We start from the raw sequence: 230,686 nt of genomic DNA, 5'->3' as shown, positions 1-230,686 counted from the left end.
TTTGCAGGGACTGTTTTTGCTCATACAAAATCCCTCTACTCGCTTTTTTTTCTTGTGTTAACACTCATTTTACATCCACGCTGGGTTATGGCTAGTTGGTTTATGGCTGCGATTGTCTGGAGCTTTGCGCATCAATGGTGGTTGGCGGATCAGGGGATGCCTTCAAAGGATATGCAGGTTATTCCAAAAGGGGTTTTGGAAGGCAAGATCATTTCCATTCCTACCAACAGTGCAGCGAAATCACAATTTCAATTTTTAATAAATCGTCTTGACGGCAAGAAAGCGAAAGCAATCGTTTTGCTCGCTTGTTACAACCGTTGTCCACGTTTCAAAATGGATGATGTTTGGCGATTTCAAGCTAAATTAAAAAAACCAAAAAATTTAGGAAATCCTGGCAGCTTTGATTACGTTAGCTGGCTGCATGCGCGGCATATTAACTGGACAGGTTATATCCAACCAAGAACCGCACGTCTATTAAGTCGAGCTTCATCCTCAAAAACCTTACTGGGCTTGCGCGAACATCTGGCTTCAGCTTTGGATAACATGATCCCATCTCAACCTGTGCGGGGTGTGTTTGAGGCTTTAACTTTAGGGTTAACTAGTCATCTTAATAAGACCGACTGGGATTTATTTCGCAGAACAGGAACGACTCATCTGATGGTTATCTCGGGTGCTCATATCGGTTTGGTAGCCGGATTATGTTTCTCGTTGATGCGATGGTTATGGTCGCGAAGTAGTATGCTATGTCTTCGTTATCCAGCGATACAAGCTGCCAGTGTAGCAGGACTTGTTATGGCTTTGATGTACGCTTTGCTGGCTGGGTTTGGTGCACCTGCTCAACGCTCGTTGGTTGCCTGTTTTTTTCTTCTGTTAAAAAACTTTTTGGGTTATCGTTTTACAGCTTGGCAAGCTTGGCGTTATTCCTTGTTCGCTGTCCTTCTTTTCGAACCCCACGATGTGCTATTGCCTGGTTTTTACCTCTCCTTCCTGGCCGTTGCCAGTCTTCTGCTGGTAAGCCAAAGGGTGTCGTGTACAGGGTATAGAAAAACCTTTTATTTGCAGTTGGGGTGTTTGTTTGGCTTGATGCCCCTGACGCTTTTCTGGTTTTCTTATGGTGCTGTCAATGGCTTGGTTGCTAATTTGCTTGCTATTCCTCTGGTTGGTTTTGTCATTGTTCCATTGTCGTTGGTCAGTTTGTGTCTAGTGCAGTTCTGGCCTTCTCACATTCTCCTTATCCCAGTGGATGGAGCTATCCAGCTGCTCTTGCATTATCTTCAGTTTATCGATTCATTTTCTTTGCTGAATTTGCAGTTTTCCTTCAGCAATATATTGCCAGCTTTGTCTTTAATGTTCGCCATGCTGCTGATTTTGTTTTTTCCTGTCAGAGCAATTTATCCCGCTTGTATTGCATTGGTCTTTGCCAGTTTATTTCCAGGATACCCAAAAATCAAAGTGGGGGAAGTCGAGATTAATGTGCTTGATGTAGGACAAGGCTTGGCGGTTGTTGTGCGTACGGCCAGACATGCCTTGGTTTATGATACCGGGGTTAAGTTTTATCAAGGTGGGGACATGGCTAAGCTTGCGATTCTGCCCTTTCTTGAGACGGTGGGAATAAAAAAGCTAGATAAGATAATCATTAGTCATCCTGATTTAGACCATCGTGGGGGACTGACTTCGCTGGAAGAGAAATATAAATCTTCTGAGTTGGTGGTTAATGATGTTGCCTTTTATCATCGGGGCAAAAATTGCCATCACTACCCAGCTTGGGAGTGGGAGGGTATCTCATTTCGTTTTCTGGCGATTAAGAAGAAATTTCGCAATAAAAACAATAGTTCCTGTATCTTGAAATTAGAGGGAAAAGGAGGGGCAGTATTATTGACGGGAGATATTGAAAAACAAGCTGAAAATTATTTATTACGGGTTTACGGAGAAACGTTGAATGCAAGTTTATTGGTGGTTCCTCATCATGGTAGCAAGACGTCGTCCTCAGTTGATTTTGTAAAAGGAGTGGCGCCAAAATTTGCGGTCATTTCGGCAGGATTCGATAATCGCTATCATTTTCCGCATCAACAAACGCTAGATACTTTAAGGCAGCAACACATTGAGATGTTTAACACGATGGATTGTGGCATGGTAACGATGAAATTAACAAATGGAAAGTTGAATAGTAAGCCAACTTGTTATGCTAGTAATACCAAGTGAGCAGGAATTGTTCTTTTATGGCGCTCGTTGACAATAAAATATACATAATTTATCATCGTGCCACTTTACATCCTGAGTATGATTTATGCGGATCAGCGTTATTCTGGCTTTTATTTTTGCTCTTGTTATTACGTTCAATGTTAACGCTACAGATACGGATTGCCAGCAACGCCAATGTGTCGCTGTCGTTGATGCTGGAAGTACCGGATCGCGCATTCATATTTATGCTTACGACCTCGATAAAACGCAAAGCCCGACGAATATAACCGAAGTCTGGTCAAAAAAAATCAAACCTGGGTTTGCAACCATAGAAGCTAATCAACCGACGATTGATGCCTACCTGACTACTTTGTTTTCCGGTGCTCCGCAAACGAATTTACCTGTGTATTTCTATGCCACCGCAGGCATGCGTTTACTGCCACAGCCAAAACAGCATCAATTTTACTCCATTCTACAGCAATGGTTCGCCAATCAATCAACCTGGAAATTACAGGCCGCAAAAACCATTACTGGCAATGAAGAGGGTCTCTTTGGTTGGCTGTCAGCGAATTACCAACTCGGGACGTTTTCATCAAACGACAAAGAGTTAGTCGGCGTGATGGACATGGGTGGTGCGTCTGTGCAAATTATCTTCCCAGTACAAAGCCCAGGAAACCTCAATCCACAAGATCTGCAACAAATCGATCTCTACGGCCGTCATGTGACTTTATTTGTTCATAGTTTCTTAGGCCTTGGCCAAACTGAAGTGACCCATCAATTCCTCGATGAACCCACCTGTTTTGCTGACAACTATGAATTACCCACAGGCGAACCCGCCAATGGCGATGCCTATAATTGTGAAAGTGATGTTTCGTCATTAATGAATGCAGTCCATAAGGTAAACCGCACAGTACAATCAGCAATGACCAATAACCCGGTGAATCATTGGGTTGTTTTAGGCGGTATGGCTGAACTCGCAAAAAGCCAGCCGTTTCAATTCGATGGCCAATTCACTAATCAAGATCTACTAGAACAAGCCAATTCACAAATTTGCCATCAACAATGGTCCACTCTAACCAGCCAATACCCCAATAACGAATACCTCTACGGCTACTGCCTCTACCCAGCTTATTACTACGCACTAATGGTAGACGGCTACGGCTTACAACCCCAACAACAAGTCAACCTAATGGCCACTAACCAAAACAACGATTGGACAATAGGCGTGGTCTTAACCCAGAAAAAGACCTAATCCCAAACTTGCACCAGCGTAAGCTCTGAGTATAATAAGCGCTACCGCCGTTGTAGCTCAGTCGGTAGAGCAATTGATTCGTAATCAATAGGTCCGCGGTTCGATTCCGCGCAACGGCAGTAGTAGAATCAATGAGTTACAGAAAATTTTTGAAATAATAGTATAGTTTAGTGGCACTGTAGTGGCAAGAAAAAGCAACAAAACTGATTCATAAAAACTCCTCAAAGTGAAAACGCTTGTAGCCAAGTCTAGGATGCCATGCTGATTTTAATCCTTCTCTTTTTTCATTAGGCAGGGCATACATAATATTAACAACTAAATTACCGGTACAATAAAGCCAAGTTGCAAAGGCAGCCTCATTAGTTGCTTTGTTAATTAATACATGAACATCACTATTCTCGGCGATTGTGTTAGTTTGTTTTCGATATTTAAAAGATAAGTAGATATTGGGATGAATTCGCTGGTTAAGAATTGCTTCAGAAAAGGTTTTTATGTCAATTGGTATTTTGTTTTTAAATTTAAATTCACTTTCTATTATTTGGCATCCGAATAATTTTATAAAAAACAAGTGTACATTTCGCATTTCGTAAGAAGTGTTGTAGGGAAAAATTTTATTGAATCTAATGTATTGGTTTTTTAATGAGGTATTGGGAATTAACGATTTTAATTTTTGGGAGAAATTTTCCCAAGCCTTATCATGTTTTTGAGTTTTAGAGGTATTACAATCGTGACATATTGAATGCTGATATTTTAGAATATCAGCGTCTAAACTTCCTATTCTCTTATTTTTACTTAGAACCTTTTTTCCATTTTTAAGTTCCTTCATTTCACTCAGATAGATTGGCTTATTTTGACTTACAGAGTGAATTTCTGATTTTAGGTCAGATCTTTTAGTTCTATGTTCACGAGAGTCTGCGTTATTAACATTACAAATCCAGCATATCATTTTATATCCAATTAGACATTTACTTAATCATAAAAATCAGAACCATTATTTTTAATGACACTAAATTGCCACTAGAAGGGAATTTTTGAAATTAATCTATTGAATTAAATAGATTTAATTTTATAGGTAATATGATTAACCATCAATAGTTGCAGTTTTTAGTGGTTTCTTGTAGTCTTCGAGCAAGCAGATTGGTGGCGGTAACCACCAATCCTAATCAACATTAACCGTTACGGGGCTAATGGTGACTGATGTAACTATAGCATATCAGTTGCCAATCTCCACTGTAGGAGTTTGGTATGGCATCAATAGAAAAAAGAATCACAAAAGAAGGAAAGGTTAAATATTTAGCTAGGGTTAGGCTGAAGGGAAAGAAACCTGAGTCCGCTATATTTGAAAGATTAACAGACGCGAGACGGTGGGCGAGTAGTATTGAATCGGCTATTCATGAAAATCGCCACTTTAAAACGGCTGAATCCAAAAAGAGAACATTAGCCGAGCTAATAGACCGCTACATCGAAGTCATATTGCCTCACAAATCAGTATCAATGCAATCTGCGCAGAAAAAACAGCTCCTATGGTGGAAGGAGAAGGCTGGCTATCATGTGTTAGCTGATTTCACATCCCAAACTATTTCATCCTTAAGAGAGGAATTAGCCAAAGGGTCAACCAACCGCGGTGAGAGAAGAACAACTGCTACTGTTAATCGTTACTTAGCAGCTTTATCCCATGCTTTAAACACTGCTGTTAATGAATGGGAATGGATCGAATCAAATCCTGTATTAAAAATCAAGAAGCAACCTGAAAGCCAAGGACGAGTTCGTTATTTAGATGATAATGAGCGAGCCAGACTGCTTGAAGCTTGTATGGTATCAGCCAATAAGCAGCTATATACGATTGTAGTATTAGCTCTCTCTACTGGTATGCGTAAAGGTGAAATCCTGAATTTAAAACGCCGTGATGTATTTCTCAATGAAGGCTTTGTTGTTCTTGAAAAAACTAAGAATAAAGAACGGCGGCGGGTTCCAATTATAGGTTACGCTCATGAAGTGCTTGCCCAGCATTTAAAAATTGCTCGACTTGATTCTAATTATGTTTTTCCAAGCAAAGATGGCAAACAACCAATCGATATCAAGCGACCTTGGGAAGTTGCCGTGTCTAAAGCAGAAATATCTGACTTCAGATTTCACGATTTACGCCATAGCTGCGCTAGTTATCTTGCAATGAACGGAGCAACTCAACGTGATTTGATGGAAGTACTTGGCCATAAAACCGTACAGATGACTAAACGTTACTCTCATCTTAGCGATAGTCATATCAGTTCTGTAGTTGGCAGTATGAACGAAAAAATATTTGGGGGTGTAAAATGAGCCAAGCATGGTTAGCATCATATAAGGCAAATGATAGTTATCAGTGGAGATTTCTTATTGGGTTGCTTAAACCTATTAACTATAGCCGGTGGGTAAAGCGTCCACAGCTTACAGCTCTTGAGTTTGGATTTATATCGTCTGGATATGAACCAATACCAGATGAATTTTTGTTTAAGGTGGTGGAAGAATTGCAAACTACTTTATATCACATTAAACCGGCGTCTTTTCGGAACATGTATTCGAGTGAAGGATTTATTAAATCTGTTAGAGAGCTATTCCCTGATATTAAAGGAGAAGCAGAAGTAATAGAGAAAATTCTTCAACAAGCGCAAGCTCTTCTTGATTGTCTTGAAATTATCAATAGAGGCATGATAGCCATGCCAAAAGAATATAAAGCATGTTTTGCTATTGACCAAGGTACACTCAAAGAAAAACTGTGGCGATTTGATTACTTAGTACATTGGGCTAAAGCTGATTTGCAGCATTCTTTACCGGCAGAGATTAGCATGCTTGATAATAATTTTAATATTAAAGAAGAGTTAGCCGCTCATTTTGGCAAGACTATAAAACATAAATTTAGCGAATCAGAGCTAATAATCGATGAGTGGTTTAATCTCAAGCTTTGTAGGGCACCGAAGTTAAAGGCACTTATTGAGTCATATGTCAAAGAAGAAGAACTATGCAAAAAAAATACAAACAGAACGTTTTCAACAGGCAATATACAAGCGCATCTAAAAGCTGATTTTGAAGTTATAGGGTCAGATGGTGATAATGATGATTTTTTAAAAAAACTATCTCATGTTGCCTCAATTAATACTAAAGGAGCATCTTTAAAAAAAAGGACTCCATGTAAAAAATAATTAAAATCAAAAAGATACATTGTTATTTTGATGGAGGTATATCATGGTTGGTATACCTATGTAACCTAGAATACCCCTATTTAGCTACTCATAATTCGTCCCAGGTGACTGCGAGAACTCGCAGTTATTATTAACAAACCTGATAGGTGAATTATGTCAAATGTAAACTCAATTCCTCTTTTATCCACGATAAAGCAGTTTTGTCAAAAACATCCCGCTTTCACAGAAGGCGGAATAAGAGACCGTATTTTCTATGCTGATTCCAATGGATTAAAAAAATTCGGAGCCATTTTACGTAATGGTCGCAGAGTCTTAATTGATGAAGAAAAATTCTTCCAGTGGTTGAAGGAGAATCAAGCATGAGCAATAAGACAGATGGTAAAACATCAATGGCCTTAAAAGCCATGCTGGAGGGGGCAAGGCTGAACCGTAAGGACTTTGGTAATGCTTCACTCCACTCTTGGGTATCTACTATCCGAAATCAGTGGTTTATTCCGGTAGAAAGCGTTTATACGCACGATCGCACTTGTGATTACTACATACTCAAGGAAGAAATTATGCGTTACAAGGATCCTGAGCTGCGCCCACAACAACGCCAAGAAATCAAGGCAGAGGTATTAAGGCGTAGACAGCAAAAGGGTTTAAAAAGATTGGAGCAGGTTAGCGTTATTAGCAAATCAAACACCACGATAACCTGCGAGGATAAAAACGTTAGCCTAGAGGCGGCAACCTCAAGCCTAACAAGAGGTAAATCCCATGAATGATTTTATAACAATAATAAAAAATACTGAAGTCGCATCCTCCGAACAGGGGGTGCGAGTTACTAATCGATATACCCATATAACTGGAGAAGAATTACTGGAAAGGCTTAGAACCATTCAATTAGGTGAAAAGGATGGTAGCCATTTTCTTCGTACTGGATTAAAAATTGCCGAAGATGGTCGATGTATGTCTCGGTCTGACAGTAACCTAGAAAGTTTGGCTAGGGTGCTGATTATTGATTGTGATAAGCGAATAAACCAAGATGGACAAGAAATTGAAGGTGCTGTTGATCCATTGTTTGTTCATCACGCTTTAAAGAAACTTAACATCGGGCATATTATTTATGGTTCATATTCGCATTACGCAGGAGGAAAAGGGAACCGTTACCGCATTATATTGGCAACCGAGAACCCCTATAATAAGGAACAATTGGCTGCTACAGCAGAAGCATTGGTCTCGCTTATCAACCATAATCTTGATGAAGAACTACTTGCCTATGCCCAAGAGAATAGCGTGTTTGCTCAGGCTTGGTATTACCCAAGAAGACCGAGCAAATCTAATGTCCAATCATTGCACTTTGAATATCTAACTGGTAATCCAATCTCGGTGTATGAGGCAGAAAAACTACCCCAAGATAATCATATGCGCCCTGAGCGATATTCATTAGGGGATACCTTATCAGCAATCAAAGCATTTAATGAACAATACTCTCTTTCTCAACTGTTGATCCAATATGGCTATAAACGAAAGTTTGTAAAAAATGGCGAAGAAAGATGGTTATCACCAGACTCTACATCTGGTATAGCAGGTATTGTAGTTAGAGGTAATCGATTTTTTAGCCATCATAACAACGGAGTAAATGATGGGTATTGGCATGATGCGTTTGATTTCATGAAAGTTCATGAAATGTTATCGGAGCATGATGCGGTCAAAAGAGCATCTCAACTTACTGTTGCTCCTGATGGTAATACAATTGATGAACACAATAAAAAATTGCGATCTTCTTTAAAAATAAACAGTAAACCTCAACCACTACCGGAGTCTCGACCACCTGTACTACCTTTTTTGCCTGATATGTTGCCTGAAGCAATTCGAGACTATGTTTTTGATGTAGCTGAGCGCCAGCAAAGTCTACCTGACTTTGTTGCTGTAACTGCGATTGTTGGATTGTCTGGTTTACTAGGCCGTAAGGCATCAATCTGCCCCAAACAATTTGATAGCTGGTGTGTTGTGCCTAATCAATGGGGGACAATAATCGGAAGACCATCTGCTATGAAAAGCCCTAGCATGAAAGAAGCACTAAGGCCTTTATGGGAATTTGAAAAGCAGGCAGCACAGGAATATAAAGAAGCCCAGCAAAACCACAAGGAAGAATGTGTTTTGCTTGAGTTGGAGGCCGCTGATGCCAAAAGTAAGGCGAAAGAAGCACTAAAAAAGAATAATCGAGATGCGGCAAGGGACGCGCTTAGAATAGTGGATAATATTATTCCACCTGTGCGGCATAGATTAATCGTGAACGACCCCTCTGTAGAAAAATTGGGTGAGTTATTAAATGAAAATCCTAACGGGTTAGTGTTTGTGCGTGATGAATTATCAGGATGGTTAGCTAATCTAAATCGTGAGGAATATCAGTCTGATCGTGCTTTTTATCTTGAATGCTTTGATGGGAATGGCCGTTATGTTTACGACCGCATTGGTCGAGGTACGATTGAAATTGAGAGCTGTACTCTTTCTATTATCGGTGGCATTCAGCCTAGCAAAATCTCCCTGTTAGTACGCGACGCGACAAGGGGTATAGTCGATGATGGGCTAATCCAACGTTTCCAGCTAGCCATATGGCCAGATGATATTGGTAGCTGGCAGTGGATTGATAGAGTACCTAATCAAGAAGCAAAAATGAAATATAATAGAGTCTTTGAGTCACTACATAATCTCGATTTTATGGGAGTAGACGCAGAACCTTGTCAATTTAGATTTACCAGCGAAGCACAGGAGTTATTTATTCAGTGGATGAAGAAAATTCAAGATATTGCTCGAAATCCTGAAATTCATCCTGTACTTGAAAGTCATATATTGAAAATGCCGCAAACAATTGCTGGGTTGGCATTGTTGTTTGAAATAATTGATGGAGGATGTGATGCTGTGGGCGTTACTGCAACGATTCGTGCCTTAAGTTGGTCGGATTATTTGGTTAGCCACGCTAAGAGACTTTACAGCATTGCAACTAACTACAGTCTTGATAGTGCAAAATTGATTTTGGATCGTAAGAAGAAACTTCCTAATCCTTTTTCTGTTCGGGATATACAGAGGAAAGGATGGTCAGGGCTTGATTCTGTTAAGCTGATTAATGAGGCTTTAGCTTGGCTAATAGACTATGGTTATCTTTGCAGAGAAACAATAAGTTCAGAAGATACCAATGGCCGCCCTAAAGTTGCTTATCATTGGAATGATTAACATGAAACAGGAATTAAAAATAGGGAATCCACCACATGCTAACCGACAAAACTGACAAAAACTCCATTCTGTATTCTGTCGGTTTTGTCAATAAGGGTTACGGGTGTTTTAGAAAATGCGTAGGCCTGAGAAATAGTCACCTATTTTGAATATGATGAAATGAGTGAAGAAAACATGAAAACTATTGATACAGCAAAAGAAAAGCAACTTAATATCACAGACACCAAAACACAAGCAAAAGAAAATTTTAATAGACGTGTCATTCATAAAAATGCTATTGCTACTAGCAACATTCGATCAGAAAATTTTGATCTTGATGAGGCTAAAGAGAAGAGTAGAGATGCGTTGATAGCTTTAAATGCTCATAGTGGCTTACAAGTCATGCTTGCGTCCGAAATGCTATCGATTCACGAATTGCAACAAACAACAATGGCTTTTGCTATTGGGTGTAGTGATCTTGAGCTAAAAAAATATTACATCAACTCTGCAATAAAATTGGCCAATTGTTTTGCTCAGCAAGCTAGTGTTCTGGCTAAGCTACAAGGGGTTGGAGGCCAAAAAATTATTGTTGAACGTGTTGATGTTCACCAAGGCGGCCAAGCGATTGTGGGGAATATTCAAGGGGGCATGGGTAATAAGGAAAAAACATGAAAACAACCTCAAGAACCGAGAAAAAACGCTATACGTTTGAATCTGCGCCTCGATGTGGCGCACGAACAAAAGGCAATAATGGTAAACCTTGTCGCTGCCCAGCTATCAGAGGTAAGGCTCGTTGTCGTGTCCATGGGGGAGCAAGAGGCTCTGGTGCTCCACGCTACAATCTCAACGCATTAAAGCATGGAGAAACAACTGGCGAGGCTAAAGCATTCAGGGAGGAGATTAGGTTGGCAATCAAACGTAGTAAGGGTTTCATCAAAGAGCTTGTTTAATCGAACATAAAATGGAATTCAATTTCAGATTTGCATAGGGGTTGGAGGGGGTAGCAGGGGTTTTGAGGTCGTAGTGGTCATCCGGTGGCGCACAACTCCCTGAGTTTCTCTGCCAGTCGATTTGAAGAATTATCCATGTTTATTAATCATCATGTTTACATTGTGATCATTATTTAATAGAATCGCAATCTTTTGTAATCACAAGCAAAAATAATTAAAATCGGCTTACTTAGATAAAATAATCTAAGAATAATAAATCAAGGTGGTCGAAGTTGATGTTGTAAATAGACCGAGATCATCTTATGAATAAAATATTTGCTTTATTGTTAGCCCTAGTTTCCTGCCCTGTTTTAGCGTCTGAAAGTAATACTCCCGTACCTACCCTATTTTCATTGTTGCAACAGTTTTCGTCTATCGAATTATGTTGGATGGCTCTAACAATATGCTTTCTTATTACCTTTTTAGTTAGGTTTGATCGGTTTGCAGTAACTTATGGCCCTGAAATATTAACGACAATGGGGATCGTGGGATGTTTTGCCTGTATAGCGTGGGCGTTATTACATTTTAACAGTAATAATATAACGGCAAGTATCCCCTCATTGTTAAATGGCATTAAAACGGCTTTTTGCTCATCTTTTATTGGGGTATTTGGGGCATTACTAATTAGAGGTAGGCATAAGTTGAGTAAAAATGTCTCTCATCAAACCAAAGAATCAGCTCCAGCATCAATGGATGATTTAGTAAAGGAAATTACTAATCTGCGAAAAACGTTATCTGGTGACGAAGAAGGATCTCTGCTCTCACAAGTCAAGATGTTAAGACAAGACTCTAATGATCAACAGAAAAAATTGCAGGAATCATTTGATAATTTTGCAAATAAGATGCTAGAGAATAACCAAAAAGCCTTTATTGAAGCACTCAAAGAAGCAATTCAGGATTTTAACCAAAATTTAACAGAACAGTTTGGTGAGAATTTCAAACATCTAAACCAAGCTGTTGAAAAATTGGTTATTTGGCAAGAGCAATATAAGCAAGAATTAGAAACGATAAAACAGTATCAGTCACAATTTTCAAATGACATGAAGCAATCCTCTGAGGCATTCGCTACTGTAGTAGAACATGCAAAGCAGTTTACTGATATTGCCCAAAACTTGAAGTTATTGCTTGAATCGATGGATAAACAAAAGGATGTGCTTTTTGTTCAAGAAAAAGCTCTAAGCGAACTTTTAGTCACAATGAAAGATTACATCCCTGAATTTTCAGTGAGCACACAGAAAATGATTACTGAAATATCTGATGGTGTGAAGTTCGTTCAATCTGAAACAGCAAAGCTCATTTCTGATTACAGTGCAGAAGTTAAGTCTGTAAATAACGAGATGCGAAGTTCACTAACTGATGTAATTAAACAAACGCAGGATTCATTAACCAGCGGTATTCAAAATAATCTGAAGGCTATTCAAGAAGCTATTATCACAGTTGAAGCTCAAACATCAGAGATTATCAGAAACCACTCGGCGCAACTGCAATCAACACAAGCAGAAATGAAAAATGTGCTTGTAGATGGTATTACCAAATCTCAACAAGAGCTAACATCGGGGCTACAAGAGAATGGCAGAATTATTAGGGAAGGAGTTTTAGCTTTAGATAAAGAGCTTGAAAAAAGTTTGACTGATTCCCTTACAAGTTTAGGTAAACAGCTTGCTTCATTATCGGAAAAATTTGTTTCTGATTATATGCCTCTTACTGAGCGCTTGCGTGAGATCGTACGCTTAGGTGAGGCAGCATAAATATGGAAGATCATAACCAATCTTACTGGATTCCGTTAAGCGATCTTATGACGGGTCTCATGATGGTATTTATGTTAATAGCCGTCTCTTTCATGTTGCAAGTTGAACAAACTACAACATTGGTTGTTAAAGAGTTTGAAGAAACCAAGAGCGATCTCACTCAAGCTTTACAAAAGGAATTTGCGAAAGATCTAAAGCAGTGGAATGCTGAATTACTTGGTGATATGACGATACGATTTGATAATCCTGATGTACTTTTTGATACAGGATCATCTATTGTAAAACCTGCATTCAAAGAAATTCTTAATGATTTTATACCACGATACATATCGTTGGTCTCATCAGATAAATACAGGAAATCGATCAAGGAGATTCGTATTGAAGGACATACTTCAAAAAAATGGGCATCCGATACTGATGAAAAAACAGCCTATATAAAGAACATGCGTTTATCCCAGGAAAGAGCTCAATCCATGCTGGAATATATTTTGGGCTTATCTTCTTTGTCTGAACATGAAATATGGATGCGTAAATACCTAACATCCAGCGGTTTTTCTTCTTCAAAACCTATATTAAATCAATTTCATGCTATAGATGATGGCCGTTCCCAACGAGTAGAGTTTGTGATTGTCACCAATGCTGATTCAAAACTAGATGAAATTTCTAGTGAAATGAAGAAGATAAAAAATGGTTAAACTTGTAAATTTTTTTGAATTCTCCTCTTTGAATCAGCTTAGGCAATTGATGGGTGCTGAGCTTGTTAAGGAGTTTAAGTTTGATACCGGAATATCGCTGTTAGGTGAGGATTTTATTAAACGGCTTGATGGTGATGGTGTTGAAATAGAAAGTCTTGATGAAATTGATTTATTCAGACATGACAAAACACTGGCATGTAAAGGGCAACGAGTTTTGATCTACATTAGAGACGTGAATATTTATGGGGAAGATAGAGAACTTCCTAAGTATCATATTTCATCTTGTAGAACCTTAGTCGACATGTGGCGAAAAAAACGATCGGAACGTTACGTTATACAAAATAGGGAAGATGGTGTTTTTCAAGTACGTATAACGAAAGACGGGCAAACTAAAGTACGGCATGAAAAATTAAATGTATGCCGTAATTGTTTAACCAATTTAAATTGGCAAGATTACAGTGAAAGAGAAAAATCTCATAAAAATAGAATTGTAGCCGATTTTTTAATCGCTGAATTTTTCAAAAAATTTCCCAAGTCTTTATTGTCTGTGACTCCGAGCTATGATGCTGATACAGCACCTCTAAATGAGTATCCTTCAAATTGGCCTGAGATCAGTAAAAATGCTAAAAAAAAGGCAGGCTACCAGTGCCAGAACAAAAGCTGCCAAATCTATCTGGCTGGTGCTCATGTTCAGTATCTCCATGTTCATCATATCGATGGACAGAAAAATAATAATAAGAAATACAATTTGAAGGTTTTATGCGTGAAATGCCATGCTAACGAACCTAGTCATGGGCATATGAAAAGTACTCGTGACTACAAACAGTTTTTGTCCTTGTATGCGCAAATAAAAAAGAATAAATTTTAATGACTTTGGGGTGGTGGCTTGTCTTGCTTTATTTTTTATGAAAAAGGAATAGATCATATTTGTAAGAATACGTGGGATAGTGCTTTTTATTTATCGCAAATATAAAGAGACAATTTCAAACATTGTGTCAGATATAGCAGATACTAGGCGAAATACTGACCCAAAAGAAATTGAATGGAGAAATGCTCCTGATGAATGGGGAAATAGGCCTAAAGATTTTGGGTTTTAAGAGCCGTTTTGACTTTGTTCAAAATTTTAGGTGTGATTCTTTCCTGATTTTCAATTTTACTAATATAAGCTTGAGTAACATTCATCAGCTTGGCTAGGTCTTCTTGTGTAATACCTGCCTGAATTCGGGCTAGAGCAACTGGATTATCAACATAATCAGCAGGATCAAAGACTTCATAATCTTCATTTTCCTGTGTTTGCCTTAATTGCTCAGTAATCTGATGGCGTAAGGCTCTATAAGCGGCTACGGGTAATAAAACATACTCCACTTTGCCATCGAGTGATTTGATCGTTTGCAGGTTCATTTATAAGCACCTCCACGTGGTTTGATTTTTTCAATGGAGACAATCTTCACCTGATCATCTCTGTCGAAAATGATTCGCCATGAGCCTACGCGCAAGCGAAAATAGGGTTCGCCTTTTAACTTCTTTATATCTAAGCTTGTGTCATCAGGATTCTTGCCCAATAACACAATCTTTTCAGTGATTCTGGTTTTATCTGGTTGTGGTACACTTTGCAGTGCTTTCTTAGCCTGTTTTTTGATAAGCAGAGTGTATGACACCATTAAAACCATTGTTATTATTTATATGGTTATTATAGGTTATATTTAGTTATATTGCTAGTCGGTAATTTAGTGGCACTCTAGTGGCACGAGATGGCAAGAAAAGGCAATTTGCTGCAAGAAATCACAACAGCAAAAATAATTTAACCAATTGATTATACTGTTGTTATTTATGGTGTATGCTTGCCATTTATAGTATGGATCGGGATTCGTAATCAATAGGTCCGCGGTTCGATTCCGCGCAACGGCAGTAGTAGAATCAAGGGGTTATGTCCTATTTTCAGCGAACTTTAAGAATATGATTTTTGAAACGTTCCTGTAAACGTTCCTATGCCTTCTTTGCTAGGCGGTTTTTTTTCAAAAACTTGCTGAAGCTGTAAAAAAAAACTACATTGGCAATAGCCCACCTTAATCAAAAAAGCCGTTTTTTAAATCTTTCTCAAATTCAAAATTCCATGGATTTTGCGCTGTGCTATTGCTCTCTCTATACTCATATGTTTGGGTTTTTCGATTTGAGTTTCGAGTAATTCTTATTTGTGTTTGTCCATTTATGAACTCCCAAGAATAGTCATCTATTTGGTCTCCTCTACGAAGAATCGCGGTCTTGAAATCCTCTTGTTCTGTGGGTGTCATAATCGTTCCTTTGAAATTTAATTTTATTATAACAAGTTTTTGGAGAAAGCTTTTAATCGGTCATCTTCCGAAATTAATTAGCGTGTTTGTGTCCTTATGGATTGAGGGTAAGAAATGAGTCTGCACTAGAGATTAACTGTGTTACCTAATAGTGACTCTTTACCTCACCTACACAATGTTTAGTGATTAAACCTTCACTTCTAATATGCGTAGAAGCCGCCGAATATCTTTTATGTTTAAGTAATAGAATAATAATTCCAGAATGAGAATCAGCATCCCATATAGCAAATTCTTGATCTTCTAATATGACTGTGTAACTAGTAAGTGCGGAGGGTTTTCCCCCAGACATAGTAGCTCCGCTCGAGGTATTAGAACAGGTTATTGATTTGCCATTTTTAGAACAAATATAGTCAGATAATGAACCTTGTTTTGAATGAAGCTCAAAGGCATTAGAACCTATTACCATACAATTCGTCTCTTGCAGCCATATCTCACCTGATGCCAGAATAAGAGTTGAATAACTATACAAGAGTAATGAATATATTACTTTCATTTATAGCTTTCCTTGCAACAGACAATAATGCACAATCACCATATTGTTTATTTTAGACTAAGGCCCCTTCCTTCTGTTGAATGCACATACAGCCAGCGTAGCCCGGATTAGCGGCGCGTAATCCGGGATTTTCAAAGATATTGAATGAAATCTCCGAGGGATTTATTATTCTCGCCATCCAACCTAAGGGATTTCGTTATGGTCAACTATCGTCGAGATTATTCTCCAGGGGCTATTTATTTTTTCACGTTGACTTTGAAAAGCAGAAAGTCTACCTATTTAACGATCTACATTGATTTATTAGGTCAAGCATTTCGTGCCGTGCGGTCTAAATTTAACTTTATGACGCATGCCATCATTGTACTGCCGGATCACTTACATGTGATATGGGAATTACCTAAAGACGATTGCAATTATTCTCAACGCTGGCGCTTAATTAAAACGCATTTCACACAAGGTTTAATACAAAAGGGCGTGACGGTTAGGAGAAATAATCGTGGTGAAGGAAATGTTTGGCAAATCGCTTTTGGGAGCATCGTATTAGAGATGACAATGATTTAGAGAAGCATGTTGATTATATCCACTATAATTCTGTAAACCATGGTTATACTTCAAAGCCAGAAAGCTGGCCTTATTCAAGTATCCATCGCTATATTCAACAAGGAATTATTATTAAAAGTGGTAGGAGTGGGGAGCGCTGGGGCTTTGGGGAATGATAGAGTATCCATCCCGGATTACGCTGCGCTAATCCGGGCTACGCTTGCTAAATTAAATTCACCACGGATATTATCTAGGGATTTTTACTCCTGATCAGAAAAGCCAATATCACGTTTGCTTCCTGCTTTGTCACCAAGTCTCATGAAGCCATAAATTCAAATAAAATCCTTATTGGACAAGGTTTGCAAGTCAAATGAATTAGTTACAATGATTAATGATGATTTCTCATGAAGCAAGTATATAGTTCGATTCCGCGCAACAGCATTAGGATAATACACAGCGTAGGTTTAATTCATTAATAAAAATAAAATGATATTAAAATCAATCATCTAAATTGACAAACCTTATATCTCAAGGTAATAATCCGTTGCCATAATAAATACAAAACGTTGCATACATACATATTTATGTAAGCAAATATATAACCTTAAGATGCAGAGAGATTATCCATGGGTAAAAATTCATCGATTGTTGTGGAACACAATGAAACTCTTGAGGAATTAAATGCAGAATCAGAAGGTCACTCTCAATCGACCCCTCCATTAGTTCAAGAAAAAATCAATAATCCCCAGTCTATGGAAGACTTACCCGCAGACACTGAAAATAAAACTAAAGAAATATCAGTGGTAGCTGAGACTAAAGAAACTGCTGATAAAATTAAAAATGATAACGCATCCTATAAATCACTTGTTAAATACACTAAATCATTTAGAAAAATAGAGTCTGTACCTACCTCTTTACTTTATAAGGAAGTAAAAGTAAAACCTGCATCTGTAAAAACACACATCCCCCCTCTAAACGATGAGGAAAAAGACGATTTAGCGTTTAAGGGTCGTTGGTTTGATCAGGTAGAATTAAAAATTGATACTACTTTTTCGAGAAATAAACCAAACTTAATTCACATGGTAATGCGCTGGAAGCAATGCTTACAAAAAAAGAAAATTAGCGAATTATTAATTATTTTAGATGCAATATTGGCAGATCCTAATCATAAAATATTTTTAGATAATCCTTTAAATAAAATGTCTATTTCTATTGCTGGGCAGGCTACTCAATCTATAAGTTTTTATCAGCTAATATATAAAATCCGTAGAGCACTACCCGGTGCGGCTATCAAAACAACCACACAAAAATGGTTTGAAACTCGTTTTATTACCGAAATAAGCCCTAATGCCTCTTTAATGTTTTCTTTAGCAACTGAAGACTTGCCCTATACTCCCGAGCAAATGACTAAAATGATCGATGATTTTTTTGTAATGTTAATAGTAGAAAATCATTTAGATCCTGAGCGACTAAAAAATCTTATCATGGGACAAGCACCTCAACAAATGCCGGCTACTGAAAACCCTCTAAGACAGGTTACATGCTTGGCTTTAAAAAAAGCAAAAGAATTATTTTTAGAGCAAGTAAAAAGCGATTTGAAAGCCATTGACCAAAGCTGCATCTCAAATTTTAATGTAAATGACCTGAGCAGTATTAAATACATCACAATTGGGGATTTTAAAAGAGACCCTGGTGTCCATTTAGAGCCTTATGTAACACCCGCCAATTATAGAGATTTTGCTATTTGTCTTGATATGCTAAAGGAAGTGAATTTACCTCATTTTGAAAGCCTCCTTATTCTTGATTTTATGGATTCCACAAGAAAAACAAATCTTAATAAATTAATTACTTTGATTGATAAGAATTATAAAAGTTTAAGAACGATTAAATTAGGACAAGGATTTCCACCTGATAGTGTTGAACTAATCCGTGAACGATTAAAAAAATATCCTTTTATCACGTTGCATGCATTTGGCCCCATACCCGAACCTAGCGAAACCAATAAGAAAAAGCCTTTTAAATTCTTTGAGAAAATAAGGTTTTCTGAGGATAAAAAGAAACAATCCAATGACAATACATTATCCCCACCTATGGGTTAAAAAGATTTGACGATTAAATAGCAAGTATAGGGTTAGCAAGCGTAATTTTACTGAATTAGATAAACAAAGACCACCCGAAGGTGGCTTTATTAGTAGGAACAAAAGGAAAAGTAGTCAATATTATTATTCTTAATTCATTTAGTGAATCGATTTTAAAAATTCATCTAGTTCTTTATAGGCTTTTTCTTTTGTATAGCCATATTTTCTTTGGAGAGCTCCTTCCAATTGTTCATAGGAACCATCAAGCGCTTCAAGATCATCATCGGTAAATCTACCCCAATGTTCTTTGACCTTACCTTTCAATTCTTTCCAATGACCTTTTAATATATCCTTATTCATACGCTCCTCCTTTTCATAAGTTTAAAGATCGATTAATATTTTATACTGGCGGTGGCGGTTTTCTTCCTCCAAGAAGACCAAATATCAAAAACAAAATAAAAATAACTAAAAATATAAAGAAAAGAATTTTCGCAATTCCAGCCGCAGCAGTTGCAATTCCACCAAACCCAAACAAAGCGGCAATAATTGCTATAATAAAAAAAGTAATAGCCCATCCTAGCATAATAGATTCTCCTTATTTACATTGCTCAAAATAACAAAAATAGTATTAATAAAACTAAAATTAAACCTAAAAAACTACTTGGGTAATAACCCCAACCTCGGCTATAAGGCCAGGCCGGTAAAGCTCCGATTAGCAATAAAATAAGTATAATAAGCAAGATAAGTTCCATTTTTAATTTCTCCCTTAAACTTAATTTCCATAATGGTATTTACCCATAATGGTACAGAGAGTGTGTCATTCGAGTTCTGTAAATAAAAACTTTGTTCATGCCTATGACTATTGATTTAATTACCATAGTCTTAAACGTTGAGATGGAGAGATGCTGCCTATTCCATTTTGGCATGTGAATCATCCTTGTGAAATGTTCTAGTTATAATTATAGCCTAATAAGTATTTCTAGCTTAAATTTAGATATTTTTTGCGAAAATTAGAAATAAGTATCAGATAAATCAAAAATTTATCTGATACTAACCAGTTCTGATCTTAGACTTTTAAGCGTCCCAACCACTAAATGGCAGAAGTCATTATGGGTTAGTGGACGTGCCTGAATTAGTAGGCATATTAGAGGCATTATCTTGCTCACTACCTTGGTACTGAAGTGTATCGCCTTGTTTTAAGCCTTTTAAATCAGTTTCATCAATGATTGCATTAATCAATTGCCCATCACTTGTTTTAAGTTGAATATCAACATGATTGTCCAGGCCTGTTGTTCCTGAAGTAACAGAGGGAGCAGGGGCATTAGAACTGGGACTACTAAGATCGGAAGAATTGGCGTCGTTTGTCGTAGAAAATACTGCAGTTGAGCCAACTATTGTTAATGCAGTCACAAAACTTACTATACTTGTTTTCATTATCGCACTCCTTGCTATGAAGACACTTATTAGTTTAGTATAAAAAATGAGCAATTAATGATTGGTCTTGCTGATTTAACGAAACAAACAGTTTTCTTGTGATTCACGACAGGTCCAGTTGCCTGGATAATTGTCTTGCTCCCAATTGCTACCTGTGCGGGTATATTGAGTCGACTTGATTTGTATTAGACCAATCCGATTCAGTTTATTAGCAAATAAACTGTAGTTACATCCTGCTATACCCATACGAGCAGAAGTAAACGCATAATTCCATCGCACATCATCAGCTTGTTCGTTACTAGTGCAAGGCTTACCATTAACACTTTCACCCATGAGTACCCAATATGAACCATTAGGAGTAATCATGACTTGCCATACTCCATTAAGACACAGTGCATTTATATTTAAGTTGGGGCATGTTGTATATGCATAAGTAAACGAACTCATTAAGGTGAGACTGCATAAAGCAAATAGATTTTTAAATTTACTGAAATGTACAGCAAATGTTCTTAAAAATACATCCATTTAATACCATCCTTATTCAGAATAAATTGAATGCAATCATATTATTAAATAAATTTTCCATGAAAAATAGTCTTTGCTGTACTGTCTAGAAAATTATTATAAGAATGATATTTGAGTGATTTAACCATTGCTAAAAAGAAAGATAATAATGTTTTGGATTGTTTTGCAGATAACCCCAGTTGTCGCAAACGCGCCAATCAGGCTACGGTTACTACCCTCTACTTAGAGATGCTGATTGGAGTCCTTCCAAATGCCAAATTACTTGCTATACTCAATGCTGCATTCAAATTAAAAAAGCAGGATCAATTATTCAGGGAGGAATATTATGAAAAAGCTAATAATTTCTGTAATAGGATTAAGCGCCATATCAGCGGCACTCGTTGGTTGTGGATATCGTACACAAAATTATGGAGTAGATAGAAATGTCGTTGTTGGAACCACTTACTATGATGGTAGGATAGTATCCAAGAATGACCTGGTTATTTATCGTCGAGATCCCCAACACATCTTTACATATAATGGCGTAAGATATCGAGTTCTGCCACAGCGAGATACATTCGTATATGTTCCTGTCGGAAATGTTAGAGCCCTTTACTATGATGGTAGGGTAGTATCCAATAATGACTTGGTTATTTATCGTCGAGATCCCCAACACATCTTTACATACGATGGCATAAAATATCGAGTTCTGCCGCAGCGAAATACGTTCGTATATGTTCGCATCTAAATGAATCAACTGTCTATTGGGTCGAAAGACCCAATAGACAAATCAAAATGCTGATAAAATGCTCTTTCATTTTCTAATGCAAGCCAACGCTATTCCAAAGCTAACCAAAAAAACACCGAGGATTTTTTCAATATATTTCTTGGCTCTTTCTAATAACGTTATAATTTTAGGGTGAGACAGGATAAAAGTTAGTCCAAGGAACCAGAGTGTAATAATAAAAAGCATCTCTATAACAAAAAGAATGACCCAATAACTTGGTGTATCAGGTTTTATAATTGTAGTAAACAACGCAAGAAAAAATAACGTTGCTTTAGGATTTAGTAAATTACATAAAAATCCTTGTCTAAATGAAGAAAAATCTGATTGTACAGATTTTTTAAATTGGTTACTTTTGTTTGGTATAAAATGCTCTGATTGTTCTGAGAGTAATGAGCTAATTCCTAGATATATTAAATAGGCGGCACCCATATATTTTATTACGCTGAAGAACAGCAATGAATTTGAAATAATAATGGCTAAACCCAATGCACAATATGCCATATGAATGAAGTTGGATGCTCCTACTCCAAAAGTAGTAAAAAAACCTGAGCGACGTGAATGTACTAAAGTATTTTTTGTTACCAAAGCAAAATCTGGGCCGGGCAACATAACAGCGAGTAACATTAGTAACCCAATTGTGAACACCTGTGTCAACATTTATTGGCGCCTCCTCATTCCTGAAGAACAGAATAATACTACAATAGAGTGGAGTCTGTAGCCATACAAGCGTAATGGATGACCCTCGCTATGCTTTGAAGGGCGACGATACCTACCATTTATAATCAAATTGCAACGTAGAATATTTTCTATTAGACTCCACGGGAATGTTATGGAGGGTGCTGTGACCCAACGTGCAATACTTTGACATTGATTCACGCGGGAATGCAGCCGGAGATGAAGATGTTTAATGGGAATCGTCAATTTTTATCTCAATTGAATAAACTGAAATTTCTTTCGTTTTTGTCTGCCCCAAGTTCACGTTTTTCTTTAGCCAAACGATCATGAAGAAATGGATAAAATGTATCGGATTTGCACTGGGATTTTTCTTTTTGATGTATTCTTTTGAGCAAGTACGATGGCATGATTTTATCAATTGCATAAAGCATATAGAAATAAAATGGGTTCTCCTAATGGCGGCAGCTCTTGCCATTTCCATGTTTTTGCGCAGCATTCGATGGCAAATAATAACTCGTCTACCCTGGTCGGAAGTAGGTAGGGTTTGGGAAGCTTCGTGCATAGGGTATCTCGGAACAGCTATCTATCCGGCTAAAGCTGGGGATGTTTTAAAAATAGTCCGGCTGCAAAAATTGACTGGCATTAGCAGCGGTGAAGCAGTTGTCAGTACCGTAGTGGATAGAATTCTTGATGGGCTGGCGCTTTGCGTTTTGCTATGCATATTGCTCTTGGCATGGGGAAAACAGCTGTTAATTGGTTCAGGGATTTGGTGGATTGCAATAGGTTTTATTCTCGCATTTCTGATTGTTGCTTTTTACTGTTTAAATGGCCATCGCCTGGAGCGCTTTTTTCTGTGGTTAGCTGAAAAAAATGTCCTTGGCAGAGGACTTAATCAAATCTATCAACAATCCATGCGGGGAATGAATTTATTGAGATCGCCTCAATTGATATTTCCCTGTTTGCTCTTACAGACATTAATTACTCTTTTTGATGTAATGGCTTGTTGGTTTTTATTTCATGCTTTTGGCTGGAAAGAAATGTCCTTGCTGCCAGCTCTCGTTATGTTAGTTTACTTGGCTGCAGCTTTTTCACTTCCCTCCACGCCCGGATATATCGGTGTTTATCAGGTGGCATCTATCTTTGCTCTTAGTCTTTTTGGTATTGGGGAATCAGAAGCTGTGGCCTATGGAACTATTTTTCAGACCGTTGCCTTTATTCTATTTGTGGGAGTGGGCTTGAAGGCGCAGTTTTGGAAAGCGGAAAGGGCTTTGCATTTAGATTGAAAGTAGCTCATTGAAAATAATAAAATGAGTGAAAAAATGTTTCGCCGAACTTAAGGACTCCTGTGAATGTTTGCACTGGTAGTTATTGAGTGGCGCGCGATAAATTACTGCAGCAGTAAATTTCTGAGGCTAGCTTGATTGACGAAATAAAACCAGATAATGTGGCAGCAGAAAATGATTTGGAGGTTAGGTTTTTCTCATATTTCAAGCAGAGAGACATGCTTCGATTTTCTTTATCAAAGCATATGACCAAAGGTAAAAAAAAAAAATTATGGAACCTCAAAGGGTAGATAAATATTTCAAAAGCTTTGCCTTTCTATGGAAAGGGGCCTTAGGCTACTTAGCCTATATTGCTGTATTTCCCGTGTGGCTGCCGGCCTGGCTTCATAAAAAACGGGGGGTGAACATGAAGAATTATCGCACAGTTTATATAGCACCGAATGTATTAATTGATACTACGTTTCCCCAGCATGTGTTTATCGAGGACAATGTTTATATTACCCGTGGAGCCAAAATCATATCACACACCTCATATACACCGGCCACTCAAGAAGAGACAGGCGTTGAGTTTAGTGTAAATGACGTAGTTATTGAATATGGGGCTTATATTGGCGTTAATGCTATTGTGCTGCCATCGGTAAGGATTGGCCGTTGTGCCATAGTGGGTGCAGGAGCTGTTGTCACCAAAGACGTACCTCCTTACGCCATCGTAGGTGGAAATCCTGCGCGTGTAATTGGGGATGTCAGGAATTTAAAAAATAAAAACAAAAATGCGCAAACGCAAAAACTTTAGGAAGTTTCCATGAAGGAAGGAAGTAGAATTTTGGTAATTGTTCCTGCTTACAATGAAGAAGCCAGTCTTCCTTCGCTTCTGCGGGAAATTCAGCAACTAGGACATGATATCGTCGTTGTAAATGATGCTTCACACGATGACACGGCAAAAGTAGCTGCCAAGGCAGGGGTTCCTGTGTTGTCTTTGCCGGCCAACCTTGGAATCGGCGGTGCTGTGCAAACCGGTTTTAAATATGCCTTACATCATGACTATGACATTGTGGTTCAGGTCGATGGTGATGGACAACATGATCCTGCCTGGATAGAAGCCTTAGTGAAACCCATTCAAAGCGGTCAGGCGGACTGCGTCATTGGCTCACGGTATTTGCCTGAAAATCCGGACAGAGATTATAAAACCCCTTTGGCTCGCCGCATTGGTATGTATTTCTCAAAAACGATCTTATATCTGGCAACAGGGATTCGAATTACTGACACAACCTCTGGCCTGCGTGCGTTAAATAAACGGGCTTTTGCATACTTTGCTCGATTTTATCCAGTTGATCATCCTGAAGCAGAGGCACTTCTTATGCTGCATCAGAAAGGATTTCGTATGGTTGAGATCCCAGTAAAAATGCGAGGGCGCGTTCATGGCCAATCTTTGTTTAATTTCGCCAAGGCAAGCCTTTATCCATTACGCGTTGTTATTGGTTTCATGGGTCTTTTGTTGAAAAAAAAGGATATCTAGAATGGGCTATATCATGCAACCCGCCTTTCTTGGCATCACTGTTATATTCCTGGTGTTTCTATACACTATTTATCTCGTTCGCTCTGAACGATTAAGTGCGCATATGGCAATAAGTTGGGTAATTGCCGAAGCCGCTTTTATCGTTGTCATGTTTTCGGATAATTTACGTGCTTCATTGCGTTCATTCCTAGGTGAGCAAAATGCCCCATATAGCTTATTCTTGCTGGGTGCAGTCTGGATTGTTTTTTTAATGCTTGAAAGTCTTACTCGAGTTTCGTCCTTGACTGTTAAGTTAAAACAAATTAATCAGGAACTTGGTTTAACTCGAGAGCGATTGGATCGTGCCGAAGAAAAGCTACGCACCTATGGGACAAACCAACCATCAGAATAAATGATAGAAAACAATATGAAGAAAATTCTGGTTATTTTATGGTTTGGGTTATGTGCATTTCTTTTTGTTTTTGTTGATCATCCCCAATTTATACAACGACTATTACCCTCAAAGGAAGAAAGTGTTCAGAATATCCATAATAAGATTCGCCCTTTATTTTACCGAGTTTCCCAATCTTAAAATTCAATATGATTAAATCAATGTTAATTCTTGTTGTTTATACACTGGCCAATATTGGATTCAGCTATTTTGCTCTAAGTATTTTCTCGCGTTCCATGGCACGTGCTTTACCCTTAAGTTTGCAATTCGCATTTGGAACAGCTTTGCTCTCCTCATTATGGATATTCTTGGGTCTTGGTGGATGGCTACAGGCCGAAATACTATGGCCAATCGTATTTATCCTGGCTATTCCTGCCGTATGGATCATAGTTCAGAAGACAAAAATCCTTGCAAAAGAGAGGTTTTTTTACTTTCAACATTCTAACCGTGTTTACTATGGGTTGTTGTTCATAGCTCTTATGGTCATGATCTGGATAGGTGTTCTGGCATACCTTCGTCCTCCTTATGGTGATGCCGCTGCATTTTATATGGTCTATCCAAAAATTATTGCGGCAACTGGCCAACTTAAGGCAATGCCTGGCACTTATCGTAATTTTTCAACCATTGGTATAAGTGGAGAGTTGCATTTTGCTGTTTTAATTATTCTTGCTTCCACTGGTGTAGCCAAATCTTTTGCCTGGATTGTGGGAGCAGGTATGCTCTTGTTATTGAGAGACATCACCCGTAAAGTGGGCGGGGGAGTGATTGCTCAAATAGCCGCAATCGCTATGCTTTTAACTGCCACAACGTTCAGTGACTTTTTATCAGATGGTAAGACTGATCTTTTTCCCGCTCTTATTGGATTGGCATCCGTTTACTGTATTCTTCTGCGGGCTGATAACCGCTTTTTAAAAGGTCTTATCGTTATTGCGGGCCTTAATTGTGGTTTTTCCATGGCCGCAAAATTCTCCTTTATTATCGCTTTATTTCCGGCTGTAGGTTTGCTCCTTATATTTCAAGAGATGACAATAGGTTCTGGAGCAAAAGACAGCAGAAATTACAAATCGGTCTTCTTAGGCTTGCTGCTATTTGGTTTCAGTGTTTTTGCTGGGTTGATTCCGCATCTTATTAAAAATGGGTTCTTATTTGCTAATCCTCTAGCCCCATTTGTCGGTATGCACAATTGGGCTGATCAGTCATCCTGGTTCTCGTTTAAAGATACACTCTGGATTGTTGCAACCTATCCTATGGCCTTGGTGTTTGGAGTATATCCCCTTCAGGGTGGCTCCATGTCCATTTTGTGGATCGCAGCCTTTGCATTAATTCCCTTTATGCACAGGTCTGAATTTTTACTTCGCCATCCTTTAATGCAGCTCACTCTTAGTGGTTGCTTCGGTTTGCTTTGTTGGATTGCTGTAAAAGCATCCATATTCGTGCCTAGATATTTTTTAACTACATTGATTATGCTTATTCCTCTGCCAGCCATCGCCGTGGAATACATGTGGCAAAATGAAATTCGACCACGACTTGTTTCCTATGCGTTTGCACTTCTTACGGCCGTAAGCTTGTTAATTACTCCATTTATTCCAGTAACAGGAGCTTTTACTGTTATGGCTTTGAGAGACTTCAAACATAAGGACCAGCGGCAAGCAGATTGTCGGTTTGAGCCCTCTATCTACTGTAAAGCTTTCAGATCCATCAATGAGAAAGCTTCGAAAGGGGAGCGTGTGTTTGTTATCGGTTATTATACGTACTGGTTACGAGAAGACCTCCTGCAATGCATTAATGAACCTTGGGAATATAAGGTATTTAGCAATCCAAATCCTGAGGAAATATGGGCTGCTTTCTATGAGCAGGGTTTTATGCATATCGCATTGCAGAACAATTTGCAGGATACATTTTCAGATAAACTTGATCCTACCAAAGCTCCAAAATGGTTAAGAGTGTCCAAGGAGTTTGTTAATACCGACATGCAAATATTTCATCTGAAAGCGATTGATCCGTCAAAGCAGCCGCATTTGGTTTGTGCTAAGGATGGCAAATATGCATGGCGGCCACAGGCAGTGGCTGACGCAAGGGATTGCCGACGGGTTCTTTGATGGTATTTGAAACTTATGCCCTAAAGTCCAAGAATAAGGCAGCTCTAGTGGTCAAGAAAAATACTTCGGGATGTTCAGACGGCATGTCGGATAAACAGTACCCATACGATGTTGTTTTAATTCTCCAAGATAGAGTGCTTTCGGGGTGTTGTGAAAAAAATGATCGACGTTGTGGTTAAAACGAATTGAACAAACATTAGTGTAAAATCATATTATAGACTTGCGGTATTTTCTCATACATGGAGATTTTAGGAAACTGCCCCATCAACCACCAGGTCGTGGTTTGTTAGGATGATCTAACTCTTCATTGTGCTCTGCTGTTTCCACCTTAGTATCTTTAGGTCCTAAATTATTGCGTTGAGCATCCAGTTCTTCTAACAGTATCAACTGGGCTACCTATTTGTGTATCAAGAAAAAGTCGTTTGATTTTTGCTGCATTATCTACAGGAGAATGGTGATTTTCAGTTTCTGATTGTTCTTTTATCTCATGCCATTTGGATTGGGGTGGGTTATTAGACATAGCATTCCTCAAAAAAATATCATATAGCTATTTTAGCAAATATAGCCATTTGATCACATTTTATTCAATAGAATAAGTAGTTTTGAACCAGCCAAATTTGATTTATTTGACGCATGAAGACCCTTTATGCTGGCTATAAAGGTAAAAACCACCACCTATCAAAAGCATTCCCCCCGCAAACAAAGAAAATTTCACTAATGGACTCAATGAATTGCTTTGTGTAGGTCGGGAATTAATAGCTCTATCTAGGAGCTCATTGAATTTTTCTTTCTGTTGTTCATCATGACATTCATCTAATGAAATGCCAAAAATACTTTCAGGTTTTTCCCTTCTCAACTGTATTACTATGTTCATGCTTAATTCATATTCATCCTCTACGGAATGAGTTGGTAAACCTGTCTCTTCTTCACTTAATTCTAATCCAATATGCTTTCGTTTAGTGGAAATACAAATTCCTGTCGGATTTTGGACTTGTTGAATTGTTTTAAAAAACTTTTTGGAATTTTCTTCTTGCAACACCAGAGAAACCACATTTTCAAAAAAATTAGTCCCCCCTTGAGAAACTGTAGAAGACAACATCGTGCCTCGTTGGGGATGAAGTAAGCTAGAAAAGGTAGTTGCATAAGACGCACTAAAGCAACTTCCCAATATTATACTATTGATCACAACTCCTTTTTTTACGAAAGAACTATGGAGTTCATCAACGTTTTCAGTTTTAAGAGCAGATAACATGCCATTCCATTTGTGTTTAGGCCATCCATGCCCTCCACCAATATAGAGTATGTGTAACCTTTGGTTTTGCCTTAATTCTTGTTCTACTTTTTCTTTTATGTACTGACACTCTTTTCGTCCACATGAATTCTCATCAGTTTTATTTGAATAAATAATCAATGAAGTATTTTGTTCTTTTGCTTTATTATTCAAGTACCCACGAATATTTTTGATTTTCTGATTGTCTAGAGCACTTTTGGGACTATCAAGATTTGCTCTGAGCCAGTCACCTATCTCATGAAGGGGATTTGGATGTGAGAAACATTTAGATTTCAGTCTAGGCCACAATTGATAATTGAGGGTATTTGCTGTTTGGCGATTTAAATGGATCTTTAGCTCATCTAACTTTACCCCACAAAGATAGCTTTCTTGTGCTTCGTTTTCTGTAATCGTTGAAATTTCTTTTTCAAAACGGCTTCCATCCGTTTTTTCAGCAACAAGGTACCATTTGTTTCCGTTATTTTCATCACACACAAGTCGTATTTCATTTTTTACCGCGGGAACATCCCCGACCACAGATTTCTCAAGACCTAGCTTCACAGTAAACTTTGCAATAGAAATGCTTTCTTCATTACGTTGATAATATATCTTCGCAAGTTCAAGAAATTGTTTGACTCCTACAGGTGCTTTTGCAATCTCTGAAGCAAAATTCATTTCCTTCGTAATTCCGGTTAATACCAAAATATTTAAAATATCCTTATCTTCTAGACCCGCTGTATTTAATAAAAATAAATTACTCATATCTCTATTGCCGCAAATTTTGATTAAATTTAAAAATGGCAATAGATTAACAGAAGCACATTAAGAGTTTATTAAGCTCAACATGATGTAAAAATTGACTATGATTGCTGAAAAATGTTTGCTACTGAAAGGTTTCGAATAAGTCATTTAAACGTATGAATGTTGCCTCAAAATAATGTTGTACGAAGGAAATCGGAGCCATATAGATGAGGGAGCTGAATATGGATGGTTATGTATTTAATATTCCCATAATAAATTAAACTTATAATTAGCTATATGTTACAAGAACTAAAGTGATTTTTACGACGGCTCCATTTAATCAAATAATTGGTATTAACGAAGATGCCAAATGGAAGGATATTGTCACGGCATATGATAAAAAGATGGACGAATTAGTTGCGAAAATGAGTACTTATGATACTAAAGGTGTAAGTCCAAATGAAGATCCTCAGATCCAAAAATGGACTTCTAACATGATCCAACTGACGAATGAAATAAAAAAAATACTAACTAATAGAATTGATAGAGCGGTTGGTATACTGAACGGAAAAATTGATTCTTTAGAGAAAGAAATTAAAAACACATCAGATGAACTTTTTGTGAACAGTAAATCTAATAAAAAAGAAAAACTTGGTGAATTTAAGAAAAAACTTGAGACCATCAAAACAAATCTTAATAGCGAAGATGAAGCCAAGCAAATTGATTATGCAAGAGCTTGTCAAGAAATTCAGGCTGCTGCTTTAAATGCTAGATCGGGAGTTGATGATCATACTGGTAGTTTTTATAAATTTATTAATTGGGCATTAAAAACAATTGGAATTTCCTCTATTAAAATTAGAACAAATACAGAAACTCAGATTGATAAAGCTGAAGAAACTATTTACGATACAATAACACCCTCATCAATAGGTATACTCAAATAGGGCTTTACTTGGGCTACTTGTCTGATATTAGTTCTTGACTAAAACAGGGGCAAGAACTGACCTCATAAGAATGAGTTAATAAGTCTTCATACTGAATGAATTAACTGAGTTTGACTCTATTGATTGCCGAATTTCTTCATCTTGTTTTTCTGTGTAAACATCATCATTGTAGGCGTTCTCTACCAAGGCTTCCAACCAATAATGAACTTCTTTGCTCGCAGAAGATTGTAAGAGGTGATCAAGGAAAAAGCGTAGATTATCCTTACGTTTTTCAATATTAGTATCGTCGATTTCATTGAATATTCCATCAACAATTTCCCAACAATTGTTTTGCTCATCATACATAAGATTATTTTCATGTAATTCCCAAAATGTAAATTTAGGATTTTTTATCTTATGCAAGAAATCAACAAAACTTTTTCTTAGCATAAATTGTTCTGAGCTTACAAAAATTCCTTTCTCAATATAGTCATGTAATGTTTTCCCGTGCACTTGAGTTTTAAATTGGGAATAGATGCTATTCGTCTTGAAAAAGCATATGTTTGATAGACTGTATTTACGTAAAACGCCGTTTGTTTTTTCTTCTTTAGCAGCCTCAAATAAACTATGCCATGCTAGGCGATAACGAAAGGGGTGATTAGGGTTTTCATAAACTATTCTAAGCGCTGTTTTGCTTATTTTTACACAATATTGTGAGGGTTCTCTATCTATTGGACCTACTCTAAAAAGATAGTCGTAGGCGTAAGGAAACCAATAAGAAAAAAAGCCTTTTTCATTTTCAGGACGAGGCACTACTTCATAAACCGTCCCAAATACACCCGAGCCTAAACATTTATTGTAATCAATTTTGTAGTCTAAGAAAGACATTGATGCTTTGTCTAAAGTTGATTTCTCAGTGCGCACAAATATCTACCCCATATAAAAGAGAATAGAATAAATACGATTATATGGCATGTAATAGTAACAAACCTTGATTACGTTTCGCTGCATCAAGGCTACGTAACTTGAAAAGCATATGTTTGATAGATTGTACAAGGAAGGATAAATAGTTATCAAGATAAGGCGTACTCTATGACAAAGTTTAACTACTCGAAAGAGTCAATGAGAATCAATTAAAAATTTTTTAAACTTCACATCTCATCCTCGAGAACAAATTGAAACTTTAAATTTGCCAGAAGAATTTAATAAAGCTGTTATTGAACTGGCAAGATGACAATAAACGAATTTCTCAATCGTTGTAAAGACACCATTAAACAGTCTGAATCTGAACTTGGTAAACACCTCGGTTGGAATATGATATTAGAAAAAATGGAAGAAGCTCTTGTTGAATTAACTCCCCAAGAGGAAATTATCTATTCAGGACACTTCATGAGCCTATAATATTTGGGGAAGTTGGAGTAAGACGCCAATTGTAAAAAAAGCAATTATTTGTTGTCCCATACCTAATATTGCAGCTGAAGCAGCCTCCTGCAAGAAAACTGTCGACAAGAAACTGGGAGTAGTACCGGGAATGTTGCTGCTGTAGCTGGCTAACCGGATTTTAAATAATTAGCTTTATGGATATGGGGATAAGCATGCGGTGGGTTCGGAGCTATCTTTAGCCATTTTTCCTTTTTTGATAGCAAAAAGGCATTGTTTTTCTAATGAAGGAATTTCAGATTTTAAGCCAATTTTTCTTATTAGATTTGCACTTTCACAGGTCTCGTCAAATTCCTTATCCTTATCATCTAAAAAGATCAGTTTGCATTCATCGGAAACAATTTCACAAAGAGCTAGCCTGCACTCTAATGACATACTGGCAACTTCGGTATAAGAGAGATAGATCTTTTCTAACTGAGATAGCGATCCTTTTAAGTTTTGTAGCGTAGTCAAAGAAAGCAGATTCAAGCAATTTGAACTTAAATTAAGAGCTCGGATATGTTTTAAGCTTTGAAAAATGACGTTTAATTCACTTGCGTCTTTCTTTCCCAAAAAATTACCCTCCAAATTTAAACTAACTAATGTATGAGAAAGGGCATTAAACGATTTAGCTATTTCTACACCTGCTTGAGCTTGGAAATTGTTAAAGGATAAATCCAATTCGCGAATATTGTCACCAAAACCGGCAAAGGCAGATGCTAATTCTTTGCCCGCTATTTTATACAAAGAATTTAAACGCAACTCAATCTTGTAAATCTGCTTGGGAATTGCTAGAAATAGTGCATTTAAGAAATCAGGACTGCAACTATCCAAACTGTTTGCTGTTAAATCCAAAATAAAAGCTTCTTTTGGGATTTGCGCAACCAGTTCTGAGGTTGTCATTTTTTTTTGCATTAAATTAGCTATTTTGAATTTCATTTGGCCTGGTTATTTTTTGAGTACATTTTGACCAATAAATGACATTATATTAGAAAATTGATTCAAGTAAAATAAAAATTTTATTTTAACTTTAATTGGTTTCGTTTAGATTAACCATTTCTCCGAACTCGAAAAATAGAGTTAGGTCTGAACGATCCCGTCATAATTTTATAAATCAAAATCTCCCCAGTCCAGAATACTATCTCCGATGCAAGATCAGGCTCTCCACTGTTACAGATTTAGACATAAAAGTGATAATATGTGCATACCGTTCATCTTAAAGAGAGTATCATGCCTTTTTTTCCCATGCAGAGCTCAGATCAGATTAAAGATTATTGTCAACGCCAATCTCTTGAGGAGCTAAAAAAACTCAACCAACAATATGGAGTATTTTTTGAGCAAGTTGGCAGTCAACAAGATGACAATAATAAGAATATTGATACAATTAACAATAAAATTAATTGTATTAAAAAAAGAATAGAAGAAAATAGGCAGGAAGTAAGATTAGCTGAAGAGCGTCGCAAAAATATACTTGAGAATTTACCTGGAAATCACGCAGAACGTTATTTAGCTTTACAAGCAACCATTTATTTTCCCAATGCAGAAGACATTTCAGAGGAGCTAAAGACGCTTGAAAAACAGAAAAATGAATTGGAACAGCGCAATGCATGGATAAAATTTGAAATACATAGCTGTGTACAAGAGTTAAAAATTGTTAACGCAGTGATTAAAGAAAAAGAATTTGCTACCGCACAGAAGTACAAGATTTTAGATAGTACTTTTCCGCCAAATTTAGGGAGATAATACTTTTTTACCAATTTTAGGATCAGACGACGGCTTCAAAGGAATCTTACATCCTACTTCAAAAATAAATTTTATAACTAAGGAGAGTTTTGATGCGCTGCTTTTGGACTTTGATTGTTAGTGGACTAATTTATTTTTTTGTTAATTCTCTACATGCGCAATTACCTGACAATTATCAACATTTATCTGCTCAACAAAAGCAAGACTTACTATGGGATGAAATTACTAAAAGTCATGATGCCGATCCTTTACCGCCACTTGCTGGAAACAGTTTTAAAGACGTTCTCGAAAAACTACAAGGCTTGTTTAATTTAAGCCCTACATTTGATCACACTTCTGATGAATTACCAAAGGGACGAGTGAAAATTATTCATACCAATGGTTCAGTGGGCAAAATTGCATTTATTCCGGCCCCCAATCATCCATTCACTGGTATTTATCGAACAGGTGGAATTGGTTTGGCGAGACTTTCTTTGGCTAACCCTCCTGCTGATGATAATTATATTCCAGGAATGGCTATTAAATTTTTAATATCTGAATATCCTTCCGTAAATTTACAGGTGATGAATTTGCTTGAGGGACAAAAAGGGAGTTGGAATTATTTTGCAAAAGATTTCTCAAATCAGATCCCGCACCCAACAAGTTGGACATTAAAGGCAATTGAAAAAATTTTTGAATGGACGCGTGATCCTGCTAATGATCTCCCTTTGTGGCATTTAGCGGCTTGGACAAGTGAGGGTAGATTCGAAGGTATTCCTATATTTCCCGAGCGAGTGTCTTTCAGACCAAGCAGCACAGTAAACGATCTAATTCCTGAAAATTCCCGAGAAGATTTTAGAACCTCGTTTTTAAAGGTACCTATGGGACCCATTTATGAAGTGTATGGAGAGCACCAAGGCACGGAATATCATATTGGAACATTGATGCTGGAAAGTACTCTATTGGCTTCAAATTACGGAGATAAAAAATTATTTTTTCAACATCAACGATAAAAACCATTTAATGGGGTTGTGATGACCAAAATAGCGCTTTATTTGGCCGGTGGCGGAGCTCGAGGAGCCTATCAGGCTGGAGTTCTCAAAGCTATTAGTACAATTCTAGACTCAAAACCAATTCCTTTTAACATGCTCACAGGAGCCAGTGTCGGTAGTATTAATACTGCTGTGTTAGCCGAAAATGCACAAGATTTTTCCGCTGCTGCTAACAAGTTAAGTGAATTATGGGGTGATATTACTTGTCCGCAAATTTTTAAGACCAGCAATTATGCACTCAGTAAAATGGCTATGCGTAATATGAGTAGTATGCTTTTTAAGCAACGCCTGTTAGGGCATATTCTTGATACATCTCCTTTGCGTGGGTTTCTTCGTAGTGTTATTGATTTTGAGGATGTGGGAGGTGCTATTAAGAATAAGCATCTAGAGATGCTTGAAATCATTAGCAGCTGTTATGAAACCCAAAAAACCATTTCCTTTTATCAGCATCATGCCGAGGATTTTGAGGATTGGAACCATCCACTGCATATTAGTCAACGGGTTAACTTGGAGATGGAATATTTTCTGGCGTCTACCGCATTGCCCTTATTCTTTCCACCTTCAAAAATAGATGGTTTTCATTATGGGGATGGTCATTTAGGGTTAGAGTCTCCTCTGCGTGGTGCAATCCATTGTCAAGCTGATAAAATTTTAGTTATTGGAAATCGGCAATTAAAGAAAGGTGACCCAGAAAAATTACGGGATGGTGACATTGATTTTTCACGTGTTTTAGGGGGTATGATAAATGGGTTGTTTTTAGATAACCTCGATCGTGATATTGAGATGATTAACCATATGAACAATATTGCCCACTTGTTACCTATGGAAAAGAAACAGCAATCCCCTTGGCGACCCGTTCAAATCTTACATTTACGACCAAGTGTGGATATAGCCACTATTGCTCAATCTCATTACAACAGTATTCCGATGTTATTACGTCTCCTACTTAATTTTCTTGGAGCTAAACGTCACTCCGGTGATTTACTGAGCTTTCTTTTATTTGAAAAAGAATTCACTCGCGAATTAATCAAACTAGGTTTTGATGACACAATGGCAGTACAGGACTCTATTTCGACTTTTTTTGATGTTTAGAAGTAGATAACATAGATACTTTATTTTTCTTCACGGATGAGAGCATGAAATCAATTCGCAATACTTTCGGCCCTTTATTTCTAATTTTAACTTGTCCCCCATTTGCCATGGTTATGTGGCACACGAATGTAAATTTGCAAGGCTCCTTCAGTGAACTTTATCATGTGATGATGAAGAATGGCTTTTTTCAAAGCCTTTACGCCATTTGGAAGCCAGTTTTTTTTGGATCGCCTACAGCCTGGATAATTCTTTCGATCTTTATTGTCTTCGAATTTCTACTGGCAAAAATATTAAAAGGAAAAACTTTTTATGGTCCGGTGACCCCTAAGGGAAATGTGCCAGTATATAAGGCGAATGGTGTAATGGCTTTCTTGGTGACCATATTCACTTTTTGTGTGACCAGTTTTTACTTGCAGCTCTTCCCTGCCACAATTATTTATGACCATTTTGGTGAAATTCTTGGTGCTCTAAATTGCCTGAGTTTAGTTGTTTGTGCTTTGTTCTATATTAAGGGGCGGTTTTGGCCTTCTTCAAGTGATGCAGGTTTAACTGGAAATTTTATTTTTGATTATTACTGGGGAACTGAGCTCTATCCTAGTCTATGGGGCATCAATCTTAAAATGTTTATCAACTGCCGATTAGGGATGATGAGTTGGGGGCTAATCCTGTTATCTTATGCTGCAAAGCAACAGACTTTATTTGGCCTAAGCAATGCGATGGTCATTGCTGTGGCTCTACAATTTATTTACATCAGCAAATTCTTTATTTGGGAAACAGGTTATCTTGCTTCTCTGGATATTATGCATGATCGAGCAGGCTTTTATATTTGTTGGGGCTGCTTGGTATGGGTTCCTTGCATTTATACCTCACCTACCATGTATTTGGTTCTTCATCCTCATCACTTAAATGGTTTATTAGCAGCTGCTATTTTTATCGCAGGTACTTTAAGTATTGTTATTAATTATCTGGCTGATAGACAAAGACAACGTGTTCGTGCCACAGCTGGAGACTGTAAAATTTGGGGCAAAAAGCCAAGAGTCACAGTCGCAACTTATTACACTGAAAGCGGGGAGCGAAAACAAAATCTTCTGTTAAGTTCAGGTTGGTGGGGAATTTCTCGTCACTTCCATTACTTACCAGAAATTGCAGCCGCTTTTTTTTGGTCTGTGCCGGCTTTGTTTAATCATTTTGCGCCGTATTTTTACGTATGCTTTTTGTCGATCTTACTCTTAGACCGTGCTTTTCGAGATGATAAGCGCTGTTATAAGAAATATGGGGAGGATTGGAAAACATACTGTGATTTGGTTCCTTATAAAATGATTCCTTATCTTCTTTGAAGCGAAGCCTGGCTGCTTGCGCCAGGACCTACTGATGTAGTTGATAATACACAAGCCTCTTGGATCATATGAAAAAGTTTATTTTCTATAAAATTACGCTACCTCTTATTATCTTAGCATGGTCAGAAATAGCCATTGGTGCCTCTACTGAAGCTCAACCTCCAAATATAGGCAACTTTGCTCTACCAACCTCTCAACAGCCAGGCCCTTTTTTATCATTTGGTCAAAATATTATTGATAAAAATCAGATACAAATTTATTTTGATCCGAACTATCAACACAACACGAACGAGAGTTTTTTACAAATTCCAGCTGCATTCCTTTATGGATTAACCGATGAGGCCTCCATTTTAGTAACTCTCCCTGTAGCTGCCGATTATAGAAGTGGACCTGACCATTCCTCAGGAATAGCTGATATAAGTGTTCAAGGAGAGTTTGCCTTTTATGAGAATTCCAATTCACAATATACAGAACAAATGACTTTTGTTACTGCATTGACAGTTCCTACAGGCTCTTTTTCCAAAAATCCACCGACTGGTTTTGGTTCAGTTAGCTCTTTTTTGGGAGGAACATACAACCATATGTCAGTCGATTGGTTATGGTTTACCTCTCCTGGTGTTTTGTGGATAACAAAACATTCAAATATTAAATTGGGATCACAGTATCTATACCAATTCGGCGTAGGTCGGAACATTAAAAGCGTACCTAATCAATATATTTTTTCTGCTTTAGTGGAGATAGATGGTACCTACATCGAAAAAGATAAAATCTCAGGAAAATCTGATCCAAACTCAGGAGGAAATTTAATATTCCTTACCCCTTCTTTATGGTATTCGACCAAGACATTTTACTTTCAATTGGGGTTTTCAATACCCATTGAGCAAGAGTGGAATGGAAATCAAAGCAAAATAAACTATTACACCAATGTCACTGCTGGTTGGACTTTTAATTGAAATACTCTTTTGGGTTTACCGTTGTTACACAATTGCTGGTGATATTTCTAATGAGTTCCTGTATTAGCTCTGCGCTAATATAGGAATTTATTACAATAAATCACGTGGAAAGGTGCGTTCTTTCTACTCCTCAGCAAGTAGCCCGTATTATGCTGCGCTAATACGGGCTACCTTACTCCGTGCAACTACTGGCCCGCCATTTTTTTATAGGTATCTGGACTTATGTGTTTAGAATATAATGAGCCCCAACAGTATTTATTGCTCCAATAACCAATAGAGGTCTCCGTTTTAGAATCAAGATAAACAATCTCGCTAAGTGTGGTGTTTATTTTTTCCCCCTTGAAATCAAAAGATTGTTGAGCTTCTGCATCAAAAACATCTATATTTTCTTTCACTGTAGGTGCAGCTCGTACTATTTTATAGTTATTTAATTTTTGACCTGATCCCTTTTCTGGAGAAACTTGAATATCGTGACAGATCTTGTCCGCTAAGCATTTATCTTTGTAATTTAGGTAGAGAGGCGTCATAATTTTTTTGCATTCTTCTTGAGTCATCACTTGGTTATTAGCTGTATTTACATAATTGAAAACAATTTGCTTGTAGAATTCTGCAAAACTATTGTTTGAATACATCAAAGGAATAAGGATACTAGCGCCTAAAAGAAAATTCTTTTTTACTTCCATTTACAATGCTCCTTGCTTAACTATGATTACGTGTATCCTGATGAGAATTTCTATCAAATATCATTTATCATTTCATCAAACTTGTAAACATTATTTTTGAATAATAGGCAACTCAGTCTCGCTGGGAATATAAGTATCAACAAAGCCTGTAGGTAAGCCGAACACAAATTCCGCTTTGCAATTAGGGTTGGGAAATGTAATTAAACTAATTAAATGGTTATCTTCAATAAATAACAATTTGTTTTCTTTCAACTCCATAAAGGCCTTCGAACGCTCAGGGTTATTAATTCGTTTCATAAAACTATTCAAAGATATGGGTTTTTCTGCAGATTTAATGAGTGTGGTTGCTTCTGAGGACAATTCGTAGTGATTTTGCAGAGCAATTGCCCGTGTATCTTTAATAAATAATCGTGATTTATCGTTATTGTATGTTCCTTCGAGAAATGGACGCTGACCTGAAGACCATGCATTACGCCAGTTGTTAAATTCATTTTTTAATAATTTTTTCGTTAAAGCTTGACAACCATTTTCAATCGGTTCCATATCAAAATAACAAGCGATGTTATTTAAAACCTGCTTTGGCCAAGGATAAACCTTTTGATATGCTTTAGTAGGACCAATTTTACGTGCTCCTAACTGTGGATTGGAAAATAGTGGACTGTAACGATCAAGATGAATATCGCCAACGCTCATTGGTGGTTGTAAATGATGAAGCGAGGCAATTTTAGAGATAATATCATGATACCATTCATCTTTTTCACCTGGAAAACCCATGATGAAATTCCAGGATACTGATAAGCCATAGTCAATTGCCCATTTTAAGATGGCCACATTTTGCGCTGCTTTAGTGCCTTTTTTCATTAAAAGAAGAGCCGGGGAGCTTAAGCTCTCAATACCTGGCAAAAGCCAACGCACACCCGCTTCATAAAGTTGCAGCATTTTTTCCTGTGAGATGTTTGCTTTTATTTCATAAAATAATCGGGGTTGATTATCTTTTTTAACTTTGGGCAAGAAAGTTGAATAGTATGTATAAGGAAAAATCAAATCTGCCATGAGAATAGGATAGTTACCGTAAGTATTTACAACTTCCTCGATTTCCGCGAGAGTTTTCTCAGCATCTTTTTCCCTCCAGGCAATGGTTTCTTTGCTGAGTCCACAAAACGTACATTGGCTTTTAACTCCCCACCAGCAACCTCTTGAGCTTTCCATTACCAGCGCAGGCTCAATTCGATATGGGAATTGATTAATCGCTTGAAAATAATCTCCAAAATCGGGAGCTGGTAAATCATTTAAGCAGGTATAAGGCGCTTTTATAACCCTATTAGAGGATTTATTATTTTTTTCATAAGGGGTTAAACAACCAGGAATAGGAGCAAGTTCATTTCCTTTAATTTGCATAGCAGCTACCTGGATTACCGCTTCTCCTTCACCTAAACAGACATAATCAAATGCGTCACATATTTCCCAAAGTTGCTTGCCCATCACTCCTTCACAATTTGGGCCACCCGCGATAGTTGGTACAGGTATAATTCTTTTGATTTTGCTTGCTAAGGCGATGGCAGAAACGGTTTGCTGTACCGCAATAGTAAAACCAAAAGCTAAGGGCCTAAGCGTTGCAAGTCGTTGGCTCTCAGCCTTAACAAATTCATTTGCTTTATTTCTTGTCACCTTAAGCCAGTTTTCTAAGTTCTTTGGGGGCGTTCCTCCTTCCTTCTGAATAAGAGCGCGGATTATATTAGCGTAACCCTCCACATCTTTATCCACTATAGAGCCAAAGGCTGCCTCTGCAAAGATCCAATCACCTATTAGCAATTCTGGGAATAATGTATCTGCAATGGTTAGAAAATCTTGGATACCCATAAATTGGGCAAAGCGAAAATTAGAGTATTCAATAATACAAGGTATGCCTGCTTTAATAAGAACAGATTTCAATAAGCTAACTGCTAAATTTGGCCTGGCCACGCTATAGAAAGGTGGTACGACTAAGACAAAAGGCCTGACACTCTTAAAACGTTTCACTGCAGCATTACTTTCGTTTTCCCTAAGAAAAGTATAGAAGTTATTTCATATAAGTTTTTCTGATTTGGATTTTTATAGATTACTTAATCAGTGAACTTTTTAAATAAAACGTGTAGGCCATTGAAATGAAAAATGTTGATAGATCAATAGGCAACGCCCACAGATGGAGTATTCAAGTTTTAAAAGATATTTCAAAAACCAAAGCCTGATTTTAATCTTTGCAAGAAGTATTTTGCTCTCTCAACGTCTTCATCCTCTAAAGCAAGTTCTAAATCTTCGATATTCATTTTGATCGCTTTAAGATTGATTCGCATTATGCTTCTTAAAAGAAAACCAATACAGGTGAAAACAAGCATAGTAAAATAAGGATGTGCGTATACGAGGTTCTCGAATGATTCCATTAATTGCTCCTAATTGGCCTAGTTTAACAGACCCTTTAATGTAGCCAATAGTTCTAAGGCATTATTAACCAATATGGTTGGACCTGCTGTAGAGATCTTTTCACGACACCGAGGACTTTGTGCATGAGAGCCACCTAAAAATCTATTGCGTTATTTGCTGGCACGGATTTTCCAAATTCTTGCAATATTACCTTCTCAAACTCTTCCTGCGTAATATCGGAAAAAAGTTCGATCGATTTTTCAACGGTAAGAGGGAACCCAAGTTGGGTCATTTCAGCTGCATTCACCCTATGCCAAACGATTTCACTATCAATCAGCACGCCATCATGATCGAAAATGATTAACTGTGGTTTTAATCCAAAAAGTTTATTCACTTAATAATATCCCAATCGAAGATATTGATAGAATGCAAAATGGGTCAAGTCTTGTCCTTTGCCTTTGTCTAGAGTTTATTTAGATTACGAAAAATTTGGTGTAAAGTAAAAGTAGACTGGATGTCCTTGTACTCATATAACATTCATGCGATTAAGCCAGATTTTAAACCTGCTTTATGTTTTTATTTTCCTCAGAACTTTGCTCAAGAGAGTCTAGAGCTTGAAGTTCAATTTTTAAAGCGCTTTGGAGCTCTGTTTTAATAAATTCATTGTGTTTTTTATATAGTTGTCTAATTTCTTTGACCAAAGGCAGCGCCTCAGCGCCTCCTTCTACCTCTTTTATAACGTCTGCTCCAGCTTTTATAATGTGAAACAAAATCGTTTTCTTATTATCTGGGTTTATATTTGGGTTGTTTAATACGTCCTTTGCAAAAGGAAGGACGTGGTAAATTTGATTTAATTTTCGATAAACGACGATCATCTTGGTGCAAAGGTTTTCTTCCCATTGAGGATCAGAAGGGTATGAGGTTAATCGGTGTATTAGTAAAGCATCTTGATAACATGCTAGTCCTAAATAATCTTTCCCTTGTTTAACAGCGAGTTCTGCTTCTTCTAGCATAGTGTTACAATTTCCAAGCATTGAGATAATGATTGAAAGATCGTCTTTTAATTCCTCTCTTAGGTGTTGTCGAATAAGATCTTGATTTCGATAATAAAAATTGGCTACGTCTCTGACTAGATCTTTCTTGGTTTTTTGACTCGAAGTTAACTGAAGCATAGTGGCTTTTATAACTTCCAGAATTATTTCTTTCTTGGTTTGGGTATCAGTGGCAGGATATGATGTTAAAACTTCATTGGCTCGTAAAATGGCTTCCTCACCTTGTTGTAATTGGCAAAAACAGCGAATGATATTGAAATGCAAATTCAATTCAGCAGTTTCTTCTTTGGGTTTTATCATTTGCTGAATTTGAAGCGCCTGCTCAAAGCACTGTAAAGCCTGTTTGAATTCACCCTGAGCCAACAGTCGGTTTGCGTTGTGAGAAGCTATACGTGCTTCAACTTCTTGTAATCTCTCTGTGAATATTATTTTTTCTTGTGATGACTTTGTGGCATTTATAGCATATTTATAACACTCTTTTGCTTTTTGCAACCAACTAGTTAAATATTCTTTTCTTTCTCTATAATGCTCAATTAATGCGTCACGATGCTTTTTTAAATCCGGTTGAATATCATTTTCATATTTCTGTTCATGAAAAAATTTGATTTCACCGTCAGAAATATCCATGTTTTTGACCATCTTATCGATCCGATCAAAAGAATCAATGATCCCATGCGCTAAATAATAATTGGGTTCAATTCTGACATCACCTTGAGCAATTACCATGGGTCGTCCTTTTTCTTGATAGGAAGAGGCGCTCAACTCTCTTGGATTGACTACAAAAGTGCTTAATCTGAGACGAGCTTTATCTTCATATTTTTTTGAGTCAGGCAGTAATTCAAATTCCATAAAATCATCACCCGTCCGGCTCTCCAGAACAGTTTTAAGCCATTGTGCTTTTTTCTCAGAGGGGAGATTGTCAGGTGCTTCAACATAAAAACATACCTTATCTTTTCCAAAGGGCATGTTATAACAGCGAGGAAGAGAGAATTCACGCCAACCGAATTCTCGCAGGCGTTCTAAGTTGCGTGCGAATTCCAGTTTTGATCCTGGAATTTCTTCAGGAAGTACCCGAACATTATCATTAACTTTTAACGTTCTTGGTTCCATTCGCACATAAGCTAGCAAATGAGATTTTATCGCAACATCTTTTGTAATGAATGAGGTTGTAAATGGTTTGGTAATTGAAGTACTCACGGCATTCATTGCTTCTGTAACAAGACGCTGACTACCAGTGCAATCGATTACATAATCGCAAGGTATATATTCTGTTTTTCCTTCGGCATTAGCCACGATGATTCCTTTTTCCTCAGAAGAGAAACCAATAAATTTTTTTGGTTCAATAGGAATTTGTTGTGAATGGGCCTCTTGATGTAAAAGTCGTTCAATGTCTTTGATATGAGCTGTTTTATTTTTAGGAAAATTGAGTTGTCGGCCAATACCATGTTCAGCGCGTTCAATGACGGAGTAATTAATATGACCTGGCCTTAAATAGATTCTTGCTCGAGGATCATAAATAGTTACATGTTCAACGCCCGCTTTTCTAAGTTGCATTGCGGCATAAAGACCACTGGGACCAGCACCCACTATTACAACCGTCATACAGACTACTTCTATTCCTTAGGCTAATGAATATAAATTATATAATATGGAATTAAAAAATACTATTTGTGCATTATATAATAAAATTCTATGAGGGTACTAGCCAAGTTCTTCGTCTAGTGTTGTGTTTTATGTTTAATATCTCCCAACAGCCAAGCCACATTGACCTCAAGTTCATCGGCAATTTTTTGCACGGAGTCGGAATCCATGGCAATAACACCATTTAGCAAGGCTTCGATTTTAAATTTTGGTACTTTAAACAGTTTGGAACATACTTGAACGCGTTCGGTCATTAAACCAGGAACACCAAGTGCATCCAATTCGTTGTTCAAACGTTCAGATAGTTTTTTGTTTGACATGGTAGTCTCCTTTTGGGTTTTTTATCAGTGTAAAGCAATTAACCTTAAGGATTGATTAATTAACAAAATTTTGACAAAAAGACGGAAATGACATTCAGTTAGATGATTGCAAACGGTTAATTAAGATGTTACAACAACAATCAACTTCTTCGCTCATTCTTGTTTAACTCGATGAATTAGCCCTCTTTTTTAAGGAATGTGATATGGATATGAAGCTCTTTGCACTAAATTCCTCAAAGGATTGGGGAGAAAAAATGGCTGAGCACCTTACAATCAATTTGGCAACTCATGAAGAAAGAGATTTCGAGGATGGCGAGCATAAAATCCGAACATTAGAGTGCGTTAGGGGAGAGCATATTTTCGTTGTTCAGTCCTTGTTTAGCGATCTGGAACAAACTGTGAATGACAAACTTTGCCGATTATTATTTTTTATAAGTTCTTTAAAGGATGCTTGTGCAGAACGAGTCACAGCGGTGATACCTTATTTTGCTTATGCGCGTAAAGACAGAAGAACTCAATCTCGAGATCCTGTCACCATGAGATACATGGCTCAACTCCTTGAAAGCGCAGGCACTGATCGAGTCATTACCATGGATATCCATAACTTGGCAGCCTTTCAAAATGCGTTTCGTATCCCCACCGATCACTTACAAGCGATGGTATTGTTTGCACGCTACTTTTCGCAAATCATGGTGAATGAAAAGGTCGTCATTGTTTCCCCTGATGCAGGAGGATTAAAACGCGCTGAGCAATTTCGTGAATTGTTTGAAAACTTTCTGCAACAGGATGTGGAGAAAGCTTTCTTATCTAAAAAAAGAAGCTTAGGTGTTGTCAGTGGCGGTCAGGAAGTCGTGGGCAATGTACAAGGGCGGATGGCAATTATCATTGATGATATCATAAGCTCAGGTACAACTATTAGCCTTGCGGTGCAAGCGTTGCACGAACAAAAAGCAAAAAAAATATGGGTCTGCGCAAGTCATGGGATTTTTGTTGGTAAAGCCAATGAGGTTCTTGCTGATTCTAGGATAGAAAAGATTATCGTCACTAATAGTATTTCTCCTTTTCGATTGAATAAAAATCTCCTAAAAGAAAAAGTCATCGTGTTGGATGCTTCTTTCTTATTTGCGAAGGCCATCAAACAAATTGTGGAAAACGGATCGATATCAGAAATGCTTGAAGAATTTCCGCCTCTTACGCAAGGGTAAGGACGGCTTGCTCAAGATAAATTTTTGCTTTACGGAGCCATTTATCGGGATCAGTCACTCTGGGATCATCAAGATGCCAAGCTGCAATTTTTGCTCGTAAAAAAGCTCGATAACTTTTATAAAACGACAACAATTTTTGCGGCGGATGATCATGGGTTATCGATTGATAGGTTTCAAAAAAGTAAGCACCTATTTCTGCATTCCCTAGAAGTTCGCATTCAAGCGCCAAATAAGACAATTCGTCAACAGGATCCATTGTTCGAAGTTCTTTGCTAAATTCCAGTCGATCGACAAAAATGGGTGGAGAAGTCAAGCAAACATGCTCAGGCCGCAAATCACCGTGGCATTCGATAATTCGACCCTCATAAACCCTTTGCTCTATACAGCTTGATAATTCAGACAGTGTATTGAGCAGTGTTTGATAAACGGATTTTATCAGTATTTCATCCAGGTTGTAGTGAGGTAAGGATAAAGTCTGAAAATCATTTATCACATACTGCTTATATTTCGAAATATATTCCTGAGCGTTTAATCTGGCAGGGAGGGCTTTTTGGTAAAATGCTACCAAGATTTTTGCAGCCTCTTCAATTTTGGAGAGAACGGTATTCTTTCTTTTTATCACTTGTTCAAGCGTAAGATCACGAGGAAACTTGTTCATCTTAAGTAACCAGTCTACTGGTTCCCCATTTAAATACCCATTGATAGGGGAGTACTGCTGGTGTATATCCTGACATAATGGGATAACACTTAGATAAGTGTTCGGTGCCAATTCTTGATTGATTTCAAGTTCACGTTGGCAATTAAGATAGCGTGCTTCTAATCGTCTTAGGTCTAAAAAGGCATAATGAATCGGTTTTTTTAGCTTATAAGCATGTTGCTCTGTTAAAAAAACCCAGGACATGTGCGTTTCGATGGCCTCGATCGAAGAACATTGTTCATGATATGAAGCACAGTCTTTAAGATACTCTACTTTATTCTTTAATTCTTCCCAGAGTCTTATTTGTTTATTTGCATTCATGTTCATCATTAAACAAAATTCTACGCAACTAAAAGCATAGAATGTTTGGATTAACTTTGAGTATATCCCTATCTTAATTAGTTTTGCGATATTTTAATGGAGCTGAGTCGTGCTTCCTCATTCGATGTGTTGTTATTTGAACATCTAGTTTCTTTTATGATATATCTATGGATTTTAAAATTACGGGGAGAAAACATTGCAAGCGCGATTAGAAGAAGATATAAGACCAGCTTGCCCTCTCGCATCCCCTGAATCAAATCCTTTTTATTTAAATATCAATTATCTGCTTGGCACACACTATCTGGAAGGCAAGGGTGATACCCCGTTTATTTATACCACCGAAATTACCTCTTGTGTGGGCATAGGGTTTTTTCATTGGGAACAGGGAAAAGTAAAAAAATTAGGCTTATATCACTCTTCATCTGAGCATATCCCTTGTAGCGACGAATTCATTATTGAGGCTATTAAAACCCCATTTGAGAGAAATATGGGGATGAACCAGAAAAACCTCATACGGGCTATTTATCGTTTTTTCTTCGATATTTTTGACTTGAATAATGTTATTGTGGTGATTCATAGCAATAATGGACCTAAAGGAAATAATGATCCTGACAATGATTCTTCCTATCAAGACGTTGTTAATTTTATTAACCATGTCATCAACGTAATGGGTAGAGGCGATATCAAAAGAGAAAATTTTCTCTACAGCCACCACTGTCCGAATTTTTGTGTAATGAATAATGGTGCTTATTTTGCTGCCCATGTTGATGGAAGTCAGGATGAGACAATAGCAAGGAACGTGATCAACTACATTTATGAAGATATTCTTGCCGCTAGTCGCAAACCTCGTTTCTTGCATGGCAAAAATACTTTTCTTGAGGGACAGACGAAGAAGGTAGCTCCTCTAGATAGGAAAATTCTAAATCAGATTGGTCAGGCCAAGTCAGGTGTTATTGACTGGGTAGAAGCCTGCTACCATATCAACCAAAACATTGCTGAGATTAATGAGAATGATAAAATCTATAAGCAATACAATAAGATAAGATTTATGCTGCAGTTTTTAGAGGATGTTAACATTTTTCTGCGGTATAGATTCCAATGTGGCAAACATCATACACCTCATGAGTTAACTACCTAGTGAGTATAGTCTTGATGCAACAAGCATAATCAAAGTAGTGAATTGAGATCAAAACTAGAATGCCGATTTAAATCTTTGCCATGTTTTATTAGAAAAGTCTCTGCTGTCACTCTACCTTCATCACGCAGCATGCAAAGGAATGGCCATTCTGCATTAAGTTTTGAAGAATAGCCCAGTTCCACCATTTTATTACTGGCAATACGGTGAATACGCATTTTGGCCCAACGTGTGCCTTCTCCTTTTATTGAGTCAACGACTTGTCTTAGTACGGCAATCATGCGTAATTCTTTCATTAAGGATGCGTTGAAAGCAACCTCATTGAGGCGATTGAGAATTTCACGTGCACTTCTTGGCGTACCCACTCGCTCTATGGGATTTATTTGTACCAATAAAGTATCACTGGATAGACATTCTTTGACAAGCGGCGTAATCGTAGGATTACCCGTGTAACCACCATCCCAATAAGCTTCTCCATTTATCTCGATAGCTTGAAATAACGTAGGTAGACATGCTGAAGCAAGCAATACCTCCGGGGTGATTTCACTATTTCTAAAGATCTTGCCTCGCCCCGTTCTCACGTTGGTAGCAGTAATAAAAAGTTTGATGGGTGTTTTTGCAAGTGCATCAAAATCAATACATTGAACAAGGATAGAACGCAAAGGATTAAGGGCGGCAGGGTTTAAATCATAAGGGGAAAAAACGCGTGAAACAAAGTCAAAGGCTATGAATAAAGGGGAGTAATCTAACGTCCAGTTGCCTGCTAAGATATCCAAAGGACCACGCCGAAAAAGACTGAAAGTGGCTGCCTGAGAAACACGCTGCCAGAATGCTGCCAGTGCTTCTCTTGCACCTTCGGGTCCATTGTTTAAGTAACCACTGGCTAAAACAGCTGCATTCATAGAACCTGCTGAAGTACCGGAAATACCTTCGATACGTAATTTGGGTTCCTCAAGTAACCTGTCCAAGACACCCCAAGTATAAGCTCCATGCGCTCCACCTCCTTGCAATGCCAGATCAATAAGTACTGGTTTTTTGTGTGCAAGAAGACTTTTCCTTAGTTTTTTAGGCATTGGGTCTGATGTCCTTAAAAGACTCTATTAAAAAAATCTTAGCACATCTGTATTGCAAGTTTGGTCTGATGGTCGTGTAGCACACGTCTAGGTTACCAATAGGCTTGCTCTATCATCGAAGTCTTATTTTTTTTGAACAGTATTTATATACAAAAGCAGTGCACTAAAGAGGGCAGTAATTGCCAATACAATTAATGATAATTTCACTATAATTGCTGCCAATAAGCCACCGATCACACCAGATAAAGATTCGGCCAATACTTGCAACGATTGATTATTGCCCATTACTTTACCTTGCTCTTCATTGGGTGCTGAAACAGATAGTAAAGTAGCGCATGCAGGGAGACAGACTGCTAACGCTAGGGAAGTTAGAAATAGGGTAATCCATAAGAAATTCATTTCATTTGGGATAACAATCAGGATCATAAACATACCGGTGAGAGCGGCAGAGACAATAGTCATGTTTCGCGGTAAGTAACGCTGCGCTAAAAAACCTGTTAACCAAATATTCCCTAATATAATAGGAACAGCAACCCAAGCAATAAATTGTGATAGTTGTCCCACTTGCATGTGAAACTCATCAACTAAATACATCGGGTAGCAACGGAAGAAACCAAAAATGGCAAGATAAAGTAAAAAATTAATCAAAAATAAAAATCGAATATCGTTAGCTCTAAAAATAGTGAAAAAATTCGTAAGTAGCTTAAGATAAGCAATTTTTTCTTGATTCATTTGCAGATTTAGTGTTTCTTTAAAATAATAGCTAACCCACATTAACAAGATGATTAGACAAATACATATCGCCGCAAAAGGAGTAGCATCGTTAAACCAGGGAATGAGTTTAGGATTTGCAAGAATACCACCAACTAAAGGACCGATGACATACGCTGAACTTGCACTGAGATAAATATAGCCGAATAGCCGTCCTCGCTCTTTTTCTTCCGCAACATCGGCAATTGCCCCCTGAGCAACAACAATGTTGCTTTCACTTAAGCCTGCAAGGAACAAACTACTCATCAACAAGATAAGATTCTGCAAGTATAAAGATAATGTAATTAAAAAATAAAAAAATATCGTTAAAGAAAGCGAAAAAATTAATATCTTACGTCGCCCATAATGATCAGACAAAGCTCCTAATACTGGGGAGCCTATGAATTGTCCTAAAGGATATAAAGCTAATAAAATGCCTAATAGGATTGTGCGCCAAGTCATGGAGGTTTTTGTGGAAAGCAGGTCGCCTTGCGCATGCAATAACATGGGCGTAAACACAGTGATCATTAAGCTATACCCAACGAATCCAAAAAATATAACTAGATATAGGGGCAAAATCGCGGCTAAGGGATTTTGCTTAGGCAATGAAGATGGATTTATGTTCATGAGTCCCTTAAGCTATTGAGTTAATTAAGTTATTAATATCAACTCCATAATTTTAATTTCATATTGTTTATCAGCGCAAATAAAACCAAAAAAGGATGCGCTAACTTAAAAGATTCGTTAGGGTCCTAAAAATTAATTGAAGAAAACTCGAGTAAGCGTAATCTATATAGTCGCTGTCGTGAAATGACTGAAATGCAGCTTCTTTGTAATTACGTCATCCTCCGCGAAAGGGATCCAATATTGGCAAGGCTCTTCTGGACCCTCCGCTTTCGCGGAGAGTGACGATAAGTGGTGTAAAATTTAATTTCGCGACAGCGACTATATAAGTGTCTTCTAATAACAGTAGTTAATTAGAATAATGGAGAGATAAAAATGGCTTATGTTGATGGATTTGTCTTACCTATTCCCAGTAATAAAATACAAGAGTACCGTAGCATGGCAGAAGCTGCGGGTAAAATATGGCTAGAGCATGGAGCGCTTGCTTTTAGAGAGTGTGTTGCTGATGATACCGAAGCCAAGGATATGATTTCATTTCCTAATCTTGCTAAAGCCAAGAACAATGAGACAGTGGTATTTTCTTACATTGTTTTTAAATCAAAAGAACATAGAGACGAAGTGAATAAAAAAGTCATGGATGATCCTAGAATTAAACAAAGTTGTGAGCAGTATGGAACCGTCTTTGATTATAAGCGTATGGCCTACGGCGGTTTTAAAGTATTGGTTGATTTGTAAGGGAGCCAAGAAACCTCTTTGCGGAGCGATTAAAACTGTCAGGCGGCCACTGTAGTACAGACATTTCAGAATTAAATTCTAAAACGGTTAGGGCTGAATGGTTGCGGATCAGTTATCAAATCTTCTCCTGTGATCATCTCTGCAAGCAAGCGTCCGGTTATAGGCCCTAGGGTAAGACCGTGATGGGCATGTCCAAATGCAAACCACAGTCCGCGATGTCGAGGGGCCTGACCAATAATTGGAAGCATGTCAGGAGTACAAGGTCTACTTCCCATCCAAGGTAATTCTTCGAGGCGGTGCGCTATAGGGAAGAGCTTGCGTGCAATGGGCTCCACGGAATTGAGTTGCACTGGTGTCTTTTTTGAATCGCGACTTGCAAATTCAGCTCCTGTGGTTAGGCGAATTCCACGACTCATTGGGGCCATGACATAACCGTTATCAATGTCCAGCACCGGATGACGAAGTTGTGTATTAGGCTTCGTGGCATAATGCATATGATATCCGCGTTTGACAGCAAGTGGAAAACGATACCCAAGCCTAGAAGCCAACCTATCTGTCCAGGGGCCTAAAGTAACCACCACCGCATCCCCCTTAATCTGGCTTTGATCAGTCTTAAGCGTCCATCGCTCAGATAGGGAGTCTGCATTTCCGAAAAAAAATCGACCACCGATGCGTTCAAAATGATTTGCATAGGCTGTAACCAGGGCGCCAGGATCGCTCACGGTCTCTGATTCCGTATAGCGAATAGCGCTTAGAAGTGATCGATCGAGATCGGGTTCAATTTTTTGCAATAAAGCAGAATCTAGATATTCAAATTTAATCCCATACTCTTCTCGACACTGTTCAGCAAACATTGTTTCGATATCTTGTTTTTTTCGAGTTCTAAACACTTTAAGCCATCCACCTGGCCGTAACAGATGTTTGCTTCCTGCCGCTTCCGCCATAAAATGATGTTCGGATATGCTGTGTTCTATTAACGTCGCATAAGAACGAGCGATTTTAGCGTGACGTAATGGATGCGAATTAATCCAGTATTTCCACAAAAAAGGGCTCAGCTTCAGAATTGAATTTAGGTGATACCTGACTTCGGGTGAGCGATTCAACGCGTATCTGATTAGGGTAGGGAGGTCTCTTGGGAATGCATAAGGATATACACCTTCACGTTGAATTAAACCCGCATTTCCATAGGACGTTTCACTCCCAGGACGTTTTAAATCGATCAGTGCTACAGAACGTCCTCGGGTTTGAAGATGTGTTGCCACTGATACACCAACAATTCCACCCCCAAGCACCAACAAATCAAATTTCATAAAGAGAGTTCCCACTTACGTTAACATAAAGCCACTGTTGAACTTACAACGTTTTAATAGAAGAATAAAGCTGGAAAGCAATGTTTAATCCGATTTATAACTATAATTTTTGCTTTAATTCATTAATTTTGTTTTCAATTAAACTGTCAGCTGCAATCTTATCCTGCGTTTGAAATTGATAATGCACTGGTGGTTCGTGAAAAAACTTGGGCTGTTTTTTATCTTGAACTGATAAATCGGGTGTAAATAAATCTCTAATATCATTAGCGGAGCTAAATTGAGAAATATGCACGTAGAGATCACAATCAGACGGTGTATCTCCTATGGTATTGCTGTAGTTAATATATCTTTGACCTAACGCATCTTCTAAAAATTCTTTTTCTCTTTGTCTTTCCTTGAGATCACTTGCTAAAGTGAATTGTACCAAATCGTTTAAGAGACTAATACGTATCATCTCGGCCGCCAAATTAGATCGCTGTGATTAAAGTATAGTCACTTGGTTGATTGGAGTCGGATCTGAGGTCGTCATCAGAGAAATATAGTGTATGGTTCCCGTATATACTGCGCTAATACGGTCTACGGTCTCAGATCCACGGCGGTATTTATCATGCAAGTTTGCATGATAAACAGGTATTGCATTAGCAATTTCAATGAGTATAATGAACTGCGTTGCCGTTATGCTTAGTCGATAGGTAATTGATTTTTAATCAATAGTTCGCGCCTCGATCAAGTGAACGGTGGCACTAGCAGAATCAAGGAAATCAATTCTGCAAGCAACAAAAAGCTCCATGAGGTCGTTCATGAAGCACTTGGAAACGTTAAGGAAATTAGGCATAAGTGAATTATGTCTACCAAGCAACCAACTTAGCATATTAGGGAGTTAAAAATGCAAAATGATAGAGTCTTAGGTTATAACTTGGCAAAGGAACTTACGCATGAGGATATGCGTGAGGTAGCCGGTGGCAATGGAAACTTAAAGAACAGAACAACGTGTACAACTAACGAATATACGCATCCTATTGGGATAGATGTAACAATTGATGCGGATCTTGCTCTAGATACCTGATCTTCACCATATAAATAAATTCACTGCCAAAAATTACTGATATTAAGAGTTTCGTGGTTCTCCCCCGATTATTCTTTTTCAAATAACGTAATTTTCTCTTTCTCCCTCTCTCTGCCCTGAGAGGGAGAATAAATTTTAATATGGATTGTTTAGTCCCGTTTGGACTTCATTTAACGAGTAATTGCAATGAAAATTTTAATTCTTACACAGGTTGAAGATACTCATGCTATAGCTGTACAACTAGCTCTTTCAGATATGAACCACCATATACGGTTGTTTTTTACCGCAGACCAACCAACGAGGTTAACCAATTCGGTATTTATAGATAACAGACATTATGAATGGAAAAGCTTTGACGAAGATAATTCAATCGCAGATAACGATTATGATGTGGTTTGGTGGCGTCGCGCCAGAAAACCCTACTTAGCTAAAGATAGGGTTCACGCAGGAGACTATAAATTTGCGGTGCGAGAAAACAATTTATTTTATGAATCAATAACTTGTAATATAGCTCCGGATGCTTGGTGGATTAATCCCAAATCCGCAGCGACAATGGCCAATTACAAGCTACTGCAGCTTAGAAAAGCTTGTGAGTGTGGAATGCCAATCCCCGAGACGCTTTGTTCGAATGATGCGCAAGATATACGTCATTTTTTATTAAAAAATGAGAATGAAGGGGTGATTTATAAACCTTTATGTTCGAATGTCTGGTTTGAAGACGATAAGATTAGGGTTGGTTACACGACAAAAGTCACTCTTTCTGACCTCCCAAAAAATGAGCTATTACAACTTGTTCCAGGAATATTTCAAAAAGAAATTAAGAAAAAATATGAACTACGTATTACTTGTTTTGGCAATTATATTGTAGCAGCAAGAATAGATTCTCAAGTTCATCCTGAAGGGATAACCGATTGGCGAGCTATTCCACCCGACAGACTCTCTGTAGAACCTTATGAATTGCCATCTATTCTCAGCGATAAAATCAGACGTTTTATGCGCAGCATGGGACTGGTATTCGGTGCATTAGATTTTATTGTAACGGAGGATAATAACTATATTTTTCTTGAAGTGAATGAGCAAGGCCAATTTCTATGGCTAGAAAACTGTAATCCTGAATTTAAAATGTTGGATATTTTTCTACGTTTTATTGTCAATAAATCTCCTGATTTTACATGGAAGAGGCAACAAGAAGAATATCATCTTGATGACTACAAAAGCAGAATGGAACAAGTTCTTATGGAACATAAACAACAGCATGTGAGTTTAAATAATGTTAATACTTATATGTGAGATATTTTATGCGTAAATTAGCTATTATATTGATAATCGTATTAAGCATGAAAGTCTTCGCAAGTTATCCGGTTGATGTGTATGGAACTTCGCAAGAAGAGTCTGATAAAATTTTAAAAGAGTATGCAAGACAGGTAAATGAGATTTCCGAGTCTATCATACTAAATACTCAAGAAGGGCATGGTAAAGATAAGGAGAAAAAAACTCATAAAGCATTGATTAAAAATGAAAAGTTAATAAAAGAAATCAAAGATAAATATCATTTTCTTTATGTTGATTTTTCTACGATTATTTATTTTGATAACAAACATAATTATTTCACTACCATCGAGGTTGTTAAGGCTAACAATCCCAGAAGAATGCGGTTTATTCGCAGGATAAATAAGGTTGAGGTCTCAAAAGGAAATAAAAATCATAGACAAGATATAATCGATACCATGGTCCAATATCACCGGATGGAAGCCGAATGGCTAAGGAATAAAAAATTGCAGCCTATAAAAGGGAAGTGTCCAGCGTATCATTGCACTCCAGGATTTGCTCATCAAAAATTAAAGCCTTATTTAAAGATATTTAATACTGCAGCAATTACAGAGAAACAATTCATCTTAAATACTCTGAAAAATGATACGGATGCGGAAAGACGTGCTGCCGCTGCTTTTTTAGTCGGACATTTTAGCAATCCCAAGGAGATAATCTCTGTGTTGTTGCCTGCTATTAAGGATAAAAGCAGTTATGTCAGAAATAATGTCATGCTTATGATTGCCACAACGATGGGATTAGCAGATATACATCAAGTTGATGTACAACCATTTATCAATTATTTAGATTCGCCTTATGCCACGGATAGAAATAAAGCTTTAGGTATATTATCTGAAGCAATAGAATCAAATACTGCTAAAAAAATGGTTATCAAGAATGGGGAAAAAAGACTAATTAAATTATTGCAATTAAAACAACCAAATAATCACGATCTTGCTTATCTGATATTAAAAAAAATAAGTGGTAAAGATTTCGGTGAATATAATATACTTGCTTGGAAACGTTGGTTTTCTGAAGTAAAAAAGCATAATAAAGTAATGGGTTAGAATGTTTCAATAAGTCAGTAGAAATGAGAGATGCAATTTACAAAAATGTTCTTTTAGTGGGATTGACTATAGTAGTGCTGCATGCGGCTTCAGCAGCTGCTATCCAATGCCCGCAAAAGATAAAAACAAATCAATCCTTGCAAGAAAAAATAAACGGATGGGACGCATTTGTTGATGATTGGAACGCTGTTCACCCACTCACGCATGTTACATTTTACTGTCATCACCCTAAAGAACATGCCAGTCTAGCGCCCGATAATGAAGGGACTAAGGGAAATAAATTTATTTGGACATTTGATAGAAATGAATTCTGGATAGCATGTGGTTACGCAGGTACAACGATACAATTGATTCAGAAACTACCTGGTCAAACTAAAACGTGTACTGTAACTTATGATGATTCAAACTTGGTAAATTCTATAAATTGTACATCATAGGGTCGTCTATTGATTAATAGGTCTTATTTTTCGATTGCAATCATCATGGTGTAGCGTAATAATCAATTCGCATTTAACTAAGCCGCAAGCCATGTGTTTGCATAATTAGGGCCATGTCCCTAGCATTGCTCTATTTAAGGAAGAAAATGAAACAAAATTTAATAATAGGATTTATAGCTGCAGCAATGTCTTTTGCAAACATGTCACACGCTGATTTTATTTTTCATTCCAGTGCCTCAAATGCTTGTGAAGACGTCTCTGGGTATTGGACGGGGAAGGGAAAAGCATCCAATTGGCTTATTGGGGATTGTGTATATCACGGTTCAGGGACGGTTAGCGCATTAGATAGCACAGGTCATTTTACGGTGGAAGTGACGGCAGATAAGGATTCAGGAAGTTTTGTTTGTCCCAAACATACGACTGAACAGCTTACCGGGGTTTGTGTTAATGGTGTTGCGACGATCATGACTCAATATGGTGACTTGACGGGTAATTTTACAAAAAACACTGGTGATGCAAAAGGAACTTTATCTGCTTCACCAGGTGTGGACGTCTATGTGACTATTAAATTTATACGTGCTGGATAACATTGCCCGTGTTACGCTGGGCTAACACGGGCTACATGAATGGGAGTTATTGACACTGGATGATTTATCTCCAGCAACGGAATTGACCTTTATAATTAATCCAGCAATCTGGGCGTCCAGGTACTGCGACTGCTCCTGGGCCTGGATTATTGGGTACACATCTACCATTAATCGTCATATGATACCCATACCCGCATCCTTGGGCTGCATTTAGATTGGATGAATAGAAAATCCCAGCAGATACCAGGACCCCGAATATCACTGGACCTAACAATTTTGAAAAAGACATAGAATATGTCTTCATGACATTCTCCTTATTCACTTGTATTTCCCGTACCAATAAGTATAGAGTTTTTTCTAATTTTGAGTAAAAATTAAGCAAAATTTAAGATAAATATTTATTCATTTTGTGAGAGTATTGGTTAAAAAAGTTGTCATGTTGTAGAATGGGCAAGGTGCGTGAAATAAAGACTATATATGCTGAAAATTAGTCATGTAAAACATAGTTTTTTTAATAAATCATCAAAAAAATTGGATGATTTTTCTTTCAAGGAAAATGATTTTAATTTAAGTCAATTTAACGCAGAATTTTCATCATTATATAAGTTAATTATCGCTAACAAAAAACATTTGAAGAAAGAGAGCGAAATTATTTTATATGCAAATTATATGTGTAATCTAATGATTCGCTATTATCAGAATGATTATGTCGAAGAAAATTTGCGTGTTCTAGAGGAAAATAAAAAAGAAATTGAAAAAATTTTCCAAGAAAATTCTTCATCAGAAAATCAATGTTCACCGCATAAGATCTCCTCTTTTTTATTGGATGATATCAGAAATAACATCGTGGATTTTGCTTATTCATTTACAAGTTCAGCGAAAATTCGTGGGCATGTTTCTAATATAATTACCAATCGCTCGTATTGGAATTACAGTCGCGCCTTAGCAAATTACCTTATCATCTTTCTGGTACAAAGTGGATTTGCTGATTTCATCAAAGAAATTAACGAAAAAATGGGTCATCACTACACGCCTGATGATCTTATTCGATTGTTGAACAAGACCCAAGGGATCTTACGCGTACTGAGTTTTGCACTATATGCGCTTCGTTTCATAATGCATTTGATAACTATGATTAAACATATCACCCAAGCCGCGATGAATAAGGAATTATCAAGTAAGAAAGTATTAATGCAGGAAATAGAAAAGCGTGGATATATCATGACGAATGATATGATTTGGGGCACAGTAAATCTATTGAGCAACTATAATCAATTTTTTGCTATATCATCACTTGTTGTTGCACAGATAAACATGTTTTTTTTGACGGTTGATATCATGTTATTTGTAATTCGCTGGAGATATGAGAAGAGTCAACATAATTGCCATACACGTGAGTTAATGCTGCAAAAAGACGGATTCACTTCTTCTCTCGGATTAGCAATGGCTAATCGGCAACTTGATATATTAAATGACGAGTGGGAAGCTCAACGTGCCTTTTATATGATTAACATTGCTACAGCAAATTTGTTGGCGATTGCTTATGGGGCGACCTTGGTACTCTCTGGCCCCTTATCGTTAGGTTGCCTAGCTGCTTTGAGTATGCTAGGTAACGCCCTATATAATACTGCGGATGAATATAAGAAATATAAACAAGCTAGCATTGCTGTTAAACGTGAAATAGCTAATGGTAAACGAGTGAATGATGAGCATCACCGTGAGCTATTAGACGAGTTAACGATTGAATGCTGTCAAGCCCATCGTATTTTTTGGAAAACATTGCTTTTTAATACAGCAGCTACCGCCTTTATGATCACTGCAGCTGCAACTTCCTGGCCTATCGCTTGTGCTCTAACCATTTCTTACATGGTTTATAGATTGCAGAATGCTTACCAGAAACACCAACATAGAGATGATAAACAACAGGTAACACATGATATCTATCGGCTTTTTAGTTTAGACCAACCTGATCTGACGACTACACCACCGCTAACTCAACTGTGTCTTTAAAAAAGGGTGCATACATGACAGGAGATATTTTAAAAGCAGTCGACTTTATTACTGCGAATCTAGATTTTTTTTGTGCTCCATTTCTTAACCAAGATGAATTTCGTCAATGGGTTTATCGTTCTGGTCAGAAAAAAAACGTTAGCAATCTTACTGACAATCTCCTCCTTCCTCTAACAAATCCAACATCCTATTTATCAGAGTTCATTGATGCCTTGATAGGTCGTTCTTTGGGACCTACGGACATTTTATGTTTACGCTATGGCAACAAGCAAAGACTTATCAATCTCTTGCAACATAGTTCCCTTCTGACACGGACGATTCTTGCAATCAGAAAAAACCCTGCTATACAGCAATGGAACGATGAACATCAAAATTTAGTGCATCGAACACAAAAATTACAACAAATATTTAAGCACTTAGACGATTTACATGAAAAAGGAAAAAAGCTGGTTGAACATGGACTTGATCAGTATTTCGAGCGAGTAGAGCAACTTATACTCACTATTAAAAACGAAGTAATCAAGTTCATAGCGCAGGGAGAAAGCAATGATTTTAATACTTTGCGCATCACTTGTTTAAATCATATTCTTGAAGCTCGAAAACAATTAAGGGCTCAATGGGATTATAAACAAGAGATAGAGCATGTTTTATTTGTGCTTATGGAAACTTTTAATAAAAGGCCTCCTCCGGAGAATCATTTCTTTTTTAATCCAAGATCGAGCCTGGCTAAATCACTTGATCATTTGGAAGACTGTATTGCAAATTTAGAGAATAGGATGTAAGTCCAGACACGGACAAGTCATGGTATGTCGGCATTGTTGATCCATTTCACACGCCCTATAAATGGCTTAAATTTTGAGGTGTGTCTCGGTTTGTAAATTTACTTTTTCTTCAATCGCATGCATTAAAAGTTTAAGATAATTAATGTAAGAGATAACAATATGACCAAGAGATGGATGTGAGCTATTCCGTGTACTGACTAACGCTAAAAAATGATTCATATTTTTTTCTAAATCCGTAAACATATCTGATAATTTTTCTTCTAATTTCCCCTGGTGTTTTTTATGAATAATTGCTGTTATAAACACCAGCTTTTTATCGTAATATACCATATTGATGTCAGGAAAGTTTTCGGAAGTAATCCAACTTAATTTACGGAGTTTTCCTAAAGCTATAGTAACAAAGTCCGTGCTTTGTAAACTACCTTCATTATTCATCAGTATTAAACTTCTAATGCTTTCAATTTCATTATGTAATATTTTATTGAATAATAGCCATTCAAGACTTTCGGATTCCCATTTCTTTTCTTTGTTTTCAGGAATGAATGCCTTACCAAAAAATCGCACTTCTTTATTAGACAAAAGAAGTTTATTAGCTTCGGGAAGGGTGAACAAAACATACTGAAGATAAAGTGCATCTATATTCTTTGCATCAATTTGCTGTTGAATATATTTTTTTAGGATTTCTGTATGCTTTTCAAGCCAATGAGGCGATGTCATCCAATCATTTAAAATATCCCCCGCTCGAAATAAGAAAGCTTCAGAATGACAGGCAGAGTAGTTTTGTTGCACCAGACATCGAATGAGTGATGCAATGGCCTTATCATCCTTTGTTATTGCTTCCTGGAAAAAGGAGACGAATAGTTGATGCCATTGGGTTATGTCTTGGCTAATTTTGCCTTGTCCTATTCTTAACGCATGCATCAGATCATCCAGTGCTTCATAGGAGCCGAGCTTGAAAGCAAGATGGTAATACTCAATGGCTTTTTCTACATCAATAAGTGCAAAAGATGATTTGTTTCGATGACATCCAGCGTACATTGCTGCTAAGTAATAGGCTGCATGTGCATTACCTGTTTGCATTGAGTCAACTATAAAGGTGATGCCAAGTTGAAACTCAAAACCCGATACCTCTCTTGCAGCAGTAATGTAAACACCCAATATGAATAGAGTTAGTGATTTTAGGTCGGTGCTGATTGACTGACGCCGTGTTAATTCTAATCTTCTAATGGTTTCTTCTCGATTCTCAAGCGTTATGCAATAAGAGCAATTGTATGGATGGGGTTCATTTGGGTGAGTATAAACATAAGCGAGGTGCATTGCTTTCTTCCAAATATCCCTCATGTCTTCAATAGAATGATAGGGGGAAAGCATTGAAGGCACTTTTTTCAAGTCTGACCTTACCACGTCTGACCTTAGTTAGATATCCGTGTTGATATAGTTTAAATCAGTTTGTCTTCAAAACCTAATTCGAAGTGATTATCCAAGATCGTTGCTTGTCAAAATTTGGGTGGCCAGACCACAGTAGGTCAAAAGTAGAGATTTTTAGCATCAGTTAATTTTGCCTTAATCCATCTTTCGTATACTGACAGTAGGTATATTATTGATCAAAAAGATCCTTAAAATGGCAAGTTCATTATGGGCAAGTCAAAGAAATTAGAAGCCTTCATCTCAGAAAATATCCTAGATAAATCGGGTGGACATATTGCGAGAGTCTATAAAAAAAGACCAAAAGACAAAGTAAAACCAGGAAGTAAACGGAATGAAAAAATTTGGTTTATCAAAGCAGCATACTCACCACACGAGCCCTTGGAATTGGAAGTTATTTCTGGTGAATTGTATCGCTTTTGGGTAGGTAACACACAACCCAAAACACGTCTGGTTATCGATCAAAATGGTGCTCGCTATGTAGCCTCAGAGGGCGTTCCTGGTTTTAAAACGTTTAAATCAATTATCGAAGCCAAAGGAGATAAACTTCCCGACCTCCCTGACTATAAAACCCTAGCGCGGATCTTGGTTAGCTCCATGGTTTTAGCTGAAACGGATCTCAAATCAGATAATATTGCATTTAATAATGAGGGTCGGATTGTCAAAATTGATCATGATTCTTCTCTTTGGCCAATCGTAGTAGAGACCATGTCTATCCAGCATGATCTTAACAAGGTGACATTTAGTGCTGCAGATTTGGATAATATTTTATTCCCCCCCAATTATAAGGTTGATGCCTGGGCAGGAGGTCTTCCGAAAGAAATTAGAGAAACCATTGCTGCTAACCCTGAATTCCAAAAAGAAGTATATTTACAAATGGTTAGAATGCTGGTTTCCCCACCACATCTTCTCTCTACCATTCAGAGTGTGAATGCTCCTAATGATCTTGATTTAGAGAATAAAATTCAGGGTTTTATTACTCAAAGGCTTACGCATTTGAGGATTGAGGCCATGAAGAGTGAAGGTTTTAGATCATTTGTTGCCCAAATGAACATACAGGAAATTGAGTTACAGTTACAACAGGAATTGACAGATTATCTGGGTGATAATAAACCCTATGATAGTAAAGAGCTGGACTCTTTTTCAATTTATGATGCTTTACAGGATATAAAAAATAACGCTGAGGAACTGAGTAAAATTAATTTACTTAAAAATCAAATTAAATTGGATTCACAGAATAGAGAACATCTGGAATATTGGCAAAAAAAAACAACTTATGTCTTGGGTGTTGGAGGAAAAATAATGACATTAGAGGGCAAAGAATACAGGGTCCCAACATCTGTCGCTCAAATGATGGCACTCGCAACCACGTCCTATGAAGAGTACAAGAATCAAATTGATCAAATCAGAAAAATCATGCCACAGACAGGCTTCAAATTTTTTGAGTCAATAAAAAACAAACTCTTGCGTGATAAAACTACGGAATCATTACATACCACTGAAAATATAGAAGATATCGTATTGGATACGGATCCTCAATCAACGATCGTGAGTCCCCCCGGTAAAACGTAGTTTAAGGTGAATATTTGCAAAATATTTGCGATAATTTTTACCGGGTTACGGCTTCACCTACCCGGTCTACCTTTCTAAACTAATAGGGATGATAAAATATGCTTAGCAATAAACATGGACACTCAAAGCATTATCACGGCTATCCTGGCACCGTTTTTGGTCCTGGCAATAGCATGCCTCAAGGAAATCAGCATGGTCATAACAACACCATAGTAGTGGGAAATCATCACCACCATGGTCATACTCAGGCGTCAACAGAGCATTATCATGGTCACAACAATCAGACGCATGGTCATAACCATTTGCCCGAACAACACTATCATGAACATAACCCTAATGAGCACCATCACTCCACTGGGCCTTCATTCTAGTGTTCGAAGTTCCTGTATCTGTATAAAGACTCTCTCTTCATTTAACTGTGTCATTCTCGCGTAGGCGGGAATGACATAGTTCGGTAAATGCTCTCGTAATAAAATAGTCGCCGATGTCTCACGACATTGTTCGTGGGATTAGGATGTCGGGGATACTAATAAATGCAGTTACTCTATATCCCTGTGAATAATCACCCCAACATGGGGCGGATGAGGTTTGCACAGTTTTTTATGTTTAATCATTCGTAACGTATGATTAGCTCCTTGTTCCCAACGCTCTCTAATTGAATAGGCTGAGAAATCGGTGCCTTTTGTTGATGACTCCCAGTTTTTTTGTTTATATTGCAGCTGGACAATGTCCATACTCGTAATACAACCTAAAGAAACTAATTCTATATTTTGGGGATCTTGTTTCTTTTCTTCAGACAGTTGCGCATAAAGAGCCCTTATAGCTCGGCGTAGATTATGTTTAACCTCATAGTTTTTTCGATGCTCATTTGCACGACTACTATAAATAATTTCCTCTGTTCGTCTCTTTACTTCATCCATGGACATTGGAAGTTGACCAGCGGGACTCCAGAGGTCAACCATAAAACATAAGGAGCTGACTCTTGGATCATCGTCTAACACAATAGATAAAGGTGTGTTTGAATAAACACCTCCATCCCAATAATATTCACCTTCAATTTTTATTGGTGGAAATGCAGGAGGTAACGCACCGCTAGCCATTACATGTTCTGGTCCAATTTCCTCAAATTTAGAGTCGAAATAACGCATTTGTCCTGTATTGATATTGGTTGCTCCTAAACTCAATCGAATCTCGCTATGATTATTGAGATACTCAAAATCCACTAATTCCTGCAATAAGTAAGATAAAGGGCTAGTGTCATAATAACTGTTAAAATATCCATATAGCATGCTCATTATTGCATCACTTCTAGGTATAAAAAAAACAGGAATGCCAGATAAAATGATTTGTTGGATTTGTAAATCGGTTAGGAATTTTCGTATTGGGTCGGAGAATTCAAAGTTAGCGTGAGGCCATTCTGGTTGAGCAACTTTCTTCCAGAACTCCTTTAATTTAGGCAGGCGATTCTTTGGTTCATTTCCGGCTATGATTGATGCGTTTATTGCGCCAATGGATGTGCCACCGATCCAATTTGGGGTGTATTTAAATTTCTCTAGTGTTTCATAAACACCAGCTTGGAAAGCACCTAAAGCGCCACCACCTTGTAGGACAAGGACAATCCGCTTGTTGACAACGTTGTTATATTTCTCAGTATCGCAACTAAACCGCGCAGCCATGGACATCTCCTTATCTACCCCACCTCATGTTTTATTATTGTAGTACAAGTTTGATATTAACAGAGGGATACAAACCAACTAGCTGAGTATTGCCGAGTTAGGCGAGGAATGAATGATATGTTTATTTTTCGCCTTCTAACCAGGCAGCAATTTCTTTTTTTGTCTCATCCACAACCTGAATCAATTGCTGATATAGCTGTTCAATCTCATCTTTTCGCCCTTCTCGGCAACAGTGAACAAGATTCTGACATGCGTGCTGCATTCTCACCGCCCCGCAGTATATCGCACCACTTTTCATTTTATGCGCTAGGTTTTCAACGGCGTCCCAATTACTTTGTACATATGCTTTTTTAATCGCTCCTTCATCTACAGGAAGGGCATCAGTAAGCATCGCTGTTAACAATTCTTGCAGAGCGGAACGGCTACCTAATAGCGAAACGCCTTTTTCTTCATCAATAAGAGGATAATGCTCTAGTTTAAAATGCTCTGTGGTTGTATCTAACGGGCTTTCAGGTAAAAAAGAAACGTCTTGAGTGGAGACGAACGTAGTAAGAATAGTCTGCATTGTTTTTAGATTAATTGGCTTTGCGTAAACCTTATCCAATCCAGATGCGACATATTCTGTTCCTGGACCCGTTAAAGCGTGAGCAGTCAAACCGACAATAGGGGTTGTTTTTTTCCTTGATTTTTTCTCGGTAGCACGTATTTGCTCTGCTAATTCATTGCCTGAGATTCCAGGCAAACCAATGTCTGTAATGATTAAATCAAAATCATTTGAATGTGCTAATTTTAAAGCCTTTTCTCCATCAGTAGCAGAAGTAATCTCACAACCTGCCTGTTTAGCGACGGTTTCTACTAGACGCAGTGCAATAATGTTGTCTTCAACAAGCAGCACACGGGGCAAAGGTTTAGTGCTTTCGAGGTTGAGATGTTTTTCTTTTGCGACAACAGGCACCATCTCCTCGATATCAAAGCTGGTTTCTAGAGCTTCAAGATCAAAGGGTTTTTGTAAGGGTGGAGCATCTTCTTCAATGAAGACATTAATGGTAAAAGAAAAACGGCTGCCAGTGCCAAGCTTGCTTTTTAGTGTGATTTCACCACCCAGGAGATTGACATACTTTTTAGCAATATGTAAGCCGATCCCGTGGCCCTGATAAACACCTTTGTAGGATGGATTGATGCGAAAAAAACGGTCGAAGACTTTTTCCTGTAATTCGTCATCAATACCTATTCCTGTATCGCTAACAATAAACTCCAGGATAACATTATCCTGTGTGCGTGTATGCTGTTTCACCTTGAGGGAAATACGTCCTTTCTCAGTAAACTTAATTGCATTGCCTATAAAATTTAATAGAACACGATGAAGTTTCACCCGATCAGAGATGATCGTTTGTGGAATTTTTTCATCGACGTCTATGTTTAAATCCAAATTTTTTAATTTAATTGCAGGTAATTCAAGACGACAAACCTCAAGGATCGTTTGCCGCAAATCAAAAGAAGATTGTTCAAGATCGGATTCTTTCAAATTTTCCGCAGACACAATGTCGAGAATGCTATTTAATAATGATAATAATTGCTCACCACTGTCATTGATCCAGCGAGCATGTTTTTTTTCATCAGGCTTTTGCACCTCTTCTTCAAGGATCTTGGAAATGCCGACAATACCACTTAAAGGTGTGCGAATATCATGGCTCATATTGGCAATAAATTCACTTTTTGCATGAGAGGCATTTTCTGCTTTTTCTTTGGCAAGCCGAAGATCTTCCTGTAAGCGTTTAAGTTCCGTAATATCGGTGGATATGCCCAAAATGCCAATGACTTCATTGTCTTTGTTACGCAAAGGTACTTTTTGCGAGAGGAAGGTGCGTAATTCATTATTAAAAATGGCGGCTTCTTCTAGTGATTGTGGCGTGCCAGTTCGCATAATTAAATTATTTAACTCATCAAGGTTTTCAGCTTGATCTCGCCAAGGCATATCGTAATTTGTTTTGCCTACGATATCTTTTCTGGACTTTAAATTCACATTGGTTGCGTGTAGTGTGTTGCAACCCAAATAGACATTGTCCTTATTCAACCAATAAACGTGGCCTGGTAGGTGAGCTAGAATATCTTCGTAGTAGGCTTGTGCTTCTTCTAATTCGCGATTTAGTTGCTTAAGTTTTTGAATTTCAGCTTTTAGTTGTTTAATCTCATCAGATCTCATGTATTTGCGTCCATGTATTCAGCACCAACCTATCAATTATAGTGTAGTTTAGAGGAAGTAAAATTCGAGAAAAGTCAAAATTGAATACGAAGACGTTTATCTGCGTGAGCTGTTTCGATGAGATGATTATCGGCTAGGTCAGCATACATATGATTGAAAAAGAGAAGAGAAGGGTTTGCGAGGCTACAACCATGCTCAACCGCAAAATTCTTTTTTATTACGTAATCATCTGCCTCAATCCTGATGTGTTCAATTAAATTTTGTAAGTAGGCAATCTCTTGCTTATCACCTTGCAATGTTTCAAGTATTGCTATTTCCTGTTCTACCAGCTCAATGGCTTCTATAAACGGAGGAGGCAATGCTTTTAATTCTCCTGAGTATTGGGGGTGCATCGCAAAATTACCATACAGAACATTAAGCATTGAGTGGGATAAGAGTCGGAAAAGGTAGCTCTGCTTTGATTCTGCGTCGCTCTCATAATTGACAACACCGGCTGCAATAATGCAGGGCGTATCCTTTGGCATCGTTTTGCAATGTTCGAAATCAGTGTGGGAGATGTTAGGTTTGAAGCACAAATTATATTGTTCAAAAGGATTACCTTGTAAACACCGAGTTACCTTGACCAATAAGTGTGTATTTTGGCTTAAGGCTCGTTGAAAAAAAACTTTGGCGACAGTGAATTGTGGTAAAAAACTGCGTTCGTGAGCATCTCGTTTTATTCTAAGTAAAAAGGCCAGGGCTGGATTATCCAGGTAGAGGGCTTCAGATTGCATGTATTCGCAACAAGCTTTCGATAAGCTTTTTTGTGCGTCACAGACCAGTGTCTTTGCTTTGTTCTTGACAATTCCGAGATCGCGAAGTCTATGATAGTTTGTGCGTTCGTGAAGGGTAAATCCAGTACGAGGCAGATCTTCCTTGGTTAAGGTCAGGAGATAGGAGTCCAGAATAAATTTGATCTCCTTAAAGCAATTATTTGGGATGCAAAATGAAAGCTGATATTTGTTTAAAAATGTTTTAATGGGATGCTGGGTGTCGTCATGAGTGAGCACTACTGTCGGCAGGAGCGTTATTAGCAGCTGTAATTCTTCAATGACTGTTTCAATAGCTGTTTTGAGAGAAGCATTCTTCATTTTTTTGTTAAGTTCAATCAAATAAGCGGCGCGAATATGGCAAGCATTTTCGCCAACCAGGGCATCGAAAGCGGTGAAGTGTTTGTTGAGAAATCCACTGAGCGCTGCATGCCATTTCGCAAAGAGGTTTACTAAAACATCAATGCTTATATTCATTTGCCTAGAGAAAAATGCTGGAGCGAGATGATCCAATTTAAAATGATTGCCGGGGTGTTGAAGCGAGAATTCTTCTTCAATCATTTTTTCGTACATAAAGAACTTTCCATGTCTAAGAAAGAATGCGAGGTGTGATATTTTATATCCATTATGGATAAAAGTAAATCACAAAGTGCGTAATTTGTAATGATAGGTAGAGAAAACCTAGAGGATTACTGGATAAAGATTAAAAGGAATGTTTGTCATTAAAGAGCCCCTGTTGCCTCAATAGAACCTGTTGCCGAAGGACAAAAAATATACTGAGTCGTTGCCTCAGAATAGGTGTTGCTTTTGAGAGGTTTTGTTGCGATTAAAAAATAATTGCTATTGAGCCTGGTGGGTGTGTGGGCGAGAAGCCTGTGAGTGTGGGCAATAACTGTGAATAACGTCTTTTTGTTATTCATGGTTTTGTCCACACGTCCCATAGGGCACAGGCTGGTCCGAAGGACTCGTCCATCATATCCACAGGCTTTATGTTCCTGTCTTTTTACAATATTGAATAAGACTTTCATTAAAGAGCCTTTCTTTGTTTTACATGTTGAATATTCACTAATCTAAATATTAATTTTAGCTTTTTTTGAATCTTTTTTTGCAAGTCAAACGGGTCGAGTGTATTAAAGGTCTCTTGTAATTTTGTTTTCTGAGCGAGAGTAAGACCATTCGACGTCATCAGTCGCTGATAGGGCGTTTGGGGTTGATCATATTTTTTGATTACACGGGATTGAATTCGTACTTTGTCAATGAGCTTAATGCAAGGATAGAAAAAATTAAATAACAAGGAGACTTCGTTAGAATATAAGTCATTCATAAGCTCAACGAGCTTTGGATTACCAAAACGATGATAACCAAACAGTTGACGCACATGAGTCCAGTTCTTTTGTTCAACATGTGCATTATCGTCTTTTTTATAAGGACGAGAGCGAGTAAATTGAACCGCTTTTTGTGGGTCCCGCTCAGTAAAATAATGAATGAGATGCCAATTGAGAAACTCTGAGCCGTTATCACAATCAAACCCTTTGATTTCAAAAGGTAAATTTTTTTCTATGTCTTGAATACCCCCCAAGACACCATGAGCTCCTTTATTCCAAGTGGCCCGCATTTCTGTCCAGCCACTGAAAATATCCGTCAGCGTAATAGACCAAACAAAATCACCGGCTAGTGATGCTCCACAATGCGCAACGCTGTCGGCCTCCATAAAACCCACTTCGTTAGTATTCCACTGATTCGTATTGACTGGAATTTGATTCCTGAGAATACTTCCAGGCTTTGTTCCACTTAAGCCTTTTCCATAGCGAGTTTTAACAGGCTTGAGTAAGCGATCAATTGTAGCAGCGCTCATGGTTAGCAGTTGAGAGGATATCTCCGCCGCTAAAGGCTCATAATGATTTTGATAATGAGGTAACCATAAGGGAAGAGCTCTCTTTAATCGTTTACCACACATCTGATCCGTGCCAAGCCATATCTTTTTTAAAGGCTCCAGCAATATGGATGGGTCATAGGTCTTCTTTTTTCCAACTTTCTTCGGACTTTTATCAGAAATGGGTAACTGTCTTAATAAACGAGCTGCTGCTTTGCGATGATAATGATGCGTCTCGCAAAATTCATCCAGAATGCGTTTTTTTAACGCTCTATTGCCTCGTTGATAGCGGATACGCTGTATTTTTAGATACAAATCCATATTCACTTGCCCCATTTCTGTTCCTCTCGCTCGGCAACAGCCATATTGAGGCAACGAAGCAATTTATGGACTTATTTACGTCATCCTTCGGCAACAGATAATTTGAGGCAATTCGGAGCCACGTCAAGTTTTACTCCCCTTAATATTGCTTTAAGACAAATAGCTTATTATATAATCTAAAGTTGTTGGAGTACGGTTAAGTATGCAGCAAAATCAATTCAAAGATAAGTTGGGTCAGTTTAAGCAAGTGAACAAAGGAGAGTCTCCTAATGATAATAACAAAGAACTCTACCTAAATATAATCCGAGATCTTATAGCTGAGTTAGATCAAGCGAAGGGAGATATTAAAGAAAAAAATATTATATTGGCTCAAATCAAAGAAGCTGATCAAAAATACCTTGAAGCCCAAGGTACTCCAATTATTAGACACGTACTATTTACACGACATGGATTATGTTCAAATAACCAAAAAAACTATGGTTTAGCACCCAATTCGACTGTAGAAGAGTCTGCATTACAACACATGGGTAAGACTGACCAAAGCACGTCTAAGCTATTATCTAACGCACAGGCTCCAACGATTGTGATTTCTCCAATGATCCGAGCTTTGCAAACAGCTGCAAAAATTATCCCCAAAAATTTACAAGCCAATCTTTCTATTGATCCGGCCTTATCTGAAAATACGAATGCGCCATCAGGGTCTGATATTAGAAGTTATGATCAACTAATCCAAATGCGCAAAGATACTTCTTTTTTTACTTCTCCATTACAAAAAATTCTATTTTGGCTATCAACTTTATTTTATAGCCAATCAGATTTCGATAATCTCAAAAAGAAGAGAGATGAGGCGATTGATATCTTAGCAATAGCTGGTCATGGTATTACTGATGAGTCTAAAAATGAAGACGCTTGTCGAGATGTAACATTAACTGGACAGCAAAAAATAGAGAAAACTAATCGACTTATCCATACTGCAGGCAACAATGATCTTTGGTTAATTGGACATGGGAAAAACTTTAAAGCATTTTTTGAAGCGACCTTTGGCAATGAGTCAGATTTCGATTATGGTGAAACCCGAAGTGTGTATACGATACAGTCAATCAAAGATAACGTTTCTCCGGGATTATTTAGCCCACCCTATACGCTTGTAGTTAATCAAGAAACAGGTGAGATTGATGGCGTATATACGGGTATTACGAAGGGAGTAAAAGTAGCGACTTCTGCTACCCCTCTGCCACAAGAAGATTATCAAGGTTCGTTAACTACATTAGGACGAGGACTTGGTGGTAAAATTAGCCCTGAAGGACAGCCTGGAAATCCACTTCCCCAGCCGAATTCAGTTACTATGAATGGTGCCACAAATGGAAATGCAATGGAGCCTGTTTCTGTGGAAGAGGGGAGCCGAACGGATCCAGGTAAAATTGCAATTCATGTCAATGTCATTTGATAAGCTGTATTATGCATCTTTTGATTTCCTATCTATTTAGCTTTTGATAGATAAGTCGGGATGTATTACTATGAATAGACTTCGCAATAAGGTGGTTATTATGCTTTATGCGAAAGATAAAATTCGCGTGAATTCAATTCATTCAGGCTATATCTGGACGCCTTTGCTTGAAGAGGTGGCTCGTAAATCTGCGCTGGGTTATGAGGAGTTTCGCCAAAGGCACGATAGCATTCAACCCATTGGTCACATGGGCCAACCAGAAGATGTCGCTCACGCTATCGTCTATCTCGCCTCTGATGAATCGTGCTTCATGCTGCTAGTGAATTGATCATTGATGGCGGGTTATCAGGAGGTCAATTGATTAATAGTGTTTAGGGACGTTCCCTGGTTCGTCATGTTGACGCTATTTTATCGTGACCTTGCTGAAAATTTCTGCAACAAGGTAATCAAGCTGTGGCGAGGTCACGTTTTCAAGGTATTCCACTTGCGGGGGAGGGATGATGTCTAATATAACATCAGCCGATTTTTTGCGTGCCAGTTGCTGATAAAATTCATTGCTAAAATCCACCCTTATTTTTCTGCTGGCCAATTCATCCATAAACTCACTGCTGAATTCAGCTAACTGCTTTTTACGCCCCACCTCCTCCAGGTATTCGCTGAAAAACTGTTTTTTTAACTTCTCTTCCATTTGCGCTGATGTTATGTCAAGTTCGATACGTTCTGTTCTTGCCACGACTTGCATGCTGGAATCAACACCTAAATGTGAAGCGCCTTTCGCGGTTATGATGCAGCGTGGTGCATTATTAAGTCCAATCACACGGTCTTTGGCACGGCTTCTTGGGTCATAAGTGAAATGCTGACCATCAGGCAGAAGCAATCTACTGCCTTCGGCATGAGGCAGGCGTCCTTCTATCCAGTCGAAGATTTGTTCTGTAGCTTCTCGGCCACCACGATAACCGGATTTCACTTCATACAATTTGAGAATTCTTAAATTACCTTTTTCAATGACGGCAATGACATCGTCAGCAAATAATTTTGCTGGGTTGAGTTTGCCTTTTTCCATTAACTGGATCTTAAGACCGCTAATCAGCTTGGCATTGGGAATGGTTTTACGAATCTCATCAAGATGCCTTAGTTTGATTTCTTTTGAGAGAATCTCCGCAAGATTGCCCTTCAAGACATTAAACATACCCTGAGTTACTGTGGCTGTACGAAGACGATATATTTCCAATACATCTTTGGGATTGATGCCAGCAAAAGTCGTTGGAAAGAAATCTTCAAGTCGTTGGCTAAGGTTTTTAGGTTGCTTAAAGAATTGCGCTAGCAATTGCATGGCTTCATCATCGGATAAATCCATCGGACGGGGGACCTCGAAGTTATTGATCAGTTGTTGGGGTTGCCTAAGCTTGTATTTGGCACGTCTGATGTAATCGCTGCCCAAAAAGGCCTTAAGCAGCTTTGTTGCTTCGGGATTACGGGTTTTACCCATTGCCCAATCACGAGGGCTTGCAGGGTTCGTTCTATTTTTGACATAAGCACGGTAAGCCTCTTGCAGCTCTGTGTGCATAAATCCCGTGCCGTCCACATTGAGCAATTGATCAATGGTGGGGGGGGCACTTTTTATTTTTTTATAGATTCTGCTGAGTTCCTCAACTTGTTGTGCTGTGGCGGTCAGTCCTTTTTTTATCCTCTTTTCAGCTTCGCGAATAAGTTTTGCATCTTCAGCATTTATTCCGCCCTTTTTTATCTTGTCGATTAAGGCAGCTGCTTTTTCTGCTCTTCGCCCAAAAGAACGCCTTAGTGCTGATACACTACGAGCGGTCCCGCTTGCTGCAAACGGTAGCAGGGCACCTATGCCAAGAATGGCAATCTCTGTACTTGATAATTTGCGTCCATAAAGATCACGACCACTATACCAACCCTTAACAAATTCGGCGATATCAACGACATCGCCTAACGCGGGTACAAACCGAACGGCGAGATCGAGTGCAGTTAACTCGGGGCTGAGTATTATGGGTTGAATGATCGGGATTGTTTTTGGGTCGAGGCGTTGCCAATAGGATTTGATCTCATTAAAAGGCTTACCTTGAGAGGGTACATTGGCTATTTTGTCTGTTTCATAAATTTCAAAAAATATATCCCTCGTTGATGTTTTTTTACCGCCTAGTAGCACATTGCCAGGAGTATATTGAATCGGTTCTCGTGCCAACTCAATTTTAACAGCTGGTGTTTTCACTATTTCGAGAATAGGGAGGTTGTTAAATTTATTCTCTCGTTTTGCTCCTATACCTCCGCCTGCATTAATCTGAAAGGCAAATTGCGCATCGGAATGCAGTTTGTCGACCTGAGTTAATAATTCTAAAAATTCCTTGTCCCCAGAATGACGAGGGACAGTAATGATCAAATCTTGTTTTGATTGGTGATGACGGATAATAATACCATTATTGATTGGTGAGAGCGTAAAAAAATCGGTAGGGGGCAGGGAATAAAGATACCATTTTCTCAAGTCACCAACATTTTTGCCTTGTGGAGGCTCTGGAGGATTGACTTGAAATTCACCAAGCAGTTGTTGGGTATTGAAATCAGTACCAATCGTCGGTACGAGCTCAGGGTCTTGCACGCGGATAATCTCAACCAAGGGATAAAACGCATTGGGTTCATAAGGTTCCGGTGGATAACCATTGAGAGTAATGCTGATACCTGGACCAGCGATCAATTTGAATATTGCATAAACACGACCAGAGATGGGTTCAAGATATTGATAGTAAGCTGGCATTCTCCCTTTGGCGTTTGCACCACGCAAATCAGTCATCTCAATAACCAGCTTTTTTCCGCTTAAAATATAGGTAAAAATGAGCTTGATTTTTATCTTGCTAATCTCAGCAGAGAAATTTTCGTATGCACTCATCGACTTATCCTTGTCTTTTTGAAAAATCCCTTTTGCGAACTATACTGACATATTATGGACTATAAAGTCTCAGGATGGGACTAATACCAGGATGAAGAAAACGGAAATTTTATTTAAATTCGTGGCCATTCGAGATCCGCAAATTGAGGAATCCACATCTGGTCGGACAATTCGTTTTGATGGTGGCCGAGACTGGGTGAATCGAATAACAAAACTCATCACGGACAATGTCTCTTTAGAGGATGCTCGCCGAAAAATATCCAATGATTTTATGGATTCCTCCGCTTATGTTTTACGGTCTCCCAGGTGGCAACTTTTTTTAGTTCATCAGGCAGAAATCCAGCGTATTTTGAAAATGTCTGAAAACGAAGCACAGTTTACATCCTTTTTTACCCCCTTCTTGCAACAAATTGATCCAAATATTACGTCACTGGAAAATTTCGTGGCCAGTGATGTGTTTAAGCGACTTAAAGAATCATTATGGCATAGCTACTACAGCAACATTGCTTTGCTCGATCGTCGACCTCAAGATCGTCCTGTGCTCGAATTCTGGCTTAGATTCTGGCATTTTTTAGAACGTTTGGTGGCTCAAGATGATTTCAAAGAATTAATAAAGGACTTCAGCAGTTGGTCTTTGGTCACGCCCAACCAATTAGTACGGGCCGTTAAAACAGTAGACACAGAGCCTTTGCCTGATACTGAAGACAGTGATACTTCAGAAGCGGCTCGCAAGAAAATTGCTGAGACCAGGAAAGCCATAGCCCAATTGCAAACAACTCGGGCGCAAATTATCAAGGTATTTCATGCAAAACTAGCTGAGGATGCAAGGAAAGCTCAAGAAGAGAACCAAGGAAGAAAAACTATTCCTGACTCAGGAGGATCAAAAAGTCGGCGAAGAGCGTTATGGATGCTAACAGCCAAAGAAATTGGCAGCGACGCGGCAAATGCCTTAGATCGTTTGGGTATCTCTTTGGATTTGCATGACGCAACAGAACTCGATGCCCTCTTGGAAAACCAGGAAGCCAAGTTGGAAAGCGAAATATTTCAATTGCAGCGTACAAAACGGGTAACGATAGTCAGGGGTGTGCCCGTCATCGTAAGTAGGAAGGATGTATGACGAAGCCAAAGATTAAACCCATTGGTATCGGCGATTTAAAAGTTGTTAAGCAAATGCTTGTTCGTTATGCCGCTGGTGAAGTGGCTCATATCGAGAATGTGATGGCTACAGAAAGTCGTGGTCGTCACCATCGTCGTTTACAACAAATCGAGGAAATTGTCACCGCCGAATTTGAACGCACGGAAGAGAGTAAGCGTGATCTGCAAACGACAGAACGATTCGAGATGCAACAGGAGACGCAAAAAACTATTCAATCTGAAACACGTTTCCAAATAGGTGCCGAAGTTTCGGTTGGGTTCGGGCCTGTACAGCTCGGAGTTTCAACCCAATTTTCCACGAGCAACTCCAAAACTGAATCAGATATCACTTTTGACAACACGGATGGTGAGAATAAAAGTGGTATTTACCGTTGGGTTGATAAATATTATCGTGCCAAAGTGGTTGATTACGGTAAGCGTTTGTATTATGAGTTTTTTATCCCAGAACCGGCTGCGTTCTATATTTTTTCACGCCAGTACACGCTTGATAATGAAGTTTTACCTGAGGAGCCATTAACCCCCGTGGATCCTGCGACGAATGAGCCTTTGGCACCACATCATATTACTCGCACCAATTATCTTGGTTTAGCCCAATCCTATGGGGCTGATAATATTACGCCACCACCTAGACAAGAAATCATTGCTTCGAGAGTTATTGGGCGAGAATTACAAGCGAATGAACATTGGGCGTTTACAGACAGTGAGTTAGAGATTCCACCGGGTTACGTTTATCATAGTCATGGTGGCTACTATTATACATTTGGGGGAAGTGAAGAAGGCTATCGTTTTTCGATCCATCGTTCTGTGGATGTTCTTAGCCGTGATAGCGAAGATTCCACGTCAAACGGCTTTGATGTTCCAGCAATTAGTGGCATGTTTCCCATTGGGGCTCGGGGGCATGGTATTCGTTCTCTTATGATAAGCATCGCGATCATTTGCAAACTAACTCAGGAATATGAGGATGAATGGCGACTTAAAACGTTTCAAACGATCATGGCGGCCTACAATAAAAAATTGCTCGAATATGAAGAACGTCTTGCGGCCGCGCAAATTCAGGAAGGGGTGGAAATTGGGGGTAACAATCCCCTACTTAATCGCACGATTGAGCGGGAGGAATTAAAGAAAGGCTGCATTACGCTCTGGACGGGTTTTAAATACAACGCTGTACCTGGAATAACCCATGATACCAATGCCAACCCGCCGAACAATTATCCGGAAATCCATGTCGATAATGCCCTGGAAATGAGTCCTGAAATTCAGTTTTTAGAGCAATCGTTTGATTGGAAGAACATGACTTATGAGTTTTATCCTTATTACTGGGGACGAAAAAAACATTGGTTGGATACTTATCCTCTGAAAGACAATGATCCTTTGTTTGCTGATTTTTTACGTGCAGGTGCTGCCCGAGTGCTAGTCCCGGTGCGTCTTGAGGCAACCAAAGCCGTTCTGTTCCATCAGCTTACTGGCAAAATGCCAAGCGGAGAGATGCCACAATTTGATCCTCCTGATCCAGCGGGAACGCTTGTGGCTCCAGGCGTAGAAGATAATACCGATGCTGAATTTAAACTCTATAAAGATTATGTTGCTGAATTACAAAATGAAACCATGATCGGCGATATTCATGAAGATATTGTCATTGCACCTGATGATCCCGAAGCTTGGATGTACAAGGTTCCAACCACGCTCGTGTGGTTGCAAACTGATATGGAACTGCCGGATCTGGAGTCTGACACAACGGAGGATGATAACGACAATGCCTAAATATAAGTCATTTGCTGGTAGCAATACGTCTATTCTTATTGAGGTCGAAGAAGGGAGTAGCGGAGGAACGGGCGGTAATTTCAAAGACTCATTAGCGGTGCTACCGGAAGTTATTCGATCCTTTGTTGACTCGGTCGATAAAATACCCGCAAAGAAGAAACCGAAGGAGTTAAAAATTACCTTCTGTCTTAAAACATTGGAAGATGGCAGTTTGGCGATATCGGCTGATCCGAGTCACGGTAATTTTAAAGTAAAAATGTTATGGTCTGCTAATCCTCCGAGTTCGGAAGAGTTTACAAGTTAGAAGAGGTCTACTATGCTCGCAGCAATTCGAAATCCAGAGTTATTCAGATGGTAAAGTGACTGAGGTCCAGACCATTCAAGATGAAAAAGATGTAGTTAAGCAAAATGGTTTAGATTACTTGCGGCTAGAGATTGCTCTAACTGTGTCATTCCCGCGTGGGTGCTTAGGAGTCCTGGTGTATTTTTCGTACAACAATTGAGATCAATAATATCTTCTTTGATTTGTTTGTTGTCATTCTCGCGAAGGCAGGAATCCATTTTATCAACTAGCTACTTCACCTTTGACGGTCAGATGGATTACCGCCTTCGCGGGAATGACACAGTTCGGTAAACATTCTCGAAAAATACGACATAGTATGAGGAAGATACGGTGATTAAATTTTGAACGATTCTGTTTCTGAGCTGCTAGGAGTTTGTGTTGAAGTCGTTTTTTGTTGGCCGGTGCCACCAACCTTTAGGTCATTAGAAGATTGGTTTGTAGTGTCTGATAAAGAACTCATCATTGGTCCTGTCTGCGTAGTCCTTTTATCTTCTTGAGATTTCTCTGTTTGGAGTTGTGTAATCCTGTCTGATAGATTTTTTACTTTTTGATCTAATTCACCCATTTCGATGGAACGGTTACTACTCACCAGGTTTTTAACACTGGACATTTCCCCTTTGGCATTGTCGAAGTCTTGTTTGGCAGTCGTTCTATTTTCATCGGATAGTTTTTCACCTTGATTAAGAAGGTAGAACTCCTCACCTTCTTTCACGAGTTGTTTATCTTTGGGGACGACAAAATCAGCTTCTTGAAAAGAAGTCGTTGTCTCACCATTACTTTTGTACATTATCTTGTCACCTTTGGTGACAGCTAACATGTCTTTTAAGGTTCCAATCTGCAGGTTTTTGGCATTTAACTCTTCGAGCTCTTTTTTAGCTTGGGCTACCATCTCCTCCCCTTCCTGTCCTCCCAATTTTAAACCATCGTCTATCAATTTAAAAATGGCTTGAGCTTTTTCATCCCTTTCTTCTTTTGTTCCCTCTAACTTGGAGATTTCGTCCTCTATCGCTTTAATTTTATCTTCACGAGTGCCATTTTTTGTTTCTGATTCTAATTTGGAAATAGTATCGTCCACATTTTTCAGATTTTTATCATAGTTCTCGTATTTTTCGGTTGCTTTTGTGATCTCTTGTTTAACATCCTCTAGCTGACTGTTTAAATAATCTATTTCGTGATCAAATCTGCCGATTTTGGCTTTGTCTTTTTCCTTCGTGGGTTCTTCTTGAGCTTTGGGGGGAGGAGGGGGCTCGTCTTGACCTCGAAGCATTAACTCTTTCTCTTTCTCTTCTTTCTCTGCCGCCATTTCACTCAGTAACATGGCAAGTTCTTCTTGTTCTTCTTGTGCTTGTAAGAACATTGCTTCTCTCATTTCTTCTTCTTTAATTCTTTCCTCACGAAATGTCTCAAGAAGCGCTTCACCGACCTTTGTGTGAAAAAACTCTATAACCTGCTTAGTCGTTTGCAAACCAAATTTAGCAATATCTCTGATTTCCTTTTCGAAGTCATCTATCTTCATTACTGCATTCTTCAAGGGATATAATAATTATTATTATAGACCTTCATGATGTGATTTTATTTAATAGCCACCCTTAGGTATTCCTGTGTTAATTGACATATCGCAAAATTTCGATATAATAAAAATATGAATCTTGTGCTTGTATTAAAAGCCCTTTCTAATGAAAGGCGACTGCAAATTATTGAATGGCTCAAAGAGCCAGGTAAACACTTTAGTTCATCGCATTGTGACGTTAGTTTAGACGGTGTGTGCGTGGGTTTAATTGAAAAAAAATCTGGCTTATCGCAATCGACGATATCTGCCTATTTATCCCAGTTGCATCAAGCGGGTCTTATTACCATGGAGCGTCGTGGGCAGTGGACTTATTGCAAATTGAATCAACCATTTATTGAAGAGTTCTTTAAAGCGTTTAAGGCAAAAATGTAAAAATTTTTAATTTATTATATCGATAATTTGCGATATATAGAAATGACTAGGGAGAAAAGCTATGTTTGACTCAAACTTGATTTTGCAACCCTTTCAACTTAATGAAACGATTCGCCTAAAAAACCGAATTGTTATGGCACCTATGACAAGAAATATGGCGAATGATGATTTTAGCCCTACGCAGGAGATGGTAAATTATTATGCAAGACGAGCAGACGCGGGGTTAATCATCACAGAGGGAGCCGTCATTAGCCCGGATGGTCGAGGCTACAGCAACACACCCGGCATTTACACGCGACAGCATGTAGATGGATGGAAAAGAGTAACTCATGCTGTGCATGAGAAAAAGGGCAAGATTTTCTTGCAAATTTGGCATGTGGGTCGAGTTTCTCATCCTGTCTTTTTAGATGGCGCTTTGCCCGTTTCACCTTCTGAAACGGTCATGGCTGGAAAAATTCACAGAATAGAAGGTCTCTATTACGGTAAATCACGTGCGCTCTCAATTGATGAAATTAAAACGCTGATTAATAAATATGCGCAGGCTGCAGCACGAGCAATGGAGGCTGGATTTGATGGTATTGAAATCCATGGTGCAAATGGTTATTTAATTGATCAATTCTTACACTACCACACCAACAAACGTAATGATGTTTATGGTTTAGAGCCAAAAAACCTTGCACGATTTGCTTTGGAAGTTGTTGAGGCGTGTATAGCAGAAATTGGTAATCAACGAGTGGGGCTGCGGCTTTCTCCAGGGACGTATTTGAATGAAATTGTTGGTGATACGCGAGATGCAAACGTATTTCAATATTTGCTGAGACAGTTAACTGAAAAGAAAATTGCCTATCTCCATACGGGCAATTTCGATGATACTGCTCTCTTCCCAGAATTAGGTAATAAAACTATGACGGAGTTTATGCGTATCCATTTTGGGGGAAAGTTAATTGCTAGCGGTGGGTACATAGTGCAGCAGGCAAATCAACAGATTTTGGAGAACAAATTCGACCTGGTTGCTTTAGGAAGACCTTTTATAGCTAATCCCGATTTGATCGAGCGCATAAAAACAGCTTCTGAACTTAAATCTTACGAGGCTACGATGTTAGAAACACTATTTTAGTGTTTTTATAAGATAGAATAAAATTTGAGAGTAAGTATTACACAACAAATAACTAAGATTAAAAACGATGTCATTTCTTAAATCTTCCTTTGATGGTATTGGCACAGGAGCCGGAGTTGCCTGGCCTTTTTTTGGTATCCTTTCCTCAACTCTTGGACTGGTTGCTGGCAGTACAACGGTTCTAATCGTAGGCTCTGTAGCTGGTATTTTATTTTGCGTCGTTAGTGGAGCGACTTTTTATTTAGCTCATGAAAATGCAAAGGCAGAAGCACTTGCTAATACGCAAAAATTGGGGCGACAAAAGGATAAGTTAAATACAATTCTTTATCTTTATTTGCAAAATATTGTTAGCGACTATTTGTTGAGTATTAATGATCATCATGTATCCACTGAAGAGGCTATATTGTTTGTTAGAAAAAAACTGCAGAAGGATCTGCAAGCCAGTGAACATAAACAATTATTACTAGCTTTGTTTGAGGCATTATCATCACACCGCTCGGGAAAAACATTTGAAGAATTTATGTCGGCCAAATTTTCCTGTCTAATGAATAAAACAGTCCTTCCCGATGTGATCCCCATAGTAGATTCCTTGATAACCAAATTAATTTGTACTGAACCAACGAATCTGTTGTCTAGGAAGAAAATGCTACAAATTATGTTCTTAAGTGCCGTAGGTACATTTGGTGCTATTGCGGGTTGCATGGCAGGTTTCATGGGTTTACTGGGAGGGCTTGGACTTTTAGCTGGCTTTGCTGCTGTTCCTTTACTTGGTTGGGCGACTATAGTGGTTGCTCTTGCTTTTGCTACTATCATGTCAGTAAATGCCATTGAGCTGGCAAGTAATCGCCATGAGTTGCAACAAGCGTCTAGTCAGATTAAATCGTTTCACCGGTACCTGTATCAACTGCATACAAAAGAGCTAGCTCTAAAAGTTGATAAACTTGAGCATGATACTCCCTACGATCAAGGTTATCAGCAACCGTATCCTTTTTTTGTTCCCAATAGGTCGATAGGGAGTAGAATCAGTGATCTGATTTTGATCCCAGTATCGAAAAGCATGAGTATTAGGGGTTATTAATTGATGTCTATGCAATACATTAAAAAATGCTTACAGGCTTGGTTCTCTTTTCCAGAAAATAAGTTGTTTTGCCAGGTTACAACTGTTTCTTGTAGAGGCACTCATATTAGAACCATGGATTTATACGATTTAACTGCAGATGGACACTTAATTTTTTTAACGGATACCAGCACGAGAAAATGGCTCGATCTGCAAGAGTTAAAAAAAATTGCTGTTTGCATGCTGCACTTAGAGCATGGGCAAATCATCGTAGAGGGTGAAGCTATATTAAAGACCAGTGCAAGTGATTATGAGACCGCATTCATTTCAAAAAACCTATCAAATTTTTATTTATATTTGGCTTTCTTCCAGTCCTTCCAGTTTAACCAACAGGAGATTAAAAGCACTGAAATTCCCAGGAATGCTGTTATAACGTTTATAACAAACGGATCCCAATGCATTCCGGTTAGATGGTCTGCACAATATTTGATGTAGGAGGTGGTAGAGTCCGTTCACCAAGCTCTCGTTTTACCTCCCAATGCCAGTCGGTATAGGGACAGTATCCCCGGCCATAAAAAACTCCAAGGCCAAACCAGTCAAACTGATGGTGTAGAGATGAAGGCGACGGGACTTTTTCCAGCTCCAGCCTGTGAGGTTGAACAAGGCTAGGCTTCCGTGAAAGATTACAAAAAAATAGTCCAGGAAGACGTACATTAATACTAAAGTCCTAGCCAACGGATGAATTCACTCGTTGATTTAAGAGTAATAACGGGTCTTGCTTCAAACTGGATAAGATAGCCCTCTTCAGTGTTGCCAGAAGATCCTGTATTCGGTTTTACTTCTTGTATTTTCCCTAGCGGGACAATTCTCATATGGGTTCTGTAGTAACCGCGTTCTAATTGCACATCCGGGACGACAAAATAAATTTCATTCCACTTTTCTGAGATGTTGAAATTATGGTTATTGCGAACCATGATGTTGTAAAATTCCGCCTCGCTTAAGGCGATGTACTCAACATTATTGATTTGGCGTCTCAGCATCCGTTCCAAAGGCGCTTTCGTATGGAAGAGGCGTTCGTAACTGTCAGCCGTCACGACCACAATGGGTTCATGTTCTTCCCTGTGACTGTTTTTGTTCATATCTGCAAAAAGAATTCCTTCTCGCCCCTCATTCTCAGGAGGATTGGTATCTGTCTCCAAGACAGGGGGGATTTGCGTGGATGAAAAATTCTCGCAGTTTAGAAATTTTGATTTCATAAACCAATTATCACTAGGGTAATAAATTACGAATAGCGATTTATTTTTTATCGTATTAATAATCGGTCCTGTGAGTTCCAAGGGAACAGCAGGGCATCCCCAGCTGCGACCAGGCCTACCATAGCGTTTTATAAAAGGCTCTGCCATATACCAGCCACCGTGCATAACAATCGCTCGGCTAGAAGCGTTATCATTGAAACCTGGATCCAGGCCATCCAGCCGCAAGGATAGGCCATCACGTCCATAGTAAGACTGGTTGGTTGTATAAACTCCCATGCTGCTTGCTTTGCTATTGTTTTTATTGGAAAAATATTTAGTTAATAAGGTGCCAGACCTAATTCCGTGAGACACATAGGTATGGAAAAGCAATTTTTTTTCACGTAAATCAAATATCCAAAGCCTTTTCTCACTTGAGGGTAACGAATAATCAATGATGGTCAAGATCTCATTGTGGTTCACATGATATTCTTGTCCACACTTTAGAGTGGTTAATACTTTATTAATCACCACAGTATTCAGTGTAGGGGCTTGCTTGCGTAGCATCTGCTCAATTTCATTTAAGGCAAGCATAGGAATTTTAGAGTACTGTTGTTGAGGAGTTGCCATCGACATGAGCTGGGCAAGCAAATTATTATTCCCTATCCTTTGGGATTGCAAACGCTCCGGCACGGGCAGAGAGAAACAAGTCGAAGTTACTGCTAAAAGCAATAGCAGCTTTTTCTTCATAGTATCTCCTTGATAATCTTTGTTCTTATTGGTGTTGTATAGGATACTATAGCTCAAATTTGAGCAGATGGTTTATTATATATTCAAATATTGACTTAGGTGCAGAGAAGCGCGGCAATGAACACAGGAGTTATTAATGCAAAAATTGCTGGTTATCTTAGGGATAATTTTAATCATTCTTGGATTATCATGGCCCTGGATTAAACGATTGGGTTTGGGTCGTCTGCCAGGGGATATCGTGATTGAGAAAGGGAATTTTACCTTTTATTTCCCGATTACAACGTGCATTATAATCAGTGCACTGATTATAGTTATTCTCTGGTTTATCAATCGATAATATTGCACCGTTTGACAAACGAAAAAAGAAGACCTAAGCTTTATTGTGCACTGCAACATTAGGAGAAATGTTATGCAACGAGATTATTGGGAGGGATTAAAGGATAGTTTCAATGAATTACAAAAACCTTTTCAAGAAATAATGGAACTTAATGTTAAAACGTTTCAAAAACTGGCATATATAAAACCTGACGAACTGCCACAATTAAAAACTCCAGAGGACCTTTTGGACAAAAATGTAAATATATTGATCCAAAATGGTCACAGAGCACTGGATTATATGCAACAGGCTTTTCAAATTTTTGAAAGGCATTTATTGACACTGGCTAGCGATATAAGAGCTACAAAACATTAATCAATGCTTACGTTATCCTGCAGGCCTGTATCTTTATACATAGTGCAAAGAACCCTTGGCATCCCGAGCGTAGCGAGGGATCTCCTGAATTTTAGAAGATCTTTCGCTATGCTCAGGATAGTCTTAACGGCATAAATCAAAGCCATTCATCATAATTATGCTTGTGCTACTCTGAAACGTTCCTGATAAAAGAGTCCAAAAAAGCCAATGACCGCAAAGCCTAAAGTAACCGGGATAATGCCTAAACCATAGATAAACGCTCCGGAAACCTTCGTTCCCCCAAAGCTATTAATTATCAAACCAATGATCGTATGGAAAGCATAACCAAAACTCATAATAATCATATTAGCGACTGCTGTTGTTATGCCCGCGACATGTTCAGGAACATAGGTTGATGCCTTATAGATCGCTAAAATTTGATAAGCTGAGCAAACGCCTACAATGATGAAGCCAAATGTCATCGTTGTTGCTGTTAACGCATGGGAAATTAAGGCCATGAAAATAAGCATCATAAATAGACCGGCACCAATGATTACGCCCAAATAATTACCTGTCTTTTCTGCAACGTAACTTAGGACAGGGGCTCCAAAACACATCCCAATAAAAATCATGGAGGGTAAATAACTGGCTAACCCTTTATCAAAGCCATAAACCTGCATTATAAACGCAGATCCCCAAACGTCGGCAAAGCCTTCCAACGGACCAACCATCAATCCAGCTAAAAAACATAGAACGAGAATTTGACGATTAGTGATCACCTGTTTGATATCGGCTACGATGGTTGTTCTATGGTTAGCCTTTTGGATATCAGGAACAATAAAATAGGTGATGACAGCCAAACTGATGCCAAAGAAAGCTAAAATCTCTACGACAACTTTATAATCCCAAATTGTACATAAATAACTGACTGGTCCACCGCCATAAATAGCGCCAATTAGACCTATTGTCACCGAAAAACTAAGCATCCTGGTGAAATATTGTTCTTTGAAACCCATACGTATTATCTTAAATGTCCCGAGAATCGCAGCGGATGAACCCACACCTATCAAAACCCGACCAACCAGTGGATAGACCCAATGTTCAGCAAAAATAATGGGTAAGAGACCCAAGACAGTTAGCAAGATACAGGTTGTCATTACTTTTCTTGGACCAAAACGGTCAAGCATAATGCCAATGGGGAGGTGCATTAAGGAGTAGCCAATGTAATAAACACCTGAAAATTGCCCAAATACCGCAGTGTCAATGTGAAATTGCTGAATAAAATTATCCAGCATGATATTGGGCATTACCCTTAAGATGTATTGATAAGCATAAAACAAGGAGGCAATTACCCATATTCCCCAAGCAGCAGTACGTGTGATTGATTTATTCATAATGATCACTTCAAATTAATTTAAAGAACGACTAAAGATTTGATTGGGATTGTGATAGATAGAGTACTCCGCCTCAGCGGAGAAGGTTGCTAAGAAGAGAAATTAGGAAAAATTGTTTGTCGTCGGTAGACATCTTTAGTTCCTAAGAGAGTAAAAAAGATTGCCAATGAAACCATAATATGCGCATTATTTTCTTAAGTCAATGTGTTTCTTCTTATGTCGTGTTCTTAGGTTGTACAATAATATTCCTTTTTTTCAGTGCAGAGCATTCGATTTATCCTAATAATTTGAATTTTATCCTAGGTGATATATATATAACATTATGTATTAAAATTAACCAAAGTGGCTCCATGAAAGCAAAAAGTATAGTTTTTGAATCAGGAGAGGAATGTAAGGTTTTAAATGATGGGGAGCCTTTGGGAGATGGAGTAAATGGTTCTGTATATATGATAGAAACAAAAGAAGGTAGTAAATTTGCATTAAAGTTTTCTGAGACAGTGGATCTCTCAGAAGAATCAAACATGTGGAATAGCGTGATGCATGATTTAGGCAAGGAATACGAACATTTATCTAGTTCCAAAGTTGCAAATGGAACGATTAGCTTTGAGGATGGAAGTTCAAATAAGTCTGGAAACCGTGGGATGATGATCATGCCTTTAATAGAAGGAGTAACTGCAGAACACTATAAGAAAGGATTATATGAGCTATTATCAGCAGAAGGTTTATTAAAAATACCCACCAAAGAGGAATTTGAAATACCTAAACTAGACTTCAAAGGCAAAACTCAAGAACAAATTAGAAGGGACTTAGAACAAATTAGAGTACGGACTGCATTATATAATAAAGCTTTAGAAAATCTTGATCAAACGCTAGGTGAACTATCAGTTACTATTGTGGTTAGCAAGATCCGAGAAAAAATGCTTAAGTTAGGGTATGAACAAGGTGATTTACATCTAGGAAATTATATGGTTTCTAAGGATGGCCTTGTTGTTCCCATAGATATGGGAGATGTTCATCGGATTGAGTTACAGAAAAATCCCGGTCTAAATGAAGAGGTAAAACTAAATGAACAGAGAGATTTCAAAACTGCCTTGAAAGAAGCAAGAGATGAACACTCTAATGAGGAACACGAAGAAAGTGCTTTCACTTCGAAAAAATAATTACAGATACGGGACGGAAAAAATCATCGCATCACCTGTTGCCTCAATAGAACCTGTTGCCGAAGGACAAAAAATATACTGAGTCGTTGCCTCAGAATAGGTGTTGCTTTTGAGAGGTTTTGTTGCGATTAAAAAATAATTGCTATTGAGCCTGGTGGGTGTGTGGGCGAGAAGCCTGTGAGTGTGGGCAATAACTGTGAATAACGTCTTTTTGTTATTCATGGTTTTGTCCACACGTCCCATAGGGCACAGGCTGGTCCGAAGGACTCGTCCATCATATCCACAGGCTTTATGTTCCTGTCTTTTTACAATATTGAATAAGACTTTCATTAAAGAGCCTTTCTTTGTTTTACATGTTGAATATTCACTAATCTAAATATTAATTTTAGCTTTTTTTGAATCTTTTTTTGCAAGTCAAACGGGTCGAGTGTATTAAAGGTCTCTTGTAATTTTGTTTTCTGAGCGAGAGTAAGACCATTCGACGTCATCAGTCGCTGATAGGGCGTTTGGGGTTGATCATATTTTTTGATTACACGGGATTGAATTCGTACTTTGTCAATGAGCTTAATGCAAGGATAGAAAAAATTAAATAACAAGGAGACTTCGTTAGAATATAAGTCATTCATAAGCTCAACGAGCTTTGGATTACCAAAACGATGATAACCAAACAGTTGACGCACATGAGTCCAGTTCTTTTGTTCAACATGTGCATTATCGTCTTTTTTATAAGGACGAGAGCGAGTAAATTGAACCGCTTTTTGTGGGTCCCGCTCAGTAAAATAATGAATGAGATGCCAATTGAGAAACTCTGAGCCGTTATCACAATCAAACCCTTTGATTTCAAAAGGTAAATTTTTTTCTATGTCTTGAATACCCCCCAAGACACCATGAGCTCCTTTATTCCAAGTGGCCCGCATTTCTGTCCAGCCACTGAAAATATCCGTCAGCGTAATAGACCAAACAAAATCACCGGCTAGTGATGCTCCACAATGCGCAACGCTGTCGGCCTCCATAAAACCCACTTCGTTAGTATTCCACTGATTCGTATTGACTGGAATTTGATTCCTGAGAATACTTCCAGGCTTTGTTCCACTTAAGCCTTTTCCATAGCGAGTTTTAACAGGCTTGAGTAAGCGATCAATTGTAGCAGCGCTCATGGTTAGCAGTTGAGAGGATATCTCCGCCGCTAAAGGCTCATAATGATTTTGATAATGAGGTAACCATAAGGGAAGAGCTCTCTTTAATCGTTTACCACACATCTGATCCGTGCCAAGCCATATCTTTTTTAAAGGCTCCAGCAATATGGATGGGTCATAGGTCTTCTTTTTTCCAACTTTCTTCGGACTTTTATCAGAAATGGGTAACTGTCTTAATAAACGAGCTGCTGCTTTGCGATGATAATGATGCGTCTCGCAAAATTCATCCAGAATGCGTTTTTTTAACGCTCTATTGCCTCGTTGATAGCGGATACGCTGTATTTTTAGGTACAAATCCATATTCACTTGCCCCATTTCTGTTCCTCTCGCTCGGCAACAGCCATATTGAGGCAACGAAGCAATTTATGGACTTATTTACGTCATCCTTCGGCAACAGATAATTTGAGGCAATTCGGTCAGGGATAAACGCATAGTAAGTTAATAGTACCTTAATAAAAATCTGTTATTATCTCGATAGTAATTACGAACAGGTTTTGCCGTGTTAAGCTCCCAAAAGATAGAAACCATACTAATAGAAGATCGAGCAGACAAAAGAATTAGAGAAGCTATTTCTGTTTCACCAGTTTTTGAAAATTGCTTTTTTCATTGCATCGCTCTTCACTATTTATGTAACAACATTCGGTTACCTGAGGATTTATTTCGTCCCGCCAAGAATGATTCCAAGCTTGTTTTGCAGTTAAAAGAACTACTTAAGGACGAGGCTGCTTTACATGAATTTTTTATCGATTATGAGCGCTCTAAGACAAGTACTTCGTCTTCTAAACGAGAGCTTGCAGACTCAGAAGAATTTGACTCTACGCAGTATTTATTTGAAAAAACGCTAATTTTAGGAATTCTATTTCGTCATTGGTTTGTGAATCAATTGGATAACAAACATAGCCTTGCTGTTCGTTATGAATTTCCTCATCTAGAGAGCAGAGGTTGTGATGAACGACATATCACGTTTTCAAAATTGATTGTTAAATTTAGGGAAGCAGCGCTTGAAGATGCGCAAGCACCACTTGTTGATCTTAAACGTAATCTTGGAGAAATGAATGATCATTTAAGTGCATTGAATTCGCTGGTGGCTCATGATGAAGAACTGACAAGGCTCGTTGGAGAGCTTAAGCAACTTATTGGTAAACAGAGCATTGCTCTTGCCGAGCACATCCCCCAAATTAAAATTTCTGATGCAGAATCCGCACTTAAGATTGCAGAAGCGTCTCTCCTGGCAGTGAAAAAAGCATTTCAAGAGCTAAAAATCAAATTGGAAGAGAAGGGCATAGCAACGTCTAAGGAAGCGCCTAAAGATATTCAGGACGCAGAAAAACTGCTTAACATTAATCTAAGCGCTACTCGCGGTTACCTGGTTAGTCTTCTGGAGCAGCTTAGAGATACACCTAATCCCGTATATGAAGCCAATAAGGTCTTCTTCGATGAAGAAAGATGGAAAATTGATGATGTCGAGTATTTTAGAAGTTATTGGGAAGAAGAAGGTTACCCAAATTATCTTGAATATCTTCGGCGGCCAGGGGTTAAAATCTCTTATGGCGATGTTGATTCAATTTTAGCTAAGTTTTTACCTTACGCCATTTATGGTTATGAAAGTAAAGCCCCCCTCATCGCTTATGAAGCGCCCCATTTTGAGCTCGCTCTTAGTATTCGTGAAGGACATTTCTATTTAATACCAACAGAAAAAACGATGGCTGGCCTTTTAGCATATGCAATACAAAAGCAGGAGTACAAAGAGAATTACGATGAGATTCAGAGTTTACAAACGGGTCTTCTCGTACATGAGGAATCTACTACTCTTAGTATTCAGGACAAGTTTATTCTGGCTGGCAACTCCTCCTCCTTGTTACTGGCAGCAACCTTCCCATTAACCGACCTTGAAACTAAGGATCCTGAGGCGCCAATAGCAGCACTAGTATCCCGATTAAGGCAGTTAAAACTTGAAATGTCTCCACCTAAACGTGTGGTGGTTGAGTCTAGTCAAGGGTCATTACTTACAGATTCAGTTAGCATTCCCAAGTCAATTAGTCGAATTCAGTCATCTCCACCTGAGAGTAACCGATCGTTTAAGGGTCAAGTGTCTACAAGCTTGGAGCTTGCAGATTCCCAAACGAATGTAGATGCATTTGAGGAATTAAGTCACCCAGAGATGCTGAAGCCAGAAGAGATGAGTGAAGAGGTCGGAGAATTATACTGGGAAATAGAATCATACGATCTAAGAGACCAAGAACGTCAATTGTTGAACCTTCTAAAAAAATTGGGTAGTAAAGCCAGCCTCTTTACTGAAAAGGGTAAGACGCAGGAGCACTATAAGGCAGCAGCAATTGCGGCTGGGACTTTGCATGTACAGCTTCTAAAACATTTTGCCAATCTTCTCGGAAACACTGAGGACTATGGAACTTTTAGAAAAAATTGTCTAAAAGCAATTCAGGATAACAGGGGGGAGCTTGAGAATCATCGCGAAGAAGGTGGTTTGTTAATGCAAATTTTAGGAAACATTGCGCTTGCTATTGTGGGGCTTGGCGTTTTTTACGGGGTTGGTTTACTCGCTCATCGCTATTTCTACGGTCGTTTTTTCCCGTTTGCGCCGGAAACAGCACAGCAAGTTTCAGAAATTGAGATGTTACTTCCTCAGCTCGAAGTGAAAGGATAGTGTTAATTTGATCATTCTTCCTGAAAACAATTAGCCAGAATTTTTCCTATTTCTACTAATCCAAGTTTACGCATGGTGTTAATATTCCTTTCTGGAATGGCCTCTGTTGCTCCATAGAACTTAATCGCCTTCTCCAGGCTTTTTTCTCTTAAAAGATGGATCATCGGATAGGGCGAGCGATTGGTATAGTGAGACACATCGTCAAAGGCTTCCTCAGCAAAACAATAATTAGGATGAAAGCTCGCTATCTGATAAATGCCTTCATATCCCCTCTCTAACAGAAATAACTCACATAATTCAATGAAATCAAGGTAATGGAAAAAATCTTTGAATAAATACGGAAGAATTAGGAGGGTCGTTTCTATACCTTGTTGGCTCTCTAGGCGCATAATCTCCGAAAAAAAATCTTCTGTAGCCTGTTGTATGTTTTGGGCTGGACTAACTTGCATTCTTACGGATTTTCTCTCTACCTCTCTTTTGGCAAAAGGGCATAGATTAAATTGAATAACAAAGGATTGCAGCCATTTCTGGGTGTGCGCAATTATCTTGGATTCATCAATTGCTACATTTTTCATAAAAATTCTCAGCCAGGAAAAGACTATAATCAAAGAAGCACTTTATTGATGGAGTCATTATGAAAACGCTTATGCTCTTTTTAATGGGCTTTTCATTCATCTCTTATGCATCATCTCAAGATCCTAATACTTCTATGAATCCTGATACACGCTTATTGCCTTCGCCTTTTCCCGTTTATATTATTGGTGAGGGAGTTGTCATTAACCACCCCTATCCGGGTGCAAAAGACGTATCATTGCCCACGGATAATAGCTATACCGCAGCACCGGGGTGCTACATCGCTTGCTATTCTCATTCTAAAGGGGTGTACTCCGTTTCACCAACCATTTATGTCATGGGTCAGATTCGCGTGAGAGGCCAATATAAGGAGCGTATTTGCCAGCCTGAAGGTTATTTTAATCAAGATATTAGCGCTGCGGATAAATTTAAGCAATTATGCTCACAAAAGATCAAGTCTTGCAAAAATATTGAATGTTGGGCAGGTGGTGATACTGGGGGTTGGTTTGGTATTCAGTGAATGAGAGTTTAATTTACCTCCCCTCACCCGCCGCGCTACGCGCGTCGACCTTTCCCACAAGGGGTGAGGGAGGATCTCATCAATCCGCAGATAAAAATTTAATCTCTTCAATCATGGCACTTATTCTGGCTTGCAAGTAATGGTCATTCTTGGCGAGTAATTTGGCTTGCTTTAATTGCCTTACGGCCTCACGCTTGCGTCCTTGTAAAAGTTGGCATTGAGCTTCGGTAAAATAGGCATAGCTTTTATGGTGAGCAGCTGCCTGAGCTTGAGCCAAGGTTTCGCATAAGGCTAAATCTTTTTTAAATTGCCTGGAACCTTTCAACAAAATACTGGCTGCTTGTTCCGCCTTGCCCGCTGTTAACAAACCCTGACCGTAAGCCATAAGAGCAGCGTAATTCTCAGGATAGTTGGCTTGTAAATTATGAAGCCTCCTCAAGGCAACATCAGATTGCTTATTGCCCATTTCAGCTTGGGCCATAGCGATTTGATAAAACAGATTATCTTGATCTTGCGCAAGGAGAGCGCCTAATCGCGCTGCTGCTTGTTGGTATTGATTGACACGAAGAAGGGCTAATGCCTGGCCATATTGACACGCTGCTCCACTATTTTTTTTGTGGCATTGAGACTGGTAATAATCAAGCAATTGTTTGCTGTTACTGGCGACAGAAACACGAATTAACTCTTTAAATAAGCGGTAATCGAGATTGCTCTGGACATTTCTTTTGCCAAGATAATCAATGCGATTTTCGGCTTCAGCAATCCGATCATCATCAAGCGGATGTGTTCTTAAAATGGCGGGAATATGTGCAGTGTAATAGTAGCGTGTATTTTCTTGCATTTTTTTAAAAAAACTAGCCATAGCTCTGGGATCAAAGCCAGCTTTTGCAAGCATGTCGATGCCAATGCGATCGGCTTCTTTCTCATTCGCTCGCGTAAAATTAATGTTATCTTGAGCAAAACCACTGATTGAAGCCAATAATGCGCTACCACCCAATGTTGGGTTAACCACTCCTAGCGCCATCGACGCCAGTAAAGATGCAAGCAGAGGGATACGCATCTGTTTTTCATGTTGTATTAAGTTATACAAGTGATGCAGGCGAACGTGAGCGATTTCATGTGCCATAACGGCAGCAAGTTCACTTTCATTCTCAGTGACCAAAATTAATTGTGTATTGATACCAATGTAACCCCCTGGTCCTGCGAATGCGTTTATCTCGTTTGATTTCACAATAAAGAAATAAGGCATAGGAATATGAGCAAAGCGCGAAAGCCTTTTGCCCACATGATTAAGGTATTGGTTTGCTAATGGATTACGCTCAATACTGTCAGATTGATTAATGAGTTGAATAAATTCTTTCTCTAATTCTTCCAGTTCACGTGTTGAATAAGGGGTAAGCGCAAAGGTATTAACAGCAAGACTTTGAAGAGCGAAAAAAACGCCCACAATGCAATAAGTGCTCTTGCGAAAAATACCTTTTCGTTTAATAGGATGCAATAGGTTCATAAGCCTGCTTATTTGTTAAAAGACATGGCATGTATGGATATTTTAAATACAAGAATGATTTAGTATATCACAGCAAAAGAGTGACGCGATGGGAAATATCTTTAAAAAAATCTGGACTAAAATGAGTGTTTGCATGACAATGCACAGTCTTTTGATACTCGATCGTCAAGTTTATTGACTGGCTTTTTGGAACATCGAATTACCGTGGCTTGACCACGGTATCCATAATTTATGAAGATCGCTGGATACCGTGGTCAAGCCACGGTAATTCGGTTTTTGGGTTTGTCAAATTAGAAAACTTACGGATCGAATGATAGGTAAATTTTTGAATTGGCGTTGTCTACTCAAAAATTGAATAATTTGTTATCATATTTGAATTTTTAATTGCTGATTTAACTATGCACAACTACTTTATGCTGGCTGCCCTCGAACAAGCCTGGCTCGGACGGGGTACTTGTGCACCAAATCCAAGTGTTGGTGCTGTTGCAGTGCGTAACAGCGAAGTTATTGCGCGCGCTTGGCATCGAGGAGCTGGAACGGCGCACGCAGAGCAACTTCTCTTGGAACAAATTCCCAAAGGACTTGGTGACGTTACCCTCTATATTACTCTTGAACCTTGCAATCATTGGGGAAAAACGCCACCTTGTGTGTCAGCAATCATCGAACATGGTATTGCGAAAGTCGTCTACGGTTTTTGTGACCCCAATCCCCTTGTTATTGCCAATGATACACCCAAAATCTTGCAATCTGCGGGTATAGACGTATTACACTTCCCCTTACCTGAGATTGATGCTTTTTATCAAAGCTATTGTTATTGGACACTAACTAAAAAACCTTGGGTTACGGTAAAGATTGCTCAATCTTTCGACGGTAAAATTGCTGGAGAAGGGGGAGTAAGGTGTCAGCTGTCGAATTCGGATTGTGCTGAATTTACACATCAAAATCGTTTGCACACGGATGTTATCCTCACTACTGCAAAAACTGTTCTTAAAGACGATCCTTTATTGAATGTTCGTTTGCAAGGGCAGGAAGTTAGTAAACCGTTGGCAATTTTAGATCGTCGCCTAACACTGGATAAAGCAGCGAAAGTTCTCAATAGCGCCAAACATTGTCATATTTATCATGATAAAGCTTATACTATCCGTGAACCCAAGCCTAATTGTAGTTATCATGCTGTTACCGCCGAGAATAATCGACTTGATTTAGTAGAAATCATCCAGGATCTAGGTCATCTCGGCTATCATGATGTCTGGGTCGAAGCAGGGGGGCTCTTATTCTCCGCCCTACATCAAGAGAAATTAGTGCAACGAACCTATGTTTATCTTGTTCCTGAGATTTTAGGTGAGAACACAACGAAGGCTTTTCATGGCAATGCTATTTTTACTCAAAAAAAAGCTGTTTCCTGGGAAATTAAAGCTGACAATGTCATAGCATGCTTCGATTGGCAGGAGAGTTTATGTTTACAGGATTGATTGAAGAACAAGGCGAGATTGTTGCTAATATTGCAGGAGAAATCGCCAATCGCTTGCTGATTAAATCGCCTTTTACGCAACTGCAAACCGGCGAAAGTATAGCTGTAAATGGCGTCTGCCTCACTTTATTAGCAGAGCATGATGATCATTTGATTTTTGATGTTTCTCCAGAAACGCTGGCTTTAACCAATTTGGGGGCGTTGAATGTTGGTGATCATGTTAATCTTGAGCGTGCCATGTCAGCGTCAAGCCGTTTTGGCGGTCATTATGTGAGTGGACATGTCGATACCACAGCCATTGTAAAGTCGATAACCCCCTTGAATGAATATGTGGAAATTGTGGTAGGCGATTTTGTGGTTTGTGCTAAGATGTACCTTTTACCAAAAGGAAGTATAACGCTTGATGGTATAAGCTTAACCATTAATGCAGTCACGGATGATAATATCAAATTGATGTTGGTCCCGCACACATTGGCAAAAACGACTTTTGGCCAATTGCATGTTGGCAAGCCGGTGAATGTGGAATTTGATTATTTGACTCGTATCGTGGCACATCAGCTCAAGATTGCGGGGCAATTGAAAAACGAGGTTGAAAGATGACAAGTCCTTTCGCAACCATTGAGCAAGCGATTGATAGATTAAAGGCCGGGCGCATGATCATTTTGATGGATGATGAGAATCGTGAAAACGAAGGTGATCTGGTGATAGCGGCGCAACATGTTACTCCTGAAGCCATTAATTTCATGGCTCGATTTGGTCGTGGACTTATTTGTCTACCCATGGACGGAGCACTTATCGATAAATTGCAGTTACCCATGATGGCAAATCACAACCGCTCGCCTTATGGAACTGCTTTTACAGTCTCGATTGAAGCAGCGAAAGGTGTTTCCACAGGAATTTCAGCAAAAGATCGCGCCCATACGGTTAAAGTCGCTATTGATCCGAATAGTGGACCAAGTGACATTATCTGTCCTGGACATGTTTTTCCGCTGCGCGCCAAGCCACGTGGGGTCCTTGAGCGTGCGGGTCAGACCGAAGGCAGTGTTGATTTGATTACTCTTGCCGGTCTTACTCCTGCTGCAGTCATTTGTGAGATCATCAATGATAATGGAACCATGAGTCGTCGAGACGATTTAGTAAATTTCTCAAAGTTACATGATATTCCTTTGGTTACCATTAGGGACTTGATCGATTATCGTATTCGTCATGAAAAATTGGTTGAAGAGATTGCAATAACCAGGCTACCTATCCATGATTATGGTGATTTTGCAATGTTAGCTTTTGAAAATGCACTCGATTCTTTTGAGCATTTTGCTTTAGTACGCCCTCCTAAAATTTCGAATCAGGTCCCGCTTGTACGCATTCATTCTGAATGTGTAACAGGCGATGTATTTGGTTCTTGTAAGTGCGATTGTGGAGCTCAGTTAAAACAATCTTTACAACAACTTGCTGATCAAGGCGGGGTGCTTATCTATCTACGTCAAGAGGGACGAGGTATCGGGTTAGCCAATAAATTGAAAGCCTATGCGTTACAAGAGGAAGGTTATGACACTGTAGATGCTAATTTAAAATTAGGTTTTCCGGCTGATAATCGTGATTATGCTGTGGCTTATCAAATATTAAAGCACTTGGGTATAGAGGCTGTGAGGCTGCTAACCAATAATCCCAAGAAGGTGGAAGCGCTGGAAAAATATGGCCTCAGGGTGACGGAACGTATTCCTCTGATGATCCACCCCACCAAAGAAAACCATGACTACTTAAAGACTAAAAAACATAAACTTGGCCATTTGCTAACCATCGAATAGAGGGATTATGAAGCATATAAAGATTGAATCCAAAGACATAACGCACTCATTCCCAATTGGCGTTGTTGTTAGTCGTTTTAACCAGGATATTACTGGAGAATTACAGCGGGGTGCTGTTGAGAGGCTTAAAGTACGGGGTATTTCGGAGCAGGATATTATTCTTGTCGAAGTTCCAGGCGCAATCGAGATTCCCATCGTCACCAAGCGCATGGCTATGAGCAGGCAAGTGAAGGCTATTATTGCTTTGGGTGCAGTAATTCGCGGTGAAACCAGTCATTATGACTATGTCTGTGAACAAGTGAGTAATGGCTGTCAAAGGATAGCATTGGATTATAATCTTCCGGTCATTTTTGGTGTATTGACCACTGAGAATGAAACTCAAGCTTGGGATCGCTTAGGAGGGAGTCACGGGCATAAAGGTGCTGATGCTGCTGACTGTGCCATAGAAATGCATCAAATTTTACAAAGTTTGTATACGCTAACGTCTATCTAGGGACGTTCCCTAGGGTTAGGAATGAAGAGACGATTAACTTCAAATCCTGTAAAGTTAACGTGAAGGATAAGCAAGGATACTTTTTAGGGAGAAAAAATGAATAAAAATATTCCATTGATGGTAGCTGGCTTTGTTTTTGCGTTGGTCGCTATTGCTCACTTATTACGTATAATTTTCAAATGGGAAATAGTCGCATCAGGTTATGTCCTTCCTATGAATGTGAGCTATATTGGATTCGTTGTCACAGTGCTTTTATCCCTCTGGATGTTTTTAGCCAGTAGAAAATAAATCCTTTGTCTATCCAAACGTTGTTTTGTCGGGTTATAAGTTACGGTCTACGTCTTGTAACCAGCAAGCCTATCAAAAATAAAATGAATAAAGAAATGGCCGAAAATCCTGAGACCCAATAAAATCCATTCATGAAACTTGTCATAAAGTTGGAATAGATTTCTGTTGCATTTGCACCGAACACCTGCGTCAATGTGTCTCTCGCATGCTCAGGATCGGAAAGCAAGTAATGGATTTGCTGATGTTGTTCTGGAGTTAAAACCAATGCTTCTTTGTATAACAAAGAATGAATGGAGGCAGATTCGCGCCAATGAAAAATAACCGAGCCTAATGCTAAAGCAATAGACCCGCTTAGATTCCAAAAAGTGAATACTGTACCAATAGCCTTCCCTGTTTTTTCAGCAGGAATGGAGCTTGTAATTGCAGCGATTGAGCCAACGTTTGCGATTCCCCATGAATAACCCATTAAAGCAAAAGTAAACAAGACGAATAAAATAGTGATTGTGGGGGTAAAAAAGAGATGCAGGATTGCTGTGATCACTGCTGCAGCTAATGCAAAAATAATGAGACGAGAGACACCAAATAAATGGAGTAATTTTTCAAAAAATAATGAAATAATAACTTGTACTACAGGCATGCAAAGTAAAAATGACCCCACCCAAAATGCCGTCAAGTTTCGCATTAATCCTAAATAGAGTGGGTCAAAAAACAAGAAAATGAAGGTTAAAATACCAGCAGACCAGCATATTAGGGCGGCCAATATTGGATTAACCTCTTTAAACAAACTTAAGTCAAGCAAAGGATGAATGGTTTTATTTTCATAAATAATCAGAAAAAATAATCCAATAATTCCTACTAAAATGGACGCCCAGGTCAAAGTAAGATTCCAGCCATATTGCTCTCCAGAGATAATCCCATATACTAGCGAGCCTAGTCCTACCATTAATAAAAATAATCCTGTCCAGTCGAATTTAACCTTCTCCTCTGGTTTAGGAGAGGGTTTGAGTGTAAAAGCACACATCAATATTCCAATGATAATAATAGGAATGTTAATCCAAAATACCCAGCGCCAGCTTAGAAAAGAAATCAATACCCCGCCTAAAAAAGGCCCTATTGCGAGCCCAGCACCATTAAACGCACTATATACTCCTATTGCTTTTGCCTGCTCTTCTTCAGGGAAAGCTTGCGGTAATAGGGCAACGCCAATAGTAAATATAATGGCTACGGCAAACCCTTGAAGCGCTCGAAAGAAAATTAACCATTCGATTGAAGGAGAACCTCCCGCCCCAAGTGCTCCACCCGCGAATAAAGCAAAACCAAGAAAGAAAACTCGTTTTCGTCCAAATAAATCTCCGGCTTGACCTGCCGCTATCAAAAACATACAAAGGATCATGCCAAAAATATTCATGACCCATTGCAATTCTAAGACAGAGGCATTTAATTCTTTCTGAATAAATGGCAGTGCCGTTGCAACGATGGTGTAATCTAAAAATCCTGTAAAAGATAGAAGACTTACTCCAATCAATGCCCACCACTTGGTGAAATTACTTTGAGTGTCCACGGAGAATTCCTTTTCTTAAATGAATAGTATTACCGCTATATATTAAAGAATCAAAAATTATTAAAACAAAACGGGTGTAATTGGGGAGGACGTAAGAGGTTTAAGGATTATTCTTTAGCTGACTTCCCGCTCCTGTCAAGTCCGGGACGAAACGTCGACTTACACTTTTAATTGCACCTTAAAAACATGATTCTGGAAATTATCTGTTATTTTTGCTCTTCTTTTGTTATAATAAAATCCCGTTTATATGCATTAATTTATTCGCTTCTGGCGGCTCAGCATCTCAAACGGGGTCATCTATGACAAATTATATTTTCATCACTGGTGGGGTGGTTTCTTCTTTAGGAAAGGGCATTGCCTCCGCCTCTCTAGCAGCAATTCTTGAAGCTCGTGGGTTAAGTGTTACCTTAATCAAGCTCGATCCTTATATCAATGTTGATCCTGGGACAATGAGTCCTTTCCAACATGGTGAAGTCTTTGTAACTCAGGATGGTGCTGAAACCGATCTTGATCTTGGTCATTACGAACGCTTTGTGCGTACGACGATGACCAAAAGAAATAATTTTACTTCGGGTAAAATTTACGAAACGGTTATTAAAAAAGAACGCCGCGGTGATTATCTGGGAGGAACTGTCCAGGTTATCCCTCACATTACCAACGAGATTAAGCGCTCGATTAAAGAAGGTGCTGAAGGTTTTGATGTGGCAATGATTGAAATTGGTGGTACCGTTGGTGATATTGAATCACTTCCTTTTCTAGAAGCAATTCGGCAAATGCGTATTGAATTAGGGGCTCAACGCGCCTTGTTTATCCATTTGACCTTAGTTCCTTATATCGCTACTTCAGGGGAAACTAAAACAAAACCCACACAACACTCTGTTAAAGAATTACGGTCAATCGGTATTCAACCTGACATTTTAATTTGTCGCTCCGAAAAGCCTCTATCGCTAAATGATAGAGCCAAAATTGCTTTATTCACCAATGTTGAAAAAGAGGGTGTTATCTCCTTACAAGATGCTGAGAGTATTTACCAAATCCCGATGATTTTGCATAAGCAAGGCTTAGATGAGATTGTGGTAAGAAAAATGACCCTAAATGTTAAAGTAGCCGATTTGAGTGAATGGCAAAAAGTTGTTGATGCGCAAGCCATACAAACGATGACCGTTAAAGTTGGTATGGTAGGTAAATACACAGAGTTAAGTGATGCCTACAAGTCAATTAACGAGGCTTTAATCCATGCTGGTATTCATACACAAACCAAAGTTGAAATCGTTTATATTGATGCTGAATTAATCGAAAAAGATGGCCCAGAGCTTCTGGCTAATGTTGATGCTCTACTCATACCTGGAGGTTTCGGAGAACGTGGTATCGAAGGTAAGATCAAAGCAATTCAGCATGCACGCGAAGGAAAAATTCCTTTTCTTGGTATTTGCTTAGGTATGCAAACTGCCGTTATCGAATTTGCTCGCAACGTAGCAGGTTTGACTAATGCTAATTCCACTGAGTTTGATAAAACGACCCCTCATCCTGTTATCGGATTAATTAGTGAGTGGATGGAAGCGGATGGCAAAATTAACCTACGAGATGAACAGTCTGATTTGGGGGGCACCATGCGTTTAGGCGCACAACTCTGTCAATTGGAGACGAATTCTTTGGCTTATAAAGTTTACAAAAAAGCGCAAATCTCTGAGCGACATCGGCATCGTTATGAGGTTAACAACCAACTTCTTGATGTTTTGACACAACACGGTCTCGTGATTTCGGGTCGCTCAATGAATGATAATTTGGTTGAAATGATTGAGTTACAGGATCATCCTTGGTTTGTGGCTTGTCAATTTCATCCGGAATTCACATCAACGCCACGTGATGGTCATCCGCTCTTTGAGCAATTTATATTGGCTGCACGTAAAGCACACCAGCAAAAGGATAATGTATGAAGTTATGCGGGTTTGAAGTAGGTATTACCTCTCCTTTGTTTTTAATAGCAGGACCTTGCGTTATTGAAAGCGAGGCTCTGGCTTTGGAAACTGCAGGCTATCTTAAAGAATTATGCGCTAGCCTGAAGTTACCCTTTATTTATAAGTCCTCTTTTGACAAGGCAAATCGTTCATCTGTAAGCAGTTATCGTGGCCCAGGGTTTGAAAAGGGTTTAATGATTTTGGAAAAAGTGAGGCAGCAAGTTGGTGTGCCTGTTTTAACAGACGTTCATGAGGACACGCCGTTATTCGAAGTAGCTAGCGTGGTAGATGTTTTGCAGACTCCCGCTTTTCTATGTCGCCAGACAAACTTCATTCAAAACGTGGCTGCGATAAAAAAGCCAGTAAATATCAAGAAAGGACAATTTTTATCCCCATGGGAAATGAAGCATGTAGTTGCTAAAGCCAAAGCCTGTGGGAATGAACAAATTATGGTATGTGAGCGTGGTGTCAGTTTTGGATATAACAATCTTGTTTCGGATATGCGTTCTTTACAAATCATGCGAGAAACGCAATGTCCTGTGGTCTATGATGCGACCCACTCTGTGCAATTACCTGGTGGGAACAATGGTGTCTCAGGTGGGCAAAGAGAATTTGTACCTGTTTTAGCCAGAGCGGCTGTGGCTGCCGGTATCTCAGGGATTTTCATGGAAACTCATCCTGATCCTGATAAAGCGTTAAGTGACGGCCCTAACAGCTGGCCATTGGATAAGATGAAAAGCTTACTGGAAATTTTGATGGCTATTGATAACGTTGTTAAAGAAGGCAGATAAAATAGGTTGGGCCTTGGCCCAACAATTTTAAGATACCGTACCGTTTGATGTTGGAGTTGTTGGGCCAAGGCCCATAGCCGTCAGGCTAAGAGTTTAAAAGCACTCTCCTTCGCAGAAGTCAAAGGTCAAAAGAGGTTTCTTTTTTGAATCTTTGATAGCAAAGAGGGAGAGATTTTCATAGAAATCATTCAAGAAATGCTTTAATCGATAAGGAGACATGAGGGCGATAATCAATCCAGTAGCCTTGGAACTTAGTTGGTGACAGGCTTTATAAAAAGAGAGTTGTTTGCCTTCTATGTTGCGCATGGGATTGCATAGCAAAAACAAAAGCATCATTGCAATAAACTTACCATAGGTTTCAATAATCACTCGAGCAAACTTTTTAGTTTTGATAGAGTCAATATGCATTAAGGATTTACTTAATTTAAAGAGGAGTTCTACCTGCCATCGTAAAGCATACGTTTGATGAATTGCTTTATTATTGATTTGAGTTTCAGAGGTATTGGTAATATAAATAGACCAACTTTGTAAAGCCAACGATTCCTGGTTTGGTGTGGAACCACGGCGACGATGATCTTTTATAAGTCTTCTCCGCCTTTGCTCGGCAATGACTGGTGGTAATCGTTGAGCGACCAAGCGGACAGGAATTTTATGCGTTGCTCCCATAAGGACCTGCTGAGAAAAGAATGGTGCAGCATTCTCCAAGGTAACGAGTAAATCAAAAGGTTTCTTATCTTGTGTTAGAAGTTTAGTTCCGGTGAGCAAGCGGCTTATGAAGAAAGCGTTTTCTTCCATAATTTTCTTAAACGTGTTCAGTTTAAAATAACCTAAATCCATTAAATAAAGAGCTCCTTTTTCAATAGTATTAAAATAATTATCAAAGCCCTGATCGTTATCACAGCCCGAAGTTAGAGTAAGCTCTTTTATTTGTCCACCAAGATAATCAAACATCATTTGGATTTTCATAGCGGAACTGGATGCGGCTCCGCCACTGCCTTTAAAAAGCTCATTCAGCGCCTGATGTAAGGATATAGTACTGCTATCAATGATGTTAAGGCTACTAAATTGCTCCAATCCTTGGAGTTGAGGTAACTTTTTCATTTGAAAGTGCTTTAAACAGAATAATGAAAAGGCTTTAAGAAATCCGGCTGTTCGTTCGTTAAATCGCTCATGTAATGATTGTTTTTTGATATAAACTTTTTGCGTTTTTACCAATCCACAGAAAAGTTCCAAATTAAAATGTTCTGAAAAACAGAGCGTTATCAATGATTTTATAAAAACACTAGGTGTCAATTTTGAACGGCGTTTCTGAAAACCTGTTTCCTTTCCTATCCGATCCGCTTCATAAGTAAAAAATTTAAAGATTTCTTGAGGAATATTTGATAGGGTATCCAGCAGCATAGAGTCCCTTTTGGTTGTTTTCCTGGCGGGAAAAAATTTAAAAGGGTACTCTAGCTTTTTTTATTATTATTTCAATAAGTTAAACAAACAATTTCTTTCTTAGCCTGACGGCTATGGGCCAAGGCCCAACATTGGTACTACATTGTCTTAAGCAGCAATATATGTCTCTTCCGCCTTTAATGCGCGCCTTAAAATTTTGCCGACGTTTGTTTTGGGAAGCTCTTCATAAAATTCGACAACTTTAGGGATTTTGTATGCGGTTAAGTGTTCACGACAATGCGCAATAATTTCTTCCGCGGTTAAATTTGGGTCTCGTTTAACAACACAAGCTTTGACCCTCTCGCCTGACTCCTCATCCATAATGCCAACAACACCCACCTCAAGAACTCCTGGGTGCATGCTAATGACCTGCTCTACTTCGTTTGGATATACATTAAAACCTGAAACATCGATCATATCTTTTTTTCGATCGACAATGTAGACATAACCTTTCTCATCAACTCTTGCTATATCTCCAGTTTTTAAAAAACCGTCTTGAGTAAAGACTAATGCTGTTTCATCAGGTCGTTGCCAATAGCCAGCCATGACTTGCGGGCCTTTGACACATAATTCACCGGCTTGACCCACAGGGACATCCTGACCGGCATTATCGCGAATCGCAATTTCTGTGGATGGTAAGGGAAGACCAATGCTACCATTGTATTCTTCTAGGTACATTGGATTGATAGTGACTGCAGGGCTTGTTTCGGTTAAACCATAGGCTTCAAGTACTCGCGTATTCGTTTTTTCTTTCCATCTTAAAGCAACGCTTTTTTGTAAAGCCATCCCACCAGCTAAGGCAAGTTTAAGTTTTGAAAAATCAATTTCATCGAATCGAGGGTGATTCAATAGAGCGTTGAATAATGTATTTACGCCAGTAATGGCAGTAAAGCCACTTGTTTTAATCTCGCTGATGAAATGAGAAATATCACGTGGATTCGTTATTAGTATATTCTTGGCACCGGCTCTTATAAATGTTAGACAATTCGCAGTCAGTGAAAAGATATGATAGAGGGGTAATGCAGTGATAATAATATCTTCACCATCAATCGCTAAAGGAGTTATCCAGGAGGAAGCTTGCAATACATTGGCAATCATGTTGCCGTGGGTTAAGATGGCTCCTTTGGCCACCCCAGTTGTTCCTCCAGTGTATTGCAGAAAAGCAATGGAATGGTGATCAAGATGTATCGGTTCTAATGTCCCACTCTCTCCTCGTCGCAAAGCCGTATTAAAACGTACGGCTTGAGGAAGATCATAAGCAGGTACCATTTTCTTAACATATTTTACGACAGCATTGACGATAAATCGTTTGATGGTTGGGAAAATGTCGCCAATTTCGGTGACAATAATATGCTTAATATTTGTGTGTGGAAGTGCTTTTTCCACAGTTTTCGCAAAATTGGCAAGAACAATGAGCACTTCGGCTCCAGAATCTTTCATTTGATGAGCGACTTCATCAGGGGTGTAAAGTGGATTGGTATTTACAACAATGTATCCAGCTCGCAAAATTCCGAATAGAGCAATGGGATATTGCAATAAGTTAGGCATCATGATAGCGACACGTGCGCCTTTTTTTAGACCTAGTTGCTGTAGATAAATGGCAAATTGTCGACTTTTTTTGTCCAATTCTTCATAAGTTATTGAATTGCCTAGGTTAACATAGGCCACTTTGGAGGCGTACTTAAGGCAAGATTGCTCAAATAACTCAACCAATGATGTATACTCGTTTGGATCAATTGCTTGAGGTACGCCCTTTTGGTACTGTTCTAACCAAATCTTATCCACGTCGATATCCTTCTGTTATTAATCCCCTCATGTTAGTATAAACAAAAAACAGGGTGATGGATATCGTGATTATGGTCGATAATTTATTGAAATCACAGGCATTTAAGCTAAAGGGTCGATTCTACACCTTCACTGTTTTGCAATTGCTAAGGTCTGATGCCGCGCTTTTTGCACAACAGTTAGCTGAGGTTATTGCCAAAGCGCCTCGGCTTTTCGATAGAACGCCTGTGGTATTGGACTGCAGTGCTTTAGATGATGTGGAGCTTGACTTGCAGGTTCTATGTCGATGTTTGCGCGAACATCATTTGGTTCCGGTTGGGATTCAAGGGGCAACCCCCTTACTTGCCACCCTTGCCCAATGTCAAGGTTTAGCTGTCTTAAATGCCTCTTCGGCGCATGATAAGCCACTCCTTGAGGAGGGACATGAAGTAGCCAATACAGAGTCTGTCAGGACAAAACTATTAACTTCTCCGGTTCGCTCAGGACAGCAGGTTGTTAGCAAGGATGGTGACTTGGTGATCACTGCTTCAGTAAGTCATGGTGCAGAGTTGCTCGCTGATGGGAATATTCATGTCTATGGAGCGCTCCGAGGGCGAGCTTTAGCAGGTATTTCAGGTGACCAGCAAGCACGAATTTTTTGCCAAGCGCTAGAAGCAGAATTGGTATCGATTGCCGGTTTTTATCGTTTAAGTGATGCGATAGAACCACAGAGCGGTCCGTGTCAAATTTATTTACAAGATGAACATATTCATATAGAAGCCTTATGTTAGAACCTGTTGATGCTGTTTTTATTTCCGACTTACATTTGCATCCTGATGAACCAGAGATAAATGCGCGGTTTAATGCCTTTATTGATTGGGCAGCACTTAATACGCGAAGTCTTTATATTTTAGGCGATTTTTTTCATGCTTGGCCTGGGGATGATGGGCTGGATTCTTGGAGTAGGGGGGTTGCAGAGCGGTTGTCTTCGCTAGCAAAAAATGCGGTCAGTGTTTACTACATTCATGGCAATCGCGATTTTTTATTAGGTAATCAGTTTGCCACCTATGCCAATATGCAAATTCTCACTGAGCCTGCCGTGATTCAATTTGATCAACCGATCATGCTTGCGCATGGCGATAGATATTGCACCAATGATAAAAAACATCAATGGTTTAGACGCCTTACTAGAAATCCTTACTTCCCCAAAATTTTTCTAAGATTGCCATTTAAGTTTCGTAATAAAATTGTTCATAAAGTCCGTGAGCATAGTCAAAGCAATAAAAGAAAAACGGAAGCCCAAATGGACATTGTTTTAGATTCAATGCTAGAACACATGCAACAAAGACAAGTAAATACTTTGGTTCATGGCCACATACATAAGGCAGGCTTAATAAATCACGAGTATAATAATAGGAAATATAGCCAATATGTTTTAAGTGATTGGGATGACAGGCCCAGCGTGCTGTGTTATAAAAAAACTATTGGTTTTGAATTTATTTATCCTGTTTAGGAGGAGAGGTAGATGGTAGATCAAAGAACCAAGTTCGCCCAAGAGGTGCAGGATAAGGTAGCGGCGGAAAACAAAGCTGCTCAAGATGCTCTTAAAGAAGAAAATAAAAAGAATAGAGCGAACTATTATGCGGAAGCCGATACTAAAGTCCGCCAAGACATACGTGAAGAGAATTGGAAAAAATGGGAAGAGACAATGGCCAACCAGCGAGGAGGAGCTGAAGCTTACAATGAATGGACGACTGGAATGAACAATATTGTGAATTCTCTTAAAGCGTTTAACGCAGCTTTGGCTTCTGAATGGAATGTAAAGATACCGTGGGGGCATCCACAGTTGTTGGCTGGATGGAAGAGTGTACCTAGCTATAATCCCTCTTGGGATAAATCAGACACGTTAAAGTTTACGGACGATTGCACCTATGTAGTTGGCTTGGATGATAATGGCGTTTTACATAAGCAAGCCTATTTCACTCAGAAAGAGGGGGATAAAACAACACCTATTCCTATACCCCCCGGAGCACAGCAGCCTTTTGACGATGCGTTTAATGAGTGGGCTCAAAATAACAACCTTACCATTCAGCCTGACGGTAAAGTTAAAGATCAAACCGGTAGAGAGCTGGATAAGGCAGATTTCGATAGGCTCAAAAAGGATCCTACAAATGGTTTTCATACGTTTATAAATAATAAACTCGGTCTATCCATGACAGATACGACTGATTTACAAGAAAGTAGTGGTTTAACACCTTAAGTTCAATGACAAGGTATTCCGCTATGAAAACGGAATACCTTATCTTCCCCTGAAATCAATTCATTCTCAATTTGCATAAAAAAATTGCATCTCTCCTCAATGTTTTTTCCATAGAGCGTTGCTAATTGCAGGTAATCCTGAAAATGACGTGCTTCAGATTTGACTAGGGATGAGTAAAATTTTTTTAACAGTGGGTCTTCAAGAACAGAAAGGAGCGCATTGAAGCGTTCACATGAACGCGCCTCAATGATTGCCCCAACAATTAACTGGTCTACCAAACGTTGGTTACACCCTCCTTTTGTGACGTGCTTATGCATTTGTTGTGCATAATTACAGGGCGGTAACGGAGTAAAATGAATCTGACGCTCGGTCATGAATTGCAGCACTTTCTCAAAATGTAGTAACTCTTCACGGGCTAAAGGAGACATCGCTGCAACCAGTTCTTTTTTCTCAGGATATTTGCTAATAAAATTGACGGCTGTGGCAGCTGCTTTTCGTTCACAATGGGCATGATCAATTAACAGTGTAGGTAAATTGTCTAAGCATGCTTCTAGCCATAAACTTGGTGTAGGGACACCAAGAAAATCAATTAACATTTGCAAATCGTGGGTTTGTGGGCTTAGCATCATAAAAATTAAACTATACTCTTTTAAAAATAGAGAGCGTTATATCACAGAGTGTTGCAAAATCAAATTGGATGAATAATGAGCGAAGAAAAAACAGAAAATGATTTATCAGAGTGGTTGTCAACTTACGGTTTAATTACTGCTGAGCGTATTTTGGAGAGATACAAGATACGCTTGCAACCTGAAGATCTGGCTAGTGCAATTAAAAGCCCTAATACCTTTTATCATCGAGTGCTGCATGTCCCTTTAAAAAATGTTCTCAATGGTATTATTTTGCAGCAAGCTAATGATTACCAAGTGTATGCGCAAAAGCTATTTATTGATTATTTATTGTCTGGAGAAACATCTAAAAGCGAAGACTCACCTGGTGGCTTTACCCGTGAGGATCTGGAAAAGGAACGACAAGAACTTATAAGAATCGGGGAAGCGTTCCATGAGCAAGAGTTGGTCCATAACAACTTGATTGCCGAAAGCCAGCGAAGTTTGATGAAGTTAACTGAGCAATGGCATAAAGTTTTGGCCAATGTAGCCAGAGATATTAAAAAAGCCCTGCAGGCAGAAAGGGTTTCTGCAAGCGACAATGCTGTGATACAAGCAATCAATATTCTGCTGATTATGTATGATTTTACTCAAACAGAAGACGTATCACTCAAGGGGGAAAGTTGGTCACGGGTTGAAAAAATACTTGGTCAGACATTAAATAACGAGGCAAGACAAAAATTTGTTGACCAGATGCCCAAACTAAGAGATTTCATGCTAGAAACCGAGCCCTCGTTTACTGCTTTTATGGACAAAATAGGTGACATGACTGCAAAGCTACGAGATTTCCGCAGCCAGTTTTATAATTTGATTTTAAGAACCAATGAATTAATAAAAGTGCTTCCAGAATTTCACTTTGATCCAGCGCAAACTGAAGAAAATAAAGAATCGTTGCTTTTTGATGCTGCCATCGGTGAACAAAGCTGATTTTCACGATCGTCATTCCCCTAAGATGAATTTCTATTAGCCAGCTGACCCATCAATCAGGTATAATGTCGCGCTTTTAATCTTAGTTATTTTGGAGTGTGCTATGGCAAATGAGTTAACGTTGTCTATCATTAAACCTGACGCTGTTGCTAAATCGGTGATTGGCCAAATTTATTCACGTTTTGAGAATGCGGGGTTACGTATAGTCGCTGCGAAGATGGTTCAACTTTCTCGTGAGCAAGCTGAAGGTTTTTATGCTGTGCACAAAGCTCGCCCTTTCTTCAAAGATCTTGTGTCTTTCATGATCTCAGGTCCAGTCATGATGCAGGTATTAGAAGGTGAAAATGCCATTGCTAAAAATCGTGAGCTTATGGGAGCAACGAATCCAAAGGAAGCTGCACCTGGGACTATTCGTGCAGATTTTGCTGACAGCATTGATGCGAATGCGGTGCATGGTTCTGATAGTGCAGAAACAGCTGCTCAAGAAGTTGCATTTTTCTTTGAGCCTCATGAAATCTGCAAGAGATAAGTTCGGACTTTATAACTGACAAGTTGTTAGCCCTTATATGCTTGGGAGATGCAAGCATGTAAGGGTGTTATACTGTACTGTAGTAGCCATTGGCATTATCTAAAATTGTCCGATACAGGTGTTAGAGGTCGGGAAAATGGGCCAAAAAATTAATCTATTGAATTTGAATCACCAGCAGATGCGCCAATTTTTTAGCGATTTGGGTGAAAAACCTTATCGTGCGCAACAAGTGATGCAATGGATTCATCAGGCTGGTTTTAATGATTTCACTCAGATGACTAATCTTGGTAAGAATTTACGACAAAGGCTTACTGAGATAGCTGAAATACGTTTACCTGAAATCGTGACTTGCCAAAAATCTAATGATGGTACCCATAAGTGGTTGCTAAAATTAGATTGTGGTAACTGTATCGAGACCGTTTTTATTCCTGAGACAAATAGAGGCACCCTTTGCGTCTCTTCCCAAGTTGGCTGTGGTTTAAACTGCAGCTTCTGTTCCACTGCTAAACAAGGGTTTAATCGTAATCTCTCAGCCGCCGAGATTATCGGTCAGGTCTGGGTGGCCGTGCGCGAACTGTCGCAGCAGGGTGGGGCTCATGATAAACGAATCACTAATGTTGTTATGATGGGAATGGGAGAGCCCCTACTTAATTTTGATAATGTTGTTGCTGCTATGGACATTATGATGGATGATTTCGCATATGGTTTATCAAAACGACGAGTGACCTTAAGCACCTCAGGGGTGTTGCCTGCATTAAGGCAGTTACGCGAAGTCAGTCCAGTTGCTTTAGCTGTTTCACTACATGCACCTAATGATAAATTACGTAATGAACTCGTGCCCATTAATAAAAAATACCCCTTAGCCGAGTTAATGGCTATATGCAAAACTTATTTTAAAAATGAACCTAAAAGACGGGTTACTTTTGAGTATGTCATGTTAAAGGATGTTAATGATCAACCTGAACATGCTGAGCAACTCATCAAATTGTTAAGAGATGTTCCCGCTAAGGTTAACCTGATCCCATTTAACCCTTTTCCCATGACTGAGTATCAACGTTCCTCACAAACGACTATTGATGCGTTCCGTGACAAATTGCTTGCCAAGGGAATCAATACCATCACCAGAAAAACCCGAGGAGATGATATCGATGCAGCCTGCGGCCAACTGGCTGGTGAGGTCCAAGACAGAACGAGTCGTTCGGCAAGATGGCAGAAATTACATTTTGTATCGCAAAAGGAAGCTTCAGAGAATGAATAACTCGATCCCCAACATTTTTGCATTTAGCAAACCAAAATGTCGAATTACCGTGGCTTGACCACGGTATCCATGGTTTATTGCAGATCGCTGGATACCGTGGTCAAGCCACGGTAATTCGATGTTCTAAAAGCCAAATAAAAACTTGAGGATCGAGAATAACTCTTTTTAAATTCTTCTGTTCACGGTTATAATAACCCATCTTTTTTGCGCTATGTGATAATTGTGTTGAATGTATTGCGCTTTTTGCCCCTTTTAAGTTTGTTATTTTTACTGGCATGCCAGCACGGTAAAGGAATCAAGTCGGAAGAAACTGTCCATGCTCAGCAAAAGCACAATGAGGCAGCTGTTTATAATACGCAATTAGGGATGGCTTATTTAAAACAGGGGGATATGCCACGGGCAAAACGAAAGTTGTTAGCTGCTTTGGATTTAGCTCCAAATTCTGCCGATGCCAATGTGGCCATGGCCTATTATCTTGAAAAAACAGGTGATATCAAGGAAGCGCGAACTTATTATCAAAAAGCATTATCATTGGCACCCAATAGTGGAACTCAATTAAATAATTACGGCACTTTTTTATGTCGTCTTGGGCACTATGCGGATGCAGAGCGTTATTTCTTAAAAGCAGCGAAAGACGTGCACTATATTTACACCGCAGCTGCTTATGAAAATGCGGGCCTTTGTGCAGCAGCTATTCCGAATTATTCCAAGGCGAAGAACTATTTTGCCAAAGCACTGGAACAGGATCCAAAACGCAAGCAATCACTGTATGAATTAGTTGCCATTGAGCTAAAACAGAAGCATGCAAATACGGCATTGAGTCATTTACAAAAATATTCTGATCTTTCTTATAATGATCCGACTTTGCTAGAAATGGCGATCAAGTCTGCTCGACAAGCAGGTAAGGTAAGGCTTGCTGCAAACTATCAAAAACATTTAGCTGACATAACCAATTTCACGGACTATACCGGAGCAAGAAATGAATACAACAGTAGCAATGGATGAAGTTCATAATGATCAACACGAGAAACCTGGCATGCAGTTAGCGCGGGTACGTGAAAAAAAAGGATACAGTCAGGAATATGTGGCTGGTAAGTTGCACTTAAGAGTCAGGATTATTGAATTGCTCGAGTCAGATAGCTATCATCAAATGCCTGAGCCTGTCTTTATTAAAGGCTATATACGTGCTTATGCCAAATTACTTGGGATTTCACCTGAACCTTTGCTTGCTATGTACAACAGCATGCATACCGCTGAAAGAAAATTGGAAAAGGCTTTATGGCAAAGTAAGCGAGAGCCTAATCATGGCGAGCGGTTTATGCGATGGTTAACAGGTTTAATCGCCATTGCCGCCATTGTTGCTGTTGGTATTTGGTGGCATAAGAATAGAGACACACAGCAAATTATCACAGTGAAGAGCAATCAAAACGAGACCACCGTAAGTAAAAATGAATCAGAGACCAAATTAACGGATCTCTCCAAAATGCAAGCGATGTTTTCGACGAGCAGTAACAGCGGGCCGCTGACCCCATTGGAGAATCAAGGTGGCTGATAAAATTCAAGCGATACGGGGCATGAATGATATTTTGCCCTCTGATACAGCCTCGTGGCGCCAATTAGAAGCAGCTTTCGCGCAATGTATGTTGCAGTATGGTTATCGCGAAATTCGTTTTCCATTGCTAGAGAGTACTCAGTTATTCCAACGTTCCATCGGTGAAGTGACCGATATTGTGGAAAAGGAGATGTATACCTTTAATGATCGCAACGGAGAGAGTTTAACTCTAAGACCAGAGGGAACTGCTGGTTGCTTGCGGGCTTGTTTAGAACATGGTTTATTGCATAATCAGCAACAGAAGCTATGGTATATGGGGCCTATGTTTCGCTACGAAAAACCGCAAAAAGGTAGATATAGGCAATTTTATCAATTCGGTGTTGAGGCTTTGGGCATCAGTGGTGTGGCAATCGAACTTGAGATCATTGCACTGTGTCAGCGTTTGTGGAAACTTCTAAAGATTGACCAACATGTTGAATTACAAATAAACACTTTAGGTGAGATAGCTGAAAGAAGTCATTATCGCAATAAATTAGTTGACTATTTTAAAGCTCATTTTGACAAGTTAGATGAAGACAGCAAGAAACGCTTAGATAGAAACCCACTGAGAATACTAGATAGCAAAAATCCAGACATGCAAGTTTTGCTTAAGGAAGCGCCTCAGTTGATCGATTCATTAGGTCCTGACAGTAAAAAGCGCTTCCTTGATTTGTGTGAGGGTTTAAATGCTCTCGAGATATCTTATACAATTAATCCTTTTTTAGTGCGTGGCCTGGATTATTACGGTCACGTGGTTTTTGAATGGGTAACTGACAAACTAGGTAGTCAAGCTACAGTTTGTGCTGGTGGACGATATGATGTATTGGTCGAACAGTTAGGTGGAGATCCAACTCCAGCTGTGGGTTTTGCTATAGGCGAAGAACGTCTATTACTATTGCTCGAGACGTTAAATATTTCTTTGGAGGCAGAAAAGTTTCCATCTTTATTTATTATTGCTACTGGCGACACCCCAATGCAGCAAGCGTTAGTGCTTGCTGAAATGTTAAGGGATGAAAATAGCAATTGGCAGATTATCACCAATACAGTGGGGGGCAGCTTCAAAAGTCAGTTCAAAAAAGCGGATAAGAGTGGAGCTGATTTTGCTCTCATCATTGGGGAAGATGAAGCAAGGACTAATAAAATTGGTGTAAAAAATTTGCGCAGGCATGAGGAGCAGGTAACGATTCTTCAACAAGATTTGCTCAAGTACTTACAAGACTATCTGCAGAGACAGTAGGGGATTGATATGTCAATGTATATGACAGAAGAAGAACAATTAGAAGCCATAAAAAAATGGTGGCAAAAATACAACACGGTTATTACAGTAATTTTATCCTTAATATTACTTGTAGTCGCCGGCTACAAATATTGGACCTGGCACCAATACAAAATCAGTTCGCAAGCCTCAAATGCTTATGAACAAATGATGATTGCTTTTTCAAATCAGGATAACAAACGTGTGCGCTCTTACGCCAATCAGTTGATAAAGGAATATGGGCAAACAATTTATGCAGATGCTGCTCGCCTTACTCTAGCGAAAGTGGATGTCACTCATGATAAATACGATAAGGCGAGAGAAGCGCTAGAATATGTTGCAAATCATTCAAGAATGATCGCCTTAAGACAAGTTGCTAAAATTCGGATTGCCCGACTTTTTGCTGCTGAGAAAGCTTATGATAGGGCTTTAGCCGAACTGACCAAGGTAGATGATGTCGCTTATATGCCCGTGGTTAATGAGTTAAAAGGTGATATCTATGCTGCAACAGGAAAATATCAGCAAGCAATGAATTCTTATAAGGAAGCTATAACCGAAGTTCGTACCAATGGAATGGGCAATCTTTTCCTTGAAATGAAAACAAATGAATTGGCTGCTCTCACTCAATCGATGGGAGATGACAGTAATAGACTTCTTTCAACACTCGCTGCAGGGAAAGAAGTGCGAGGAGAAACGGAGCGCAGAACCGCAGCGTACGCGTCAGTACATGAGGATTCGAGTACCGCTTCGGCGAGGCAATCCTCCGATGCAGTAGAGGTTCGCAAGAAATCTAATCCACAAGCTGCTTAAGAGGTCACATTATGTCGAATATGAAAAAAACTCTGGCTCTAGTCGCCTCTGTTCTTTTATTACAAGCATGTAATCATCTGGATAATTACATGTTGGGGAAAGACAATACTCCGCCTCCAGCTGAGTTAGAACCCATTAAACCTAAGGTCAAATTACAGCAAAAGTGGTCAGTGCCCCTCAATGCGAAATCGAACGCTAACCTTAAGTTGAAGCCTGAAATTGTTGGTAATGTCATTTATACAGCTGATGCTAGTGGTCTAATTGAAGCGGTTGATAAAACAAACGGGAAATTGCTTTGGTCTAAGAAGTTGGCAAACGGAATAGTCAGCGGCCCTAGTGTATCTTCAGGATCGATTGTTGTCGCTACAGACGCCTCAACGGTCATATTATTAAAACAGGTTGATGGTTCTGAATTATGGACAAGCAAGGTATCAAGTGAAGTTTTATCTAAGCCTGTGATTGCACATAGTAAAGTCATCGCGAAAACAATTGATGGAAATTTATATGCTTTTGATATTGTGTCTGGAGAAAAATTGTGGGTCTCTGAACATGGGGCTCCCAGTTTAATTCTAAAAGCCAGCTCCTCTCCAGTCGTTATTGGGGATCAACTCGTGCTCGTTGGCTATTCCGACGGCAAAATGGATGCAGTTGATTTGCAAACGGGTCGGCTCGTTTGGCAACGCAGTATTGCTTACGCGAGTGGCGCAAGCGATGTTGAGCGTTTAGTTGATATAGATGCTGATCCAATCATTCGTGGGGATATTGCTTATCTCGCGAGCTATCAGGGTTATGTTGGGGCGTTATCATTAAAGGACGGTCAATTCCTCTGGCGTAAGCCAGCATCAGTCTATAAGAACATGGCAATCGACGGACATTCTCTCTATCTAACAGATAGTGAAGATATAGTTTGGTCTATCAATAGGCAAAATGGTCAAGTAAATTGGAAACAAGTTGCTTTAAAAGCTCGAGGTTTGACGGAGCCGGTATTAATGGGGAATCGTTTAATTATTGGTGACAAAACTGGTCTTTTACATGTTCTTGCAACGAGCAATGGGGATTTAGTTTCCCGAGAGCAGTTAAGTGGTGCAGTAGGTACTGCGCCCTCTGTTTCTGGTAAAAATATTTATGTTCTAACAAGCAATGGCAAATTAAATCGTTTTTCTGTGAGTTAATTAATGGTTCCTGTTATTGCCCTTGTTGGGCGTCCTAATGTGGGGAAATCGACTTTATTTAATCGATTAACTCACACTCAAGATGCATTAGTGGCTGATTTTCCCGGGTTGACTCGAGATAGACAGTATGGACAGGCTTATTTTAATCAGAAGCCCTTTATAGTGATTGATACTGGTGGGGTAGGGGTTGATGATTTAGCAATAGATGCCTTAATGTCTAAGCAGTCTGAAATGGCTTTGGAAGAAGCTAATATCATCTTATTCTTGGTCGATGGTCGGGCAGGCTTAACTGGGGTTGATGAAGAGATAGCCAAGCGGTTACGAAAAATCAGCAAACCAATTTATCTGATTGTTAATAAGACCGATGGGATGGACGAAGAAATTGCTTGCTCCGAATTTCAAGAACTTGGATTCACTGAAGTATATCCAATCTCGGCTACCCATGGTCGTGGTACGCAAACCCTATTAAGCAATTTGACTGCTGATTTTGCACCATCCTTGCAAGAAGAGACTGATAATAAAGCAATCAAAATCGCCTTTGTAGGTCGGCCAAATGTAGGGAAGTCTACCTTAATTAATCGCATTCTGGGTGAAGAGCGAGTGGTCGTTTATGATATGCCGGGGACCACGCGAGATAGCATTGCTGTTCCCTTTGCCCGTGACGAAAAGCCGTATATCTTGATTGATACAGCGGGGATCCGCAGACGTGCACGTGTTGAAGAAAAAATTGAAAAATTTTCCGTCATCAAAACGCTTCAGTCAATTAAAGAATCCCACGTGTGCATGATGCTTTTAGATGCCCAAGAGGGTATAACTGAGCAGGACTTGCATTTGCTGGGTTTTATTATTGAAGCTGGCAAAGCATTGGTTATTGCGGTCAACAAATGGGATGGTTTAGACGATGATCATAAGGAAAAGGTTAAAGCTGAATTATCTCGTCGTTTGCAATTTGCTCATTTTGCTAAAATTCGGTTTATCTCAGCGCTGCATGGTAGTGGTGTCGGGTTATTGTTTAAGGACATAGAACAAGCTTATTCTTCGGCAATGCAGGCCTTTTCTACTCCCAAGTTGACTCGATTGTTACAGGATGTTGTCAGTCAACATACCCCGCCAATGGTTCGTGGCCGTCGAATCAAATTAAGATATGCTCATGCTGGAGGCCATAATCCACCTATTATAGTTATTCATGGAAATCAGCTTGAGTCGTTACCTGACAGTTATAAACGTTATCTGAATAATGCTTTTGTTAGCCATTTAGGCTTGGTAGGTACACCCTTAAAATTAGAATTTAAAGGAAGCGTTAATCCATTTAAAGATAAAAAGAATAAACTTACCCAACGACAGATTAAAAAGAAGAAACGTTTAATGAAACGGGTTAAAAAGAAGTAACATTTGGGCATTATCGCAAACACAGTCAAAACGATATAGCTGCTCTACAACGATTCTGCACTTGTGCGCAGGGTAAGTACGTCGCAGGGCGCGTGGTGGAGCATTGCATAGGCAGTGCTTCCTAGAAATGCTGGCACAGCACTGGCCTGATGGCTGCCCAAGATAATCAAACCGCAACCAAGTGCTTTTACTTTCTCAAGAATATGCATCTTTAGCGAACCGATCTCAACATGTTGCTGTTCAGTAGGGATATTCATAGCATCACCTAATAAAGCCATGACTGTCAAAGCATCATCTTTAACGGGATTGGCAAGCTCTGCGAATCCAAGGCTTTGGGCTAATTGTAAACTTGTTGGCGGTTCGATTACATGAAGTAAGTGGAGTTTCGCCCCAAAAAGTGCGGCAATTTCGGTAGCTTTTTTACAGATATCAAAATGATTTTCACTTAAGTCCGTTGCGTGTAGGATACATTTGTACACGATTCCCTCGCTTAAAAACGATACCTGATAGGCTAATTGTAGTTGATCTTTTAGAAAAGTCTTAAATTGATGAATCCTTCAATAGTCTCAGGATGCAGGTGCGAAGCACGTCATAAATCACAGTTAAACGATGGATCGGGGTCGTAGAATTATCTATGCTCTTTTTTGCACAATTGCAGCTAAACGTTTGTCTTCGGTAATCGGTTTCGGACAAATTTCGAGCAACGGGAGTATGACAAAATCCCGCAAATGCATCCTGGGATGCGGAATGATCAACTTTTCAGACTCTATTATTAATGAGCCATAAAGCAGAATATCAATGTCGAGCGTTCTGCTTCCCCATTTAACGTGACGAATGCGTCCTTGTTTTCTCTCTATTTTTTGGCAGGTTAAGAGCAGTTGCTGTGGAGTGAGGCAAGTCTGTATTAAGGCAACAGTATTATAAAAACGAGGCTGACCCTTACGACCCCAAGCTTTATTGCGATAAAATCTTGCAACTTTAAGTAAATAAGTTGAAGGTAATTGGCGCAAAGCCTGGATTGCCTGTCTTAATTGACGCTCTGGTGAGTTTAAATTACTTCCAAGGCCAAGATAACAAAGGTTCATTTCGTCGCAAGCTCCTCGGGATGACAAGATTGTTTCTATTCATTCTGAGCGTAGCCAAAGGAATCTCCCCCAGTTTAAGAGGAGCCTTCACTATGTTCAGGATGACCACTGTTTTGGGAAGATACAACTTTAGGTTTACGGCGTTTTCGAGCTTTATATGGGAGTTGTTGTGGCATAAGCGCTGCTACCATCGTAGCTTGCTCTTTTTCATCGCTCTCCTGAAACGTTGTCCACCATTGTGCTAATTCAAGGGATTCATCTCCAGCTAAGGCACGCAAAGCCATAAAGTCGTAAGCTGCACGAAATCTGGGATGTTGCAAAAGATTAAAGGCTCGATTCCCAAAACGTTTTGGAAAACGAAACTGCAGTAACCATATTTCTCGCATGACTTGACTAAAGCGTCTTGGAATGGTAATGATCCGATTTTGTTCAATGATGACATGTGTCATGGCTTTTTCAAGGGCAGGTAGAGGGTCCATCCCTTCATTTTCTTGGAGAAAGATAGCTCGGGTTTTTAAAGGAAACCAAAGTAACACAGCAAATAAAAAAGCTGGTGTAACAGGTTTCTCATCACGAACACGAGTGTCTGTATTCTCCAACGCTATCCCAAGAAGAGCATTAACTGGGTATTCACTGTTGGCTATCAAATTCGCAGTTTGTTCAAAAAGATGAGAAAACAAACCATGTTCAACTAACAGACGATGAACGGTTTCGGCTTCACCACATTGGTATAGTTTTGTCATTTCATCAAATAAGCGTGAGCCAGAAACATCTTTAATCAAATGGCTTAGTTTAGGAATAGGAGCAGCCGTTTCCGCCGCAAGTTTAAAATGTAATTTTGCACTAAAACGAATGGCACGTAACATTCGTACAGGATCTTCCTGATAGCGAGTGATCGGATCACCAATGATGCGTAGTATTCGCTGCTCAACATCGTTAACACCACCAGTAAAGTCAACGATGGTCGCATCGTCGATGTTATAGTAGAGGGAATTGACTGTGAAATCGCGACGCCAAGCATCTTCGTCTAATGTGCCATAAACGTTATCACGGACTAGCATCCCTCTTTCATTTGTCAACTGATTAGCTTCGAGTGCCTCAGTCTCAGATTCACTGCTCTTGCGGAACGTTGCAACCTCAATGATGTCTCGGTGGAAGATAATATGTACTAATTTGAAACGACGTCCAATAATACGAGCATTACGGAACAATTTTTTAATTTGAGTCGGCGTGGCATTTGTAGCAATATCAAAGTCTTTAGGTGCTTTGCCTAAAAGAAGATCACGAACGCTGCCACCGACTAGATAAGCTTGAAAGCCTGCACTATTGAGACGATTCAAAACTTTAAGAGCATTGATGCTAATGTCTGTTTTGGAAACCTTGTGTTGAGTACGTGGAATAATGTAACTCGCATCAACAGGTGGATGACTGGTCCTTGATTTACGTAACAGTTTTTTGATTAACTTAATTATTGTCGTCACCCTTTAATGACCTACCTAACGCGGCATAAGTATAGCTCAGATCAGGGAAAAAGTGAATTATTTACCTTTAGGACGTTACAGTGGACAATAACGATCTTTAAAATTAGGAATCAGTATAAACCATGGAGTTTTTGGATATTATTTTAAGCCTTGCAGCGTTAACTGTTTTAGAAATCGTTCTAGGCATTGATAATTTAGTCTTTTTGTCAATTTTGACGGAGAAATTGCCAAAAGAGCAACGTAAGTATGCTCGTCGCTGGGGGTTAACGTTTGCTTGGGTAACTCGGCTTCTTCTTTTAGCCTCAGCGGTTTGGTTGGTGAAGTTGACCAGCCCATTATTTACCATCTTTGGTTTTTCTTTCTCAGGTCGCGACTTATTTCTAATGGCTGGCGGAGCTTTTTTAATTGCCAAAGCAACGCAGGAAATTCATTACGAGGTTGGTGAAAGCGATGCCAGGGAGCTCACTATCTCAAACAATAAAAGGGTTACGTTTAAAGGGGTGGTATTTCAAGTAGCTCTGATGGATATTATTTTCTCTCTTGATAGCGTGTTAACAGCAATTGGTCTAACGACGCATTTCTTGGTAATGGCCACCGCCATCACTTGTGCTATTTTGGTCATGCTGTACGCCAGTGAGCCGGTGAGTCGTTTCATTGATAAACATCCAACGGTTAAAATGCTTGCTTTGAGCTTCTTAATCCTAATTGGAATGGTTCTGGTGGCTGATAGCTTTTCGTTTCATGTGCCTCGTGGCTATGTTTATTTTGCCATGGGCTTTTCTTTAGGGGTCGAGATGCTTAATCTCCTTAGACGTTCACGGCAACATAAACGCAAACAACAGTAGGGTGGTCGTTATGCTCACTATTAAAGCTTTCCACATTATTGCAATGGTTGCTTGGTTTGCTGGCCTTTTTTATCTTCCACGTCTTTTTGTTTATCATGCCGAGACGAACGATAGCATCAGCATCGAGCGTTTCAAAGTCATGGAGCGTCGACTTTACTATGGGATTACTTGGCCTGCTGCGATTCTAACCACTGTTCTCGGACTACTGCTTATCCTTTTTAATCCGCAATATTATTTGAAAGCAGGATGGATGCATGCCAAACTTGGGCTCGTTCTTTTATTGTGGGTTTATCATCTCTTTTGTGGGCATTTTAGAAAGTGCTTTGCACAACAAAAGAATACTAAAGGCTCGAGATTCTATCGTATTTTTAATGAGTTACCGACTTTATTCTTAATAGCTATTGTCTTGTTAGTGGTAACTAAACCCTTTTAATCCAATTCAACCATTTCAAAATCTTCTTTTCCAGCGCCACAATCCGGACAAAACCAATTTTCTGGCACATCTTCCCAACGAGTACCTGGCTCTATGCCATCTTCTGGCCATCCCTCAGCTTCATCATAGATAAAGCCGCAAATGACACAAATATATCGTTTATATTCTTGCATAGTGTATTGCTCTATGTTGAAAAGGGGCTAATTTAGCGACTGCTTCCAAGAATGTAAAGACTGCGTTGCTTGATTTTGTCAATATTATGAAAAACCTGTAAAATGTGAGCCTATTTTTGCAAATGGAGTGAACATGATGTACTCACAGCAATTATTTGCTCAAGCACAAGCAGTGATCCCGGGTGGAGTTAATTCACCTGTACGGGCTTTTAAAGGAGTAGGTGGGGATCCTATCTTTTTTAAGCAAGGGAAAGGGGCTTATTTAATTGATGCTGATAATAAACACTACATTGATTATGTGGGTTCTTGGGGGCCATTGATTCTAGGGCATTGCCACCCCAATGTGATTAGCGCCGTGAGCGAGGTGCTACATAATGGCATGAGCTTTGGTGCACCTACAGAGCTTGAGGTCAAACTTGCTCAAAAGATAACCCATTTAATGCCTGCTATTGAAAAAATTCGCATGGTAAATTCAGGCACAGAAGCAACCATGACTGCAATACGATTGGCGCGTGGCTTTACTGGGAAAAACAAAATTATCAAATTTAATGGTTGCTACCATGGGCACAATGATGGCTTATTGGTCAAAGCAGGCTCAGGATTATTGACTTTGGGGCTGCCCTCTACACCTGGCATTCCCGCGAGTATTACAGAGCATACACTAACAGCGGATTTTAATAACTTAGAGCAAACTGCAGCGTTGTTTGAACGATATCGAGGCGATATCGCTGCTGTCATTCTTGAACCTATTGCTGGAAACATGGGATTTGTTATGCCCAGGCCGCAATTCCTCAAAGAACTACGTCAATTATGCACAGAGAATGAGGCTCTGCTTATTTTTGATGAAGTGATGACTGGATTCAGAGTTGCTTTGGGTGGAGCACAGGCTCTATTTAATGTTACACCCGACCTCACAACCCTTGGCAAAGTCATTGGCGGGGGAATGCCCGTTGGAGCTGTGGGTGGAAGTGCTGCGATTATGAACCATTTAGCGCCGGAAGGAACGGTTTATCAAGCTGGCACTTTATCAGGTAATCCTTTAGCAATGGCTGCTGGATTAGCTACACTTGTCGAAATAGAGAGGCCTGGATTTTTTGAAAATCTTGCTAAGTATACTTCTGCTATGGTTCAAGGGTTAGCTGAAATAGCTGAGTCTTTTAATATGCCATTCTGCTATGCCTCCCAAGGTGGTATGTTTGGATTTTGTTTTAATTCTAAAAAGCAGGTGCTTGACTATCGCGATGTGGCTTCATCAGATGAGGTTTTATTTAAGCAGTTTTTCCATGGCATGTTGGAGAAAGGAATCTATTTTGCTCCTTCAATGTATGAAGCGGGATTTGTGTCAAGTGCTCATCAGAATGAGGAAATGCGCTTAACGTTCGAAGCGGCTGAATCAGTATTAGCGAAAATAAAGGTTAGTGCATAATGAAAAAATATCATGTCTATGGAATTGGTAACGCCTTATTGGATAGGGATGCGCAAGTGGATGAAGCACTTTTGCAAGCTCTGGATATCGAAAAGGGGGTCATGACACTAACGGATGAAGCAAGACATAAATGTCTTATAGAAGCTTTGGAAGGGAATTTCTGTCATAGTGGCTGTGGGGGCTCTGCAGCCAACACCTTGATTGCACTGAGTCAGTTTGGTGGCCGCGGTTTTTATAGTTGTAAAGTAGCCAATGATGATGCAGGTCAATTGTTCCTAAAAGAATTATATGCCTTAGGGCTTGATTGCAATTTGCAGCCAGATGCGCTATCTCCTGGCGTAACCGGTCAATGTCTGGTTCTGGTTACTGATGATGCCCAACGCACTATGAATACACATCTTGGTATATCCGAAACGTTATGTCCTGACGTTCTGGATATGCAGGCTATCAGTGCTGCTGAGTATCTGTATCTGGAAGGTTATCTGGTTACCTCTGCAACGGCGAGAAATGCCTTATTGGCGGCTAGAAAGCATGCCAAACGAACTGGCACCAAAGTCGCCTTAACATTATCAGATGCCAATATGGTGCGTTATTTTAAAAATGAATTGCTCACAGTGATTGATGGGCATGTCGATCTCTTGTTTTGCAATGAGGAAGAAGCTCTTTTATTTACAGAAACGCATCATTTAGAAACAGCCATTGCCTTATTACAGCCCTCCGCGAATCATCTAGTCGTTACTCGTGGTAGCGAGGGCGCTGTGATTGCTATTGATGGGGAAATTCTTTCCATTCCAACGTTTGCTATTAAAGCCATTGATACTGTTGGAGCGGGAGATATGTTTGCTGGTGCTTATCTGTATGCAATCACTCATGGCTATGCTCCCCAATTAGCTACTATTCTTGCCAATAGGGCTGCAGCAGAAGTTGTTGGACAGTTTGGAGCACGTTTAAAGGATGAACAGGTGTTAGCCATTAAACGTGAATTTATTGAGAATAATTACAGTATTTTACGGCAAAGGCATGTTGTCCCAGAAGTGAATGAGCATGCTCTGCCATCTTAACAGTGCCAAATAAAATGAGATGTTCGCCCAGGAGATGAGTACTACTTCTTCCCTTCGCGGAGCCATTTGGTAAAAAAGCTGATTGTTTGCAAAAAAAGTATTTGCACGGTCCATATAAGTGTCTGTATGATTTAAAAAAAACTAACATTCATACAATATATGCAAATAGATAACTTATATGACAAGATAGCAAGGACTTATAACCAAGATGTCAGCGGAAAAGTCCTTGATTTAGCCAAGCAAGCCGCTTTGGAACTTGCAATCTCAAATTATGATGGACCAATGAGATCGATTCTTGCGCTAGGCATGGGAGATGGTACGGATTTATTACCTTATGCCCAGCATTATTCTCAAGCTCAGTTACATGGCTTGGATATCTCAGAACGCATGTTAGAGAAGGCAAAAAAAATATTAAAATGCCGTACTTATCATGGAGATATTCACGAGGCTGCTTCCATCATCGAAAAGCATGATTTTGATTTCATACTTGCACATTTTGTTACTGCCTATATCCCTCTTCCCTCTATTCTTGCCGAATGCAAGAAACTCATCTCTCAACAGGGAGTTGTTTCTATTGTGACCAATACGATGGAGTCGTTCCCCCAAGCGCGCTCGTTGGTGTCAAAACTTGAGAAGTCAACAAACCCATTCAACAAGCTTGTTGCAAGTCATATCAAAAAGACATTAAAAAAAGTGTACGTCCCGTTAGATGGAAATCATCTGCAGAAGATAGTTGAAGATAATGGTTTTAAAATCAAAGCATTCACCCAAAAGAAAATTTCAATCAGCTTAAAGACTGAAAACGAGATATTTGATTTTTTTATTAACGGTGGCTGGTTTATCAGTGGCTTAGTACATCCTTTTCTAGCTCATCAGTTGCTTTGTAGGATTTGTAAGTTACTCATTCATAAAAACTTCTCAGTTCCTTACGACGACCATATGGTCATTACCATAGCTCTTGTTGAACCCTCTTGAGAAAAAATCTATCAATAGAAGCGTTTTCGGATTTGTTGAGCTAGATGTTGTAGGAGATGCACGCAGACAGTAATAGATGGGTATATTACGGTATGAATTGATATTCCATGAAGTTGTTGAAGAATCTCTGCAACAACTTCATGAGGTCTCTACTTTTTCAATGGGCAGTTCAGCATCCAATGAAAACCATATTTATCGATCAACATCCCGAAATACGCGTCCCAGAAGGTGTCGGCAAGTGGCATCGTGATTTTGCCCCCCTTACTTAGCGCCTCGAATAATTCTTGCGTTTCCGGGATGCTTTCGCATTGGATGCTTAAAGACACATTATCTCCAACCTCTGGTGTGCCCATGGGATTATCCGATGCCATGATTGAAAAGTTTCCTACAGTTAACATACTGTGCATGATTTTATCTCTGGCTGATTCAATATCGCTGCCAGGACAGATATTGCCTTCTGGAGCATCAGCGTAGGTCGTCAGTTCCAATTCCCCACCAAAGCAGTCTTTGTAAAAATTCATAGCTTCGCGACAGTTTCCATTGAAAAACAAATAGGGCGTAATTGGGTTCATCATTTCTCCTTGAGATCTTTTATCAGATACATAAGATTCTCATTGTGAACAATCGTTTGCTAGAGTGCAACTCCTACGAGATGCGATAGCTAAAAAAGGTTCACAACGATCTGTTCGACCTTTTGAGCAATCAACACTTCTTCATCTCCACGAATGACCAAAATCCGCTTGCCGCTTGCTGAAATATCCCGACAACTTTCATTCCCTTGTTGCTGATTCTGATAGTCATCCAGGATAAAATCCAAATGCCGAAGGGGTGCGACAACTTTTTCTCGAATTAAAGAAGCATTTTCCCCTATTCCTCCGGTAAAAATGAGTGCGTCTAAGTTAGCGATTTGACTACTGTAGGCACCGATGACTTTCTGCAGAGAATAGACATACATATCGATCGCCAGTTGAGCTGATTTATCATCAGCTAATGCACGTTCAACCAATCGACGCATATCATTTTCATCAGCAATGCCTTTGAGTCCACTTTCTTTATTTAGAAGGGTATCTACCTCTTGTGTTGTTAGACCTTGGTATTGCAAATACAGAGGAATAGCAGGATCAATGTCACCGCAACGAGTGCCCATAATCAATCCGGCCAAGGGGGTCATTCCCATAGTGGTATCGAAAGATTGTCCTTGCTTGATGAGGCAGGCACTGGCACCGTTACCCAAATGAAGACTAATGAAGTTGGACTTTTCCAAAGGTTTATTGAGGTAGGTAGCTGCATGGCGGGCAACATATTCATGATTGATTCCATGGAATCCGTAGCGTTTGATTTGATATTTATGAGCCACATCAGCCTTGATAGCATATTGATGCACATGGGAAGGGATACTGTGATGAAAGCCACTATCAAACACAGCAATATGCAGCGCGTGGGGAAAATGCTCTTGGGCGAACTGAATGCCTAAGGCATTAATGGGATTGTGAATCGGAGCAAGTTGCGATAATTTTCGTATGCTTTGTAGAACTTCAGAAGTGACGATGGTAGGTAAATAGTATTCATCACCTCCATGAACAACTCGGTGACCTACGCCTTGAATGGGATATTTGACAAGATCCGCCTTTAATTTTTCCGCTAAGCTCGCAAAAGCTTCCCCGTGATCGTTAAATTTACACGAGTCACTTTCTTTTACTCCTTTGCTACCTTGATGGTGCCATTGACCTGTTGCTTCCCCAATACCTTCGATTAAGCCTGCAACTAAAACCAAGGTTTGTTGATTATCGACTTTGAATGCCTTGTATTTGATTGAGGAGCTTCCGGCATTAAGCGTTAAAACATTCATTACTATCTCCTTGGGCCTGTATTGCGGTTACGAGAATGGTGTTAATGATATCTTGCGGGGTACAACCTCGACTTAAATCATTCACCGGTTTGTTCAAGCCCAGCAAAACTGGACCAATTGCGAGTGCGCCACTTTCCCTTTGTACTGCCTTGTAAGTGTTATTACCTGTGTTCAAATCAGGAAAGATAAGCACATTGGCATCACCACGTAACTTTGAATGAGGTAGTTTTTTTGCAGCTACTTCTGGGTCAACAGCGGCATCATATTGGATAGGACCCTCAACCAACAAATCTGGTTGTAGTATTTTTACGATGTCTAGCGCCTTTGCTACCTTCTCAACACTTTCGCCTTTACCCGAAGCACCCGATGAATAAGATAACAAAGCGACTTTTGGGACAATACCTAGTTTTTGGGCAATTTGAGCTGCTTGGGTTGCAATTTCAGCAAGCAGTTGACTATCTGGTTCTGGATTAATAGCGCAGTCACCATATATAACCACACGTGACGGCAAACACATGATAAAAACAGAAGATACTCTATTGATGTTTGGCTTTGTTTTTATAATTTCTAATGCAGGACGTACAGTGTCAGCTGTTGTATGCGCAGCGCCAGAAACCATTCCGTCTGCATCACCGCAATAAACCATCATAGCCCCGAAATAATTTAAATCTGCCATTCGTTCCATGGCAATTGGAAGGTTGACATTTTTATGTCGTCTAATTTCATAATATTTCTTCGCGTATCGCTTACGCTGATTGGATTTCTCTATATCAATGATGTTAACACCTGGCAAATCCAAATCGAGACGCTTCGCCAGAATAGAGATTTTCTCTTTTTTCCCGAGCAGAGTAATGTCCGCTATCCCACGCTTTAACAAGTGATCTGCTGCAATTAATATTCGCGGATCGTTGCCCTCAGGGAGCACAATATGTTGCTTCATTTGCTTTGCTTTACTGCTTAGTTCATGTAAAAAGACAGCTGGACTCAGTCTTGGTTGTTGCGATTTATCGCTAAGCCATTTAAGCAGCGATTGAGCAAGATAAGCACGCATTGCATCAATGGCTCTATTGATTTTGGCAGGATCTGCTTTATTTAAGCTAAATTTAGCTGAGAAAAGAGCAGTGGCTGTCTCGTAGGTTTTATGCTTGGTGAGCAAAACTGGAAAAGGATGTTCGAGACCTGTGAGAATTTCCCGGATGATAGATCCCGGCATTTCTCCGCCAGTCAAGACGATGCCAGCGATTTTCGGGTAATGCGCTGATTGGTCGGCTAATAAGGAGCCCAGCAAGATATCAATTCTGTCATCAGGGGTAATAATGAGCATCCCATTCCTATCCAATCGTGATTCCAAGAAATTACTTATTGTTTTAGCTGCAACGGTGAACAGTCGAACAGGGCGATGCAATTCCTCTTCACCACAAATAACCCGAGCCTCTAATTTCATGGCTACCTCACGCACGGAGGGATTTGCCAAGTCTTCAAATTCAGGCAACACGGCAATCAAGGGTAAAAAAGGAAAATGTTTGCGGAATAAATCCAAAGCCTCACTTTCCTGTAAAGCTGGAACACGATTAACGATGATACCAACAACGCGGGCATGATGTTTTTTACTAATCTCCAAGGCATTATTTAATAGAGAAAGAGTATGCTCTAACGTTCTATCTTTCGAGGACACGACGAGAACCACATCGCAATTGAGTTGATAAGCGAGCATTAAATTGAATTGAAATTCAAAAACATCGTTGTCACTTTTAAAATCAGTACCTTCTAAATAGGTGAGGGGATACTCCTTACTGCTTTGTGTGGCTTCAAGAGCTACAGAGACTAGATCAGTAGGCTCGGTACGCATCAAGGAAATGGCTTTACTGACATCCATTATTGGCGTTAAGGTTTGCTCGGTAATCTTTTCAAGCAAAGATGCTTGTGATTGATCCGATTCGGAGAAGAGTTTGAAGCATCTTAAAGAATTTTGCTGTTCCTTGAGCGCTGAAACAAATCCTAGAGAAACAAAAGACTTTCCAGGTCGTTTTTCAATTCCAGTTAAATATAATTTTTTATGCATACTAACCTCTGTTTCATCTAATTGTTTACTATAGAGCGCAAATCACAAAAATGAAAAAATGTGTAAAGAAAGTGCCTGCATTGTAAAGAAATTGAAGGTTTTTGTAAGAAGATTATATATTACAGGAATTTCTATAAAATGACCGTAGACAGTTAAAAAATTGCATGTCATATTCGGAAGAAATCGGGCTAACAAAGGATGGCATTTAATGTCTATAGTTGATAGCAAAAAAGCAGTTTGGAATGAATTGCCGCAGGGTATTGTGGCTCTATTCTTCATCCAGATTTTTTCGACTTTAAGCTTTAGCGTGCTTTATTCTACGTTGGTCTTATACATGACTAAGCAATTGGCAATATCTCCATCTTTAGCAAACAGTATCATCGGGATCTTTGTTGCTTCTAATTTTGCCTTGCACTTACTAGGTGGTTATTGCGGAGGTCGATTTTTATCAAATAGAGCTCTCTTTTGTTTTGGTATGTTGGCGCAAATCATAGGGTGTGTTTTGTTGGCTTTGGAGAACACAAACTATCTTTATTATGGTCTGGGTTTCTTTTTAACAGGTTGTGGGTTGAATGTAACGTGTATTAATTGCATGCTCACTCAGCGTTTTACACCGAAAGATAATCGCCGAGAGACAGCATTTTTATGGAATTATGCTGGCATGAATATCGGCTTTTTTATTGGTTTTACTTTAAGTGGTTATTTTCAATTATCACAAAATTATTCCCGATTGTTTTTGTTAAGCAGTTTAGGCAATTTGATCGCCATGTTTATCTGCTTGTACTTCTGGCACAGTTTAGAGGACAGAAAAACGACCTATAGCGCTCTTTCTCCATCTCATAAAAGATGGGCATCGTTAGGCGGTGTCACAATGGTTCTTGTGCTTCCATTTTTCTTAAGCTCGCTAATTCATTTTGCAGATTGGGCTAATAAACTCATTATAGTGACAGGGGTTGTTGTATTAGCTATAGCAGTCTGCCTGGCTTTACAGCAACCATCGCGAGATGCGCGTGAAAAAATGCTCGCTTTTGTGGTATTGATGCTGGTAAGCACGGTGTTTTGGATGTTGTATCAAATCGGGCCTATGGGATTAACACATTTTATTGAAAATAACGTTCAACGCCATTGGTCTATTTTAACGATACCTCCACAATGGTTTCAAAACATCAACACCCTATGCATTGTCATTGGTGGGCCTTCTTTGAGCTTTTTGCTTAACCACATGCGCTCAAGAGGAATTCAAGTGAATATACCCACGCAATTCGCCTTTGCCCTATTGTTTATTGGTTTAGCCTTTGCAATTCTACCAATTGGTATTGGTAACGCCAATGCAGCAGGTTTGGTTGCTCCCGGCTGGGTCGTTCTCTGTTTCATTTTGCAAAGTATAGGTGAGTTACTGATTTCTCCCATTGGCTATGCTATGGTTGGAGCTTTAGTGCCTGGTTCTCTCCAAGGAATTATGATGGGCATGTGGATGTTGGCGACCGGAGTCGGAGCCACCTTATCCAGTTACAGCTCTAATTGGATGACGGCTGGGAAAGAGAGTAGTCTACCCCTTGTGACGAATAGCGGTTATAGTAGTGTTTTTTTAGACTTGGGTTTGTTCGCAATCGCTGCTTCGGTATTACTCTTTTTATTAGCTCCAAGATTACGTTCTTGGATAAATAATAAACAATCGAACCAAGCGAATGGACCTGCTTCTGTTCCAGCTTAATAGGTGTGATGTGTGAGTAGTCCTTTTGTTCCAATTGAAACGGCAAAGCTGACGTGGCGTAATCAGTTGCCGTTTTCTCTGCAATTTGATGATGTCTATTTCTCAACTGATGATGGCTTAAAAGAAACAGAGCATGTCTTTATTAATGGAAACAATTTGATCCAGCGCTGGCAGGCCTTAGCAAAAAGTAACTGCTCTTCTCTATCTATATCGCCGACGTCCCGCGGCTTGACCGCGGGATCCAGCGAACTTGCCAGATTCATGGAGCCCGCGGTCAAGCCGCGGGACGTCGGAAGTGAGCGAGTAATTACCGCAAAAGAAAACTTTGTTATTGCTGAAACAGGGTTTGGCAGTGCTTTAAATTTTTTATTAAGCTGGTCTCTCTGGTTGCAATATGCTCCACAAAATGCTCGCTTACACTTCCTCAGTTGCGAAAAATTTCCTTTAAAGAAAGCTGATCTTGCACGCTGCTTGAGCCTGTGGCCGCAATTGAAGAACCAAGCCCAAGCTTTATTGACAGATTACCCAATACTGACACCTGGCTTTCATCATTTGTCCTTTGAAAATGGACGAGTAAATTTAACCCTTATGCTGGGCGATGCATTATCGTGCTTTAATCAACTTTTAGTTTGTGGGGATCCGATGCTTGAACGAAGCCTGAGGACACAACATGTTGATGCTTGGTTCTTGGATGGGTTTGCTCCAGCCAAAAATCAGGCCATGTGGTCTCAAGATTTGTTTTATACCATAAGCCTATTATCTAAACCCGGTACGACATTGGCTACTTTTTCGGCAGCAAGTGTTATTAAAAAAAATTTGCAGAACGCAGGTTTTGCTGTTGCTAAGTTAACGGGTTTTGGGCGCAAACGGGAAATGATAGCTGCTCGGATGGAGGACATGATAGTCCCTGTCAAGACTAAATTTCGTACAACACCATGGTTTCAAGATAAGCCCAGAATGGTTAACCAAAAGAAAGCGATTGTGCTCGGGGCTGGTCTTGCGGGTTGTTACACTGCTCATGCTTTAGCTAAAAGGAATTGGCAAGTCACCTTGATTGATGCGCAGTCGGACGTGGGGTGCGGCGCTTCTGGTAATAAACAAGCCGTTCTCTATCCCAGGCTATCGGCATATCAATCTCCCTTGACCATGTTTATGCTAAGCGCGTTTTTATTCGCTTCTCGTTCCTATCAGAGACTGTTGGCAGAACATCCTGTAGGTGAACTATCAGGAATTCTGCAGTTAGCTTTAAATGGAAAAGAAGCCGCAAGTCAGGCAAGCTTGAGTAAATGGCTTTCTGCTTATCCTGAGTTAGGTTTGCTAGTGGATGCGACGCAAGCCTCAGAATTGGCAGGTATCCAATTGCAATCCGGAGGATTATTCATTCCCCTTTCTGGCTGGTTAAATTCCCAAGCGTTATGTAAATTGCTCACAAAGAAGAATGAAATTACTTGTGTTCATAATACCATGGTTGATGAGTTGGTGTTTGGTGAAGGACATTGGCATGTAAATGACCATTCTGCCGAGGTATTAATTATCGCTAACGGTTATCAGGCGTGTCAATTTACACAAACCAATTATTTACCGCTGAAACCCATTCGCGGACAAATGACAAGCATAGCAAGTGATACAGAAAGTAAAAAACTAAGAATACCTGTTTGCGGCAGTGGCCATATTTTGCCTGCGCATGATAATACACATACCATTGGAGCAACTTATCACTCAGGAAGGACTGACAATCATTGTCAGCTTGAAGACGATCAAGTTAACCTTGCACGAATTAAGCAACTGTCAACACTAATATTATCTAATCGTTATAAAGATAGCTGGGCTGCGGTAAGGGGCGCTACAACGGATTATTTACCGGTTGTGGGTCCTGCTCCAGATGCTAGTGCTTTTAAGCAACAATTTGCCACTTTGGAGAGTAACTCAAAACGCTGGCTGCCCTATGCTGGGTCTTATTATCCTGGTTTATATTTGTGTGCGGGTTTCGGTTCAAGAGGGTTGACGACAATTCCTTTGGCAGCAGAATGGTTGGCTGCAATAATTAATCAAAATCCTTCTTTTTTGCCTCGCACATTGGTGCAAGCTTTATCTCCGGCACGTTTTTTGCAGAAAGCATTGATCAAAAGAATCTAATTTTTTCTAAAAATTTCTCGGAATTTCAAAAAAATTTTGATTCATCATCTATACTTTAAATCATCGCGGTAGTTAATACGCATATGGAAATTTAATTTAAAAATCATAAGATTAGGGAGAGGTCATGAGTGCTATAAAAAAAATTGCAGCCGGCAATAAATCGTCTCTTTGGCAAACCTTGGGTGAATTGAAAAAGCGTAGAGACAAAAATATGGATGTTATGCTTAATCATTTTTCTATCGTTATCGGGTGTATTGATCGTTTGGATTTAGATTTAACAACCTCAGAGTTTTTGTCCAAAGCACTCTTAACTGCATTAAAAGAAACCGATTTTTTTCAAACCACTACTGAGCAGAGCACATATCCACAACAAGTAAATCAACACCTGTTTCAGCGAGCCATAAGCTCTTTAGCTCATTGCTTAGCGGATGAGAGAGCGGTGGAACAGTTTACTGTCAAACCTCAGCAAGGAAATGCTGGTTCTCATTTGCACTTATAATTTTACTGCTATTTTGAGTACAGTACAGCGAAGATCTCCTAAGATTCAGGAGGTCTTTCGTGATGCTCCGGACGACAGAATGCTGTCATTCTGAGCGTAGCGAAGAATCTTCTCAATCCTGGGAGATAAAATAGCACTTGCTTATCATCGTCTAGATCGTTACTCTTCGCGCATAATCCTTAAATGAGATTAGACTGTGCAGACCATCGATATTTTTCAAATAGATGCATTTACAGATAAAGTTTTCTACGGTAACCCAGCAGCAGTATGTCTATTAAATGATTGGCTTAATGATGAGCTAATGCAGGCGATTGCAGTTGAGAATAATCTCTCCGAAACTGCTTTTGTGATTGAGGATAAACGTGGATTTCATATCCGTTGGTTTACTCCACGAGGCGAGATCAGTCTATGTGGCCATGCCACATTGGCAGCTGGATTTGTTTTGCATGAATTAGAAAAATGCACTGGCGATACGGTTGAGTTCTCAAGCATGAGCGGTCCGTTGGCGGTAAGAAAAAAAGGGGAGTGTTTTACTCTGGATTTTCCGCAGTTAGGTTTTGAAACCAGCAAAATACCTGAGATGATAAGTCAGGTGATCGATCAGTCTTGTTTAGAGATTTATGACAGTGATCTCGACCACATGGTGCTTCTCGCAGATGAAAATAAGGTGCTGCAGGCTCAGGTTGATCTCAAGGCTTTGGTTAAGTTACCTAAACGAGGATTGATATTAACAGCCAAAAGTGCTGAGGCTGATTTTTATTCAAGATGCTTTTATCCAAAGCATAATATTCCGGAAGATCCGGTTACTGGTTCAGCACATTGCGTCTTGGCTCCTTTTTGGGCCGATCGATTGGATAAAAATGTTCTAAGAGCAACACAAGGCTCTTTTAGGAGAGGTGAGATTTTTTGTGAGGTTGTGAAGGAAAGAGTTTATCTTTCTGGCTATTGCAAATGGTATTTGAAAGGACATTTAATTATTTGAGAGTGTTTACCACCTTTTTTCTTCAGGCAAGGTCAATCGAGCATAGAATACAGCCACGTTGTAATTTTGCCTTGGATGAGAACAAATAAATTGGTACATATACCCAGCCCCGACAAGTAATATGTTCGAGGCTTTCTGATCAATGCTTATTTGAATGCGATTTTGATCGATAGTATCGGTTGTGATCCAATCTGTTTGGTTTAGATTAAAAAATAATTCATCAGAAATAACTAAGCTAATACTTTCTGTTATCGGCTGTTTAAAAGTTAGACGCTCCCTAAGTCGATAGCCCAGTTGATTAAAATTTTGAAGCTTTCGTTGCTCAAGTCGTGAACGCATAACCCATTTTGGATTTTGCTTGGGTGTATAAGTTGTTTGTGCCCATAGTCGCATCTCATGAATGTTTGAACCTGAAGTTTGTGTAATATCTGTACCCAGAGTTTGTGCTGTGGTTACAGAGGTTATTCCAAGAGTGATGAGCCATTGGGGTGAAAATTGATAACCAGCACCAAAATTACCCAAAAATTGATCAAAAATATTTGCGCGCTCAATTAGACGTAGTTGTGGCTCCAATTGATAAGAGAATTTGCCAATGTTGGTATCGATTGAAAGAGTTGACCATACTTTTTCATTCATTTGAGCAGCTTGTAGGGCTCCCGTTGCAAGAATACTCATAGCAACAACAGCCATAAGAGATAAAAGGAACCCTGGCATTATGTTTATCAATTCCATGCAGAAATGCACCAAGTAGATAAATTACCAAAAATTCCCGGAAACACATAGAAAGCACCCAATAAATGTTTTATGCTGATTGAGCTTAAGACCGTTTAAGCATTTTGACTTTTTCATTTTTAACTAAGGATGGTAACAATGAATGCTTGGAATAGTGTTATTTTTATGAAAACCAGTAAACCATGGTCCGAATTGAGTTCAATGGCAAAATGGCCTGGTGTAGAAAAAATGTGGTCTACAACCGGTAAATGGGATTGGTGTATTAAGTTGGACAAAAATTCCTCGACTCCCGAAAAAACCCATGAATTTGTGACTCGCATGCGTGATGGTCATTGGGCCACTGAAACCCAAACTAATTGGTGGAAAGAAATTTCTGCAAAATAGCAATAAATAATAAAAGCCCCAGCCTTGGCTGGGTTTTTATTTTTGACAAATCAAAAAGCGAATTACCGTGGCTTGACCACGGTAATTCGATATTCTAAAAAGTCAAGCAAAAAAACTTAGAGGTCGAGTATTGAGTAACCTTGCCATTGGTGTGGTAGCGTGATAAAAAAGCGGTTCGCAATGTCAAGGAGTGAAGTCATGTCTTATTCCATGGGAAAGCGCTTTCGATCCCTTGTCAAAACCAATTCCCCATTACAAGTTGCGGGTACTATTAACGCTTACTCTGCCATGCTGGCTGAGAAAGCTGGTTTTGAGGCAATCTATTTGTCTGGTGCGGGCGTTGCTAATGCCTCTTATGGTTTGCCTGATTTAGGGATGACTTCGCTTGCTGAAGTTCTAGAAGATGCAAGGCGTATCACACAAGCTTGTTCTCTGCCCTTATTGGTCGATGTTGATACTGGATGGGGGCATGCTTTTAATATTGCAAGAACGGTCAAACTCATGGAGCACACTGGTGTTGCTGCGATTCATATTGAGGATCAAGTTCTTGCCAAACGTTGTGGACATCGTCCCCATAAAGCAATTGTTTCGATGCAAGAAATGGGTGATAGGATAAAAACAGCGGTTGATGCTCGCTCAGATAAGGATTTTGTAATTATGGCTCGCACCGATGCCTATGCAATTGAGGGGATGGCTGCAGCGATTGAGCGTGCGCAATATTACGTTGAATTGGGCGCAGACATGCTCTTCGCTGAAGCCATGACGACTCTTGCGGAATACAAAGAATTTTGTAAGCACACCACGGTACCTGTCTTAGCAAATATTACTGAGTTCGGTAAAACACCGTTATTTACACGAGAGGAATTGCAAGAAGCGGGTGTTCAATTGATTTTATATCCTCTAAGCGCTTTCAGAGCAATGTCACAAGCTGCCTTAACAGTGTATCAAACAATAAAAAACATGGGCACTCAACGTGGTGTGTTGGATAGTATGCAAACACGTAACGATTTATATGAGATTTTGGGTTATTACGATTACGAAAAAAAACTGGACCAATTAATGGAGGTTGAGGATGGTCAATAAGTCAGCGGGGGGATTGGCTGGTGTGGTTGCTGGACAATCAGCTATCGCTACGGTGGGGCAAGAAGGCAAAGGCTTAAACTATCGTGGTTATTCTATTTATGATTTGGCAGAATATGCAACCTTTGAGGAAGTCGCCTACTTACTTCATTATGGTCACTTACCTACGCGCTCAGAACTTGATGCTTACATAAAAAAATTGATGGGCTTACGAAAGCTGCCAGAGGAATTAAAAAGGGTACTAAAATTAATTCCGAAGAATGCGCATCCAATGGATGTTTTAAGAACAGGGTGCTCTATGCTTGGGACACTTGAGCAAGAAGAGAGTTTTTCCCAGCAATACGAGATCGCTGATCGTTTATTGGCTGTTTTTCCGGGCATGATGTGTTATTGGTATGCTTATCACTTTCAAGGAAAAGAGATTTCTGGGGAGAGTGAAGAGCAAACGATTGGTGGCCATTTCCTTAGCCTTTTACATGGACGTAAGCCAACGCAGGTTGAGTCTGACACGATGAATGTTTCGCTAATTTTATACGCGGAGCATGAGTTTAATGCTTCAACATTTGCTGCACGAGTGACAGCCGCAACCTTGTCTGATTTCTATTCTGCCATTACGACAGCGATAGGTGCTCTACGTGGTCCTTTGCATGGTGGTGCAAATGAAGCAGCTATGGAGTTGATTAGTCGATTTAAAAGCCCTGATGAGGCGGAAAAAGAGTTAGTGAGCATGCTCTCTAGAAAAGAAAAAATCATGGGTTTTGGCCATCGAGTTTACACGACGTCTGATCCTCGCTCGGACATTATTAAAGCTTGGTCGCATAAGTTAGCTGAAGCGAGAAATGGTATGCTTTTATTTAATATATCTGAACGTATTGAAGCAGTTATGCGCCGGGAAAAAAAATTGTTTCCTAACCTCGATTTTTATAGTGCATCTGCTTATCACTTCTGCGGTATCCCAACGCATCTATTTACACCCGTCTTTGTGATGTCACGGACTACAGGCTGGTCAGCACATGTCTTTGAACAGCGAGCTGATAATCGTTTGATTCGGCCAACGTCTGAATATACCGGACCTGAGCGTCAAGAATTTATTCCCATAGATAAAAGAGGGTGATGATAATGCATTCTTATGTAGAAGATAACGTTAGGCCAGATTACGACCTGGTTATACGTGACATTGCTGATTATGTCCTAGATAAAAAAATTGACAGTATTGATGCCTATGAGACGGCCCGCCTTTGTTTGATGGATACCTTGGGCTGTGGAATGTTGGCCTTAAATTTTCCGGAATGCACAAAGTTACTTGGACCGATTGTTCCTGGTGTCTTTTTACCTGGCGGAGCCCGTGTACCAGGAACTTCTTATGAGCTTGATCCTGTGCAAGCCGCATTTAATATTGGAACAATGATCAGATGGCTTGATTTTAATGATACCTGGTTAGCCGCTGAATGGGGGCATCCATCTGATAATTTAGGTGCTATTCTGGCGGTTGCGGATTATATAAGCCGTCAAAACCTTAGGAATGGTAAACCTGCATTAACGATGCATGCCGTTTTGACCGCCATGATCAAAGCGCATGAAATTCAAGGATGTCTTGCTCTGGAGAACAGTTTTAATCGTGTAGGTTTGGACCATGTGATCTTGGTGAAGGTCGCCAGTGCGGCTGTTGCAGCACAATTATTGGGTGCGGATAGAGATACTTTACTGCGAACTCTCTCGCAAGTTTTTGTTGATGGACAAAGCCTGAGAACATACAGACATGCGCCTAATGCTGGATCACGCAAATCCTGGGCGGCCGGAGATGCAACCGCTCGTGCTGTACGGCTTGCATTGATTGCTGCCACAGGGGAGATGGGATATCCAAGTGCTTTAACTGCTCCTAAGTGGGGTTTTTATGATGTTTTATTTGGTGGTAATCGTTTCAAATTTCAAAGGAAGTATGGCAGCTATGTGATGGAAAATGTTCTATTTAAACTTTCTTATCCAGCTGAATTTCATGCTCAAACAGCCGTTGAGTGCGCTGTTTCTTTGCATCCATTAGTGAAAGATCGTTTTAACGACATCCTGAGAATTGAACTAATCACGCATGAATCCGCTATTCGTATTATTAGTAAACAAGGGACTCTATATAACCCAGCTGATAGAGATCATTGTTTACAGTACATGGTAGCCGTAGCCTTATTACACGGTGATTTGCGCGCAGAGCATTACGAAGATGAAGCTGCTGCTGATCCGCGCATTGATCAATTAAGAGCTAAAATGCAGGTGACCGAGAACAAGCAATTTTCTGTTGATTATCTTGATCCAGAGAAACGTTCTATTGCTAATAGCATTAAAATAGTGTTTAAAGATGGTACAGAGTCTAAGTTGGTTACTGTTGAATACCCAATCGGTCACAAACGACGCCGTGAGGAAGGTATACCAGTATTAATTGCTAAATTTAAACATAATCTTGCTACGCGCTATACGCCAGCGCAGGTAGATAGTATCACTCAAGCGATGAATGATGTTGATCGTTTCGCAGCAATGCCTGTCGTTGATTTTATGGCGCTTTGGCAGCCTAAATAGAGGTTGAATGATTTATACTTAACACCAATGAAAATTGTTATCAAAGTTGGAACGCAAAGCATTTTATCGAGTGATGGGACACCCTTTGAGCCAATTATGCTTCACTTGGTTGAGCAAATTGTGACCCTCCAGAAAGCCGGCCATCATGTTGTGTTAGTTAGTTCTGGGGCTGTTGCTTCAGGTCGTAAAGTGGCAGGCCAATTTCTTGGACGTCAATATGGAAGTTCGATAGGAGAAAAACAAGTTTTGGCCTCATTGGGTCAATATGAACTTATGCATATTTATGCCTCGATGCTGAAAAGACATAACGTGCTAGCATCACAATTGTTACTGACAAAACAAGATTTTCAAACTAGGCAGCATTATCTAAATATTTCGCGATTACTTCGTGAAATATTAGCTCAGAAAAACATTGTACCCATCATTAATGAGAATGACAGCGTTGCCATTGAAGAGCTCATGTTTACCGATAATGATGAATTGGCAGGCCTTATTGCTGCTCAGATGAATGCTGATAAGCTAATTATTTTAAGTAATGTTGACGGCGTTTATACGGGACATCCCCGTGAACCAGGATCAGAACTTATTCCCATAATTAATCCGAAAGATGCATGGCCTGAAGTGTCTTCTAGTAAAAGCCTTCACGGAAGAGGGGGAATGATTAGCAAACTCGGAACGGCCCGTAAAATGTCAAATCTAGGGATTACAACGCATATAGCCAACATCAACCATTCTTTTGTGGTTACTCGCATTGTCAATGAGGAAACTTTGGGCTCAACGATTTTGCCGAGTAGAAAAAAGTCAAACATAAAAAGATGGATGGCTTATAGTAGTGAAAAAAACATCGGCTCCATTACAATAAACTCCCGCTTGGTTGTAATTTTAAAAGAAAATAAACGTGTCATAAGTATATTACCTGTTGGTATCGAGAAATGTACTGGTAATTTTAAGCGGGGTGATTTGGTAGAGATACTTACCCCGGAGAATGAAAAGATTGGAGTAGGTCTTGCTCGGTATGATGCTGTTAAATTAAATGAATATTTGGGTCAATTAGCAAAACCGGAATTTATTCACTATGATCATTTACATATTTTTTAGAGACTGTTCATCAGCTGTGTCATTCCCGCGTAGGCGGAATCCATTCTGGAATGGCATGAGGGCTTTGATCAGGATTGATCCTCGTCTACTTTTAAAGGTATTTTTCAATGCTTGAGGAAGTAATTGACCAACTTAAAATTGTCAAAAAAGCCAGCCACAGTTTAATGCTTATTGATGAAGAAATGCGCAATCAAGTGTTATTAACTCTAGCTAAGCAATTACGTAAATCTGTGTCTAAAATCATTGATGAAAATAAGAAAGATTTGGCTTTAATGAATAAGGAAGATCCAAAGTATGATCGGCTTCTTTTATCTGCAGAACGTATTTATTCTATTGCAGCTGATGTTGAATTAGTGGCTTCTTTACCGCACCCGAGAGCGACCATTCTCGACGAAAAAAAACTTCCAAATGGCTTAAAAATTCAAAAAGTTACCGTCCCATTAGGAGTAGTAGCCGTTATTTATGAATCAAGACCTAACGTGACAATCGATGCTTTTGCTTTATGTTTTAAAACGGGCAATGCTTGTGTATTAAAAGGTGGCAAGGAAGCTTATCATAGTAACCAATGCCTGGTTTCATTAATTAAGCAAGCTCTACACCATCATGATATCACTGAAAATGTTGTCTATTTATTGCCATTAGAACGAGAAGCATTGAATACACTGTTGAAAGCAAATCATTTCGTGGACGTTTGTATTCCAAGGGGAAGTCAGTCATTAATAAATTTTGTGCGTAAAAATGCACGAATACCTTTTATAGAAACGGGTGCTGGTATTGTTCATACTTATTTTGACTCAAGTGCCGATGTGGAAAAAGGCCGGTTAATTATCGACAATGCTAAAACAAGAAGAGTTAGCGTTTGTAATGCCTTGGATACTTTGATTATTCATGAAAAGCGCTTACCTGATTTACACTTGCTAGTAGAACCACTTGCGAATAAAAATGTCGAAATCTTTGCGGATGATCATAGTTATAAGGCCCTCGAATCTTTTTATCCTAAAAAGTTACTTCACCAAGCAAGCGCCAAAGATTTTGGCCAAGAGTTTCTATCCTATAAAATGTCGATAAAAACAGTTGCTTCGGTAGAAGGAGCTGTTAATCACATCATGGAATATAGCTCCGGTCATAGTGAAGCAATTATTGCAGAAGATCAGGCTGCAATTCGTTATTTTCTAGATCATATTGATGCAGCAGCTGTTTATGTGAATGCGTCAACGGCATTTACTGATGGCGGACAATTTGGGATGGGTGCTGAAATTGGTATTAGTACACAAAAATTGCATGCTCGAGGCCCTATGTCTTTAGACGCCTTGACTAGCTACAAATGGATTGTTTTAGGTGATGGCCACATTAGAACATAACCATTAAAATTTGCGTTTAAGTCCTGCAGCTGCCAGTATCTTTGTTGCAATTTCTTCAATAGAATAACGGGTGGAATTTAAATAGGGGATTTTTTCTCGTTGATACATTGCCTCCACTTCAGTCACTTCCAGGCGACATTGTTCTGCAGATGCGTATTTGCTGTTCGGGCGTCGTTCTGTGCGAATATGCTGCAATCGCTCAGGATCAATGGTTAAACCAAAAAGCTTATGCCTGTAAGGTCGCAATATCTCGGGTAACTTGTAGAAAGTCAAATCCTCATCTGTGAAGGGATAGTTAGCGGCAAGTATGCCAAAGTGTAAAGCCATATAAATGCAGCTAGGTGTTTTGCCGCAGCGAGAAACACCAATTAACACAATGTCTGCTTTGTCGTAATCACGTATTTTAATGCCGTCATCATGTGCCAAGGCATAATCTACAGCTTCAATCCGCTGGCTATAAGATTGACTGTTTGCCACACCGTGTGTTTTTCCTACAGTGTAAGATGATTTTGCGTGGAGTTCTTGTTCCAGAGGACCAAGAAAGGTATTAAACAAATCAAAAATACTTCCTTTGGATTGCTTAATGGTATTCACAATCTCAGGGTTGATTAATGTCATAAACACGAGGGGCTTTATCTTGGTTTCTTCATAGCAATTATTAATACGCTCAACAGCAGCCTGGGCTTTAGCTATTGAATCGACGTAGGGTATAGTAAGTTTTTCAAATTGAATATTTTCAAACTGAGTAATCAAACTATTACCAAGATTCTCTGCGGTAATGCCAGTACCATCTGAAAGCATGAAGACATATCGTTTCATTTTATTTTCTCTAAGATTGTATCCTCAAGATTCTAATCGATAAGTGAGTTATCTGCTATAACAAGACTCATAACTTGGAAATTGCTTTGGCTTCTGCTATGTTCCTTAAAATGCGGTGATGTCATTAAACTGTATGACTGGATTTTCAAGTTTTTCTTTACATATAGAACATCGAATTAGTGGTCGGTAATTCGATGTTCTATATGATTAATCAGGATAAGGTTGAATTATGGAATATGATCGCTTTCAGCAAAACAGCGTTCTTTTTGTTATTGGTATTATTGCCTTACTTCTAAGCTTGAGTTTATTTACAATTTGCTTTTATATTTTCCCATTTCTTTTATTTGACTGGGTATATAATGTCCCTGAATTTGTTTCCATTTGGCGAGAATGGCTAATAGAAGAATACAATTATACTATTACAGGCGCTTCCTGGGTAATTTTGCTTATATTTCTTGTACCTGCATTTATTTGTGGCTATATCTCTTATTTTATATCTAATTATATTGATAACCGTCTTTATGGTATTGTTCCTGAAGAAACTGCAAAGAAGAAAAGGGTAGAGATTAGAAAGGATATTCAGGAAACACTTGTCTTTGTATTAAAAATACTAGGATTAGTTATTTTGGTTCTTATTGGTATCTCTATTCTTCAATGGATAGTTGCCGTGCCTACACCTTCTTAAAGGAGCAACCTTATGTTTTTCAAGAGATATAAAATTCGAAGATTGACAAAGAAATTAAAAGCCATGCAGCAAAATCGTATTCATAATCCGCCTCGAGATGAAATACTGGCCAAAGAAATTGCCTATTATCATGAACTCGCAGGAATTTATAACAAATTGATAGGACATAAGAAATATCCATTTGCTCATGATATGGTCATTGCTTGTTTACGAGCGGCTGGAAACTTAGAAGATGCAAACGCACAATACGAAGTAGCTAAAAATTTGTTGGATGAGGCCAAATTTAGAGAACGCTTGCAGCTTGAGGGGCTTTTTGCCAGCTCGAGCAATGAAAGACAGATGAAGCAATTGTATGAAGAAGCACATGTTTATTTACAAACCGCGGAAAAACTTGGTCATGTGTTAGCTAAACGACTACGTGGTCTTGCATATATTAATGGTTGGGGAGTTAGCTCAGATAAAGAGAAGGGGTTCGAGTTGGTCGTAGAGAGTATTGAACAGGAGAATAGTTGGGATAAGGTGCCTCAAATATTTGCAGCCATTGGTCTAAATAAGCCAGAATTTTTTGCCGCTATCATGAAGCATCGTAAGGCGTCTTAGAGCTTGTAAGAGTATCCTGGATATAAAAATTTATAAAAATAAAGCACATATGATCTCACGGATTAAATTTTTGATTTTTCTAATCATTGACGTTTTCATTGCATTTGATTGCACAGCTTCGGAACGAGAGTGTGTTATATTGCTGCATGGATTAGGACGCACACATTATTCGATGTCCTCATTAGAATCCACACTGAAGCGGCAGAATTTCATTGTAGTCAATGAAGACTATCCATCAACCAGAAAGTCGATTGAAGATCTTGCAAATCAGTATATTCCACCGATGATAGATCAGTGTTTAAGTAACCACTCTGATCATATAAATTTTGTTACGCATTCGCTGGGCGGCATCATATTGCGAGAATATTTGCAAAACCATCAAATTCCTAAGTTATCGCGCATTGTCATGCTTGCACCACCCAACCATGGAAGTAAACTTGCTGATCTATTACATAATAATTGGATATTTAAATTCTTTGCTGGTCCTGCAGGCCAAGAATTAACTACAGAGAAAATAAGCATTCGCGGCACGTTGGGTCCTTATCAAATAGGTGTTATAGCAGGCAATTTTAGTTTAAATCCATTCAATCGGTTGATATTTCATGAAGAGAATGATGGCAAGGTGGCGGTTTCTAGCACTCGAATGAATACGATGAAAGATTTCGTTATACTTTCTGTCAGTCATACATTTATGATGGATAATGCATTGGTACAAAAGCAAATTTTAAGTTTTCTTGATCATGGAAAATTTATTCATTCTTAGAGCTTGTTAATTAATTCGCTAAAAATAGAACAATAGACGTTATTTGCGAGCAGCGCAGCAAATGATGGCTAGTGTTCATTTTTAGTAGAATAATTAATAAGCTCTTAAAAAAACAGCCCCAAATACCCATTCATAATTGTCTTCCCCCAAAACAAAGAAACAATTCCTGCCAGACACAAAAACGGTCCAAAGGGGATTGGTGTGTCGTTTGTTTTTTTGTGCATATGAAGATAACCAATACCAACCAGAGCCCCTGTAAATGAGGCTAAAAGCAAAATGAAGGGTAGTTGCGTCCATCCAAACCAAGCACCAAGAGCGGCAAACAATTTAAAATCGCCGTTGCCCATGCCTATTTTACCAGTAAGCAAATAAAATATTTTTATGAAAAACCATAAGCTTAAGAAAGCTATAGCGCTGCTTAAAACGGCATCAGGTAAACTTGTAAACAAAGATTGTGTATTTGCTATGAGCCCTAGCCAAAGTAAACTAAGGGTTAAATTATCAGGCAAAAGCCCATGTTCTAAGTCGATAAAAAATAAGCAAATCAGCAACCAAATAAATAAGAGTGCAAAAAAGAGCGTTAGATTAAAGCCAAATTGCCAGGCTGAGAACAAAGCGAAAGCACAGCTTACAAACTCTACGATAGGGTATCGTATGGAGATGTGATGTTGGCAGTGTTTGCAACGACCACGAAGTAAGCAATAGCTCAACAGCGGTATATTATTGATAGCTGGAATGGTTTTTTTACAATGGGGACAAAAAGAGCGAGGGAAAAAAAGGTTAATTTTTTGTTTTTCCTTTGCTGGTAATTTCAGATAGCTTCTACACTCTCTCGTCATTTCTTCATGGAGCATCAAAGGTAATCGATAAATAATCACATTCAGCAAACTGCCAATGGCCAAAGAGAAAAGTGCCAGAAAAATATAAATACCAGGCCAAGAAACAATTTCAAGTTCAGTGAGCATCATGTTATCGAACCAAGTTTAAAAATAGGGATATACATGGCAAGTAATAAAAAGCCAATAATAAGGCCTAATACTGACATGATAACAGGCTCTAACAAAGTATTTAACGTATCAATGCTGTGATCAATGTCCTCTTCAAAATAATCTGCTATTTTATGAAACATCTGTTCGAGGACACCTGATTCTTCGCCGATAGCAATCATTTGCACCACCATATCTGGAAATAAACCTGTGGTTTCTATCGCAACCCACATTGGCTGTCCACAAATCACTTCATCGATGATTTTGTGACTTGCTCTTTGATAGACGCTATTACCTGTAACGTTAGCAGCAAGACGTAGAGCTTGTACTAAAGGCAATCCCGCTGCCAACGTAATAGATAAGGTGCGTGAAAAGCGAGCAAAGACTGATTTAGATATAATGGCCCCTATTAAGGGAAAATTTAATAATGTTCTATCTAAGAGCTGGGAAAAGTATGAAGAATATTTTGGCATATAAATAAGAGTTAATGTTGTTATTACGCTCATTACACAAAAAATAAAATAGTGATCTTGACAAAAGTTAGATAAATGAATGGCTTGCTGAGTTATGAATGGCAGCTCAGCATTATAGGCATTAAACATCGCTGCAAATTCTGGGATGACAAAAAATAACAGGGCAAAGGTTATTAGCAGGGCAATGATTAAAATGACTAGAGGGTAAGCCAGGGTTTTTGTTATCTTTCTTTTCATCCGTTCGAGTTTTTCCCTATAGCTAGCAATATTATTTATCATCAACGCAAGAGTGCCTGATTTTTCCCCAGCTTCAATTAGGCTACAGTACAGCGGATTAAAATAAATAGGGTGTTTATTTAATGATTCAAAAAGGGTTAATCCGCTTGCAATTTCTTTTTGGATTTTGGCAATCAAATCTCTCATCGCGTATTTGGCTTGCCCCTTTTTAATGATATCGAAGGCCGTGATTAAAGGAATTCCTGCTTGTATTAAGGTAGCTATTTGCCTACTGAAAACAGAGATATCCCAGTGATTTATTTTCTTGGATCTTTGCTGAAATAAAGAGAATTGTTTCTTAGATATTTTTTTAAGGATGATGCCTTGTTGTATGACTTCAAACTTTGCTTCTAATAGCGTAGAGGCTTTGATAATACCTTTACATGTTATCCCTCGTTGATTTAGGCCTTGCCAGTGATAATGTTGCATTTTAGACTTGTTATTCATATTAATTTGTCGTGACGCGATTAACTTCCTCGATTGTTGTTAAACCTGCTTTGATTTTCTCAATGCCAGACTCATAAAGCGTTATCATTCCTTCATTTTGGGCTTGCTTCATAATATCTACTGTCCCTTGTCCCGCGAGAATAAGATCCCCAATTGTTTTTGAGATGGGTACCACTTCAAATAAGCCAATGCGCCCGCTGTACCCATCGATGCAGTGCTTACATCCGCAACGTTGATAGAGTTTGATATTCACCGCACTCTCTTTATCAAACCCAAGCATAAATAAATCGTGTGAAGAAAGGTCTTTACGCTCAACCTTGCAATCGTTACATAATCGTCTTGCTAATCGCTGAGCAATTAATAAACTAACAGAACTGGCAATATTGAATGAAGGAATGCCCATATTATTTAATCGTGTTAAGCTCTCAACTGCACTATTTGTATGCAAAGTAGAAAGCACAAGATGTCCGGTTTGGGCTGCATTTATAGCCATCTCAGCTGTTTCTGCGTCTCTGATTTCACCGATCATGATAATGTCAGGATCTTGTCGCAAAAAGGAGCGCAGCGTTGTTGCAAAGGTTAGTCCCGCTTTGGGATTGATGTGTACCTGATTGACCCCAGGTATCTTGATTTCAACAGGATCCTCTGCAGTTAAGATATTTTTATCCTGGGTATTTAGGAGATTGATCGCTGCATAGAGAGATACGGTCTTACCACTACCGGTAGGTCCAGTCACTAAAACCATCCCCTGAGGTTTTCCGATGGCCTGTAAGAAGAGTTCCTGTTGAGTAGCATTCAATCCAAGTTCCTCGATGGGAATTTTGGGAGTATTGGGATCAAGGATACGGATGACAACTTTTTCGCCATTAACAATTGGACAAATACTTACTCGGAAATCAATGGCTTCTTTTTCAGAAAATTTCATTTTAAAACGACCGTCTTGAGGTAGACGGCGCTCAGAAATATCCAAATTGGACATAATTTTTACGCGAGCTGCCACTCTACTTGCCAGGTGGATTGATGGTGATGCAACTTCGACTAAAATTCCATCCTGACGATAACGAATACGGTATCTATCCTCATACGGTTCGAAATGAATATCAGAGGCTTTCCGGTGTATTGCACCTGAAAGAATTGCATTGACAAATTTAACGATTGGACCATCATCGCGCGATGCTTCTAGATTTGCATCATAAACATCTTCGATATCTGGACTCTGTAATTGGAGAGTAGGGTGATCATTCGTTGGACCTTGTTTGAGCCTTATTTGAGCTAGCTTTTCGATAAAATGCATTAATTTGTCACTTTCCACGACAACTGGCATCGGATAAAAACCTGTGTGAAATTGAACTTCTTTGAGAGCAATTTGATTACTAGGATCGTCAATAGCTAGGAATAATTGATTCCCACGCACAAAAAGAGGTGCCAAGTGATATTGACGCATGATTTTTTCGTCAATGAGTTTCCAGGGGATGAGATCATTATTAACACTATCCAAATCAAGAAAATCTATTCCAAAATGAAGAGAGAGCAGCCATGCTAATTTTTGTGAAGAGATTAGCTTATTCTTGATCAAATACTGAGGTAAAGTCTGCTTGGTAGAGCGAGCTTCCTTTTGATATTTAAGCATTTTTATCTCAGTAAAAAAATTTGTTTGAACCAATAGCTGAGAAATTGGGTGTAAAAATTGTTCTTCCTGAATTTCCATAATGAGGACTTTGCTATTATTTTGCAGTCATCACTATACCTCAAAAAAAGAGATTATGCAGTAAGATAAGTTCGCAATATGCTAGACTTATACTAACAACTAAAAAACCAATAAAAACAAAGGAGGAGAGATGATAGAGCATGGTGACCGTATCGCAGATCCACCACGTTACTACAGTGAGCCCTCTTCGATATTAGCAGATGAGGAAATGACGATAGAAGAACAAATCACCGCTCTTAAAAATTGGCGGGACGATATTAATCTGAAGTTACTTGCAGCTGCTGAAAATATGGATGGAGGCAGGTTTGTTGATGTCAACCTAATTGCCGAGATTGATAACCTATTGTCTTTTTTAGAGCAGAAGAAAACGTCGATCTGATGCGATTTGTTTATTTTTCACACAATTTATAAAATACAATCCAAGTAGTTGGATAGTGGACTTGCTGCTTAGCGTAACTGTATGGTACAAAAGATAATTTGCATGAACATGGGCCACGATTTTGTCTTTTGAGGATGAGAAAAATAGATTTCAAGCCCTTCGTGACTGGTTTAAGACTAGCCAAGGTCTTCATGTTGCGCGTGCCTTTGTGGGTGAATTAACCCCCTTAACTGAGTTTTTGTATGGGGAGACTTTACTGCAACTGGGTGATTGCGGGGATAATCTTTGGTTGAATTCACTGCATTATCGCCATAAATGGTTAGCTACCCCTTATTACAGTCCCGGTAGTGAAGTCATAACGGACTTTAATTCTTTGTCTTTGGATAGAAACAGTGTTGACTGCATAATAGCCCCATTGACTTTACAAGCCTTTACTCATAAGAAAAATCCTATTGATGAACTCGATCGTATTTTAAAACCAATGGGCTACATTATTTTTTTTGGTATCAATCCCTTGAGTCTTTGGGGTTTATTTATGCGTTTTGGCATGCATTCTTGTTTTGGGGCTTTAAAGGCACATTCCATGTCATTTTTCTTTGTAAAGCGTGCTATGCTTCACCGCGGTTATATTCAGTGCAGTTTGTCGAGCTTTTACTTTATACCACCCATTTATCAGGAAAAATGGATTCATCACTTGGAATTTCTTAATGAAGTTGGAAAAATGATGTGGCCATGTCCTGCTGGTTTTTATTGTCTAGTGATGCAGAAACTCGAAGAAGGGCATACAGACTTCCTGCCTGAAGCTATTGAAGAAGAATTATTAGATAGAGAACGGCTACCTCTACAAACAAGCTGTCGTCATGATTATCTTAAAGACAATAGTGTTTGAGATCGTTTGAATAGACTTAGTAACATTGGCTATAATATCGCGGATTTATTTTAGGTTAATCGCATGTCAAAAAAATCGCTATATCGGATAACGTTCGCCAATCAAGATGCAGTTTATGAGATTTATGCGCGCAAAGTGTGTGAAAGTGAAATATTTGGCTTTCTTGAAGTTGAGGAATTTGTTTTTGGTGAAAATAGTTCCTTGGTTGTTGACCCTTCAGAAGAGCGGTTAAAAGTTGAGTTTAATAGTGTAAAACGCACCTACATTCCTATGCATGCTGTGTTTCGTATTGATGAAGTGAATAAACAGGGCGTGGCAAAGGTGCGTGACAAATCAAAGGATGATAGTAAGGTAAGTATGTTCCCGGTTCCTGGCAAACGCAAGGAGTAAACCCTTAAACCTTAGGATCCCTAATGTCTATTCCAAGTAAAATTAAAGAAGTATATGAGAAATCAAGTTGTCTTTATACCACCAAAGAAGTTGAGGCAGCTTTAGATCGTATGGCAATCAATATTCATGAGCAGTTGCATGATAAGAATCCTGTTTTACTATGCGTTATGATCGGTGGCTTGGTTCCGATGGGAAATTTATTGCCCAGGCTCGATTTTCCTTTAGAAGTGGATTATGTTCATGCTACCCGTTATTGCGGGGATATCAGGGGAGGAGAGCTGCAATGGAAAGTGAAACCCAGTGTAAACCTAAAGGACAGAATCGTATTAGTTATCGATGATATTCTCGATGGTGGGGCGACTTTAGCAGCAATCATACAAGAAATTGAAGCCATGGGAGCCAGTAAGGTTTATAGTGCCGTGCTCGTTGATAAACATCACAAACGCTTACCAGATGGCCTACAACAAGCCGATTTTGTGGGTTTGCAAGTTGATGACCATTACATTTTTGGCTATGGCATGGATTACAACGAGTACCTTCGCAATGCTCCAGGGATCTTTGTTGTAGCTCCTGAGCACGAGTAAATGAATGACTTTATAAATCCTCTGGGTTAAGAATACCCGCAAACTATGTCAGCCCTTCTTAGAGAGCACATGGAAAAAAGAGAGAAAAGAAGTATCATAGCGGGATTATATGGAAATGCCTTAGAGTGGTACGATTTTCTGCTTTACGCCAGCTTTGCTCCTATTTTTGCCACTCTCTTTTTTCCATCGAATGTCCATTATCTTTCATTAATTGCAGCCTTTGGTGTATTTGCAATTGGTTTTGTTATGCGCCCAATTGGTGGTGCCTTAATTGGTTATTTGGCGGACTATGCAGGTAGACGTAAAGCATTAATTTTCTCCGTCACAATGATGACTATTGCAACCACTTGTATTGCCCTGACTCCTTCTTACCAAGCAATAGGTATCGCATCCCCCATTCTATTTACTTTATTACGCCTCATCCAAGGCATAGCTGTAGGTGGTGAACTGCCAGGCTCAGCAACTTTTCTTATTGAACATCTCTTCGCTCGTCGGCGCGGTTTTGCTGGAAGTTTGGTCTTAAGTACAGCATTTTTGGGTATCTTTGCCGGAGCTTTGGTTGCTTCAATTTTAAGTAGCCTTTTTGAGTATCGTTTCCTGCTTCATACGGGTTGGCGCTTGGCCTATATACTTGGAGGAGGACTCGGGATACTAGGCATTTATCTACGAATAAAAAGCGTCGAATCACCTCAATTTCTACATGAAAAACAAACCGTAAGGTCTCCCATAAAGCTGGTTTTAACAAACTATCGAAGGTCATTGCTTCTTGCTGTCATTTTTACGAGCATCTTGGCCTTAGGTAATTACGTGCTGATTGCCTATGTCACGACATCTTTGATACAGGTTTCTGGATTCGGATTAAAAGATGCGTTGCTCATTAATCTAATTGCACTCTTTTTCCTGACAATTCTTATTCCAATCGTAGGATTACTCTCGGACTACGTTGGTAGAAAACCTGTATTTTTATTTGGCTTGATTAGTCTACTTATCTTTATTTTTCCTATATTTTGGCTTTTGCACAGTAAAAATTGGTGGCATGCACTGTGGAGTGAGTTGATATTAAGCATGACACTTGCTCCATTGAACGCAACGGTGCCTACAATCCTTGCAGAGTTATTTCCTACATCGGTAAGAGCTACAGGAACCTCGATTGGTTACAATATAGGGCAAGCGCTATTTGGTGGCACGGTGCCATTAATCGCACTCACATTAATCGAAATCACCGGTACTATATATGCTCCGGCCTGGTATATTTTTGGTTGGGCATTTATTACATTTTGTATTATAAATTTTGGTCCCCCATTAATTTCAAGCAAAGTTTAATTAGGGGGCTGATTTACTACCCTGTCAACTGAGAAAATGGTTCAATGCAGATCATTGTAACAACAATGCGCAACAGGAAATTGGCAAGCAATTTACAAAGACGAACGCCCAACACGTTAACCTTTGAGAAGCAAAAATATTATTCTGGAATGCTTATCAAAAAGATGCCAAAGAACCTGTTGACCTGCTCATCTCCCTGGTCCTGCCAAGGCTTTACGTTATCAAATGAATAAGTTTGATTATCTATCGGAGGATAAATCCATACAAGGGAATACAAGGGATATTGACGAGCTGCGAGCATTTATCAAAACCATTTTATCTTAATGGCTGTTATAACGCCATGTGACAAAGCCTGAATGATGAAGGCAAAGAGCAATTTCTTAAATACTTCTATTCTCTCTTAGTGGCTTGCGCGACGGGTATTATACCGGTGAGCGCGCGGATCATGCTGCATCTTTATGAACATCAAAGAATCATAGAGCACCAAGGTCTGGTCTCTGTAAGCTATGATGAACAAAGCCGCACATTCCAAGTATCACTTGCCTCCGGCGAAGTGTTACATGCATCAACTCTGATTGATGCAAGCGGTTACCGCTATAAGCCTAACCCCAATAGTATAAAACCCATGTTGTTAGATAAACTTGCGGGTAATGGTTTAATCTCTGTTCGTACTTATGGCGGCATAGACTTAACGGATCATTATCAAGGGATCGATGTGCATGGCAAGGTACATGAAAATCTGTTTTGCATTGGGCCTGTAGCAAGTTACAATCATCCTGTACCTACACCCCATGCTTCTTTTATGGTTTATCGTGATTATCGTGATGTAGAGTTGGTGATACAGCAATTTGCTTCTACATTAAATACGACTGAAAACGGTTACTACAGCTCTGGGATACCATTAATGAACGGAAACAGTATTTCTGGAAAAGCTGCTAATTTTTAGGCTGAGTTTGCCTGACTTCCTCCAAGGAAGAGGCAATCTCCCAATAGATTATTTGCTAACGCTCTCTGAGTGCGGTTTGTCGTGCTTTTAGGATAGGTTTAAGAATATACTGCAACACGGTTTTGTTGCCCGTTAGAATATCTACGGTGGCCATCATCCCGGGGATGATATATAGCGGTTTAGCCTCAGTGCCCAAATAATTTTTTTCTGTTCTTACACGAATTAAATAATACGTTTCCTCTTTGCCTGAAGGGCCTTGTTCATCGGTAATTGTATCAGCACTAATTTGTTCAACTTTTCCAGTTAGTCCCCCATAAATAGGGAACTCATAAGCAGTGAGTTTAACAATTGCTTTTTGGCCTGGGTGAATAAAACCTATATCAGAAGGTCTAATTTTAGCTTCAATAAGCAAAGTATCATCTAAAGGAACAATTTCAATAATGTCCATCCCAGGTTGAATCACCCCACCTATGGTGTTTACTTTAATACGTTTAACAATGCCTTTGACAGGGGAGCGTACGGTGGTGCGTACTAATCGGTCTTCCTCAGCGGATTGTGATTCTTTAAGAGCTGCCAGTTCGGCTTTATTCTTATTCAATTGTTCAAGTGCATGTGATTTGAATTGATGAATCTTACCCTGCAGTTCGTTAACTTCTCGCTGCAACCTTAGAATCTCTACTTCAGAAACCGCTCCTTTGGCGACAAGCGGTTTCGAAAGTGCTAACTCTTTTTCTGCCAAACCCAAAGCTGACGTAAGTTGCTTTAATTCTTCCTGTCTGGATTTATAAAGCGCTTCCTCGGCTTCTACCAAACCACCATTTTTTTTCTTTAGAGAAGCCGGAACAACCATAGGGGTATTATTCATTTCTGCTGACAATCGAATAATTGAGATTTCCAAAGCAATCATTTTTTGTTCTGCTTCATTAAATGAAGCTTTGAAACGTGTGTTATCAATTTGCATCAGAGTCTGATTTTTTTCGACAATTTCACCTTCTTGCACATAGAGTTTACTGACGATTCCTCCTTCAAGGTTTTGAATGATTTGGATTTGACTGGAGGGTATTACTTTCCCTTCTCCAGTTGTTACTTCATCCAGCACAGCATAATTTGCCCAAACCAGAGCACAAACGATAAATAAAAGAGAACTCCAAAGTATAATATGTGTAAATAGATGTGAGCGTTCTTCGTGCTTCATGTTGATGATCTCTCGACAGTCATGCCTGCTCTTAAAGCAGACAATACGGATTCTTTGGCCCCATCAGCAACGACTTTACCTTCGTCAAGCACAACAATACGCTCCACTAGCTCCAACATGGAAATTTTATGTGTCACCAAGAGGAGAGTATGTTGTGGAGTCATATGGCCTAAAAGCTGTTGTTTGAACCGTCGTTCATTATTATCGTCCATTGCAGACGTTGGTTCGTCAAATAGCAAGATCTTTGGATCACACAGAAGGGCTCTTGCTATCGCTACAGATTGCCGTTGTCCACCAGACAAGTCACCGCCTTTTTCGCCGACTTGTCTATCGAATCCATCAGGGTGATTATTGATAAATGTGCCAACACCAGCAATGTTAGCAGCACGAATCAGTGATGTATCATCAATAAAGGGAGCGCCAATGATAATATTTTCTCGCACTGAGCCATAGAGCAATGAAACATCTTGCGGGACATAACCAATTTGCTGACGTAAATCATCAGGGTTAATTTGTCGATAATCCGTTCCGTCCAGTAAAATTATTCCCTCTGTGGGTGAATAAAGTTTAAGAATTAAACGCGCAAGTGTGGATTTGCCTGAACCTACTCGACCAATGATAGCCACTTTTTCGCCTGCCTTTATCTTCAGGCTTATGTTTTTTAAAACGGCGTTGGGAGAGCCTGGGTAAGTGAAAGAGACTTGTCTGAATTCAATGTTTCCTTGCAAAATGGGACGATGAAGGTATTGAGTAGCTTCATTCACATCCATAGGTAATTGCATAATAAGATTGAGGGATTTAAGTGCATTCACAGACTGATAATACCGGGTTAGCAGTGAAGTAACCTGCGACATTGGAGCCAGGGCTCGACTTGCTAATAATGTGCAGGCGATTAAGGCACCCATTGTCATTTCCCCTAGACTAATAAGATAAACACCAGCAATGATTACTGCAACGGTCGCAATTTGTTGAATCAGCGTGGTCAGGGTAAGGCTTGCCATAGAGGTGGTGCGGAGTTTTATGCCATTATTGGCAGCTAATTTAATCAGTTGCTCCCAGCGCGATTGCAGAGCAGATTCAGCCCCTGTCGTTTTTACCGTTTCGATGTTTGCAAGGGACTCAAAAAGAATAGCCTGTTTTTCAGCTGCATATTGGTAGGATTGTTTTGTTAACTTAATCAAGGGCAATTGCAATATAAAACCAATAATAAGAATAGTCGGGATCATCAGTGTTGGGATCCAAAATAGAGGACCGCCAATAAAGTAAATGACCAAAATAAAAATTGCGGCAAAAGGTAAATCCACTAGAACCGTCATGGTGCCTGAAGTGATAAAATCACGGAAAAGTTCAAAGGACTGAACAGTATTAGCCAGTACCCCGACCGATTTAGGTCTTACCCCCATGTTAATACCTAAGATCTGTTCAAATATATTTGCTGATAATTGAATATCGCTTCGTTTACTCGCAAGGTCGATAAAATGCGCTCGTAGCGTTTTCAGCAAGACATCAAAGAGAAATACCAAAGCAACACCACTGGCTAGAACCCACATGGTCTCGATAGCATGATTGGGAACCACACGATCATAGATATTCATGGTGAAGAGTGGAATAACTAAAGCAAACAGGTTAATTAATAAGGAGGCCATTAAAACTTCAGAATAAGTTGGCCAGGATTTAAAGATAACTTTCCAAAACCAATTTCTTGGTGTTCTACCCAATGCTTCTTCAGTACGGGCTGTAAATTTATATTCTGGTTGGACAATAATTGCTTGACCGGTGTATTCAGGAAGGATGGTCTTAAGATCGATATCTTCACCTATTTTTTGTGGAAGAATAATTTTGGGCTCACCTTTTTTGTCTTGTACCAATAAGCAGGCTTCCTCGTTCTTTAATAATAAAACCATAGGCAGTTGAGTATCATTGATTTTATCAAGAGAAACCTCCACTATTTTGCTCTCTAATGATGCCCGGCTGGCAGCACGAGCAAACAAATCAGGTGTTAGTTTATTTTGTTTAAGCGGTAATCTTGCTACGAGCGATTGTGCTGAAGAGGATATTTGATAATAACGACTAAGCAAGACCAAGCAGCATAATAAAGAGTCATGCTGTGGTAAATTTTTCAAATCAGTTGTTGACCATGACCGCTTTTTGAAGTTAGTCATTCGCTTAGAATATCATTGTTTTAGTTGTAGTATAGAATCAACTAACGAAATTTTGCGAATTTATTTTCATATTTTATGAGTGTTTTGCCAAACGGTGTCATCTTCGCATAGGCGGGGATCTATACTGATTAAAGCCTCGTGCTTATCCCAGCAAGGATTCCCGCCTACGCGGAATGACACGGTTTAATGAACGGCCTCTATTTTGTTGATGTCAGCTATTTTGTAGCCATAATAATTTTTTTCTGTGTGGTAGGAAATTGGTTTAAGGCAGTTGATATTTGTTTGTATAAATCGGGAAGCCAACGGGGTTGCGCAAAATTAGAAGTTGCAGGCTTTGCAATACGCAAATCATTTGGGGCAATAATCACTTTAACATGTTGTAGTCCCACTCTACGAGCAAGTAAAAAGAGTTGATCGATTGCCCAGTCGCCTACAGCTAAACAACCTACAGATAGCGATTTCCCATGCAGAAAAATATTATTTCCTAGTTTTTTCCGCCCATCTTTAATGGCTTGTAAGCGATCAAAGTGATTTGGATAGTCAATCATCATGGACAAATGCATTGAGCTAAAGGGGTTAAAAGTGATTAATCGGTATATACCCTCAGGAATTTGCCCATCTCTTTCCCGCAATTTGGGGCCTAAGCGACCACTGAATGCAGTTAAGGGATAGGTATGAATGTATCGCCAGGAATGATTGTCATCTTTAGCCCATAACTCTAGCTTTCGCTCTTTTTTAAATGCCAGAAGTGCCACTTCATTAGGTGGGTAAGCCACATGCGAACGGGCAAAAAATCTCTTAAGTTCTGGTTCGGTTCTTAGTCCATAACGAACTACTGCTTTATCAATTGCTTTATCCCAATTAAGTTTGGGAGCCATGCTAAATAGCACTGAAGAAAACAAAAATGAGATCAGTAAAAGCAAATTGCGCATAATATGCTTATGTAAAAATTTCCAATATGTTTACAAAAAATAAACAACAGAACAAGATTATCAACACACCATTGATCGCCTTGACTTTATGGTAAAAAAACTCAAGCTCATCGTCAATTTGCTTTTGACAGATTATCATGTTGATTGCTGAAATTTGGCTTGTAGTTGAGCCGGCAATTGCTTAATAACAAAAGTAGGGGCCGTACTCAATTCGCCCACAGAAGGCAGCAAACCATAGTGATTAGGGCACATAAATTTGACTTTATTTTCTGGGCTAATTTTATAAAACACATAGCGATAATCACAATAAGGTTGTTTATTAAATGTTGCTACTTGCAGAATCGGCGTATTAGATAACCTGTCTTCAACGAAATAAGCATTGATACCTAGGTTAATGATTAAAAGAATGAGCCCTGTTACAAGAATGGCAGATAAAAAGCCTGCACTATATCGTACAATCACATGTTTAACTTGATAAAGTGGAATGAATATCAAATAAATAATAGAGCTGATCAGTACGAGCAAATTTAGAGAGTAAATTGCGGCATGAAAATAATTAAAATAACTTCCTAAAATTTCTCCACCGGAAGCTTTATATTCCAGAAGAAGAATAATGAGACTAATCCATAAAGCAAGTAGAACATAATTATTGCGTTTAAATTTTATACCTAAAAACAAAAGCACAAGGCCTAACACAGGAAGTAATGAATGAATTACGTCAGCTATAGTAATCATTAAAATATCCTTACCTGGAATAATGGCTAAATGAAATTCCCACTAGTTTAACTCAGACTGAAGAGGATGTCTCCTGAGCGACACGAAGGATCTTCCAGGCTGAGGAATTTTTACTAGCGGCCCTCCTTTATTGGAGACTCTTTGACTAACAGTAAAATCGGTTCCACTGCAATTGGCAATTTTACCTTTACAGGCAAGGAAGTATGACGTTGTAAAAATTCAGGCAAAGCAGCACTGACATAAAAAAGTGAGATAGGATGACTGGCAACATTTGTAACTGCTTCCTTTCGTTCATGCGGTTTTAACAACTTGTGCGGATGGACGCTACCAATCCATATCGGTTGACGAAGATTTTTAAGATGATAATTAGAGCGCCAAATTCGTAAAATTTGTATAGGATTGCCATCATTAGGCTCATAAACCATAATTAGCACTGGTTTGCGATTGAGGTAAAGTTGCGCCATTAACGGCAGCTCCTCTGCCGATTGTTGGCCACTTATTTTGGTCAACAATGACGTAAATAACGAATCATCTAATCTTTGCCAGCCAAAATCGCTTAAGGCACGCTCAAAACTGGTAAGTGATCCAGCATATTGAATATTAAAAATACTGATGCGATTACCAATCCTGTTGGTTCTATAAATGGGCAAAAGAGGCCGAGTCTGGTTCCACCAAAGTTGATCAGTAAGGACATATTGCGCCAAATAGGGCTGGTGAGCACGTACTGATTCACGGTAACCAGAGATAACAGCAACCAAGCTCGCAAGAACGAGAATGACCAAGATTTTTAATGGCCCATAAGTTGAACAAACAATTTTAGTGTTATAACGACGATAGAAGAGCCAATGAATCAAACATATACTAAAACCACACAAATAAGCACCAAGACTATCTGTAAACCAATTATCACCCAGATAAACAGGCGCAAATCCTGCGAGAAATAAACCAACAGCTAGAATAATTTTGACGAAACGGTTTAAGAGCGTCACACAATAAGTGTTTATAAAAAACATGAACGCAGCAAATAAAGCCGCAGCATAAGTTAATCCGATTAGTGGAAAAGAACGACCCGGTTGTGTTGCCCACAGACCTTGGGGTCTGGGACTATCTATTAGCCCATGCAAAAGAAGCAAGATCGCGGTAGAGGACAAACATAGACTTAACCAATAATTGAAGGAGCGCCAATCTCGATAATAAATGGCTAAAAAAAACACACTCAATACTAAAGCAACTATTGTGATCCCACTTGTTATTTGAGAAACGACAATAAAGAATGCGTCAAAAGCCTTGGTGCGTATACTTTGTAGAAAAAGATGGATAGGTTGATTAATTTCAACAATCCAACCTTGTTGAATCACCAGCGCTGTTAAGATGCAAAATAATAAGGTACTTAAGGTGAATAAAATGACAATAGCCGCAGTTGGATAATAATTAGTCTCGTCTATTGGTGTAATACTTCTGAAAAGGCCAGCGAGATGAGGATGATTACGCGACCAAGACCAGAGACCATGTAGACCTAAGCGTAGTAAGCGATTCAAGTGAATAAAGAGCCATTTAAGACCGACACTCAGTAACCAAATAGCTGCGAGTAGTAGGAGAACTAACAAGAAAAGTCTACTGGCGCTTTCACGTGGTAATTCACTACTTGCTGCACCAATTAAAACTCCAGGGAAGATATAAAGAATGGCCCAGCCCACCGCCGAGAGGGAGTTAGCCAGAAAAAATCGCCATTGACTCATACCCATCATTCCAGCAATGACAGGTATGATTGAACGTAGTGGGCCTACAAATCGGCCAATAATTACACTTTTCCCTCCATGACGAGAAAAATATTCTTTCCCGAACATCAACCAATTTGGGTAACGACTAAACGGCCATACATTAACTAAACGATCACTAAATGTGTAGCCAAGCATGTAGCTTGCACTATCACCTGCTATAGCTCCAAGCGTTGCTGCTAGTAAGGTCAAGTCTACCCGCATGACCCCAGAGCCGGCCAAAATGCCAATGGCTGTCATGGTTACTGAGCCAGGAACAATACTGCCAATAATGGCTAGAGATTCTGTCAGAGAAATAAGAAAGGTAATAAGTAAAGCCCAATGAGGATGGTCATAGAGCCAAATGGTTAGGGGTTGAATGTAATCGGTAAAGAAGTGCATGGTTAGTATTCAAAATGAGTTAAAAATGTCTCAGTAAACTGTTCATTAACACAGGCAACAGTTACATTCGATGCATAATCACTAATTTGAGTCATTTTTAGCTTCGCAAATCCACAAGGATTAATGCCCTCAAAAGGGGTCAAATCCATGGCTACATTGAGAGCAATGCCGTGATAAGTACAACCATTCTTAACTCGCAGTCCGATGGAAGCTATTTTCTTATCTCCTACATAAACACCCGGAGCTCCGGGCCGTATTTCCGCATTTATTTTGTATATCGCTAACAACGAAATTAAAACCTGCTCCAAGCGACTAACTAACGTTCTAATACCAAGATGGCGTCTGCGAATGTCCATTAGAACATAGCCAACCAGTTGCCCGGGTCCATGGTAAGTCACTTGTCCACCACGGTCAGTTTGTACGATTGGGATAGAGCTGGGATTTAAGATGTGCTCAGCTTTCCCAGCTTGACCCTGAGTATACACCGCAGGGTGTTCAAGTAACCATAACTCATCGATCGTTGCTTCGTTTCTCGTTGATGTAAAATCCTTCATTTTATCCCAAACGCTAAGATACGACTGTAATCCTAAGTTTCTGATATTAAACATCATAACACCATTTTTATATCAGGGTGTTGGGTTAACTCAAGATAAAGTGCATCGAGCACCACTTGGTTATGAACATAAATCGTAACAGTGATGGAAAGATAATTCCCTTGCTGGCTTTTTTGACAAGTCATTGCTTCATCGAGCGTATCAGGAAAATGTTTCCGAGTAATATCAGAAATGTCCTTAAAAAAGTCAGCTGTATTTTTCCCGATAATTTTTATGGGAAAATGACAGGGGAATTGAATTACAGATTTGTTATCAGTCATAGTGGTTAGAGATGAGTTGTTGGTATTCATCATTTATACGTTGCCAATATTTACCTACGCGACCATCAGCAATCATTACATCATTAATATAGGTTACAGGACAAATTTCTTTTGTTGTACTTGTTATCCAGACTTCTTTGGCAGTAAAAAGCGCTTCTGTAGGAACATTCTCTTCTCGTAAAGACCATGATAAAGCCTTAATGAGTTCAACGGTAAGCTGTCGAGTTACCCCTGGCAAGCAGAAGCCACTTAAGGGAGGGGTATAAATTATTCCCTGGTTATTAACCAGGAATACATTGCTTGCGCTTCCTTCGGTTAAAAAGCCATCACGTGACAAAATGGCCGTATTTGCCCCAGCTGCTACTGCCTCATCATTGAGCAAAATGTTTGCTAACAACGACGTTGTCTTAATATCACAACGTTGCCAACGAATGTCCTCAACAATATTAGCACGTAAGCCTTGTTTCTTGACTTCAAAGCTGGCATAGGGGGTATGAATGGTAAAAGCAACAACGGTTGGTTTGAGCTCATGAGGAATATCATGTTTACGTACACCTTGATTGCCACGAGTGACTTGCAGATAGACTTGCAAATCACCTCCACCATTACGCTCAATTAACTCATGCAAAATGACTGGCCAATCAACTTGTGGATTCATTATCCTGGCTTTAACCAGGCTTTCTTTCAGTCGTTTTAAGTGTCGCTCCATAAAAAAGGGACGGCCTTGATATACAGGAATAACCTCGTAAACCGCATCACCAAATAAAAATCCACGATCAAATACCGAGATTTTTGCATCAGCCGCATGGTAATAATCGCCATTAATAAAGACAATACCTTGCATTGCTATGGCCCTTAACCAAACCAGTTACGAAACGCAAGTCGAATAGAATCCTTCATACGTGTATAAAGTCCTCCTCTAGGTACGGGCTGTAGCGCATAAAGATCTTGCGTTTTAATTATATTATTATCAAATTGTATAACCAATTCGCCAACTTTGGCGCCTTTTGCAATAGGGGCTAGCAAATTTTGTGATATTTTGGTGCGCATACTTAGACGTTGGTATTGACCACTAGGGATAGTGACAAATTGATCTTCGCGAACGCCAACCATCAGTTTGTCTGTTTCGCCTTTATAGATAGGAACTTCGCTGATCTTCTGCCCAGCTTTATAAAGTTCATGCGTTTCGAAAAAGCGGAAACCATAGTTGAGTAAGCGTTCACTGTCATCAGCGCGAGCGGTTTCTGAAGGTGAACCCATTACGACCGCAAGTAAACGCATGTTCTCACGCTTTGCTGATGAGACAAGACAATAACCAGCGTCATTCGTATGACCGGTCTTGATTCCGTCGACTTGATTGTCCCGCCATAGCAATCGGTTACGATTCGGCTGTCTTATGCCGTTATAAGTAAACCACTTTTGTTTATACCAGTGATAATATTGTGGGAAGTTGATAATTAGCGCTCGCCCTAGAATGGCTAAATCTTTCGCAGTTGTGTAGAGATTTTCATCAGGCAATCCTGTGCTATCAGTAAAATGGCTATCTTTCATGCCCAAATTTTTGGCTTGCTGATTCATTATTTCAGCGAAGCCTTGTTCACTACCTCCCAGATGTTCAGCCATAGCTACGCAGGCATCATTTCCCGAATCAACGATGATCCCTTTAAGTAAATCTTCGACGGTTACTTGCTGACCTTCTTTAATAAACATACGCGAGCCACCTGTTTTCCACGCCTCACGACTAATTCGGATATTATCATTCAGATGAATTTGCTCATTATGAAGTGCGTTGGAAATGACATAGAGGGTCATCATTTTCGTTAAACTAGCAGGTGGTAATTTTTGTTCGCTGTTTTTCTCGGTAATGATTTTTCCACTATTTACATCAATAAGAATATAAGCTTTGGCGTTAATGGTAGGGGCAGATGGAGTGATAAGTGGCTTATTACTAATTGGCGCAGCAGGAGGAATGTTATTCGATAAGCTTGTGGTTGGGAGAACATCATTAGCTGCAAACGTTAGATTTGTTGTCATAAGTAAGCTGGTTGCTAATAATAATTTGAAAGGTGAGAATGATGACTTCATGTTTTCTATACTCATGGTTACAAAAATGTCGTAATCTTATCACAGCCTCAATTTGCTACCAAATGGCATTAAGGTATTTTAATGATATTGCTCTTTGTATATATTACAAAGAAAGAATGTTAATTGAGTTGTAACAATGCGATTTTTTTATTTGTTTGTTCTATTTTTGTTGACAAATTGTACAACAGTTCCTAATTCTGATATCAATGCAAAAAAATTACCTAGATCCGCCAAGTCATCCACTTCTGTTTCTCCACAAAAATCCCGATATACACAAAAGCATGATGGAGCTCCGAAAGGTCCCATCCCAGTTAAGTTCAAAGAAGTTAAACCTAAAACTGAACCCTTTAGTCGTTACGGTAATCCAGATAGTTATGCTGTGGAGGGGCGCACTTATGAAGTTTTAAAAACAGCAAGTGGTTATAAAACACGCGGCATAGCCTCATGGTATGGCACAAAATTTCACAAACAAAGAACATCGAGTGGTGATAACTATGATATGTATGCCATGACCGCTGCCCACAAAACACTTCCTTTACCGAGTTATGTGAGGGTAAAAAATTTAAGTAATGGCCGAGTGGCTGTTGTAAAAGTGAATGATCGAGGACCTTTTCGTAATGATAGGGTAATTGATTTATCCTATGCTGCGGCGGCTAAATTAGGGTTACTTCCTAAAGGAACAGCTTCTGTTGAAATAGAAGCGCTGAACACTGGAAAGCAGGTTGCTCATTATTATGTTCAAGCAGGAGCGTTCAGTTCAGAGAAGTTGGCTATTGCATTGCAAAGTAAATTAGCAAAATTAACCCCGTCTCCTGTGATTATTGAAAAATACCAACAGCGATATATTGTAAGAGTGGGGCCTTTCGCTAATAAGCAAATGACAACGAACTTGAAAGATAAATTAGCCGCTAATGGTGTCCGTGGGTCATTTTCTTTATTGCGCTGATTGGGGTGTGATTAAAACTGCGGTTTCCTTATGCCGACGTCCCGCGGCTTGACCGCGGGATCCAGTGATCGTCGAACATATCATGGACCCCGCGGTCAAGCCGCGGGACGTCGTCACAAGAAAAAACAAGACACAGTTAATACAAAACCGCATTTTCAATCACACTCGCTGATTTTTGTGTGTTTATGACAGGGGCAGCGTGCCTGTGCTATGCTTTGGTTTTATTTTTTTATTCTTCTGTCTATAAAAGCGCCATAAAGCGCCTAAAATTATCAATAGCCATTATAATTAGTGGTGAAGCAGCCAGCTAATAGAATTAACGAGAAGTACTAATGAGTAGAAGACGTCATAGATTACCTACGGAAACAAAAATCGCGGAAATAGAAAAGTTTAGTCATGATGGCAGAGGCATTGCACGAATTAATGGTAAGACAACATTTATCCAAGGAGCTTTGCCTAATGAACAAGTGGTTTTTCAATATACTCGCCTGAAAAATGATTTTGACGAAGGCAAGGTTATCTCTGTGCTTTCAGCCTCTTGTGCGCGAGTAACCCCTGCTTGTCCCCATTATTCATCATGTGGAGGTTGCTCCTTACAGCACCTTGATGAGCAAACACAAATATACGAAAAGGAATCGTTACTATTGGATTTATTGCAACGTGTAGGACATTGCCAACCAGAAATAATTCTAAAACCGCTTACCAGTGAGAGTTGGCATTATCGTAACAAAGCACGTCTTAGTGTGCGTTACGTTGAAAAAAAGCAGAGTAGTCTGGTTGGTTTCAGAGAAAAAAATAACCCTCGCTTTATCACAGAAATCAATGGATGCCTGGTGATGAATGCCCGGGTAGATAAAGAGATTGGCCATTTAAGACAGCTCATTGATTCATTTGAAGATCCTCGCATTATCGCGCAAATTGAGGTTGCAGCTGGCGATACAGAGGTAGCATTAATTTTCCGCAATTTGGATCCTTTAAGTACCAACGATGAGGCAAAATTAAAAGCATTCGGTGAGAGAACTGGTTTTCGCTTGTTCTTACAGCCAGGTGGCAATGAGAGTGTGGTTTCGTTTTATCCAAGAGAAAATTGTGAGTTTTTAAGCTATGCTTTGCCACAACAACAAGTAACATTTCAGTTTCATCCAACGGATTTTACGCAAGTCAATGCTGGTTTAAATCAACAAATGGTTTCACTAGCACTTGAATTAATGGCCCTAACGAAAGAGGATGTTGTTTTAGACTTGTTTTGCGGCTTAGGTAATTTTTCTCTTCCTATGGCTAGGTGTTGTGCCAAGGTTATTGGTATCGAAGGGAGTAACACGATGGTGGCCAGAGCACAAATGAATGCTCAAGCGAATGGCCTGAGTAATACCGAGTTTTTTTGCGCCAACTTGGAAAAGATCGAATCGATAGCAAAATTAACCAATTATCATTTTACAAAAATTTTATTAGACCCCCCACGGTCAGGTGCTCTAGAGATCGTTAAACATATTGATAAATTTGGTGTTAGCCGCATTCTCTATATTTCATGCAATCCTGCCACGTTGGCCAGAGATGCTGATGTTTTAATTAATCATAAAGGTTATCGTCTGAAGGCTGCTGGAGTAATGGATATGTTTCCTCATACAGCTCATGTTGAATCCATAGCCTTGTTTGAGAAAGGATAATAGTAATGGTCAGAGTTAAAGAAAATACTCCTTGGTCCATCGATGGAAACATTGATGTTGAACAATGGTTACAACAACTAGGAAGCAAAGGGTATTTTCAAGATTTGGATTTGATTCGCAATGCTTGTACCCTAAGTCAGCTTGCAGGACAAGATCATGCCACCGAGACGGGTGTGTCCTGCTTGCAGCTTGGGTTATCCATGGCTGATGTTTTGGCTGATTTAGAGGTTGACCAGGAAACCTTGACTGCGGCAATCATTTTTGAAAATGTGCACTATGCTGAGCTATCCCTAGACGATGTCGAAGAGCAGTTAGGACCTCACATCGCTAAGTTAGTTAAAGGGATAGAAAAAATGAGCGCGATGCATAATTTACAAGCGCTAAACAAATATCCCCAAAACAAGCATCAAATTGATAATGTTCGTAAGATGCTTCTCGCTATGGTGGATGACGTTCGCGTTGTGCTTATAAAACTGGCAGAACGACTTTGCATCCTACGTACTTGTGGACAACTTCCCGAGCTACTGCGTCAACAAATTGCGACTGAAGCAATGGAGATATATGCTCCTTTGGCCAATCGTTTAGGTATTGGGGCTATAAAATGGGAAATGGAAGATCTCTCTTTTCGTTATTTGCATCCTGAGGAATATAAAGCCATAGCCAAAGGATTAAAGGCTAAGCGTCTTGAACGTGATAGTTATGTTAACCTCATTGTTGAAGAATTAAATAAGCAAATTCGCGCTACAGAAGCGCAACATTTTGCAGTTTATGGCCGCTCAAAACATATTCACAGTATCCATCGTAAAATGAAACGTAAAAACGTTTCATTAGATGAAATCTATGATGCGACGGCTGTCAGGGTTTTAGTTGAAACCAAAGAGCAGTGTTATGAAGTGCTAAGCATGGTGCATTCACTTTGGAAGCGGATACCTGCTGAGTTTGATGATTACATAGCCAATCCCAAAGCGAATGGCTACCAGTCTTTACATACTGCTGTAGAAGGGCCAGAAGGGCGGGTATTTGAGGTTCAAATTCGTACGTTTCAGATGCATGATCTAGCCGAAATGGGAGTGGCTGCTCACTGGAAATATAAAGAAGGCGCAGTTAGTCAAAAAGAAAGTCATGAGCGAAAGATAGAGTGGCTACGTGATGTATTGGCCTGGCATCGAGAAATGGCTGCTTCTAAGGGTGTGTCTGAAGCGATAGAAACGGAATTTCTTGAAGATAGGGTTTATGTCTTTACGCCAGACGGGGATGTTCTTGATTTACCCCAAGGGGTAACGCCATTGGATTTTGCTTATCATGTTCATAGTCAAATCGGTCATCGTTGCCGGGGAGCTAAAGTAAATGGAACGATTGTTCCTTTGACTTATGAATTAAAGACGGGTGACAAAGTTGAAGTATTAACAGGCAAAGACGAGCGTCCTTCTAGAGACTGGATTAATCCGCATCTTAATTACCTGAAAACGTCAAGAGCCAAGGCCAAGGTCCTGCATTGGTTCAAAATGCAAGATTATGATAAAAATCGTCAGGAAGGCCATGAAATTCTGGACAAAGAATTAAAGAGCTTAGGCATTAAGGCCGATCGGCTGAATGATATTATCGCGTCGTTCAATTTTAAGCGTGTCGATGATTTATTAGCTGCTCTGGGACGTGGTGATATTAAGTTAGGTCAAATATTAAATAAGTTATCACCAACTGAAACAGGAACACCTTCTGTTCAACATATTGTAAAACCCATGGCCAAGCCTGAAGTCAGAGGCAGTGATTTACGGATTGAAGGTGTGGGTAATCTTTTAACTCACATGGCTAGATGCTGTCAGCCGGTCCCTGGCGATGACGTTGTTGGTTACATCACTTTGGGGCGGGGAGTATCCGTACATAAGAAAGATTGTCCCAACATCCTTCATGCCGGTGATAAACAAAGACAACGCTTCCTGCAAGTTAATTGGGGTAGTTCAACACGAGATCACTACATTGTTGACGTATTAGTGAAAGCCTTTGATCGTTCTGGTTTATTGCGGGATATTACCTCCTTGCTCGCCAACGAAAAAGCGCATGTGTATGCTTTGCAAACGCAAAGCCATCAGCAAGATAATACAGCTTATATCAAATTGACTGTGGAGATTGATGGATTAAACAGTCTTTCGCGTTTGCTAAATAAACTCGAGCAAATACCTAATGTCTTAGAGGCAAGAAGACAAGTGTAGAAATTTTGACTAAAATAAAGCACTATAGAGTCACCATTATAGGGTTGACAATGCTCGCATGATGAAGACTTCTTGATGGTATTGTTGAACAGCAGCGATATATGACCTTCCGCTTCTTACTTGAATAACCGCTGTTGCTAGAAAACTCACATTATAGGTGCTCAGCAAGCTTTCTTTACATATCTAAAAATACCACTAAAATAGAATGAGTTTCCTCAGGAAATCATAAAAATGTAATCGTGGCAATTAAAGTAAGCTTAAGCACGCATAGATATAAAACTCATCTCTCTAAAAGTATCTACTAATGTCCAGGCAAACGATGCTCATGCTGTTTATCACTCTTGGCTTGCTCAATTGTAGCCAAGACCATCGTACAGTTGCTGTTAAAACAGCAAAATCCTTCCCGTCAATGGCTAAAGAATATAAGCCCGTTAAAAACTTGCCCTATTTTGCTTGGTGGACACAATTCCATGATCCGGTTTTGGATAATCTGATACATCGTGGACTGCGTAATAATCTTGATATTGGCATTGCGCTTGGCAATCTTGAGGAAGCGAGAGGATTATTAAAAGAAATAAAATTAAGTTGGATCCCTTCATTAATTTTCTTTGGCGGATACTCTACAAATCCCGCATTGGGAAGCCCGGGGGGGGTTTATGGGGTTTGGCCCTATTATGCAATTAATATTGCTCAACAATTCCAAAAACAAAAACAGGCTACCTATTATCTCGCTTATAATCAAGCTGCTGTTGAGGGAGTGAGGCTACTCGTGATCGGCCAAATTGCATCAGCATACTTTACTTTAATAGCCCAACAAGAGCAATTACGCCTTCTTCAGCAACTTAACAATGATGTACTAACACTGCTTAAACAAACTGAAGATGAAGTTAATATAGGGTTAAGTAACGCCATTGACGTGTCCAATATCCAAATGGAAAAAGCATTAATCGCTGCTCAATTGAAAACCACTCAACACAATATTACGACTAGCCAAAATGCCCTTCGTTACTTAGTCAATCAAAATCCGGGACCTATTGTTACCCCCAATCACTTCGCTCAATTGGATTTTAATCGATTTAAACCGGGGAGTTTGCCAGTAACAGTCTTGAGAAACAGACCGGACTTAAAAATGGCAGCATACGCCGTAAAACAAGCTCAAGCCGGAAAGGCCATTGCAATTGCTAATTTTTTCCCTCTTTTGCAACTGGATCAATATTTTGGCGAAGCACATGTTCCTGAGAGCAAACTGGCAGAAATGACAGACGCGTATTTAACTTGGACGGTTGCTCCAAATACTTGGGGAAAAATCGCAACGCAACGAGGAATATATCACGCCCAAGTGAGTCATTTTATTAAAACTGTGCGCCGTATCTTAAGAGACGTCGACAATGACTTATCAGCCAATCGTCAATATCGATCTTATTATCAGAAAATTTCAGAGGCTCAAGAAGATTATCAGCATAAGTTGAGGCTTCAAAAAGGACTATTAAAGGCAGGGCTAATATCCTATAAAGTATGGTTAGAAAACAAGATTGTACTCGATAATTTAGCTATATCAACCAATCAGGCCAAACTCCAACTGGCCATGTCATTAGTATTGCTTTACCAGGATTTGGCTGGAGGTTATCAATGTTAACGCGTTATTCATGGATACAATATAAAGAAAAATTACAAGTGTTAAGACAGAAAATAAAAAATACAAAAAGATACCTAACCTTCCCCAATGTGGTTATTTCGGTAGGCTTGCTCACGTTATTGATTTACACCTTTTCCTATCTTTTTCCCTTCACTGACAATGCCTTTGTCGTCAACAATATTAGACCTGTCGCGGCACAGGTCCAAGGATATATTACGACAATCTACGTGAAAAATGGACAACGAGTGCTAAAAGGGCAAAAATTATTTACTGTTTTTAAAAAAAACTATCAATATATAGTTGATCAACTGACCGCCGATTTGGAGGCGGCGAAAGCCCAATTAAAGGCACTGAAAACTATCTATGATAAACACCAAAAACTCAGTGAAAATCATCGCAGAATTTACGAAAAATTAGCTCAGGATTATGAAAAATACCGTAAGGGTTATCGTATTAAATCAGTTTCCCTGATTACCTTGGAAAATACACAACAAGAAGCTCTCGCTGCGAAGGATAAATGGGAGGCTTCTCTAAAGCAATTGGACATTGATAAGCATCAGATCGAAGCGCAACGAAGCCATATTCAATCCATCCAATCCCAACTTAATATTGCACATGTCAATCTTGCGTTTACGGATGTTTGTGCTCAAGTTGATGGTATCGTGCAAAATTTATTTTTAGCGCCAGGAGCACCAGTAAATATTAATCAGCCACTATTTTCTCTAGTAAGCACGGATGACATATTTATCCAAGCCAACTTTAACGAAACTGATCTTAGGGATGTGAGGGAAGGCTCCAACGTTTTAATTTTTCCAAGGATGTATCTAGGTCGCAAAATGTTTCATGGGGTCGTAACGTCGAATTTTTGGGCTGCAAACCGCCAGCAAATTGATCCTAGAACGCAATTGCAAAATGTTAGCAATGAAAACCAATGGATTTTACTACCCCAACGGTTGCCTGTTATTATCCGCGTAATCGATCCAGATCCTCAATTCCCTTTAAGAGTAGGTGCCAGCGCTTATGTTTACATCACGGCTCGTTAACTGGATGAATCAGGTCGATCCTTACGCAATTCAGCGCGTGGCATTACACAAAGCTATTTTTATTGCAACCATATTAACTTTTATTTATTGGTTTTTCAGGCCAGAAAATTTTCTTATGTTTGTGGCCCCTCTGATCGTTACTGCCTGGTATGAAATGCCATTTTTATCATCTCAAAAAGAAAAAAATGAAACGATGGTGTTTATTTTTACCAGTGTTATTACCACAGCCATTTCATTTTATTTGATTTACCCTTTTAAACTGGTATTTCCAGTTTATGCGATCATTTTATTCATTATTCTCTTTTCTCTAATTTGGACTAGGCGCCCCAAAATCAGGAATGTCCCAATGTTAATCATCAGTATAGGAGCACTCAGTCTTTCTATACAGCCAATGGCCAGCCTCCAGATAGGAATAGGCATTTTTTCTTCAATGATTTTATCAATGCTTGTTTTGCTCATTTGCTTGAATTTATATCCTAATGTCGCGTTAATTATTTGGACTCGGGCTATGCAACATTACATTCGATGTATAGAAGGTGACATAACTGCGACTATCGAGCATTTACCTCTTTCTTCACTTAGCGAAGAAGTCCAACATGTGGATATTGTCCGCTCCTATCAAACCTTACTACCAAAAACGTGTTTCTCACCCGCATTTAAACTGTATTTTAATATCAGAAACATTCAGTTTGCATTAAACAGTATTTATTATCAGGAAATGAACCCCTTATTTTGGAATGCTGTAAAAAACCACCTCCAGGAGCTGCGCCAGCATATGAGCATACCTCTCCAGATTGACTTCTCGACGATTGTTCTAAATCCCTCAACCCCTTTTCAACACTTGATTAACACTTATCTTCTTACTGCCATTCGGCATTGGAATGCGCTATGCAAAAAATAGATAGCCTTAGAACACAACTAGGCTATGCTCGCTTTACTCATTTGGTGCTAATTTATACTATGGGAATAATAACTTATGTGGTTTCGAATATGCCACATAAATGGTGGGTATTACTGACTGTTCTGGTTATTAGTTCCAGTATTGAACCGGGCTTGATAGTACAGCGAGCTCGCCATCGGATTAAAGGAACATTACTAGCTCTTATACTTATGATTCCTTTATTATATTTATTACAATTGAATTATCGTTTGATCCCAGTACTTTTTATTGGCTCCGCAGTAGGTATGCTCGTCACGACACTCAATCTTCGTCGTTATGATATCTGTGTCTTTTTTATTACCTTATTCGCTTTTTTGCTTACTGCCACAACATTTACTTCAACGGTCCCTGAAAGTCCCATTGAAATGGTGGTTAACCGGGGAATATGCACCCTGATTGGAATTCTAATTGTATTTATCGGGGACTATCTGCTGTTTAATTCCTTTCATTATTCACAGAAGCTTTACTTATTGCACCAAATAATTGTTTATAAGGTTATAAAAAATAATGCGGAACACTTATTATCACTATCTTCTGAATCTCCTACCCCAATTATTTTTATGGAAAAGTTACGTAATCAATTTAATGATAGTTTTACTCTTATCACTAGCAGTTCAGAAAATCTGCAATCAGAATTAAAAGCAGGTTCTGAGTTAGGAGAAAAAATAATTCATTTTCAAAATACCATCTGGGAACTACGTCGCATTCTCTTTGCCATGAGCTTTTCAGCACTTCTATTGAAATCACAACCCATTACTCATGAGCATTTTATGAAATATCAACAATTGATGAAGAAAGCCCGACGATTATTTATTTAACGCAAGTCGATTAATTAATCCTAGAGACGAGAGGGAATGTCTGCTCATTTTTTCCAGTAACAATAGCACGCAGTCCGGAATTCCTGTCGCTGTAAGATTGAAGGCTCATTGAGTGATTATGCTTGCTTACGTGAAGAAAGAGGGTTGTATGGATTTTTACAAACGCATGGTAATACGAATACTTGGAAAACCATCTTATCACAAATAAAATCCAGCATTGATCAACAATAAGGAGCTCAATCAAATACTGATGAAGAAGCAACTGCCTTATCCTCGGGATTGATAAATAAATGGCGTGGTGTATGTCGTATTGCTGTTAAAACGTTTTCGGAATGAATTCCTTTACTGCGAAGAATTTTAATAAGATCGTCCGGTGTTATTTTCATGTTGTGGTTGTTCCATATCATTTTGTCCCAAAACTGTCATCCCCGCGAAGGCGGGAATCAATCTCTGATTGAGCTCCAAAGCCAGCTTAGAAATAGTTCCCGCTTTCGCGGGGAATGACGAAACTTGGCAGTGTTACCTTGAAGAAGAGAGGAATTCTAAATCAGTACACAAGAATTGACTTCTTGGTGTCCTTTCAAAGAGATTCATTTAACTGTGTCATTCCCGCGTAGGCGGGAATCCATTTTTGAAGTACCACGCACAACCAGTCCAATTTGGAATACCTCATGAAAATCATTCATTCCTATTTAACTCCTGATTAATGTGTCTTTTGTATGATGGAATTATACAAAACTTAATCAAGGAGACTGAAATGGGTACAGAATTAGAGGCTCGAATGCAAAGCAAGGCATTGGCTCCTACCACGCCTCTGAAACCCTTTGCAGAACTGATAGAAGACCATGATCTGGCCAAAGTCCCTGCTGAAGCGAGCAATCAATTTGAAAATGATCCTGAGCTCATACCTAACCGCGCTCATTTTATCTATGTTGTTAATCCATTTAAAGACGAAAATCAAAGAAAGCTAATTGCTGAATTTAAGCGATTAAATCCAGATTATGCAACAACATTATGGATTGACAAAAAAAATTATGATTCACAAGAACTGATAGACCTGACAGTGTGGGCCAAGGAAAACCATGTTCATCTTCTGGATATCAATGAAACACTTGGTGGGCATATGGGGTCCTTGGAAAGCCATTATCAATTTGAAATCTTAAGAAAAAAACCAGGGGCTGCGAGTGACATTCTAAGAACAATTATCTTACAAAAATTTGGTGGAATTTATTCTGACATTGATGTGCTATGTAAAGAACCTCTTGGGGATATTAGAGATGCCACGGGATGCCAAGTTAACTTTGGCAAAAGACAAACGACAAGCCCTGGCCAGCATCCTTTCGATAAAACGATTTACCTGACAGAAGAGAGTGCGCCCAATAATGATGTATTAGTGTCCAGACCTGATCATCCATTTTTAGAAGAATACATAACCCAAATTCATCAAAATTATGAGAAAACCGCTGAAGAGTTATTTCATGGCAGAAGAAATCAGGATTTTGACTATGATGAAGCCTATAAAACAGTTGGAAATGCAAGGTATAGAAAACAATGGACTATCTACGTAACCGGTCCAGGGGCTTTGCAAGACGCTGTTATAAAAACTAAGCAGTTTATCTCGCAAGCTGTTAGTGTAGCGAATAAATTTATTTTTGGTTGTTCTTTAAGTTGGATGAACGAAAAAAGAACTGAACAATTAACTGAAAACGAGGAGGTTCAAAGACTTGTAACCTGCCTCTCTGTTGATCTTTACCATGAACCCAGAGTACTAAGACTTGCTACCTACGCTTCTCTTTGTTCAAGCGATAAAATTTTTGATAAAGCTATTGACCATTTGATTCAGGATCACCCTGAGTACTTCACCAGAATTGAGACGATTCATGATATTCAGGAGCATCATCAGCAAGGATTTTACCCCGATGGACGTTTGTTATTTAACAAAAACTATTTTCCTAATTTAAATAGAGATGGATTATTCGTTGGATATGTTAACAGTATTGTCAATAATCCCAATCCAGACACTCTAGATAAAAAAATAGCCAATATCCTTGCTTTGATTAATAATCCTGATGTTCCAATTCAAGAGAAGCATATAAAAAGATTGTTCAAGAATTGGGCATATAGTTCTTCGTTTCAATCCACGGAAACTCAAACCAAAATAATGATTACAGTGATCGAAGAGCTTAATCAACGATTCGGCAAGGATTTTAGAAAAGATATTAGTAAGGTTTTTAATAAACGCCCAAGCCTTGAATTTACTAAATACCTTGTTGACAATGGAGACGGTATTGATTGGAATAAGTACAGAACTGACATTCTTTTGCGACAATTAGCGTATATCGGACGATCACCCATTTCTATTACAGCCAAAAAAGAAGAAGCAAAAGCATTAGTGAATAGGCTTTTGCCAAGAATCACGGATGTCAATGCTTTAGTAGAAATGAAGGTACTCATTGAAGAAAAAGGTGGTGATTATGCTTATTTACGCGAGGAAAGGGGGTTCTATGGATTTTTCCAAACGCATGGTAATACGAATACCTGGAAAAGCATCTTATCACAAATAAAATCCAGCATTGATCAACAAATAAAAACCCCAAATATAAAAAGCCCAAATAGTCTTGATAAAGAAAAATTTTCATCATTCAAGAAAATTATGAATGAACATACTGGCAGAGGCTTTGGGGCAGTAACTCATGCTATCGGTGATGAGATTGATTATGACACTTATCTTTCCTCAAAAAATACATCTAAGCCTTGATAGGCTTAGATGTGCTTTATGTCCTTTCTCCAGGCAACAATGGCACAAATGACACAGAATCCATGGCATGCTGCTCATAATTATTGCCCTGACGAACAATGGTATACAATCTTTGCAGATAACGGTCTCCCAATGGAATAACCATTCTTCCACCATCTGCTAATTGTTCAAGTAAAGAAGTGGGAGGTTCATCTATCGCTGCTGTTACAATAATGCCATTAAATGGTGCATATTCAGGCCAACCATTGCTGCCATCACCATAAGCTAATTTCACATTAAGTATTTTTAATTTCTTAAATCGTAATTTTGCTGTTGTATACAGGGCCTTGATTCTTTCGATGCTGTACACCTGATCGACAAGTTGGGCTAAAACAGCCGCTTGATAGCCTGATCCTGTTCCAATTTCTAATACTTTTTTTACATTTTTACCTTTCATAATTTCTTCTGTCATACGTGCAACGAGGTAAGGTTGAGTTATCACTTGGTCATAGCCGATGGATAAAGGATGATCTTCATAAGCAACTGCATGATCTTCGGGATTGATAAATAAATGGCGTGGTGTATGTCGTATTGCTGTTAAAACGTTTTCGGAATGAATTCCTTTACTTCGGAGAATTTGGATAAGATCATCAGGTGTTAGCATATTGTGGTTGTCTCATATAGTGACTTGTCAAATGCACCAACGAATCCCCGCGGCATCGATCTTCCAATTAGACATCCCAAACTGCCGACGTGCTGCGGCTTGTCCGCAGCATCCAGTAGAATGCAGACATCTCACTCCGTACCTCTGGATACCACGGACTGATCCCGGATCGAGTCCGGGAGCGGTACGTCGAGGTTTCCGTGTGTCAAGAAAAACTTAAGGCTATCGGGGATTCGATTAACGGGAATCCTTAAACCAATACACAAGAATTGACTTCCTGGTGTTCTTTTTGTCCCTTGATTGAGGCAAGTGTTTCTTTACATTGAGTTACAAAACTCTCTTTCAACTCTCTGGTTTTTTTATTGTTCAAGGGCAGGCTTTGCATGGCTGTAATCAAATGCTCTAGGAATGCAGCACATTCTTCATGAGAGTGTTCTTTTTCTTGGACCTCGAATTTACTAACGGTTTTCAGCGGCATTGATTCTAGCTGCTGCTTAAGAGCTGGTTCCATTTGCAGCATCTGTTCAAAATAAGGCGTAATAAAAGGGCTTGCTTTTAATTGTTCTTCTGTGCCGTACCATCTTTCCAAGGCTCTCCTATGCTCTGCAAGGGCTTCAGGATTTAAGAAATCAGCATAACTTTCGATGCCAGCGGGAAAGTTTTTACCTAAATGAAAACGGGGTTTAATATTAATCTCAGAAAAATAAGCTAATAACTCTTTCTCAAATTTTTCAATACCCGGAGCATCTGGGTTGGTTACTATATCAAGTACCAGTACGTGTTCATCCTCGGAATCAGTCGCGGTGGGGGAAAGACCGCCATTTGTTCCCTTAATGTAACGCGTATAGACCGCATAGGTGATAGGGTATTCCCCGTGTTTTCCTGCGGCCTTAACTAACTCATCAATTTTTTGCAGAACAGCAGCGAGTAGAGGTCCCGCCTCATTATCCTTGACTGGCAATAAATAACTCACATCGCGCATGGCTTTTGGGAAAGCAGCCTGGTAATGGGTGATATTATTCTCGTGGTCAATGATAGGTTCTGTACCGCGAGTGCCAGTAATGATTGCTGCGGATAATAAGAGATAAAATGGCATTAATTTTTTGAGTTTGGGGTCTAACAAAAATTCCTGAATTGAATCGCCGACCCTTACGCTTAATTCTTGCGCCAGCGAACGCGCATCAGCTTCGTAAGGAGGATCTTGTACCTTGGTTCTTTCTGCCTCTGAATAATTCCATAATCGAATTTGCCATTTAGCAATGCCATCTACATCACCAACAGGATTTGGTACGCCTATTAAGGTGAAATATTGATTCTCATTCAATAGAGCTCCCAGATGCGGGCCCATTTCTTTAACGTCATCAAAATTATAAACGGTTTCTTGCAGGTTAAAGGCTTCAACGGCTCTAATATTCGCGCTTAAGACTATTCCTAACGCCCCAGAATGAGCGCTACACAACGTGGCAAAATCTTTGTGTTCACGAGTAATTTCACGAATTTCACCATTGTGATCACAGACCCTTAAGCTGATAACCTGATCACTGACAGATCCTTCATCATATCCCGTTCCATTTCCACCAGTCGCGATCAAGCCGATGAAACTCGCCCAGGAAAGCATACTGATGCTCCTTAATGAAGCCCCCAGTTCTCGCAATTTTTGTGCAAGTGTTGCTATTTGTACGCCAGCTTTAACGCACACTTCATAAGCCGGTAGTTTATCTAGAGGATTTTTAGAAAGGGTAGATTTAGGAGGCAGGGTGCCTAACTTTTTCACTGATTGATATTTTTTACTAAAACGGATAATCACGTCAGCCGAGGAGCCTTCTGAAAAAGAAAACGACTCATTATACCGGTGTTCTTGTGTTTTGGCCCAAGGAAAACAACCCCAGGAGCTTTGTGCGTCTTCCCATCCTGCAGTGGCGCGCACGGTTATTTTATGATCAGGATGCTGCTCATTTTGTTTTTTGACTGCTCGCACCACTTCTTGCACTTGCGCTTCATCATCAATCTCTACAACAATCGCTCCAGGTCTTTGTACATTTTCCATGTAGTTTTTCCAGGTTTTGATGTTGTAGCGGATTTTTTGAGTGTTTAGTTCTTTTATAAATGCTGATTTGGATCCCTCTGCCCATGACATGGCTTCGTCCTTGAGTAAAATTAAGTCATCTTTATACTGCCATCTTATTATTTAGAGGTCAACAAAGAGGAATACAGTGCAGATTCTGCAAAAATAGCATACGCTAGTAATGTGCAAGCTTTTTCTCTAGATGACGCTATCAGGGACGAATAAATGAGAAAATACACGGCGATCTTGGTGGCCATAGGATTGTTGTTAAATAATTTAAATCTTGCTCTTGCCGCGAAAAACACCGATAGAGAAATTAAGGAACTGATTCGTTTTCTTACTTCCAGCCAAATTCTTACACTTAGCAAAGATGCTCTATCCATTCCTCTGAGCTTTTATGTGGGTACAACTGAAGACGTAGCAAGATACTTTGGAGACTTTATATGTTCTACTGATGATACATGTAGAGTAATAGATACTTTATATAGCAATCCTTACCCATTTTTGACTAGCCCTTATGTTATTTTAGGCCAAGGCTTGCCGCCGAAAGAAGGTACGGTGCAGCAATGGTTCCAGGCGCAAGCACAAATTGAGCGAACAAACATAAAATATGGGACCGATATTTATCATGCGGCCGTTTGGCAAATTGCTTTGGCATTGGCTTCTAAAAATGATTATTTAAGTACAACCACAGTAAGAAACTTGGTCGCAAATGAATTGGCTTCCATTTCAAATCCGGCAAATCGAGCCACATCTCCGATTTTTAAATATGGATATCAGGTTTCAATTGTTGATCCGCTTAAAGCCTTTACCTTTCGCTTGCTGGCCACCAATTACTACAACAAAGATCCGTTTTTTGGAGGACCATACCAGCAATTCTTCAGCTGGGATTACGATCCTTTTGTGTTGGCAAGAAACGACCCCGAAGGCCATAATCCTGACTTTTTTAAATTTGTTACCACCTGGTCGGATTGGAAACCGCTTACAGGTGAGAATGCTTGGGCGCAATTAATTGGCCCTTTACAAGCAGAGTATGTGTTTACCGAAGGTAAGATCCCCATCGATTCAGCAGCTCTGCAGAATGCAATAAATAGTCTTTTCGCCTTCTCAGCAATGCAGACAGGAACAGGTGCTTTTTATTACGCACCAGGAGGTGTGCAAGATGGTCAAGGGCCCATTCCTCCAGGAGAGGTTTCTCTAGAAGATAATTTTTCGGTATTAGCGGGTTTACAAATTTTACGAGGTATATTAGAAAACACGCAACAAACAACGGAAGTAACTGGTGCTCTGCATCATATTGATATCATGCTAAATGGAGGTATCACGGTAAACGGTTATCAGACACACGGATTACTGAGCTTTCTTTACAACGGATCGTTCGATAGACAAAAAGGGGTATTTTATACGCAAGGTTCGATTAATATTCCCTCTTCACCAGACGATTGGATGCCTGATATCTCAGAAGATCTAACCAGTATGGCCGTTGATGTTAATCTTTGGGGCATTTCTGCTCTCGGAGTGGAAACGGTGGATAAATGGTTTGGAGAAGGTACCGCTCTTAATATATGGAGAATTGTGCGTAATCACGGAGGGTATTTTCAGGATAGCGAATTATGGGGTGTTGGTTACACCTTGAATAATCATACCGATATAGAACCCGAAGATGTTATGTCTGCTGATAATACCGCTAGTGCCATTAACACACTGCGATCCATGATTAATCACTACTCGGCACTTGGAATGGATACCCAAGAGTTAGAAAAAGATTTACGCAGTTTACAGGACAACATTGTTAGCTTACGCTCTGATCAATATTTAGCTGCTGGCTTTGTTGGTGCTACACCGTCAGAGTTTTATATTGAATTACCCAAACAAGCGGGTTTGGCTTATCTTTATGCCAGCAGACGTTTGGATCTTCCTTTCCTCTGGAATGCGAACACCCTAGCTAGCACAAGCGCTACGTCTTGGGTTTTAATTACGAGATTTATCTTTAATCCCTTTCAATATACAGGCAAGTTTGAGGGTGAGGATTATCCCATACCTTTGAGGATAGATATTTTGGATGATAACAATGAACCCGAAGGAAATGCTTTACCCAGAACAGTCCGAGTGGCTTACACCCGAGGTGATTTAGAGCCTGTTAAAAAACTGGTTATCAGTTATAACCTGGATGGTTCTCAAATCAATTGGATTGTTGCAGGCAGTACTTCCTTAAATAGAGGAATAGCTACTCTGCCAAAAGGAGCAGAAGGGATAATGATTAAAAGCGGTTGGGCTAATGCTTGTCAAGTCATACCAGCAATCAACATATGTAAGGATGATAGCTGTCTATCTGTTCATACAATCCAAGCCCGTTGGAGCCCCAATGGAAAAGGGCAGTGTGATCTTGTTGACTAGTAGTAATGGTTACTAATTTATTTTTCCAACAAGTAAATGCAGCGGCCAGTTTATAGTGTGTTTTAAATTTGGCTCCCCCCATGAATCCTGCAATTTATTGATAATTAATTGTATTGGATCTTCTTGATTGTGTAATTGATATTCTTTAACTGCAGACCATGTTTTTAGATAGCCAACTAATTGATTTAAATTCATGTCTTTTTCTATAAAAAAAGAAGGAGTTGGTTCTCGCGTAAATGGAAATGGAATAGTAGTATAAGCATCATCAACATAATGCCGCTCTTTTGGCCAATATTTATTGCCTAATATGCGGTAATAAAGCTCTCCGATTACTTCATCAATAGGTAAATGAAATTTTCCTAAGGTATAACACCAAGCAGCCATATAAGCTGAAGGCTTTGCAACACGCCTAACCTCTTGATAAAACAACTCAAAGTTGAACCAATGCAGCGCTTGCGCTACGGTAATTAAATCCATTGAATTGTCTTGTAAAGGTGTATTCTCAGCCGGACAACAAATGTATTGAATATTTGGATGATTTGCTGCAAATTTTAAAGGCTGCGGATTAATATCAGTAGCAATAACTGTTGAAAAATAATTAGCTAATGCCAAAGCAGCTTGACCATTACCAGTTGCACAGTCCCATACACATCCATTTTCAATAAGTTTTGTAAGATAACGATATAAATCATCAGGATAAGTCGGCCTAAATAATAAATATTGAGCAGAGTCTTGATTAAAATGATCTACATAATCCATTGCGACATTCTCTTGCTAAAATTATAAATTAAAATTAAGTAACGAACATTGCTATTGTTGTATTTTAGTTCATTCTTTCAATGGTCTATTGAAAAATGGCCAAAGTTGACAGCTGCCTATGTGAGTATTTTGAAGGATTATTTTAGTTCAAGATACGCCAAAGACAGTCATTCGGGGAAGGGGGTAGTTACCTCCATTGTAGTCGCAGCACCATTGGCTCTGATGCCGGGATTATACATGGATTCTGCAATGATGGCTGGAACTTGATAATGACCAACATTTGTTGCTTTTATGCGATAGACCAGTTGTTTGGCACTTGAATCCGCACTTGTAAAGAAGATAACTCGATCTTCTCGAATATCAACATAATCCAAGTTCTCACTATGGACTGAATCACGCACAACCTCAAATCCTCCAGGCAAAAGATCAACAATTGCAACGTTACTTAAGTAACGATCATCCAAAGCTCGTAGCTGGATATGAACTTCAATCTCACTTCCCAAGGTTGTGCTATTCACTACATTGTCTTTGCTGTCTCGATACTCTCTATAGATCTCTAACCCTTTTCCTGTTGCTTCTGTAGGGACTTTCTTGTCAAAACCAGCTTGTATGAGTTGATAGAAAAAGGTTAGTTGATTGGGATTATTGAAACTGACTTGTTTGACATCCTCATCAATACTCGCTTTTCCGTAGCTGCTGTCTGACATTGTCAAGATCTTAGCCGTGTTATCGCTAAGTATCTCGCTGATAGAAAAGCTAGCCACCTCTGCCGGTATCGCTTGGTCATAAGCACTTAAAGCCAAACTAATATAGGCGGAAAGAATCGTATTAATTTCATCAGTATTAATGGCGGAAACCAGTCGTGGCAAAACCTGATTACCGACTTTAGCTAAGCGTTCTGGAAAATGCTTTGCAATCAAATAAAGGTATTGCGCATTAGCAATATTGCTATCATAAAAATCGGTAGTGGATAAAGGTTGGGTGTCTATCTTAAATTTATCAATCAGCTGATTGGCTTCCGCAAAACTTTTTAATAATTGATAAGTTGCAGCGATATAGGCCCCGGTAATATCTTGTTGCCATTTCTGCGGTTGTTCTTTATCCAAATAGAGTTGCAAATTGGTTAGATAGTTTGTCGTTACAATCTCATTTCGCGTCAAAATATAAATCGCATAAGCCTGAACGCGAGCTGTATCAAAGTCAGCAGGATTTTGAGCGGCTAAGTCTCTAAGATAGCCAAGACCGCCACTGAAAACATCATTCGGTACAATATAACCTTGTGCTCTGGCTTCGGTTAGAAAGTGCATGGCGTAAACTGAGGAGAAGTTAGTGCTGTAATTACTTCCTCCACCAGGCCAGTAACTGAAACCACCATTGGACATTTGCCTTTGGCCTAACATTTGAATCGTGGTCATCACCTTATCACTAATGGCTTCTATGTCTTTAGCGAACCAAGGCTGATTGGCCATTGCCAACAACGGTAGTGCCTTACTTGTCAGTTGTTCGGTACACCCATACGGAAAGGTGGTCAGGTATTGCTGCAAACCAGAAACCAAAATCATAGGACTCGTCGACAAAGCGGCAGTGACAGTGCGGTATTCAGGATACAACTGTCGATCAGGCGCAAGCAATTTTTTGCTGTCTTTGCTGCTACCACTGATTATATCTGTAATAAAAGCGCTTGCAGGTCGAACGCTAAGCGTAGAATCCATCGTGCTGGATTTGTCACCCATTTGCGCAACCAAAGTCATTTTTGCGGAACCTAAAGACGAATTCGCTTTCAGCTTAAACCGCACCGTTTGTTCTTGGCCTTCGGGAATAGTTAGGGAATCATTGCTTTCGCCAATAATTTCTAACGAAGGGCTGGTTGTTAATTCTACGGCCACCTTCGCGTTAGAACCTGAGCCTTGAACATTATTAGCAACACTTGCTGTAATCTCAAACGTATCGCCTGGTGCGACAAAGGTCGGAGTATTGGGGTTAATAACAAAATTTCCGCGAATTTGAGATTTTTTCTCGGCTGCACCTACGGAGTCAGAGGCAACAGCAACAGCCATCACTCGCAATGTGCCATTGAAATAGTCAGGCACATTGTAGGTAAGCTGGCGTGGTGTGGCGTCGGTATCAATAATGCCTGACCAATAAGCAACCGGTAAATCCGTTTTGCGTTTGAACGGATTCAAATGCTTCGATAATAATTCTTCGCCACCGTCACCACCAACGGCTGAAAGCTCTCGCTCTTTAATAAATTGAGGCAAAATTTGATCGACTGTTTGCTGAGTTAAGACTTCTAATGCTCTCTTTTGGAAAAAGAAAGAAAGCGGATCTGGTGTTGCATAATTAGCAACCTGTAATATGCCTTCATCGACAGCAAATACAATGATTTTACCAGGTTTGTCGCTATTGTAATTAATAACAAAAGGTTCTCCCGGTCTCGCTAATTCAGGAGTGCTCAAATGAATATGAATATTATGATTGTCATGATCGACACTGAAAGGGGTGACATTGTAGCTAAGAGGGCTCAAGTAAATATCAGGTGAATTCCAATCACGCACAAAAGCCACATTCACATAGCCATTGCCTTGAAAATCTTCAGGAATATGAATTCGTTGCACTGAGCTGGTCATGCTTGTTTTAAACCATTGAGTGGCATAAACCTTATCGCGCTCAATCGTGATTAATCCAGCTCCAGTGTAAGGTGCCGTAATTTGTAGCTCAATATCTTCACCTGCTCGATACGCGTTCTTGTTTAACTTAACGCTTAGTTCTGCATTTTTAGCAAGAGGCTGTTGGCTCGCACCCACCACGGTGAATTTAATGTGACTTAGTTCGGTATTATTCTGATCCAGAATATTCACGGCAAAGTCGCCAATTTGCTGCGTAGGCAATGCAAAATCAGTCCCGCTTTCATTAATAGTAAACGGTACAGTACTCACCACGGTTGATTGGACGATTGACTGATACTCATAAGTGCCATTGGGTTTTTTCACCAGAGTACTAACTGGATGCAATGAAACGAGTTGTAATTTCAGATCTGTTACTTCCAGGGATTCTAATTGTGGATTTACCGCAAGCAAATTGACACAACGCTTGCTATTTTGTTTTATGTAACTCAGATCACCATCAGGCTTATACCCTACAAAATAGGACAGAGGACTCACCAGTATTGTGGACTGTGTGGCAACGCTTCGACCACCTTCCGCTTCAAAACCCTCCCCAAAAAAAGTCAATTGGTAAGTGGCTTTGTCAAAACGCTCCAAATTTAGTTTAAATTCAGCTTCACCTCGCTCATTGGTTTTCACATCAGCTAGGTTATCGGTAAAGACTCGAGATGGTTTCTTGGGATCACTAAGGGGATCAGCAAAAATGTAATCAGGGTATTTTTTGAAAGCTACTCGTTGTGGAGCAAGTAAAATCTTACCACTAACGCGTCTATCGACCGCTGGAGCACCATATAAGTTCCAGAGTTGAATTTTCGCAGTTAGGTCTTTGGGACTCACCCAGCCCTCAGTTGGGCCTTGAGAAAAGCTTGATTTAATACGCATGCGATCAGGTTGAAACTCGGCAACACGAATCGAGGTAGAGCCTAACAAACTCTCAGGGTGTTTATCCTTAACAATATAAAGATTAATCAGATATTGTCCGGTGGGCGATGTAGGATTAGTTCCTAAGTCAAAAGAGGCATATCCTGTAGAATCCAGAGTAAATTTTTCATCACGGATGGTGGTGCCACGGGGATCGGAGACGATAGCTTCAAGCAACAGTCCCGCTGGCTGCGGTTGAGCATACGTTTGCTTAACGATCATACCAATATGGGCAGTATCCCCTGGTCGATAGATACCACGATCAGAGAATAGGTAGGCACTTAAGTTATGTTGATCCTGGTAATTGCTATAAACACCACCAATGTCATAACGGGAATAATTCAATTGACGATTTGGATTATTGTAAGGAATGAAAGAAACATCGCTTCCTAAACTTGCAAGATAGACTACTGGTTCACGCTCATCAATAAAGTCAGTGAGTGCAGGGAAATTAGCGCGCCCCTGGGCATCTGTTGCATAAGTTAAAAGCGGAAGGCCATTTTTACCCAAAACAGTTACATTTACATTTGCCAGAGGCAAACCATCAGTGATTGACTGCACAAATACGTCATGACTGCCATCACGATTATCCTTAACGACTAATCCTAAGTCGGTGATTAAAATTAGGCGGCTTGCTTTTGCATCCAAGGGAACATTATTTGTTGTGTCCCATCCTGTTGCCTGTAACAGAAACAATCCTTGAGGTCCAGCCGTATTCGCACTTGCCGCAAGGTATTTGCTAAAGTCTAGGGCGGTATATTGTTGCTTGGTTAAGTCCGAAGCATCAAATGGTTGAATTTCAGAGAATATCTGACTGATATTTTGTTGGTTAAAGCTCTGGTTAATAAAATAAGGGTTATTAAAATCGCCTTGAGTCTGCGTAATCAATTGGTTTACGTTTGTGGGTAAAACCCTGGCGAAATCAAACTTGACAGATGGAAGTCCACGCACGAGAACGGATAGTTTTTTCTCACTATTCAAGGCGAGTAGGGCGCCTTTATGAAGAAAACTGATTTCTTTCGGGTATTCAGGTACTTTGATGATGGTGGCGTAATCATTGGTTAACTCAAAGCCACCAAACCCACGCGCTCCCTTATCCAATTTAAGATAAATATAACGTGGGGTTTGCGCGTTAAATTTGTAGCTATGCAACGTTGCAAAATTTCTATCAGCGGGAATGGTTTGCATGGACAGAGGCGTAGACAGCTTCAAGATACTTGCTGAAACTTCCCCAGGATTTTGCCATTCATAATTCTTTTTTTCTTCCGAAGCCACGGTTGCAGGATAATTTTCCGGTAATAAATAGACATGAAGAGACTTCTTAAGTTCGGCTTCGGTTACACCCAATGACGTTTCTAAAGCTAATACCTGTTCTGGTCTATCCTGCTCATTACGAATAATCGAAGCTGTCGCGGCAGTGACTTTGAAATAATTTCCGACATCAGGAATTAAAAGGTTCTTGCTTACAGACGTGCTCGTTTTTCCAGGCCCTTTTAAGGCCTTCAATCCTTCATTAATTGTTAGAGCCAGGTAACGAGATACTTTGGGTAAAGAAAGGTTTTCAGAACGTAAATAAGCGATACGTTTATGCTCATCAAACGTCACATTATACTTAAAATGCTGTGCATTTAAGTCGAGTTTTCCATGTTTCAAAGCCTGAAATATTAAAGAGGTCTTGTTTTCAAGACTTGTAGGGTCAACTGGAAAATTGAAATTGATGGTAGCAACGGCCTGTCTTACGTTGGGATTGACTGGATCCTGATAAAAAGAAAATTCACTTATTTTTGCCTCAAAAGGTTGGGTTGAGAAAGAGTAATCGTAACCCTCAAATTTTGTTCCTGGAGCAAAAAAGTTTTTGGCGAAATGAATACGATAGGTTTGCGAAGCCGGCCAGTCTTCCTCCGGAGTAAATATCAAGCGGTTGTCATTTTCCCAATACCATTTGCCTTTTATAGCCGGGCTAATCTCGATTCCTTCAGTAACTTCTTTACCAATTTGATTAAGTGGAGCGACTGATTTTGGGGTAAAATTGCTTTCGGAATCCTCTTCGGAGTTAGCGTCATTCCCGATGTTAGAAGCAGTATCTTGTGAATGATCTATGCCAAAATTAATAGCAACAATATCTGGCACAAATTTATCATCTTCAATGGGTGTAATTTTAGGTGCAGTAATCACTGCAGTTATTAATTGCGGTTTGGGCAAACTCTTGTACCAACAATAGCCATAACCTGCAGCAAAAAATAAGATGACAATAGCAGCAAAACTTCCCCAGAATGTTTTTGGACGCGCATCGGCTTGACGGCGTAAATAGGAAATCCAGGGTGGGCTGGTCCAGCGTAAACGACCAAAAAAAAGAGCAAAAAAAGCGCCAATAGCAACAAAAGGTTGGGAAAGCTGTTTTTTGTTCATATAATAATCCAACGTGGCATTAAACCGTCATGCGTAATGAGGACAAATTTTTCGAGAGTGCTATCAAGTGTGTCATCACTTTGTCAGCGGGGATCCATCCTGATTAAAGCTTCATGCATTTTCTTAAGTCAAGTAAATAACATGTCTTAATTTATAAGGTGATATGGAATGTTCCATACCAGTCTCACGAGAATAATTCTCAAGAATTATCCTGATTGCGAGGTCAGTATAAGGCTTTTTCCAAAGGGATTCAAATAGTAAATTGCGCACATTATGAACATGTATCGCCCAAACCTCTGTTTACTATAATTTTAGATAGAGAATATAGTAGTAAAGGTGATAATGTGGGGCGCTGTCATTGTATTTTTCGTGTTGATGAATCGCTTGATGAAGAGCAAATAAAGCAATTACTTCTTGCTCATCCCTATAAACTTGTAGTTAAAAAAAATAATGATAGGTTAACTGCATTTTTGAAAGTGGATTCGCATTAAAATTCCATAGTTTTAATCTTGAACGCGTAGAAAAAGAAAATACCGAATTACTAGAACTTCCTCAAGAATGTATATTTGGCCTTCAAGGGGCCTGGTCTGATCCTGATAGCACAAGTCCAGGGCAATATGTTTGAGACTGATATTGACGACTCCGGGTACACCTTATTCCTACCGATAAATCAACCCAAGGCAATCGTAATTTGGGTTTATGGAGGCAGCACACCAAATGAGCCGAATATCCTTACAGGCAAATTAAAAGACATTGACTTATATTTGCTCAAAGAAGGGATTGCCGTAAGTTATTTAAATACCCCTGAACGAAAACTTTATCCATCAGTCACTGTTAATCAATTAGAGGCTTCACAAAAGGGACAAGCAGCAGTAAATAAACCATCACTTGCTTTGTAAAGCAAATTAAGGAGAATCCAGGTGCCCTCCACGAAAAATGTAACGTTCTGCAAGATGTCCCTATTTTTTTGATGGGATTTAGTTTTGGCGGGGGCACAGTTTTGCGTTACAAACAATTGTGTGATAACCCTCATATTCATGGTTTTATAAGTATCAATGGTGCTCTTTCTCTTGAAAAAATAAAATTACATGAGCGCAAAATAATGTCAGACCGTTGGACGAATCCAGCTAATGAAGCGATGAGCTGGTTATCACCTACCATCTATTATGTAAATACACTTTTTAAACGTGGACATGATACGTTTAAAAGCATTGTAGAGGCCGATATTGAGAGATTGGATGAATTAGTTTCTTCTGGTCAACCCAGCGAAAATTTTGAGAAATATCTTACCCTCTATTTATATTTTTCTATTTCCAATTCACAATATTTCTTAGAGTGTGATAGAATTCAAAAGATTGTGGAAATAGTTAAAAATAGTAAGGAAGCTCTCACGTGTTTTCTGACTATTTATCAAAATATAGATTCTATTCTGAATGAGCAATCTTATATTTGATTGAAAATTTATATATCTGTGTCCCCAAACTTATTCCAACAGATGTTTATAACCAGGAAGAATTCTTACAATTTAAAGAACAAGCGATGAAAAAATTTTCTCAAGTAATCATTAAATTAGAAGAGGCCCATAAAAAGCCAAGTCAACCTGCTAGCTCATTCAAGTAACTAGTACCGCTTTAACGCTCATGAAAAAATTTTTAAAGCAAATTAGCATCATTTTTGCAATAATTTTTATTAGCGGGGGATTATTTTTATATTTCTCGCCTAAGCCACCTTTATTAAGTGGGATTAGTTTTTCTACAGCTGTTTATGACGAGCAACATCACTTGTTGCGTCTTACGTTAAGTCACGATGATAAATATCGGTTATATACGCCCCTGTCTCAGATTGCTCCAGAACTGATTTCTGCAACATTATTGCAAGAAGATCAGTATTTTTATTGGCATTACGGCATTAATCCTTTTGCTATGTTCAAAGCAGGGTGGCAAACATATGTTATCAAATCGCGTCGTGTCGGTGCTTCTACAATTACTATGCAACTTGCTCGTATTCGTTATGGTATTAATTCTAAAAAATTATCAGGGAAGCTGTTACAAATTATTCGAGCTCTACAACTTGAACGACACTATAGCAAAAAGCAAATCCTAGAGGCTTATTTGAATCTTGCTCCTTATGGTGGGAACATTGAAGGAGTGAGTGCAGCCTCACTGATTTATTTTGATAAACCGCCAGCTAAGCTCAGCTTATCAGAAGCACTAACATTGAGTGTGATCCCGCAAAATCCTGCTAAACGGACCCCCGGTAATGACAGCTTAAAAGACAGTCGCAATAAGCTTTTTATGCGTTGGTTAGAAGACCACCCTAAAGATATTGATAAACGAATTGCAATCAATTTGCCTTTAGCAATGAGAAACTCAAGTAATATACCCTTTATTGCCCCACATATGGTGTACTCGGTTCTCAACAATTTTGAGCTGAAAACTCAGAGCGTAGTGACAACACTGGATGTGCGTTTTCAACACATTCTTTCACGGATTACACGACATTATATCAATAGGAAAAAATATCTTGGCGTTTATAATGCCTCTGTTCTACTGGTTGATACACGCGATATGGGAGTTAAGGGTATGGTAGGTTCTATTGATTTCTTTAATAAAGAAATTAACGGACAAATCAATGGCACGAACACAAAGCGCTCTCCGGGATCTACTCTAAAACCCTTTGTTTATGGCTTGGCTTTTGACCAAGGATTAATTCACCCTAATACTGTGCTAAAGGATGTGCCTCACAGCTTTGGAAGTTACAATCCAGAAAATTTTGATTATGAATTCATGGGACCGATTAAAGCCAAAGATGCCTTAATCCTAAGTCGTAATATCCCTGCTATTTATCTTGCTAGTCAATTGACCCATCCAAGTTTGCATCAATTCTTGGTGGATGCTCAAGTAAGCCATTTGAGACCCGAATCTTACTATGGTTTAGCGTTGACTCTAGGCGGTGCGGAACTAACAATGCAGGAATTAACAACGTTGTATGCTATGTTGGTTAACAAAGGGATTTGGCATCCATTACGTATGCGCACGGATGAGCCCGCTGATGCTGGTGAACGTTTACTAAGCCCAGAAGCAAGTTTTTTAGTATTGGATATTCTCAAGGACACGCCGCGACCTGAAGGTCATGCTATATCGTCGCATCATCAAGCCTTGCCTATTTACTGGAAAACGGGAACGTCTTCGGGTTATCGTGATGCCTGGTCTGTCGGTGCCTTTGGACCTTATGTTCTCGCCGTATGGATTGGTAACTTTGATAATAAAAGTAACCCTGCGTTTGTGGGGAAAAACATTGCAGCCCCTCTCTTTTTTGAGCTTATTGAGGCCATTCAACAGGAAAAAGGGCCGATACCTGGGATAGAGCAACACCCCGAGCATCTTCATCTGGAACATGTTGACGTTTGTAAAGCATCAGGAATGCTGCCAACACGTTATTGTCAAGATACAGAAATGACCTGGTTTATTCCTGGGAAATCTCCGATTAAATCCGATACAATCTATCGCGAAGTGGCTATTGATAAAAATACTGGACTTAGAACGTGCCATTTTAATGAGAATACTCGTTTTGAGGTTTATGAATTTTGGCCAACTGATTTGCTCAAAATTTTTAAGCAAGCAGGGATTCAGCGACGTGTTCCACCTCCCTATGAGTCAAGGTGTTCAACCATTGGCAATCTTGGTTTAAGTCCACAAATTACCTCACCACAAACCGAGTTGAGCTATATTATTCGCGTTAACTCTGACCAAAAAACCAAGATTCCTTTAACTGCGGTTACCGATGCGGATATCCAATATATTTATTGGTTTATCAACGAGAGTTTTATCGCCAAAACCCGTCCTGATAAACCTTTTTTATGGGAGGCTCACCCAGGTAAATTTATCGTCAGAGTGGTTGATGACCACGGGCTATCTGATGCACGAGAGGTAGTGATTCAAATGGGGTAGGGAAGAATCTCTCAAGATTGAGGAGATTCTTTGCTGCTTCAGAGTGACAAGAATCATGTTATCCCTTTAGAAAATCATGCGTAGCCAATTGATAGGTATTCAAAAAATCATCCTGAATAACAGTGGCCTTGTTATTGATAGCTTTTAACTCACTATCCTGCTGTAAAATCCCCGTACGATACTGCCAACCAGCGGGTAATTTTAGTTTTGAAGCCAGGTTCGCTAAACTTTCCATGGTTTGTGGTTGCTTTTCGATGCTATATGATTGCATAACAAAAACCTGTCCTTTAGGATCAATAAGCTCATAAACAGGCTTTCCTGCTTTATATACCCAAGTCGTTTGCCGATCCACTGTATGTTCGCGATAGAGTTTAGAGCTAGTCAATAAATCAGATAGTCTGATTTTTAAAATCCCTGCTTCGCGCATTGCCAAGCCAGAAATTATTTTTTGTTCAGGATTTACTAACCTGGAATCGGTTAATCCATCGATAACCCAATAGCGTGGACCATTTAATTTTACAAAAGAAGCACCTGTTTCGCCTTTAACTGAGCTAACCGTGATCTTATCCCATAGACTTTCAGGGCAATCATTCAGTCCTATCGTGTTGTAAACAGACAGGCTGGTTGTATCTTTGGAAATAAGAATTTCGCAATAGCGTGAACCTCTCAAGCCATTAAGTTGACCGGCGTGTGCGCATATAGGAAAAAATAAGACGGCAGAGATTAAAGAAGTTTTAACCAAAGAGCTAAATCTGCTCAAATTAAGTCCTTTTAACATGAAATCTCCTGAAAATAATATGAAAAACAAAATATACTATCCTAATTGGTTTTTACTCAACAACCCTCTACGAGTATAATCTTAGGATACGTCCCTAACGTCTTTTTAGGGATGCACCTAATGTCTTACCTCATGCTCTCCTTTATCTTTTTGGAGAGTTCTATTTTTCATTCTTCAAAGGATTGATTATGAAATTACTACTGATTACTTCGTGTATGGCTTTCTCTTTATCGGTCACTGCTGCGTCTATGAATGAACATGAGAACATTTTTATTCAAAATATCAAGACTCCAAAACATACCATCATCAAGCAACAGACCAATGTGCAAATGATTTTTAAGAATCCGGCATTAATGGTTAGGACCACAGAATATCCCACACAAATTGTACGGGTAGGTGGTGAACTTGACAATTCAACCTTAACTTGTGATGAGGTCGAGAAGGAAATCGACTCGTTTTTCTCAAATCAAATAAAGCATGATTTATTCTATTACAATACCTTAATCATGTGTGGGTATGATCCTAAGACCAACTATGCTATCAGATATAGCATTCAAAGTTATTTTGATCCGCTGAACGATAAAGGTATTGAGTACTTGCAATCTTATCTTGCAGAACACAACGGCAAAATGCTATTAGGTTGGCCTTTTTATGTGGAAGATGCTCAAGGAGTGGTGGTATCGATGAGCATGAATGCCGGTAGAAAAAATGGTCATAATGACTCTACAATGCTGGTTTTACGCCATGATAATGCCAATCATTATTTTGCAAACAATTATCAGCTTCTCAAGGAGTTAGTCGCCGATATTCATCAACGTTATAACAGTAACAATCCAGAGTTAATTTTACCTTTTCTGGATCGATGGTTTTTTTCTTTCGCAGGTATGGTATATGAACGGATTTTAAAAAATTCGACCTATACGGAGCTTCAGCCTGAGCGCATTTTTCTGATGGAAAAAGAGCCCAAAATTTTTAGTTCGGCACTAAAGTACTATTTTGCAAATCATTGCAGCAAATATCCTAATAAACATTGCCTATAATGTGAAAAAGTAATTTAAGCAATTTGGCTTTAGCTAGGGTTAGTTTGTATTAGGGCATAAAATAATAATCATGCATACATTGTGATAACAATGTATGCTAAACGGGCCAGGGCTTTCATCAGACAAATAAAATTAATTTCGAATTGATTTTGGAAAAGTGCTAATGATCACACATGGAATTTCAAAATTATACTTTATATTACTAGGTATTTTTGTTCTTATTCTTGTTACGATATTTGCTTTTATTTTATACCATCGTTCTCTTTTTCATAGGAATCTGCCAGCTAAACCCATTGCAAAACCGTTTAAACAACATCTGCACACGAGTTGTGGTCAGGAGTTCTTTACTATATTAGCTATCGATGGCGGCGGAATAAGAGGGATTATTCCGTTATACTTTCTATCTAAAATAGAAGAGTTAACCCAAAGGCCAATCAGTGAAAATTTTGATTTAGTAGCAGGAATCTCAACGGGTTCTATCATTGCAACCGCGTTAACATTACCTGATAAACAAGGTAAAAATAAATTTTCCGCTAAAAAACTCCTGGATTTTTATACGAATGACGCGTCAAAACTGTTTTTTAATAGTTGGACTCATCAATTTTTTACTCTTGATGGACTCATTGGACCCAAATACAGTTCCACGGGTATAAGAAAGGTTGGAAAGAAATTTTATGCAAACCAAGGGCTTGATGAGTTAAAAACCAAAGTTATTGTGTTTGGCTACGATGCTGTCAGCATGGATATCATTCCATTTTGTAATTGGCAGAATTGTAGTATTAATAGTACGAATTACAGGGTCAGAGATGTGATTACTGGAACAACAGCAATGATGTCGTTCTTTGAGCCCAAGATTTTTCATGATGAGCAAGGTAATTTAAAATACATTATTAATGATATGGGCATGATTATGAATAATCCCACATTGTTGGCCTATCTCTATGGTAGCAAAGTGTGCCCGAATACAAAGCATTATCTCATTTTATCATTAGGTACAGGTAATTATCCTGGGATAACTGACAATTCGCCTAATATTGCAAGCTGGGGGTTGATTAAATGGCTCCCTAATCTTATTACGACAACGATTGAAACACACAGTCAGTTATCAAATCAATTAGCTGCAAAGCTAGCCCGATTAATTAATGTCCAAACAGACGAATTGCCGAAATTTATATACATCAGAATAAATCCTGTTATTCAACAAGAGCAAAGAGATCCACTTAATATTTCTAAACCGCATCTTCAAGAACTCTTGAATATTTCAGAAGCAGATTATAAAAAAAATGAAAAATTGATCACGTGTCTGGTAGAAATCTTGAACAGGAAACAATTATCAAACGCCTGTAAGCTACTAATCAGCAAAAATCAGGGAGCTTATTTTGCTGACTAGGGGAGTTAAGGACCGTCATATCCTTCGATTCTCTCATACCCAGGTAGTGATGGAGTTTGTTTATCTGCTTTACTGAAGAACAATTGCTTAACTCTTCCATAAATGGATTCAGTTTTTGGCGCCTCTATTATACCAAGATGCGATTTCTCCATTGTTGTTTGGTTTGTTCCATTGATCCATTGGGGCAGTAATATCATGCTACCCAAAGCAACACCTATTAATAACCCTATTTCAATCCCATAGATATCTAGGGAAGTATGTAGACCTAACGCGTATGCGAGAAGAATTCCGAAAACCAGGCAGGAGATTTTTGAGTAAGTAGGGATATTGCTATCATTGGCTGCTCTTAATGCCTGGGTCATACCATAACCAGCAGTATCTATAACAGTCTGAGTCGCCGCCAGAGGGATTAATGTTTTGGAGATTTGCAATGCTTTGTCTCCAACTGACAGGGATAGGGTATTGATAAGCCATTCTGGTTTAATGGCAAGAGGTATAGCGATGGTCCCAACGAGACCGAGGCTGGTTAGTAGACCATAACGAGCAAAGCGCATTGCATTCCTAAACTCTTGCTGTCCTATTAAACGGCTGACTTCCTGGGTAACTGTTTGCCCCAAGGCGACAGAAGGGATAACTGCAAAAATAAATAATTGTGTGGCAAAATTTTGAGCGGCTAGTTGATCTTGACCAAGCCATCCTGAAAACATGCCAATTAATAAAGCGGCAGAAAGCTCAAATCCCATTTGTAAAGTGATAGGCAAACCCAACTTGAGCATTTTTTTTGCCTGTTGCAGAATATCCTTATCCAATTTTAAAAAGTTAAAAAAGTTAATGTCCTTAAAAATCTTATTCTTTGCAAGATATAAACAAAAACCTAAACAAGTTAGATAAGACTCGGCTACATAGCCATAACCAATGCCAGCTAAACCTTGCTTGGGTGGTCCAAATGTCAAAAAGTAAGCAAGACCTGTCCCCACAGCGAAACTACCAAGTCCAATGGCCATGGCAGGTGTTGTTTTATTAAAGGCAAACATCATTTGTTCAGCGGCAATTCGATACATAAGGCCAGGCAAAGCAAAAGAATAGGCGCGAAGATTTTGTTGTGTTAACTCGGCAATATGTTCATTTTGTCCAAACCAATCCATCAAAATAGATTTTGAAAAATACATACCCAAGAAAGGTAATGGCATGATGAGCGTACTTACTCCAACGCCACTTTTAAAGATATTTGCAATCTTGCTTCTTAACCTTTCTATTTTAATGGGATCTTGCACAACCTCTGCTTCTTCATTGATGAGTTTCCCCTGCTTTTTGCTGGCTCTAATACTCATAGCAAACAGTGGGGCGATTGAGATACAGGCTAAAACATTTGTGGTCGTTGTAATTAAGGTGGCAGCAGCAAGATAACTGTCGGGATCATCTTCCGAAATGCGAGCAACCATCATGGCTGTTGCTATTTCACTGGCCGTGAATGTAAAAGAAAGCGCCATTGGGGTTGCTATTCTTACTGTCTGAAGCATTATGCGTAAGGCTGATAGTTCTTCCTTGAGTTTTTTTTCACTGTCTTCTTCAGGTTTTTCCTCAAGATTAATTGGAATCAATAAGTCATTTTCTTGTTCTTTTTTTTCCTTCATGCGACACCTTGATACAACAATTGTTACTACCCTTATGCAAGAAACGATATGTCTTGAAATTTAAATAAAATTTTTTTCAGTGAGAGCAATAAATAGTCATCATTTAAAAAGCTGGTCATTCTACAAGATTTCTGGAAGAAGTACATAAGGGTCTGACTAAAATTAACTTTTCTGAACAAACACCATCCATAAAAAATAAGCTACTCTCTGCAAATGGATTAGCTATTTATTTTAACGTACAATAAAAATCCATTTGTAGTCGCCTTACACTACCTTGTTGCTATAGGCAGCAATGCAAGCGAAATTTAAATTAATTAAAAGGCTGTTTATGTTGGCCAAATGTTCGGTTTTTATAGCTACCAGCCTCGATGGATTTATTTCTAGGAATGATGGTTCTATTGATTGGTTGATGAAAGCTAACACTCTAGCACCAGCTGGCGAAGATGGCGGCTATAAGTCATTTATGTCAACAGTCGATGGCTTGGTCATGGGAAGGCATTCTTTTGAAAAAGTATTATCATTTGATAGCTGGCCCTATGGTGATCTTCCAGTAGTGGTCATGAGTAGCCATCCAATTAAAATTCCTGAGCATTTAAAAACATATGTTTCTACATCTGTAGAAACACCCGTTGAGTTAGTTCGGCGTTTAACAAAACAAGGGTTTAAACATCTTTATATTGATGGGGGGATTACAATCCAGAAATTCCTTGCTGCTGATCTCATCAATGAGTTAACACTAACGCTCATCCCTGTTTTATTAGGCTCTGGCCGCCCATTATTCGGGTCATTGGTACATGATATTGAGTTAGATCTTCTTGAAGCAAAATGTTTGGGTGGTGGTTTTGCGCAATTGAAATATCGTATTAAGCCAACGAACAGTCACAACGTAAAAGCTAAAAATAAAGACAAGATGTACCTTATTTATGATGAAATCATTGATTGGTTTGATAGTCATCGTAATAAAGAACTCACTATGGAAACGTTTTATTTGAATCTACTGCAAAGATACGTTCCATCAGAAGGCAAAATATTAGATGTTGGCTGTGGTACTGGTGAGCCTATAGCTCGATTTTTAATTGAACAAGGTTATAAAGTAACGGGCGTTGATGCAAGTAGAAAAATGATTGACTTATGTAAGCAGCGATTTCCAGACGGAAAATGGCTTTTCGCTGATATGCGTACTTTAAATTTGCAAGAGAACTTTCACGCTGTCATCGCCTGGCACAGTTTTTTTCATTTATCTCATGCTGATCAACGCATTACATTGAAATTGTTTGCTTCTTTAGTGAGACAAGATGGCTTGCTAATATTTACATCTGGATCTGAATACGGTGAAGTTTGGGGTGATAATGGAGGACATGATTTATATCATGCCTCTCTTTCTTCTGAAGAATACGCCAAGATACTTACAGATAATCATTTTAAAGTACTTGTACACAACATTCGAGATCCAGCATGTGGAGAAGCAACGGTTTGGGTTGCTCAAAAGTCTAAATGAATTTTGGAGAATAGGGTGCTTAATCATTGTAAGATAGTCATTATCTTTATAAGAGCTATGGCTTGCATCGTTTTAATTAACTATTCATTGCATGCATCTACGCTTTATGAGCATGATTTTTCGAAGGGTGATGGTGGATGGGAATCCATGTTATCGTTACTTGATAAATCGCAAATTCCTAAAAACCACATCAATTGTACCATTAGTTGGCTAGGTCTTTATGCTTGTACCATACATGCAAATATTATTGATGGGAATAACCAACTAAAATCACCTTGGATGCTTGATAAAAATCATGCCTATCCAGGAGCAGGGGATTTAAATTTATTGACATGGTTTAGACCTCAAACCCCCATTGATATCAGTAATGCCATCCTAGAAATTGATATGGCTACAAAAGATTTAAATTTAAAGGGTGGTAAATTGGTTTTTTGGTTTCAAACAACAACTGTCAATAGGAAATATGCCAATTTTGCATTAACCGGGATGCCTATTGAAATTCCTTCGGATGGCAAATATCGACGTGTCGTTTTAGATCTATCTAAAAAACAAAATTGGACATGTTTAGGGAGCTCAGTATCTCGTTCTGATACTTATGAGTGTAAAACCATTGAGGAAGCTGCACGGAATCTTGATGTAAATTTTGGATTCATCATATTCCCAGTTTCTGGCTCTCCAGATCCCAAAGTACAGCCTTCAGGAACGATTAATATCAGATCTATAAAAATATCAACGAAGGACAAAAGTGCCTAATTTTAATTCACTTCCCGACGCACTCAAACTAATTATTTTTTCTTTTCTATCCACCACTGAGTTAGACAGCGTAACTTATGTCAGTAAGAATTTCTTATGTTTAAGTAATATCCTATGGGGAAAAAAAACGCATGAGGATTTTAACTGTCGTTTTGATGCAACCATACCCAACCATAAATTTTTTTATCATCGCTTATCAGCAGAACTTACAAAGGAACGAAAATTGTTTGTTGCGTATCAAAAAGCTTTATTTATGCAGCAATTTATTAATGATAAATTTGATCATTACGATCACTATTATCCCTTTGCCTCGATTGAACTTAATAGGTGTAATTTTCTAGAAGAATCAAAGACCTCTTTTTTAAAAGGAATTAGTGAACATGTATTTCTTATCTCAAATAAGGTACAAGGGGCTGATTTAATAGAATTTAAAGATGGATTAATTGAAGCTGAAAAGAAAGCAGATGTTTTATTTGATACTTTAATATCGCGTCCTTCAACGTTACCGCCGTTCCACCTACATGATTTATGTAAACTTGATGCTTATTGTGTGATTGGCATCATTTTTAAAAAAATTCCGACATTCTCGATTGATCTTGCTGCATTATTTGCTGAAGCAATTGATTCAATGCATCTTGATACAATGAAAAAAATGATTGAGTTAGGATTGGATGTTCATAAAAAAATACCTTTTAGAAAATACAACGGATATTTTGCGGATTATGATATTACGGGCACATGGCTTACTTTTACCTTTTTGTCTTTAGATAGAATCTTATTTCAAAAATTATCTCAACTTTCAGATTCAGAAAAATTGACTGCACCATGCGTCAAAAAAATAAAGGCTATAATTAATTTTTTTCTTGAATCCGGCCTCGATTGTGACGAGGTTATTGGTTGCGATGAAGAAGATAATCCTTTGACTTTGCGGCTACATTGTCAAACAACAATAGAAAACATAGGGAAAGAGGAAAATGAGGTTTCAACTAATATTTATAAAGATATATTATTACTTATAGAAAATCCCTTAACATTAAATTCTGCGCCTAGATGAGATGCTGAAGATCATTAATTGCAGCAGTAGTAGCTGAACTTATTTTTAATAATTCAGCTTCTACATCTTTAATACAGGAACTAAAACTTTCACGTTTAAAGTGAACCTTCAAATACCTGGATAAGTTTGGCCAAGATTCTTGGTTAAGCTGAAATCCAGATAAGTACATATTCATAAACATGCTTACAGTAGCCACATCAGCAATAGTAAACTGATTGCCTACTAAAAACTGTTTATTAAGTAATTCATTTTCTAAATAAGAGGCAACTTTAGGAAGTTGTATGCTTAGTGCTGCATTGATGGCTTCTTTATCAGGTTCTCGATGGTGATAAAGAGGGACAAGCACGGTTTGATAATAACAAGGCGCAATAGCCTGAAATAAAACAGTATCAGCATATTCTTCATACCAAAGGGCCTTTCCGTAGTCTTCTGGGTTATCGGGATAAAAACTAGGAATAGGGTATTTTTTATCAATATAAGCACAAATAGCTGACGAATCAGCAAGTGTAAAATGACCATCTCTTAGTGCTGGGATTTTTTTGAGCGGGCTAGCTTGCTTAAACTCATCATTTATATACTCATATAGATTTATTGGATCAACAACAAATTCTATTTGTTTTTCTTGCAATAAAATACGAGGTTTTCTAACAAACACTGAGCCAGGAGCTCCATATAGAATAAGCATGCATATTCCTTATTTGATGTTGGCGACAAGATTAATGGATTTAAGCAAATCGTATAATTCGTGTAAACGGGCTATACACTCATTTATGGAATCTACGAATTACCGCACACCCTAAGTCTGATTATCAAAATAATCAGACTTAGAGTGCATGCGCTATATCTTATATCATTCTTGTAAATTATTTGCTAACTTAAATTTAACATATACAATAACTTCCCTTCGTAAAATTCATGAGCTACGAAAATGACTTTACAGATTAAAGCGCTATCATTGCAAATGGCAAAAAAAATGGCTGATGCCGCAGAAAAGACAGCTATAGAAAATAAAATTTTTATAGCAATGGCCATTATGGATGCTCATGGAAATCTTAAGTATTATCGCCGTATGGATAATAATAATTTTGTTAGTGTTAGAATGTCTCAACTTAAAGCTATGACCTCAGCAAGTATACCTGTTTCAACGAAGGTGCTTGCGGATAGAAACAAAAATATTGATAACGGCCCATATCTTAGCGTCCCTGATATCGTTCTGCTTGAAGGAGGTCTTCCTATCATTACTAAAGACGGACAACATATCGGTGCAATAGGAATCAGTGGTGCCAATCCAGAGCTAGATGGTATCTGTGCGCAGGCAGGTCTGAATGCAATCGAAGAAGATTTATAAAGTAATTATTTAATAAAAAAATTTCAAAGGTTGGATAAAGGCTCAACCAAACTAGAATAAGGATATTAATGTTTCAATCAACTTTAATAATTGCCCTAATGGCTTTTAGTCTCATCACTCAAGCAGCCCTCCCCTCTGATCCAATCCAGCGCTGTTTAGATATTAGAAGACTCGTGGACATTACCACAAGACAGAAAATGGCCGCCAAAGAGCCTGGCGTGTTGCGCTTTAAGTTTCATAAAATTTCAGCATCAGAGCTGCCGTTAGATAATCCTGTAGGCAATATGGATGAAGTTATCAAGGCATTAAATCATCAGATTGAAAACTGCAATAAAAACCAAGGTGAATTTCAGACAGTGACTATTGCTGGTCATAAATTCAAGCGCCAAGAATGGTGCCTAGATACCAACAAAAAAATGCTTGCTCTTGCAAAAGCAGCCCATGGCGATTTTAAAAAATATTTATCGACGATCAAAACCGAATTTGACTGGTATAAAAGCGATGGCTGGCCTGAAAATTATGCAGGATTTAAAAAGGGTGAATTCCAATTTACTGCCTATTACGCACCAGCCCCTGTTGAGGCTCGCAGTAAACGTGGTGGAGCATTTTTATATCCTATCTATAGTAATCCCGGCGTTGTAAATGTAGCTTCGGAAAGCAAAAAATTTAATGTGAAAGCTCCCCTTTGCGGAGTAGACCCTGTTAGCAAAATGGTGCGTGGATTTTGTCTGAAAAATGCCGATGGTACATATTCTGTAGTGCCAGATCGACAGGAAATTAATCATGGCGCTTTAGATCCAAAATATATAATTGGTTATGTTAAAGACCCAAATGACCCAGCTTTTTTAATGCTTCAAGGTTCTGGCTCATTAATTCTTGATGGCAAATTTTTTCGTCTCAATTATGATGGTGCTAACGGCAGGCCACGTACCATGCTTGGTCGCATAATCCAATGCGCACAAGACCCAACCTGTGGTGGCAACCTTGATACAATGGAACGTTGCGCTAAAGATCCTAAATGTCATGATGAAGCAAAGTTACGCTGTAACCTGTCTAAAGAAGTTAGACAAAGCGGTGCGTCAGAAAAGCTAATTCGCCAATATCTAGATAGTCCCCTTAACCGCGATAAAGCCCCTGACTTGCGAAATCGCGATCAAAGCTTTGTATTTTTTGCTAAAGAAGCCGGTGGACCTTATGGTTCAGAAAATATTCCCCTAACTCCACATGCTTCGTGCGCAACAGATCACAGGGTAATTCCTATTGGGATGAATTTTATCTATCATTGCAAAAAATCGACTTCCTGGTGTATAGCCCAAGACGCAGGCGGTGCCATTGTGGGAGCTCATGTTGATGTCTATAAGGGTGAGGGTGATCAAGCTGGTGTGGAAGCACATGGGCTAAATCACGCAGGCTCATTATTCGTGGCACTGCCAAAACGTGAATAAAACTCAGGCAACCATCTAACAAAACTAAATTGATCAGGCCACTTTTAATTCCTGAAGAAATATGGCATCTATTCATCTTGCATATTCAAGATCATATCAAGCTTTAGCGAGGTATCTGAACGTTATGCAGGCTGGAAAATGAGAGTATGGTGTCCGCACTATAGATGCGTCGTGCCAACTTATTTCCAATTTTTTAAGACGAAAATACAAACAGGAGAATAATAAGAATATGAACTCTAAAGAATATGGTGTTCGAAAAACACCGAAAAAAGATGTAACTCTCAGAGTAAATCTACAAGAATTTGCAGTAAAAGGAATCTGCAAAGGCTTCTTATTTACAAGTTCAAGTCTTCACAAACATAAAAGGAAACAACCCTCATGAATGAGTACAATGATCCAATACAACCCCGCTCAAATGAAGAGCTTATTAATTTCAGAAAAAAACACTTTCTACCTACAGCTGGGTTTTACCATAAAGAGCCAGTTCAGCTTACCAAAGCACAAGGTGCTTATGTCTGGGATTCTGAAGGACAACGTTACCTCGATGCTATAGGCGGAATCGTTTGCATCTCTGCTGGACATAATCATCCTAAAATCAAAAAGGCACTTATCGAAGCTATAGAAAATGATGTCATTCAACACACGAGTCTTCTTTATTTGAATCAGGCGCCAGTGGAAACTGCAGAGCGCTTGCTTGAAGAAGCACCTAATGGTATGGACAGGGTATCGTTTACCAATTCTGGTTCAGAGGCTAATGAACTTGCCATAATGGCAGCTCGTCACGCGACTGGAGAAACAATGGTAGTGAATGTGCGTCACTCTTATCATGGTGGTACTTCTGCTGCTCTCGCCTCATGTGGCCACTCAATCTGGCGATTCAAAGGCCAGCCAATTACAGGCGTAACCTCTGCTCTCGAGCCATATTGCTACCGCTGTCCGTTTAAACAAAAACCCGAAAGTTGCGATCTGGAATGTGCAAAAAATGTTGAAACGACAATTCAAAATTCGACACATGGTAAGATAGCTGCTTTCATACTTGAACCAGTGATGGGTGTAGGCGGATTTATTACCCCTCCTGATGCCTATTTTAGTGAGGTCGCTCGTATCGTTCATAATTATGGTGGTAAATACATCAGTGACGAAGTACAAACAGGAGCTGGTCGTGGTGGCGGTGATCTTTTACTCACAAAAACCCTGAACATAGATGCAGACATGGTGACCATGGCTAAAGGCTTTGGTAACGGCGCTGCAGTTGGGGCTGTACTTATGAAAACTGAGGTCGCTGAAACAATGACTGGCAAAACATATTTTAATACGTTTGCGGGTGACCCACTGCAAATGATCCAGTCTAAGCTTACCCTGGAAATTATTAAAGAAGAACAGCTTGTTGAAAACGCTCGTATCATGGGGGATCTACTCAAAGATGGTTTCAATCAGTTGCGAAAGAAACATTCTCTCATCGGAGATGTTCGCGGTCGTGGTTTGCTTTTAGGGATTGAATTAGTCAAAGATCACAACACAAAAACCCCAGCATCTGATGAAACACTTCAGTTAATGGATCTTTGTAAAGACAAAGGACTATTGCTCGGAAAAGGAGGACAATTGGGTAACGTCTTCCGAATAGCACCACCCTTGACGATCAATCGGGAACAAGTCAATTTCATACTTGAAACGATAGATCAATCCTTATCAGAACTGTCACGATTGTATATTCTGTAACAAACGAAACAGATCCTGGCTGGCAACAGCCAGGCTACACGAGCTAGCCCTCCTCATTCATTAGCTCACAATCCAGCTATATTAAAGAGAGTGAGTGAATAAGAAAGTTGGGGAGATTACTCAATGAATCTGCAACGTGTGGAAGCTCTTATACAAGAATTGCTAATCGAAATGGGTGAAGATATAAGCAGGAAAGGATTAAAAAGAACACCCACCCGCTTTGCTAAAGCCTTAGAGTTTTTGACTTCTGGGTATACTGAGGATTTTAAAACCATTATTAATGAAACATACTTTCCTCATAACAGTGGTTTAGTTATTAACAAAAATATTGCTATTTATAGTCTTTGTGAACACCATCTACTCCCCTTCTTCGGCATTTGTCATATTGGTTATATTCCTAAACATCAAGTCATTGGGCTGAGTAAATTAACACGAATATCACAAACGTATGCGAGAAGATTGCAAGTACAGGAACGATTAACAGAACAAATTGCTAAAACATTGATGGAGGAAATTAATGCTATTGGGGTCGGGGTAATGTTAAATTGTCGACATCTTTGTAATGAGATGCGCGGAGTGGAGCAAAACCAATCTGTTATGATCACTTGTAGCACAGTAGGCAATTTAGGTCTTAGTGAAAAAGAATTTATCCATTTTATCACCTCATTAGAATAAGTAGGGGTAAGGTATGATCGGGGTTTTTATGGGTGCGTTTGATCCGATTCATTATGGTCATTTAACCACCGCGGATCTAACAAAACAAAAATTAAATTTAACCAAGGTCTTATTCGTACCGCAGCTACGTTCACCCCGTACGAATAAAACAATAACTACTTCATTTCATCACCGCTGTAACATGATTAAGCTCGCGATTAAACCTTGTGCTTATTTCTCACTGGATGAACGCTGTGAACAATTTAAAAGTCGTTCGTATGCCATTGATGTATTGAACTCATTAAAACAGGAAACTACCGAATCCTTACTTTTGCTAATAGATACAGCAGTCTTTCTCGAGCTCCCTTCTTGGTATGAATGCAACAAAATATTAGATATTGCTCAAGTGGCTGTAATGCACTCCACGGGTAGATATATAAAAACAACAGGATTGATTCCCAGTTCATTTGATATGAAGAAAGTTATTAAAACCTTACCTTCATGTGCATCTGATAAGTTTTTTTTTATTGAAGATGATCAAAACTTCAATGTTGACTCAACCAACATTCGCAATTTAATCGGTAAAAAAATCGTGCCTAATTTCAGGCTGCCTCCAGAAGTGATTCGTTATATCCAAAAACATAACTTGTATACAAAGAACAAAAAGAAAGTCCTGTTGCCTCAATAGAACCTGTTGCCGAAGGACAAAAAATATACTGAGTCGTTGCCTCAGAATAGGTGTTGCTTTTGAGAGGTTTTGTTGCGATTAAAAAATAATTGCTATTGAGCCTGGTGGGTGTGTGGGCGAGAAGCCTGTGAGTGTGGGCAATAACTGTGAATAACGTCTTTTTGTTATTCATGGTTTTGTCCACACGTCCCATAGGGCACAGGCTGGTCCGAAGGACTCGTCCATCATATCCACAGGCTTTATGTTCCTGTCTTTTTACAATATTGAATAAGACTTTCATTAAAGAGCCTTTCTTTGTTTTACATGTTGAATATTCACTAATCTAAATATTAATTTTAGCTTTTTTTGAATCTTTTTTTGCAAGTCAAACGGGTCGAGTGTATTAAAGGTCTCTTGTAATTTTGTTTTCTGAGCGAGAGTAAGACCATTCGACGTCATCAGTCGCTGATAGGGCGTTTGGGGTTGATCATATTTTTTGATTACACGGGATTGAATTCGTACTTTGTCAATGAGCTTAATGCAAGGATAGAAAAAATTAAATAACAAGGAGACTTCGTTAGAATATAAGTCATTCATAAGCTCAACGAGCTTTGGATTACCAAAACGATGATAACCAAACAGTTGACGCACATGAGTCCAGTTCTTTTGTTCAACATGTGCATTATCGTCTTTTTTATAAGGACGAGAGCGAGTAAATTGAACCGCTTTTTGTGGGTCCCGCTCAGTAAAATAATGAATGAGATGCCAATTGAGAAACTCTGAGCCGTTATCACAATCAAACCCTTTGATTTCAAAAGGTAAATTTTTTTCTATGTCTTGAATACCCCCCAAGACACCATGAGCTCCTTTATTCCAAGTGGCCCGCATTTCTGTCCAGCCACTGAAAATATCCGTCAGCGTAATAGACCAAACAAAATCACCGGCTAGTGATGCTCCACAATGCGCAACGCTGTCGGCCTCCATAAAACCCACTTCGTTAGTATTCCACTGATTCGTATTGACTGGAATTTGATTCCTGAGAATACTTCCAGGCTTTGTTCCACTTAAGCCTTTTCCATAGTGAGTTTTAACAGGCTTGAGTAAGCGATCAATTGTAGCAGCGCTCATGGTTAGCAGTTGAGAGGATATCTCCGCCGCTAAAGGCTCATAATGATTTTGATAATGAGGTAACCATAAGGGAAGAGCTCTCTTTAATCGTTTACCACACATCTGATCCGTGCCAAGCCATATCTTTTTTAAAGGCTCCAGCAATATGGATGGGTCATAGGTCTTCTTTTTTCCAACTTTCTTCGGACTTTTATCAGAAATGGGTAACTGTCTTAATAAACGAGCTGCTGCTTTGCGATGATAATGATGCGTCTCGCAAAATTCATCCAGAATGCGTTTTTTTAACGCTCTATTGCCTCGTTGATAGCGGATACGCTGTATTTTTAGATACAAATCCATATTCACTTGCCCCATTTCTGTTCCTCTCGCTCGGCAACAGCCATATTGAGGCAACGAAGCAATTTATGGACTTATTTACGTCATCCTTCGGCAACAGATAATTTGAGGCAATTCGAAGTCCCCAAAAATGATAAAGAGTTAAGAAAACCTTAAGATGCCGCTGCTATATTTAACACACTCTTTTTAACCAATAGGTAACCTATGATATTCGTTATTATCGAAATGCAACCACGCATGCGATTTAATCCCTTTGTGCCTCAGATCGATATTTTTAGTTTATATCAAGAGACTAAATTTCATGAAAGAGAGAGCCGCTCTTCATTTATTTCCTATCATAATTTTAACCAAGTTAATGAGCGTATAAACCATTTAGCGTTTAAGCGTTTTCTTCTTTTAGAAATGCTTGTTGATAACTATTATCAAATCCCACGTACTCGTAATGAATTCCTAGGATCAATAAATCGGGCTAGTTTCCATATGGGTTCTTTCCAACAGGAACTACCTCATCGGGCATCTGCTGCTGCAACACGTTCTCCAGTACAATTTGACCAAGAAGCTGCTTCACCACGACCAACAGTTGTTCCTACACCCTTTAGTCATATTCCTGCGCCTGATGCAGCTAAAAAGAAAGCAGCGCAAGATATGGCCAGTAAACTAGGTGATGATCTACCAACAGAATGCAATGATCCAATCACCATGATGCCATTGTTAGATCCTATCGAAATTAATAAACGAGTTTATAACCGTGATACGGCTTCAAATCTAATTAAAAATGGCAAATTCCAAGATCCATTTACCAGAGAGACTATTGATCCCACTACTGCAAAGTCTGCTGATTACATGTTAGATGCTATTGTACAACATGACGAAGTTAAGCAAGGTAAAAAGCCAGCCTTATTGGATAGTCACAAAAATACTGACGTGCACCCTCTTAAAGATTTGCTTCAGGTATGGGAAGACTTATTAAGCAAACAAAGTCAAACCATGATCCATTCATAGTGGCTAAAGATGAATGCAGGGTTTAACAGCCCAGTCTACTACTCCTGGATGACCGCATTAGCGGACATCCAGCCCTACAATGGTTTGCAAGAAGTTCAAAATATTAATAAACTGTATTTTTTACAATAACAATGATCTTGCATAACTATGATTTCTTTCTTTGAAGATAAGTATACGTGGGAATTTGAGAGAATTACTTCAAGGTTAATTACATTAAAAACAACTCTTTCAAAGACCGCGCAACAAAATAAGTTAGCAAATAAATATTATAAATATGCAGAAAGAGATATCGATGATGTCATTGATTTTTATCGTCGATTATTAATCAGAAAAAATCAAATGTGGATAAAAAATCAGATGGTTAGTGAGTATGGGAAACTGGCGGGCATATTAGAAAATCTTGCATATGATCCAGAAAGTTTTAGTAAAACTCCAGAAAATGACTTCCACTCCTCACTACCTCTTATTGAGAAGCTTTGTCATTCCATTGCGCTTGTCGTTTGGAGCCTAGTCTTTGCGGGAACAGCTCTTGCAGGAGCAAGTCTCCTGGCTCTCCCTGGAGCTGTTGGTTTTAGTATTCTTATCAGCTTTACTCTTCTCTATTCGGCTAGTAAGATTTATTCCCATCACAATCAGTTATTCGATAGGAATGATGACTCCCCATACATGCCCGAAACAGAAGCTCGTTCCTTATTCTTTAATATACAAAACATATATATGGCAAAGAAGGATTCTAATTTTGTTCCCAAAAAATTAGAATCTGATTACAGGATGGATCCTTCCACTATCTTTCTAGGGAAAAAGTTTTCCTATTCCCGTCCAATTATTGGGGACGATGAAGAACTCCTTCTTGAGGAGAGGAAAAAGGTAACCTTTGTATAGTGCATTACTTAGCTGTTGACCTGTGTGGGCTAGCCAACGAAATGATTTCTCTAGCTGCAGAGGCTACTCTTATTGGAAGGTAATACCATGCTTTTCAAGAACATCTTTCCAAGCCTGTTCTTCAGATTCTCTTTTAAAAATTTCTTTACTCGTTTTTTGGTCTAAAGTCCCTATGCCCTTTTTATGTTTAGAGCCTTCTAGATTATTAGGCTTATCTTTTAGTTTACTTACACGATCCACTGCGTATGGCTGAGGATTTTGATAGGTTTTCATATAAATCCTTTTTATGTTACTCATTAAGTTAAGTATAGTTCTCTTTCGTATCATTTTGATGTCTGAAAAACGCTAAAGGCAAATGGAGTAATTTAGAAAAATTGAATTCCTACTAATTAACTATTATTTTAATATAAAGGGATTCATATACGAGGGACCGCATGAGTAAAAAAATCGCAGTTATAATAGGCAGTTTGCGCAAGGAAGCATGGAGCCGTAAGCTCGCTAAGGCTTTAATTAAACTGGCCCCCTCTTCTCTTGAGCTGGAAATTGTTGAAATAGGACAACTTCCTCTTTATAACCAAGATCCTGATGATCACGATAATCCACTTCCTGAGTGGGTAGCTTTTCGCAAAAAAATGAAAACATTTGATGGTTTTTTATTCGTCACTCCTGAGTACAATCGTTCCATTCCAGCACCGCTGAAGAATGCAATTGATGTGGGCTCAAGACCATATGGCAAAAGCATTTGGGGTGGGAAACCAGGTGCTGTGATTAGCTCCTCCCCTGGTGCACCAGGTGGATTTGGTGCTAATCAGCACCTTCGGCAAACCTTTGTATTTTTAGACATTTGGTGTATGCAGGCACCAGAAGCCTATGTAGGACATGTAGATAAAATCTTCGATAAAGAGGGTCATCTTTCAAATGATCAAACCCGCGAATTTTTAACTACCTATATGGAAAGTTTTGAAAAATGGGTTTATCGGTTTTGATGTTCTGGCTCTAGGTTCCTTTTAGGATTATCATATGATTCATTTAATTGCATTAAAATTAATAAAGATATGAAAAACATCAATATTCGGTTAGCTTGCCCTAACGATCTAGATTTTATTTATAATTCTTTAATTGAGTTATTCACTGAAGGGCAAGTGATAGAAAGGTTTTCCCAAAATAGGACATCCTTATCTCAAATTCTTTTTTCATCACAACCAGGTGCTGAAGTGCTAATAAGTGAGATAGAAAATATACCAACTGGCTTTGCACTTTTTTCAATGACTAACCGTAATTTCCCACTTTTCGACGGCCCTGGTCTTTATTTACATGATTTATATGTAAAAAGACAATATAGAAGAATGGGAATTGGCACAAAGTTAGTGAATCAATTAAAAAAAATAGCGAAAGACCGCTCTTGCACACGAATTGACTGGGTATTATTAAAAAATAATACACTGGGTAAGGATTTCTATGCGAGTATAGACGCTGCGAAACCTGTCGGTTATATTGAGTATATGAGAATTAATTGCACCGACAGTGTCTCTTAACCAAGCACGTAGTTACGACTTAAATAAAGTTCCATTTTCGGCATTAGCGTTTTTTTATCATAACTCCCCACATATCATCCCGAGCGAAGCGAGGGATCTCCTGGAAATGATTCCTCAGCTAGTTTGATTAACTTGTTGGGATCATCAAAGTTTATCAATGAAGTTTGTTCATTGATTTTATCTACCATAAAATTTGCGCAAGACTTTACAAGTAATTTAATATCATCCCAATATTCATTTTCTACACCGATACAAATCGATTTGGCCCGCTTCATCACAGGGTGGTACACTTTAGGTAAATAATGCATTACCCAGTCTGCCGCAGCAGGTTTAGACCTTATCACATTTGTTTCTAAAGTACTCCAGATCCGCGCGTAAGTAAGCAGAACATTTCGAGTATCATGCTCAAGATCAGTAGCAAGTCTATTTAAATCATGGAGCATGGCCTTTATAAAATCATGATATGGCACATGCGCCAATAGCTGCTGAGGTTCTAACCCAAATAAGGTTTGGCTCTTTAACAAAACTTGAGTAACAATTATCGCAAGATCAGGCATCTCATGGGTCAGCCATGGTTCAACAATGCCCTTCTCAAAAGATTTACGTAACCAATCACCATACTGAAAATCAAAGTTTGGGGGATAATGCCAAGGATTAATCGCTGCCTTCTCAACAATAGTGATTTCAATAGGCAACTTGGAGCTTTTCATGTAAATACCCGAGATTTGAAGAAGATTAGCAATTAATCTGGTTTTTTCTGCTAAGGTGGTCGCACGGTTAGAGACAACGAATAAGTCAATATCACTGTATTTTTGTAGTCCACCTACAAGAGATGAGCCATAAAGATAAACCCCTAAAAGCTCATCTCCTAAAATTATTTTCAATAATTCTAGGCTTTCTTTGAGTTGTTGCTGCATTTCATGGCTATACGTATTTTGTATCATTCGTAGGAAATCCTTCGTTTCGCTCGGAATGACGTGGGAATTACTTTTTATCTTATTATTTAATTCTTTAATTAGTTGCTGAGCAGGAAGTGTCTGACATAAAAAAGCAGCTTGCCCCGCCCACATTGACATAAAATCCGTATTGTTTTGTTCTTGTGCATACTTACGCATTGGACTGGTTAGAGCATGCTGTATAGGGTATTTAAGAATATCATTATGATGCGCTTCCATATGATCAATGAATTTATTGCGAATCCCGCGTGCTAATTTTCCAGAGAAAACTTTGGTGAGCACTGTTAAATCCTGCTTTGTATTTAAAAGAAGATTTTTATATTTAGGATGTACGCCAGATTCAGTGCATGTTAAGAAAGCTGTTCCCATTTGCACACCCGCGGCACCTAAAACAAGCGCAGAAATAATTCCTCTTTCATCCATAATGCCACCAGCAGCGACAATAGGTGTATTAAGATTGTCTAACAAGGAAGGTACTAGTGAACTGATGCCTATGAGGGCATTTTCAGCCTTGCCAATAAAGGTTCCTCTATGGCCCCCTGCTTCACAACCTTGAGCCACGATAATATCAATACCGGCTTGTTCAAGTAATATCGCTTCTTGAAGCGTAGTTGCTGTACCAATGAGTTTAATATTATTAATTTTTAATTCTTTCAGTAATTCTTTTGACGGTATGCCAAATGTAAAACTAAAAACTGGCACATTTTCCTCAACAATAACTTTCATCTGCTCTTCAAATGAAGGTAAATATGGGGGTTGAGGCAAAACCATGTTCGTATCTTTAATTAACTCCTCACATGATTTAGTGATTGCTTCCCAGGCTTTTTGAATCTCTAACTGAGCGACGTTCACTTTCTCATTAATAAAAAGATTCACAGCAAATGGTTTATCAGTTAATTGCCGAATTTCACCAATGGCTTTTTTTATGGCATCTGGATTCATATATCCAGCACCTAACGATCCTAAACCACCAGCATTCGATACAGCAGCCACTAACCCTGGCGTTGTAATCCCACCAGCCATGGGTGCTTGTATAATTGGCAGTTCAATCTTTAGAAGGCTTGTAACTTCTGTATTAGGCCAAGTATGCATTATCTCGTTCCATAATGTTCATGATAGTATGCATGCTATAGTGAAAATAGACTTAATACTAGCAGTGTAGCCTTTATGCGGCAAAGCCGTAATCAAGGATCATTCTGCATAATCTGTAGAATGTAAGGATTTGCAATGATTCAAGACTTGATTAACTCGATTTATTTTGAGAAAGCTAATCGTCAACACGAAAACATTATTTTTGAATGGCTAAGCTTACCTCACATCCAAGAATTCTGGGACAACAGCCAAGAGCATAAGGATGATATACGCAACTTTATCCATAGACGCAAGCAGCACTATTTTTATGGGACAACAAAATATTGGGTAGGCTTTGTTAATAATCAACCCTTTGCTTTCCTCTTAAGTGATGAAATTTTGGACTCACAAGAGGATGTCACTGAACTTCATAGAAAATATTTATCAAGGGATGGACATACTATCAGCCTTGATTTTGGCATTGGCAATAAGAGCTTTCTAGGAAAAGGACTAGCCGCACCAACATTAAAAAAATTTACGGTATTCTATCAAGAACAAATCGATCCGATGGCTGATACTTTTTTCATTGATCCTGATGAAAATAATCCTAGGGCCAAGCATGTCTACGAGACAGCTGGATTCAAACCAGTAGGTGAATATGCGATGAAAGGAGGCGCTTTTAAGGGTCAGCAAACGCATTTAATGGTGATGAGGTTACCAAAGAGAGCCCTGGGTTACGGCTTCGCCTAACCCAGGCTACGCTAAAACAGCTGGCAATTATTAGGCCACGTTAAAAATGTTGTTTTGGGATCATCTGATGATCCGTCTTGATACAAAACAACATTTTCATGAATCTTCCTTAATATTCGACCTTCAAGCTTCTTTATGTGCTAAAAACAAAAACCGAATTACCGTGGCTTGACCACGGTACCCAGCGATCCTCAATGAACCATGGATACCGTGGTCAAGCCACGGTAATTCGATGTTCTTGGGTCTTGACCCAAGATTAGATGCTACGATGTTCTAGAATTGTTGGGCCAATCCTACTTCTTATGGAAAGACTAGAATCGACTGTTGCAATTATCTTTATTTTTTAATGTTTGGCAACAAATTAAACGCAAAATCGTTTAAAACCATATAGGCGTGCTAGAGTAGAAGAAGCAAAAATGTATGAACAATTTGACACACTACCGTATTTATAGTAGGAATTTACCCCTGAGAGCATCTGGTCTATTTTTTTCAGTCACGGAGCCAATTCAATGCAGAGTGTTAAAGATAAAATCGTGTTTATTACAGGGGCATCCAGCGGAATTGGCGAAGCTTGTGCTCGCATCTTTGCGTTAAATGGAGCGAAACTCATTTTATGTGCTCGCAGAACAGAGCGTCTTGAGACCCTTTCACGAGAGTTTCAGGAACTATATTCAACCGAGAGTTTGCCAATATCTCTTGATGTCAGTTCAAAAGCGGATGTTGAATCTGCCGTTACTGAACTTCCTCCTAAATGGCAAGCCATTGATATATTAATCAACAATGCTGGGCTTGCTTTATCAAGCGATCCTCTGCAAAAGGGAGCTTTTGAGAATTGGGAAAGAATGATAGATACCAATATTAAAGGATTGCTTTACGTCAGTCGTCTCATACTTCCTGGAATGCTTAAACGCAATCAAGGCCACATCATTAATATTGGTTCTATAGCTGGTGAGGAGTGTTATCCCGGTGGTAATGTTTATTGTGCGAGTAAACATGCAGTCAGGGCGATTACCAAATCAATGCGTTTGGATTTGTTCGGAACCCCAATAAGGGTTACTGAAATTGCCCCTGGTGCTGTCGAAACGGAATTTAGTGAGGTACGTTGGCAAGATAAACACAAAGCTAAAGCATTTTATCAAGATTTTACACCCTTGCGTGCAAATGATATTGCTGATGCCATCTATTATTGTGCAACGAGGCCCGCGCATGTGGATATTTCTGAGTTAACCATTATGCCAACAGTACAAGCTTCTGCGCAGCATATATATCGAGAGAATAAATAGAGATTTGCCCCTCACCCTACCCTCTCCCACAAGGGAGAGGGAATATACGAATGCCTCTCCCCTTAACTAGCGCCCTTACTCTGAACCGCTTGCTGCTGAACTTGTTGAATTTGTTGCTGAAGGGTAGTTTGTATCTGTTTCATTTGTGCCTGGGTTTGCTGATTAACCTTCTGGATCTGATCTTGTAATTGACCCTGTATTTGCTTTATTTGGTTTTGCAATTGCGAATTTAAGGTATCAATTTGTTGCTGTTGTTGCGCTTGCAATTGCTTTAACTGAGTTTGTATTTGAGTATTTAATTGTTGAATCTGTTGTTCCGGGGTGCCAGTCAATTGAGCTGCCGCATATACATTCATCATGGTGATCGTAGAAAACATAAAGAGCGCAATTTTTTTCATCAGTTACTCCCTTGATAATTGAAGATTTTTTTAACTTTATCAACTTTTATGAAGGATGCAAAGCGTCTATTGCAAGCGAGTGCCAAGATTCAAAATTTGTGACGTAAACCCGCTTCGTAGATAAAATCCTCGAGGAAGGGTTAAAATTTTATTCCCTTCTTGATCAAAACCGTAGCAAAGTGATCTTGCATTGGCAGCTTTAGGTCTTACTTGAAGGTATTCACCGATAGTTGCATCAATTTTTTCCAGATGGCCGCTACTAATCATAAACACAAGCTCCTGCCAATCACTAGCAAGAATAGATTCTTGTGCTGGGTTAGGAGACCATAAAAAACCATGTCCTATTCGCCTTTGTGGAAAAGGAATTTGTCTATCTCCTTCTACAGGGATCCATAGTACTCGTTTTAATTTTGCATAACATTGAGACGTTTCCCATTGTTGTTGGTGAATAGTGAGTAAAGGGATACTGGTAACAAAGGTGGATTCGGCTGGTTTTCCGGTACTGCTAACTGGTAACGTTTTAAGCTCAATACCCAGGCTGGAGAAATCAGGAAGTGATTTACTTCCTGCCGTAGCACCTAAAGCCATCTCAACCGCTAACCCTACCCAACCTTTGCGTTTAGTGTGTTCGGAAGGAATGTCAATTTGTAATGAGGCAGCTAATTGCCAGAAGCTCCACCCCTCAATCAGTGCACAACGTTCTAGGAGTTCAGCTTCACTCCTCAACGGTACTTTTGGCAGTAGCTGAGGCATGTTCACCTTCTTTCAATTCGACGCTGATGGGTGGAATCGGTGGTTTGATTCCAGCAGCTTTAAATTGAGCGGTAAGAGCAAATAATACTTTTGAGCGAATCTCAAACCGCGTATGCAATTGCACATTAATAAAATACCTTATTTCAAATTCGATTAACGCATCATCAATTTGTGTCAAAAATACTTGAGGTGCGGGCTCGCTCACGATTTCGGGAATAACGGCTAAAACATCAAAAATTAATTGCTGGATCATCACTGGATCATCAGCACGACTCACTTTAATAGGAATAACAGTCCGTACGATGCTATCCTGATGAGTCCAATTTGTGAAAGGCTTGTTAAATGTTTCTGCATTAGGAATTAATACTTCCATATTATCCCATGAGGATACACGCATTGAACGAATACCAATATGTGCTACTCTCCCTTCATAATTGCCCAAAGTAATCAGGTCCCCTTCCCTCACCGGACGCTCGATAAGAAGCATTAAGCCACCAACAACGTTAGAAGCAAAGTCACGCAGCCCAAAACCCATACCAACAGCAAGACCACCAATAACCATCGACATACCACTAAAATCAAGACCTAAAACCCGCAGAGTGATAAAGCCACCAATAAGAATAACGGCATATTGGGTGAATACTGAAAGACTGTTTCGTATCCCAGCGTCCCTAGCATCTCGATAGAGCCAGCGGTAAGCGAATTCCCGCGTCCATTTCGCTGCCCAAATAAATACGGAAAGCAAAATAAGGAATTCAAGGACACTAATTGGTGTGATATACACCCCAGATAAATTCACTAATGGATATTCACCAAACTTAAGTAAATTGGCGATGATGACAGAATCAGAATGCCAGCCAAGCAATTGACACAAAACAAACAAACTAAAAATCAGTAGCATAAGGCGAACAACTTTATCCAAGGGCTTTAAAAAAACCTCAGTCCACAGCCAGCCATTACGCATCGAGGAAATCATCCACTCTGATAACAGTTCTAAGGCATCAATTAATAAACCTCGGCTTAGAACATAGCAAGTAATAATAAGTAAAATTTGAACTTCATAACGACTCATTGTCCAAGCCATATTGATATAGCCTATTAAACCTATCATCGCAGTCACAGATAATGTTAATGGAATTAAAACAACCAGAAGCATGACAGCATTACGAAAATATCTTTTTTTGGTTTTTAACATCGGATGCAATAAATGACTTATCACATCTTTGCTTTTCCAACCCACTAAAGAAACAGCCAAAAGAAATAGCATGAATAAGCGATTAAAGATATCCTGAAGGAGGATAGATAGAGGTAATAGATGACTAATCACCATCAATGCAGTTGTCCATCCTCCAGCTAACAATAGCCACTTAATACGATAATACAAGCGCACATCCTTGCCTGACGAATCACTAATTCGCTCCAACAAAACCAGACGGGCAATTAAAATTAAAGCACGAAAGATTAGCCATACAAAAATCAAATTGAGTAGCAATTGATAGTTAGAAAAAAGAATGTGGTTGGCATACAATATGGTAAAAATAAGTGCAAAAAAAGCCAACTGTGGGATGTTGCGACTCAGTAGCACTAAAGCACCATCGTATAAATGTCCAGATAGCCTCGATCGCTCCTTGTCACTTGTTAGTGGTTTCAATAACTTATGTAAGCCATAAGCTCCAAGAAGAATGATCCCTAGCATGACCCACAACAAAACTGATGGAATCATGTCTTGCCACAAATAATTATCTTTGACTTTTAAAGCAAGTGATTTTAAATAACTATAAAATTGTGTTGGGATGTGAGATAACTGCTTAATGATAATTGGCCAACTGTCCAGACGATATTCTGAGAGGCTTTGGCGCACAGAAAGTTGCTTTTTTAATTCTTCTTGATGATTTTCCAAATCTTCTTGCAACGTTTGCTGTTGGATAGCAATACCCTCGATTCTTGTATTCACAATTCGCAATAATGCTACAAATTGCTGTTTTAACTTATCATTCGGTAGATGAGCCTTTTCTTCAGTCAATATGGCCGCCATCCTCTTTAAAGATTGTTCCATCTCTGATAATTGTGTGATGGCGCCTTTATAAGTGTCGGTAATTTTCTGCAGGGTTCTTATATTTGGATCTTTTAAGAGCAAGTAACCAGCTTTAACTAATTTCTTTTGTAAATCAATTTCAGCTATTTTAGATTGTGTTAAGTTGATCACCTGGTTATTTAACAATAATCTTGCTTCGGCGACATAAGTCGCAGGAAAACCCGCATCGGTTTTAATTTCTTGCTGCAGTTTAATGGTATTGTTATATAAGCGAACAAGAGATGTATTTAATTTGTCCTCCTGATTTCGCAACTTTTGTAATTGCTCTTGCATCTCCTCTTTTGATTTCCACAGGTCGAGTTGTTGTTTCTGTAAAATTAAAGCCTCTTGATAGCGATTGGCTAATGCTAAATTTTCTGTAATCAATTCAATCGTTTTTTTATTGACATCATTAAGGGTATTAATTTTGCCGATGCGTTCTTGTGAGTTTTTTTGTGCCGATTGCGATAACGGTGTTTGCTGCAGATGCTTTAACCGTTGGGTAAAATCTTGTTGTTGCTGCTTTTGGTTAGCAAGAAAACTCTCCAAGCTACTGATCTTCGCCTGATTCAAAGCCAGCATGGCATCATTTTCTTGTCGCTGTTTAAGATAAGCAGCACGATCCACTGGTGGAGTCATTAATTTGACTTCATTAATAGTCAGCGTTAATTTCATCCTTTCCTGGACAAGGTACTCAATGAGTTGATTTGAACTAGCCTCGGGTTTTGCATGCGCTACCCCTGAACCCAATTGCAAACTGACCACGCATAGGATCAGACTAAGATAAAACCAGCAAAATCGGTGGAAGATGCTGGTTTTGTGATGTTTATTTGGATGTTGAAGTGGCCGCAAGACGAATTCCTAACTCATTAAGTTGTGTAGCACCCACAGGAGTCGGAGCGTTAGTCAAAAGACAGGCAGCCGACTGCGTTTTAGGGAACGCAATAACGTCACGAATTGAACTGGAATGGGTTAACAGCATTGCTAAACGATCAATACCCAAAGCAATACCTCCATGAGGAGGGCAACCGTATTCCAAAGCATCCAGTAAAAATCCAAATTTCTCGTTTGCTTCCTGCTCACCTATTCCCAACAAGTCAAAGACGGTTTGTTGCAGTTTAGGATCATGAATACGAATTGAACCACCACCAATTTCAAAACCATTAATGACAATGTCATATGCTCTGGCAAGTGTTGTAGTTGGATTTTGGCGTAAACTTTCTGTCGATAATTCTTGTGGAGAAGTAAATGGGTGATGCATGGCTTGCAATTGTTGAGTTTTGTAATCAACCTCGAACATTGGCCAATTGACAACCCACAATAAACGCCAACCCTCCTCAACGAGATGACGATCATGGCCCAATTTGACTCGCAAGGCTCCCATTGATTCATTCACAAGCTGGGCATGACCAGCTCCAAAGAAAACCACATCACCTGTCTTGGCATTCATACGATCAAGAATAGCCTTCACGCAGGTTTCAGAAAGGAATTTAAGGATCGGCGATTGTAAACCTTGTATGCCCTGTTCAAGATTATTGACCTTGATATACGCCAAGCCTTTAGCTCCATAGATGCCGACAAATTCCCCATAGCCATCAAGATCCTTACGACTCAACTCACAACCACCAGGTAATTTAAGGGCCACAACCCTACCCTCTGGATTTGCTGCTGCAGTTGCAAACACATTGAAATCACAGCCTTTGACCAAATCAGCCACATCAACCAATTCCAGCGGAATACGTAAATCTGGTTTATCACTACCAAATCGCCGCATCGCTTCAGCATAAGTCATCTTAGGTAATTTCCCTGGCAATTCTATTTGCAAGACCTCTTTGAAAACCTTTTGCAGCATACCTTCTATCAATGTCTGAATATGAGACTCATTGATAAAACTCATCTCAATATCAAGCTGCGTAAATTCAGGCTGTCTATCTGCTCGTAAATCCTCATCTCTGAAACAGCGCACAATTTGATAATACTTATCAAAACCTGACATCATCAGCAATTGTTTAAACAATTGCGGCGATTGCGGTAGAGCAAAAAACTGACCTTGGTGCACTCTCGATGGCACCAAATAGTCACGAGCACCTTCAGGAGTCGCCTTCGTAAGCATAGGTGTTTCAATATCAAGAAAACCCTGCGAATTTAAATAGCCTCGTATACAACTAATCATATTATGACGCAGAGTTAAGTTGTATTGCATTTCACTTCGTCTTAAATCCAAATAGCGATAGCGGTAACGTAAATCCTCATTTACAGCTTGATATTCATCAGGTAAAAATGGCGGTGTCTTTGATTGATTTAATATCTCTAGTTCCGTTCCTAGAATTTCAATATGACCAGTGGCCATTTTATCATTGAACATACCTTGCGGGCGGCTGCGTACTGTCCCGGTGATGCGGACAACGAATTCATGCCGCAGCTTTTCAGCAACTGCAAAGACCGCTGTGAATTCTGGCTCATAAACAACTTGCACTAAACCTGAACGATCACGAATATCCAAGAAGATCACACCACCATGATCACGACGATTATGAACCCAACCGCAAACATTAACAGATTGTCCAAGCATGGTTTCATTAATACTGGTGCAATAATGTGATCTCATAAAAGCCGCCTATCTTATATAATTAAATTCTTTATTCAGGAGCTGCAATCGCTGTTGGTTGCATTACTCCTAATGAGATAATAAATTTCAATGCTTCGTCTACCGTCATATCTACCTCAAGCACATTACGTTTCGGAACCATTAGCAAAAACCCTGAAGTAGGGTTTGGTGTTGTCGGTACAAACAGAGAAATCATCTCCTCCCCTGTGTGCCGCGAAATCGTTGAGCCATTCGTGCTACCAGTTAGAAAAGCAAGGCTCCACATGCCCTCACGAGGATATTCTACTAACAGAACCTTACGAAAGGCTTGGCTATTCGTCGCGAATAATGCGTTAATAACTTGTTTAACTGCATTATAAATTGAGCGCACCAAAGGAATTCTTGCAAGTATTTTTTCACCTAAGTTAACCAGCCGTTGACCAAAATAATTGGTGGCAATCACGCCAGTAAGTAGAATAATTAAAAGAGATAGAACGACTCCTAAACCCGGAATATGCATCCCAAAAATGCGATCAGGTTGATAGGCAGCAGGCAGCAATGCCATCGTTTGGTCGAGCATTTCTACAATAAAACGCAGCACAATGAAGGTCACCACGATGGGTAACCAAACAACAAGACCTGCTAACAAATAACGACGGAATGTTTTAGATTTCAATCTTTGTCACCTTTTTTCTCTGATTTAACAGGTGGTGGCGAGTCCGCGGGTTTCTTATCTGCAGTAGATGAACCCTCGGTTGTTGTTTTAGCTTCTTTTTTATTATCTTTATTTTTGAAGTCTGTTGCGTACCAGCCTGTTCCTTTTAATTGGAAACCGGCAGCAGAAACCAAACGCACAGCGGTATCCTCAAAACACTGTGGGCATTGCTTTACTGGAGCGTCGCTCACTTTTTGCATCAAGTCGAAATGATGATGGCAACTTTTGCATTCATATTCATAAATTGGCATCAACTAATCTCCACAAATTTCGATCATTCATACTATTTTTGTTTATTTTTAGAAATAGCTTTGAATTATAGCTTAACAACCGCATTAGGAACAACGTTGTGAGGTTTGTTTTCTAGGGCTAGATGACCAACATCTATTAGAATATTTGCCACAAAATTCCCAAACATAAGCATTTATAATAATACAGTATGATTATTTTTACTACAACAACCTGGCGTCCGTCATTCCGCAGCAAGCAAGTGTAGGTCGGGCCAAGGCCCATAGCCGTCAGGCTAAGAGTTTAAAAGCACTCTCCTTCGCAGAAGTCAAAGGTCAAAAGAGGTTTCTTTTTTGAATCTTTGATAGCAAAGAGGGAGAGATTTTCATAGAAATCATTCAAGAAATGCTTTAATCGATAAGGAGACATGAGGGCGATAATCAATCCAGTAGCCTTGGAACTTAGTTGGTGACAGGCTTTATAAAAAGAGAGTTGTTTGCCTTCTATGTTGCGCATGGGATTGCATAGCAAAAACAAAAGCATCATTGCAATAAACTTACCATAGGTTTCAATAATCACTCGAGCAAACTTTTTAGTTTTGATAGAGTCAATATGCATTAAGGATTTACTTAATTTAAAGAGGAGTTCTACCTGCCATCGTAAAGCATACGTTTGATGAATTGCTTTATTATTGATTTGAGTTTCAGAGGTATTGGTAATATAAATAGACCAACTTTGTAAAGCCAACGATTCCTGGTTTGGTGTGGAACCACGGCGACGATGATCTTTTATAAGTCTTCTCCGCCTTTGCTCGGCAATGACTGGTGGTAATCGTTGAGCGACCAAGCGGACAGGAATTTTATGCGTTGCTCCCATAAGGACCTGCTGAGAAAAGAATGGTGCAGCATTCTCCAAGGTAACGAGTAAATCAAAAGGTTTCTTATCTTGTGTTAGAAGTTTAGTTCCGGTGAGCAAGCGGCTTATGAAGAAAGCGTTTTCTTCCATAATTTTCTTAAACGTGTTCAGTTTAAAATAACCTAAATCCATTAAATAAAGAGCTCCTTTTTCAATAGTATTAAAATAATTATCAAAGCCCTGATCGTTATCACAGCCCGAAGTTAGAGTAAGCTCTTTTATTTGTCCACCAAGATAATCAAACATCATTTGGATTTTCATAGCGGAACTGGATGCGGCTCCGCCACTGCCTTTAAAAAGCTCATTCAGCGCCTGATGTAAGGATATAGTACTGCTATCAATGATGTTAAGGCTACTAAATTGCTCCAATCCTTGGAGTTGAGGTAACTTTTTCATTTGAAAGTGCTTTAAACAGAATAATGAAAAGGCTTTAAGAAATCCGGCTGTTCGTTCGTTAAATCGCTCATGTAATGATTGTTTTTTGATATAAACTTTTTGCGTTTTTACCAATCCACAGAAAAGTTCCAAATTAAAATGTTCTGAAAAACAGAGCGTTATCAATGATTTTATAAAAACACTAGGTGTCAATTTTGAACGGCGTTTCTGAAAACCTGTTTCCTTTCCTATCCGATCCGCTTCATAAGTAAAAAATTTAAAGATTTCTTGAGGAATATTTGATAGGGTATCCAGCAGCATAGAGTCCCTTTTGGTTGTTTTCCTGGCGGGAAAAAATTTAAAAGGGTACTCTAGCTTTTTTTATTATTATTTCAATAAGTTAAACAAACAATTTCTTTCTTAGCCTGACGGCTATGGGCCAAGGCCCAACCTACGCTCTAATTGGAAGACATCGACCGCGGAATTCATCACGTCAGTCTGGACATACCGCGGACAAGCGGCGGTAATTCGAGATCAGAAGCATAGAATGGTGAACGAAATTATAGATTTTCCAGAATCAAAGAATGACTAACAAACGCCCCTTCATGAGGTACAGTTCCTATCAGAGGCATAGGCATTCTATCAACAAGGGTTGCGATATTTTCCTCTAAAGCCAACATGTTTTTATCTAAGCAGTTAGCAATCCACCCGAGAGAAGGTAAACCATAATGATGAAGTACGGAGGCAGTCAATAAAGCATGGTTTATGCAACCAAGACGCATACCTACAACTAAAACGACGGGAACCTTGCTTAAACTTAGAAAGTCCAACCAGGTTTCTTTTTCATTTAAAGGCACTAATAATCCGCCTGCCCCTTCAATAAGAAGATAATCCAGGCTTGCGTAAGATTCATCAAAACAAAAAGCTGCGATTTCTTTGATGGTTAAAGTGCTTCCCTCTTCTCTTGCAGCGAGATGTGGTGAGATTGGGGAAGAAAATGTCCAGCCATTCACAGGACAAGCCAAATGTTGGTTATACTTTTGTAAATTAATGACATCTTCACTAATTAATTGTCCATTCTGCTGAAGTCCACCGCTCGCTACGGGTTTAATGGCAAATGCCTTCTTTTTAAATCGATGCAAATGATTAAGAAGTTGGCAAGTTACATATGTCTTTCCGCAATCCGTATCAGTGCCAGTAATAAAGAAGGTTTTCATGCTAACAACTGCTCCAAACATTTGATAAATTCATGCTGATGGGACAAAAAAGGCATATGCGCGGCTTTAGCAAGCATAACATAATTAAATGCCGGATATAATTGTTGCATGGTATCCATGGTTGCTACAGGTGTAATGGCATCAAGCCTACCAAATAAATAGCTCGCCGGTTTATGAAAATCATGAAGAGCATGTCGTAAGTCCCAAGTAGCTAGAATTTCCAATCCAGTTTTTAAATGTTCCGGCTGTGGTTGAAACTCAATAGGATGATAATTGTTTTTCTGATATTTACTGCAATGCAGTCGGGATGTTCTTAGTTGCAAATGAATAAATTCGGAAATGGTTTGTTGAGGATTTGTTGCTAAGTTTTTAAAAAAGGTAGAAAACACCCGTTTTTCAATTCCAGGCCAATTCTCATTTTTAATAAATCGCGGGGAAGATGCGACGTTTATCAAGTGCATGATATGTTCACTGGCCTCAATGGCCAGTTTGGTAGCAAATAGCCCCCCCATAGACCAGCCAATAATCACAAACTGCTTAGGTAATTGCTGTAGTAGCCTATCTTTGAAATCGCTCCAGCTCATTGGTGAACTAAGACCAAATCCTGGGAGATCAACGAGATATAAGGAATACTGAGTTTCCAACGCTGTTGCTAATGGTAACCAAACCCTATGATCAAACCCCCAGCCATGGAAAAAGACAAGTGGGCGTCCTTTGCCTCTTCTTTCAATGTTCAGTTTCATAAATATAATGGAGTTGTGACAACAAGCGATCAATATCTTTCGGTTCATGCTGATAATTTAAAATTATCCGCAGCCCTGTATCTTTTTTGCTAACGGTTGGTTCGCGCATCGCGGAACAAAAAATTGCTTTATCTCTTAATGCATTAGCGTAATACAAAGCTTTGTGCGGACAGTTTAACTGCAATTGCTGAATGGGAGTCTTTGAATGTCTCCAGGTTAAGGGAGACGTTTTGATGGCTTGCTGAAAATAATTAATTAATTGAAACAATTTTTGCCTTCTATCATCCGCAGCTAGGACGATATTTAGCGTTTCCAATAAGCCATAAGCAATTGCCGGACTAACACCAGTCGAATAAATATTGGATCTCGCTGATTGCAATAAAGCATCAATCCACTCCTTTCGCCCCACAACCATTGCTCCTTGACAACCAAATGCTTTACCAAAGGGGACGATTCGTAGAACAACCTCTTTTTGTGTCAATTGATGATAGTGTGCAGCTCCTAATCCTTGATGTCCTTGCACCCCAAAAGCATGAGCCTCGTCAACAATCAGTTCAGCTTTGACGTTTTCACATAACGTTTTCATCTTCTCTAAAGAAACCATTTGACCGCTCATACTGAATACACCCTCTGTCAAAATGACAGGGTTAGGCTTTATTGCAGCTAATTTCTCTTGTAAATCCTGAAGATTATTATGTAAAAAGCGAGTGAAACTGGGGCGACTAAGACGTATACCATCATAAAATGAAGCATGAATGCATTTATCGATATACAGATGAGCTCCTAAACGAGCGAGCATGGACACAACCCCCAAATTGGCTGCGTATCCTGAGCTGAAAAGAAGAGCATCATCCGCACCTAATCGCTGTGCAAAAGTACTTTCAAGTTCTCTGTGAATGGTATGATAGCCACAGACTACCATCGATCCACCACTACCCGATGGATATTTTTGAAAGCCTCGTTGAAAAGCTTGTTTTATTCGTGGGTCTTGCGTTAATGAAAGATAATCACTCGAGCTAAAATTAAGAATGCCTTCATCAATTTCCGGTGCCAAACGACGCTGACGATATAACCCTTTTTTTAAAAGCTGATTGCAATAATCAACAACTAAATCATTTAGCATGTTTCTGCAAACGCCTTTAGACCTAATTTTTCAAATAACTGTTGATCCTTATTCTGTGTTGGATTGTCTTCCGTGAGAAGTTTGTTACCGATAAAAATGGAATTGGCTCCTGCAAAATAACAAAGTGCTTGCAGCTCATCACTCATTTCCGTCCTACCCGCAGTGAGTCGGATGACACTTGTCGGCATAAGTATACGCGCCGTTGCAATAGTACGAACCAACTCTATCCCCTCAACAGGACTAGCCTTTGCAAGAGGAGTTCCCTCAACGGGAATTAAGCGATTGATGGGCACGCTCTCAGGAGGGGATTCCATATTCGCCAAAGTAAGTAAAAATTCTATTCTATCCTCGCGGGTTTCTCCGAGTCCTAAAATACCACCGCAACAAACACGAATACCTGCTTGACGAACACGCTCTAGTGTCTCAAGACGATCACTAAATTGTCTTGTAGTGACTACTTTATCGTAATAAGACGGCGAGGTATCAATGTTATGATTATAAAAATCTAAGCCAGCTTCTTTTAGTGCGCAGGCTTGTTCTTCTGTCAACATGCCCAAGGTCATGCAAGTTTCCAAGCCCATAGCCTTGACACCAGCAATCATCTCTTTTAATTGTGGTATGGCTTTATCCGGTGGCGAACGCCATGCTGCACCCATGCAAAATCGTTTGGCGCCATTATCTTTTGCTTCTTGCGCTTTCGCTAAAACCTGATCAACGGTCATCAACTTTTCTTTTTCTACATGCGTTTGATAGTGACCACTTTGTGAACAATAGCCGCAATTCTCAGGACAAGCTCCTGTTTTAATGCTAAGTAGCTTGGCCAATTGAACAACGTTAGCTGGGTGATGTTCTCTATGAATGCGATGTGCCTCGTAAAGCAAATCATTAAATGATTGCTCATAAATAGCAGTGATTTCACTTATGGTCCAATGTCGGTGTTTATTCACGTTTTCCCCTTGGATTAATAATCCCGAATTTGTCATTCCTGCGGTTACTTCCCCTTCACTTGCTGACATGATAAAGTCCCCTTTTTTATTGTCAACCAAAAAATACAACCATGGTTAACGTAGACGAAATCATTCAAAGAGACTTAAAACATATATGGCATCCTTGTACGCAAATGAAGGATTTTCAGCATTGTCCCCCTCTAGTGGTTAAAGCCGCAAAAGGAAGTTATTTGTACACTGACAAAGGTCCTATCATTGATGCACTATCAAGTTGGTGGTGCAAATCACTGGGGCATGGACACCCGGCTGTGCTTGAAGCCATTAAAACGCAATTGGATCAGTTTGAGCATGTCATTGGAGCGAATACCACCCACCCTTTAATCGTAGAACTGGGTGAGAAATTGGCTGACATCAGCCAAAACCAACACATCTTTTTCGCAAGCGACGGTTCAAGTGCAGTTGAAATTGCCATGAAGCTTGCTATTCATGCTTGCCAATTAAAAGATAAAGCTCATAAAAATGAATTCATTACGCTCCAAAATAGCTACCATGGGGAAACGCTAGGGACTTTAAGTATCAGCGATTTAGGACTCTACAAGCAACCGTATGACGGGTTCGGCGTTAGATCGCATTTTATTCATTCCCTGCCCTATGTTGCAAATAAAGAAGACCCCTTATGGTCAAATGCAGACGTGACTTGGCCTGTCATCTTGCGCCAACTTGAAAGCGTCAAAGAAAATGTTTGTGCCATTATTATTGAGCCCATTATTCAAGGAGCTGGAGGCATGCAATGCTACAGCGCTGATTTTTTGACAAAGCTAGCGACATGGGCAAAAAAGAATGATATCTATCTCATTGCTGATGAAATCATGACTGGCTTAGGTAGAACCGGAAAGTGGCTTGCCTGCGAACATGCCAAGATTCAGGCGGATCTTATTTGCTTATCTAAAGGGCTAACGTCAGGAACAGTGCCATTGAGTTGTGTGTTAATTAAAAATTCAATTTATGAGCTGTTTTACGATGATTACGAGAAAGGAAAATCTTTCCTGCATTCACATACCTACAGTGGGAATGCGTTGGCTATAAGTGCAGCACTGGCAACTATTAAAGTGATTGAAAAAGAAGGAGTTATTGAACAAGCCGAAATGCTAGGCCTGCATATGCAACACCTCCTCCACGAAATTGCCTCAATAACTGGAAAATTATGCCGTCTAAGAGGAATTGGCGCCATGGTCGCAGCCGATTTAGTGGAGTCTGAACATAAACGTGTTGGTTATCAACTCTATTTGGAGGCTCTGAATAGAGGAGCGCTCTTACGACCATTAGGAAAAACGTTATATTGGTTACCCCCACTGAATTCTGACAAACAAACTATTGAGAAATTAGCTGAGATCACACTAAACTCTATAAAGGCGATTTACAGCAAAAGCAATGAAAAAGAACAGCCATAGTGATCCTACCACTGCGGAACAAGCACTAAACATCCTATGGATGCTGCTTACTATTTCATTTCTTACCGTTGCCCTCTATTATCAGTGGAAGCATAATCAATCCAAAACTCACCATAAGGTGCAAGTTATTGCCGATCAAACTCGAGCTAAGTTGGATGATTTAATAGAAAGATTACTTACGTCAGCTTATTCCCTTCCTTTATATGGTCGCGAACTTCCCAGTTGCCAAAAGGAGCTATTACCACTTTTGCAGACGATGACCTTTAATAATCCATTGATCTCGGGGTTAGTTATCAGAAATGAGAATAATGAGATTATCTGCTCAACGTTAGCAGAGAACTATTCTCTACCTTCATTCACCAACGAAGGTCCCACACTCTTCGGTCCATTAAAAATGGATCAGTTAAAAGAAAATGTTTTTTTATTGCAACAAAAGCTTGGTCATTATTATCTTGGAATTTATGTTCTAGAAAAGTTGATTCAGAATGTCTTAAATTCAGTTCCACCTGAAATAGTCTATGCGGGGCTTTTTAACACTAAAGCCAAAGAAATCGTACTACAATATGGTAAAGACCCTCTTGCCACTTCTCAACCAGCACTGTACATGGCTGAAGCACCACTCCAGCATTTAGATAACTTTAAAGTCATTCTTGTGGGAGATCGTAAGCAATTTAGAAAATATTCTATCTTTCATATCGTAATAGCTACTTTATTTGTTTTCTTTATCTCTTTTCTCTTATACATTCATTTACGAAGGATCTTAAACCGACGATTTTCATTAACCCATGCATTAAACAATGCCATCAGACATCATGACTTCCAACCACTGTACCAGCCCATTATAGATATTTCGAAAAATACTTATTGTGGAGCTGAGATTTTGTTACGATGGCAAACTGAGATGAAGCAAGTGATGCCAGAATTTTTCATTGATGAAGCCGAGCAATCTGGTTTAATTATTCCTATCACACTGCAAGTGCTTGAAAAAGCTTTACAAGAGTCTCAGGAATTACTAAAAACACACCCCGATTTTCATCTTGCCTTGAATGTCTCAGCCATTCATTTCTCTCACCCAAATTTCTTTACTGAATTTTTTAATTTATGTGAACGGTATAAAATTAAACCTCAGCAATTAATGATTGAACTCACTGAAAGACAACTTTTAGACCAGGACAACGAAGAGCTTATTGCTAAGATGCATGAGCTAAGAAACAGAGGTCATTTTTTAGCAATTGATGATTTCGGCACAGGCCATGCCAGCATTAAGTATTTGCAACATTTTCCGTTTAGCCATCTGAAAATTGATAAAATTTTTATTCATGCTATTGGTACAGGAGCAATTACCGAATATTTAAATAAATCGATTATTCATATGGCAAATTCTTTACAACTGGAAATTATCGCTGAGGGCGTGGAAACGAAAGAACAAGTTACTTTTTTGCAGCAATATAAGGTGAAACTAATGCAAGGATGGTATTTTGAGAAGGCAGTAGCCTTTGATCAATTGGTTAAGATAATGGGTGGGAACAAAGAAAATGAATAAAACAGTAGACACCATTATTTTTAGCGGCTTACTTTTGCTGAGCCAAATTTCTCTTGGGGCTACATTAATAGACACCACGTTTTGGAAGTGTAAGGCTCATGATGCTGAGAACCGAGACTGGTATGGCCATAATGACTACCAGCTTACGGCTATTAATCGCGCTTTCGAAGCTTGTAAAAGGCAAAGCCGGGTCCCGGCAACATGTAAGACCTCCAAACAAGATTGTGAGATGATCGTTAATGGTATGAGTATTCGACCTATGTGGCGCTGTGTAGCGCTTGATGAAGCTGCCACTCCATGGATGAGCAACATTTACGATGATGCTGATGATGCAGCCATTGCGGCTAAAGCTTATTGTCAGGAAAACAGTGCCATTCCTGAGACCTGTTATGTCTACCCGTTTACTTGTAGAAATTTAAATCCACGGAAACTTTAATGTATTGCGTAGGCTTGACAGGAAACATTGCTAGTGGGAAATCCACTGTGGCTGGTTTGTTTAGGAATAGAGGCATAACAGTTATTAGTGCTGATGACGTTTCTCGTGAAGTTAGTGCTCCCTGTGAGCCTGCTTATCAGATGATTCGAGATCATTTTGGTGAGGCAATTATTACTGCCGACAACAAACTTAATCGCCGAGCTTTAAGGAACATTATATTTGATGACCCTAAAGAGCGCCTCTGGCTAGAACGGTTGCTACACCCTCTCATTAGGAAGCGTATCAAGGAAAAACTCCGTGGCAGTAAGAGTGCTTATTCTGTCATTGAAATTCCTCTTTTAAATGATCGAGAAGGGTATCCTTATTTAAATCGCATACTGCTTGTATTAGCTGATCGTGAACATCAAATTCAACGCGTTATGGCCAGAGATAAGACATCGAGAGAACATGCCAAGGCTATTTTGGCAGTGCAGCTTGACGATAGTAAAAGAAAAGAAATAGCGGACGATATTATTTTCAATAATGGTACACTGTCCGAATTAGAAGAAAAAATTGAAAATTTACACCAACAATATTTACAATTTGCTTCACAAGCGCAATGATAGATAAAATATTGTAAGTTTTTAATTTTTTTACAATTTTTTGTATTATTGTTGTTTTATGATACACTGAACAAAAAGTCAGCTAAGGAAAGCAAATTTTATATGTTTGAAGACACAATTACCTTTCAGTTACCCACTCACTATTTGCCTAAGATCGCATTAAGGATTGAGTCTCTTTATCAAACCATCCAACAAGCCTGTAAGGAAACCCATCCCGTCATCCATCACTATGCACTGAAAAATGTAATTGAAGTCATCAAGCTTATTGAGAAGCCCGAACTTAAGAGTCGTTTGCTAAAAGAGCTGATGCGTATTGAGCATGCTTCAAATAAGGCAAATACAACTACCATCTCTGATAACCTATATAACCATCTATGTAGTCAAATCCAAATCTTAACGCATGTCGTGGGACGATTTGGAGGCGATATTCATCAAAACTCTTTTCTACAATCAATCAGAGTGTCGCAAGCCACACATAGCTCTGATTGCGAAATGTATTCCCCACAACTTTTGTTGTGGCTAGAATCAAAACCTGAATTAAGGCAAAGGGATTTGGCTAGTTGGTTGAATAGCTTGAGAACATTATATTCTGTGGTTAGTTTATATTTGGCATTACTACGCGATACAGCGAAATTCAATAAAATTGATATGTTGAATGGATTTTATCAACGCCCTTTACCTCCCAAAACGTCCTGTCATCTTATTTTGTTAAGAATTGAGAAGTCATTTGGCATCGTTCCAAGAATGCAATTAGGGCATCATGGTTTGAGTTTAAGATTGTGTGAAATCACCACGATGCGTGAAGTTCGTGAAACCGATGCTAAATTGGATTTGGCGATCTGCCAGTTGTAATTAAAGGTTATTTAGACTCATAAATAAGGAAGGTTATTTTTAAATAATCCTCCTTATTTATTGAGCAATCTAAGCGCATTAAGAAATTAGGTTGAAGCCTTCGCCATAAATTTCATCATCTGATTCAATATCTGGCTCAATTTTAGGTGTAGGTATAGATTTCATTGGCTTTGTCGTAAAGATACTCAATGGCCATGCAATTGATAAGCTATTAGGAATAGTTCTAGGGAAAACCATCATACGAGTTTGATTCTCAAGACGAGTCAAACTCAACATTACAGGTAGATATAAACTTGCACCAGGCAATTTAACTGGGCCAGTTAATAATTTTGTCAGAAGTGTATCTCTTTCTTGAGAATCTAAAGGTATCAATTCATGTTGAGTAGTATGCTCACGTGCATCTTCGGCCTGGTTAGTAAGAAAAACCTGTTGTAAATAACTACTATGACAGTCTGCATAGGAAGGAGCAACAAACTCAACTGTGCCAATTGGATTAGTACCTGTTTTTCTAAACGAAATAGAGGTAATTTGTGGTTTGGAAAACTCAAAACGCAGTTTATCTGTAGCCTTAATGCCCACGATCTCTTCTTTTAATTCTGTGGCAGCAGTTTCAACAACTAAATTACTTCCATTATGGGAATTTAGTCTTTTTTCTTCATCATGAGCTTCTAAAAAACCACCAGGAACTGAATATAATCCAAGAGCGGCTCTTTGTAATAACATCGACATGCCGTTACGAGTTATCAATGGAGCAAGAACACCCGTCTTAAAAAAACGAAGCTGATAAAGAATACTATCCTCAGGGAACCTTTTATTACTAAGCGCTACAATAAAAGAGTAAGGCACTTTTTTGGCCTCTAAATAAAGTGTGTTAGTGCTTTCATTGTAAACCACACCGGTGATAACCATTTGTTTGCCATCGTAAAAATGCGAATTTTTGATTTTTTGTTCTTCAACTACTTTTAATCGAGACTCTTCCTCTTCCTTTGTTAGGTTTACTTCTGGTAAATCACCATAAAAATCAGCAGGCTCTAAAGTCGAAATATTTTTTACAAAAATAACATTTGGAGACTCTGTAAATTCAAAACTTGATTGAGTTGTATTAGTATCAAAGTTAATTGCGGCTTGTTTGGTGTCACTAGGATAAGAACGGGAAAGTTGTTCTTTGCTTGAATGTTGAGTAGATTGCGTATTTTCCCACAACTGAATAAGATCTAACATTCCTCCCCCAAAATCTACTACAAAAAGATGCAATTGTATCATAAGTTAATTTGGCTGAATATTGCCATTATTTTCAACATTCCAAAACCTCTCATTGTTTGCCATCAAGAGCAAGATATCGATAAAAGGTCATTTTTCCAAAGTTGTAGTTAATTGTTAAACCTCCTATTCTCATTTGCTCCATAAAGTTCTTATCTGGCATAATACAGAGCAGTCATTGTTTGAGGTATCCCTTTGTCAACTGTAAGAAGCGGAACGTTTTACGCTACATTATCAGGTCTTTTTTTCGGGCTAATCGGTTATTTTGGTGTTAGTGTGATGAACGCTAATATCTCCGTAAATAATATGCTGTTCTGGCGCTTTTTAGTCTCCAGTCTTTTTATGTGCATTCTTTTACTTCCTCAGCTTAAAAAGATGCAACTGAATGTTGTAGAAGCAATTAAGATTATTTTTTATGGCGCTGCATTCTATGGTACTTGTTCTATTTTGTATTTTGTAGCGACAGAGTATATTGGCTCCGGATTGGCTATGGTCATCTTTTTTACCTATCCCACCATGGTATT

218 protein-coding genes, 1 tRNA gene and 2 pseudogenes (2 of these 221 only partly in view) are annotated in these 230,686 nt (G+C 39.2%); 131 read left to right on the top strand and 90 right to left on the bottom strand.

Annotated features, from left to right (window positions below; genetic code table 11):
• The 3 genes from CKV79_RS08085 to CKV79_RS08075 all read left to right on the top strand — a co-directional run.
• Nucleotides 1-2,202, top strand: the 3' portion of a protein-coding gene (locus CKV79_RS08085) for a DNA internalization-related competence protein ComEC/Rec2 (RefSeq protein WP_028374321.1). The gene continues 18 nt to the left of window position 1, outside the view; only the last 2,202 of its 2,220 coding nucleotides appear in the window; the start codon falls outside the window, past its left edge; it ends in the stop codon at nt 2,200-2,202.
• 85 nt (nt 2,203-2,287) lie between these two features.
• Entirely contained in the window at nt 2,288-3,433 is a 1,146-nt protein-coding gene (locus CKV79_RS08080; protein ID WP_028374322.1) for an acetate and sugar kinases/Hsc70/actin family protein, read from the top strand.
• A 46-nt stretch (nt 3,434-3,479) separates the two neighbouring features.
• A tRNA-Thr gene (locus CKV79_RS08075) sits at nt 3,480-3,552 on the top strand.
• A gap of 89 nt (nt 3,553-3,641) precedes the next feature.
• Here CKV79_RS08075 and CKV79_RS08070 read toward each other — a convergent pair.
• On the bottom strand, nt 3,642-4,379 hold the full coding sequence (locus CKV79_RS08070) for a hypothetical protein (RefSeq protein WP_028374323.1): 738 nt from the start codon (nt 4,377-4,379) through the stop codon (nt 3,642-3,644).
• A gap of 299 nt (nt 4,380-4,678) precedes the next feature.
• On the opposite strand from CKV79_RS08070, the gene CKV79_RS08065 reads away from it, so the two are divergent.
• From CKV79_RS08065 to CKV79_RS08020, 10 genes are all read left to right on the top strand, one after another.
• Nucleotides 4,679-5,749, top strand: coding sequence for a tyrosine-type recombinase/integrase (locus tag CKV79_RS08065; protein ID WP_028374324.1), 1,071 nt, complete (start codon nt 4,679-4,681; stop codon nt 5,747-5,749).
• Nucleotides 5,746-6,609 carry a hypothetical protein gene (locus tag CKV79_RS08060; protein WP_028374325.1) on the top strand — a complete coding sequence of 288 codons (864 nt, stop codon included), beginning with the start codon at nt 5,746-5,748 and terminating at the stop codon, nt 6,607-6,609. The genes CKV79_RS08065 and CKV79_RS08060 overlap by 4 nt, the downstream gene beginning before the upstream one ends.
• A 153-nt stretch (nt 6,610-6,762) precedes the next feature.
• Nucleotides 6,763-6,972, top strand: coding sequence for a hypothetical protein (locus CKV79_RS08055; protein ID WP_028374326.1), 210 nt, complete (start codon nt 6,763-6,765; stop codon nt 6,970-6,972).
• A complete protein-coding gene (locus tag CKV79_RS08050) occupies nt 6,969-7,373 on the top strand; it encodes a hypothetical protein (protein ID WP_028374327.1) in 405 nt (134 codons plus the stop codon). Before CKV79_RS08055 ends, CKV79_RS08050 begins: the two co-directional genes overlap by 4 nt.
• Nucleotides 7,366-9,825, top strand: coding sequence for a YfjI family protein (locus CKV79_RS08045; protein WP_095141759.1), 2,460 nt, complete (start codon nt 7,366-7,368; stop codon nt 9,823-9,825). Before CKV79_RS08050 ends, CKV79_RS08045 begins: the two co-directional genes overlap by 8 nt.
• Before the next feature lie 174 nt (nt 9,826-9,999).
• Entirely contained in the window at nt 10,000-10,476 is a 477-nt protein-coding gene (locus tag CKV79_RS08040) for a hypothetical protein (protein WP_231950071.1), read from the top strand.
• Nucleotides 10,473-10,754: a hypothetical protein gene (locus CKV79_RS08035; protein ID WP_028374330.1), complete on the top strand. Its 282-nt coding sequence runs from the start codon at nt 10,473-10,475 to the stop codon at nt 10,752-10,754. The genes CKV79_RS08040 and CKV79_RS08035 overlap by 4 nt, the downstream gene beginning before the upstream one ends.
• Nucleotides 10,755-11,056: 302 nt before the next feature.
• A complete protein-coding gene (locus CKV79_RS08030; protein WP_051546313.1) occupies nt 11,057-12,541 on the top strand; it encodes a hypothetical protein in 1,485 nt (494 codons plus the stop codon).
• Between the two features lie 2 nt (nt 12,542-12,543).
• Nucleotides 12,544-13,236 (top strand): OmpA/MotB family protein, encoded by a 693-nt coding sequence (locus tag CKV79_RS08025; RefSeq protein ID WP_035916327.1) that lies wholly within the window; start codon nt 12,544-12,546, stop codon nt 13,234-13,236.
• Nucleotides 13,229-14,104 (top strand): hypothetical protein, encoded by an 876-nt coding sequence (locus CKV79_RS08020; RefSeq protein WP_028374332.1) that lies wholly within the window; start codon nt 13,229-13,231, stop codon nt 14,102-14,104. Before CKV79_RS08025 ends, CKV79_RS08020 begins: the two co-directional genes overlap by 8 nt.
• A gap of 209 nt (nt 14,105-14,313) precedes the next feature.
• On the opposite strand, the gene CKV79_RS08015 is transcribed toward CKV79_RS08020, so the two are convergent.
• The 4 genes from CKV79_RS08015 to CKV79_RS08000 all read right to left on the bottom strand — a co-directional run bounded on the left by CKV79_RS08015 (nt 14,314) and on the right by CKV79_RS08000 (nt 16,080).
• Entirely contained in the window at nt 14,314-14,637 is a 324-nt protein-coding gene (locus CKV79_RS08015) for a helix-turn-helix domain-containing protein (RefSeq protein WP_028374333.1), read from the bottom strand.
• Entirely contained in the window at nt 14,634-14,897 is a 264-nt protein-coding gene (locus CKV79_RS08010; RefSeq protein ID WP_035916330.1) for a type II toxin-antitoxin system RelE family toxin, read from the bottom strand. The genes CKV79_RS08015 and CKV79_RS08010 overlap by 4 nt, the downstream gene beginning before the upstream one ends.
• A gap of 405 nt (nt 14,898-15,302) precedes the next feature.
• Nucleotides 15,303-15,527: a hypothetical protein gene (locus tag CKV79_RS08005; protein WP_028374335.1), complete on the bottom strand. Its 225-nt coding sequence runs from the start codon at nt 15,525-15,527 to the stop codon at nt 15,303-15,305.
• A 145-nt stretch (nt 15,528-15,672) separates the two neighbouring features.
• Nucleotides 15,673-16,080 carry a hypothetical protein gene (locus tag CKV79_RS08000; RefSeq protein ID WP_028374336.1) on the bottom strand — a complete coding sequence of 136 codons (408 nt, stop codon included), beginning with the start codon at nt 16,078-16,080 and terminating at the stop codon, nt 15,673-15,675.
• Between the two features lie 198 nt (nt 16,081-16,278).
• Here CKV79_RS08000 and CKV79_RS07995 point away from each other — a divergent pair, with 198 nt between their 5' ends.
• Nucleotides 16,279-16,641, top strand: a complete 363-nt coding sequence (locus CKV79_RS07995) for an REP-associated tyrosine transposase (protein ID WP_231950070.1) — start codon at nt 16,279-16,281, stop codon at nt 16,639-16,641.
• Nucleotides 16,642-17,246: 605 nt separating this feature from the next.
• On the top strand, nt 17,247-18,719 hold the full coding sequence (locus CKV79_RS07990; protein ID WP_028374337.1) for a hypothetical protein: 1,473 nt from the start codon (nt 17,247-17,249) through the stop codon (nt 18,717-18,719).
• Nucleotides 18,720-18,857: 138 nt separating this feature from the next.
• Here the strand turns inward: CKV79_RS07990 and CKV79_RS07985 are convergent, their stop codons facing one another.
• From CKV79_RS07985 to CKV79_RS13820, 5 genes are all read right to left on the bottom strand, one after another.
• Complete coding sequence (locus CKV79_RS07985; protein WP_028374338.1) at nt 18,858-19,058, bottom strand: CsbD family protein; 201 nt, start codon at nt 19,056-19,058, stop codon at nt 18,858-18,860.
• Nucleotides 19,059-19,098: 40 nt separating this feature from the next.
• Nucleotides 19,099-19,281 carry a DUF1328 family protein gene (locus CKV79_RS07980; protein ID WP_028374339.1) on the bottom strand — a complete coding sequence of 61 codons (183 nt, stop codon included), beginning with the start codon at nt 19,279-19,281 and terminating at the stop codon, nt 19,099-19,101.
• 25 nt (nt 19,282-19,306) lie between these two features.
• Nucleotides 19,307-19,450: a DUF3309 family protein gene (locus CKV79_RS07975; RefSeq protein WP_035916332.1), complete on the bottom strand. Its 144-nt coding sequence runs from the start codon at nt 19,448-19,450 to the stop codon at nt 19,307-19,309.
• 355 nt (nt 19,451-19,805) lie between these two features.
• The gene (locus CKV79_RS07970) at nt 19,806-20,132 is read right to left on the bottom strand and encodes a hypothetical protein (RefSeq protein ID WP_028374340.1); all 327 of its coding nucleotides are present in this window, start codon (nt 20,130-20,132) and stop codon (nt 19,806-19,808) included.
• 75 nt (nt 20,133-20,207) lie between these two features.
• Nucleotides 20,208-20,498, bottom strand: a complete 291-nt coding sequence (locus CKV79_RS13820; RefSeq protein ID WP_131796064.1) for a hypothetical protein — start codon at nt 20,496-20,498, stop codon at nt 20,208-20,210.
• 484 nt (nt 20,499-20,982) lie between these two features.
• On the opposite strand from CKV79_RS13820, the gene CKV79_RS13815 reads away from it, so the two are divergent.
• Nucleotides 20,983-21,384, top strand: coding sequence for a hypothetical protein (locus CKV79_RS13815; RefSeq protein WP_131796065.1), 402 nt, complete (start codon nt 20,983-20,985; stop codon nt 21,382-21,384).
• 66 nt (nt 21,385-21,450) lie between these two features.
• Here CKV79_RS13815 and CKV79_RS07955 read toward each other — a convergent pair whose 3' ends face one another.
• A complete protein-coding gene (locus tag CKV79_RS07955) occupies nt 21,451-22,080 on the bottom strand; it encodes a LysE family translocator (protein WP_081778135.1) in 630 nt (209 codons plus the stop codon).
• Between the two features lie 344 nt (nt 22,081-22,424).
• Between CKV79_RS07955 and CKV79_RS07950 the strand changes: the two genes are divergently transcribed.
• From CKV79_RS07950 to CKV79_RS07925, 5 genes and pseudogenes are all read left to right on the top strand, one after another.
• Nucleotides 22,425-23,381, top strand: a complete 957-nt coding sequence (locus CKV79_RS07950) for a lysylphosphatidylglycerol synthase transmembrane domain-containing protein (RefSeq protein ID WP_081778136.1) — start codon at nt 22,425-22,427, stop codon at nt 23,379-23,381.
• Between the two features lie 616 nt (nt 23,382-23,997).
• Nucleotides 23,998-24,120: pseudogene (locus CKV79_RS14000) on the top strand (N-acetyltransferase); the annotation flags it as partial.
• Between the two features lie 63 nt (nt 24,121-24,183).
• Nucleotides 24,184-24,897, top strand: coding sequence for a glycosyltransferase family 2 protein (locus CKV79_RS07940; RefSeq protein ID WP_028374345.1), 714 nt, complete (start codon nt 24,184-24,186; stop codon nt 24,895-24,897).
• A 1-nt stretch (nt 24,898) separates the two neighbouring features.
• Complete coding sequence (locus CKV79_RS07935; protein ID WP_028374346.1) at nt 24,899-25,288, top strand: DUF2304 domain-containing protein; 390 nt, start codon at nt 24,899-24,901, stop codon at nt 25,286-25,288.
• 200 nt (nt 25,289-25,488) lie between these two features.
• On the top strand, nt 25,489-27,426 hold the full coding sequence (locus tag CKV79_RS07925) for a hypothetical protein (protein WP_028374347.1): 1,938 nt from the start codon (nt 25,489-25,491) through the stop codon (nt 27,424-27,426).
• A gap of 349 nt (nt 27,427-27,775) precedes the next feature.
• On the opposite strand, the gene CKV79_RS07915 is transcribed toward CKV79_RS07925, so the two are convergent.
• Both CKV79_RS07915 and CKV79_RS07910 read right to left on the bottom strand, forming a co-directional pair.
• Entirely contained in the window at nt 27,776-27,946 is a 171-nt protein-coding gene (locus CKV79_RS07915; RefSeq protein WP_231950069.1) for a hypothetical protein, read from the bottom strand.
• Between the two features lie 102 nt (nt 27,947-28,048).
• Entirely contained in the window at nt 28,049-29,458 is a 1,410-nt protein-coding gene (locus CKV79_RS07910; RefSeq protein ID WP_028374348.1) for a hypothetical protein, read from the bottom strand.
• Between the two features lie 293 nt (nt 29,459-29,751).
• Between CKV79_RS07910 and CKV79_RS07905 the strand changes: the two genes are divergently transcribed.
• Nucleotides 29,752-30,381 carry a hypothetical protein gene (locus CKV79_RS07905; protein ID WP_028374349.1) on the top strand — a complete coding sequence of 210 codons (630 nt, stop codon included), beginning with the start codon at nt 29,752-29,754 and terminating at the stop codon, nt 30,379-30,381.
• A gap of 75 nt (nt 30,382-30,456) precedes the next feature.
• Here the strand turns inward: CKV79_RS07905 and CKV79_RS07900 are convergent, their stop codons facing one another.
• Together CKV79_RS07900 and CKV79_RS07895 are read right to left on the bottom strand one after the other, a co-directional pair.
• Entirely contained in the window at nt 30,457-31,284 is an 828-nt protein-coding gene (locus CKV79_RS07900) for a hypothetical protein (RefSeq protein WP_028374350.1), read from the bottom strand.
• Between the two features lie 651 nt (nt 31,285-31,935).
• Complete coding sequence (locus CKV79_RS07895; RefSeq protein WP_028374351.1) at nt 31,936-32,718, bottom strand: leucine-rich repeat domain-containing protein; 783 nt, start codon at nt 32,716-32,718, stop codon at nt 31,936-31,938.
• Nucleotides 32,719-33,009: 291 nt separating this feature from the next.
• On the opposite strand from CKV79_RS07895, the gene CKV79_RS07890 reads away from it, so the two are divergent.
• From CKV79_RS07890 to CKV79_RS07870, 5 genes are all read left to right on the top strand, one after another.
• Entirely contained in the window at nt 33,010-33,522 is a 513-nt protein-coding gene (locus tag CKV79_RS07890; RefSeq protein WP_028374352.1) for a hypothetical protein, read from the top strand.
• A gap of 92 nt (nt 33,523-33,614) precedes the next feature.
• Complete coding sequence (locus CKV79_RS07885; RefSeq protein WP_231950068.1) at nt 33,615-34,514, top strand: hypothetical protein; 900 nt, start codon at nt 33,615-33,617, stop codon at nt 34,512-34,514.
• A gap of 21 nt (nt 34,515-34,535) precedes the next feature.
• Nucleotides 34,536-35,645, top strand: a complete 1,110-nt coding sequence (locus CKV79_RS07880) for a patatin-like phospholipase family protein (protein WP_035916338.1) — start codon at nt 34,536-34,538, stop codon at nt 35,643-35,645.
• Nucleotides 35,646-35,689: 44 nt separating this feature from the next.
• Nucleotides 35,690-36,982 carry a phosphatidylethanolamine N-methyltransferase family domain-containing protein gene (locus CKV79_RS07875; protein ID WP_028374355.1) on the top strand — a complete coding sequence of 431 codons (1,293 nt, stop codon included), beginning with the start codon at nt 35,690-35,692 and terminating at the stop codon, nt 36,980-36,982.
• Between the two features lie 68 nt (nt 36,983-37,050).
• Entirely contained in the window at nt 37,051-37,935 is an 885-nt protein-coding gene (locus CKV79_RS07870) for a hypothetical protein (RefSeq protein WP_231950066.1), read from the top strand.
• Between the two features lie 185 nt (nt 37,936-38,120).
• On the opposite strand, the gene CKV79_RS07865 is transcribed toward CKV79_RS07870, so the two are convergent.
• The 6 genes from CKV79_RS07865 to CKV79_RS07840 all read right to left on the bottom strand — a co-directional run bounded on the left by CKV79_RS07865 (nt 38,121) and on the right by CKV79_RS07840 (nt 44,031).
• Nucleotides 38,121-38,618, bottom strand: coding sequence for a hypothetical protein (locus tag CKV79_RS07865; protein WP_028374357.1), 498 nt, complete (start codon nt 38,616-38,618; stop codon nt 38,121-38,123).
• Nucleotides 38,619-38,708: 90 nt separating this feature from the next.
• Nucleotides 38,709-40,637, bottom strand: coding sequence for a RiPP maturation radical SAM C-methyltransferase (locus CKV79_RS07860; protein WP_028374358.1), 1,929 nt, complete (start codon nt 40,635-40,637; stop codon nt 38,709-38,711).
• Between the two features lie 191 nt (nt 40,638-40,828).
• Nucleotides 40,829-41,038 (bottom strand): hypothetical protein, encoded by a 210-nt coding sequence (locus CKV79_RS07855; protein WP_028374359.1) that lies wholly within the window; start codon nt 41,036-41,038, stop codon nt 40,829-40,831.
• Nucleotides 41,039-41,172: 134 nt separating this feature from the next.
• The gene (locus CKV79_RS07850; RefSeq protein ID WP_028374360.1) at nt 41,173-41,412 is read right to left on the bottom strand and encodes an HAD family hydrolase; all 240 of its coding nucleotides are present in this window, start codon (nt 41,410-41,412) and stop codon (nt 41,173-41,175) included.
• 163 nt (nt 41,413-41,575) lie between these two features.
• Nucleotides 41,576-43,672, bottom strand: coding sequence for an FAD-dependent monooxygenase (locus CKV79_RS07845; protein ID WP_028374361.1), 2,097 nt, complete (start codon nt 43,670-43,672; stop codon nt 41,576-41,578).
• Between the two features lie 116 nt (nt 43,673-43,788).
• On the bottom strand, nt 43,789-44,031 hold the full coding sequence (locus CKV79_RS07840; protein WP_028374362.1) for a hypothetical protein: 243 nt from the start codon (nt 44,029-44,031) through the stop codon (nt 43,789-43,791).
• Nucleotides 44,032-44,285: 254 nt separating this feature from the next.
• On the opposite strand from CKV79_RS07840, the gene CKV79_RS07835 reads away from it, so the two are divergent.
• Entirely contained in the window at nt 44,286-45,236 is a 951-nt protein-coding gene (locus CKV79_RS07835) for a ribose-phosphate diphosphokinase (RefSeq protein WP_231950064.1), read from the top strand.
• Here the strand turns inward: CKV79_RS07835 and CKV79_RS07830 are convergent.
• Nucleotides 45,223-46,254 (bottom strand): hypothetical protein, encoded by a 1,032-nt coding sequence (locus tag CKV79_RS07830; protein ID WP_035916342.1) that lies wholly within the window; start codon nt 46,252-46,254, stop codon nt 45,223-45,225. The genes CKV79_RS07835 and CKV79_RS07830 overlap by 14 nt on opposite strands.
• 196 nt (nt 46,255-46,450) lie before the next feature.
• On the opposite strand from CKV79_RS07830, the gene CKV79_RS07825 reads away from it, so the two are divergent.
• The gene (locus CKV79_RS07825; protein ID WP_028374365.1) at nt 46,451-47,392 is read left to right on the top strand and encodes a hypothetical protein; all 942 of its coding nucleotides are present in this window, start codon (nt 46,451-46,453) and stop codon (nt 47,390-47,392) included.
• A 29-nt stretch (nt 47,393-47,421) separates the two neighbouring features.
• Here CKV79_RS07825 and CKV79_RS07820 read toward each other — a convergent pair whose 3' ends face one another.
• Nucleotides 47,422-48,462 (bottom strand): patatin-like phospholipase family protein, encoded by a 1,041-nt coding sequence (locus CKV79_RS07820; RefSeq protein WP_028374366.1) that lies wholly within the window; start codon nt 48,460-48,462, stop codon nt 47,422-47,424.
• Between the two features lie 123 nt (nt 48,463-48,585).
• A complete protein-coding gene (locus tag CKV79_RS07815; RefSeq protein ID WP_157737137.1) occupies nt 48,586-49,740 on the bottom strand; it encodes an MFS transporter in 1,155 nt (384 codons plus the stop codon).
• Between the two features lie 471 nt (nt 49,741-50,211).
• Here CKV79_RS07815 and CKV79_RS07810 point away from each other — a divergent pair, with 471 nt between their 5' ends.
• A complete protein-coding gene (locus CKV79_RS07810; RefSeq protein WP_028374367.1) occupies nt 50,212-50,571 on the top strand; it encodes a DUF1428 domain-containing protein in 360 nt (119 codons plus the stop codon).
• 71 nt (nt 50,572-50,642) lie between these two features.
• Here CKV79_RS07810 and CKV79_RS07805 read toward each other — a convergent pair whose 3' ends face one another.
• The gene (locus CKV79_RS07805; RefSeq protein WP_028374368.1) at nt 50,643-51,881 is read right to left on the bottom strand and encodes an NAD(P)/FAD-dependent oxidoreductase; all 1,239 of its coding nucleotides are present in this window, start codon (nt 51,879-51,881) and stop codon (nt 50,643-50,645) included.
• A gap of 100 nt (nt 51,882-51,981) precedes the next feature.
• Nucleotides 51,982-52,335 (bottom strand): hypothetical protein, encoded by a 354-nt coding sequence (locus CKV79_RS07800; RefSeq protein ID WP_028374369.1) that lies wholly within the window; start codon nt 52,333-52,335, stop codon nt 51,982-51,984.
• A gap of 432 nt (nt 52,336-52,767) precedes the next feature.
• Here CKV79_RS07800 and CKV79_RS07795 point away from each other — a divergent pair, with 432 nt between their 5' ends.
• From CKV79_RS07795 to CKV79_RS07775, 5 genes are all read left to right on the top strand, one after another.
• Nucleotides 52,768-52,947: a hypothetical protein gene (locus CKV79_RS07795; RefSeq protein WP_028374370.1), complete on the top strand. Its 180-nt coding sequence runs from the start codon at nt 52,768-52,770 to the stop codon at nt 52,945-52,947.
• 186 nt (nt 52,948-53,133) lie between these two features.
• Nucleotides 53,134-54,237, top strand: coding sequence for a hypothetical protein (locus CKV79_RS07790; protein WP_051546326.1), 1,104 nt, complete (start codon nt 53,134-53,136; stop codon nt 54,235-54,237).
• A gap of 8 nt (nt 54,238-54,245) precedes the next feature.
• Entirely contained in the window at nt 54,246-55,322 is a 1,077-nt protein-coding gene (locus CKV79_RS07785) for a HEAT repeat domain-containing protein (protein WP_028374371.1), read from the top strand.
• Nucleotides 55,323-55,345: 23 nt separating this feature from the next.
• Nucleotides 55,346-55,759 carry an STY0301 family protein gene (locus tag CKV79_RS07780; protein WP_028374372.1) on the top strand — a complete coding sequence of 138 codons (414 nt, stop codon included), beginning with the start codon at nt 55,346-55,348 and terminating at the stop codon, nt 55,757-55,759.
• 146 nt (nt 55,760-55,905) lie between these two features.
• On the top strand, nt 55,906-56,346 hold the full coding sequence (locus CKV79_RS07775; protein WP_028374373.1) for a hypothetical protein: 441 nt from the start codon (nt 55,906-55,908) through the stop codon (nt 56,344-56,346).
• A gap of 64 nt (nt 56,347-56,410) precedes the next feature.
• On the opposite strand, the gene CKV79_RS14175 is transcribed toward CKV79_RS07775, so the two are convergent.
• Nucleotides 56,411-56,650, bottom strand: a complete 240-nt coding sequence (locus CKV79_RS14175) for a GCG_CRPN prefix-to-repeats domain-containing protein (RefSeq protein ID WP_028374374.1) — start codon at nt 56,648-56,650, stop codon at nt 56,411-56,413.
• Between the two features lie 173 nt (nt 56,651-56,823).
• Here CKV79_RS14175 and CKV79_RS07765 point away from each other — a divergent pair, with 173 nt between their 5' ends.
• Nucleotides 56,824-58,356, top strand: a complete 1,533-nt coding sequence (locus tag CKV79_RS07765) for a hypothetical protein (RefSeq protein WP_028374375.1) — start codon at nt 56,824-56,826, stop codon at nt 58,354-58,356.
• 14 nt (nt 58,357-58,370) lie between these two features.
• Nucleotides 58,371-59,138: a hypothetical protein gene (locus tag CKV79_RS07760; protein ID WP_028374376.1), complete on the top strand. Its 768-nt coding sequence runs from the start codon at nt 58,371-58,373 to the stop codon at nt 59,136-59,138.
• Nucleotides 59,139-59,204: 66 nt separating this feature from the next.
• Here CKV79_RS07760 and CKV79_RS07755 read toward each other — a convergent pair whose 3' ends face one another.
• Nucleotides 59,205-60,527: a hypothetical protein gene (locus CKV79_RS07755; protein ID WP_131796066.1), complete on the bottom strand. Its 1,323-nt coding sequence runs from the start codon at nt 60,525-60,527 to the stop codon at nt 59,205-59,207.
• Nucleotides 60,528-60,773: 246 nt separating this feature from the next.
• Between CKV79_RS07755 and CKV79_RS07750 the strand changes: the two genes are divergently transcribed.
• Both CKV79_RS07750 and CKV79_RS07745 read left to right on the top strand, forming a co-directional pair.
• Entirely contained in the window at nt 60,774-62,135 is a 1,362-nt protein-coding gene (locus tag CKV79_RS07750) for a hypothetical protein (RefSeq protein WP_028374378.1), read from the top strand.
• A 98-nt stretch (nt 62,136-62,233) separates the two neighbouring features.
• On the top strand, nt 62,234-62,506 hold the full coding sequence (locus CKV79_RS07745) for a hypothetical protein (RefSeq protein ID WP_028374379.1): 273 nt from the start codon (nt 62,234-62,236) through the stop codon (nt 62,504-62,506).
• A gap of 168 nt (nt 62,507-62,674) precedes the next feature.
• Here CKV79_RS07745 and CKV79_RS07740 read toward each other — a convergent pair whose 3' ends face one another.
• The 5 genes from CKV79_RS07740 to CKV79_RS07720 all read right to left on the bottom strand — a co-directional run bounded on the left by CKV79_RS07740 (nt 62,675) and on the right by CKV79_RS07720 (nt 69,032).
• Nucleotides 62,675-63,811, bottom strand: a complete 1,137-nt coding sequence (locus CKV79_RS07740) for a patatin-like phospholipase family protein (RefSeq protein ID WP_051546329.1) — start codon at nt 63,809-63,811, stop codon at nt 62,675-62,677.
• Between the two features lie 121 nt (nt 63,812-63,932).
• Nucleotides 63,933-66,014, bottom strand: a complete 2,082-nt coding sequence (locus tag CKV79_RS07735; RefSeq protein WP_065236342.1) for an ATP-binding protein — start codon at nt 66,012-66,014, stop codon at nt 63,933-63,935.
• A gap of 74 nt (nt 66,015-66,088) precedes the next feature.
• Complete coding sequence (locus CKV79_RS07730) at nt 66,089-67,396, bottom strand: hypothetical protein (protein ID WP_028374380.1); 1,308 nt, start codon at nt 67,394-67,396, stop codon at nt 66,089-66,091.
• Between the two features lie 149 nt (nt 67,397-67,545).
• A complete protein-coding gene (locus CKV79_RS07725; protein ID WP_035916345.1) occupies nt 67,546-67,851 on the bottom strand; it encodes a hypothetical protein in 306 nt (101 codons plus the stop codon).
• Nucleotides 67,851-69,032, bottom strand: coding sequence for an integrase (locus CKV79_RS07720; protein WP_095141685.1), 1,182 nt, complete (start codon nt 69,030-69,032; stop codon nt 67,851-67,853). Before CKV79_RS07720 ends, CKV79_RS07725 begins: the two co-directional genes overlap by 1 nt.
• Nucleotides 69,033-69,219: 187 nt before the next feature.
• Between CKV79_RS07720 and CKV79_RS07715 the strand changes: the two genes are divergently transcribed.
• On the top strand, nt 69,220-70,464 hold the full coding sequence (locus CKV79_RS07715; protein WP_051546257.1) for a hypothetical protein: 1,245 nt from the start codon (nt 69,220-69,222) through the stop codon (nt 70,462-70,464).
• A gap of 70 nt (nt 70,465-70,534) precedes the next feature.
• The gene (locus tag CKV79_RS07710) at nt 70,535-70,792 is read left to right on the top strand and encodes an SDR family oxidoreductase (RefSeq protein ID WP_081778121.1); all 258 of its coding nucleotides are present in this window, start codon (nt 70,535-70,537) and stop codon (nt 70,790-70,792) included.
• A 75-nt stretch (nt 70,793-70,867) separates the two neighbouring features.
• Here CKV79_RS07710 and CKV79_RS07705 read toward each other — a convergent pair whose 3' ends face one another.
• A complete protein-coding gene (locus CKV79_RS07705) occupies nt 70,868-73,372 on the bottom strand; it encodes a hypothetical protein (RefSeq protein ID WP_028374119.1) in 2,505 nt (834 codons plus the stop codon).
• Between the two features lie 91 nt (nt 73,373-73,463).
• Between CKV79_RS07705 and CKV79_RS07700 the strand changes: the two genes are divergently transcribed.
• The 3 genes from CKV79_RS07700 to CKV79_RS07690 are packed head-to-tail and all read left to right on the top strand — an operon-like array spanning nt 73,464 to nt 76,592.
• Nucleotides 73,464-74,489, top strand: coding sequence for a hypothetical protein (locus tag CKV79_RS07700; RefSeq protein WP_028374118.1), 1,026 nt, complete (start codon nt 73,464-73,466; stop codon nt 74,487-74,489).
• Nucleotides 74,486-76,288, top strand: a complete 1,803-nt coding sequence (locus CKV79_RS07695) for a hypothetical protein (protein WP_028374117.1) — start codon at nt 74,486-74,488, stop codon at nt 76,286-76,288. Before CKV79_RS07700 ends, CKV79_RS07695 begins: the two co-directional genes overlap by 4 nt.
• The gene (locus tag CKV79_RS07690) at nt 76,281-76,592 is read left to right on the top strand and encodes a CU044_2847 family protein (protein WP_028374116.1); all 312 of its coding nucleotides are present in this window, start codon (nt 76,281-76,283) and stop codon (nt 76,590-76,592) included. The genes CKV79_RS07695 and CKV79_RS07690 overlap by 8 nt, the downstream gene beginning before the upstream one ends.
• 373 nt (nt 76,593-76,965) lie before the next feature.
• Here the strand turns inward: CKV79_RS07690 and CKV79_RS07685 are convergent, their stop codons facing one another.
• Nucleotides 76,966-78,147 (bottom strand): hypothetical protein, encoded by a 1,182-nt coding sequence (locus CKV79_RS07685; RefSeq protein ID WP_028374115.1) that lies wholly within the window; start codon nt 78,145-78,147, stop codon nt 76,966-76,968.
• A gap of 126 nt (nt 78,148-78,273) precedes the next feature.
• Here CKV79_RS07685 and CKV79_RS07680 point away from each other — a divergent pair, with 126 nt between their 5' ends.
• From CKV79_RS07680 to CKV79_RS07665, 4 genes are all read left to right on the top strand, one after another.
• Nucleotides 78,274-78,573, top strand: coding sequence for an ArsR/SmtB family transcription factor (locus tag CKV79_RS07680; RefSeq protein ID WP_028374114.1), 300 nt, complete (start codon nt 78,274-78,276; stop codon nt 78,571-78,573).
• A gap of 61 nt (nt 78,574-78,634) precedes the next feature.
• Nucleotides 78,635-79,690 (top strand): alkene reductase, encoded by a 1,056-nt coding sequence (locus tag CKV79_RS07675; protein ID WP_028374113.1) that lies wholly within the window; start codon nt 78,635-78,637, stop codon nt 79,688-79,690.
• Nucleotides 79,691-79,757: 67 nt separating this feature from the next.
• On the top strand, nt 79,758-80,768 hold the full coding sequence (locus CKV79_RS07670) for a hypothetical protein (RefSeq protein WP_028374112.1): 1,011 nt from the start codon (nt 79,758-79,760) through the stop codon (nt 80,766-80,768).
• A 3-nt stretch (nt 80,769-80,771) separates the two neighbouring features.
• Nucleotides 80,772-81,242 carry a pyridoxamine 5'-phosphate oxidase family protein gene (locus CKV79_RS07665; RefSeq protein ID WP_051546255.1) on the top strand — a complete coding sequence of 157 codons (471 nt, stop codon included), beginning with the start codon at nt 80,772-80,774 and terminating at the stop codon, nt 81,240-81,242.
• Between the two features lie 224 nt (nt 81,243-81,466).
• Here the strand turns inward: CKV79_RS07665 and CKV79_RS07655 are convergent, their stop codons facing one another.
• A complete protein-coding gene (locus tag CKV79_RS07655) occupies nt 81,467-82,729 on the bottom strand; it encodes a murein L,D-transpeptidase catalytic domain family protein (RefSeq protein ID WP_028374111.1) in 1,263 nt (420 codons plus the stop codon).
• Between the two features lie 136 nt (nt 82,730-82,865).
• On the opposite strand from CKV79_RS07655, the gene CKV79_RS07650 reads away from it, so the two are divergent.
• Complete coding sequence (locus CKV79_RS07650; protein WP_028374110.1) at nt 82,866-83,066, top strand: DUF2905 domain-containing protein; 201 nt, start codon at nt 82,866-82,868, stop codon at nt 83,064-83,066.
• Nucleotides 83,067-83,138: 72 nt separating this feature from the next.
• Complete coding sequence (locus CKV79_RS07645; RefSeq protein WP_028374109.1) at nt 83,139-83,420, top strand: hypothetical protein; 282 nt, start codon at nt 83,139-83,141, stop codon at nt 83,418-83,420.
• 155 nt (nt 83,421-83,575) lie between these two features.
• Here the strand turns inward: CKV79_RS07645 and CKV79_RS07640 are convergent, their stop codons facing one another.
• The gene (locus tag CKV79_RS07640; protein ID WP_028374108.1) at nt 83,576-84,793 is read right to left on the bottom strand and encodes an MFS transporter; all 1,218 of its coding nucleotides are present in this window, start codon (nt 84,791-84,793) and stop codon (nt 83,576-83,578) included.
• A gap of 350 nt (nt 84,794-85,143) precedes the next feature.
• Between CKV79_RS07640 and CKV79_RS07635 the strand changes: the two genes are divergently transcribed.
• A complete protein-coding gene (locus CKV79_RS07635) occupies nt 85,144-85,953 on the top strand; it encodes a hypothetical protein (protein ID WP_131796116.1) in 810 nt (269 codons plus the stop codon).
• Here CKV79_RS07635 and CKV79_RS07630 read toward each other — a convergent pair whose 3' ends face one another.
• Together CKV79_RS07630 and CKV79_RS07625 are read right to left on the bottom strand one after the other, a co-directional pair.
• A complete protein-coding gene (locus tag CKV79_RS07630; RefSeq protein ID WP_095141755.1) occupies nt 85,954-86,283 on the bottom strand; it encodes a hypothetical protein in 330 nt (109 codons plus the stop codon). It lies immediately after the preceding gene.
• Nucleotides 86,283-87,464, bottom strand: a complete 1,182-nt coding sequence (locus CKV79_RS07625) for an integrase (RefSeq protein ID WP_095141685.1) — start codon at nt 87,462-87,464, stop codon at nt 86,283-86,285. Before CKV79_RS07625 ends, CKV79_RS07630 begins: the two co-directional genes overlap by 1 nt.
• 184 nt (nt 87,465-87,648) lie before the next feature.
• Here CKV79_RS07625 and CKV79_RS07620 point away from each other — a divergent pair, with 184 nt between their 5' ends.
• On the top strand, nt 87,649-89,814 hold the full coding sequence (locus CKV79_RS07620; RefSeq protein ID WP_028374188.1) for a hypothetical protein: 2,166 nt from the start codon (nt 87,649-87,651) through the stop codon (nt 89,812-89,814).
• An 11-nt stretch (nt 89,815-89,825) separates the two neighbouring features.
• Here CKV79_RS07620 and CKV79_RS07615 read toward each other — a convergent pair whose 3' ends face one another.
• On the bottom strand, nt 89,826-90,389 hold the full coding sequence (locus CKV79_RS07615; protein ID WP_035916171.1) for a DUF1415 domain-containing protein: 564 nt from the start codon (nt 90,387-90,389) through the stop codon (nt 89,826-89,828).
• Between the two features lie 59 nt (nt 90,390-90,448).
• Between CKV79_RS07615 and CKV79_RS07610 the strand changes: the two genes are divergently transcribed.
• Complete coding sequence (locus CKV79_RS07610) at nt 90,449-90,907, top strand: hypothetical protein (protein ID WP_028374187.1); 459 nt, start codon at nt 90,449-90,451, stop codon at nt 90,905-90,907.
• Nucleotides 90,908-90,986: 79 nt separating this feature from the next.
• On the opposite strand, the gene CKV79_RS07605 is transcribed toward CKV79_RS07610, so the two are convergent.
• Nucleotides 90,987-92,414, bottom strand: coding sequence for a M48 family metalloprotease (locus tag CKV79_RS07605; RefSeq protein WP_035916168.1), 1,428 nt, complete (start codon nt 92,412-92,414; stop codon nt 90,987-90,989).
• Nucleotides 92,415-92,812: 398 nt separating this feature from the next.
• Between CKV79_RS07605 and ribD the strand changes: the two genes are divergently transcribed.
• The 5 genes from ribD (at nt 92,813) to CKV79_RS07580 (ending at nt 96,471) form a co-directional block, all read left to right on the top strand.
• Nucleotides 92,813-93,886: a bifunctional diaminohydroxyphosphoribosylaminopyrimidine deaminase/5-amino-6-(5-phosphoribosylamino)uracil reductase RibD gene (ribD, locus tag CKV79_RS07600; protein ID WP_028374185.1), complete on the top strand. Its 1,074-nt coding sequence runs from the start codon at nt 92,813-92,815 to the stop codon at nt 93,884-93,886.
• Entirely contained in the window at nt 93,871-94,485 is a 615-nt protein-coding gene (locus CKV79_RS07595; RefSeq protein ID WP_028374184.1) for a riboflavin synthase, read from the top strand. The genes ribD and CKV79_RS07595 overlap by 16 nt, the downstream gene beginning before the upstream one ends.
• The gene (locus CKV79_RS07590) at nt 94,482-95,690 is read left to right on the top strand and encodes a bifunctional 3,4-dihydroxy-2-butanone-4-phosphate synthase/GTP cyclohydrolase II (protein WP_028374183.1); all 1,209 of its coding nucleotides are present in this window, start codon (nt 94,482-94,484) and stop codon (nt 95,688-95,690) included. Before CKV79_RS07595 ends, CKV79_RS07590 begins: the two co-directional genes overlap by 4 nt.
• A gap of 7 nt (nt 95,691-95,697) precedes the next feature.
• On the top strand, nt 95,698-96,183 hold the full coding sequence (gene ribH / locus CKV79_RS07585) for a 6,7-dimethyl-8-ribityllumazine synthase (RefSeq protein WP_035916166.1): 486 nt from the start codon (nt 95,698-95,700) through the stop codon (nt 96,181-96,183).
• Nucleotides 96,184-96,279: 96 nt separating this feature from the next.
• On the top strand, nt 96,280-96,471 hold the full coding sequence (locus tag CKV79_RS07580) for a hypothetical protein (protein ID WP_028374181.1): 192 nt from the start codon (nt 96,280-96,282) through the stop codon (nt 96,469-96,471).
• A gap of 40 nt (nt 96,472-96,511) precedes the next feature.
• On the opposite strand, the gene CKV79_RS07575 is transcribed toward CKV79_RS07580, so the two are convergent.
• Complete coding sequence (locus CKV79_RS07575; protein ID WP_028374180.1) at nt 96,512-98,032, bottom strand: MFS transporter; 1,521 nt, start codon at nt 98,030-98,032, stop codon at nt 96,512-96,514.
• 299 nt (nt 98,033-98,331) lie between these two features.
• On the opposite strand from CKV79_RS07575, the gene CKV79_RS07570 reads away from it, so the two are divergent.
• Nucleotides 98,332-99,969 carry a CTP synthase gene (locus CKV79_RS07570; protein WP_028374179.1) on the top strand — a complete coding sequence of 546 codons (1,638 nt, stop codon included), beginning with the start codon at nt 98,332-98,334 and terminating at the stop codon, nt 99,967-99,969.
• The gene (gene kdsA / locus CKV79_RS07565; protein WP_028374178.1) at nt 99,966-100,781 is read left to right on the top strand and encodes a 3-deoxy-8-phosphooctulonate synthase; all 816 of its coding nucleotides are present in this window, start codon (nt 99,966-99,968) and stop codon (nt 100,779-100,781) included. Before CKV79_RS07570 ends, kdsA begins: the two co-directional genes overlap by 4 nt.
• Nucleotides 100,782-100,874: 93 nt before the next feature.
• Here kdsA and CKV79_RS07560 read toward each other — a convergent pair whose 3' ends face one another.
• A complete protein-coding gene (locus tag CKV79_RS07560; RefSeq protein WP_095141691.1) occupies nt 100,875-102,182 on the bottom strand; it encodes an IS4 family transposase in 1,308 nt (435 codons plus the stop codon).
• A gap of 147 nt (nt 102,183-102,329) precedes the next feature.
• A complete protein-coding gene (locus tag CKV79_RS07555; RefSeq protein WP_028372928.1) occupies nt 102,330-104,006 on the bottom strand; it encodes an AMP-binding protein in 1,677 nt (558 codons plus the stop codon).
• Between the two features lie 71 nt (nt 104,007-104,077).
• On the opposite strand from CKV79_RS07555, the gene minC reads away from it, so the two are divergent.
• From minC to CKV79_RS07540, 3 genes are read left to right on the top strand one after another with little or no spacing between them, the layout of a single operon-like run.
• A complete protein-coding gene (gene minC, locus CKV79_RS07550) occupies nt 104,078-104,776 on the top strand; it encodes a septum site-determining protein MinC (RefSeq protein ID WP_028372929.1) in 699 nt (232 codons plus the stop codon).
• On the top strand, nt 104,770-105,498 hold the full coding sequence (locus CKV79_RS07545; RefSeq protein WP_028372930.1) for a UDP-2,3-diacylglucosamine diphosphatase: 729 nt from the start codon (nt 104,770-104,772) through the stop codon (nt 105,496-105,498). The genes minC and CKV79_RS07545 overlap by 7 nt, the downstream gene beginning before the upstream one ends.
• A 12-nt stretch (nt 105,499-105,510) precedes the next feature.
• Entirely contained in the window at nt 105,511-106,245 is a 735-nt protein-coding gene (locus tag CKV79_RS07540) for a hypothetical protein (protein WP_028372931.1), read from the top strand.
• 2 nt (nt 106,246-106,247) lie between these two features.
• Here CKV79_RS07540 and miaE read toward each other — a convergent pair whose 3' ends face one another.
• Complete coding sequence (miaE, locus tag CKV79_RS07535; protein ID WP_028372932.1) at nt 106,248-106,871, bottom strand: tRNA-(ms[2]io[6]A)-hydroxylase; 624 nt, start codon at nt 106,869-106,871, stop codon at nt 106,248-106,250.
• 78 nt (nt 106,872-106,949) lie between these two features.
• Between miaE and CKV79_RS07530 the strand changes: the two genes are divergently transcribed.
• The 9 genes and pseudogenes from CKV79_RS07530 (at nt 106,950) to der (ending at nt 115,841) form a co-directional block, all read left to right on the top strand.
• On the top strand, nt 106,950-107,837 hold the full coding sequence (locus CKV79_RS07530; RefSeq protein ID WP_028372933.1) for a hypothetical protein: 888 nt from the start codon (nt 106,950-106,952) through the stop codon (nt 107,835-107,837).
• 103 nt (nt 107,838-107,940) lie between these two features.
• Nucleotides 107,941-108,366 (top strand): nucleoside-diphosphate kinase, encoded by a 426-nt coding sequence (gene ndk, locus CKV79_RS07525; RefSeq protein ID WP_028372934.1) that lies wholly within the window; start codon nt 107,941-107,943, stop codon nt 108,364-108,366.
• A gap of 136 nt (nt 108,367-108,502) precedes the next feature.
• Entirely contained in the window at nt 108,503-109,624 is a 1,122-nt protein-coding gene (gene rlmN, locus CKV79_RS07520) for a 23S rRNA (adenine(2503)-C(2))-methyltransferase RlmN (protein WP_028372935.1), read from the top strand.
• Between the two features lie 222 nt (nt 109,625-109,846).
• Nucleotides 109,847-110,629: a type IV pilus biogenesis/stability protein PilW gene (gene pilW, locus CKV79_RS07510; RefSeq protein WP_028372936.1), complete on the top strand. Its 783-nt coding sequence runs from the start codon at nt 109,847-109,849 to the stop codon at nt 110,627-110,629.
• Nucleotides 110,604-111,176, top strand: coding sequence for a helix-turn-helix domain-containing protein (locus tag CKV79_RS07505; RefSeq protein ID WP_028372937.1), 573 nt, complete (start codon nt 110,604-110,606; stop codon nt 111,174-111,176). The genes pilW and CKV79_RS07505 overlap by 26 nt, the downstream gene beginning before the upstream one ends.
• A 22-nt stretch (nt 111,177-111,198) precedes the next feature.
• Nucleotides 111,199-112,452: a histidine--tRNA ligase gene (gene hisS, locus CKV79_RS07500; protein ID WP_231950247.1), complete on the top strand. Its 1,254-nt coding sequence runs from the start codon at nt 111,199-111,201 to the stop codon at nt 112,450-112,452.
• A 9-nt stretch (nt 112,453-112,461) separates the two neighbouring features.
• Nucleotides 112,462-113,124 (top strand): annotated as a pseudogene (locus CKV79_RS07495) (YfgM family protein); the annotation flags it as partial.
• A 176-nt stretch (nt 113,125-113,300) separates the two neighbouring features.
• The gene (gene bamB / locus CKV79_RS07490; protein WP_028372939.1) at nt 113,301-114,452 is read left to right on the top strand and encodes an outer membrane protein assembly factor BamB; all 1,152 of its coding nucleotides are present in this window, start codon (nt 113,301-113,303) and stop codon (nt 114,450-114,452) included.
• A gap of 3 nt (nt 114,453-114,455) precedes the next feature.
• A complete protein-coding gene (gene der / locus CKV79_RS07485) occupies nt 114,456-115,841 on the top strand; it encodes a ribosome biogenesis GTPase Der (RefSeq protein WP_028372940.1) in 1,386 nt (461 codons plus the stop codon).
• Nucleotides 115,842-115,885: 44 nt separating this feature from the next.
• On the opposite strand, the gene CKV79_RS07480 is transcribed toward der, so the two are convergent.
• The 3 genes from CKV79_RS07480 to pcnB form a co-directional block, all read right to left on the bottom strand.
• Nucleotides 115,886-116,320, bottom strand: a complete 435-nt coding sequence (locus CKV79_RS07480) for a universal stress protein (protein ID WP_028372941.1) — start codon at nt 116,318-116,320, stop codon at nt 115,886-115,888.
• A 153-nt stretch (nt 116,321-116,473) separates the two neighbouring features.
• Nucleotides 116,474-116,926 carry a 2-amino-4-hydroxy-6-hydroxymethyldihydropteridine diphosphokinase gene (gene folK, locus CKV79_RS07475; protein WP_028372942.1) on the bottom strand — a complete coding sequence of 151 codons (453 nt, stop codon included), beginning with the start codon at nt 116,924-116,926 and terminating at the stop codon, nt 116,474-116,476.
• 74 nt (nt 116,927-117,000) lie between these two features.
• Entirely contained in the window at nt 117,001-118,377 is a 1,377-nt protein-coding gene (gene pcnB / locus CKV79_RS07470; protein WP_051546132.1) for a polynucleotide adenylyltransferase PcnB, read from the bottom strand.
• A gap of 152 nt (nt 118,378-118,529) precedes the next feature.
• On the opposite strand from pcnB, the gene CKV79_RS07465 reads away from it, so the two are divergent.
• Together CKV79_RS07465 and hemJ are read left to right on the top strand one after the other, a co-directional pair.
• Complete coding sequence (locus CKV79_RS07465) at nt 118,530-119,252, top strand: TerC family protein (protein ID WP_028372943.1); 723 nt, start codon at nt 118,530-118,532, stop codon at nt 119,250-119,252.
• Between the two features lie 10 nt (nt 119,253-119,262).
• A complete protein-coding gene (gene hemJ / locus CKV79_RS07460) occupies nt 119,263-119,685 on the top strand; it encodes a protoporphyrinogen oxidase HemJ (RefSeq protein WP_028372944.1) in 423 nt (140 codons plus the stop codon).
• On the opposite strand, the gene CKV79_RS07455 is transcribed toward hemJ, so the two are convergent.
• Entirely contained in the window at nt 119,682-119,858 is a 177-nt protein-coding gene (locus tag CKV79_RS07455) for a rubredoxin (RefSeq protein ID WP_028372945.1), read from the bottom strand. The two genes, hemJ and CKV79_RS07455, sit on opposite strands and share 4 nt — an antisense overlap.
• A gap of 133 nt (nt 119,859-119,991) precedes the next feature.
• On the opposite strand from CKV79_RS07455, the gene hemL reads away from it, so the two are divergent.
• The 3 genes from hemL (at nt 119,992) to CKV79_RS07440 (ending at nt 123,320) form a co-directional block, all read left to right on the top strand.
• Nucleotides 119,992-121,284, top strand: a complete 1,293-nt coding sequence (gene hemL / locus CKV79_RS07450) for a glutamate-1-semialdehyde 2,1-aminomutase (RefSeq protein ID WP_028372946.1) — start codon at nt 119,992-119,994, stop codon at nt 121,282-121,284.
• Complete coding sequence (locus tag CKV79_RS07445) at nt 121,284-122,345, top strand: adenosine kinase (RefSeq protein ID WP_065236352.1); 1,062 nt, start codon at nt 121,284-121,286, stop codon at nt 122,343-122,345. Before hemL ends, CKV79_RS07445 begins: the two co-directional genes overlap by 1 nt.
• Nucleotides 122,346-122,504: 159 nt before the next feature.
• On the top strand, nt 122,505-123,320 hold the full coding sequence (locus tag CKV79_RS07440; RefSeq protein WP_028372947.1) for a class I SAM-dependent DNA methyltransferase: 816 nt from the start codon (nt 122,505-122,507) through the stop codon (nt 123,318-123,320).
• Between the two features lie 149 nt (nt 123,321-123,469).
• Here CKV79_RS07440 and CKV79_RS07435 read toward each other — a convergent pair whose 3' ends face one another.
• The 3 genes from CKV79_RS07435 to pta all read right to left on the bottom strand — a co-directional run bounded on the left by CKV79_RS07435 (nt 123,470) and on the right by pta (nt 127,231).
• Nucleotides 123,470-123,895 (bottom strand): VOC family protein, encoded by a 426-nt coding sequence (locus CKV79_RS07435; protein ID WP_231950062.1) that lies wholly within the window; start codon nt 123,893-123,895, stop codon nt 123,470-123,472.
• An 86-nt stretch (nt 123,896-123,981) separates the two neighbouring features.
• A complete protein-coding gene (locus tag CKV79_RS07430) occupies nt 123,982-125,169 on the bottom strand; it encodes an acetate/propionate family kinase (protein ID WP_028372949.1) in 1,188 nt (395 codons plus the stop codon).
• Nucleotides 125,150-127,231 (bottom strand): phosphate acetyltransferase, encoded by a 2,082-nt coding sequence (pta, locus tag CKV79_RS07425; RefSeq protein ID WP_028372950.1) that lies wholly within the window; start codon nt 127,229-127,231, stop codon nt 125,150-125,152. Before pta ends, CKV79_RS07430 begins: the two co-directional genes overlap by 20 nt.
• Nucleotides 127,232-127,439: 208 nt before the next feature.
• Here pta and CKV79_RS07420 point away from each other — a divergent pair, with 208 nt between their 5' ends.
• The 4 genes from CKV79_RS07420 to CKV79_RS07405 all read left to right on the top strand — a co-directional run bounded on the left by CKV79_RS07420 (nt 127,440) and on the right by CKV79_RS07405 (nt 132,562).
• Nucleotides 127,440-128,945 carry a peptide MFS transporter gene (locus tag CKV79_RS07420; RefSeq protein WP_028372951.1) on the top strand — a complete coding sequence of 502 codons (1,506 nt, stop codon included), beginning with the start codon at nt 127,440-127,442 and terminating at the stop codon, nt 128,943-128,945.
• 12 nt (nt 128,946-128,957) lie between these two features.
• A complete protein-coding gene (gene mnmC / locus CKV79_RS07415) occupies nt 128,958-131,081 on the top strand; it encodes a bifunctional tRNA (5-methylaminomethyl-2-thiouridine)(34)-methyltransferase MnmD/FAD-dependent 5-carboxymethylaminomethyl-2-thiouridine(34) oxidoreductase MnmC (protein ID WP_028372952.1) in 2,124 nt (707 codons plus the stop codon).
• Between the two features lie 124 nt (nt 131,082-131,205).
• Nucleotides 131,206-131,580: a hypothetical protein gene (locus CKV79_RS07410; RefSeq protein ID WP_028372953.1), complete on the top strand. Its 375-nt coding sequence runs from the start codon at nt 131,206-131,208 to the stop codon at nt 131,578-131,580.
• 196 nt (nt 131,581-131,776) lie between these two features.
• Nucleotides 131,777-132,562 carry a PhzF family phenazine biosynthesis protein gene (locus CKV79_RS07405; RefSeq protein ID WP_028372954.1) on the top strand — a complete coding sequence of 262 codons (786 nt, stop codon included), beginning with the start codon at nt 131,777-131,779 and terminating at the stop codon, nt 132,560-132,562.
• A gap of 6 nt (nt 132,563-132,568) precedes the next feature.
• On the opposite strand, the gene CKV79_RS07400 is transcribed toward CKV79_RS07405, so the two are convergent.
• Nucleotides 132,569-133,276 (bottom strand): DUF2490 domain-containing protein, encoded by a 708-nt coding sequence (locus tag CKV79_RS07400; protein WP_028372955.1) that lies wholly within the window; start codon nt 133,274-133,276, stop codon nt 132,569-132,571.
• Nucleotides 133,277-133,432: 156 nt separating this feature from the next.
• Between CKV79_RS07400 and CKV79_RS07395 the strand changes: the two genes are divergently transcribed.
• The 6 genes from CKV79_RS07395 (at nt 133,433) to CKV79_RS07370 (ending at nt 139,785) form a co-directional block, all read left to right on the top strand.
• Nucleotides 133,433-133,678, top strand: coding sequence for a hypothetical protein (locus CKV79_RS07395; RefSeq protein ID WP_028372956.1), 246 nt, complete (start codon nt 133,433-133,435; stop codon nt 133,676-133,678).
• Nucleotides 133,679-133,876: 198 nt separating this feature from the next.
• Nucleotides 133,877-134,761, top strand: a complete 885-nt coding sequence (gene prpB / locus CKV79_RS07390; protein ID WP_028372957.1) for a methylisocitrate lyase — start codon at nt 133,877-133,879, stop codon at nt 134,759-134,761.
• Nucleotides 134,751-135,872: a bifunctional 2-methylcitrate synthase/citrate synthase gene (gene prpC / locus CKV79_RS07385; protein ID WP_028372958.1), complete on the top strand. Its 1,122-nt coding sequence runs from the start codon at nt 134,751-134,753 to the stop codon at nt 135,870-135,872. Before prpB ends, prpC begins: the two co-directional genes overlap by 11 nt.
• Before the next feature lie 5 nt (nt 135,873-135,877).
• Entirely contained in the window at nt 135,878-137,326 is a 1,449-nt protein-coding gene (locus tag CKV79_RS07380; RefSeq protein WP_028372959.1) for a bifunctional 2-methylcitrate dehydratase/aconitate hydratase, read from the top strand.
• 27 nt (nt 137,327-137,353) lie between these two features.
• Nucleotides 137,354-138,424, top strand: coding sequence for a glutamate 5-kinase (gene proB, locus CKV79_RS07375; RefSeq protein WP_028372960.1), 1,071 nt, complete (start codon nt 137,354-137,356; stop codon nt 138,422-138,424).
• A gap of 107 nt (nt 138,425-138,531) precedes the next feature.
• Nucleotides 138,532-139,785 (top strand): glutamate-5-semialdehyde dehydrogenase, encoded by a 1,254-nt coding sequence (locus tag CKV79_RS07370; RefSeq protein WP_028372961.1) that lies wholly within the window; start codon nt 138,532-138,534, stop codon nt 139,783-139,785.
• Nucleotides 139,786-139,788: 3 nt separating this feature from the next.
• On the opposite strand, the gene ppsR is transcribed toward CKV79_RS07370, so the two are convergent.
• The gene (ppsR, locus tag CKV79_RS07365; RefSeq protein WP_028372962.1) at nt 139,789-140,604 is read right to left on the bottom strand and encodes a posphoenolpyruvate synthetase regulatory kinase/phosphorylase PpsR; all 816 of its coding nucleotides are present in this window, start codon (nt 140,602-140,604) and stop codon (nt 139,789-139,791) included.
• 229 nt (nt 140,605-140,833) lie between these two features.
• On the opposite strand from ppsR, the gene CKV79_RS07360 reads away from it, so the two are divergent.
• From CKV79_RS07360 to CKV79_RS07350, 3 genes are all read left to right on the top strand, one after another.
• Complete coding sequence (locus CKV79_RS07360) at nt 140,834-141,289, top strand: hypothetical protein (protein WP_028372963.1); 456 nt, start codon at nt 140,834-140,836, stop codon at nt 141,287-141,289.
• A 12-nt stretch (nt 141,290-141,301) separates the two neighbouring features.
• Nucleotides 141,302-141,889, top strand: coding sequence for an SEL1-like repeat protein (locus tag CKV79_RS07355; RefSeq protein WP_035915296.1), 588 nt, complete (start codon nt 141,302-141,304; stop codon nt 141,887-141,889).
• Nucleotides 141,890-142,061: 172 nt separating this feature from the next.
• Nucleotides 142,062-142,652: an esterase/lipase family protein gene (locus CKV79_RS07350; RefSeq protein ID WP_131796106.1), complete on the top strand. Its 591-nt coding sequence runs from the start codon at nt 142,062-142,064 to the stop codon at nt 142,650-142,652.
• 104 nt (nt 142,653-142,756) lie between these two features.
• On the opposite strand, the gene CKV79_RS07345 is transcribed toward CKV79_RS07350, so the two are convergent.
• The 3 genes from CKV79_RS07345 to pilB are packed head-to-tail and all read right to left on the bottom strand — an operon-like array spanning nt 142,757 to nt 146,542.
• Nucleotides 142,757-143,620, bottom strand: coding sequence for a prepilin peptidase (locus CKV79_RS07345; protein ID WP_408606902.1), 864 nt, complete (start codon nt 143,618-143,620; stop codon nt 142,757-142,759).
• Nucleotides 143,617-144,834, bottom strand: coding sequence for a type II secretion system F family protein (locus tag CKV79_RS07340; protein WP_028372967.1), 1,218 nt, complete (start codon nt 144,832-144,834; stop codon nt 143,617-143,619). Before CKV79_RS07340 ends, CKV79_RS07345 begins: the two co-directional genes overlap by 4 nt.
• A 1-nt stretch (nt 144,835) precedes the next feature.
• Entirely contained in the window at nt 144,836-146,542 is a 1,707-nt protein-coding gene (gene pilB / locus CKV79_RS07335) for a type IV-A pilus assembly ATPase PilB (RefSeq protein WP_028372968.1), read from the bottom strand.
• A 130-nt stretch (nt 146,543-146,672) separates the two neighbouring features.
• On the opposite strand from pilB, the gene CKV79_RS07330 reads away from it, so the two are divergent.
• From CKV79_RS07330 to CKV79_RS07305, 6 genes are all read left to right on the top strand, one after another.
• Nucleotides 146,673-146,921, top strand: coding sequence for a hypothetical protein (locus CKV79_RS07330; protein WP_028372969.1), 249 nt, complete (start codon nt 146,673-146,675; stop codon nt 146,919-146,921).
• A 121-nt stretch (nt 146,922-147,042) separates the two neighbouring features.
• Nucleotides 147,043-147,810 carry a methyltransferase domain-containing protein gene (locus tag CKV79_RS07325; RefSeq protein WP_051546124.1) on the top strand — a complete coding sequence of 256 codons (768 nt, stop codon included), beginning with the start codon at nt 147,043-147,045 and terminating at the stop codon, nt 147,808-147,810.
• A 63-nt stretch (nt 147,811-147,873) separates the two neighbouring features.
• On the top strand, nt 147,874-148,200 hold the full coding sequence (locus CKV79_RS07320) for a DUF1820 family protein (protein WP_028372971.1): 327 nt from the start codon (nt 147,874-147,876) through the stop codon (nt 148,198-148,200).
• Between the two features lie 23 nt (nt 148,201-148,223).
• A complete protein-coding gene (locus CKV79_RS07315) occupies nt 148,224-148,784 on the top strand; it encodes a hypoxanthine-guanine phosphoribosyltransferase (protein ID WP_028372972.1) in 561 nt (186 codons plus the stop codon).
• A gap of 69 nt (nt 148,785-148,853) precedes the next feature.
• Nucleotides 148,854-150,107 (top strand): MFS transporter, encoded by a 1,254-nt coding sequence (locus CKV79_RS07310; protein ID WP_028372973.1) that lies wholly within the window; start codon nt 148,854-148,856, stop codon nt 150,105-150,107.
• Nucleotides 150,108-150,552: 445 nt separating this feature from the next.
• Entirely contained in the window at nt 150,553-151,053 is a 501-nt protein-coding gene (locus CKV79_RS07305) for an FAD/NAD(P)-binding protein (RefSeq protein WP_028372974.1), read from the top strand.
• Between the two features lie 55 nt (nt 151,054-151,108).
• Here CKV79_RS07305 and CKV79_RS07300 read toward each other — a convergent pair whose 3' ends face one another.
• From CKV79_RS07300 to CKV79_RS07260, 9 genes are all read right to left on the bottom strand, one after another.
• Nucleotides 151,109-152,248, bottom strand: a complete 1,140-nt coding sequence (locus CKV79_RS07300) for an HlyD family type I secretion periplasmic adaptor subunit (RefSeq protein WP_028372975.1) — start codon at nt 152,246-152,248, stop codon at nt 151,109-151,111.
• Nucleotides 152,245-154,410 carry a type I secretion system permease/ATPase gene (locus CKV79_RS07295; RefSeq protein ID WP_028372976.1) on the bottom strand — a complete coding sequence of 722 codons (2,166 nt, stop codon included), beginning with the start codon at nt 154,408-154,410 and terminating at the stop codon, nt 152,245-152,247. Before CKV79_RS07295 ends, CKV79_RS07300 begins: the two co-directional genes overlap by 4 nt.
• A 215-nt stretch (nt 154,411-154,625) precedes the next feature.
• A complete protein-coding gene (locus tag CKV79_RS07290) occupies nt 154,626-155,342 on the bottom strand; it encodes a L,D-transpeptidase family protein (RefSeq protein ID WP_028372977.1) in 717 nt (238 codons plus the stop codon).
• A 135-nt stretch (nt 155,343-155,477) separates the two neighbouring features.
• Nucleotides 155,478-156,077 (bottom strand): hypothetical protein, encoded by a 600-nt coding sequence (locus CKV79_RS07285; protein ID WP_035915303.1) that lies wholly within the window; start codon nt 156,075-156,077, stop codon nt 155,478-155,480.
• A 113-nt stretch (nt 156,078-156,190) separates the two neighbouring features.
• Entirely contained in the window at nt 156,191-158,236 is a 2,046-nt protein-coding gene (locus CKV79_RS07280) for a VTT domain-containing protein (RefSeq protein WP_028372979.1), read from the bottom strand.
• Between the two features lie 2 nt (nt 158,237-158,238).
• A complete protein-coding gene (gene lipB, locus CKV79_RS07275) occupies nt 158,239-158,844 on the bottom strand; it encodes a lipoyl(octanoyl) transferase LipB (RefSeq protein WP_028372980.1) in 606 nt (201 codons plus the stop codon).
• Entirely contained in the window at nt 158,844-159,110 is a 267-nt protein-coding gene (locus CKV79_RS07270) for an HP0495 family protein (RefSeq protein WP_028372981.1), read from the bottom strand. Before CKV79_RS07270 ends, lipB begins: the two co-directional genes overlap by 1 nt.
• Nucleotides 159,103-159,954, bottom strand: coding sequence for a D-amino acid aminotransferase (locus CKV79_RS07265; RefSeq protein WP_035915306.1), 852 nt, complete (start codon nt 159,952-159,954; stop codon nt 159,103-159,105). The genes CKV79_RS07270 and CKV79_RS07265 overlap by 8 nt, the downstream gene beginning before the upstream one ends.
• Nucleotides 159,955-159,965: 11 nt before the next feature.
• Nucleotides 159,966-161,144 (bottom strand): D-alanyl-D-alanine carboxypeptidase family protein, encoded by a 1,179-nt coding sequence (locus CKV79_RS07260; RefSeq protein WP_242601678.1) that lies wholly within the window; start codon nt 161,142-161,144, stop codon nt 159,966-159,968.
• A gap of 187 nt (nt 161,145-161,331) precedes the next feature.
• Between CKV79_RS07260 and CKV79_RS07255 the strand changes: the two genes are divergently transcribed.
• From CKV79_RS07255 to CKV79_RS07225, 7 genes are all read left to right on the top strand, one after another.
• Complete coding sequence (locus CKV79_RS07255; protein ID WP_028372984.1) at nt 161,332-162,141, top strand: septal ring lytic transglycosylase RlpA family protein; 810 nt, start codon at nt 161,332-161,334, stop codon at nt 162,139-162,141.
• 332 nt (nt 162,142-162,473) lie between these two features.
• Nucleotides 162,474-163,808, top strand: a complete 1,335-nt coding sequence (gene rlmD, locus CKV79_RS07250) for a 23S rRNA (uracil(1939)-C(5))-methyltransferase RlmD (protein ID WP_028372985.1) — start codon at nt 162,474-162,476, stop codon at nt 163,806-163,808.
• Nucleotides 163,809-163,813: 5 nt separating this feature from the next.
• Nucleotides 163,814-166,018 carry a GTP diphosphokinase gene (gene relA / locus CKV79_RS07245; RefSeq protein WP_028372986.1) on the top strand — a complete coding sequence of 735 codons (2,205 nt, stop codon included), beginning with the start codon at nt 163,814-163,816 and terminating at the stop codon, nt 166,016-166,018.
• Between the two features lie 304 nt (nt 166,019-166,322).
• Complete coding sequence (locus tag CKV79_RS07240) at nt 166,323-167,654, top strand: TolC family protein (RefSeq protein WP_028372987.1); 1,332 nt, start codon at nt 166,323-166,325, stop codon at nt 167,652-167,654.
• Entirely contained in the window at nt 167,648-168,697 is a 1,050-nt protein-coding gene (locus CKV79_RS07235; RefSeq protein WP_035915308.1) for an HlyD family secretion protein, read from the top strand. The genes CKV79_RS07240 and CKV79_RS07235 overlap by 7 nt, the downstream gene beginning before the upstream one ends.
• Nucleotides 168,675-169,598, top strand: a complete 924-nt coding sequence (locus CKV79_RS07230) for a hypothetical protein (protein WP_051546126.1) — start codon at nt 168,675-168,677, stop codon at nt 169,596-169,598. Before CKV79_RS07235 ends, CKV79_RS07230 begins: the two co-directional genes overlap by 23 nt.
• Nucleotides 169,586-170,455 carry an FUSC family protein gene (locus CKV79_RS07225; protein WP_028372989.1) on the top strand — a complete coding sequence of 290 codons (870 nt, stop codon included), beginning with the start codon at nt 169,586-169,588 and terminating at the stop codon, nt 170,453-170,455. The genes CKV79_RS07230 and CKV79_RS07225 overlap by 13 nt, the downstream gene beginning before the upstream one ends.
• Nucleotides 170,456-170,691: 236 nt before the next feature.
• Here CKV79_RS07225 and CKV79_RS13810 read toward each other — a convergent pair whose 3' ends face one another.
• Nucleotides 170,692-170,841, bottom strand: a complete 150-nt coding sequence (locus tag CKV79_RS13810; RefSeq protein ID WP_154660303.1) for a hypothetical protein — start codon at nt 170,839-170,841, stop codon at nt 170,692-170,694.
• Between the two features lie 371 nt (nt 170,842-171,212).
• Here CKV79_RS13810 and CKV79_RS07220 point away from each other — a divergent pair, with 371 nt between their 5' ends.
• A complete protein-coding gene (locus CKV79_RS07220; protein ID WP_028372990.1) occupies nt 171,213-173,213 on the top strand; it encodes a glycosyltransferase in 2,001 nt (666 codons plus the stop codon).
• Nucleotides 173,214-173,229: 16 nt separating this feature from the next.
• Here CKV79_RS07220 and CKV79_RS07215 read toward each other — a convergent pair whose 3' ends face one another.
• On the bottom strand, nt 173,230-173,856 hold the full coding sequence (locus CKV79_RS07215) for a protein-L-isoaspartate(D-aspartate) O-methyltransferase (RefSeq protein ID WP_028372991.1): 627 nt from the start codon (nt 173,854-173,856) through the stop codon (nt 173,230-173,232).
• A gap of 250 nt (nt 173,857-174,106) precedes the next feature.
• Nucleotides 174,107-175,993 (bottom strand): FAD-binding protein, encoded by a 1,887-nt coding sequence (locus tag CKV79_RS07210; RefSeq protein ID WP_028372992.1) that lies wholly within the window; start codon nt 175,991-175,993, stop codon nt 174,107-174,109.
• Nucleotides 175,994-176,146: 153 nt separating this feature from the next.
• Here CKV79_RS07210 and CKV79_RS07205 point away from each other — a divergent pair, with 153 nt between their 5' ends.
• Nucleotides 176,147-178,318: a hypothetical protein gene (locus CKV79_RS07205; protein WP_028372993.1), complete on the top strand. Its 2,172-nt coding sequence runs from the start codon at nt 176,147-176,149 to the stop codon at nt 178,316-178,318.
• Nucleotides 178,319-178,330: 12 nt separating this feature from the next.
• Here CKV79_RS07205 and CKV79_RS07200 read toward each other — a convergent pair whose 3' ends face one another.
• Together CKV79_RS07200 and CKV79_RS07195 are read right to left on the bottom strand one after the other, a co-directional pair.
• Nucleotides 178,331-179,077 (bottom strand): class I SAM-dependent methyltransferase, encoded by a 747-nt coding sequence (locus CKV79_RS07200; RefSeq protein ID WP_028372994.1) that lies wholly within the window; start codon nt 179,075-179,077, stop codon nt 178,331-178,333.
• Nucleotides 179,078-179,244: 167 nt separating this feature from the next.
• On the bottom strand, nt 179,245-185,070 hold the full coding sequence (locus CKV79_RS07195) for an alpha-2-macroglobulin (protein ID WP_028372995.1): 5,826 nt from the start codon (nt 185,068-185,070) through the stop codon (nt 179,245-179,247).
• A 344-nt stretch (nt 185,071-185,414) separates the two neighbouring features.
• Between CKV79_RS07195 and CKV79_RS13805 the strand changes: the two genes are divergently transcribed.
• From CKV79_RS13805 to pbpC, 4 genes are all read left to right on the top strand, one after another.
• Nucleotides 185,415-185,561, top strand: a complete 147-nt coding sequence (locus tag CKV79_RS13805) for a hypothetical protein (RefSeq protein WP_154660304.1) — start codon at nt 185,415-185,417, stop codon at nt 185,559-185,561.
• 126 nt (nt 185,562-185,687) lie between these two features.
• The gene (locus tag CKV79_RS07185) at nt 185,688-185,969 is read left to right on the top strand and encodes a hypothetical protein (RefSeq protein ID WP_131796097.1); all 282 of its coding nucleotides are present in this window, start codon (nt 185,688-185,690) and stop codon (nt 185,967-185,969) included.
• Nucleotides 185,970-186,040: 71 nt separating this feature from the next.
• Nucleotides 186,041-186,523 (top strand): hypothetical protein, encoded by a 483-nt coding sequence (locus CKV79_RS07180; protein ID WP_028372998.1) that lies wholly within the window; start codon nt 186,041-186,043, stop codon nt 186,521-186,523.
• Between the two features lie 187 nt (nt 186,524-186,710).
• Nucleotides 186,711-189,020, top strand: a complete 2,310-nt coding sequence (pbpC, locus tag CKV79_RS07175; protein ID WP_028372999.1) for a penicillin-binding protein 1C — start codon at nt 186,711-186,713, stop codon at nt 189,018-189,020.
• Nucleotides 189,021-189,078: 58 nt separating this feature from the next.
• Here pbpC and CKV79_RS07170 read toward each other — a convergent pair whose 3' ends face one another.
• Nucleotides 189,079-189,798, bottom strand: coding sequence for a YggN family protein (locus CKV79_RS07170; protein ID WP_051546127.1), 720 nt, complete (start codon nt 189,796-189,798; stop codon nt 189,079-189,081).
• 188 nt (nt 189,799-189,986) lie between these two features.
• On the opposite strand from CKV79_RS07170, the gene CKV79_RS07165 reads away from it, so the two are divergent.
• Both CKV79_RS07165 and CKV79_RS07160 read left to right on the top strand, forming a co-directional pair.
• Nucleotides 189,987-190,838 carry an Lpg0189 family type II secretion system effector gene (locus CKV79_RS07165; RefSeq protein WP_028373001.1) on the top strand — a complete coding sequence of 284 codons (852 nt, stop codon included), beginning with the start codon at nt 189,987-189,989 and terminating at the stop codon, nt 190,836-190,838.
• A gap of 163 nt (nt 190,839-191,001) precedes the next feature.
• Entirely contained in the window at nt 191,002-192,228 is a 1,227-nt protein-coding gene (locus CKV79_RS07160) for a patatin-like phospholipase family protein (RefSeq protein ID WP_051546129.1), read from the top strand.
• A gap of 5 nt (nt 192,229-192,233) precedes the next feature.
• Here CKV79_RS07160 and CKV79_RS07155 read toward each other — a convergent pair whose 3' ends face one another.
• Entirely contained in the window at nt 192,234-193,862 is a 1,629-nt protein-coding gene (locus CKV79_RS07155) for an MATE family efflux transporter (RefSeq protein ID WP_028373002.1), read from the bottom strand.
• A 292-nt stretch (nt 193,863-194,154) separates the two neighbouring features.
• Here CKV79_RS07155 and CKV79_RS07150 point away from each other — a divergent pair, with 292 nt between their 5' ends.
• The 3 genes from CKV79_RS07150 to CKV79_RS07140 are packed head-to-tail and all read left to right on the top strand — an operon-like array spanning nt 194,155 to nt 197,167.
• Nucleotides 194,155-195,360, top strand: a complete 1,206-nt coding sequence (locus CKV79_RS07150; RefSeq protein WP_231950059.1) for a methyltransferase domain-containing protein — start codon at nt 194,155-194,157, stop codon at nt 195,358-195,360.
• Between the two features lie 15 nt (nt 195,361-195,375).
• The gene (locus tag CKV79_RS07145; RefSeq protein WP_028373004.1) at nt 195,376-196,113 is read left to right on the top strand and encodes a hypothetical protein; all 738 of its coding nucleotides are present in this window, start codon (nt 195,376-195,378) and stop codon (nt 196,111-196,113) included.
• The gene (locus CKV79_RS07140) at nt 196,106-197,167 is read left to right on the top strand and encodes an F-box protein (protein WP_028373005.1); all 1,062 of its coding nucleotides are present in this window, start codon (nt 196,106-196,108) and stop codon (nt 197,165-197,167) included. Before CKV79_RS07145 ends, CKV79_RS07140 begins: the two co-directional genes overlap by 8 nt.
• On the opposite strand, the gene CKV79_RS07135 is transcribed toward CKV79_RS07140, so the two are convergent.
• Nucleotides 197,160-197,852: a glutathione S-transferase family protein gene (locus CKV79_RS07135; RefSeq protein WP_028373006.1), complete on the bottom strand. Its 693-nt coding sequence runs from the start codon at nt 197,850-197,852 to the stop codon at nt 197,160-197,162. The genes CKV79_RS07140 and CKV79_RS07135 overlap by 8 nt on opposite strands.
• Nucleotides 197,853-198,095: 243 nt before the next feature.
• Between CKV79_RS07135 and CKV79_RS07130 the strand changes: the two genes are divergently transcribed.
• The 5 genes from CKV79_RS07130 (at nt 198,096) to nadD (ending at nt 203,021) form a co-directional block, all read left to right on the top strand.
• Nucleotides 198,096-198,515, top strand: a complete 420-nt coding sequence (locus CKV79_RS07130) for a GlcG/HbpS family heme-binding protein (RefSeq protein ID WP_197697224.1) — start codon at nt 198,096-198,098, stop codon at nt 198,513-198,515.
• A gap of 68 nt (nt 198,516-198,583) precedes the next feature.
• Nucleotides 198,584-199,960 carry an MltA domain-containing protein gene (locus CKV79_RS07125; RefSeq protein ID WP_028373007.1) on the top strand — a complete coding sequence of 459 codons (1,377 nt, stop codon included), beginning with the start codon at nt 198,584-198,586 and terminating at the stop codon, nt 199,958-199,960.
• 378 nt (nt 199,961-200,338) lie between these two features.
• On the top strand, nt 200,339-201,679 hold the full coding sequence (locus tag CKV79_RS07120; RefSeq protein WP_028373008.1) for an aspartate aminotransferase family protein: 1,341 nt from the start codon (nt 200,339-200,341) through the stop codon (nt 201,677-201,679).
• Between the two features lie 123 nt (nt 201,680-201,802).
• Nucleotides 201,803-202,354, top strand: a complete 552-nt coding sequence (folE, locus tag CKV79_RS07115; RefSeq protein ID WP_051546130.1) for a GTP cyclohydrolase I FolE — start codon at nt 201,803-201,805, stop codon at nt 202,352-202,354.
• Nucleotides 202,355-202,367: 13 nt separating this feature from the next.
• The gene (gene nadD / locus CKV79_RS07110; RefSeq protein WP_051546131.1) at nt 202,368-203,021 is read left to right on the top strand and encodes a nicotinate (nicotinamide) nucleotide adenylyltransferase; all 654 of its coding nucleotides are present in this window, start codon (nt 202,368-202,370) and stop codon (nt 203,019-203,021) included.
• On the opposite strand, the gene CKV79_RS13800 is transcribed toward nadD, so the two are convergent.
• Nucleotides 202,936-203,301, bottom strand: a complete 366-nt coding sequence (locus tag CKV79_RS13800) for a hypothetical protein (protein ID WP_154660305.1) — start codon at nt 203,299-203,301, stop codon at nt 202,936-202,938. The two genes, nadD and CKV79_RS13800, sit on opposite strands and share 86 nt — an antisense overlap.
• Nucleotides 203,301-204,482, bottom strand: coding sequence for an integrase (locus tag CKV79_RS07105; RefSeq protein ID WP_095141753.1), 1,182 nt, complete (start codon nt 204,480-204,482; stop codon nt 203,301-203,303). Before CKV79_RS07105 ends, CKV79_RS13800 begins: the two co-directional genes overlap by 1 nt.
• A gap of 186 nt (nt 204,483-204,668) precedes the next feature.
• Here CKV79_RS07105 and CKV79_RS07100 point away from each other — a divergent pair, with 186 nt between their 5' ends.
• Together CKV79_RS07100 and CKV79_RS07095 are read left to right on the top strand one after the other, a co-directional pair.
• Nucleotides 204,669-205,466, top strand: coding sequence for a hypothetical protein (locus CKV79_RS07100; RefSeq protein WP_028374166.1), 798 nt, complete (start codon nt 204,669-204,671; stop codon nt 205,464-205,466).
• Nucleotides 205,467-205,613: 147 nt separating this feature from the next.
• Nucleotides 205,614-206,348 (top strand): hypothetical protein, encoded by a 735-nt coding sequence (locus CKV79_RS07095; protein ID WP_028374167.1) that lies wholly within the window; start codon nt 205,614-205,616, stop codon nt 206,346-206,348.
• A 69-nt stretch (nt 206,349-206,417) separates the two neighbouring features.
• Here CKV79_RS07095 and CKV79_RS07090 read toward each other — a convergent pair whose 3' ends face one another.
• Entirely contained in the window at nt 206,418-206,621 is a 204-nt protein-coding gene (locus CKV79_RS07090; RefSeq protein WP_028374168.1) for a hypothetical protein, read from the bottom strand.
• Nucleotides 206,622-206,782: 161 nt separating this feature from the next.
• Here CKV79_RS07090 and CKV79_RS07085 point away from each other — a divergent pair, with 161 nt between their 5' ends.
• Together CKV79_RS07085 and CKV79_RS07080 are read left to right on the top strand one after the other, a co-directional pair.
• A complete protein-coding gene (locus CKV79_RS07085) occupies nt 206,783-207,334 on the top strand; it encodes an NADPH-dependent FMN reductase (RefSeq protein ID WP_028374169.1) in 552 nt (183 codons plus the stop codon).
• Nucleotides 207,335-207,403: 69 nt separating this feature from the next.
• Nucleotides 207,404-207,883: a GNAT family N-acetyltransferase gene (locus tag CKV79_RS07080; RefSeq protein ID WP_051546261.1), complete on the top strand. Its 480-nt coding sequence runs from the start codon at nt 207,404-207,406 to the stop codon at nt 207,881-207,883.
• 74 nt (nt 207,884-207,957) lie between these two features.
• On the opposite strand, the gene CKV79_RS14060 is transcribed toward CKV79_RS07080, so the two are convergent.
• Nucleotides 207,958-209,931 (bottom strand): nitronate monooxygenase, encoded by a 1,974-nt coding sequence (locus CKV79_RS14060; protein WP_331712960.1) that lies wholly within the window; start codon nt 209,929-209,931, stop codon nt 207,958-207,960.
• A 135-nt stretch (nt 209,932-210,066) separates the two neighbouring features.
• Between CKV79_RS14060 and CKV79_RS07065 the strand changes: the two genes are divergently transcribed.
• The gene (locus CKV79_RS07065; RefSeq protein WP_035916148.1) at nt 210,067-210,660 is read left to right on the top strand and encodes a GNAT family N-acetyltransferase; all 594 of its coding nucleotides are present in this window, start codon (nt 210,067-210,069) and stop codon (nt 210,658-210,660) included.
• Between the two features lie 509 nt (nt 210,661-211,169).
• Nucleotides 211,170-211,943 carry an SDR family oxidoreductase gene (locus CKV79_RS07060; protein ID WP_028374171.1) on the top strand — a complete coding sequence of 258 codons (774 nt, stop codon included), beginning with the start codon at nt 211,170-211,172 and terminating at the stop codon, nt 211,941-211,943.
• Nucleotides 211,944-212,005: 62 nt separating this feature from the next.
• On the opposite strand, the gene CKV79_RS07055 is transcribed toward CKV79_RS07060, so the two are convergent.
• From CKV79_RS07055 to bioB, 11 genes are all read right to left on the bottom strand, one after another.
• A complete protein-coding gene (locus tag CKV79_RS07055; protein WP_028374172.1) occupies nt 212,006-212,341 on the bottom strand; it encodes a hypothetical protein in 336 nt (111 codons plus the stop codon).
• A gap of 66 nt (nt 212,342-212,407) precedes the next feature.
• Nucleotides 212,408-213,094, bottom strand: coding sequence for a DNA mismatch repair endonuclease MutH (mutH, locus tag CKV79_RS07050; RefSeq protein WP_028374173.1), 687 nt, complete (start codon nt 213,092-213,094; stop codon nt 212,408-212,410).
• Nucleotides 213,057-216,020, bottom strand: coding sequence for a mechanosensitive ion channel domain-containing protein (locus tag CKV79_RS07045; RefSeq protein ID WP_051546263.1), 2,964 nt, complete (start codon nt 216,018-216,020; stop codon nt 213,057-213,059). The genes mutH and CKV79_RS07045 overlap by 38 nt, the downstream gene beginning before the upstream one ends.
• On the bottom strand, nt 215,995-217,776 hold the full coding sequence (gene aspS, locus CKV79_RS07040) for an aspartate--tRNA ligase (protein WP_028374174.1): 1,782 nt from the start codon (nt 217,774-217,776) through the stop codon (nt 215,995-215,997). Before aspS ends, CKV79_RS07045 begins: the two co-directional genes overlap by 26 nt.
• A gap of 31 nt (nt 217,777-217,807) precedes the next feature.
• On the bottom strand, nt 217,808-218,431 hold the full coding sequence (locus CKV79_RS07035) for a DUF502 domain-containing protein (protein WP_028374175.1): 624 nt from the start codon (nt 218,429-218,431) through the stop codon (nt 217,808-217,810).
• Complete coding sequence (locus CKV79_RS07030) at nt 218,428-218,721, bottom strand: FmdB family zinc ribbon protein (RefSeq protein ID WP_028374176.1); 294 nt, start codon at nt 218,719-218,721, stop codon at nt 218,428-218,430. Before CKV79_RS07030 ends, CKV79_RS07035 begins: the two co-directional genes overlap by 4 nt.
• A gap of 280 nt (nt 218,722-219,001) precedes the next feature.
• Nucleotides 219,002-220,309 (bottom strand): IS4 family transposase, encoded by a 1,308-nt coding sequence (locus CKV79_RS07025; protein WP_095141691.1) that lies wholly within the window; start codon nt 220,307-220,309, stop codon nt 219,002-219,004.
• Between the two features lie 239 nt (nt 220,310-220,548).
• Nucleotides 220,549-221,205, bottom strand: a complete 657-nt coding sequence (bioD, locus tag CKV79_RS07020; RefSeq protein WP_028373353.1) for a dethiobiotin synthase — start codon at nt 221,203-221,205, stop codon at nt 220,549-220,551.
• Nucleotides 221,202-221,948: an alpha/beta fold hydrolase gene (locus CKV79_RS07015; RefSeq protein WP_028373354.1), complete on the bottom strand. Its 747-nt coding sequence runs from the start codon at nt 221,946-221,948 to the stop codon at nt 221,202-221,204. The genes bioD and CKV79_RS07015 overlap by 4 nt, the downstream gene beginning before the upstream one ends.
• On the bottom strand, nt 221,932-223,071 hold the full coding sequence (locus CKV79_RS07010) for an aminotransferase class I/II-fold pyridoxal phosphate-dependent enzyme (RefSeq protein WP_035915568.1): 1,140 nt from the start codon (nt 223,069-223,071) through the stop codon (nt 221,932-221,934). The genes CKV79_RS07015 and CKV79_RS07010 overlap by 17 nt, the downstream gene beginning before the upstream one ends.
• Nucleotides 223,065-224,054 (bottom strand): biotin synthase BioB, encoded by a 990-nt coding sequence (gene bioB / locus CKV79_RS07005; RefSeq protein ID WP_051546165.1) that lies wholly within the window; start codon nt 224,052-224,054, stop codon nt 223,065-223,067. The genes CKV79_RS07010 and bioB overlap by 7 nt, the downstream gene beginning before the upstream one ends.
• Before the next feature lie 74 nt (nt 224,055-224,128).
• On the opposite strand from bioB, the gene bioA reads away from it, so the two are divergent.
• The 5 genes from bioA to zapD all read left to right on the top strand — a co-directional run bounded on the left by bioA (nt 224,129) and on the right by zapD (nt 228,902).
• Nucleotides 224,129-225,469 carry an adenosylmethionine--8-amino-7-oxononanoate transaminase gene (gene bioA / locus CKV79_RS07000; protein ID WP_028373357.1) on the top strand — a complete coding sequence of 447 codons (1,341 nt, stop codon included), beginning with the start codon at nt 224,129-224,131 and terminating at the stop codon, nt 225,467-225,469.
• Nucleotides 225,450-227,012 carry an EAL domain-containing protein gene (locus CKV79_RS06995; protein ID WP_051546162.1) on the top strand — a complete coding sequence of 521 codons (1,563 nt, stop codon included), beginning with the start codon at nt 225,450-225,452 and terminating at the stop codon, nt 227,010-227,012. The genes bioA and CKV79_RS06995 overlap by 20 nt, the downstream gene beginning before the upstream one ends.
• Complete coding sequence (locus CKV79_RS06990; RefSeq protein ID WP_028373358.1) at nt 227,005-227,448, top strand: hypothetical protein; 444 nt, start codon at nt 227,005-227,007, stop codon at nt 227,446-227,448. The genes CKV79_RS06995 and CKV79_RS06990 overlap by 8 nt, the downstream gene beginning before the upstream one ends.
• Nucleotides 227,448-228,050, top strand: coding sequence for a dephospho-CoA kinase (coaE, locus tag CKV79_RS06985; RefSeq protein WP_028373359.1), 603 nt, complete (start codon nt 227,448-227,450; stop codon nt 228,048-228,050). Before CKV79_RS06990 ends, coaE begins: the two co-directional genes overlap by 1 nt.
• A gap of 102 nt (nt 228,051-228,152) precedes the next feature.
• Complete coding sequence (zapD, locus tag CKV79_RS06980; RefSeq protein ID WP_028373360.1) at nt 228,153-228,902, top strand: cell division protein ZapD; 750 nt, start codon at nt 228,153-228,155, stop codon at nt 228,900-228,902.
• 78 nt (nt 228,903-228,980) lie between these two features.
• On the opposite strand, the gene CKV79_RS06975 is transcribed toward zapD, so the two are convergent.
• Nucleotides 228,981-230,123, bottom strand: a complete 1,143-nt coding sequence (locus CKV79_RS06975) for a hypothetical protein (protein ID WP_058387144.1) — start codon at nt 230,121-230,123, stop codon at nt 228,981-228,983.
• Nucleotides 230,124-230,357: 234 nt separating this feature from the next.
• On the opposite strand from CKV79_RS06975, the gene CKV79_RS06970 reads away from it, so the two are divergent.
• Nucleotides 230,358-230,686: the 5' end (the start) of a DMT family transporter gene (locus CKV79_RS06970; protein ID WP_035915571.1), read on the top strand. 538 nt of this gene lie beyond the right edge of the window; 329 of the gene's 867 nt are visible here — the first part of the coding sequence; the start codon lies at nt 230,358-230,360; the stop codon falls past the right edge of the window.

The organism is Legionella lansingensis (assembly GCF_900187355.1).
In the GTDB taxonomy this organism is placed as follows: Bacteria; Pseudomonadota; Gammaproteobacteria; order Legionellales; family Legionellaceae; genus Tatlockia; species Tatlockia lansingensis.
This window is presented reverse-complemented; position numbering and strand designations above follow the sequence as displayed.

What these genes read in the sequence shown, in the direction of transcription:
- CKV79_RS08080 (WP_028374322.1), top strand. Translation starts at nt 2,288, where the DNA reads ATGCGGATCAGCGTTATTCTGGCTTTTATTTTTGCTCTTGTTATTACG.
- CKV79_RS08070 (WP_028374323.1), bottom strand. Translation starts at nt 4,379, where the DNA reads ATGATATGCTGGATTTGTAATGTTAATAACGCAGACTCTCGTGAACAT.
- CKV79_RS08065 (WP_028374324.1), top strand. Translation starts at nt 4,679, where the DNA reads ATGGCATCAATAGAAAAAAGAATCACAAAAGAAGGAAAGGTTAAATAT.
- CKV79_RS08060 (WP_028374325.1), top strand. Translation starts at nt 5,746, where the DNA reads ATGAGCCAAGCATGGTTAGCATCATATAAGGCAAATGATAGTTATCAG.
- CKV79_RS08055 (WP_028374326.1), top strand. Translation starts at nt 6,763, where the DNA reads ATGTCAAATGTAAACTCAATTCCTCTTTTATCCACGATAAAGCAGTTT.
- CKV79_RS08050 (WP_028374327.1), top strand. Translation starts at nt 6,969, where the DNA reads ATGAGCAATAAGACAGATGGTAAAACATCAATGGCCTTAAAAGCCATG.
- CKV79_RS08045 (WP_095141759.1), top strand. Translation starts at nt 7,366, where the DNA reads ATGAATGATTTTATAACAATAATAAAAAATACTGAAGTCGCATCCTCC.
- CKV79_RS08040 (WP_231950071.1), top strand. Translation starts at nt 10,000, where the DNA reads ATGAAAACTATTGATACAGCAAAAGAAAAGCAACTTAATATCACAGAC.
- CKV79_RS08035 (WP_028374330.1), top strand. Translation starts at nt 10,473, where the DNA reads ATGAAAACAACCTCAAGAACCGAGAAAAAACGCTATACGTTTGAATCT.
- CKV79_RS08030 (WP_051546313.1), top strand. Translation starts at nt 11,057, where the DNA reads ATGAATAAAATATTTGCTTTATTGTTAGCCCTAGTTTCCTGCCCTGTT.
- CKV79_RS08025 (WP_035916327.1), top strand. Translation starts at nt 12,544, where the DNA reads ATGGAAGATCATAACCAATCTTACTGGATTCCGTTAAGCGATCTTATG.
- CKV79_RS08020 (WP_028374332.1), top strand. Translation starts at nt 13,229, where the DNA reads ATGGTTAAACTTGTAAATTTTTTTGAATTCTCCTCTTTGAATCAGCTT.
- CKV79_RS08015 (WP_028374333.1), bottom strand. Translation starts at nt 14,637, where the DNA reads ATGAACCTGCAAACGATCAAATCACTCGATGGCAAAGTGGAGTATGTT.
- CKV79_RS08010 (WP_035916330.1), bottom strand. Translation starts at nt 14,897, where the DNA reads ATGGTGTCATACACTCTGCTTATCAAAAAACAGGCTAAGAAAGCACTG.
- CKV79_RS08005 (WP_028374335.1), bottom strand. Translation starts at nt 15,527, where the DNA reads ATGACACCCACAGAACAAGAGGATTTCAAGACCGCGATTCTTCGTAGA.
- CKV79_RS08000 (WP_028374336.1), bottom strand. Translation starts at nt 16,080, where the DNA reads ATGAAAGTAATATATTCATTACTCTTGTATAGTTATTCAACTCTTATT.
- CKV79_RS07995 (WP_231950070.1), top strand. Translation starts at nt 16,279, where the DNA reads ATGGTCAACTATCGTCGAGATTATTCTCCAGGGGCTATTTATTTTTTC.
- CKV79_RS07990 (WP_028374337.1), top strand. Translation starts at nt 17,247, where the DNA reads ATGGGTAAAAATTCATCGATTGTTGTGGAACACAATGAAACTCTTGAG.
- CKV79_RS07985 (WP_028374338.1), bottom strand. Translation starts at nt 19,058, where the DNA reads ATGAATAAGGATATATTAAAAGGTCATTGGAAAGAATTGAAAGGTAAG.
- CKV79_RS07980 (WP_028374339.1), bottom strand. Translation starts at nt 19,281, where the DNA reads ATGCTAGGATGGGCTATTACTTTTTTTATTATAGCAATTATTGCCGCT.
- CKV79_RS07975 (WP_035916332.1), bottom strand. Translation starts at nt 19,450, where the DNA reads ATGGAACTTATCTTGCTTATTATACTTATTTTATTGCTAATCGGAGCT.
- CKV79_RS07970 (WP_028374340.1), bottom strand. Translation starts at nt 20,132, where the DNA reads ATGAAAACAAGTATAGTAAGTTTTGTGACTGCATTAACAATAGTTGGC.
- CKV79_RS13820 (WP_131796064.1), bottom strand. Translation starts at nt 20,498, where the DNA reads ATGATTACTCCTAATGGTTCATATTGGGTACTCATGGGTGAAAGTGTT.
- CKV79_RS13815 (WP_131796065.1), top strand. Translation starts at nt 20,983, where the DNA reads ATGAAAAAGCTAATAATTTCTGTAATAGGATTAAGCGCCATATCAGCG.
- CKV79_RS07955 (WP_081778135.1), bottom strand. Translation starts at nt 22,080, where the DNA reads ATGTTGACACAGGTGTTCACAATTGGGTTACTAATGTTACTCGCTGTT.
- CKV79_RS07950 (WP_081778136.1), top strand. Translation starts at nt 22,425, where the DNA reads ATGAAGAAATGGATAAAATGTATCGGATTTGCACTGGGATTTTTCTTT.
- CKV79_RS07940 (WP_028374345.1), top strand. Translation starts at nt 24,184, where the DNA reads ATGAAGGAAGGAAGTAGAATTTTGGTAATTGTTCCTGCTTACAATGAA.
- CKV79_RS07935 (WP_028374346.1), top strand. Translation starts at nt 24,899, where the DNA reads ATGGGCTATATCATGCAACCCGCCTTTCTTGGCATCACTGTTATATTC.
- CKV79_RS07925 (WP_028374347.1), top strand. Translation starts at nt 25,489, where the DNA reads ATGTTAATTCTTGTTGTTTATACACTGGCCAATATTGGATTCAGCTAT.
- CKV79_RS07915 (WP_231950069.1), bottom strand. Translation starts at nt 27,946, where the DNA reads ATGTCTAATAACCCACCCCAATCCAAATGGCATGAGATAAAAGAACAA.
- CKV79_RS07910 (WP_028374348.1), bottom strand. Translation starts at nt 29,458, where the DNA reads ATGAGTAATTTATTTTTATTAAATACAGCGGGTCTAGAAGATAAGGAT.
- CKV79_RS07895 (WP_028374351.1), bottom strand. Translation starts at nt 32,718, where the DNA reads ATGAAATTCAAAATAGCTAATTTAATGCAAAAAAAAATGACAACCTCA.
- CKV79_RS07890 (WP_028374352.1), top strand. Translation starts at nt 33,010, where the DNA reads ATGCCTTTTTTTCCCATGCAGAGCTCAGATCAGATTAAAGATTATTGT.
- CKV79_RS07885 (WP_231950068.1), top strand. Translation starts at nt 33,615, where the DNA reads ATGCGCTGCTTTTGGACTTTGATTGTTAGTGGACTAATTTATTTTTTT.
- CKV79_RS07880 (WP_035916338.1), top strand. Translation starts at nt 34,536, where the DNA reads ATGACCAAAATAGCGCTTTATTTGGCCGGTGGCGGAGCTCGAGGAGCC.
- CKV79_RS07875 (WP_028374355.1), top strand. Translation starts at nt 35,690, where the DNA reads ATGAAATCAATTCGCAATACTTTCGGCCCTTTATTTCTAATTTTAACT.
- CKV79_RS07870 (WP_231950066.1), top strand. Translation starts at nt 37,051, where the DNA reads ATGAAAAAGTTTATTTTCTATAAAATTACGCTACCTCTTATTATCTTA.
- CKV79_RS07865 (WP_028374357.1), bottom strand. Translation starts at nt 38,618, where the DNA reads ATGGAAGTAAAAAAGAATTTTCTTTTAGGCGCTAGTATCCTTATTCCT.
- CKV79_RS07855 (WP_028374359.1), bottom strand. Translation starts at nt 41,038, where the DNA reads ATGGAATCATTCGAGAACCTCGTATACGCACATCCTTATTTTACTATG.
- CKV79_RS07845 (WP_028374361.1), bottom strand. Translation starts at nt 43,672, where the DNA reads ATGACGGTTGTAATAGTGGGTGCTGGTCCCAGTGGTCTTTATGCCGCA.
- CKV79_RS07840 (WP_028374362.1), bottom strand. Translation starts at nt 44,031, where the DNA reads ATGTCAAACAAAAAACTATCTGAACGTTTGAACAACGAATTGGATGCA.
- CKV79_RS07835 (WP_231950064.1), top strand. Translation starts at nt 44,286, where the DNA reads ATGGCTGAGCACCTTACAATCAATTTGGCAACTCATGAAGAAAGAGAT.
- CKV79_RS07830 (WP_035916342.1), bottom strand. Translation starts at nt 46,254, where the DNA reads ATGAATGCAAATAAACAAATAAGACTCTGGGAAGAATTAAAGAATAAA.
- CKV79_RS07820 (WP_028374366.1), bottom strand. Translation starts at nt 48,462, where the DNA reads ATGCCTAAAAAACTAAGGAAAAGTCTTCTTGCACACAAAAAACCAGTA.
- CKV79_RS07815 (WP_157737137.1), bottom strand. Translation starts at nt 49,740, where the DNA reads ATGATCACTGTGTTTACGCCCATGTTATTGCATGCGCAAGGCGACCTG.
- CKV79_RS07810 (WP_028374367.1), top strand. Translation starts at nt 50,212, where the DNA reads ATGGCTTATGTTGATGGATTTGTCTTACCTATTCCCAGTAATAAAATA.
- CKV79_RS07805 (WP_028374368.1), bottom strand. Translation starts at nt 51,881, where the DNA reads ATGAAATTTGATTTGTTGGTGCTTGGGGGTGGAATTGTTGGTGTATCA.
- CKV79_RS07800 (WP_028374369.1), bottom strand. Translation starts at nt 52,335, where the DNA reads ATGATACGTATTAGTCTCTTAAACGATTTGGTACAATTCACTTTAGCA.
- CKV79_RS07795 (WP_028374370.1), top strand. Translation starts at nt 52,768, where the DNA reads ATGCAAAATGATAGAGTCTTAGGTTATAACTTGGCAAAGGAACTTACG.
- CKV79_RS07790 (WP_051546326.1), top strand. Translation starts at nt 53,134, where the DNA reads ATGAAAATTTTAATTCTTACACAGGTTGAAGATACTCATGCTATAGCT.
- CKV79_RS07785 (WP_028374371.1), top strand. Translation starts at nt 54,246, where the DNA reads ATGCGTAAATTAGCTATTATATTGATAATCGTATTAAGCATGAAAGTC.
- CKV79_RS07780 (WP_028374372.1), top strand. Translation starts at nt 55,346, where the DNA reads ATGAGAGATGCAATTTACAAAAATGTTCTTTTAGTGGGATTGACTATA.
- CKV79_RS07775 (WP_028374373.1), top strand. Translation starts at nt 55,906, where the DNA reads ATGAAACAAAATTTAATAATAGGATTTATAGCTGCAGCAATGTCTTTT.
- CKV79_RS14175 (WP_028374374.1), bottom strand. Translation starts at nt 56,650, where the DNA reads ATGAAGACATATTCTATGTCTTTTTCAAAATTGTTAGGTCCAGTGATA.
- CKV79_RS07765 (WP_028374375.1), top strand. Translation starts at nt 56,824, where the DNA reads ATGCTGAAAATTAGTCATGTAAAACATAGTTTTTTTAATAAATCATCA.
- CKV79_RS07760 (WP_028374376.1), top strand. Translation starts at nt 58,371, where the DNA reads ATGACAGGAGATATTTTAAAAGCAGTCGACTTTATTACTGCGAATCTA.
- CKV79_RS07750 (WP_028374378.1), top strand. Translation starts at nt 60,774, where the DNA reads ATGGGCAAGTCAAAGAAATTAGAAGCCTTCATCTCAGAAAATATCCTA.
- CKV79_RS07745 (WP_028374379.1), top strand. Translation starts at nt 62,234, where the DNA reads ATGCTTAGCAATAAACATGGACACTCAAAGCATTATCACGGCTATCCT.
- CKV79_RS07740 (WP_051546329.1), bottom strand. Translation starts at nt 63,811, where the DNA reads ATGGCTGCGCGGTTTAGTTGCGATACTGAGAAATATAACAACGTTGTC.
- CKV79_RS07735 (WP_065236342.1), bottom strand. Translation starts at nt 66,014, where the DNA reads ATGAGATCTGATGAGATTAAACAACTAAAAGCTGAAATTCAAAAACTT.
- CKV79_RS07730 (WP_028374380.1), bottom strand. Translation starts at nt 67,396, where the DNA reads ATGTACGAAAAAATGATTGAAGAAGAATTCTCGCTTCAACACCCCGGC.
- CKV79_RS07725 (WP_035916345.1), bottom strand. Translation starts at nt 67,851, where the DNA reads ATGAAAGTCTTATTCAATATTGTAAAAAGACAGGAACATAAAGCCTGT.
- CKV79_RS07720 (WP_095141685.1), bottom strand. Translation starts at nt 69,032, where the DNA reads ATGGGGCAAGTGAATATGGATTTGTATCTAAAAATACAGCGTATCCGC.
- CKV79_RS07715 (WP_051546257.1), top strand. Translation starts at nt 69,220, where the DNA reads ATGCAGCAAAATCAATTCAAAGATAAGTTGGGTCAGTTTAAGCAAGTG.
- CKV79_RS07710 (WP_081778121.1), top strand. Translation starts at nt 70,535, where the DNA reads ATGAATAGACTTCGCAATAAGGTGGTTATTATGCTTTATGCGAAAGAT.
- CKV79_RS07705 (WP_028374119.1), bottom strand. Translation starts at nt 73,372, where the DNA reads ATGAGTGCATACGAAAATTTCTCTGCTGAGATTAGCAAGATAAAAATC.
- CKV79_RS07700 (WP_028374118.1), top strand. Translation starts at nt 73,464, where the DNA reads ATGAAGAAAACGGAAATTTTATTTAAATTCGTGGCCATTCGAGATCCG.
- CKV79_RS07695 (WP_028374117.1), top strand. Translation starts at nt 74,486, where the DNA reads ATGACGAAGCCAAAGATTAAACCCATTGGTATCGGCGATTTAAAAGTT.
- CKV79_RS07690 (WP_028374116.1), top strand. Translation starts at nt 76,281, where the DNA reads ATGCCTAAATATAAGTCATTTGCTGGTAGCAATACGTCTATTCTTATT.
- CKV79_RS07685 (WP_028374115.1), bottom strand. Translation starts at nt 78,147, where the DNA reads ATGAAGATAGATGACTTCGAAAAGGAAATCAGAGATATTGCTAAATTT.
- CKV79_RS07680 (WP_028374114.1), top strand. Translation starts at nt 78,274, where the DNA reads ATGAATCTTGTGCTTGTATTAAAAGCCCTTTCTAATGAAAGGCGACTG.
- CKV79_RS07675 (WP_028374113.1), top strand. Translation starts at nt 78,635, where the DNA reads ATGTTTGACTCAAACTTGATTTTGCAACCCTTTCAACTTAATGAAACG.
- CKV79_RS07670 (WP_028374112.1), top strand. Translation starts at nt 79,758, where the DNA reads ATGTCATTTCTTAAATCTTCCTTTGATGGTATTGGCACAGGAGCCGGA.
- CKV79_RS07665 (WP_051546255.1), top strand. Translation starts at nt 80,772, where the DNA reads ATGTCTATGCAATACATTAAAAAATGCTTACAGGCTTGGTTCTCTTTT.
- CKV79_RS07655 (WP_028374111.1), bottom strand. Translation starts at nt 82,729, where the DNA reads ATGAAGAAAAAGCTGCTATTGCTTTTAGCAGTAACTTCGACTTGTTTC.
- CKV79_RS07650 (WP_028374110.1), top strand. Translation starts at nt 82,866, where the DNA reads ATGCAAAAATTGCTGGTTATCTTAGGGATAATTTTAATCATTCTTGGA.
- CKV79_RS07645 (WP_028374109.1), top strand. Translation starts at nt 83,139, where the DNA reads ATGCAACGAGATTATTGGGAGGGATTAAAGGATAGTTTCAATGAATTA.
- CKV79_RS07640 (WP_028374108.1), bottom strand. Translation starts at nt 84,793, where the DNA reads ATGAATAAATCAATCACACGTACTGCTGCTTGGGGAATATGGGTAATT.
- CKV79_RS07635 (WP_131796116.1), top strand. Translation starts at nt 85,144, where the DNA reads ATGAAAGCAAAAAGTATAGTTTTTGAATCAGGAGAGGAATGTAAGGTT.
- CKV79_RS07630 (WP_095141755.1), bottom strand. Translation starts at nt 86,283, where the DNA reads ATGAAAGTCTTATTCAATATTGTAAAAAGACAGGAACATAAAGCCTGT.
- CKV79_RS07625 (WP_095141685.1), bottom strand. Translation starts at nt 87,464, where the DNA reads ATGGGGCAAGTGAATATGGATTTGTACCTAAAAATACAGCGTATCCGC.
- CKV79_RS07615 (WP_035916171.1), bottom strand. Translation starts at nt 90,389, where the DNA reads ATGAAAAATGTAGCAATTGATGAATCCAAGATAATTGCGCACACCCAG.
- CKV79_RS07610 (WP_028374187.1), top strand. Translation starts at nt 90,449, where the DNA reads ATGAAAACGCTTATGCTCTTTTTAATGGGCTTTTCATTCATCTCTTAT.
- CKV79_RS07605 (WP_035916168.1), bottom strand. Translation starts at nt 92,414, where the DNA reads ATGAACCTATTGCATCCTATTAAACGAAAAGGTATTTTTCGCAAGAGC.
- ribD (WP_028374185.1), top strand. Translation starts at nt 92,813, where the DNA reads ATGCACAACTACTTTATGCTGGCTGCCCTCGAACAAGCCTGGCTCGGA.
- CKV79_RS07595 (WP_028374184.1), top strand. Translation starts at nt 93,871, where the DNA reads ATGTTTACAGGATTGATTGAAGAACAAGGCGAGATTGTTGCTAATATT.
- CKV79_RS07590 (WP_028374183.1), top strand. Translation starts at nt 94,482, where the DNA reads ATGACAAGTCCTTTCGCAACCATTGAGCAAGCGATTGATAGATTAAAG.
- ribH (WP_035916166.1), top strand. Translation starts at nt 95,698, where the DNA reads ATGAAGCATATAAAGATTGAATCCAAAGACATAACGCACTCATTCCCA.
- CKV79_RS07580 (WP_028374181.1), top strand. Translation starts at nt 96,280, where the DNA reads ATGAATAAAAATATTCCATTGATGGTAGCTGGCTTTGTTTTTGCGTTG.
- CKV79_RS07570 (WP_028374179.1), top strand. Translation starts at nt 98,332, where the DNA reads ATGACAAATTATATTTTCATCACTGGTGGGGTGGTTTCTTCTTTAGGA.
- kdsA (WP_028374178.1), top strand. Translation starts at nt 99,966, where the DNA reads ATGAAGTTATGCGGGTTTGAAGTAGGTATTACCTCTCCTTTGTTTTTA.
- CKV79_RS07560 (WP_095141691.1), bottom strand. Translation starts at nt 102,182, where the DNA reads ATGCTGCTGGATACCCTATCAAATATTCCTCAAGAAATCTTTAAATTT.
- minC (WP_028372929.1), top strand. Translation starts at nt 104,078, where the DNA reads ATGGTCGATAATTTATTGAAATCACAGGCATTTAAGCTAAAGGGTCGA.
- CKV79_RS07545 (WP_028372930.1), top strand. Translation starts at nt 104,770, where the DNA reads ATGTTAGAACCTGTTGATGCTGTTTTTATTTCCGACTTACATTTGCAT.
- CKV79_RS07540 (WP_028372931.1), top strand. Translation starts at nt 105,511, where the DNA reads ATGGTAGATCAAAGAACCAAGTTCGCCCAAGAGGTGCAGGATAAGGTA.
- miaE (WP_028372932.1), bottom strand. Translation starts at nt 106,871, where the DNA reads ATGCTAAGCCCACAAACCCACGATTTGCAAATGTTAATTGATTTTCTT.
- CKV79_RS07530 (WP_028372933.1), top strand. Translation starts at nt 106,950, where the DNA reads ATGAGCGAAGAAAAAACAGAAAATGATTTATCAGAGTGGTTGTCAACT.
- ndk (WP_028372934.1), top strand. Translation starts at nt 107,941, where the DNA reads ATGGCAAATGAGTTAACGTTGTCTATCATTAAACCTGACGCTGTTGCT.
- rlmN (WP_028372935.1), top strand. Translation starts at nt 108,503, where the DNA reads ATGGGCCAAAAAATTAATCTATTGAATTTGAATCACCAGCAGATGCGC.
- CKV79_RS07505 (WP_028372937.1), top strand. Translation starts at nt 110,604, where the DNA reads ATGAATACAACAGTAGCAATGGATGAAGTTCATAATGATCAACACGAG.
- hisS (WP_231950247.1), top strand. Translation starts at nt 111,199, where the DNA reads ATGAATGATATTTTGCCCTCTGATACAGCCTCGTGGCGCCAATTAGAA.
- bamB (WP_028372939.1), top strand. Translation starts at nt 113,301, where the DNA reads ATGAAAAAAACTCTGGCTCTAGTCGCCTCTGTTCTTTTATTACAAGCA.
- der (WP_028372940.1), top strand. Translation starts at nt 114,456, where the DNA reads ATGGTTCCTGTTATTGCCCTTGTTGGGCGTCCTAATGTGGGGAAATCG.
- folK (WP_028372942.1), bottom strand. Translation starts at nt 116,926, where the DNA reads ATGAACCTTTGTTATCTTGGCCTTGGAAGTAATTTAAACTCACCAGAG.
- CKV79_RS07465 (WP_028372943.1), top strand. Translation starts at nt 118,530, where the DNA reads ATGGAGTTTTTGGATATTATTTTAAGCCTTGCAGCGTTAACTGTTTTA.
- hemJ (WP_028372944.1), top strand. Translation starts at nt 119,263, where the DNA reads ATGCTCACTATTAAAGCTTTCCACATTATTGCAATGGTTGCTTGGTTT.
- CKV79_RS07455 (WP_028372945.1), bottom strand. Translation starts at nt 119,858, where the DNA reads ATGCAAGAATATAAACGATATATTTGTGTCATTTGCGGCTTTATCTAT.
- hemL (WP_028372946.1), top strand. Translation starts at nt 119,992, where the DNA reads ATGATGTACTCACAGCAATTATTTGCTCAAGCACAAGCAGTGATCCCG.
- CKV79_RS07445 (WP_065236352.1), top strand. Translation starts at nt 121,284, where the DNA reads ATGAAAAAATATCATGTCTATGGAATTGGTAACGCCTTATTGGATAGG.
- CKV79_RS07440 (WP_028372947.1), top strand. Translation starts at nt 122,505, where the DNA reads ATGCAAATAGATAACTTATATGACAAGATAGCAAGGACTTATAACCAA.
- CKV79_RS07435 (WP_231950062.1), bottom strand. Translation starts at nt 123,895, where the DNA reads ATGATGAACCCAATTACGCCCTATTTGTTTTTCAATGGAAACTGTCGC.
- CKV79_RS07430 (WP_028372949.1), bottom strand. Translation starts at nt 125,169, where the DNA reads ATGAATGTTTTAACGCTTAATGCCGGAAGCTCCTCAATCAAATACAAG.
- pta (WP_028372950.1), bottom strand. Translation starts at nt 127,231, where the DNA reads ATGCATAAAAAATTATATTTAACTGGAATTGAAAAACGACCTGGAAAG.
- CKV79_RS07420 (WP_028372951.1), top strand. Translation starts at nt 127,440, where the DNA reads ATGTCTATAGTTGATAGCAAAAAAGCAGTTTGGAATGAATTGCCGCAG.
- CKV79_RS07410 (WP_028372953.1), top strand. Translation starts at nt 131,206, where the DNA reads ATGAGTGCTATAAAAAAAATTGCAGCCGGCAATAAATCGTCTCTTTGG.
- CKV79_RS07400 (WP_028372955.1), bottom strand. Translation starts at nt 133,276, where the DNA reads ATGCCAGGGTTCCTTTTATCTCTTATGGCTGTTGTTGCTATGAGTATT.
- CKV79_RS07395 (WP_028372956.1), top strand. Translation starts at nt 133,433, where the DNA reads ATGAATGCTTGGAATAGTGTTATTTTTATGAAAACCAGTAAACCATGG.
- prpB (WP_028372957.1), top strand. Translation starts at nt 133,877, where the DNA reads ATGTCTTATTCCATGGGAAAGCGCTTTCGATCCCTTGTCAAAACCAAT.
- prpC (WP_028372958.1), top strand. Translation starts at nt 134,751, where the DNA reads ATGGTCAATAAGTCAGCGGGGGGATTGGCTGGTGTGGTTGCTGGACAA.
- CKV79_RS07380 (WP_028372959.1), top strand. Translation starts at nt 135,878, where the DNA reads ATGCATTCTTATGTAGAAGATAACGTTAGGCCAGATTACGACCTGGTT.
- proB (WP_028372960.1), top strand. Translation starts at nt 137,354, where the DNA reads ATGAAAATTGTTATCAAAGTTGGAACGCAAAGCATTTTATCGAGTGAT.
- CKV79_RS07370 (WP_028372961.1), top strand. Translation starts at nt 138,532, where the DNA reads ATGCTTGAGGAAGTAATTGACCAACTTAAAATTGTCAAAAAAGCCAGC.
- ppsR (WP_028372962.1), bottom strand. Translation starts at nt 140,604, where the DNA reads ATGAAACGATATGTCTTCATGCTTTCAGATGGTACTGGCATTACCGCA.
- CKV79_RS07360 (WP_028372963.1), top strand. Translation starts at nt 140,834, where the DNA reads ATGGAATATGATCGCTTTCAGCAAAACAGCGTTCTTTTTGTTATTGGT.
- CKV79_RS07355 (WP_035915296.1), top strand. Translation starts at nt 141,302, where the DNA reads ATGTTTTTCAAGAGATATAAAATTCGAAGATTGACAAAGAAATTAAAA.
- CKV79_RS07350 (WP_131796106.1), top strand. Translation starts at nt 142,062, where the DNA reads ATGTCCTCATTAGAATCCACACTGAAGCGGCAGAATTTCATTGTAGTC.
- CKV79_RS07345 (WP_408606902.1), bottom strand. Translation starts at nt 143,620, where the DNA reads ATGATGCTCACTGAACTTGAAATTGTTTCTTGGCCTGGTATTTATATT.
- CKV79_RS07340 (WP_028372967.1), bottom strand. Translation starts at nt 144,834, where the DNA reads ATGAATAACAAGTCTAAAATGCAACATTATCACTGGCAAGGCCTAAAT.
- pilB (WP_028372968.1), bottom strand. Translation starts at nt 146,542, where the DNA reads ATGGAAATTCAGGAAGAACAATTTTTACACCCAATTTCTCAGCTATTG.
- CKV79_RS07330 (WP_028372969.1), top strand. Translation starts at nt 146,673, where the DNA reads ATGATAGAGCATGGTGACCGTATCGCAGATCCACCACGTTACTACAGT.
- CKV79_RS07320 (WP_028372971.1), top strand. Translation starts at nt 147,874, where the DNA reads ATGTCAAAAAAATCGCTATATCGGATAACGTTCGCCAATCAAGATGCA.
- CKV79_RS07315 (WP_028372972.1), top strand. Translation starts at nt 148,224, where the DNA reads ATGTCTATTCCAAGTAAAATTAAAGAAGTATATGAGAAATCAAGTTGT.
- CKV79_RS07310 (WP_028372973.1), top strand. Translation starts at nt 148,854, where the DNA reads ATGGAAAAAAGAGAGAAAAGAAGTATCATAGCGGGATTATATGGAAAT.
- CKV79_RS07305 (WP_028372974.1), top strand. Translation starts at nt 150,553, where the DNA reads ATGCTGCATCTTTATGAACATCAAAGAATCATAGAGCACCAAGGTCTG.
- CKV79_RS07300 (WP_028372975.1), bottom strand. Translation starts at nt 152,248, where the DNA reads ATGAAGCACGAAGAACGCTCACATCTATTTACACATATTATACTTTGG.
- CKV79_RS07295 (WP_028372976.1), bottom strand. Translation starts at nt 154,410, where the DNA reads ATGACTAACTTCAAAAAGCGGTCATGGTCAACAACTGATTTGAAAAAT.
- CKV79_RS07290 (WP_028372977.1), bottom strand. Translation starts at nt 155,342, where the DNA reads ATGCGCAATTTGCTTTTACTGATCTCATTTTTGTTTTCTTCAGTGCTA.
- CKV79_RS07285 (WP_035915303.1), bottom strand. Translation starts at nt 156,077, where the DNA reads ATGATTACTATAGCTGACGTAATTCATTCATTACTTCCTGTGTTAGGC.
- CKV79_RS07280 (WP_028372979.1), bottom strand. Translation starts at nt 158,236, where the DNA reads ATGCACTTCTTTACCGATTACATTCAACCCCTAACCATTTGGCTCTAT.
- lipB (WP_028372980.1), bottom strand. Translation starts at nt 158,844, where the DNA reads ATGTTTAATATCAGAAACTTAGGATTACAGTCGTATCTTAGCGTTTGG.
- CKV79_RS07270 (WP_028372981.1), bottom strand. Translation starts at nt 159,110, where the DNA reads ATGACTGATAACAAATCTGTAATTCAATTCCCCTGTCATTTTCCCATA.
- CKV79_RS07265 (WP_035915306.1), bottom strand. Translation starts at nt 159,954, where the DNA reads ATGCAAGGTATTGTCTTTATTAATGGCGATTATTACCATGCGGCTGAT.
- CKV79_RS07260 (WP_242601678.1), bottom strand. Translation starts at nt 161,144, where the DNA reads ATGACAACAAATCTAACGTTTGCAGCTAATGATGTTCTCCCAACCACA.
- CKV79_RS07255 (WP_028372984.1), top strand. Translation starts at nt 161,332, where the DNA reads ATGCGATTTTTTTATTTGTTTGTTCTATTTTTGTTGACAAATTGTACA.
- rlmD (WP_028372985.1), top strand. Translation starts at nt 162,474, where the DNA reads ATGAGTAGAAGACGTCATAGATTACCTACGGAAACAAAAATCGCGGAA.
- relA (WP_028372986.1), top strand. Translation starts at nt 163,814, where the DNA reads ATGGTCAGAGTTAAAGAAAATACTCCTTGGTCCATCGATGGAAACATT.
- CKV79_RS07240 (WP_028372987.1), top strand. Translation starts at nt 166,323, where the DNA reads ATGTCCAGGCAAACGATGCTCATGCTGTTTATCACTCTTGGCTTGCTC.
- CKV79_RS07235 (WP_035915308.1), top strand. Translation starts at nt 167,648, where the DNA reads ATGTTAACGCGTTATTCATGGATACAATATAAAGAAAAATTACAAGTG.
- CKV79_RS07230 (WP_051546126.1), top strand. Translation starts at nt 168,675, where the DNA reads ATGTTTACATCACGGCTCGTTAACTGGATGAATCAGGTCGATCCTTAC.
- CKV79_RS07225 (WP_028372989.1), top strand. Translation starts at nt 169,586, where the DNA reads ATGCAAAAAATAGATAGCCTTAGAACACAACTAGGCTATGCTCGCTTT.
- CKV79_RS13810 (WP_154660303.1), bottom strand. Translation starts at nt 170,841, where the DNA reads ATGAAAATAACACCGGACGATCTTATTAAAATTCTTCGCAGTAAAGGA.
- CKV79_RS07220 (WP_028372990.1), top strand. Translation starts at nt 171,213, where the DNA reads ATGGGTACAGAATTAGAGGCTCGAATGCAAAGCAAGGCATTGGCTCCT.
- CKV79_RS07215 (WP_028372991.1), bottom strand. Translation starts at nt 173,856, where the DNA reads ATGCTAACACCTGATGATCTTATCCAAATTCTCCGAAGTAAAGGAATT.
- CKV79_RS07210 (WP_028372992.1), bottom strand. Translation starts at nt 175,993, where the DNA reads ATGTCATGGGCAGAGGGATCCAAATCAGCATTTATAAAAGAACTAAAC.
- CKV79_RS07205 (WP_028372993.1), top strand. Translation starts at nt 176,147, where the DNA reads ATGAGAAAATACACGGCGATCTTGGTGGCCATAGGATTGTTGTTAAAT.
- CKV79_RS07200 (WP_028372994.1), bottom strand. Translation starts at nt 179,077, where the DNA reads ATGGATTATGTAGATCATTTTAATCAAGACTCTGCTCAATATTTATTA.
- CKV79_RS07195 (WP_028372995.1), bottom strand. Translation starts at nt 185,070, where the DNA reads ATGAACAAAAAACAGCTTTCCCAACCTTTTGTTGCTATTGGCGCTTTT.
- CKV79_RS07185 (WP_131796097.1), top strand. Translation starts at nt 185,688, where the DNA reads ATGTTTGAGACTGATATTGACGACTCCGGGTACACCTTATTCCTACCG.
- CKV79_RS07180 (WP_028372998.1), top strand. Translation starts at nt 186,041, where the DNA reads ATGGGATTTAGTTTTGGCGGGGGCACAGTTTTGCGTTACAAACAATTG.
- pbpC (WP_028372999.1), top strand. Translation starts at nt 186,711, where the DNA reads ATGAAAAAATTTTTAAAGCAAATTAGCATCATTTTTGCAATAATTTTT.
- CKV79_RS07170 (WP_051546127.1), bottom strand. Translation starts at nt 189,798, where the DNA reads ATGTTAAAAGGACTTAATTTGAGCAGATTTAGCTCTTTGGTTAAAACT.
- CKV79_RS07165 (WP_028373001.1), top strand. Translation starts at nt 189,987, where the DNA reads ATGAAATTACTACTGATTACTTCGTGTATGGCTTTCTCTTTATCGGTC.
- CKV79_RS07160 (WP_051546129.1), top strand. Translation starts at nt 191,002, where the DNA reads ATGATCACACATGGAATTTCAAAATTATACTTTATATTACTAGGTATT.
- CKV79_RS07155 (WP_028373002.1), bottom strand. Translation starts at nt 193,862, where the DNA reads ATGAAGGAAAAAAAAGAACAAGAAAATGACTTATTGATTCCAATTAAT.
- CKV79_RS07150 (WP_231950059.1), top strand. Translation starts at nt 194,155, where the DNA reads ATGCAAGCGAAATTTAAATTAATTAAAAGGCTGTTTATGTTGGCCAAA.
- CKV79_RS07135 (WP_028373006.1), bottom strand. Translation starts at nt 197,852, where the DNA reads ATGCTTATTCTATATGGAGCTCCTGGCTCAGTGTTTGTTAGAAAACCT.
- CKV79_RS07130 (WP_197697224.1), top strand. Translation starts at nt 198,096, where the DNA reads ATGACTTTACAGATTAAAGCGCTATCATTGCAAATGGCAAAAAAAATG.
- CKV79_RS07125 (WP_028373007.1), top strand. Translation starts at nt 198,584, where the DNA reads ATGTTTCAATCAACTTTAATAATTGCCCTAATGGCTTTTAGTCTCATC.
- CKV79_RS07120 (WP_028373008.1), top strand. Translation starts at nt 200,339, where the DNA reads ATGAATGAGTACAATGATCCAATACAACCCCGCTCAAATGAAGAGCTT.
- folE (WP_051546130.1), top strand. Translation starts at nt 201,803, where the DNA reads ATGAATCTGCAACGTGTGGAAGCTCTTATACAAGAATTGCTAATCGAA.
- nadD (WP_051546131.1), top strand. Translation starts at nt 202,368, where the DNA reads ATGATCGGGGTTTTTATGGGTGCGTTTGATCCGATTCATTATGGTCAT.
- CKV79_RS13800 (WP_154660305.1), bottom strand. Translation starts at nt 203,301, where the DNA reads ATGAAAGTCTTATTCAATATTGTAAAAAGACAGGAACATAAAGCCTGT.
- CKV79_RS07105 (WP_095141753.1), bottom strand. Translation starts at nt 204,482, where the DNA reads ATGGGGCAAGTGAATATGGATTTGTATCTAAAAATACAGCGTATCCGC.
- CKV79_RS07100 (WP_028374166.1), top strand. Translation starts at nt 204,669, where the DNA reads ATGATATTCGTTATTATCGAAATGCAACCACGCATGCGATTTAATCCC.
- CKV79_RS07095 (WP_028374167.1), top strand. Translation starts at nt 205,614, where the DNA reads ATGATTTCTTTCTTTGAAGATAAGTATACGTGGGAATTTGAGAGAATT.
- CKV79_RS07090 (WP_028374168.1), bottom strand. Translation starts at nt 206,621, where the DNA reads ATGAAAACCTATCAAAATCCTCAGCCATACGCAGTGGATCGTGTAAGT.
- CKV79_RS07085 (WP_028374169.1), top strand. Translation starts at nt 206,783, where the DNA reads ATGAGTAAAAAAATCGCAGTTATAATAGGCAGTTTGCGCAAGGAAGCA.
- CKV79_RS07080 (WP_051546261.1), top strand. Translation starts at nt 207,404, where the DNA reads ATGAAAAACATCAATATTCGGTTAGCTTGCCCTAACGATCTAGATTTT.
- CKV79_RS14060 (WP_331712960.1), bottom strand. Translation starts at nt 209,931, where the DNA reads ATGCATACTTGGCCTAATACAGAAGTTACAAGCCTTCTAAAGATTGAA.
- CKV79_RS07065 (WP_035916148.1), top strand. Translation starts at nt 210,067, where the DNA reads ATGATTCAAGACTTGATTAACTCGATTTATTTTGAGAAAGCTAATCGT.
- CKV79_RS07060 (WP_028374171.1), top strand. Translation starts at nt 211,170, where the DNA reads ATGCAGAGTGTTAAAGATAAAATCGTGTTTATTACAGGGGCATCCAGC.
- CKV79_RS07055 (WP_028374172.1), bottom strand. Translation starts at nt 212,341, where the DNA reads ATGAAAAAAATTGCGCTCTTTATGTTTTCTACGATCACCATGATGAAT.
- mutH (WP_028374173.1), bottom strand. Translation starts at nt 213,094, where the DNA reads ATGCCTCAGCTACTGCCAAAAGTACCGTTGAGGAGTGAAGCTGAACTC.
- aspS (WP_028374174.1), bottom strand. Translation starts at nt 217,776, where the DNA reads ATGAGATCACATTATTGCACCAGTATTAATGAAACCATGCTTGGACAA.
- CKV79_RS07030 (WP_028374176.1), bottom strand. Translation starts at nt 218,721, where the DNA reads ATGCCAATTTATGAATATGAATGCAAAAGTTGCCATCATCATTTCGAC.
- CKV79_RS07025 (WP_095141691.1), bottom strand. Translation starts at nt 220,309, where the DNA reads ATGCTGCTGGATACCCTATCAAATATTCCTCAAGAAATCTTTAAATTT.
- bioD (WP_028373353.1), bottom strand. Translation starts at nt 221,205, where the DNA reads ATGAAAACCTTCTTTATTACTGGCACTGATACGGATTGCGGAAAGACA.
- CKV79_RS07015 (WP_028373354.1), bottom strand. Translation starts at nt 221,948, where the DNA reads ATGAAACTGAACATTGAAAGAAGAGGCAAAGGACGCCCACTTGTCTTT.
- CKV79_RS07010 (WP_035915568.1), bottom strand. Translation starts at nt 223,071, where the DNA reads ATGCTAAATGATTTAGTTGTTGATTATTGCAATCAGCTTTTAAAAAAA.
- bioB (WP_051546165.1), bottom strand. Translation starts at nt 224,054, where the DNA reads ATGACAAATTCGGGATTATTAATCCAAGGGGAAAACGTGAATAAACAC.
- bioA (WP_028373357.1), top strand. Translation starts at nt 224,129, where the DNA reads ATGGTTAACGTAGACGAAATCATTCAAAGAGACTTAAAACATATATGG.
- CKV79_RS06995 (WP_051546162.1), top strand. Translation starts at nt 225,450, where the DNA reads ATGAAAAAGAACAGCCATAGTGATCCTACCACTGCGGAACAAGCACTA.
- CKV79_RS06990 (WP_028373358.1), top strand. Translation starts at nt 227,005, where the DNA reads ATGAATAAAACAGTAGACACCATTATTTTTAGCGGCTTACTTTTGCTG.
- coaE (WP_028373359.1), top strand. Translation starts at nt 227,448, where the DNA reads ATGTATTGCGTAGGCTTGACAGGAAACATTGCTAGTGGGAAATCCACT.
- zapD (WP_028373360.1), top strand. Translation starts at nt 228,153, where the DNA reads ATGTTTGAAGACACAATTACCTTTCAGTTACCCACTCACTATTTGCCT.
- CKV79_RS06975 (WP_058387144.1), bottom strand. Translation starts at nt 230,123, where the DNA reads ATGTTAGATCTTATTCAGTTGTGGGAAAATACGCAATCTACTCAACAT.